Here is a 185,425-nt window from a genome sequence, read left to right as displayed (position 1 = left end):
GGCCGGACGGCCTCGCTGCCGTCCGGTCCGCGCGGCGCTGTGCGACTGCCCTCCCGGGGCCGGCGGGTTCACCCGGCCGGGGGGATGCCCGGGCCCGGCGGCCGGGGCCAGACTCGATGACGACCGCCGTTCCCGAGAACCGGAGGCTTCCGTGAGCGACCTCAAGTTCGAACAGAAGCGCTCGTTGTCCCGGCTGGAGGCCGCCGACCAGTTGGAGGCGCTCGCCGCCGCCCTGCGGCACGGCGGCAACGCGGAGCTGCAGCTGGGCCCGGGGGTGCTGAGCCTGCGCGTGCCCGACGAGCTGCGCAGCGAGCTGGAGGTGGAGGTGGACGACGGGGAGTTCGAGCTGGAATTCGAGCTCAAGTGGTCGAACGCCCGCCCGGCGGACTGAGCCAGGACGGCGGCGTCCCGTCCGAGAGTCCGGGCGGCCGCCCCGCTACCGGTGCCGCCCGCGCCGGGGCGCCGCGGGGGCGGCCGGAGCGCCGGTGGACAACGCCTGGCGCAGCAGGATCGCGCGGTCGACGGCCGGCCGGTGCGGGGTGCCCGGCCGCTTCCGCGGCACCCGTACCCGCAGGGCCAGCGGCTGGATGGTGAGCCGGACGGGTGTGCGCATCAGCACGGCCTCGCCGTCGATGCCGACCGGGATCTCGTCGGCGTCCGACTCCACGACCACCTCGTGGGCGAGGAAGGTGCTCAGCCCCTTGGCCTGCCGGCCGCGGAGCAGGCCGGCCGCCTGGGCGGCGTTGTCGACGGTGATCGCGACGACCCCGAGCCGCCCGGTGTCGAGCCGGGCGCGCCGGCCCAGCCCGGCCGCGTCCCCGGACCCGTACGGGTTGTTGCTCACCAGCAGGGCCTTCGGGTCCTCGATCACCGGCCCGCCGTCGATCCGGACGACCAGCCGGGCGCCCTGCCGGCCGGAGAGCATCTCGGGCAGCAGCTGGAGGATCGTGCCGGTCTTGTCGTCGCGGTAGGCCGGGCTCTGCACGACCCCCGCGTAGGCGCCGAACGAGGCGTTGTTGACGAAGGTCCGCCCGCCGATCAGCCCGAGGTCGAGCCGGAGTTCGACCCCGTCGTCCAGGGCGTCCAGCCCGGCGTCGGGCCGGTCGCGGTCGAGTCCGAGGTCCATCGCGAAGTGGTTGCGGGTGCCGGCCGAGACGACCAGGAACGGCAGCCCGAACTCGGCGGCGATGCCGGCCACCAGGGCCTGGGTTCCGTCGCCGCCCGCGACCCCGAGCAGGTCGGCGCCGTCGGTCGCCGCCTGCCGGGCGAGGGCGGCGACGTCGACCTGCCCAGGGCCCTCCAGCAGCGCCACCTCGGCGCCCAGTGCCCGCGCCTTGGTGTCCAGGGCGAAGCGCCCCACCTTGCCGCCGCCCGAGCGGGGATTCATGATCAGGAAGGGCCGGGCCGGCGGCGGTGTCCGGACCTCGGGCATGCCGGACCGCGGCCGGCCCCTGACCACCGCCGCCCTGGCGGCGGTGACGGCCGTGGCGGCCAGCAGGAGCACCAGCACGATCAGCCAGAGCTGGTGCCGGACGACGTAGAAGACGGTCACGGCGACGGGCACCGCGACGGCGACCACGGCGCAGGCCCAACGGACCGGGCCCCGGCGGCTCAGGAACCACCAGAGCGCGGCGAGGGTGACCGCGAGGCCCAGGACCCCGACCAGCAGGACGGTGAGACTGTCCAGACCGCCCAGGAGCAGCAGCACGATCACCCCGAGCGCCGCCACGCAGGCGAGCCGGGCCAGCCAGCGCTGGGCGGCCGTGAAGGGCGCCGGGGACGTCCCGGGGCTCGCGGGCGTGGACGCTGCGGGTGTGGACGGTTCAGGCCTGGACGGTTCAGGCGTGGCGGCTCCGGGCCCGGGCGCACCGGGCGTGGGGACCCCCGGCGCACCGGCTCCGGAGCCGGCGGCCGCGTCCCGGGCCGGAGGTTCGACATCGGTCATGGATCCTCCGTAGCCGCGACAGGCCGACCGGACGGACCGGGCCTCGCGGGCCCCGCCCGGTACCTCTGCCTTCGACGGTAGCCCCGCGTCCGGCCCGCCACCCGGTGCGGCGCGCGGCCGCGGGCGCGCGCCGCACGACCGGAGGGCCACCGGAGCGCCACCGGGCGCCCCTGGGACGCCCCCCCCGGGCCCCGGTCGGCCCGGCGTCGGCCGGCCACCGGGCAGCCGGTCGGGGCAACGCCCGCAGGCTCGGTGCCCGTCCGCCCGGCACCCGTCCGCCCGGCGCCGGCCGTCGCTCAAGGGAACCTCGCCACGCCCCGGGCGTCCAGCTGGGCCGCCAGCGCGGCGATGGTCTCCTCCGGGACGTCGTCGATGCCGCCGGCCGCCGGGGTGAGGGTGAGGCCGTTGGCGCCCTGGAAGGTGGTGAGCGCACCCCGGGTTCCCGGCCCGGCGACGCCGTCCAGGCCGTGCGGGTCCATGCCCAGGGTCTCCAGCGCGGTCTGCACGCCGATCAGCAGGTTCAGCGGCACCGGCAGGGCGCCGGAGCGGAGGTTGGCGTTCAGCGGCCGGGCCGGGTCGTAGACCAGGTCGGTGATGTCGCCGCCCCGGTCGGTCACCCAGCCGGCCAGGGTGAAGAGCAGGCCGTCGCGGACGTTGCGGGGGATCACGCCGGGGTTGCCGGCCTCCGTCATCCGGCACTCCCGGGCCATGGTCAGCCAGTCGCCGCCGGCCGCGGCCGCCTCGAAGTGCGGGAAGCGGAACATCGGCCCCATCGCCCAGGCCATGCTGAGCAGGCCGAGCTGGCCCGGCGCCGGCCAGCCGTCGTACCCGGCGAACGGCGGGCGCCCGCGCAGCGAGGCCTCGAAGTCGTCCAGCTTGCGGGTGACCAGCGCGTCGACCGAGCCGTCCGACACGACCAACCGGGCGAGCGCCCGCTTCTGGCCGATCGGGGCGTTGGCGGTGCCGCTGAACTTGATCTTCCGGTACTCCTCCTCGATCGCGGCGGGGTCGGCCGGCACGCCGGTGTCCCGGTCCTGCCAGTCCAGGGTGAAGATGTCCGGCAGCGGCACGGGGTTGCTGCCGAAGTTCTCCGGGTCGTCGGCGTCGAGCAGGTTGCCGACCCCGGTGGACACCAGGCTCTTCACGTCCAGGTACATGACGTGCTCCCGGCTCTCCAGCGGTTCGCTGAAGGCGTTGAACCCGTTCCTGACACTGTCGTGCATGACTCACTCCTCGGGGGGCCGGGCTGGTGCGGGCGGCTGCGCGGGCGGCTCCAGGACGTCGAAGCGCAGCCCGCTGGACCCGCCGCCGGTGCCGCTGACCTTGCGACGGGCGTCCCAGGCGTGGGCGGAGCCGTCGTGCCAGCGGGTGTACTGCCGGCTGCGCTCGACCCGGACGCCGGAGCGCGGGACCTCCTCCTCGAACAGCCAGGGCGACTCCCGGAGCAGCCGGCCCAGCGGCTGCGCGGGCGTGCCCCCGTCCCGGACCAGCCCGGCGAGCAGCAGCCGGACGGACTCCGGGTCGGCCGGGTCGACGGGCCGGGGCACCAGCGGGTACCAGTGGCCGGGGACGTCGGTGGCGAGCAGGTAGCGGTCGGCGGGCGGGTCGCCGGGCTCCTCCGGCGGCCGGGCCGGGCCGGCCGCCACCCAGCGGGCGTAGCGGTCCAGCGGCTCCCCCGCGATGTCGGCGACGGTCTCCTCGACCGCCCAGGCCAGGTTGGCCGCCTCGTCGCGGAGCAGCAGGACGGACTCGGCCGGCGGGCTCTCCAGCCCGCCGGGCAGGGAGGCCGCCCGGTAGAACCAGGGGGACGGCGGCGGCCCGGAGCCGTCCGCGCCGCCGCCCATGGCACTGCCGGCGGATTCCTCGCCGAGGCCGAAGAGGTTCCACTCCGGGTCCTCCAGGGAGGCGTGGGCGAGCACCGTCTCGCCGCCGAAGACGTCCGTCACCGAGCAGTGGACGACCCGGCTGAGCGAGCCCGCGGCGGTGGGCAGCGGGCTGCAGAACCAGTCGTTGCCGAACACCGTGGCGAAGGAGACCAGCAGCAGCCGGCCGAGGTCGGCGGGGCTGGCGTCGACGGCGCCGAAGTCGATCCGGGCGTCCTCCATCTCCCAGAAGCGGGAGTTCGGCATGCCGCCGTAGACCGCGGGGGTGGGGACGATGGTGCGCTGCTCGCGGACCACGGCGGCCTCGGTGACCGGGACGCGGGCGGGCGGGGCGTCGACCGCCCACCAGTCGAGGTGGCCGCCGTGGTACTCCTGGGCCCGCAGTTCGAGGTCGGGCAGGGTGGAGGCGCGGACCGAGAAGGCGTACTCCAGGCGGTTGGCGTCCCAGGCGGCGGGGGGTGCCGGGGCGGCGGACTCGCCGGCCGGCACCCGCGCGGTCCACCAGGCCAGCCAGCGGGCGGCCGCGCCGGCCAGCGTCTGACGGTCCGGTCCGTCGGCGCCGAACTCCTTGGCGGCGGTCTCGTCCCGCTCCGCCAGCCGGGCCAGCCAGGGGGCCAGCGCGACGGCGTCGGGCAGCCGGCCGCGGACGGCCGCGCCGACCGGCGCGGGGGCGAGCGGGCCGTCGACGGCGCAGGGGCAGACGGCGGCGAAGGCGGGCAGCAGGGCGAGCAGGCCGGCGGCGGCGAGTTCGCGCCGCCAGCGCAGTCCGCCGGCCAGCACCAGCCGGGCGTCCGGGCCGTGCGCGGGCTCCTGCTCGACCAGGGCCTCCAGCACCATCCGGGCCGGCTCGTAGGGCTGCCAGTCGCCGTCGCCGCTGCGCCAGTTGTCCAGCAGGTGGGTCTCCTGGGCGAGCGCGACGCGCACCGGCGAGCCGGCGTCGTCGCCGCAGAACTCCCCGAAGGCGTACTGGCGGGCGAGCAGGTGGGCGGCGTCGCCGATCCGGGCCGCGAGCGCCTCCTCGACGCCGTCGTCCCGGGGCACCGGCTCGTACCGGAACATCGTCATGGCTCCTCCTCACGGCGTGCTGGGGCGCGGTCAGACCAGTTCCTGCGGCGGGGTCGTCCACTGGACGGGCAGGACGCCGCGCAGCTCGGCGAAGTCGTTGAGGTCCATGCCGCGGACCCGGGCGAGGGCGAAGGTCTCCTCGACCACGGCGTGCACGTCCTCCATCCGCCAGCCGCGCAGCGGGTCGGGCGGCACCGCGACCAGCAGTGCCTGCGGGGCCCGGGCGTCCGGCTGGTTGTAGTGGAAGGCCAGGCCGCCCATCTCCTCGACGGCGGGGGCCGGGCCGCCGGCGGGCGGTTCGGGGCCGCCCGGCGGTTCGGGGACGGTTTCGGTCCAGGAGTCGACGAGCAGCCCGGCGACCCGGTCCGGGTCCGGCGGGCCGTCGGTGCGCAGCAGGGCGCTGTGCCGGGCGGCGGGCCTGCTCCGGGACGGCACGGGGGCCGGGCCGCGGGCGATCCACCGCTGGCCGGCGGGCAGTTGGGTGACGGTCGTGCCGCAGGGCGGGGTGCCGGCCAGTACCTCGGCGGCGGTCAGGGCGTCGGCGAGGGCGCGGGCGCCGGGCCGGACCCGCTCCATCTCCAGCAGCCAGTCGGCGGTCTCCTCCTCGCCGGCGCCCTCCGGCCGGGGGACGGTGAGGGCCTCGCCGGCCGGGGTGCCGGCCAGTCGCAGCTCCGGCAGGACGGGCATGGTCCCGGCGAGCGCGGAGGAGACGGCGGCGCCGACGGCGGTGACCCAGCCGAGCACCTCGGCGCGGTCCTGCGGCGGGGGGCCGGGCAGCGGGGCGAGCGGGGTGCCGGCGAAGCGGTCGAGGACGGAGACGGCGTGGGCGCGCAGCGCGGCCCTCCCGGCGTCGTCCGTCGGCGGGCCGAGGGTGTAGGCGGAGGTCACGCCGAGGTCGGCGAGGCCGTCGAGGGTCCGGGAGACCGCGTCGGCGAGGCCCGGCAGCACTTTCACCTGTTCGACCAGGGTGGCCACGGCGGTGGTGACGGCGCCGTGCCAGGCGGTCACCCGGTCGGCGAGGCCGGTGAGGTCGGCGCCCGCCCAGTCGTCGCCGTCGTCCTGGTCGAGGTGGGAGGTGAGCAGCGGTCCGGCCGCGGCGAGGACGCCCGCGAGGGCGTTGCAGAGCAGCCGCAGTTCGGCGAACCGGCCGGCGCCCCGGTCGGTGACGGGCGGGGTGGGGGCGCCCGCGGCGCGGGCGGCGGCCTGCCGCAGCAGCCGCCGGGCGAGGGCGGTGTCCTGCTGGGCCGGGTCGGTGTCCCGGGCGCCGGGCGGTCCGGCGCCGAGGACCACGTCGAGGGCGCAGACCCCGAGGTCGGCCAGGGTGAGGGTGAGCGGTGCGGCGGGGTCGCCGAAGTCGAACCGCCAGCCGGCCGGCTCGCCGAGGCGGGCCTCGCACCAGCGTTCGACGGCGGGCTCCAGCCGGGCGAGCGGCCGGGACCGGTCCCAGCCGGGGGTGTCCTGGACGGGTGCCAGCACGGCGAGCCGGTGGGTCAGGACGATGGCGCCGCGCGGGGTGCGGACCACCTCGAAGTCCTGCGGGAGGTGGTCGGCGCGGGCGATGCCGTCGGCCGCGGCGGCGGCGCGCAGCGGACTGCCGGCCACCAGGTGGTGCACGCTCTCGGCCAGCATCAGGTCGCCGACCGCGTCGACGGTGTCCTCCAGCTCCGCGACCAGCGGGGTGGCCCGGTCCAGCAGCGGCCCGGCCTCGGCGGGGAGGTTGCCGAGGATGTCCTGCAGCCGGCGGCCGTGGGCGAGCCAGTCGTCGAGCAGGGCGTGGCCGTCGACCACGTCGCGGGCCGCCACCGCGGTGCGGGCCTGCTCGCTGCCGGGGGCGTCCGGGTCGACCAGGCGGGGCATCGGGTAGCCGGCCCGCAGCGGTGCGACCAAGGGGTCCAGCCCGGCGTCGTGCAGGCCGCGTTCGAGCCGGTAGCCGAGCAGCGCGCCGAGGCTCTGGCCGGAGCGGATGCCGTCGACGACGGTGAGCGCGCGGCGCACCCGGGAGGCGCGCAGGTCGACCGCGAAGGCCTGCCGGTCGGTGTGGCTGAGCCAGCCGGAGCGCAGCACGGCGGCGGTCACGGCGTGGTGCAGGGAGGGCGCGAGCAGGTAGCCGTCGCCGGTCCCCCGGCCGTCGGGGCCGGCCGGGCCGTCCGGGGGCTCGGGCGGGTCGCCGGGGACGGGTTCGGGCGGGGGCAGCGACCCGGGTCCGGGGTGGAGGTCGGCGACCCAGCCGTAGGCGCCGAGGTGGGTGCCGTCGGGGCGGGTGCCGCGGGTCTTGGCGAGGCGGGCGGAGGCGACCGAGGACATCCAGGCGTCCAGGCGGTGGGTCTGGGTGTCGAGCACCTCGCAGAGCAGCCGTTCCAGGCGGGGCAGGTCGACGTACGGCAGGTCCTCGCCCTCGGCGCGGGGCTGGTCGGGCCGGTCCGGGGGCGGTGGGGTGACGAGGGCCAGGTCCTCCGCCTCGGCGAGCTGCTCGAAGGCCAGCGAGGCCCAGTCGAAGATCTGCGGGACGAAGCCGGGCCCGGTCACGAGGTCGCCGCCGGACAGCCGGACGCCGGGCTGCGGCACCCCTCCCCCGGCCTCGGCCAGCAGCCGCAGCTGGTTGCGGTGGGTGTACATCAGGTTGGCGGCGTAGTGGTAGAAGAGGCCGATCCGGCCGGTGCCGATGCCCTGGAAGGAGGGGTTGAGGGCGAGCAGCCGGGCGACCAGCTCGGGCGGGACCTGCTGGCCCGAGAAGAGGAAGGGCAGGGCCTCCTCCCAGAAGCCCCGGAGCACCCGGACCGGCCTGGCCCGGGCGAGGTCGACCATCTCGGGGGTGGGCCGCGCGTCGGGCAGGAACTCCAGCGGGGGGAAGGCCTCCAGGTCGGGCGGCTGCGCCCAGGCGAAGCCGCTGCGGTGCGGGATGTTCCCGGTGGGGGTGTCCGGCGGCGGCTGGTAGGGCGGGGTGACGGGTTCCTGGAGGACGAAGCGCAGCCGCCGGGAGGCGGGCAGCCGGTGCAGCAGGTCGTTGATCACCTGGTCCGGGTCCCCGCCGGCGCCGACCCCGGGCGCCCGGAAGGCCTGCGACTCGGCGAGCGTCCGGAAGCCGGAGATGTGGTTGAGGATGCGCAGGTCGACCTCGGTGCCGTGCCACAGGTCGAGCGAGCTGACCGGCAGCAGGCCGTACGGCTGGCTGCCCACCCGCAGGGTCGGCAGCAGGCCCCGGCCGCGGACGTGGCGGACGTAGTGCGAGACCAGGAAGGTGAGGTCGGGCTGGCTGGTGCCGTCGAAGGTCCGCCAGTTGGTGGAGGAGGCCGCGAAGGCGCCTGCGGCGGTGTGCAGCAGGGTGAGCAGGGCGTGGTCGTCGTCGGCGAGCCCGTCGGTGACTTCGGCGAGCACCCCGGCGGCAGTCGTGCCGAGGGCGGTGGCGGCCCGGGCGGCGGCCTGGGTGCTGCCGGGGGTGAGGGCGGCCCGCTGCCGGGCGACCTGGTCGGGCGGGGCCGGCGGGGTGTGCGGGTGCCAGGCCGAGCGGGTGGCGTCGGTGTTGTTGGTGGGGGTGCCGGTGGGGAGGACGGCCAGGCCGTCGGTGCAGCGGTGGGCCTCCAGCAGGGTCGCGAGCAGGCCGGCGGTCCGCGCGGAGCCGCCGCCGCGCACTCCGGCGACGGTGACCAGGCTGAAGTCGGTGCGCAGGCCGGCCAGCGGCACCCGGACGGCCATGCCGGCCCGGACCGCCTCGTCGAAGTCGGTCAGCCAGCGCGGCGGCACCAGGGCCTGCGGGGCTGGTCCGACGTCCAGGTCCTGGGCGATCGGCTCGCCCTCCTGGCGCCAGAGCAGGCCGATCTGGCCGTCGCCGGTGGTCTCGTAGCCGGAGAAGACCAGCCGGTCGGGCAGCACGTAGCTGTGCGCGGCGCGGGTGAAGGCGCCGGCGCGGGCGGGCGGTTCGGCGGCCCAGGGCGGCAGGGCCGGCGGCTCGGCGCCGGGCGCCGTCCCGGTGGCGGGCGGGTCGCCCGCCGGGCGCAGCGCCTGGACGGCCCAGGCGGCCCGGCCGGGGCCGATCGAGGCGGTGAGGGCGTCCCAGGCGGCGGTGCGTCGGCCGGTGTCGGGGCCGGCCGCCCAGACGGACCGCCAGTAGGCCTCGGTGGCGGTGCGCTCGGCGGGGGTGAGGGCCTCCTCGTGGGAGTCCAGGTGCACGTCGTCGGGGAAGGCGCGGATCCAGAGCTGCGGTTCGGCCCCGGCCAGGCCCCGGTAGACCGTCTCCAGCCGCAGCGGGAGCAGCACCAGCGGGTCGGAGCCGTCGTCCGGCCACAGGGCCGGTTCGGCGACGGCCAGTTCACGGTAGGTCTCGCGGGCCTGCTGGTAGCGGGTCGCGGCGGCGTCCGCCTCCTGGCTCGCGCCGAGGTGCTCGTTCTCCAGGCCGGTCTCCCCGGCCAGCACGCGTTTCTCGTAGCCGGCCAGTCCGGAGCGGGACCAGTCCAGGGCGACGCGGGCGTCGCTGACGGCGCGGTGCGCGGCGGCGATGTCGCTGGTCACGGGTGTTCTCCGATCAGGCTGCGGGCGGAGCGGAGCAGGCGGAAGGGGCGCTGCAGGGTGACCCGGGCGACGTCCGCGGAGTTCCAGGCGCGTCCGTTCACCCGGGGGTGCTCGCGCTCCTCCACCGGCTCGGGCCGCGGCATCGCGCCGAGCGAGGCGAACCCGCCCGCCTGGACGCGCTCCCAGTTGAGGTCGTCCCAGGTCTGCATGCCGTCGCCGGTGCCGGGCGCGGTGTCGTAGCCGAACCGCAGCCGCCGGCCGTTCTCGGCCAGCACGATCCACCAGTCGAGGATCTGCTCGCCGGGCGGCAGCTGGAAGGCGTAGGCGCAGGTGCGCTCGTCCATCGGCAGCACCATGACGGGCGCCAGCCAGTGGTCCGGGTCGAGGTCGGGCCGGCGGACGGCGGCCGGGGGCACGGCGGCCACCACCAGGCCCGGGTAGCGGCGGACCAGCCGGCCGCGGATCAGCAGCACGTCCAGGCCGTCGGCGTCCAGGGCGAGGTGGCTGCCCAGGGCGCCGTCGGGGGCCCAGCCGTGCACCGGCGGGATGTCGGCGAGGCCGTCGGGGCGCGGCCAGAAGTGGGTGAACGGGCTGCCGCGCAGGTCGGTGGGGTACTCGCGCCAGCGCATCTCCCGGTTGAGCTCGTCGTTGGCGCCGACCATGAAGGCGGCGATGAACGGGCCGTTGGCCTTGAGCAGCACGGCGCGGTCGTCGGGGACGGCGGCGGAGCCCGGGAGGAACCAGTCCGGTTCGCTCTCCTTCAGCGCGAGGGCCATCGCGGCGGGGAAGTCGGGGCAGGCCATCACCGGGTCGGCGACCTCCTCGGGCAGCGCGACCAGGGACTCGCCCGCCAGGGTGACGCGGTCCGCGAGCCGGGCGGCCAGCAGCGGGCCCGGGTCGAGCGCGCGGGCCAGCCGCTCCTTGATGCCGTCCGGGTCGACCGGTACGCCGTACTGCAGCAGCAGGGTGCCGGGGTCGTCGCCCATGCCGTCCGCCCCGGTCAGCGCGGTGTCGGGCTCGGGGAGGGTCATGCCGAAGCCCTCCGGGGGCGCGGCGAGCGCGGCGGCGAGCCCGGGGACGAGCGGGGCGACCGCCGGCGCGTCGAAGAGCTGCTCGGCGGCGAGCAGGCCGGCCGGGTCCGGTCCGCCCCCGGCGAACCCCTGCGGCGCCCCGGCCAGCTGCCCGACCGAGGGCGCGAGCACCGCGGTGATCGCCTCGGCCTGCGCGGTGAAGCCGTTGGCCAGGGCGGCGGGGGCCAGCGCGGACATGGTGCGCAGCAGGCCGGTGGCCCGCCGGGTGTCGGCGGAGCGCAGCGCGCCGTCGACGCGGGCGGCGAGCGGGTCGCTGTCCATGCCCCGGACGGCCGGTGAGACGGTCGGCCGGGTCACCAGCGGGACGGCCAGCGGGGGCAGCAGCGCGCCGCTCAGGGTGCGGCGGGCGAAGCTGTCGCCGTCCAGCGCGGCGCGGCGGGCGACCGGGCCGCCGCGGCGCAGCAGCCGGTGCAGGGCGGTACCGGCGAGGGCGGTCGGGGCGGGGCTGACGGCGAACTCGGTCCGCAGCGGCAGCCCGCTGTCGGTCCGGACCCGGTCGCCGACCGGCGCGGCCACCTCGACGATCTCGGCGGGGGTGAGGGTCTGCAGGTGCCGTCGGTGCAGCGAGCCGGCGACCCGGGTGCAGAACGCGGCCTCCTGCCGTTTGCGGTTGGCCTCCCGGACGGCGCCGACCTGCTCCCAGGCGCGGGCCATCAGGAACTCCTGGTTCTGCCGGACCCAGTCGGCTCCCAGGGCGGCGGCGATCCGGTTCTCCGGGTCGAGGTTGAGGTCGGCCAGCCAGCCGGCGGCGGACGGCTCGACGGCGTCGGCCACCACCGGGTGCCCGCCGTACAGCGGCGGGGCCAGCGCCGTCCCGGTGCCGCGGCCGATGTGCTCGGCGACCCGGCTCCGGAAGTTCTCCAGGGCGGCCGGGGTCGCGGTGCCTGGCGGTGGGGCGAACAGGGTGAGGACGCCCTGGACGGTGATCGTCTGCCGGCCCCCGGCGGGGTCGCCGGAGTCGAGCGGCGGGCCGTGCAGCCAGGGCCGGGTGATGTCGACGGTCCGGCCGCCCAGCGGTCCGGCCTCGGCGGCGCTGAGCGGGACGACGGCGGTCGCCAGCTCCTCGAAGTCGCCCTCGGCGCCGGTGCGGAACCCCCAGTGGTGGTAGACCGGCAGCCGGAAGACGTCCTGCCCGGGGAAGGGCCAGGCGTCCCCCAGCTGGTCGACGTCGGTGAAGCCGCCGCTGAGTCCGGCGGTGACGCCGGCCTGGAAGGCGGGCACCAGGCAGGCCAGGTAGTCGGTGTCGGGCCCGAGCCGGCGCGGGCAGAGCAGCCGGGAGATCAGCGGGCCGCGCTGCCCGGCGGGCCGCTGGAGGTGGGCCCACTGCCAGGAGTCGCCGAGCGGCGGCAGCAGGGCGAGTTCCACGTCGACGAAGGGCAGCGGGTTGCCGGGCTGGACGGCGTGGCCGGCGGCCTCCACCACGATCAGCAGCAGCCAGGGCCGCAGCCGGCCGTCGGCGGCCCGGGCGGGGGTGAACAGCCAGGGCAGTTCCGGGGAGTCGAACTCCACGCAGGGCAGGTAGTTGGGCTCGACCTCGGTGCTGCCGGGCGCCGGTTCGACCCGGGTGATGTGCCGGGTGTCCAGGCCCACCACGCCCTCCGGGCCGAGCATCCGCAGGCCGGTGCCCTGGACGGGCAGCCGCTGGCCGCGCGGCCCGGACAGTTGCAGGGTGGGGGCCAGGTCGGGCGGCAGGTCGGGGGTGCTGCTGCGGATCGCGGCGCCGATCGAGCTCTGCAGGTAGGGGGCGAACTCCAGGTCGTCCTCGCTCATCGGGGTCCCGCCTCCCAGGTCTCCACCGCGCGCAGGCCGGGCCGGCCGGCCAGCACGCTGCGCAGCTCGGCCGCGGGCCGCCCGCCGTCGCCGCCCACCACCTCGGCGAGCCCGGCGACCGGCGTCCTGAGCGCGGTCATCGACCAGGTCGAGACGGCGGCGAGCGGCTGCTGCGCGGCCACCCGGACGACCGGACGGGCGGCCGGCCACCAGTGGGCGTCGCGGATCGAGGCCGCAGCGGCCACGTGCTCGGCGTCGGTGTGGGCCCGGGCGCGGATCATGCGCCGGATGTGCGAGCGCAGCGGCACCGGGTCCTGGACGATCTTGGTCTCCCAGCCGAGGGCGGCCCCGACGAAGGCGGAGTCCTCCGGGTCGGAGAAGTCCGGGACGTACTGGACGCCCGAGCGGTACGGCGCGAAGGCCTCGCTGCCCAACTGCTGATCCTCGGTCAGGTCCAGGAACTGGCCCGGCGCGAAGGAGTCGGTCACGGCGCCCCCGCGGGCGTCGTCCTCGCCGAGCTTGGCACCGGCGACGTCCCACCGCTCCGGCGGGTCGACCACGCTGCGCCCGAAGCGCGCGATGTCCACGCCGAAGGGCAGCACCCGCTGGCGGGCGGCCAGCCGGCCGTGCGGGTGGACCAGCCGCCCCTCGGCCAGCTGACAGCTCGCGGACGGCGAGAGCCGGACCGGGGAGCGCTCGGCGCCGGACGGCGGCAGCACGCTCCACGCCGAGGGCTGGGCGAACGCCTTGGCCAGCTCGTCGCGCAGGACCACGGGGGTGCCCGGCAGCGGGGGCGGCGGGCTGCCCCAGCGCTCGTCGAAGTTGAACGAGGCCTTGAACAGGAACAGCCGGATGTGGCCGCGGCCGGCCGCGTGCCAGGGGGTGGGACCCTCCAGGGTCAGGTCGAACGCGATGCCGAGCAGGGTCTCGCCGAACACCTCCACCGACAGCGACCCGCGCATGGACGCGGTGAACGCCATGGCCGGCTTGAAGTGGATCAGTACGTCCAGGGCGAACTGCCCGCGCAGGCCGCAGTCCGCGATCTCCGCGACCAGGAAGAGCTTCGCCCCGAACTGGACGGTGTTGCTGGTCACCGCGAAGTACGCCTCGCAGCGCAGCTGGAGCCACGGCGCCGGCGACAGGTTCATCGCCAGCCGGTGCAGCGCCGGCACCCCGGCGGGGACGGGGAACGCCGGGTGGAAGCCGCCGGCGCTGAGCACGAACAGCGGGTCGGCCCCGCCGCGGCTGAGCACCAGCACGTCCCCGTCCAGCGGGATCCCGGCCATCCGCGACCCGGTCAGGCTCGCCATCAGGAAGGCGCTCGGCTCGGCCGTGTCGTACTGGCCCGCGAAGGTCGCCTTCAGTTCGATCACCGGCGCCGCCGGGTCCGGCACCATCACCCGCAGGATGCCGAGGACGGAGAACCGGACCGGCTCGGGCAGCTCGGCCACCAAGGCCGCCGACAGGTCGACCATCCGGCCGCCCCAGGAGATCCGGAACATCGGCCCGACCACGATCCGGCCGGGCACCGTCGGGAACAGCGTCGCCAGCCGCGGGATCACCCGCAGGGCGGCCTCCACCGGGTCGGGCGGGAAGAGCAGTTCACCGGCCGTGCCGTCGGCGATGCAGGCGATCAGCGTGTCCCGGTCGATCGCCTTGTTGACGCCCACCACGCCGCCGATGCCGCTGACCGCGAAGCCGAGGCCGATCTGCAGGCCGGGCTGCGGGAAGGTCGCCCCCATCAGCACGATGAACGCGGGCGGCCGGCCGAGCGAGATCTGGCCGAAGGCGGTCACCGTGGTGACCGGCATCGCCGCGCTGAGCACGCCCGAGAGTTCGGTGAAGCCCTTGCGGTCGAGTTGCCCGCGCAGCCGGACCGGTGGCAGCGGCAGATCGATCTGCAGGCTGGTCGGCAGGTTCTGGCCCGCCAGCCTCTCCAGGTCCAGCCCCGGCAGGACGCCCATCACGCACCTCGCTCCTCGTCAGCCGTCGCGACGGCCGGCCGTGCGGGGCGGCATCCGGCCGTCGGCCGGCAGCACGTCCCAGAAGTCGTGTTCGCCGGCGGGCGTGTAGCGCACCAGCCCCAGGAAGCCCGGTGCCCGGGTCAGCGGCCCGGGCCGCTCGGCGGCGGCCTCGGCGAAGGAGTCGCCGACCGTCCCGTGCCAGAACCCGGCGTCGCCGAGCGGGTCCCCGGCCGGCTCCGGCGGCGGGTCGCCGGCGATCAGGCGGACCGGCAGGTAGAGGCGGGCGACGCCCTTGTCCGTGCAGGCCCGGTCCAGCCGCAGGCCCGCGAAGTCGTGCTCGAAGGCGCCCGGGGCGAACTGCTCCAGCATCGTCCACAGCGCCAGCTCCCCCACGCAGCGCCAGGCCAGCGGGTGGTGCGGGGCCGCGGGCCCGTCCTCGCCGGCGTCCACCGGCTCCGCCGGGCTCCGCGGCGGCTGCGGCCCGTCGGCGGTGGCCCGGCCGGTGCGGGCGTCCTCGCCGAACCAGCGCCAGCGCAAGCCCTCGGCCAGGCCGTCCGCGCGGCCCGCCTCGGCGCCCTGCTCGAAGGCGGCCATGAACTCGCCGCTGCGGACCAACGGGGTCCGGGGCGGCTCCGGGTACGAGCTGATCCCCGCGACGTAGCCGGCGTGCCAGCCCTTGGCCTGGTCCGACGGGCCGAGCCCGCCACCGCTCTCGTGCGGGAAGGGATTGAGCTGAGGCATGACGGACTCCTCCCGGCGGCCCGGGTCAGTTCCAGGGGGTGACGGTGAGGGCGACCCGGGCGTCCGCGCCGAGAACGGGACGGATGGTCTCCGGCAGCGGGATCTCGGCGCGCCAGACCCCGGCGGCCGGGTTCAGGTCGGCCAGCGGCGGGCCGCTCGGCGTGTAGTCGCGGATCGCGCCCTCGACGGTGCTGTTCCACACCGCCCAGACCTTGGGTGCGGCGCCGGCGGCTGCGGCGCCGGCAGGTGCGCCGGGGGCGCCGTTCGGGGAGCCGGCGCCGTTCGAGGAGCCGACGTCGACGATCAGGATGTCGTCCAGGTCGGCGGTCTGCTCCAGGTGGTCGCCGAAGCTGAGGAACCCGTCCACCCTGCGCAGCGACAGCACCCGCAGGTGCAGGGCGTGCCGGACCGGGCCGGCGCCCTCGCGAGGGGCCAGCCGGCTGCACAGGAACGTGGTGACCAGCGGGACGTCCCGCTCCGGCCCGCCGTCCGTCCTGGTCCGCGGCAGCTGGACCGGGCACCAGTGGGACGCCGTCTGCTCGTGCATCACGATCGGCAGCCCGCGCACCGACAGCCGCACCTCGGCCTGCCACTCCACCTGGTCGTCGTCCGGCAGCCGGTGCCCGACCAGCGCCGAGGACACCCGCAGGTCGCCGAAGAGGAAGCGGCGCAGGTTCTGGTAGCCCTCCTCGGAGTTGACCAGCCCGTAGCTGCCGCTGTGCGAGCGGTGCACGTACGCCCGGTGCGCGCCGGGGACGTAGGCGTTGTCGATCTGCACCAGCCCGTCACTGCGGGCCCCGACCACCGCCGAGGACAGGCCCATCGCGACCTGGTAGTCCGCGGGGTTGGTGCCGACCAGGCAGAAGACCCGCTCCGGCGGGAACCCGCCCGGCATCTGCCGGGGGTCCCACCCCTCGGGCGGCCCGGCCCGGTCCTGGAGCGCGGACGGGGTCAGGTACTCGTACATCCGCTCCGGGCCGAAGATGTCGGCGCCGTTGATGCCGGTCGCGTCCCGCAGCCGCTCCAGCAGCCCGAGGCCGTGCTCGAAGGCGATGCCGCCGTGCGGGGTGCCGTAGGTGAAGAGCTTGTCCACGTACTCCCCCGGGTCCTCGCTCCGCTCGGGGAGGACCTTCTGCAGCAGGCAGCGGCAGATCAGGCCGCCCATCGAGTGCGCCACCAGGTGCACCCGCGGCACACCGGCCTTGGCGCGGATCTTCTCGATCAGCGCCAGCAGGCTCCCGGCGGCGTTCTCCAGCCGGTACTCCTCCGGCCGCGCGCCCCAGGTGCTGGCGGCGGCGTCGTAGAAGCGGTGCACCCAGACGGTGTTCGCCGGGACCTTCTCGGCCGCGTCGAGATAGGCCTCCTGGCCGCCCTGGACCCGGATCTCGTAGCCCTCGTCGAGCAGCAGGCGCAGCAGCGGGCTCTCGAACTGGTAGAAGCTCGGCTTGTTCCCGGCTCCCACCCGGATGTGCGTCGACCCCTCGTTGAAGCCGTAGAACGGGTCGGCGACGGCCTTGTCGATCCCGCGGGTGTCGCCGGCGAAGCCGCGGACGTACACCACCGGGAGCGTCTCGTTGGCAGGCATGGCAACCTCCGCAGGTCAGCACTGCCCGACGTCCGGCAGCCAGGCGGCCGGGTGGTCGATGAAGATGTTGGAGATGTAGCCGCCGAGGGCGGGCACGAACGACCAGGCGTCGTTGGTGTGGCCGGCGGTGGTCACCGTGTCCCCCACCGTCTGGCACCCCACCCGCACCCGGGTCGGGCCCTGGAGCACCGTGACCACCGGCGCCCCGAGACTCGGGGCCTGGCGGATGTTCACCCCCTGCCCCCAGGTGACGAACTCCACGGTGCCGTCCTCGGCCCCGCCGCCGCCCCCGCCGCCCCCGCCGTTCAGCAGCGGCAGCGCCCACTCCCCGGGGTCGTCGCAGAGCTGGTCCGCGACCACCGACAGGTGGACGTGCTTGTCGTGCGGGTTGGCCCCGTCGTACGGGCCCCACTGCCAGGCGCGGTCGGTGGCGATCCGCCGGTTGGCGATGACGTACTTGATCCGGGGGTCGCGGCTGTCCAGCAGCTCGTCGGCGATCTGCTGAATGTCCACACCATGGGCCGGATCATGGGTGAAATCACGTGCAGTGACAATTCCTGGCCCGAACCACGGATTGTGATCGCTCTCCGAACCACGCGCCTGATGTGCCGCGTCGCCGATGGATCCGTCGAATGCCGTGCTGCGCCCGGGAAATCGGTTGTCGATCTGATGAAGCAGGGTTTCCAGGCTGACTGCGACCCGCCAAGCCATGACGACCCCTCTCTTCGAAACCTGGTCCGACGTGCGGACATGGGTTTCGGCAGGGTCAGAAAATCGGTGTGGCACCCACTCTATGCCCGCCCCCGTGAAGCCGTCCAACCGTCCCGCCCGGTGAATTGCCGATTTCCTCGCCCGTCGGTCGGACCGGACTCCGCGGGCGGAGCGGCAACGGCTTCGATCCGTCAATTCCTCTTCCCCGGATGTCAGTCGACCCCGGAGGCCGTCATGACCGCCACCGCCACCGCGACCGTTCTCGACGTCTGGTGCCTGCACGCCGCGACCGGCACGGACGCGGGCGTCAACCAGGCCCGCCAAGTCGGACGTGGAGGGCTCCGTCTCCCACCTGACCTACGCGGTGAACGGAACCCGGGCCGGTGGCCGGTGGCCGACAGGCACCGGGACGGGCCCGGGGTCGATGGTCGACGTACCGTCACCAACGCCTCCCCGGCGGCCGGACCTGGCACCGCTCCCCTGACCGGGACGTCCGGCGCCGTCAGGTCACGGACTGTCACCACGTCGGCCTGCCTCCCCTGCCCCGCCCGGGAGCAGCGCGCCGTCGGCTACGCTCCGCGCCCGCCCCGGCCCGTCCTGCCGGTCCGGGCGGACCAGGGCGGAACGGGGCACGACCGGACGTCCGGACACGGGCCGTGACCTGCCGGCCCTGGGCGTCCGTCCCGCACGCCGCCCGGGCGGCACCGGAACGCCTCCGGGCACCACGCGCCGACACGGCGGACCCGCCGGCCGGGTCCGCCGTGCCGGGCGCAAGAGGGTGGTTGACTGTCCGTACAGGTCGGATCGTCCCGTGCAGGCCGGATCGTCACCGTCGGACGGTAGCTCGACCCGGCCGACGACCGGTGCTGTGACCGGTCCGGCGACCGGCCGGGCCGCTCGGGCCGGACGTCCCGTTGCGCAGCACTCGAAACATGCGCAGCAACCGAGACAGGGGTGGGAACATGATCGCTCTGGTGCTGCTCGGCGCCCTGGCGCTGACCGTCGGCGGCTGTGTCTGCGTGGTGTGGGCGGATCGCGGCGGGCCCGGCTGGGTCCGGTCGGTGGCCAACGTGACCCTCGCCGCGGGCGCCCTGGTGCGCCGGTCCGCGAAGCGCCGGCGCCGGGGCCTGAACGGGTCGAGCGGCTCCTCCGGCGACTGAGGCCGCAGGTGACTGAGGCCGCGCCGGGGACGGCCGCCGCACCGGCCGGGACGGGCCGGCGATCGCGCGCCGACCGCCCCGGGCCGCCGCCCGGGGACGGGCGGGTGGCCCGCTCAGGCCAGGTGGTCGGCAACCAGGTCGGCGAACTCCTCCGGAGTGAGGATCCGGATGCCGAGCTGCTCGGCCTTGGCCCGCTTGGAGCCCGCCTTCTCGCCGGCGACCAGCAGGGTGGTGCGCGAGGACACCGAGGAGGAGGCCTTGCCGCCGGCCCGTTCGACCAGCTCGTTCATCTCGTTGCGGGACAGTGCGGCGAGGGCTCCCGTCATGCTGCCGGTGACCACCACGGCCTCCCCCGCCAGCGGACCGCCCGCGCCGCCGGCAGCGGCCTCCCCTGATCCGCCCGGCGCCGCGCCGGCCGGCGCGGTGGGCGCGGTGACGGCGGTGCCGACGCCGTGGGCGGCGAGCTTGTCCAGCACGGGAGCGAGTTCGGCCAGCTCCTCGACGATCACCTGCGCCTTCTCGGTGCCGATGCCGTCCACCTCGGCCAGTGCCTCGGCGTCGGCGGCGCGGATCGCCGCCATGCTCCCGAAGTGCGCGGCGATCCGCCGCGACATGGTCCGACCGGTGCCGCGCACCCCGAGCGCGCAGAACACCCGGTTCAGCGGTTGCGTCCGGGCGGTCCCGATCGCCGCCAGCAGGTTGTCCGCGCTGGTGTCGCCCATCCGCTCCAGGCCCAGCAGCTGCTCCCGCGTGAGCGCGAAGAGGTCGGCGACGTCCGCGACCAGGCCCGCGTCGACGAGCTGCACGGCCCGGGTGCCGCCCAGGCCCTCGACGTCCAGCTGGTCGCGCCCCACCGCGTAGCGGATCGAGGCCACCGCCTGGCAGCCCCGGCCGCGCACGCAGCGCCAGCGCTGCTGCGTCCGGTCGATGGCGTCACCGCAGCGCGGGCACACCTCGGGGAAGGCGATCGGCTGCTCGGCGCCGGTGCGCTCCTCCACCAGCGGCGCCTCCACCCTCGGGATGACGTCGCCCGCCCGGTAGATGAAGACCTGGTCACCGATCATCAGGTCGCGGCGGGTGATGTCCGCCGGGTTGTGCAGGGTGGCGTAGGTGACGGTGACCCCGTCGATCACCACCGGCTCCAGCACCGCGCGCGGCGCGACGATCCCCGTCCGCCCCACGTTCCACTCCACCTCCAGCAGTCGCGTCACCTTGTGCTGGGCGGCCAGCTTGCGGGCGACGGCCCAGCGCGGCGCGCGGGAGCCGGAGCCGGCCTGCTCCTGGTCGGCCGCCGCGTCGGCCTTCACCACCACCCCGTCGATCCCGAACGGCAGCACGGCCCGCAGGGCGGCGATCTCGTCGACCCGCTGCTGGACCTCCTCAAGCGTCGCGCAGCGCAGGGGTGCGGCCGGGGTGGCGGCGGCGGTGTTGGCGCCGAGGCCGGCGAGCCGGGCCAGCAGCTCGCTGTGGCCGAGGCCGGGCAGGCCGGTGGCGCTGTAGGCGAAGAAGGTGAGCTCGACCCGGTAGGGGCGGTCCTTGGCGCGCAGGGTGCCGGCGGCGCCCGAGCGGGGGTGGGCGAACGGCGGGGCGCCGTGGGCGGTACGGATCTCGTTCGCGGTCTCGAACTGGTCGGCGGTGAGCAGCACCTCGCCGCGCAGTTCGACGTCCAGTGCCTCGGTGAGGGTGGCGGGCAGGCCGAGGACGTCACCCGCGGCATGGGTGATGTCCTCGCCGGCCAGGCCGTCCCCGCGGGTCAGGATCCGGGTGAGCCGGCCGGCGCGGTAGCGGGCGGCCACGGCGAGGCCGTCGAGCTTGGGCTCCACGCACCAGCCGTCCACCGGCCGGCCCAGCCGGCGCTCCAGCCCCGCCGCCCAGGCGGCGAGCTCCTCGGCGGAGAAGACGTTGTCCAGCGAGAGCATCGGCACCGAGTGCGGGACGTCGCCCGCCACCGCGCCGCCGGCGACCTTGCCGGTCGGCGAGTCGGGCAGCACCTCGTCGGGGTTGGCGCCCTCGTAGGCCTCGATGGCGCGCACCAGCGCGTCGTACTCGTCGTCACCGAGCGGTGTCGAGCCGTCGGTGTAGTAGGCCGCGGCCGCCCGGACGGCGGTGGTGACGGCATCGGCGTACGCGGCGGGAGAGGCCAGAATGGCTGCGTCCTTCATGCGGATCATCATGGCGGGCGGCACTGACATCGGGCCCGGCGGCACACGGCCGGCGCCCGGGAGCACGCCTGCGGACCAGCGCCCGGCCCGGGAGCCCGGCGCGCGGAGGGCCGGGGACGCCGGTCAGCCCCGCGGTCCGGGGACGTTCCACTCCTCGCGACGTTCGATCAGTTCCAGCACCTGGACGGGCACCTCGCCCGCGAACCGCTGGATGCCGGCCCGGATCCCCTCCACCGGGAGCAGGCGTTCGCGGACGAGCTGGAACTCGTACCGCCGGCCCTCGCAGACCACATGGATCACCCGGCGCCGGGGCAACGGGGTGCCGGCCGGCTGCAGGAAGTTCCGCTGCCGCAGTTCGACGGTGCCGATCTCGATCCGCCGGACGGACGGCCAGTCCGCGCGAAACCCGGTCGCGGGTGCCCGGAACCCGGTCCGGTCCACCCGGATCTCGGGCCTCGCGGCGCTCGTCACGACGGCGAACACGGCCAGCCCGCCGCCCGCGAGGCACAGCAGGCAGAAGGCCCACAGGAACACCTGGGAGAGCAGGAATCCGTCGTGCCACGGCATTCTGAGCACCAGGATGCCGAGCACGACGGCGAAGGCACCGCCCGCGAGGGCCGGCCACTTCCCGTCCCTGTGGATCTCGTACCGCTCGGCCCCGCTCCCCGCTGCCACCGCCCCACCCCCTGGACCCAGGATTCCCCCGGCACGAGGCGCGCACACCAGGTGCCCCGACCACTCGGCGGAAGCCTCCGGGGGCGCTGCTAGCCTGACCGCATGATCGGGAACGACGTCGGGCACCGGAAGCCGGAGGTGCCGGCGCCGAGCGGTCCGCAGCGCGCCCTCATCGCCGCGAGCTTCGTCAGCCGGGTCGGCAACGGACTGTTCAACACCGCCGCGGTCCTCTACTTCACGCTGGTCGTCCACCTGCCCGCCGCGCAGGTCGGGGCCGGCCTGACGATCGCCGGGCTCACCGGTCTGCTGGCCGGGATCCCGGCCGGGAACCTGGCCGACCGGTACGGACCGCGCACGGTCTGGCTGACCTCCCTCGCGGCGCAGGCCGTGACGATGGCCGCTTTCGTCCTCATCCAGAGCTGGGTCACGTTCACCGTCGTCGCCACCCTGGACCGGCTGGCGGCCACGGCGAGCGGCGCCGCCGGCGGGGCGCTGATCGCCCGGGCCGGGGGCGAACGCCCGGCCGCCTTCCGGGCCAGGCTCCGCACCTTCGTCAATCTCGGCGTGGTCCTGGGCACCGTCGGCGCCGCCTTCGCCGTCTCGGCCGGCACCCGCCCGGCCTACACGGCGCTCATCCTGGCCAACGCCGCCAGCTTCGCCTGCGCCGCCCTGATCGGCCTGACCCGCGTCCCGGACTACCGGCCGCTGCCCAGGCCCGAGGAGCACCACCGCGGGACCGTCCTGTCCGACCGGCCGTTCCTGACCTTCGCCGCGCTCTACGGCGCCATGGGGCTGCAGTACCAGACCGTCTCGCTGCTGCTGCCGATCTGGCTGTCCGCCCGCACCGACGCGCCCCGCTGGACGGTGGCGGCGGTCTACGCGGTCAACAGCGGCGTGTGCGTGCTGCTCCAGAGCAGGATCGGCTCCCGGGTGGAGACGCCGCGCCAGGGCGGCCGGGCGTTCCGCCTCGCCGGACTGCTCTTCCTGGTGAGCTGCCCGTTGATGGCCCTGACCGCGGACGTCCCGTCCTGGACGGCACCGGCGCTCGCCGTCCTCGCCGTCTGTGTGCACAGCCTCGGCGAGGTGTGGGAGTCGTCGGCCGGCTTCGCACTCGGCTTCGGTCTCGCCCCCGACCACGCCCAGGGCCAGTACCAGGGCCTCTTCGGCGTCTGCTTCGACGCCGGACAGGCCCTGGCCCCGGTGATCCTCACGACCGCCGTGCTCGGGCTCGGCCACGCGGGCTGGCTGCTGCTCGGCGCGTTCTTCGCGGCCCTGGGGGCGGCGGGCCCGCCGGTGGCCGCCTGGGCCGAGCGCGCACGCAGCGCCGGCCGGGGCCGGGCCGGCGCCACCGACGGCCGGCCCGGGGAGGCCGCCGTGCCCGACCCGGCCTAGGTACTGCCCGGCCTCGGGCCCGGGCTCGGACTGGACTACTGTTCGGCGGAGGTTTTCGGGCACAGGGCCCGGGTGTCGGTTTCGGTGTCGGTTTTCGGTTTCGGTGCCAGTGCCGGTTTCGGTTTCGGTTTCGGTTTCGCTGTTGGTGGGGGTTCGTGTGGTTACCGGTCGTGTGGTGCGGTACGACAGTGCTCGGGGTTACGGGTTCATCGCCCCCGACCACGGCGGGGAGGACGTCTTCCTGCATGCGAACGACATGCTGATCCCGGAGGCCGCGGTGCGTTCGGGCCTGGCGGTCGAGTTCGAGATCGAGGACGGGGACCGCGGCCTCAAGGCCTCCTCGGTGCGCCTGCCCGCCGGGGCCGCCGCCCAGCCCGCGGCTCCGGCGGGGACCGCACCCGCGGTGGCCGGCGAGGACGACGACTCCCTGTGCGACGTGCTGACCGCGCAGGAGTTCCGGTACGAGGTCACCGAACTCCTGATGGAATGCGCGCCGACGCTGACCGGGGAGCAGATCCTCCAGGTGCGGCGCGGGCTGCTGCAGTTCGGGCGCAGGCACGGCTGGACCGAGGGCTGAGGCGGGGCGGGACGACGGGCCGGGCCGGGCCGGGACGGCAGGGCAGGGCCAGGGCGGGGCCGAAGGCGCGGGCCGGTGCCCCGCGGGCGGTCCTGCACGGGCCCCGGTGCGCGGACCGGCTCCCCTCGGCGGACCCACGGGCCTACAGTGGCAGGCGTGAGCGCGTACTCCCTCGCGATACCCGCCCTGGAGGCCGTCCGGCGACGGTTCGGGGCCGAGCTGTTCGCGCGGGTGGCCGGTCCGCAGGGTCCGGCCAACCGCAGCCGGATCCACGACACCCCCGGCCCCCGGTGGTTCGGCCCGGAACGCCCCGTCCGGGCCGTGCACGGTGACGCCGCCATGTTCATCGGCGGACTCAGCGCCCTGCTGCTGCAGTCCCTGCACCCGGTCGCGATGGCCGCCGTGGCCGGCCACTCGGGCTTCCGGGGCGACCCCTGGGGCCGGCTGCAGCGCACCAGCACCTTCCTCGCGGTGACCACCTTCGGCACCGCCGAGGACGCCCGGCGTGCCGTCGACCGCGTGCGGGCCGTCCACGAGCGGATCCGCGGCACGACGGCGGACGGGCAGCCGTACCACGCGGCCGATCCGCACCTGCTCGGCTGGGTGCACGCCGCCGAGGTCGACAGCTTCCTCCGGGCCCACCGCCGCTACGGCGCCCGGCCGCTGGACGACGCGGGGTACGACGGGTACGTCGCGGACGCCGCCCGGGTGGCCGCCGCGCTCGGCGTCGTCGACCCGCCCCGGGACCAACGTGAACTCGCCGTGCTGATCGACGCCTACCGGCCCGAACTGCGGGCCACCGACGAGGCCTTCGACACCGCGCGGTACCTGCTGCTGCGGCCGCCGCTGCCGCTGGCGGCCCGCCCCGCGTACACCGCGCTGGCAGCCGGCGCCGTGACCCTGCTGCCCGGCTGGGCCCGGGCCGAACTGCGGCTGCCCCGGCTGCCGCTGGTCGAGCGGACCGCGGTGCCGCTGCTCGGGCACGGCGTCACCCGGGCGATCCGCTGGGCGATGGCCGCTCCCGCGGAGCGCACGAAGGCCGGGCCCGGGGACGGCGGCGGGAGCCCCGTCGCGGGGGCGGCCGAGGCGGACCGACCGCCGCACGGATGACCGTACCCGGCGGGGCGGCGGTGACAGCGGCGGCCGGGGACGGCCGCGGTGACGGCCACGGCCGGGGACGGCGGGCCGGTTCACGGACGGTCGGTTCACGGGCGGCCGGTTCACGGCGGGCCGTCGGGGCCGGCTCGGCGGAGGCCGGGGCGCGACGGCGGAGCGGCGGGTGACCGGCACGGGCCCGGCGGGCCGTGGACGGATTCGTCCCGTCCGGCACCAATCCGGCGCGGGGGCCGTCTCGAAGTCAGGGTGCATCCGGCGGTGTTCTCAAGGCAGACGCCGGACGCGCCGGGCGGGGGCCGCTCGCGACACCGGAGACGGTGGGCGGCTCCCGTCCGTCGGCCTTTCCAGGCCGCGGGGGGGTACTCAGTACGCGGGCAAGGCCGGCTGCCGGCCGCCGCGCGAGTTCAGCGGAGCGTCAGGTCCCGCACCGTCAGTCCTGGGCGAGCGGCAGGGCCAGGTCGACCACCCGGGCGCCGGCCGGGAAGCTGCCGAGGGCGACGGCCCGGCCGGTCAGGACGTCCACCCGGTAGAGCCCACGCTGTCCGGCGGCCTCCAGGGCCGCGTAGCCGTGGTTGGTCCCCCGGCCGGGCGAGTAGTAGACGTCGAAGCCGGCGTCGGGTCCGGCGTCGACACCGAGCAGGCCGGTGGGGGCGAGCGTGCCGGCATTGGCCGGGGACTGCAGGTCGACCCGGTCGAGCGTGGTGTCGACGGCGAAGAGGGTGGTGGCGGTCGCGGCGTTCAGGTCGTTGTTGGTGTAACCGACCCCGGTCACCCCGAGCGCCGTGGTGCCGGTGGTGGCCGGGGGCACGGCGGGATTGGTCAGCGTGCCGTCGGTGGCGGTGGTGCCGGCGGCCGGTGCACCGGCCGGGTCGTCGATGTTGTGGCGCAGGTTCTGGCCGGTGTCGGAGACGATCCGCAGGCGGTTCGCGGCCGGGTTGAAGTCGACCCCGAAGTAGCTGCCCTGGAGTGCCACGGTCAGCTGCGAGACCTTGGTCGCGCAGCCGGTGCCGTCGTCCAGGGTGTAGATCCCGCCCTGGTCGCCGACCCCGTACAGCAGTCCGTTCTGCACCCGGTAGTCGATGCCGACCAGACGCTGGTCACCGGCCAGGCCGTCGACCGGGCCGATCACCCGGACCCGGTCGGGGTTCGAGACGGGGAACTCGACCAGCCGCTGGTCGTCGGTCAGGCCGACGGACCGCAGGCCCTCCCGGGCCAGGCCGTCGGTGGTGGTGACGGACCGGACCGGGGCCGTGCCGTGGGCGGGCGCCGCGGTAGCCGCGGCGGCGGCCAGGACCAGCACGGCGGCGGTCAGCAGTCTTCTGCGCACAGGAAACTCCTTGTTGCGAAAGGGAGATCGCGGGAGCGGAGTGCTCCGCGCGGCTCCCAGCAACCCACACCCCGGCGCGATGTGCGGCCGCGCAACCCCGGTGGCTCACCCGCCCGGCGCAACCCCGCCACGTACGGCGGTACGCACCGGCGGAGGCCGGCCGACGGCCTGTCAGCACGGTGGGCCCGGGAGCCGCCGGGTGACCGGAGGGGCGCGCGGCAACCGAGGACCCGTAGCAGGTGATCACCAGCAGGAGGTGTTACGTTGGCGAACTTACGTGCTATCGAGGGAGCGCACCATGGCAGAGCAACCGCCCCGCAGGATCCGCAAGCCGCACACGGCGGAGGTCGTGCGCACCGAGCGGATCACCCCGCACATGCAGCGAGTCGTGCTCGGCGGCGACGGGCTCGCCGCGTTCAGCGCGGACACCTGCACCGACCACTACGTGAAGCTGCTGTTCCCGGCCCCGGGGGTCAGCTACCCCGAGCCGTTCGACCTGGAGCGGATCCGCGCCGAGTTCCCCCGTGAGCAGTGGCCGGTGACGCGGACGTACACGGTGCGCTCCTGGGACCAGGAGCTGCGGCAGCTCGCGATCGACTTCGTCGTCCACGGCGACGAGGGCCTGGCCGGCCCGTGGGCGGCCCGCGCGCAGCCCGGCGACGTGGTGCGGTTCAACGGCCCCGGGGGCGGCTACACGCCGGACCCGGCCGCCGACTGGCACCTGCTGGCCGGTGACGAGAGCGCCCTGCCCGCGATCGCCGCCGCACTGGAGGCCCTGCCGGCCGGCGCGGTGGTCCGCGCCTTCGTGGAGGTGGCGGGCCCCGAGGAGGAGCAGAAGATCGCCACCGACGCCGAGGTGGTCTGGCTGCACCGCGGCGACCGGCCGTTCGGCGAGGCGCTGGTGGAGGCCGTCCGAGCGCTGGAGTTCCCGGCAGGCCGGGTGCACGCCTTCGTGCACGGCGAGGCGGGCTTCGTGAAGGAGCTGCGCCGGCAGCTGCGGGTCGAGCAGGGCATTCCGCGCGAGGACCTGTCGATCTCGGGCTACTGGCGGCTCGGCCACAACGAGGACGGCTGGCAGTCCTCCAAGCGCGAGTGGAACGCCCAGGTCGAGGCCGAGCAGGAGACTCCCACCGCCTGACCGGCGCCCCGCCGGCCCTGACTGCGGATTCCCGGCCGGACCGGCACCTGGCCCGCTGCCGCTGCCGGTCTTCGCCGCCGGGCCCGGTCCCGTGAGGGGCAGGGACCCCGGCTCCCCGGCCGCCGGAGAGTGATGTCTCGGCGGCCGGGTCTGAGCCTCGGCAGTGGCCACCCGGATGCGGTTCCGCCATCCGGACCGCGCCGCCTGCCTGCGCTCCGCCTGCCCCGCAACTCCCCTGCCAAACACCACCCTTGTCGTCCCGTGTCGGTACGGCGGGGCAGCGCCCGGCCGTTGACGGGCTCCGCGGGCCGCCGGACCGCACCCCTCGGGCCACGCACCCGAACCCCGCACCCCGTCCGGGCCTTGACCGTTCGCAACACCATGGTCACCCTTGGTGGCATGACGGAGGACTTCGACATCCGGGGTGGCGGGGCGCCCGGCGCCGTGGTCCGCTTCGTCCTGGCCCTCGGCGTACAGGTAGGACTGGTACTGGGCGGATCCTGGGCGCTCGTGACGGTCGACCGGCTGAGCGACGGGAACCCGGTGGTCCGGTTCGTGATCGCGGTGGCGTCCTGCGGCGCACTGATCGGGTCCGTCGCCTGGACCGCCCGCGACCTGGACCCGCCCACCGGGGTGGCCGCGCTCCTGTACCTCGCCGCGGCCGCCGTGCTGCTCGGCGGCGCGGCTTTCGGCGTGCTGACCTGGCTCTGGTCGGATCAACAGGTGCTCCACGACCGCGGGGTCACCGTACCCGGCGTGGTGGGCCGGCACTGGCAGTCGGGGGACGGGGCCGGCCTCGATCCGGGGCCGCTCTTCTACTACAACGTGGTCGGGCCCGACGGCGCACGCTGGAGCTTCAGGACCGAGACCGCCGGGCAGCGGCCGGACGTCGGCGAACCCGTCACCCTCACCGTCGACCCCGAGGACGAGGTCCGGCCGAGGCGAGGGCCCCGGCCGGAGGCACCGCCCTGGGGTGTCGCCACGGCCGCCCGGGACGCCGTGTTCGCCGGCGCCCTGGTGCTGGCGGTCGCCGCGGCCGCGCCCCGGCGCTGAGACGAGACCCGTCCGAAGGCAACGGCTTTCCACAGCCGTGCGACTGACGAATTGTCAGCTCCGCACGGATGCGCCGGTACCGGCACGGGCATCCTGCCCCCGGGGGCGGCCGGCGGCCGCGCGATCGCGCAAGGGGGCGGCGATGGACGGGTGGCAGGCGTTCGGCGTACTGGCGATACCGGTGCTGGCGGGCTGGTCGGTGCTGCGGGTGTGGCTCCGGAGCGGCGGACCGCGGCTCACCGACCGGCTGGCGGCCGGCTTCTGGTGCAGCGCCGGGCTCGCGGTCGGCTGGTCGACGGGGCCCGGCTGGCTGGTGCCCGTCTCCTGGGTGCTGATCGGCCTCACCCTGCTGACCCACCTGACCGGCCTGGTCGAACTCTTCGCCTCCCGCTACGTGGGGCCGGCCCGCGGGGTCGACCCCGAGGAGTTCCGGCTCCGGCTCCTGGCGGTCTGCCAGGAGGAGGCGACGCAGGGCCTGGTGATCGGGGTCGGGCCGGACGGCGGACTCGTGGTCTGGGGGCTGGAGGCGGCCGGGGTCGGGAGGGACCGCAACATCCTCACGTGGGGCTGCCCGTTCTGCTTCCTGGAGGACCTGGTGCGGGAGCTGGTCCCCGAGGCGGACGGCCCGGTCCAGGCCTACCGCGCCCTGCTGGCCCGCCAGGCCAATCAGCTCTTCGTCCTGCGACGCGGCGTCATCGACCTCCGGTGGCAGGCCGAACTCCGCCAGGTCCAGGGGCTCAAGAAGCCGTTCGCGAACCGCTGCGGCACGCACCGGCACGGGGGTTAGACCGCCGGGACCACGCCGGCCGGTCCGGCGGGCGGCTCGACCGGGAGGACGCGGTCGGGCCGGCCGGCGTCGACGGCGGCCCGGTGCGGGTAGAGGCGCCAGGTGTCGCCGTCCCGCCGCACCACCGGATCGGTCCAGCTCTCCGCGGCGGTCGGCACGAGAACCTGCGTGGTGGCCCGCTCGACGTCGTGGACGACCACCGAGAGGATCACGTGGCCGAGGTGGCCGAAGGTGAAGTCCTGCTCGGGATGGTCCTCCGGGCCCGCAGCATCGACCACGTAGAGGCGCTCGTCCACCCAGCGGCCGGACTCGTCCAGCCAGGCCCCCTCCGCCACCGGGACCCCGTCCACCCACAGGCTCACCCGGTCGCTGTCGGCCCGGTCCCGAAGGTGCACGGCCCGGTGCCGGTCGTCGGCGGTGAAGCGTACGGTGACTCCGAACTCCGTCCAGCAGTCCGTGAAGGCGTCGCAGGCGCCCGGCACCGGACCGCAGCGGCTCGGACGGGGCCCGGCGCCCGGCGGGCCCACCGGGTCGAGGGCGCAGGTCCAGGGCTCCCGGCAGGACCGGTCGATCCGGCGGGTGCAGCCGAGCCCGAGGGCCGCGCAGTCGCGCGGCGAGGCCCGCGACAGCAGCTCGGCGAGCCGCTCCCGGTACCGGGCGTCCCCGACCAGGCTGCGGATGTCGCCGCCCGCGTCCGTCCACCAGACGAGCAGGTCGACCCCGCCCGGCGAGCGCCGCAGCCACTCCTTCCAGTGCTCGCCCCGCTCCCCCCACCGACGGGGCACGGCCGCCGCCGAGGGGAGGGGCCCGGCCGAATCCTGGACGTGCTCGCGCGCGACCCGGGCCTGCCCGTACGCTGCCTTCCCACCCCGTCGCCATCGCATCGGCGCCCCCGGATCCCCCTCGACAACCGCCGCACCGGTGCCCGGCGGACGGACCGGACCGATCCTAGAACGGCCGCCCGCCGGCGCCCTGGCCGTTTTCCGTCCCTCGGCCACCTTCGCGCCGGGCGGTGCCGGCGAGCGGGGGGATGGGATCACGGCCCGTCAGCGACCGGCGCCCCGAGCAGCTCCATCTCCGCCGGGGTCAGCCGCAGGGCGGCCGCCGCGATGTTCTCGTCCAGGTGCGCCGGGTCGCTCGTCCCGGGGATCGCCAGCACGTGCGGCCCGCGGTGGAGGGTCCAGGCGAGCCGCACCTGGGCCGGCGTGGCGGCGTGGGCGCGGGCGACCGCCCGGACCCGGTCGTCCCGCTCCTGCCCGGCGGCCGCCTCGCGGCGCAGTCCGGCGACCGCGAAGAAGGGGACGAAGGCGATGCCGAGTTCACCGCAGAGGTCCACCAGGCCGCTGTCGTCGGCCCGGCGCCAGTCGAGTCCGTAGGGGTTCTGCACGCAGACCACCGGGGCGATCGCCCGGGCCTCCGCGACGTGCTCGGGCCCGACGTTGGAGAGGCCCAGGTGCCGGATCAGCCCCGCCTCACGCAGCTCGGCGAGCGCGCCGAAGTGCTCCGCGACGGAGGGCATGTCAGGACCGTTGCGGCGCAGGTTCACCACGTCGAGGTGGTCCCGGCCGAGCTGCCGCAGGTTCTCCTCCACCTGGCCGCGCAGCCGGCCCGGGCGTGCCATGGCGTGCCACTCGCCGGACGGATCGCGGCACGGCCCGACCTTGGTCACGACGACCACGTCGTCCTGCCCGGACGACAACGCGCGGTTGATCAGCTCGTTGGCCGAGCGCAGCGGGGAGAAGTAGAAGGAGGCCGTGTCGATGTGGTTGACGCCCTGGTCGACCGCCCGGCGCAGCAGGCGGACGGCGTGGTCGCGGTCGATCGGCGGGCCGTCCGAGTTCCCGGCCATGCCGTTGCCGGTCAGCCGCATCGCGCCGTAGCCGATCCGGTTGACCTCCTTGTCCCCGAGCTTCCATGTCCCCGCAGCCGCCGCGCTCACTCTGTCGTGTTTCCCTTCGCCTCGGCGGGCGGCCCTCCCGCCGTCCCGCCCGAACCTGGAGTATGGGGTGGCCGCGGGGCGTCCCGACAGGGGCGCAGGATGGGCGGATTGTCACATCCGGCTCGGGAACGATCAGTCACGGCCCCGCCGTTGGACCTGCTGAGAGACACGCGGTGAAGCAGCGGAGGGCCGTGTCGGCCCGGCCTGGTCGCCGCCGGCCCTCAGCAGGGTACGACCCATGGGACGCCCTGGTCGTTCGCCGACGGATGACCAACGAGGCCCATCGGCCACGCCCACCGGAATCCACGACCACCTGAGGGACGGCATGAACAGCAGCCCGCAGCCCCCGGCGACGACCGAGGGCCGCAGCGCCCACCAGGACCGCTGCGACTGCTTCGACCAGGTCCGGGCGACCAACCGACGACGGGTCGCGTTCCACACCGAGCAGCAGGACACGGCGGCCCCCGGCTGGCTGCGGCTGCTGGAACTGGTCGAGCAGGCGGCGGCCGACGGCCGTGAGGAGTTCCACCCGCTGCGGGACCTCTCCGCCGGGGAGCGCCGGCAGATCGTCACCCTGCCGCCGACGATCGCACGCCTGACCGCCGTCCGGGAGTTCGGCCTGTACGGCAGCAACCTCGTGCGCATCCCGCCGGAGATCGGGGCGATGACCTCGCTGGAGACCTTCGACCCGTACACCTCGTACCGGCTGCACTGGTTCCCCTACGAGCTGACCAGGTGCCCAGTCCTACGGCGGAGCACCGTCAGCACCCGGGCGCTGTACGGGAACGAGAAGATCCGGCCGCCCTTCCCGCCGCTCGACCCGAAGGCGGGCAGCGCCGGCGCCGGCGGACCCTGCAGCGTCTGCGACGGACCGGCCACCCGGCCGCGCCGGGTGTGGATCTCCCTCCGGGTGGCCACGGACGTCTTGCCGCTGCTGGTCAACGCCTGCTCGCCCGCCTGCGTCGCCGCACTGCCCACCCCGCCGGAGGGCTACGTCCGCGGCCCGCACTCCGGCGGCCCGGCCGTCCGGCAGCCCACGGCCGACTACTGGTGATCCTTGGCGTGCTCCTGCGGGTTCGCCGACGCTCGGCAGGGTGCCGTTCACGATGCCGAACGGACTCCGGGTTGCTTGCCGGACGGGGCAGTTGACCTTTGGTCCGGCGATCACGACGGAGATTGTCGCGATGGCCACGGCCGAGTGATGAGGCGCTAGGGTTGCAGCTTCAACGGGACGTCCATCGGCACATGCGCCGACTACCGGGTCACCGTGTCGAGACGTCAGCGGGGTTTGTCCGAACCCGGCGCGATGGCTGTACCGCTGAGCCGCTTGGGAGAACTCGCGATGACCGAAGCTCCGATTGACACTGTCGACGCCGGCAGCGACGACGATGCCGACCGGGAGGCCGTCGAACATGAGCAGTCCGAGATACGGGAGTTCATCAAGGGGCTGAGCGCGGACGACATCAGGTCGGGGAACTGGTTCACCAAGCTCAGCGCGCAGGCCCTCAGCTCCTACACCGACAAGGTCGACTGGCAGTACTTCCAGGAGCGGTACCGGGGCGTACCCGCGGATGCCGTCGTGGATCAGCGGATCAAGATGGCGGCCCGGTACGCCGCGCTCGAAGGTGGGCTCTCGGCCGGTGCCTACTCGGCGGCCGTCATCGCCACGCTCGGGAGCCTCGGCGGCTCCTCGCCCGCGACCGTCCCTGCCGCCGTAGCAACCATGATGGTCGATGTCGCGTTCATCACCCGGCTTCAACTGCGTCTGGCCCACGACGTCTCGGTCCTCTATCGCACCCCGCTCGACCTGTCCGACCCCGAGGACATGTGGAAGCTCATACGCGTGGCCTTCACCATCAAAAGCGGTGAGGTGGTCCGCGAAGGCGTGGTCAAGTTCGTGCCGGTCATGGTGCGGCCGGTGATCAAGCGGTTCTACTCCGGAGCGGTGCTCAGCGCCGCGAAGGGGCTCCCTTTCGTCGGGAAGTTCCTCCTGCAGCGCAACGTCATCAAGATCGGTATCCCCGTGGTCGGCGTTCCCCTCGCGGTGATGCTGAACCGCTACACGACGCTGCTCGCGGGGAGGCACGCACAGTCCGTCTTCCGCAACGAGGCGCGGGTGATCGAGATCGCCGAGGGTCTGAGCAGGCGGAGCAGGCACCCGGAGTTGATGCTGTGGGTCGCGTGGCTCGTCATGGCGGCGGACCACAAGAAGACCGACGACGAATCACTGCTGATCCGTCACCTGGTCAGGCTGGTCCGGGATCAGCATCAGGTGGTCGACGAACAGTTCGCCCGGCTGGTCGACATCGATCCCGCTGAGGTGTGGCGACGCCTGGACGCCGAGCCGGGGGATCTGAGCGATCTTCTCGATGCGGCCGAACGGGTGGCCACTGTGGACGGCCCCGTCAACAAGTCCGAGGGAGCCGTCATCGCCGAGCTTCGGGATCGGTACTGCCGGGTGTGACACCGTTGTCCGTCACGTCCGAACATGGCGAAGCTGTGACGCGTGGGTCGGGGCCGGCTGCCCGAGGGGCCGGCCGGCGACTCGGGCAGGTCCAGCCTCCCCCGGTTCGAAGGGGCCTGCTGCCTCCACTCGACGTGCAGGAGCGTGCCGTCCCGTTCACCCTTCGAGCTCGCCCACAGTCCGTCCGCACCGTTGCGCCTCGTCGAGGGCGATCGGCGGGGCGGCGGGCGCTGCCGCGCTGCGGCGGCCGTGGCCCCGCCCCGGCTCGTCACCGGAGCCCGGAGGGCCCGGTCAGGGCGCCTCGGTCGGGCTGACCTTCGCGGCGGCCTCGGCCGGCTCGGCCCGCCCGGCCTTGCCGGTCCGCCAGATCAGCGGGAGGGCGAGGGCCGCGACCACGGCGAGGAGGCCGGCAAGGCCCATGGCGCGGCCCGCGCCGATGGCCTCCACCTCCTGGAAGGCGGCGGTGATCGCGTCGCTGGTCGCCTGGTCCACGGAGGAGAGGATCTGATCGGCGAGTTTGGAGTCGGTCACGGCGTTGCCCAGTTGCTGGGCGTCCGCGTCGGACAGGCCGGCGGCCTTGGCCCGGTCGATCGCCTGGTTGGTCTCGACGGCCTGCTCGACGGCGACCGTCACGGCGACCCCGAAGGCCCCGCCCAGCATGCTGGTCACCTTGAACATCCCGGACGCCGTCCCGGCGAGTTCCTCCGGCGGCCCCGCCACCGCGGTGTCGGACAGCGGGATCGACATCAGCCCCAGGCCCGCGCCGAGCACCAGCAGCCCGGCGGCCAGGATCGCGTAGTTGTAGTGCCGGCCGATGATCGCGGCCACCAGCGTCCCGACGCCCAGCAGCAGCACGCCGGTCATCACCGGCAGCCGGGGGCCGCGCCGGGCGGAGACCCGGCCGCCGAACGGGTTGAACAGCAGGATGGTGACGGTCGAGGGCAGGAGCAGGAGGCCGGCCGCGACCGGGCCGTAGCCGCGTACCTCCTGGAGGTACAGGGTGAGCAGGAAGCTCACACCGGCGAACACGATGTTCATGACGGAGTTGGCCACCAGTGCGCCGCAGAACGGCCGGGACGAGAACAGCCGCAGGTCGATCAGCGGGTCCGACAGGCGCTTCTGGAGGTAGACGAACAGGGCGGCGAGCACCACCGAACCGACCAGCAGGCCGATGATCAGCGGGTCGGTGAAGCCCTCCTCCTGCCCGGCCGTGCAGCCGTAGAGCAGGCAGAACGCGGCGAGCGCGCTGGTCAGCAGGCCCGGGATGTCGATGTGCCGGGAGGCGTTCGGGTCGGTGGACTCCAGCGCGGCCCGGCGCACCAGCCAGAGCCCGACCAGGGCCAGCGGGGCGTTGATCCAGAAGGTGGAGCGCCAGCCGAGCAGGCCGGTGAGGACGCCGCCGACGGCGGGGCCGGCCGCCTGGCCGACCCAGGCGACGGCCATCCAGGCTCCGAAGGCCCTGGGCTGCTCCTCCGGCGGGAACATCGGCGGGATCAGCGCCAGCGTGGCGGGCAGGATCAGCGCCGCGCCGACACCCATCGCACCCCGGCCGACGATCATGCCGGTGACGCCCGGCACGAACGCCGTCGCCAGCGAGACGGCGCCCATCACGATCAGGCCGATCTCCAGCATCCGCTTGCGCCCGTACACGTCGCCCAGGCGGCCGGCGGCGAGCACCAGCGCCCCGGTGGAGAGGCTGAAGGCGTTGTTGGCCCACTGCAGGTCGGGCAGCGAGACGGACAGTTCGGTGGCGATCGTCGGGACGGCCACCCCGAAGTCGGCGAACGACAGCCAGACCATGCCGGCCGCGACGCACATCCCGGCCAGCGCCTTCCAGCGGTGTTCCGAGTAGCCGTGGTTCGGCACAGCGGTCGGACGGTCCATCAACCGGCTCCCCAGATCTGGCCGGCCTCTCGCCGGGGCGGACCTCCCCACTATCGGGGCGGGGCCGCCTCGTCGCCCGTCGACACCCTGAGGAACGGCCGCGACTCCACCGGACGGACCTGCGGCGACGGCGGTCCCGGGGTGTCGCCTCCGCCGTCGACCCCTGGCCGGACGCACGCACGGCAAGGGCGGCACGGAGGCGGTGGACCCCTGACACGGAGAGCCAGTTCGTACCGGAACGGCACCGGCCGGGCCGGGCCGGAACGAGGCAGGCCGGGCCGCCGCGGACACTGACGGTCCGCGATGGCCCGGCCGGTACGGTCGTGGTGCGGCGGGGTCGCCCTTCCGGGCCCGCCCGCACACCGCTCCGCCGGATCGCGGAACTACTCCACGATGCCCGAGGCGTCGATGACGATCTTCGCGCGGGTGTTGCCGGACTGGGAGCCGAGCGACTCGATCCGGGTCACCAGCTCCTGGCCCTCGACGACCTCGCCGAAGACGACGTGCTTGCCGTCGAGCCACGGGGTGAGGACCGTGGTGATGAAGAACTGCGAGCCGTTGGTGTTGCGCCCGGCGTTCGCCATGGACAGCAGGAACGGCTTGTTGTGCTTGAGGGTGAAGTTCTCGTCGGCGAACTTCTCGCCGTAGATGCTCTTGCCGCCCGTGCCGTCCCCACGGGTGAAGTCACCGCCCTGCAGCATGAACTCGGGGATGACGCGGTGGAAACCCGAACCGGCGTAGCCGAAACCGTGCTGGCCGGTGGCCAGCTCGCGGAAGTTCTGCGCGGTCTTGGGCACGACGTCGTCGAAGAGCTGGAAGACGATGCGCCCGGCGGCCTCGCCGTCGATGGTGATGTCGAAGTAAACGTTTTGAGACATGTCCTTATCCTGCACCATCCCACCGGCAGGCACCGCATCGTCCGCCCCGGAGGCACCGGGCGGCACCCGCCCCGCGCCCGCGCGAGGCCGTCCGGGAACCGCCCGGAACCGCCCGCCCACCGGCCGTCACCAGCCGTCCCCCGCCCCGTCGCGCAGCGGGACCGGGCCGGGGCGCCGGGGCGGGTTTCGGCCGGGCCGGAGCGTTCCGGGCGGGTCGGGAACGGCGGGCGGCTAGGGTCTCGACGGGAACACGCTCACGGCGGGACGGCCTTGGCGGGAGCGTCGGATGAGGCATCGTCAGACCCCGGCCGAGGCGGCCGGGATGGGACCTGAGGGAGGCGCCGGAGTGACGAAGATCATGGTCGTCGGCGGGGGCATCGGCGGCGCGGCGGCGGCCCTGGGACTGCACAGGGCCGGCTTCGACGTGACCGTCCACGAGGCGCACCCGGCCGGCGGGGCCGACGCCGGGGCGTTCCTGACCCTCGCCAGCAACGGTATGCGCGCACTCGCCCAGCTCGACGCCGCCGCGCCGGTGGGCGGGCTCGGCTTCCCGCTCAGCACGATGAGCGTGCTGGACGAGGGCGGCCGGGAGCTGGCCAGCGTTCCGCTCGGGGAGCACGACCACCCGCCCACCCGGTACCGCTGCCTGCGCCGCGCCGACCTCGGCGAGGCCCTGCGCGCCGAGGTCCGCCGGCGGGGGATCCCGCTGTTCCACGGGGCGCGGCTCACCGGCCTCACCGAGGGCCCCGGGGATGTCACCGTGCGCTTCGCCGACGGTGCCACGGCGCGCGCGGACCTGGTGGTGGGCGCCGACGGGCTGCACTCCGCGGTCCGCTCGCAGCTCGACCCGGACGGCGCCGGGCCGCAGTACGCGGGCCAGCGCGTCTTCTACGGGTACACGGAGGACGCCCCCGCCCCGGCGATCGGGCCCGCGGACCGGATCACCATGGTCCGCGGCAGCGGCGCCGCGTTCGGCTACGCCTGCTCACCGGACGGGGAGACCTACTGGTTCGCGCGGGTGCCGGGCCCGCCGGCCGGCGCCGAGGAGCTGGCCGGCACCGGGCCGGCCGGGTGGCGCGCGCAGCTGCTGGCACTGCTGAGGCCCGACCGCACCCCCGCCGCCGACATCGTCGCGGCGACCACCGACCGCCTGATGGTGACCAACGCCAGCCAGCTCCCGCCCGGCGGTCGCTGGCGCGGGCGGCGCAGCGTCCTGCTCGGTGACGCCGCGCACGCCGCCTCGCCGGCCACCGGCCAGGGCGCGTCGATGGCCCTGGAGGACGCCGTGGTGCTGGCGAAGGCACTGCGCGAGGCGGGCCAGGACAACCACCCGCCCGCCGGAGCCCTCGTCGCGGCCCTGGCGCGGTACGAGGCGCTGCGCCGGCCCCGGGCGGAGCTGAACACCGTGACGAGCGCCCGGCTCACCGCGAGCCGCACCGACGGGCGCCCGCCCGCCGGCGCCCCGCCGCGCGACTCCGAACGGCCCGCACCGGGCGTCGACGAGGACCTGCTGCGCCTGCTGGACTGGGACACCCCGCTGCCCACGGCCGGGCTGCCGGACTGAGCGCACCCACCGCACCACCCCGGCGGACCGGGTCCGGCCGGCACGGCACGGCGGCCCGCGCGGCGCCCACCGACCCGCCCCCGGCACGCTCCGTGACCGGACGGGACCGGCCGCCGCGCCGCCGCCCGCGCGCCTCCCGTGACGGACCGCGCGAGCGCACTGCGCCCCCTCGTGGCGACCGTGCCGCCTGCTCCGGCCGGACCTCCCAGGATCTCACCTCCCGGCCCCCGGTGTCCCGGGATCCGGTGCCGGTGGCCCGGTTGTCGGACCCGTCTCCTACGCTCTTCTCCTGCGGTCCCGGCTGCGTCCGGGCATCGGTTGGTCCCGGCCCCGTCAGCGGGGGCTGGTGCCGGGGTGGAGGGGAGTGCCGTGATGGACCGTTTTGATCTCCTGGTACCGGGCGAGGAGCCCGCCCGATCGGTGGTGCTGGCGCTGGGCGCCCGTGGGCATCAGGAAGTCGCCGTCCAGGAAGCCCGCCTGGTGTACCCGGACCAGGCCTCGGAGGCGGGCCGGCAGGTGGACGGCTGGTGGCACGTGATCTCCTTCGCCGACGACGAGGGCCTGGCCTCCGGGGGGCACTACGGCTGGGAGCGGGTGGCCGTCAACACGGTCGCCCGTACCTTCGGCGGCTACGGGGTCGGCTACGGCACCGGGTACCCGGAGGCGGGCGCCGTCCCGGTCGGGCCGTCCGCACTGGTCCGCGAGGTGGACCCGGCCACCGCACGGGAGTTGCGGCGGCAGATCGTCGCGCAGTTCCCGTCCCCCCAGGAGGACGCCGAACCGCAGCCGCCGCTGGCCGTCGCGGACACCGGCCGCTTCCTGCCGCCGCTGCAGAACTCGGTCTACGCGGCCGCCCGCGAGCTGCACGAACGCGGCGCGGCCGGCAGTGACGCGCTGGACGAGTGGCTGACCGCGCCGACACTGCCCGACGACGACCCCGACGTCCTCCTCGACCTGGCCCACAGCGTGATGTATGACGGGGCCTGCGACGCGGACAGCGCGCTGCACGTCCCGCTGCTGGCCGCCGTCGCGCTCCGGCCGGACGTCTCCTCGGCGTGCCGGGCCCGGCTGGTCACCCTGCTCACCGGGGCCGCGACCCTCGCCGACCGCCGGGCCGCCGCGGCCGCCGACCGGCTCGCGGCGCACGGTCTCGTCGCGGCCGAGACGCCGGACGAGGCGGCCCCGCGGCTCGCCGTGGAGGCGGTGGCACCCAGCCTGCTCGCGGCCTGGGCGGGCGGCGACGAGGCCCTGCGCTTCGCCCTCGCGGGGCTGGCCGCCGCCACTCGTGCCGCCGACTGCACCGACCGGATCCGCGCCCTGACCGGTGCCCGGCCGGACGGCCCGTGCCGGGACGCCCTGCTGTTGGCGGCCGCCCTGTCGCAGGACGCGGCCGCCGAGATCGACCACGCCGTCGCCCATGTCGTCCAGCGCGGACGTCTGCAGTCGCTCGACCTGCCCAGCCCGCTGGCGAGTCCGCGCGCGGCCGCGCTCGACCTGCTGCTGCCGCTGCTGGAGAGCGAGGCCGCGCGGCTGCCGGTGTGAGCCCGGGGGGCGAGGGTTTCGGCGCGAGCGCGGGGAGCACGGGCGGCCGGTACGGCGCCCCGCGGCGACGGCCACCCGGTCCGGGGTGGACACCCGGGGTGCCCGGCGCGGCGCGCAGCGGCTGCCCGGGGCGGGCCTGCGAGGCTGGACGGGCCCACCGGAGCGGACTGGACGGAGCAACCCCATGGCCGAGCTGACCCTCACGGCCTTCCTCACCCTGGACGGTGTCGTGCAGGCCCCCGGCGGTCGCACGGAGGACCGAGCCGGCGGCTTCGACTTCGGCGGCTGGCTCGTCCCGTTCGCCGACGAGGACCTGAACCGCTACCTGACGGAGGTCGTCGACCGCGCCGGCGCCTTCCTGCTCGGCCGTCGCACGTACGAGATCTTCGCGGGCTACTGGCCGCAGGTCACCGACCCGGCGGACCTGGTCGCCACCCGGCTCAACTCCCTTCCCAAGTACGTCGCGTCGGCCACCCTCGACCGCACCCACTGGGCCGGCAGCACGCTGCTCGGCGCGGACGTGCCGAGCGAGGTGGCACGACTCAAGGAGCAGCACTTCGGCGGCGAGATCCAGATCCACGGCAGCGGGGCGCTCGCGCAGTCGCTGATGGCCCTCGACCTGATCGACGAGTACCGCCTGCTCGTGCACCCCGTCGTCCTGGGCCGGGGCAAGCGGTTGTTCCCGGCCGGGGGCCCGCCCACGACGTTCCGCCTGGAGGACTCCCGCACCACCGGCAGCGGGGTCGCCGTCCACACCTACCGGCCGGCCGGACACCCCGTCTTCGGGAGCTTCTGACCGCTCCGGGGCAGGTCCTCGGGCGGCCCGGCAGGGTTCCCCTTGCCACCGCACGCCCGCGTGAGGGCCGGCGCGCGCACCGGCCGAACGGCGTGAGGGCCGGACCGAGCGCCGACCGGGCTACTCGCCGGCCAGCCGGCGGAAGTGCTCCTCGCGGATCTCCTCCCACGGCCGGCACTCCTCGGGCGCCGGCAGACCGTTGAGGGCGATGTCCTCCAGGAGGCCGGCGAGCGTCGCCGCCCGGTCGCGTTCCCTGGCCGCCAGGGCGCGCAGGGCGTCGGCCTCTTCCTCGCTGACCGGCTCGCGCACGGGCGGTGCGTCGTGAGTCGTCATCCTGCAGCTCCTTCGCGGCGCCCGGCCGGGACGCCGGTTGCCGGCGACGCCCGGCACAGCGCCGCCGTCCCTGCCCCGCCCCGGGGTGGCGGCCCGGAACGCCGTACGGCCCTGGCCGTCCGTCAAATGTAGCGGGAGGGCCGCCGCGACCGGGGGAACTCCGGGAGTTCGGGCCTGCTTCTCCGCCCTGCCGCCGACCTCGCGCTCCCGGACGGTTCGGCGCCGGCCGAAGCGAGCCGCTCCTAGGGTGGGGCGCATGACCACCGCAGCCCACGAGTTCACCCGGTACGCCGACATCGGGTCGGCGCTCGCCGACCCAGGGCTGGTCCCGCTGCCCGCCGAGCCGTCCCAATGGCGCCCGTCCATCTGGAGCCCACCCGGCGCGAGCGCGGCGGGCAGCGCGGGCAGCACCGGCAGCGCGGGCACCTCGGCAGGCGTGGCGGGTCACCCGGCCGGGGCCGGGGCCCGTCCCACGGCCGGAGCGATGGCCTGGCTGCGCGCCACCGCCGCCCGGTTCAGTGCGGGCGACACGCACGCCCGTCGCCGGGCCCTGGTCGAGGCGGACTGCGCGCGTCTCGACCCGGCGGCCCTGCGCCTGGCCGCCGCGGCCGGCACCGGGAGCGACACCCGGCACCGGGTGGTGGCCACCCTCGCCGCCGCACTGGGGATCGCGGAGCCCGAGACGGTCGCCCGGGCGGTCACCGTGGTGGCGGGCGCCTGGTTCGGCGGCCCCGACTCCGGTGCCGCCCCCGACGCTCCGACGGCGGCGGACACGGCGGTCGCCTGGCTGATGTCGCACCTTCTGCCCGGCCCGGCGGCCGTGTCGCCCGCCCAAGGACCCACCGGGCCGGCCGTCGCGGCGCCGCAGGAACCGCAGGGGCTGCAGGGGCTGCAGGGGCTGCAGGACAAAGCGCTGAACGGAGCGCCGGACGGGATGCCGGACGGACGGCCTCTCGGCGGGCGTCCTGCGACCACGACCGCCGGACCCGAACCGGACGGGGCACGGGACGGGGCACGGGACGGGGCACGGGACGAGGCCCTGCTGGAGGCCGCCGCCAACCGGATCGGGCTCCTCGTCCAGGCCTGCGACGCCACCGCAGGGCTCGTCGAGCACGCCCGCCGGGCCGCCGGCGGCGACGCCCGCCGGCACTCCGTCGAGGCCCTGCTGGCCGAGACACTGCGCCACGACCCGCCCGTCCGGACGATGCGCCGGATCGCCGTCCGGGCCACCCGGGTGGCCGGTGTGCACATCGCCGCGGGTGACCTGGTGGTGCTGGACATCGCCGCGGCCAACCGGGACCACGAGGTCTTCGCCGACCCGGACCGCTTCGACCCCGGCCGGTACGGCACCGGCGCCCGGCTCGACGGCCCGGGTCCGGCCGCGCCGACGGGCCGGCCGGCACGGCCCGTCGGCGAAGGACCGGGCGGCCCGGACGCATTGACCTTCGGCGCACCGCCCCGGCTCTGCCCGGGCCGCCGGCACGCCCTCGCCCTGGCCGCCGGTGTCCTGGAGGGCGAGGCCACGACGAGCGACACCCACTCCCCCGGGCCCGGCACACCGCTCCTCCCGCACTGTGCGCACAACCCCACCGACTCCCCCGACCCCCCCGACCCCACCGACCCCACCGACCCCACCGAGGGAAGGACGTCATGACCAGCTTCGCCGCACTCCACCGGCCCGGCTCCCCCTTGCTGCTCCCCAACGCCTGGGACCACGCCTCGGCGGCGATGCTCGCCGGGCAGGGATTCGCCGCGATCGGCACCACCAGCCTCGGCGTCGCCGCGGCCGCGGGCCTCCCGGACGGCACCGCCGCCACCCGGGAGGAGACCCTGCGGCTGGCCCGGCGGCTGGGCCGGGAGCCGTTCCTCGTCTCCGTCGACGTGGAGGCCGGATTCAGCGACGACCCGTCCGAGGTGGCCGAGTTGGCCGCCGAGCTGGCCGCCGCCGGGGTGGCCGGCATCAACCTGGAGGACGGCCGGGCGGACGGCTCGCTGGCCCCCGTCGCCCTGCACGCGGCGAAGATCACCGCCGTCAAGGCGGCCGCCCCCGGGCTCTTCGTCAACGCCCGCACCGACACGCACTGGCTCGGCGGCCACGAGCCGGAGACGACCGGCCGGCTCGACGCCTACCAGCAGGCCGGCGCCGACGGGGTGTTCGTCCCCGGGCTGTCCGACCCCGACGGCATCGCGGGCCTCGTCCGCCACCTCGGCATCCCGCTGAACGTCCTCCTCTCCCCCACCGGCCCGGCCTTCCCGCAGCTCGCCGACCTCGGGGTCGCCCGGGTCAGCCTCGGCTCCCTGCTCTACCGGCTGGCCCTCGGGGCCGCCACCGCCGCGGCCGTCGCCGTCCGGGCGGGCCGCCCGGCCGGCGGCCCGGACACCCCGGTACCGAGCTACGCCGAGGTGCAACGCCTCGTCCGCTGAGACCGGCCCGGGGGCCGCCGGACCGGTTCCCCGGGGCATCGGGTTTGCCCACCGGGCCAGGCATGGGCTTGAGTCTCCCGTAGGGGGAGACGCGAAGGTGAGGCCATGGACGGGGACACGCTCCACTCGATCGGTGATCTGGCCCGGCGGACCGGACTGACGGTCAAGGCCATCCGGTTCTACGCCGATTGCGGGATCGTGCCGCCCACCGACCGCAGCCCGGCCGGCTACCGCCGGTACGGCACCGAAGCCGTCGCCCGGCTGGAACTCGTACAGACGCTGCGCGGCCTCGGCCTGGACCTCCCGACGATCCGACGGGTCGTCGACCAGGAGCTCCCGCTCGCCGAGGTCGCCGCGGCGCAGGCCGAGGCCCTGGCGGCGCAGATCCGGCTGCTGCGCCGACGGCACGCGGTGCTGACGGCGGTGGCCAGGCGCGGCTCCACCCCGGAGGAGATGGACCTCATGCACCGATTCGCCACACTCGGCGAGGACGAACGCCGGCGCCTGGCCGGCGACTTCCTCGACGCCGTCTTCGGCGGCCTGCACGCCGACCCCCGGTTCGCCGGGATCGCCCGCTCGCTGACGCCCGAGCTGCCGGAGAACCCCACGGCCGAGCAGGTCGAGGCGTGGATCGAGCTGGCGGAACTCTGCCAGGACGCGGATTTCCGCGCCGCCGTCCGACGGCTGGCCGAGCGGTACCTGCGACCGGCCGCCGAAGGGTACCGCCCCGGCCCGCGCCGCGACCTGGTGGCGGCCGTCCGCGACCTGGCCGGCCCGGCACTGGCGGCGGGCATCGGTCCGGCCTCGGCCGAGGCCGGACCGGTCGTCGCGGCGCTGCTGGCCGAGTGCGCGGCCACGCTCGGCCGGCCCGTCGGCGAAGAGGTCCGGCGGCACCTGCTGGAACAACTGGAGACCGTGCAGGACCCCCGCTGGGAGCGGTACCTGCGGCTGCTCGCCGTGGTCAACGGCTGGCCGGCCCCGGAGAGCCTGGCCCCGGTGTTGGACTGGTCCCTCCGGGCGCTGCGGAGCCCGGCGGCGGGGTAGCCGGGCCGTGTGCCCCGGCAGCGTCGGGACAGCCGGGCCGTGCGTCCGGCGGCGGCGGGACAGCCGGGCCGTGTGCCCCGCTGCCGGCGGCCCGGTCCGCGATGGGAAGCCCACCCGTCGGGAGCGGCCCGGCCTGTGCCAAGGTGGCCCGATGAAGACCATCGGGTTGCTGGGCGGGATGAGCTGGGAATCGACCGCGGAGTACTACCGTCTGCTGAACGTCCTGACGCGGGAGCGCCTCGGCGGGCTGCACTCGGCCAAGTGCGTGCTCCACTCCGTGGACTTCGCCGAGATCGAGGCGCTCCAGAGCGCCGGTCGGTGGGAACGGGCGGGTGAGGTGCTCGCCGAGGCCGCCAGGTCGCTGGAGGCGGCCGGCGCCGATCTGCTGCTGATCTGCACCAACACCATGCACAAGGTGGCGGGCCAGGTCGCTGCGGCCGTCTCCGTGCCGTTGCTGCACCTGGCGGACACCACGGCGGCGGCGGTGCTCGCCGCCGGCCTGGGCAAGGTCGGGCTGCTGGGCACCGCCTTCACGATGGAGCAGGACTTCTACCGGGACCGGCTCGCCGGCCACGGCCTGGAGGTGATCGTCCCCGATCCCGCCGGCCGGGCCGAGGTGCACCGGGTCATCTACCAGGAACTGTGCCTGGGCATCGTCCGGGAGGAGTCCCGGGACGCCTACCGGGCCGTGATCGCCGACCTGGTCGCGGCGGGCGCCGAGGGCATCGTGCTGGGCTGCACCGAGATCGAGCTGCTGATCGGCCCCGAGCACAGCCCCGTCCCGGTGTTCGCCACCACCAGCCTGCACGCCCGCGCCGCCGTGGACGCCGCACTCGCGGACTGACCGACGGCGGGGCGCCGGGTGCCCGTGACCGGCCCTGGGTACGGAACCGCCCTGCTCGGGAGCCTCGGAGGGGCGCCCTGAGCGCGGGCGGATGCCCGGCCGGCGGCGAGCACTCGCCCCGCGTCGTGGCGGGGTGCCGGTGGCACCTCCCGGGACCGGGCGGCCGGTCCCGGCGGATCCGATCGGCCCGCCGCCCCTAGAACCACCGGTACTCCGGGTCCTTGTACTTCCGTTCCTCGGGGAAGGGCGCGCGCACGTACCTGACCCACCGGGGTGCGCAGGCGCCGATCGTCGCGTGGTTGCGCTGCGCCTCGGTCAGGCTCAGCATCCCGTTCGGACCGCCGCGGACCTCGTCCTGATCATGCTCGTCCTGCCCGTCGTCCTCCCAGTAGCAGACGAGGCAGGTCTCGTTCGCACCGCGGGTCTCCAGGGTCAGGTAGCCGCAGCACGGACACGCGTAAGGGCCGTTCTCGGCCCCGAGCACGATGTTGAACCGCTCCGGGGCGGCGCCCTTGTCGTCGTTGGTCACGCTGTCACAGATAGCAGCAGCCACCGACAGCGCCACCGGGAGTTCACCGTCACACCCGCCCGAGGCCCGTCCGGTCCTCGCCGTCCGGGCCGGCCATCAGGCCGCCGCGGTAGGCGATGGCGACGGCCTGGGCGCGGTCGCGGGCGTCCGTCTTCGCCAGGACCCGCTTCATGTGCGTCTTCACGGTGGACTCGGCGACGACGAGCAGAACGGCGATCTCCGCGTTCGAGTGGCCCTCGGCGGCCAGCTGCAGGACCTGCCGCTCCCGCGTGGTCAGCCGGCCGAGCCGCGGGTCCGGGGCGACGGGCCCCGGCCGGGCGGGGCCGCAGGCGACCAGGTGGCCGACCAGGTCACGGGTGACGGCCGGGTCCAGCAGGGCGTGGCCGTCCGCGAGGGTCCGGACGGCGTCGATCAGCCGCTCGGGCGAGGCCCGCTTGAGCAGGAACCCGCCGGCGCCGGCCCGCAACGCGCCCCAGACGTAGTCGTCGTGGTGGAACGTCGTCAGGACCAGCACCCGGGTGGCCAGGCCGGCGGCGACGATCCGCCGGGTCGCCTCGATGCCGTCGATGCCGGGCATCCGGACGTCCATCAGGACGACGTCCGGCGCGAGGGTCCGGCACAGCTCGACCGCCAGCAGGCCGTCGGCCGCCTCCCCGACCACCTCGATGCCGTCCTCGGTGCCGAGCACCAGGGCGACCCCGGCCCGCAACAGGGCGTCGTCGTCCGCGACCACCACCCGGACGGTCATCCGAGCGGAAGCGTCACCCGCAGCCGGAACCCGCCCCCGTCACCTCCCCCGTGCTCCAGGGTGCCGCCGAACATCGCGACGCGTTCGGCGATGCCCAGCAGCCCCCGGCCGGGCGTGTACCCGGCGGGGACGCCGCAGCCGCTGTCGGACACCAGGAGATCGAGCACCCGGGCCTCGGTCCGTACCGCGACGGTCACGGTCACGTCGACGGTGCCGTTGCTGCTGCCGGTGCCGGTGCCCGTCCGGGCGTGCTTGACGGTGTTGGTGAGGGCCTCCTGGACGATCCGGTACGCGGAGCGGTCCACGGTGCGCGGCAGTTCGCGGGTGGCGGGGTCGAGCCGGACGGTGACCCGCAGTCCGGCCTGCTCCGTCCGCCCGACCAGCCGGGGCAGGTCGGCGAGTCCGGGCTGCGGTCCCGCCCCGGGAGCCGGGACGGGCACGGGAGCCGGGACGGGAGCAACGCCCGCGCCGGGGCCGGGACCGGAGCCGATGTCCGGCACCGGGCCCTGCCGGCGGAGCAGGCCGAGCACCCGGTCCAGTTCGTCGAGTGCCTCCCGGCCGGTGTGCTCCAGGCCCGTCAGCAATTCGCGGGTCTGCTCCGGATCCCGGGCGAGGACCCGGCGGGCCGCACCGGCCTGGACCAGCATCACGTTCAGCGTGTGACCCACCAGGTCATGCAACTCCCTTGCGATCCTGGCCCGTTCGTCGAGCACCACCCGGCGGCGGAGCAGCAGCCGGGCCCGCTCCCGCTCCTCCTGGCGCCGGGCCGTGGCGTAGCCGACCGCCCAGGCCAGCAGCCAGAGGAAGAGGACCCCGGCCGGCACGGCCGGGTAGGTGTGGGCCAGCCCGGCGAAGTACGCGGCCATGCCGGGCAGGACGACCACCGGCCCCAGCAGGGCCCGGCCCCGGGTCGCGTACAGGCCGAGCGAGTACAGTCCGACCAGGTTCGCGTACGGCGTGACGGGGCTGGGCAGGACGAACAGGGCCTCCGCCGACAGCGCCGCGGTGCCCGCCAGGTACCCGGCCAGCGGCGCCCTGCGCCGCAGGGCGAGCGCGCCGGCGAGCAGCACGCTGAGGGCGAGCGCCGGCACCGGCCCGACGCGGATCTCCCCCGCCGAGCCCAGGCGTTCGGCGGTCATCGCGGCCAGGAACGCGACGGCGGCCGCGCCGTCCACGACGGCGGCGCGCGGCCGGGCGAGCCGCAGCGCGGCCGGGCGTCGCCGGACGGCGGGCACCGGGCCCCGCGCGGGCCGGGACACGGCCGCAGGAGTGGGCGCGGGCGCCGAGGTGGGCTCAGGCACGATGGTGGGCGCGGGCGCCGAGGTGGGCTCAGGCACGGTGGTGGGCGCGGGCATCGGCGCGGGCGCGGGCGCGGCCGTCATGACCCTGCGCACGGCAGCCCGGACCTGGCCGGGGGCCGGGCCGGGGCCGGCGCCGCCGTACGGGCCGGGGCCCGGGTCGGCGCGAGGGGTACGGGCAGGGGCGGGTTCGACGTCGGCAGGCTCATCGCGGCTCCGGTGGGTCGTGCGCACCGCGACAGCGGTGACCGCTCCGGACCTTAGCGGTGCGGGGTGCACCGCACATCGCCCCCCAGGGGTACGACAGCCGTGCCCCCACCGGGGTAGGCGGACGGCGCGTACCCCGCCACCGGTACGGGACCGGGCCCCGGCCGGGGGACGCCGGCGGACCGGCCGGCTCCGTAGCGTCCCCGGCATGAAGCCCGCCCTGAACTCCCCCGCCCCCGCCGATGCCCCGCCCGGTCCCCGCCGCCACGGCCCGCCGCCGGCCGGCGGGCTGCGCCGGGCCGGGTGGATCGCGGTCACCGCCTCGGCGACCGCGATCGGCCTGGTCTCCGCCCGCTACTTCACGCTCGACCCCGACTCCTTCCTGCCGGAGCAGCGGGTCACCTACCTCGCCAACCTGGCCCCGCTGATGCTCCATGTCGGCGGTGGCGTGGTGGCGTTGGTCCTCGGGCCCTGGCAGTTCCCGCAGCGCCTGCGGACCCGCGGACCGGCCGTGCACCGGCTGATCGGCCGGGTCTACCTGGCCGCCGCGCTGGCGACGGCCGCGGGCGGCCTGCTGCTGGTGCCGAAGGGGCTGTTCGGCCCGATCGCACCGCTCGGGTTCGCCGCGCTGGCCGTGCTGCTCCTGGTGGCGACGGTGGCGGCGTTCGTCTCGATCCGGCGCGGCGCGGTGGCGCGCCACCAGATCTGGATGATCAGGTCCTACGCGCTGATCTTCACCGGGGTCACCTTCCGGCTGTGGATCTCGGGCTTCTCCGCCGTCGGGGTCCCGTTCGGCCAGGCGTACGGGAGCGGCGCCTGGGGAGCCTGGCTGCTCAACCTGCTGGTGGCCGAACACCTCGTCGCCCGGCTCCGGCCGGGGCGGCCGGCAGCCGGCGTGGCGCCCGGGAGCGGTGGCGCCCCGGACGGCGCCGGGCGGGCCGACGGCAGTGACGGCTCAGGTGCCGACCGACCTGCCGACCGGCGTGACGGCTGACGCCGGCGCCGGCCGTGGGGAGCGCCGGTGGGCAGCGCCGGAGGGCCGGCCGGTCCGGCAGTGCGCGGACGCTTCGTCAAGTCTCGTCCGGGCAGCGACTGTCGGCGGGGATGCGCGGCCCTGAGCGGAAGCCCGGCCACCGGTTCCGTCGTGGGTGGACACTGCGCCACCGGGTGGTGTTCGATCGGCTACCGACCCGATCACCGCTCCCGGAGGACCGCCCATGCCGCTCGACCGTGCGCTGCCGCGCCGTGCCTGGCACCACCTGGAACCCATGCACGCGGTGCTCTACTTCGCACCGGAGGCCGCCGCCGAGGCCGGCGCCCTCGGCTACGAACTCGGTGAGCGCTGGCCGAGCTACTTCGCCTGGCGGACGGCCCCGCTGGGCGCCGCGAGCGCCGAGCTGGCCACCGCCGTCTGTTACAGCTTCAGCCCCGCGACGGTGGCCAGGCACGTCCCCGGGGCCTGGGCGGTGGCAGACCCGGCGAAGGTGCTGGCGGCCCGGCTGCGCGCGGTGGACGGCATCTACCAGGGCCTGTTCGGCGACCGGTTGGCGACCGCGGAGTTCGCCGAACTGGTGGGCCTGGCCCGGCTGGCGGCGGAGGCCGCCGGGACCGCCGGACGGCCGCTCGCGGCCGCCAACGCCGCCCTGCCCTGGCCGGACGAGCCCCACCTGGCGCTCTGGCAGGCCCTCACCGTGCTGCGGGAGCACCGCGGCGACGGGCATCTGGCCGCCCTGCTGACCGCCGGACTGGACCCGTGCGAATCGCTGGTCTCCTTCGCCGCGGTCGGCGCCGCCCCGGCGGCGAACTTCGGCGGCCGCGGCTGGACGGACGACGAGTGGTCCGCCGCCCGGGACCGGCTCGCGACGCGCGGCTGGCTGGACGCCGAGGGCCTGGCCACCGACGCCGGCCGGGCCGGCCGCAACGAGGTCGAGCGGCTCACCGACCAGTTGGCGGCCGGCCCCTGGGAGGTCCTGGGCACCGAGCGCACCGAGCGGTTCATGGAACTGATGGTGCCGTTCTTCCTGGGCGTGATCGAGGCCGGTCTGCTGCCGATGCAGAGCACCCTGGGCATCACCACGGTGCCGGCGCCCATCTGGTGAGCCCGCTGACGGCCCGGCCCGGCCCCCGTCCGGGCCGGGCCGTCAGGACGGCGCTCGCCGCCGTGGTGCGGGCGGGAGGCCGGTGCGGAGCCGGCGGCTGAAACCCGGTCGATCACCGGTCAGATGATCGGCTATATTCGCCCGGCGGTCCGCCGACGGCCGCAGCCGCCCCCAGCCCCGGGAATCGCCACCGTGCCGGACACCACCGAAGAGCCCTCCGCCACCGCACCGGGCGGGAGGCCGCCGGCCGATCCCTTCGCCGCTCCGCCGGCAGACCCCCTCCCGGCACCACCGACAGACCCCTTCGCGGCACCACCGGCCGGGCCCGCACCCACCGACGCCTCCGCCCCGGCGGCCGCCGGACCGGCTCCCACCGACCCGTTCGCCCCACCGGCCGCCGGACCCGCGCCCGCCGACCCGTTCGCCGCACCCGCCCACGCCCACGGCGCCCACGGCCGCCCGCCCGGCGAGCCGAACGGGTGGCCGCCGCCGGGGCTGCCGGGCGGTCCGGCCGCCCGGAGCTGGAGCGGGTTCGCCATCACGTCGTTCGTGCTGGGCCTGCTCGGATTCCTCTTCCCGCTGCCGGTGGTCTCGGCCGGGTTCGCCGTCGCCGCGGTGCGCCGCCGCAAGCGCCGGCCCCAGCGCGGGCTCGGCCTGGCGGTGGCCGGGCTGGTGTTCTCCGCGGGCTGGCTGCTGGTGACCGTCGCCGTGGTCCTGCTGCTCGCCCTGGCCGCCCAGGACCTGAGGTCCGGCCCCGCACGCGCGGCCGACGGCCGGCCGGCGTCGGCCGGCAGGGCCGGCCCGTGGTACCTGCGACAGGGGGACTGCATCACGGAGGACCTGGGCGTGCTCGCGGAGGAGCCGGACAAGGTCACCGTCGTGCCCTGCGACCAGCCGCACCGGACGCAGGTCTACGCCGTGGTCACCATCCCCGGCGGCGCCACCCACCCGGGCGACGTGGCCACGTCGGCCGCCGCCGGCCGCCTGTGCACGGCCCGCGAGGAGCAGGACGGGCTCGACCTCTCGGGACTCCCGACGGACGCCTCCACGAGCTTCCACTACCCGAGCGCGGCAGGGTGGTTGGTGCTGCGCGACCGCCAGGCACAGTGCTTCTACGCCTCCGCCGCCCTCTGGACGGGTTCGGTGCGGCCGGCGGGCTGAGCACCCCACGCCGACGGGAGGCGCCGGGCGAAGCGATCGCCGGACCGGAGAGAACGCCGGGCCGGCGGACCGCCTCGCGCATCGGGCCGCCGCCGTCAGACCTGGCGGGCGCAGTCCCTGAGGCGGTCGGCGAACGCCGTGACGAGGTCGCGCAGTTCGTCGGGGCGCTCGATCACGAACGGCCGGTCGAGCGAGGCCAGTACCGCCGGCAGCCGGTCGAGCTCCTCCACCCGCAGGTCGACCCGCCGCCACACCTCGGCCGCGGGATCGGCTCCCGCCGCAGGCGGCGCCGGCTCGTCCAGGGTCGCGACGGCGGCCGGGAGCCGGGCGCGGATCTGACCGACCGTCCCGTGGATCCGCAGGGTCACCTCGTGCCGGTACGCGGCCGTGGCGAAGCCCGTCAGCACGCGCCGGGCCGGATCGAGCCCGGCGGGGACCTCGAACGAGCCGGGCAGCAGCCTGGCACCCGCGATGCGGTCCAACCGGAAGGTCCGGTCCGCCCCCGTCCCGGCCTCGTCGCTCCCGACCTCGTCGCTCCCGGCCTCACCCGTCCCGGCCGCCCCCGTCCCCGCTGCACCTGTCGTGACCTGACCGGTCCCGTCCCGGCCGATCCCCGGGTCACGCCCGGTGACGTACCAGCGGCCCTCGTGGGCGACGATCCCGTACGCGTGCAGCACGCGCTCACTGCGCGCTCCGACCCGGTCGGTGTACCGGATCGTGACCGGCCGCCGGTGGCGCACCGCGTCGGCGAGGGTGAGCAGGACCTCGGCGTCCGGCTCGGCGGACGCCCCCGGCGGCGTGGTGAAGGCGAGCGACTCCAGGACGGTGTCCAGCCTGCGGGCCAGCCGTCCGGGCAGCACCCGCCGGATCTTCGCCGCCGCCGTCCCGCTCGCGGTGTCCGCCGCCGTCACCAGCCCGGCCCGGCGGCCGGCGGCCAGGCCGAGCAGCACGGCGAGCGCCTCGTCGTCGCTGAGCATGAGCGGCGGCAACCGGTACCCGGGGCCGATCCGGTACCCGCCGTAGCGGCCCCGGACGGTCTCCACCGGCACGTCGAGCTCCAGCAACTGGCCCACGTAGCGCCGGACGGTCCGCCCGTCGACCCCGAGCCGGACGGCGAGTTCGGCCACCGTCCGGACCCCGCCCGACTGCAGCAGCTCCAGCAGGGTCAGCACACGCCCGGTAGGTCGAGACATGTTTCGAGCCTAACGGCAATACCGGACCGAAGCTGTCCCCTATCCGTCCTAGCCTGCCCAGGACAGCGACTCCGCCGACCTGGGAGAACAACCATGGACTTCGTCTCGATCCGCGTCATCACCGCTGACGTCACCCGGCTCGTCACGTTCTACGAGAAGGCCACCGGCGTCCCGGCGTCCTGGGCCACCGAGGACTTCGCCGAGCTCCGGACGCCCGGCGCCACGCTGGCAGTCGCCGGCACCCGTACCGTCCCGCTCTTCGCGCCGGGCTCCGCCCGCCCGGCGGAGAACCACAGCGTGATCCTCGAGTTCCTGGTCGACGACGTGGACGAGGTGTACGGGAACCTCGCCGGGTTCGTCACCGACTTCGTCACCGCCCCCACCACGATGCCCTGGGGCAACCGGTCGCTGCTCCTGCGCGACCCCGACGGCAACCTCGTCAACTTCTTCACCCCGGTCACCCCGGCCGCCGCCGCGAAGTACGCCCGCTGACCCCGGGCACCCGGCGGACCGCGGCCACGGGCACCGGTACGGGACGCCGCCGCCCCCGCCGCGCGAGGCGACGGGGGCGGCGGCGGGGTCCCGTCCGGTCCGGCCGCACGCGGCGGCCGTACCGGACGGGCCCGCGGTCAGTGCGACCAGAACGGGTCGTCCACCTTGGGCATCAGGTCCTGGTTGCCCTTGGCGTCGGTGGGCAGCGGGGTGCCGGGGCCGAACGGGTAGCGGGTCTGCGGGTCCTCGACCGCGCCGACGCCGGCCGACAGGGTCACGTTGCCGGGGAACCCGATCTGGATGTGCACGCCCACGCCGTCCCCGGCCTGGGCGTCGATGGCCGGCATCCTGTCGTCCGAGTTGACGCTGGTGATGGTGTAGCCCTGGGACTTCCAGTACCGCTCGACCAGGCCGAGCAGGGCGCCGTACTTGGCCTGCGCGACCTTGGTCATCACGTAGCGGTTCTTGGACAGGTGCGTGGTGCCGTCCGGGCGGTCGTTCATCCCTTCGGTGTTCTCGCTGCTGGTGTAGGCGTCGTCGCTGAACTGGACGGCCGGGACGATGGCCTTGGTGGTGCCGTCCAGCAGGGCGTCGATCTTGGTCCGGGCCGCGGAGGCGTCCATGCTCGGGGTCCTCTTCTTCTCTGGGTCCGCACCGGCCGAGGAGCAGCCGCCGACCAGCAGGGCGGTGACGGCGAGCGCGGCTACGGCGCGAAGTGCACGGTGGTTCATCGGGGTTCCTGGAGGTTCACGCGGTCGCCGTGGCCGGAGACGATGCTGCCGAGGTTGCGCAGCGAGTTGCCCCCGCTGCCGCCGGAGTCCTGGTTCCAGTAGTCGGAGTGCGAGTGCTGCCACTCGCCGTCCGCCACGTCGAACCGGCGGCCGCCGAACTCGCTGCTCGCCGGGTCCTGGCCGAACCAGAGTTCGTGCGGGTCACCGGACTTGCCGACCTGGTCGCCGATGAAACCGCCGACCACGGCGCCGGGGATGCCACCGGTGACCAGGCCGATGCCGGCGCCGCCGAGCATGCCGTTGGTCTCCGAGTGGCTCGGCAGGTGGGTGACCGGGTCGTGCTCGGCGGAGCCCACCCAGACGTGCTGGGAGCCCACGCCGAGCTGGTCCGCCTTCTGGGCGCCGGTGCCCGGGCTGCCGACCAGGATGATGTCGTCGGCGGGGATGCCGCCCGGGCGCTGCGCGGCCTGGCCGACCGTCAGCGAGCCGTAGCTGTGGCCGAGGGCGGTGACGTGGGCGGGGGTGCCCTCGTGGGTGCTCCGCAGGCCCTGCAGGAACTGCTGGTAGCCGGCGCCGCCCTGTTCGGCCCGCTGGGTGCCGGCCACCGCCAGGGTCTCCTGCTCGGCGCCCTTGAGCTGCGGGGCGTCGTAGCCGAGCCAGGTGATGGAGGCGGTGCTGCGGGACGGGTCGGCCTTCTGGGCCTCGGTCCAGAGGTCCTTGGCGCGGTTGCCGTCCTTGCCGCCGACGTCGCCGACCTTGGTGCCCAGACCGGGCACGTAGGCGACCACGTCGTCGGCGGTGTCCGGGTTGCCGAAGGAGATGGCGGCCCGCCCCTGGCCCTCGGTGCCGATGGCCATCAGGAAGACCGGCGGGTTGCCCTTGCCGTCCTCCTCGGCGAGCCGGCCCTGGATCTTCTTGAAGCCGTCCAGCTTGGTCTGCTCGTCCTCGGTGCGGTTGGGCTTGTTCTCCAGGTCCTTGATCAGGCCCGGCAGGACGGCCCGGTTGGCGGTGTTCCTGGCCTCCGCCGGGATCCCGTCGCGGTTGCCGATCAGGTCGGGGTGGTCCTTGACCAGGCGCTGCTGCTCGTCCGCGGTGAGGCCGTTCCACCAGGAGTTGACCTCGGTGGGCGAGGCGTTCGCGGCGGGCATGCCCTTGGCGAGGAGGTCCTCCTCGCCGCCGAAGACGTTCATCATCTTGCTGGTGAGCTCGGTGGTGGCGGTGCCGAGGTCGAGCCCGGTGCCGTTCTTGGCGTTGTCGGTGTAGTGCCGCAGGCGCTGGGCGATCACCTCGTCGGCGTGCGCGGCCTCGGAGAGCGCGTTGTTGATCCGGTCGGAGATCTGGTGGCCCTTGACGGACGGGTTCTCGAAGTCCGGGTCGTGCCGCTCGCCGGCGCTGACCGGCGGCCAGGAGACCCCGCCGTCCTCGGTGACGGTGTAGCCGCCCGCCTTGGCCTCCTCCAACGCGTCCAGCAGCTTGGACTGGGCGAGCAGGAAGGCCTCGGCGCCGTCGCGCAGGACGGGGCCGATCATGCCGAGTTCGATCTGCGCGGCGGACAGCTTGGCGGTGGTCTGGGACAGGCTGGTCTCGGCCTGGTCGGCGGCGCTGCCCGTCCACTGCGAGTTCTTGACGCGGGTGTCGACGCCGTCCTTCCAGGTTCCGGCGTGCCGGCCGAAGTTCTCCGCCAGCTTGTCGTAGGCGGTGGCGGCGTCGTAGAGGTCGGCGGGTCTGGCGTCCCGCAGGGTCGCGATGTCCATGGTCAGATTCCTTGCGGGGACTGGGCGTTCGGACCGAAGCGCTCGGCATCGATGCGGGCTCGCTCGGCCGGGCCGGGAACGGGCAGCCCGGCGCCGGACACGCCGGGGCCGGACGGGGCGTGGAAGCCCGGGTCGGGGTCGCCGGTGATCAGCGGCCGCTGCCACGGCACGTCCCCGTCCTTGGGCGACGGGAAGGTGTGCGCCCACGGCGGGTCGCCCAGGGTCGGCCTGGTCGAACCGGTCTCGGCGCCGCCCCGGGCCATGCCGTTGTCCGCGAACGCGGACATCGTCGACAGCTTGTCCCCCGCGCCGCCACCGCCGCCGGCCCGGGCGAACTCGGGCCCGCCGCTGCCCGTGCCGATGTTGCTGATGTCGCCGTGGGCCTTCTCGTCGGAGTCGCGGTAGTTCTTCGCGGTCTTGACGAGGTTCTCGCCCTGCCGGTCCATCTCTGCGGACAGCGAGTCGAGCAGCGCCCGCCAGGAGTCGGTGCAGGAGTTGAGTTCGGCGCCGGTGGTCCAGCCCTTCAGGCCCGCCTCGGCCTTGTCGGACGCTCCGAGCACGCCCTTGGTCTCACCCGGGATCAGTTCCGCCGTCGCCTTGGCGGTCTTCCCGGCCCCGTCCAGTTCGCCGGGCTGGACGCGGAACCCCGAGCCGCCCGGTTCTGGTGCCCTTACCAATGTTGCCCCCGTGAGTGCGGATGTGTCCGGTGATACGTTCGCGGGCCACCGTAGCGAGTACCTGACGCTCCGATCCAGCCGGGTGGCGAAGGTGTTACCTGGTGGGGACAGTTGCGAGGGCGTGCGGGCCGGGCCGGTGCCGGGCGGCCCGGGCCGGGGGCGGCACGGCACGTGCGCGCCGACGCCCGGGGGCCGGCCGCCGGACCTGTCCCGGGAGCCGGCCCCGGCCGGTGGTGCCGGTGGAACGTTCCGCCGTGCGGTTCCGGCGGCGTCCACGACCAGATGGACGTCACCGTACGTGCGGTGAAGCCCCGTTGACGCACGGGACGTCAGCCCCCTTGGGGCGGCGTCCCGGCCGTGCGGTGCCGGCCGGCGGCCCGGCTCGCGGGCGCCCCGCCGGACCGCCGGAGGCCCGGCCGCCGCGTGCGCCTCGGGCCGGGCCTGCCGACGACCCGTCAGGCCGGGCCCCGGTGGCGGCGGTCAGAGCGCCGCGGCCTCGCCGGGGGCGAGCAGCACCAGCCGGTCAGCCAGGCCGGCGGCCTCGAAGGCGACCCGCAGGTGCACCGCGCCCTCCGTGAAGTGCATCCACGAGTTGAAGTGCACGGGCACCACCCGGCGGGCGCCCAGCAGGACGGCGGCCTCGGCGGCCTGCGCGCTGTCGAGCGTCAGCAGGGCGCCGCCGAAGAGGCGGGTGCGGACCGCGCCGGCGAACAGCAGCGCGGTGTCCACGGGGCCCGTCCGGTCGGCGATCTCGCGGACGTGCTCCAGCGAGGCGTTGTCACCGCTGACGTAGACGGTGGGCAGGCCCGGGCCGGTCAGCACGAACCCGGTGACGTCGCCGGTGACCGCCTCGCAGCCCTCGGGGCCGTGCCGGGCCGGTACGGCGGTGACGACGACCGGGCCGCCGGCGGGCCGGGCCAGCTCCAGGGACTCCCAGGGGGCGAGGCCGCGGGCCGTGCCGCCGAGGCGGGCGGCGGAGGCCGGGGTGGTGACGGTGAGCGGGGCCTTGGCCAGCGCGAGCCGGCCGCCGGTGTCGAGGTTGTCGGCGTGCTGGTCGTGCGAGAGCAGCACCGCGTCGACCGGGCCGACCTGGTCGGCCGCGAGCCCGGACGGGGCCAGCTTGCTGAGGATCAGGCCGCGCTCGGGGACGTAGTCGCCGGGCTCGTCGAAGGTGGGGTCGGTCAGCAGGCGCAGGCCGCCGTACTCGATGACGGCGGTGGGGCCGCCGAGGGCGTGCACGGACAGCGGGGAGGAGGGCAGCACGGGCGTGGGCATCAGGAGGGCCTCTCACGGAATAGTTTGCCGTTCGGCGTGAGAATGACGCTAGCCCTCCTCACGGAGAACGGCAAGAGGTACCGTGAGAGATGTGACTACCCCGCACCCCGGGCCCGGCGACGCCGCCCCGCAGCCGCTGCCCGCCGCCCCCGGCGCCGAACAGCACCCCGCCCTGGCCCTGGTCAACACCCGGACCGTCCGCCCCACCGGCGCCTTCGACGACCTCGCCGAACCGGCCGGCGCCCTCGACTGGCTGACCGGCACCGGCCTGCTGCCGGCCCGCCGCACCCTCACCGCCGGCGAGGCCGGGCGGCTGCGCACCCTGCGCGAGTCCGTCCGCGAGCTCTTCACGGCGAGGCTGACCGGCGCCGCCCCCGACCGGGCGGCACTGGCCGGACTCAACGAGGCGCTCGCCGCCGCCCCCTTCACCGGCCGGCTGCACTGGGCCGCCGCGGGGGACGGCCCCCGGCTGGAGTCGCGGCCGGCCGGCGGCACCCCGCTGGACGCCGCGCTCACCCGCCTCGCCCGCGACGCCGCCGAACTGCTCAGCGGCCCGCAGGCGGAGACGATCGCCGCCTGCGCCGCCGGCGACTGCATCCGGTACTTCCTACGCACCCACGGCGCCCGGCAGTGGTGCTCCCAGCGCTGCGGCGACCGGGTCCGGGCCGCCCGGCACTACGCCCGTACCCGCGCCGCCGAAACCACCTGACGCCGCCTCCCGCACCGCACCCGGCGGTCCGACCACCGGCCACCGGCCACCGTGCGGGCCGACCACCGTGCGGGCCGACCGGCACCCGGGTGGCCGCCGTCCGGCTTGACCGCGGCCCAGGTGACCGCCGCGCAGGTGACCCCGAGGCAGAATCAGGCCGGCGGCCCGCCTGTTCACGGGCGCGGGTCCGACGGCGGACGGAAGCAGAAAGAACCGGCGGCACCGGAGTGGAACCGTGCATTCCGGTACCACCGTCTCCTAGGGTGAGAGACACCCGCACTGCCCAAGGAGGCAGCCATGCGACGTTGGTTCATCATCCCGGGCGCACTCGCTCTCGCCGCGACGGTCGCGGTCCCGGTCACCCTCGCCGGCGCCGCCACCCCGGCGGCACCCGCCACCCGGGCGGTGGCCTCGGCCGCCCCGGCCCCGGAGCTCTGCCCGGTCGGCTGGGGCAGCCTGCCGAAGGACCTCAACTCCGTCAACTCGCAGCCGCTACGGAACATCCGCACCGGCGCGCACCCCTGCTACGACCGTCTGGTCCTCGACGTACCCGGCACCTCGACCGGCGCGCCGGCCGGCTACCACGTCCGCTACGTCACCGCCCTCCACCAGGACGGATCGGGCCGGTTGCTGCCGGTGCGGGGCGGCGCGATCATCGAGATCGTCGTCAACGCGCCGTCCTACGACCCCGCCACCGGTGCGTCCACCTACCCGGGCCGGGGCGGCCAGCCGCTGCCCGGCGTCGACCTGACCGGCTACCGGACCTTCGTCGACACCCGCTTCGGAGCCAGCTTCGAAGGCCAGACCCAGATCGGTCTCGGCGTCCGGGCCCGCCTGCCGTTCCGCGTGTACCAGCTCGACAACCGGCTGGTGATCGACGTGGCGCACAGCTGGAACGCGACCACCGCCCGCTGAACCGACGGCCGGCCGCCCCGGCCGGCCACCCGCACCGTCTCCCGGTCACCCGGGCCGGCCGTCCCCCACCAGCGGGATCGCCCGGGAGGACCGCCCGACCGCGACCGCACCCGCGCCGACCGGGCGGGCGGCGGACCACCGCTCCTCAGGACAGCCGCGGGCGTCCCACCCCGACGCCCGCCCCCTCGAAGGGAATGCCGCCCGTGATCGCCAAACCGCCGATCCCCTTCGCCGACGACCCCGCGGCGCGGGGCTGCCTGCCGGCGACCACCTGGGAGCCGGGCACGACGCCGCCGCCGGCCTGCGAGCCCGCCGTGCAGCCGTGGCCCCGGTTCGACCTGCCGCACCGCCGCTGGGGCGTCACCCTCAGCACGGTCGGCGACGAGGGCCGGCACGGCATCCAGCACTTCACCGTCTGCGCCGCGACCGCCGAGGAGGCCCTCGCCGCGGCGGCGGCCGAGGCGGGCACCGAGGCCGCCCGGCGCCACCGGCACGGCGCCGCGGTGGATCTGGCCGGTGCCACGGTCGCTCCCGGCGAACCCTCCGCCCGCTGGCCGGACACGCCGCCGCCTGACCGGGCGACGGCCGTGCCGGGCCGTTCGGCGCACGGGCACCGAGCACGGGACCCGGAGCCCCCGAGGGCCTCGGACGACGCTTCCGAACAGGCGGTCTCCGCAGCCGGGACGGCCTCGGCCCTGCCGGGGCCGGACAGCGGCGGCGAGGGCAGGGGCCGGAATGACGGCACCGGTCGGATCGGGCCGGCCGACCGCCCCGGGCAAGACGATGCAGGAACGCTGCAAGTAGCCCGGGCGCCTCGGCCTGCGTGACGGTGGCCGGGTGAACGCACCGCCGCCGTACCGACCCGCACGGGAGACCCCGCGACCCGGCCGGACCGCCACCGCCACCGGACGGACCGACCGCGACGCGGCCCTGCGTGCGCTGGTGGCGCTGGTCGCCCAGGGCGACGAAGCCGCCTTCGACCGCCTGTACGACCGGCTGGCCGGGCCGGTGCTCGGCGTGGCGGGGCGGGTGCTGCGGGACCCTTCGCAGTCCGAGGAGGTCGCGCAGGAGGTGATGCTGGAGCTGTGGCGGTCGGCGGGCCGTTACCGCCCCGAGCGCGGAACGGTCCTCTCCTGGGCCCTCACCATCGCCCACCGCCGGGCCGTCGACCGGGTCCGGGCCGCCCAGGCCGCCTACGACCGGGACTGGCTGGACGCCGTCCGCTCGTACGCGCCGGTCTTCGACGAGGTCGCCGAGCAGGTGGAACTCCGCTTCGACCAGGAGCGGGTGCGGCAGTTGCTCGCCTCGCTCACGAAGGGGCAGCGGGAGTCGCTGACGCTCGCCTACTACGGCGGCTGCACCCAGGCCCAGATCGCGGCACTGCTCGGCACGCCGCTCGGCACCGTGAAGACCAGGATCAGGGACGGCCTGATCCGCCTGCGCGACCAGTTGACCGTGGAGCCCTGAGGCGGTTGCCGCGCACCGGGTGGCACCCGCGGGACGACGGACGGCGGAAACCTGGCGGCGTCGGCTCCCGGCACCCGGCACCCGGCGTCGGTGCCCGGGGCCCCGCACGCGCCGGGCCGGACGACCGGCGCGGCCGCCGCCCCGAGGTCCGCCGGCCACCCATCCGCGGGCGGTCCGGCTCCGAACACCTTGTCGGCGGCCACCGGCGGCCGCGCCGCCCGGAAGGAGCACCCCGATGGTCACCGTCGAACGCACCATCACCGTCGACCGTCCCGCCGAGGACGTCGTGGCGTACCTCGCCGACTTCGGCAACACCACCGTCTGGGACCCGGGCACCGAGAGCTGCACCCGGACGGACCACGGCCCGGTCGCCGAAGGGGCCCGCTGGCTGAACGTCTCGCGGTTCCGGGGCCGCCGCACCCGGCTCGACTACCGCCTCCACCGGTACGAGGCCGACCGGCTGGTGTTCGTCGGCGAGAACCGCTCGGTGACGGCGACCGACGACATCAGCGTCCGCTCCCGGGCCGGGCGGACGGTCGTCGTCTACCGGGCGCAGCTGCGGTTCAAGGGCCTGGCACGGGTGGCCGCCCCCTTCCTCCGCCCGGCCTTCGAGCGGCTCGCCGACGGGGTCGCCGAACGGCTGCCGTCGGTGCTGGCCACGATCTGAGGCCGCCCCTCGGGCCTGGACAGGCGGGCCGGCCGAGGTGGGTGGACGGCACCGACGCGGGCGGACCGGGGGCAGGGCCGTCCGGGCGGCTCCGGCCGGCCGCCCGTGACCTCCGGGGACGCCCGCAGTTGAGCAGGCCGGCAGACCCCTACCCCCGGAGGCCCCCATGCGCAACGCCGTCCGCAGCACCCTCGTCGGCGTCGTCCTCCTGACGGCCGCCCTGAGCGGTGGCACCGCCGCGACCGCCGTCACCGCGGACTCCGTGGCCCCCTCCAAGCAGGAGCACACCTACAGCATCCCCGTCCTGGCCGTCACCGACATCGGTGACCTCACCAAGGTCGCCAACCTGGGCACCGACCTCGCCGGCCTGCTCGGACACTGACGACCCCGGGACCGGCACGACCGCGGGCTCCCGCCCGACGCCCGTTCCGCCGGCCCGGTCCCGGTCGGCGAGCGCCCTGGCCAGGCCGGTACGGAGCCTGGCCGACGCCCCCGGGAGGCGGCCGAGGGCGGCGAGGCGGGCCGGGTCCGCGTCGGGGCGGGCGGCCAGGGCGAGCACGGCGGCGTACGGACGGCGCCCCTCGGCCAGCAGGCCCGCCACCGCGTCGACGACGCGGTCCAGGGCTGATCCGGCCGTGGCCGGGTGCCGGGCGAGCAGGTGCAGCAGGTCGTTGTCGTTCCAGTCGCTGTCCCGCCGGCCGGCCAACGCGGCCAACGCGTCCGTGGGGGTCGCGGGGTTGACCGCGACGGCCTGCCGGACGAACGGGTAGGGGGAGCCCGCCAGGCTGCGCAGCACAGCGGGGGTCACGGCGCGCCGGGCCAGCGCCAGGGCGTCCCCGCCGTGGTGCAGGTGCGCCAGCGCCTCGACGTCGTCCAGGGGCAGGCCCGGCAGCCGCGCCTCCCCCGGGGGCCGGCCCGGTCCTCGGCCCGGTGGGTGGGATGGGGCGACGGCGCCCGGTTCGGCATGCACCGGCCCATCCTCGCCCCCGGCCCGACGGCCTGTCACCCGGATTCGGGCGTCCCCCCGCGCACGCCGGCCGGCGACCGGCGACCAGGCGTGCCCCGGGCCGGGCCGGGAGCCCCGCGGGGCAGCCGGATATCCCGTTGTGAGACCGGGGGCATCGCCGTAGGGTCCCGCCATGTCCCTACGTCTCCGTATGCGCCAGGCCCTCCCGGAAGCGATGCGCGCCCGCGACAAGGCCGCGGTGAGCGCTCTGCGCACAGCGCTCGCCGCCGTCGACAACGCGGAGGCGGTACCGGTGGACGAAGCCGCGACGCGCGGCCGGGCCCTCGAACACTCACCGGTCGGCGCCGGTGCCACCGAGGCAGCGCGACGCGAGCTGACCGAGTCCGACGTGGTGGCCGTGGTGCGCGCCGAGGCCGCCGAACGCCTGGCGGCCGCGGCGGGTTTGACGGAACCCGCGCACGCCGACCGGGTGGCGCGGCTGCGCGCCGAGGCCAGGGTGCTGCTCCACCTCCTCGACGGCACCCCCAAGGACGGGTGACCGGAGGGCAGAGACGCCGCCGCCCCCTACCCGCGGCCACGGCGCGGCCCGGCCCGGCCCGGAGGGACCGGCATCAGCGTCCGGCCGGTACCGGCGCCGGCCGGGCGGCATCCTCGGGGGCCCGCCGGACGGCGAGGCCGGCACAGACGCCCAGGCCGACCAGGCCGCTGCCGAGCAGTTCCGCCGGGTGCAGCCCGCCGGTGCCGAGAGCGGCACCGGACAGGGCGGCGGTGACCGGGACGAGCCCGGCGAACAGGCCGGCCCGTTCCGGCCCGAGCCGGCCGAGGGCCCCGTACCAGAGCAGGAAGGCCAGCACGGTCAGCACCAGCGACAGGTACAGCAGGGCGGCGGCCTCGCCGGGGGTGGGCATCCGGACCATCCTGTCGCCGTCCAGCACCAGGCCGGTGAGCCCGAACAGCGGCACCGCGAAGGCCGTGGTGTACGCGGAGACCCGGACCGGCCCCAGCCGTGGCAGCAGACCGACGGCCAGCAGGGAGAAGGCGGCCTCGCAGGCCAGGGTGCCGAGCGCGTAGAGGAACCCCGGCAAATCGCCCGGCCCGGCGCCCTGGGTGACCGCCGCCCCGGCCACCACCACGCCGGCCGCCGCCAGCAGCCGGACCTGCGGCCGCCGGCGGGCCAGCAGCGGGCCGAGCACGGCGAGCAGCAGCGGGGTGCAGCCGATCACGCTGCCGACGGCGGCCGGGTCGCTGTGCCGCAGGGCCTGGACCAGCAGCACGTTGAAGGCGAACAGGCCGGCGGCGGCGAGCAGGGCGAGCCGGGCGAGTTCGGCGCCGGTCAGGCGGGGGCGCAGCGGGCCGCCCCGCCGGGCGAGGGGCAGCAGCACGGCGGCGGCGAGCAGGTAGCGCAGCGTCTGACCGCCGTGCAGGGGGTAGCCGGTGAGGCCGGCGGTGGCGCCGGTGGAACAGCCCAGGACGGTCATGGCGGTCGCGGCGCGCAGTGTCCCGGCGCCGGTGTACGAGAGTGGCATGTCTGGCACGCTAGGAGCAGGAGTGGTCCGCCGGACAGGTCCACTTCGGGTGCCGTTCGGAGGACCACTTGTCGGAGCTGCTCATCGAGGTCGACCACGCACGGGGCGACCTGACCGGCCAGCTGACCAGGGCGCTGCGCGCCGCCGTCCGGGCCGGCCGGCTGACCGCCGCGGCCAGACTGCCCGCCACCCGGGTGCTGGCCGCCCAACTCGGCCTCTCCCGTGGGGTGGTGGTCGAGGCCTACGCCCAACTGGTCTCCGAGGGGTACCTGCTGGCCGTGCCGGGTTCGGGTACCCGGGTCGCGGCGGGGATCGCCCGTCCCGACCCGCCGGCCCCGCCGGCGGTGCCCGAGGCGCCGCCGGCCTACGACCTGAGGCCGGGCACGCCCGACCTGGCCGCCTTCCCCCGGACGGCCTGGCTGGCCGCCACCCGCCGGGCGCTGGCCACCGCCCAGCACCAGCAGTTCGGCTACGGCGACCCGGCCGGACTCCCGCACCTGCGCACCGAGTTGGCGGGCCACCTGGCCCGTGCCCGGGCGGCGGCGGCCGGCCCGGGCGACGTGACGGTGGTCGGCGGGGTCGCCCAGGGGCTGGCGCTGCTGATCGCGGTACTGGCCCGGCACGGCCACCACCGGTTCGCCGTCGAGGACCCGTGCTCGCCCGGCACCCTGGAGCTGCTCCGGGCGCACGGTGTCGACCCCGTCGGCGTCCCGGTCGACCGGGACGGCCTCGACGTCGCCGCGCTGGCGGCCACCGACGCCACCGTCGTCCTGGTGACACCCGCGCACCAGTACCCCACGGGTGTGGTGCTGGCCCCGGGCCGCCGGACCGAACTCATCGGCTGGGCGCGGCGGACCGGCGGGATGGTGGTGGAGGACGACTACGACGCCGAGTTCCGCTACGACCGCGAGCCGGTCGGCTGCCTCCAGGGCCTGGCACCGGACGTGGTGGTGCACCTCGGCTCGCTGAGCAAGTCGCTCGCGCCCGGCCTGCGGTTCGGCTGGGCGCTCCTCCCCCAGGCGCTGGCCGCCGACTTCCGCCATGCCAAGCGCTACGCCGACCTCGGCATCGGCGTGATCGAGCAGCTGACCTTCGCGGAGCTGCTGGCGGGCGGGGGCTACCACCGGCACCTGCGCACCGTCCGGTCCGGGTACCGACGGCGCCGGGACGCCCTGCTCGGCGCGCTGCGGGCCGGCCTGCCCGACGCGGACGTCCCCGGGGTCGCGGCCGGCCTGCACCTCTACCTCGAACTGCCCCCGGGCAGCCGGGAGGAGACGGTGGTGGCGGCCGCCGGGGTGTCCGGGGTCCGGGTGGAGCCGGTCGCCCCGATGCGGCTGCGGCCCGGCCCGCCGGCCCTGGCGCTGGGATTCGGCGTGCTGCCCGCGCACCGGCTGGCCCGGGCCGCCGGGCTGCTGGCCGAAGCCGTCAACGGCGCCTGACCGCGGGCCTGTCCGGGCGAGGACCGGGCCGGGCCGCTTGCGCGGGCGCCGCGGACAGGACCGCCGCCGCGGCCGCCCCGAAGGGCGAGCGCGGCGGCGGCCTCACTCCGACATCTCTCGTTGCACCGCCGGTCGGCGGACTTCCGGCCGGCCGGGCCCGCACGCTGACGCGGTGCCCGTCCGGCTTCTGCCGGCCCTAACCGGCCTGGTACTCACCCGTGTCCAGGCGCACCAGCAACCCGGCCTTGCGCAGTTGCTCAAGGTCGCGGCGGACGAGGCGCGGATCGGGGTACACGCGGTAGGTCTCCCGGGCGCGGCGCCAGTCGAAGGCGCCGCCGTCCCGGCGGATCGTCTCCAGCAGCTGTTGCCGGCGCTCGATGGCGCTCCTGGGGGCGTCGGCCGGCACGTCGGCTGGGGTGTGGTCATCGGTCATGGCACCCATTCTCCCGCGCCCCGGTGGTGCTCGCGCCAGGAGGGTCGGCAATCGGCCGCCCGGCCGGGACAGGAGCGCCCCTGCGCGGCCCGCCGGGCCCGAGGCGCACAATCCTGCCGGCGACCGTACGGCGTCTCCCGTAGAAAGGTCCGGTCCGGGTGGTGACTGACGGCCCGTACTCAAGGGAATTCCCCAATTGGCCCGCCGGCGGGCCGAATCTAGCATTCCTCGCATCCGGCGGTTCGGCCGCCCGAGGCGGGGAGCACGGAGTGACGGGCGCAATCGCGGTACGCGCGGGCGTGGTGCCGGTCCTGGCGGCGGCGGTCCTGTGGGGCACGGTCGGGCCCGCCCAGCTGCTGGCCGGGGCCGGGGTCGACCCGGTGGCGCTGGGAGCCTGCCGGATGCTGGTCGGCGGCGTGGTGCTGTGCGCGGTGACCGTACGCCCCCGGGGCCTGCGGACCCTGCGCGGGCCCGGTGTCCGGCTCTGGATGCTGGTGAGCGTCGCGGTGACCGCGGTCTTCCAGGGCGCCTTCCTCCAGGCCGTCGACCGGACGGGCGCCGCGCTGGCCACCGCGGTGGCCTTCGGCACGGTGCCCGCCGTCTCGGGGCTCTGCGCCCGGGTCCTGCAGCGCGAGCGGCCGCCGGCCGGCTGGGCGGCCGGTACCGCCTTCGCCGTCGGCGGCGTCGCCCTCCTGCTGCTGCCGGGCGGCGACGGGCCCGCGGATCCGGCCGGCGTGCTGCTGGCGGCGACCGCCGGAGCCAGCTTCGGGGTCTACATCGTGGCGGCGAAGCGGCTCGCGGCGGCCGGCGCGGACCCGGTGGCGGCGGCCCCGGTGAGCGTCCTGGGCGCGGGCCTGCTGGTCTCGCCCTGGCTGGCGGCGGCGCCGTCCGGCCTGGGCTCGCCGCGCGGCCTGGCGCTGGTCGGCTGGCTGGCGCTCGGCACCACGGCGCTCGGCTATCTGCTGTTCACCCGCGGCATGACCCGGATCAGCGCCGCCACCACCGGCACCCTCAGCCTCGCCGAGCCCCTGGTGGCCGCCCTGCTGGGGGTGCTGCTGCTGGACGAGCGGCTCACTGGCTGGTCCGGTGCGGGGCTGGTGCTGCTGCTGGGCGGACTGCTGCTGGTCGCGCTCCCGCCCCGGCGGCGCGGCGGCCGGGCGGCCCGGGCGGGAGCGGCCTGATCGGGACAGCGCGGGCGGGCGGCGCGGCGGGCGGGAGCGGCGCGGGCGGGAGCGGGGCGGGCGGGAGCGGGGCCGGGGCGGGTGCGGGGTCCGAACAGCTCCAGGGCCCGGGTCAGCGGTCCTGGTAGGCGTCCATCGCCTCGTTCACCCGCGCCGAGAAGAAGAGCGGCCCGATCGCGTCGGCCCAGGCCATCCCCTCCGTGGTCAGCCGCAAGGCACCCGTGCCGTCCTCCACCGCCCAGCCGCGGGCGGACAGCTCGGCGAACTGCGCCGGGAAGTGCTCCCGGGGGCCGGCACCGAACCGCTCGCGGTACTGCCGGACGGACGTCCCCCCGCTCTCCAGCAGCGTCTGCAGCACGTACATCCGGCGGCGCTCGTCGTCGTCCATCCGGAACGCCCAGCGGGCACGGCGGAAGTCCTCGGCGGGGGTGGCGATGTAGTCGTCGATGATCCGGCGCACCTCGGGCACGGCGACCGCGTAGTCCGTGGTGTAGTGCAGGCCGGTGGTGAAGGAGCGGGCCCCCACACCGAGGCCGACCATGCCGGCCTGCTGGTTGTACTCGCTGATGCCGTCGGCGTCCGCCGCCTCGACGGCCGCCGTGCCGGGCCGGCGGAAGACCCGCATCGAGGTCTGCTCGTACCCGGCCGCCAGCAGGGTGTCCCGCCCGGAGCGGTAGAGCCGCAGGCGGCGGGCGTCCCAGCTCCCGGCGCTCTCCCGGTGCCGGTCGGCCAGGCCGGTGAGCGGGCGGACGTACAGCGGGTAGAGGTAGATCTCCTCTGGCTCCCAACGCAGCGCCGCGTCCAGGGACTTCCGGAAGCTGTGCTCGGTCTGGCCCTGGATCCCGTAGATCAGGTCGATGTTGAGGATCGGGAACGCGGCATCCTTCAACAGGGTCAGCGCGGCGTCGACCTCCGCCCGCTTCTGCGGCCGGACGGCCGCCCTCGCCTCGTCCTCCAGGAAGGTCTGCACGCCGATGCTGAGCCGGGTCGCGCCCCGGTCGGCGAGCACGGCGAGGCGGTCGGCGGTGGCGGTGGCCGGGGAGGTCTCCACCGACCAGGGGACGGCACGCAGGTCGGCGCCCATCACGTCCTCGCAGATGTCGCACAGCCGGGTCAGCTCGGCCGCCGTGAGGTACGTCGGGGTGCCGCCGCCGAACGCCGCCAGCGTGAAGCGGATCTCCCGGCCCTGCGCCTCCAGCGCCTCGCGGGTGGCCCGGGCCTGCCGCTCCAGCGCGCCCAGGAACGCCGTGGTGATCCGCTCGGGGGCGCCGGTCCGGGTGAAGAGGTTGCAGAAGCCGCAGCGCATCTCGCAGAACGGCACGTGGACGTAGAGCGAGAGCGCGTCCAGCCGCTCCCCGGACCACAGTTCACTCAGCAGCGGGCCGGCCTCCAGCGCGCGGTAGGCCTTCTGGTGCGGATAGGCGTACACGTACTGCTTGTACGGGGTACCGGGCGATTCCTCCGCGGGGCCGGGCCCACCGGCGGGCAGCAGGGTGAGGGGAACCGGTGACGAAGTGCTCATCGCGGCATGACTCCCTTTCATCGCAGTCAAGTTCGGGTAAAGCCGAAGCCATGACGCTAGGGCCTGGCCCCCTCCCCCAGGCATCGGCGGAACCTCCGATCAGCGTCCGGCACCCCGCCGGCCGATTGGGACGATCACACGCCACCGGAAATGACTGTTCGTCAATCATCGGCTCACAGCTGGTAATCACCGGAAGAATCGAGTAACCGTAGCCCTCATGAAGCGACTTGTCGTTGCGGCCGGCGGTGGGGGCGATGTCATTGCCGCCACCATGCTGCGGACCGCGCTGTTCGGGCCCGCCGCGCCGGCCCTGGTCCTGACCTACGCCTGGGAGCGGCTGACCGTCGACCCGCTGCCCGGCCCGCGCGGGCGCTCCGACTTCACCGGGCTGGTGACCCCGCTGCCCGGACTGGCCCTGGTCACCGGCCGGACCGCGCCGATCCCCCCGGCCGGGTCCTCGCTGCCCGGGCTGGCCCGCGACCTGGGGGCCCCGCTCGGCCTGCTCGACCCGTACGAGGGCGCGGCCGGCCTGGCCCGCACCCTCACGGCGGCCGCCGCGTACTGCGGGGCCGCCCGGATCGACGTGGTCGACGTCGGCGGGGACATCGTGGCGGCCGGCGACGAGCCCACCCTGCGCAGTCCCTTGGGCGACGCCCTGGTGCTGGCCGCCTGCGCGCGCACCGGCCTGCCCACGGACGTCCACGTCGCGGGCCCCGGGCTGGACCGCGAGGTGCCCGAGGCCGAGTTGTTCGCCCGCCTGCCGCCGCCGGCCTTCACCCTCACCGCCCACGCGGTGGCCCCGGTGCGCACGGTCTTCGACTGGCACCCCTCGGAGGCCAGCGCGATGCTGGCCGCCGCCGCCCGGGGCGTCCGGGGCCTGTGCGGCATCCGCGACGTCCCCGAGCCCCTGCGGCTGGACGCGCGCAGCGCCGGCGTGCACCGGCTGACCCTCTCCCAGGCGCTCGCCCGCAACCCGCTGGCCCGCCTGCTGGCCGACTCCCGCACACTGGCCGAGGCCGAGCTGGCCAGCGTCGAGGTCTGCGGCTTCTCCGAGATCGCCCGCGAACGCGTCCGCGCCGCCGCCCCGGCCGAAACCGCCCCGGAGGACGCGGAGTTCCCCGTCCCGTCCGGCGGCGGACCCGCCGACGTGGTGGCCCGGCACGCCCGCTGGCAGGCCGTGCTCGGCAGCCAGGGCATCACCCTGGTCACCCGGCGCCGCCTCACCGAGGGGCTGGCCCTCGACCGGGCGGCGGACCTCCTGCTCCGCGCCCGCCTCGGCACCGATCCCGCCCAGAACGCGTCACCGCTCTGGCGGGTTCCCGCACGGGCCGCCCCGCGCGGCTGAGGGACGCCCACCCCGGGGACCGCATGCCCGGGACCGCATGCCGGGGACGCCGGGTGCCCCGGATCCCCGTCGGCCCGGCAGCATGGCAGCACGACGTCACGACGTCACGACGGCAGCGTTTGACCGGCGGACGAGTCGGGAGTGCGATGGAAGGTGGGCGGGGCGGGCGGAGGATGCCCGGTCCGCGGCGGACCAGGACGGAGGCGCTGCCATGTACGTCCGCACCATCTACCTGACCGGTGACCCGGGGCTGGCCGACAAGGCGCTGGAGGGGTTGAAGGCGGAGTCTGTCCGGTCGCTCTCCGGCCAGGCGGGCTACCGGGGGTTCAGCATCTTCTCGGACCGGCAGCTCGGCAAGATCCTGCTGGGTTCGTGGTGGGAGAGCGAACAGAACGAGCGGGACAGCTGGACGGCGCTGCACGACCAGCGCCGGCAGCTGCTGTCCGTGTTCGGCGGCACGGTCACCGTGGCCCGCTGGGAGGCCGCGGTGTTCCGCCGGGGCGACGCCCAGCCGGGCGCGGGGTTCCGGCTGGTGCGCCTGGGATTCGACCCGGCGGCGGCCGACCGGCTGGTGGAGACGTTCAAGGCGACCGCACTGCCCGGGCTGGAGGCTCTGGACGGGTTCGCCGGCGGCGCCCTGCTGATCGACCGGACGCACGGGACGGGGAGCGTCGGCGCGATCTTCCGCGACCGTGCCGCGCTGGAGGCCACTCGCGGCCCGCAGGCACAGCTCCGCTCGAAGGCGGCGGAGGCCTCCGGCGTGGAGGTGCGGAGCCTGGAGGAGTTCGACGTCGAACTCCTCCACCGGCCGTAGGCCGGGACTCCGGCGACCGCCACCCCCTACCGGCCCTCCACCGGTACCGGCCCTCCACCGGCCCGCTCTCCACCGGCCCTCGACGGGCACGAACGGCGGCGGGCCGTGTCCCCGACCGGGTCGAGCGACCCTGACGGTGCGCCGGCCCGGCAGGTCCGGGCCGGCGCGGTGCGCCCCGCCGGGAGGCTCCGCCCGGGCGGCGCACCCGGGGCGAGTGCCCGGGCTCGCTCAGGCGCCCGGGCCCAGCGCCTCGAACAGCGTGTCGACCCGCAGCCGCAGCCCGGCGTCCGTCGCCCCCGCGACGACCACCGCGACGAGGTCGTCGTCGTGGGTGACCTGCGCGATGCGGACGTCGAGCGACGCGGTGGAGCCCTCGACCAGGTGGGTGTACCAGGTGCCGCGGACGCCCTCCTCGGTGCTTGCCGAGTGCGCCGTGACGGCGTCCCAGTCCGCCGTCGTGAAGTCCGCGTTCGTGAACCGGGCCAGCAGGTGCATGAAGAGGCCCAGGTTCCGGCGGTGGACCCGGCCGTCGAGGTCGTAGCGCAGCGGCAGCCGGCCGTCGGCCGTCGGGTCCGGGCGGAGCGCCCCGCTCACCGGGTGCTCGTCGCCGAAGAAGGCCCGAAGGCGCACGGAGAGGTCGAGTTGACGGCACGCGGTCTCGGGATCGTAGGCCGCGGTGGGCAGTTGGGGCACGCGCTTGCGGCCCGTCCCGTCCAGGCGGTACGGCACCTCGAAGGCACGCTCCCACCGGTCGACGGCAGGGGTGAACTGCTCCCGCGCGTCGGCCGGTTCGGTGCCGAGGTAGTGCGCGATCTGCTCCCAGGAGCTGCCGCGCTCCCGCTCGAAGATCACCGCCCTGGTGAGCAGCCGGTCGGCGGCCTCCCGCAGGGCGGCAGCCTCGCTGACCCGGCCGCCCGGGCCCGTCTGGTCGTCGAACCGGGTGATCGCCAGGTTCCCCGCCGCGCCAGCGAGGTCGACGCTGGTGTCACTCAGGACCAGGCGGGCCAGTGCCGCTCGCGTGAAGGCACTGCGCTCGGCGTCGTAGGGCGTGAAATCCGTCAATCCAGTCGCTCCCGTTGAACCGTCCCGCGGCCCGGCCTTCCGGGTCCGCCGGACAGTCTGGAGGGCCCGCTCCGCGATCTCCAGCGGTTTTCCGGCGCCGGGCACCGACCGGGACGTGGGTGGCTGCTGTCGCCAGGCGGTCACGGACCGGCCGGCCCGCTCGGGGCCGCGCGGGCCCACGCGCCGGCTGCGGCCCCCGGCCCGACGTCCCGGCGTCCCGACATCCCGACGTCCCGACGTCCCGACGCCGTCCTCCGGGACCGTCGACAGGCCGTCACGTCACACCGACCGTGGGAGGATCTGCGCCCGGGGGCTGCGGCGCACTCGGGGCAGCCGCGTCCCGTCCCGCACTCGCGCTGTGGAGGAGTCGCCTTGACCGGCAAGTCTGTCGCCTTGCGAACCATCCGCCGGCTCCTCCGACGGAAGCCTTCGGGCCCTGGAGGCCCGGCCGTGAACTCCCTGCCGACGCTGCCCCCGCGGGCCGTCTGGCACCGCACCGGCACCGGTGTCTTCCCGTACGCGGCCCGGACCGACGGACACTGGTGGGTCCTGCGGCTCAACGACTTTCCCGAGCATCCCCTCTACACCCTGTTCGTCGACGCTCAGGTCGTCGGCGACCTGGACGACGCCCCGGCCGGCCTGCAGCCGGCCCCCGGCGCGGCACTTCCCGGCCTCACCGAGCCGGAACGCGCCGAGGTGCTCCGCCTCGTGGCGGGCCTCGGTCCTTACGGCGCCGAGTGGGGCACCCCGTGCACGAGCGACTACTGCACGTGCAGCGCCCTCACCGACGCCTACGTGGCCCGGCCCGACAGCCCCCGGTGACCCTCGGCGGACCGACCGAACCGACCGAACCGACGGAACCGACCGGCGGCTCCGGCAACCGCCCGTGCGCACCCTCCGGATTGCGTCACCCGGACGGGTTCCGACCGGCCCCGGGGGCGAGTTCCACACTGAGCTGGGCGCCCAGCTCGCGGAAGCCCAGCGCGAGCGCGACCCGCCGGGATGCGGGCACCCGGGCCCGCCACTGCGGGAGCAGGCCGGCCGCCAGCGCGTGCGCCACCGCGCCGGAGCCGGCCACCCGGGCGAGGCCCCGCCCCCGCCACGCAGGGGCGGTCAGCACACCGACATGGGCGGTCCGGCCCGGCCAGGGCCGGTATCCGGCAGCGGCGACGACCTCCCGGCCCTCGCGGATCACGAACGCGGGCGAGGTGATCCCGCCCAGATCGGCCTCTCCCGCGTCGTCCGCACCCGCCAGGTCCTCCAGCCTCCGCAGGTCAGGATGCCCGGCCGGCACCTGCTCCACCGTCGGGCCCGGAGCGACCACGGGCCGGAACCCGTCGGCGGACACGTAGGCCAGCGCCGCGGGGCCGAGGACCCGGGCCACCGGCAGCACCCCGCGGACCGCCTGAGCGTCGGCGAGCGCCCCCACCGGAAGGCCGGCCAGCGCGTCGCGCACCCGCCCGGCCGTGTCCTCGTCAGGCGTCGTCACGATCGCCGCGTTCCCGAGCACCACCAGTCCCACCCAACCCGAGGGGCACATCCTCGACCCGGGGGACACCACCACGCTCGTGCCACCCGACAGTGCGAACGACACCGGCACCGAGGCGAGTTCCTGCCACAGCCCACGGGCTCCGGACAGCAGGGCATCTGTCGTCATGAGGCCGGTCCTGCCGGCCGGGACGCCCGGCAGGCCCGCACGACAAGGCCGACGGGACGGTCACCACCGGCCACGAGGCCGCCCCACGCGGGCCCGGCCGCCCGCGCCCGACCTGCCGGTCCGGGGCCCCGCCCGGTCACGGCGCTCTGAACAGCAGCGGGAAGCCCGCCGACAGCCAGGGCCGGCGCCCCCAGGCCAGCACCTTGCCCCGGGCCAGCGCGGACCAGGGGCCGCACCGCCCGAGCGCCATCAGCAGGAACGCGACCGGGTCGGTGAGGATGGTGCAGTCGGGGCGCCGGGCCGGACCGGGGGTCACCTCGGCGGCGCCGTCCCGGAAGGTGACCGTGAAGCGGTCACCGCCTCGCAACCGCAGTTCGTAGCTCGCGGTGTGGCCCGCGGCCGAGCGGTCGTCGACCACCCGGGGCATCGCGGTGGTGAGGAACGGCAGGGTCAGGCCCACCCGGTGGCGGTCGATCATGTGCCGGGCGCGGAGCGCGACGGCGATGTCGTAGCCGTGGCCGAGCATGTGGGTGAGCAGGTAGGAGCCCAGCGTGGCGAGGTCCATCGGGCCGAGCGGGGTGAGCATCGGATCGGAGGCCGGCCGGTGGGCGAAGGACTCGGTGAAGGCGCGCGCGTGCCGGACGATCTCCTCACCGAGGACCGTGCCGTCGCGCTGGGGGAAGGCGGCCAGTTCCACCGCGTTGGCCGCGGCCAGCCCGGACGGCGTGCCGTCCCCGTAGGGCCGCTCCTCGCCCGCGGCCAGGGCGGCCATCAGCTCGTTGACCAGGGCGAGATGGGCCGCCGCCTCGCCGACCGTCCACTCCGCCCCGGGGATCGGCGTGCCGGTGTCCGGGCGGTCGCGGAGCAGTGCCGCGGTGTCCTGGGCCACGCCGAGGACGGCGTCCAGGAGGGCGGTGTGCGGGGAGTCCCGGGGGATCGGGGCAGGGATCATGGGTGGGAATCGTGGCCCAATCCCGGGCGGCTGTCCAGGGCCCGGGCAGAATAAATTACCGGCGGGTAGGGGCGCCCGGCGCTGCGGGCCGCGCCGGTGCGGCCGGGCGCCGTGACGGGTGGGGAGGGTGCGGCGCAACCCGACGGGTGGGAGGGTGCGGCGGCGGCCGTGGACGGGGCGGGCCCGCTCCGGCGCCGCCGGCCGGGGCGGGACGGCGGCAAGGCCACCGGCCGGCCCGGGCCGCGAAGGGCGGGGCCGGGCCGCGAAGGGCGGGGCCGGGCGCTCACCGGTCACCGGACCCCCGGCGGCGGGGACGGCCGGACCACTCGGGTTCCACGCCCTCCCACTCCTTCGCCCAGGCCGTTCCGGTGCGCCGGTCGATCCGGCGGTTCCCGGGCCGGCAGGCGCGATGACGGTGCCGGAAACCGGCGTCATCGGTCCCGTCCCGGCCAGCAGCCCGTCGTGGCGACTCCGTCCCCACCCGTGACGGCACCAGGCGTGCCTCCGGCGCCACAGGGCCGGTCGGGCCCGGTGTCCGGGGTCGTCCGGCACGTGCCGGCTCCCCCGGGTCGGTGGTGCGATGGACGTACGCACGACCGGGCAGCATCCGGCTCCGCACCGGACCAGGGAGGACGGCATGGAAGCCGCAGTGGGAGACCGCATCATCGTCCAGGGCACGAGGCCGGGCGCGGCCCGCAGGGACGGCGAGATCGTCACCCTGCATCATCCGGACGGAAGTCCGCCGTACGACGTGCGCTGGGCGGAGGACGGCCGGGTGACCGAGTACTTCCCCGGGCCGGACGCCCGGATCCAACGTTTCGGCCAGGAGCACGAGGGTCCCCGAACCGTCGTGCCCGAGCCGCACCTGTTCGCCGACTGAGGCATCGTCCGCATGGCTGTCGCCGCCTGGCCCGCCCGGATGAACGGGCAGCGGCGAAGGTGAGTGGCAGCTCCCCGAGTCCGGCCCCAGGAATGCCTCTCCGATGACTGGGCCGGTCGGCCCTCAGGCCCTCCCACGAAGACCTGGGACAACGAAAGGCTGGGACCATGCACACCGTGATCGTGTACGAGAGCATGTACGGCAATACCCGGGAGATCGCCGAGGCGATCGCCGAAGGCGTCCACCAGGCCGACCCCGCAGCCGCCGTCGACTGCATCCCGGTGGCCGAGGCCAACGCCGACGCCACCCGCTCCGCGGACCTGTTGGTGGTGGGCGGACCGACGCACATGCACGGCATGTCCTCAGGCCTGAGCCGCCGGATGGCCGCTTCGGCCGAGGGGCACAAGGAGGGCCACGAAGAGGCCGCCGCCGAAGCGCGGGAGACCGTCGAGGGGCCGGGTCTGCGGGCCTGGTTCCATGACCTCCCCACGACCGAAACCGGAACCTACGCCGCCGCCTTCGACACCCGCGTGGACATGCCCCGGTCCGGTGGCGCGGCCAGTGGCATAGCCCACCGGCTCTCCCACCACCACTACGACGTGGTGGCCGAACCGGAGGGTTTCATCGTGGAGGGCAGCGACGGTCCCCTGCGCGCCGGCGAGCTCGACCGCGCCCGGGCCTGGGGCGCCGGACTGGTCTGAGCCCGATCGACGGCGCGGGCGGACCGACCGGGGCACCCCGGCAGCGATGGACCGAGACTGGCGGGGGCCGGAGGACGGGAGTGAACAGAACGGCTGACGGCGGGTACCGCGTGCTGGTTCGTGAGCTCGCCGGTCTGGTCCGGCCGGCACACCCTGCGCTGGCCGGCGCGTCGGCCGCGCTCACGGACCCGGCCGCCAGCCCGGACGGAATCCCGTCCGCGGAGAAGGCACCGGAGGAATTGCCGGCCCGGATCGAGGAGGACGCCGCCCTGGCGCCCGGCGGCCGGGCCGGGATCGTCGTGGCGTGCACGTGGGGTGCGAGTGCAGGCGCTCGGAGGGCCGGCCCAGCGGCTGCTGGAGCCCGCCTGGGCCCGTCAGGAGCGAGTTCCTCCAGGTGCTGGAGGTACCGGAGTGACATGCCCGCTCCGTTCGCCGGCTCCGCACGGGTGATTCAGAGCTGCCGGGAGCGCAGGGCGATGCGCTCGGCGACACGGCCGCCGGTGGGTGGGGCTCCGCGACTCTCCTCAGGCGGGAAGCTGCTTGCGGTCATCTCATCGACAACCTGTGGTCGAGCAGGTCATCGATGGCCGGGGAAGGGGCTGACGACTGCTCCGGTCCACGCGGGCGAGGGGTGGGCCCTCACTGCTCCCCCGACCCCTGGCGACGGGGGCGGCCGGACCACTCGGGTTCCACTCCCTCCCACTCCTTCGCCCAGGCCGCCGCGGTGCCCCGGTCGATCCTGCGGTTCCCGAGCCAGTAGGCCGCGAGGACGGCACCCGACAACAGCGTCATGGCTCCCGTCCCGGTCAGGACGGCTGTCGTGGCGATCTCCGTCCCCGGGCGGGGCGCGGACACCCGTCGCCCGTGGTCGTCGACCCAGATCCTGATCTCCGTCCCTGCCGGAACGGCCGAACCGACCTCGACCGGGCCGGAGCCGCGCACGCCGGGCGGGAACTGCCACATGGCCTGCGTGTGGAAGCCACCGACCCCGGACCGTGAACCCGTCGTGTCCGCCACGGCAGCCGCGACGGTGGTCGCGGTGACGCGATGGTGGTGCTGCCCTTCGTACCGTGCTTCCCGCTGGCCGACACGGAGAACGGCCAGCGCCGTCAGCAGCGCGAGCGCGAACGAGAGGAGCAGGGCAACGGTGAGAGCGACGACGAGACGGCTGAGTTGTGTGTCGCTGCGGCGGCCGAGGGGGTTCGGCTCACGGCCGGCCGCCCTGCGGACGTGCGTGCCGAGCGTGGTCCTGAACGCACGGCCGGCGGCATCGCGGCTTTTGGGTGCCACAGCGCTTCTCCTCTCCGGGACCGGCCTCGGCCCTCACCCGTGGGCGGCCAGGCCCGCTGTGTCCGGGCCGAGCCGGCGAGGTCAGGATCCGAACCGTTGGCCGGTGACCAGCTCCGGATGGATGCTCAGGTATCCGCTGGTCGGTCGGTGGCCCCAATGCAGGGGCCCCCGATGCCTCAGACCGGCGATCTTCACGGGGTCGGTCACCAGGCGGGACCGGCCGACGATGAGGACGGTCCAGCCCTGGAGCGTCTGCTCGTCGAAGCGGTCCGTCTGGAATCCGACCACCTCCCCGTCCATCAGGTCCGCCCGCCAGGTCGCCGGCACGGGGACGACCACCTCACCGAGGCTGTCCAGCGTGAAGCAGGAGGGCGTGACGGCGGGCATCGCGTCATCGGTGTGGATGAGCCGCCCGATCACGGTCTGGCGGAGCAGCTCAAGACTCTGTTCCCGCGTGCAGTCCTCGGCCCCACGGCTGTCCGCCGGCCACACATCAGGGACGTCGCCGTCCGGGGTGTCAGAGCGGACCACCGGGCTCACCTCCCGGTGCTGCGGCCACGGGGCGCAGTGCGGCGGCCTCCCCGCCACGCCGGGGACCGGACGGTCGGGGCCGCCGGAGCGTCCCCCGGGCAAACGGGCGGCAACCCACCGCGGGTGCGACGGTTCGTGTCGGCATCGAGGGCGGGTGGCGGGGGGAATTCCTGCACATGACGCCAACCTCTCCGACGAGTCCATGGACGGAGTTTCCCCGCCCACTCACCAGCGTGCACGTCCTGGCCGTCCCGTCCCGGGGGCCGCCCGGGCCGCAGGGTGCGCCGAACGGCCCTATTCGCCGGTCCCCACCCCACCGATCCGCTGACGGGAAGTCCCGACCGACGCCCATGGCGGGAGCAGGGGTCAGACGGCGGGAACGACGGCGACCGGGCAGTGGGCGTGGTGGACGACGGCCTGGCTGACCGACCCGAGCCGGCCGAGCGGGCCCCCGGGCTTCCCGTGCCGGCCCACGACGACGAGCTGGTGCGTCCTCGACAGGGCCACCAGGTGCTTCGCCGGGCCGGATCGCACGGCGTCCTCCTCGACCGGCACTTCGGGATACCTCGCCTGCCATCCGGCCATGATCTCGGCAAGCAGCCGCTGCTCCTCGGCCTCCACGTGGCCGGACTCGTACACGGGCGGCAGGGCGTGGCCCGGGCCGAGGACGAGCGGGAGGCTCCAGGCGTGGACGGCGCGCAAGGGCAGCCCCCGCCTGCGGGCACTGTCGAAAGCGAAATCGAGCAGCTCTTCGGACGGGTCGCGCCCCTGCACGCCGACCGCGACGCCGTCCCTGGCCCCGGGGCCGGCCGCGCGCACCACGACGACCGGGCAGGAGGCATGGGCGGTGACGTGCAGGCTGGTGGACCCCACCACCAGCCCAGGGAATCCGCCGGACCCCCGCGATCCCACGACGAGCAGCCCGGCTGCCGCGCTGAGGGCGACGAGTGCCTCGCGTGCGCTCGCATCCACGACTCCGCTGGTGACCTCGACCTCGCGGTGCCGCGCGGCGGCCCGCTCCGCGAGCACCCGCAGCGACTCCTCACCCGACCGCCTGGCCGCCTGCGCGTCCAGCGACTCCGGTGCCTGGTCCGGCTCCCAGAGCCACGCGTGGACGAGGTGCAGACGCGTGCCGCGGGACCAGGCCTCGTCCACGGCCCAGTCGACCGCCTCACCCGCGCTCGCGGGTTCGTCGACCCCGACGATCACTGGCTGTGCCATGACATGCTCCCTCGCTCGGGACGGACTCGCGGCGGACCGCCCGGGTCCGCACGGACCGGCCCGGGCAGGCAGGCGTGCGAGGTGTCGCGGTCGCCCGAGCCGCCGGACACGGGCCGGGTGATTCCACCTTCCTGCACACCGCCCCACCCGGCACCCGGACCTTCAGACCTCATCCGGGGCCGTTCGGCCCTCATCCGCACGGGGCGGTGTCGGTGGACGATGAAGTGGACGACGAGTCTCGTTCCCGGGCGTCCGTGCCCGGCGGCCCGGGAACAGGCGCCGACAGCTACGAGGGAAGGGAGCCGGCGATGCCGACATCCGGCGACGGCCCGGTCCGCACCATGGCGTGGGTGGTCGAGCACCCGGGCCCGATCGCGTCGGCACCCCTCGGACGTGTGGAGCGAACCGTCCCGGAACCCGGTCCGGGGGAGCTGCAGATCGAGGTGGCCGCCTGCGGTGTCTGCCGTACCGACCTCCACCTCGCCGAGGGTGACCTCGCACCGCGCAGGCCCGGGTGCACGCCGGGCCATCAGGTCGTGGGCCGGGTCGTACGCCGCGGCCCCGGGGTCCAGGGCTTCTCGCCCGGCGACCGGGTCGGCGTGGCCTGGCTGGCGGGCACCTGCGGCCGGTGCCGGTACTGCCTGGCCGGCCGGGAGAACCTCTGCCCGGCCTCCCGGTACACGGGCTGGGACCTGCACGGCGGCTACGCGGGGTACACGGTGGCCGACGCCCGGTTCGCCTACCGGCTGCCCGAGGGGCCGCCGGACGAGGAGCTGGCTCCGCTCCTGTGTGCCGGCATCATCGGCTACCGGGCGCTGGAGCGGGCCGAACTGCCGCCCGGCGGCCGGCTGGGCATCTACGGGTTCGGGGCGTCCGCCCATCTCACCGCCCAGCTCGCCCTCGCCCGGGGCGCCACCGTGCACGTCCTCACCCGGGCCGAGGGGGCCCGGCGGCTGGCGCTGGAGCTGGGAGCGGCCTCCGCCGGCGACGCGTACGGCGCGCCGCCGGAGCCGCTCGACGCGGCGATCCTCTTCGCGCCGGTCGGCGACCTGGTGCCGGTGGCACTGTCCGCCCTGGACCGCGGCGGCACCCTGGCGGTGGCCGGCATCCATCTCACGGACATTCCCGGGCTCGACTACCAACGGCACCTCTTCCAGGAGCGGACGTTGCGCAGCGTCACCGCCAACACCCGGGAGGACGGCCGCGCCTACCTCGCCGAGGCCGCCCTGCACCGCCCGGCGGTCCACGTCCAGCGGTACGGCATGGACCGGGCCGACCGGGCCCTGGCGGACCTGGCGGCCGACCGGGTCACCGGCGTCGCCGTTCTGGTGGCGGACTGACGCCGGGTGCACACGCCGCGGTGCCGGACCGCTTCACGATCCAGCCCGGGGCGTCCCTCGTCCCGGCGCGGGGAGCGGTACCCGCCACACCAGCCGGGTCCCGCCGTCGGGGCCCGCACCGGCCCGGAAGCTCCCGTCGAGGCGCTGGGCCCGCTCCGCGAGGTTGGCCAGACCACTTCGAGGTCCGCCCTCCGGGAGGCCGACTCCGTCGTCGGTGACTGTCAGGCTCAGCTCGCCGTCCACGCTCAGGTCCACGTCGACCCGGTGGGCGCGCGCGTGGCGGACGACGTTCGACAGGGCCTCCTCCAGGACCGCGACCAGCGCGTCCGCCACCGGCGGGGGCACCCGGAGGTCCAGCAGGCCGTCCATCCTCAGCGCGGGGGCGAAGCCGAGGCCGGCGGCCGCCCGGTCGACCGCGGCGACCACCCTCCCCCGCAGCCCGTGCGCGACCGGTCCGCGGTCCTTGGCCCGCAGTCCGAAGATGCTGGAGCGGATCGTCCGCACCGTCTCGTCGAGATCGTCGATGGCCCGCAGCACCCGCTCCGACGCCTCGGGGTGCTCGATGAAGCGCGTGGCGCCCTGCAAGGTCATCCCGGTCGCGAACAAGCGCTGGATCGCCAGGTCGTGCAGGTCCCGGGCGATCCGGTCGCGCTCTTCGAGGAGCGCGACCTGCTCGGAGTCCCGGCGGCGCTCGGCCAGTTCCATCGCGACCGCGGCCTGCCCTGCGAATCCTGCCAGCGGGGTGGACTCCTCCGGTCCGAAGGCGGGCTTCCCCTCCGCCCGGGCCAGCATCAGCACACCCCGTACCCCTCCCGTGGCGGTGCCGATCGGCACCGCCACGGCCGGTCCGAGCCCGGCCCACCGCGGCGGCCCGGCGGTGATGCGCGGGTCCTTGCGCACGTCGGCGGTGGCGACCAGCCCGCCGGTCCGGACGGCGGCACCGACGAAGGACCCCTCCGTCGGCAGGACGAGCCCCCGGTGCACCTCCGCGTCCAGTCCGACGGCGACGCCCACCTCCAGGCTCCGGCCGTCCGAGGAGGGCAGCGCCACGACCGTCAGGTCCGCGCCGGCGATGTCGGCCGCCCGCGCGATCAGGAGGTCGAAGACCTCCTGCTGGGAGCTGCCCGACAACAGGAGGTTGGTGACCTCCGCGGTCGCTGCCAGCCAGCGCCCGCTCAGCCTCGCCTGCGTGTACAGCCGGGCGTTGTCGATGGCCACGCCGGCCGCCACCGCCAGGGCCTCCAGGACGGTCTCGTCCTCGGCGTCGAACTCCGCGCCACCGCGCTTCTCGGCCAGGTACAGGTTGCCGAAGACCCTGTCGCGGACCCGGATCGGCACGCCCAGGAAGCTGTGCATCGGTGGATGGTGCTCGGGAAAGCCGTACGAGGACGGGTGCTGGGAGATCTCCGCCAGGCGGAGCGGCTCGGGGTGGCGGATCAGCTCGCCGAGGAGGCCGTGCCCGCTCGGGAGCGGGCCGATGCGCTCGATCCGCTCCTGCTCGATCCCGACGGGGATGAACCGGGACAGCTTCTGGTCCTCCCCGATGACACCGAGCGCCCCGTACTCCGCGTCCACGAGGGTGACCGCTGCGTCCACGATGTGCCGGAGCGCCTGGTCGAGGTCGAGGTCGCAGCCGACAACGAGCACCGCCTCCAGGAGGCCGTGGATCCGGCTCGCCGTGCCCTGCGCCGTGTCCAGACGCGACTGCAGTGTGCGCAGGAGGTGGGTGAGCCCGGGCTCAGCCGGGGCGGCGGGGCCCGGTTGCGAGGATGAGCCCACCGCGTCACTCCGTTCGCAGGCTTCACGGCTTCCAGGGCCCCCGGATCCCACCCTAGGACGGGTAGGGCTGCGCTGCCCCTCCGGCCTGGTGGCGGCGGGTGGTGACGCCGTGGGTATTCGTGAGCGGGCAGGAAACCCTCAGCCGGCGGCGCGCTCCGCCCGACGGCCGGATCGCGTGCGCGTACGAGCCGCCACGAACCCGGTGAACGCCGCGAAGGCGGCCGCCACAAGGTCGGGCCACGCCAGCGGATCGGTCTCCAGGACCGATCGGAGGAAGGGAAGGTAGAGCGCCGCGCAGGCGAGTCCCGCCGAGACCAGGACGGCGGCGGGCAGGAAGAGGCTCTCACGGGTGAACAGCCGGTCGCGTCGTGCACCCCGTCGGCGGGAACGATGTCGCCCTCACCGAGCAGGAGCACGTCGCCCGGCACGACGGCGGCGGAGGGTATCGCGCGTTCCGTTCCGTCTCGCAGGACGCGTGCCGTGGGGGCGGTCAGGGCGGACAGAGCCGCGACCGCGCGGTCGGCCCGGACCTCCTGGACCACCCCGACCGCGGTGTGTCACCTCGGCCTCCGGTCCCCCCTGCGGTGACCGGCCGTCACCGTGGCCCTGCCGTGCCGGTCAAGGTGCCGGGTTCGGGTCCGCCCTGGTCGAGGCGGAAGGGCGGGTAGGCGTCGGTCATCAGTGCGGCGTAGGCGGCGACCCTCAGCACCCAGCGGTCGAGACCGACGACGAGATCGAAGATCCCGAGCGGGTAGCGGCCGGTCACGGCCAGGGCGACCCCGGCGAACAGCACCAGCAGGGCCACCAGGCCCCCGCCGGCCCAGTCCTCCCGGCCCCCGCCCACAAAAATCGCCACGAGGACGTACTGCGGGATCGCCAGCAGCCACCACTTGACCAGTACGAGGCCCCGCGAGAGCTGCTCGGGGTAGGCGATGTCCAGGTGCGCGGGGTAGTCGGGCTCCTCCGCAAGGGTGAACGGCGGGTACCGGTCGGTGCCCAGCGCTCCGTAGGCGTAGTACGAAACCCGCCAGGACCATCTCAGCACGCCGAGATTGAAGTCGAAGACCGGGCGCGGGTAGCGGCCGGTGAAGAGGATCGCGAAGAAGGCGAACACGCTGAGGATGGCGAACGCGATCCACAGGAAGAACAGGGCGATCCAGTGCGGGATCGCCAGCACCCACTTCACCAGCCACAACCAGCGTGACAGCGGCAGGTCCAGCCGTGCGTCGACGCGTACCGGTTGCCCGGTTGCCGCGAAAGCCATGGGGATCGTCTCCTTCGGAACCACTGCGGTGATGGTTGCCACGGCGGACCTGCGTCGTCCCGCGCCTCCGGCGGCCGGCTACGGCGGCAGCCGCCGAACCCCGGGCCGGGTTCCCTGCGACGAGGAAGGCCGGCCGTGGCGTTCACGACCGGCCGAAGCCACGGTCCTCGGGGTCGAGGACGTCGGAAACGGCGAGCCGGGGAGTCGGCGAGCCTTCCGGCCCGTGGCCGAGGCGGATGAGCACCTGCGCGTAGCCCGGGCCGTACCGGGAGGCGCGGGCGGCGCGACGCAGTTCAGGCCATTCCATCGCTTGGTGCAGGAGCGATGCCCGGACCTCGTGCGTGGTCGCGACCAGCAGCACGTGCTCCAGCGCGAGGCCGGCGTGCAGCCAGTCCACGGGTGCGTCGTCCCAGGTGGAGAGGACCGCGAGGCACGGCTCCGACTCGAACGGCGCCGACGGCAGGGACTCCACGGGGTGGACGGCCGAGAAGTCCCGCATGGGCATCCGACCGGCACTGTCCTGCGGACCCAGTGCGGTGGGGGGAATGCCGTAGGCGCGAGCATCCGGACCCTGGACCCAGCTGCGGCTCTCCGAGCTGCGCACGGGGTCCGTGGTGTTGCGCCACTCGGCCTCCGCGGTGAGCTGCAGCAGGCGGCTTCGCTCCGCACCGACCGGGAAGCGCAGCAGTGCCTCCTCCGCCAGCGCGGTCTCGGAGAGCCGGTCCAGCACCGCTGCGGTCACCGGCTGCCCGGTGAACGGGGTCCGGACGGTGTGCCGGCGCCAGATCGCGGCGTAGAGGTCGGCGGTGCTCGCGAGCTGGACGCGGGACTGCTCGTCCAGCTCGACCGCGGCCAGCAGGTCGGGTTCGGTGGAGTCGGGCAGCAGCCGTACGAGGGGCGCCCAGCCCATCCGGCGGGCGGCGACGCGGAGGTTCAGAACCGCCGCTCCCACGGAGATGTGCAGCGCTCGCTCGTCCGGATCGGTGACCGGCAGCGCGCGTTCCCGAAGGGCCCGCACCTGAACGGTCGACGTGCCCGGGTCCATCCGGAAGTGCCAGGGCTGGCTGTTGTGGATGGACGGCGCGGCGACCGCGGCGGCGAGCAGTTTCTCCAGGGCCGCATCGTCGAGAGCCAAGATGTCCATGGCATCCTCCCTGCGTCGGTCGGCGCGGTCAGCCGGAAACCGGCCCGGTGGGACCGGATCTCAGGGTGTCGAGGCGGTGGCGGTACTCGTCGGCGTCGATCTCGCCCCGGGCGAACCGCTCCGCGAGCAGTTGTTCCGGCGACGGCGGCCCGGTGGTCTGCCCGCCGGGTGGGCGCTGCGGGGGCACCTGGCCGAGGTGGCGGATCAGGACGACGGTGACGACGACCAGCAGCCCCAGGACCAACAGGATTCCGATGGCCATGAAGCCGTAGCCCCAACCACCCATGTCGTGGTCGTTCCAGTACCTCATCGCAGGCTCCCGGTGTGAGGGGAGGCTGTCGCCTCACTCCCCACGGTGCGCCCGGTAGCGGCTCCTGGCTTGGGCCGACCGGCTCAATCCGGCGGGCCGGTCAGGGTCGGTGCGGCCGGGTCGGGTGCTGGTCGTCGTCGGCGTGGGCGGCGATCACTGCAGCCTGGAGCCGGCGTTCGACACCGAGCTTGGCGAGCAGCCGCGACACGTGGTTCTTCACGGTCTTCTCGGCGAGGTAGAGCTCCTGCCCGATCTCCCGATTGGTCTTCCCCTCCCCCACCAGCACCAGGATCTCCCGCTCACGCGGGGTCAGCTGGGACAGGGCGGCCTCCGCCTCGGACTCGTCGTGGTGGCGCAGGCTCTCCATCAGCCTGCTGGTGGTGGCCGGGTCGAGCATCGACTGCCCGGACGCCACGGTGCGCACCGCGCTGACCAGGTCGGCGCCCTTGACCTGCTTGAGCACGTATCCGGCGGCGCCCGCCATGATCGCGTCCAGCAGGGCCTCGTCGTCGTCGAAGGACGTCAGCATCAGGCACACCAGCCCGGGCAGCCGGTCCCGCAGCTCCCGGCAGACGGTCACCCCGTCGCCGTCCGGCAGCCGTACGTCCAGCACCGCGACCCGCGGTCGCAGGGCGGGCACCCGGGCCAGTGCCTGCGCACAGGTTGCGCCCTCGCCGACGACCTCGATGTCGGGCTCGGCCTCCAGCAGGTCCCGGACCCCACGCCGCACCACCTCGTGATCGTCCAGCAGGAACACCCGCAGGGGCTGCCCGGCCTCACCGGCCTCGGTCACGTCCATCGATCGTCTCCTGAACCGCGCGGCGGACACCTGCCTCGATTGTCCCCGTGCCCCGGCCCGGCCGCAGGACGCGGGACGCCCGGGCCCCGGGGTGCCCCGGCGGCCCGGGCGGCCGCGGTGAGGACGGCGGCCGCCCCGGGACGTCAGGCCGGGGCGAGGGCGCGCACGTCGACGTCGACGACTCCGGGGACCGCCCGGACCAGCCGCTCCAGGACCGGGAGGGCCGAGGCCTCCGGCAGGGTGCCGGTCAGGACGATCCTGCCCTCCTCGGCCCGGACGTCGACCGCCGCCGCCCGCTCCGTGGAAAGGGCCGCGAGCAGCTCGAACCTCACCTGACCGGCCAGGTCCTCGTCGTCCCGGAGGTGGATCTTGAGGAGGTCACCACGGCTCACGATCCCGACCAGATAGCCCTCGTCGTCCACCACGGGAAGCCGTTTGAGGTGGCCGCGCGCCATCGCCCGACCCGCTTCCGCGGTCGGGCTCGCCGCATGCACGGTGACGGCGGGCTCCGACATCATCTCGCCGGCGGTGAACGCCTCGGCACGGTCCGGGTCCCGGTCCTGGACGGTCAGCAGGTCGGCCTCGGAGACGACGCCGACCACCCGGCCGTCACCGGCCAGGACGGGAACGGCGCTGACCTTCCACCGCTGGAGCGTGTCCAGGATCCCGCGGAAGGTCGCATCGCGGCCCACCGCGACGACGGCGTGGGTCATCACCTCACCGACGGTGTTCCACTGGCGTGTCATGGCGTGCTCCTGAGGGGATCGGGCGGTGTGCTGCGGGACCGGGGCCGGCGCTGCCTTCCCGCAGCACGCTGAACGACAGCGGCCCGAGCAGGTCGGAAAGGCGTTGCAGGACGTCGAGGAAGAGGTCGTCGACGGCGAGGAGCCCGACCAGCCGGTGCCCGTCCAGCACGGGCAGTCGCCGCACCCCGGTCCGGCGGAATACCTGGTAGGCGGCTTCCAGGTCGTCGGCCACGTCCACCGTGACGGCGGGGGCGGACATGAACTCGGACACCGGTGACTCCGGGGTGGCACTCGGGGCCAGCGCCCGTACGACCAGGTCGCGGTCGGTGAGGATGCCGTGGAGGGTGTCGCCCTCGGCGACGAGCACACAGCCGACCGCCTCCCGGTCCATACGGCGGGCCGCCTGTCGGACGGTGGCGTGCGGCGGCACCGCGATCGGCGGGGTGATCATCAAGTCGGCGACTCGCATCGCTCCTGCTCCAGGGGGATCGAGATCTCGGGTGCGCGGGGTGCGGATCCGGCGACGGCCCGTGCGCGGCCTCGACGGCCGGGCGGGTACGCCCCCTCGGACAGCCTCCTGGTCTCCAGGGGACTGTCCGGGGCCGCGGCGAGGCCAGGGCTGCCCGGTACCGAGCGGGTGGGCCGGTCGGCCCTGGCGGGCGGGCGGCTCCGGTGATCTGCTGGAGACGGCGGGCGGCGCACCGGGTCAGGGACCCGGAGTTGCCCGGGCCGTGCCGTCCGGCACAGCGCGCTGTCGCACTCCGGTCCGGCCGTCCGACTCCGGACCGACCCCGTAGGAGCGACGATGCGCCGTCTGATCTGGTTCGCCGGCCTTCGGCGTGAGGACGTGGGGGTGGTCGGCGGCAGTTGACGCGCGGTCGGAACGGCCTGCGGGTCTACGTGATGGCGGAGATCCCGGCCGACATCCTGCTGGCCGAGCAGTTCGCGGAGCGTTTCGACGGGTTCTCGATCGACAGCAACGACCTCACCCGGCTCACCCCGGGCGTCGACCGCGACTCCGACCTGCCGGCCCACCTCTTCGACGAGCGGAACCCTGCCGTCACCCGCAGCATCGAGGCGCTGGTAGCCACCGCCCACGCGGCCGGACGCACCGTCGGGCTGTGCGGTCAGCGCCCGGGCAACGACCCGGAAGCAGCACGTAGCGGCCGCCGAGGGCGGTGCAGGGTGACTTCACCCGGCACCGCCCTCAGGCCACTGCAGGTTTCCGGTCCACCGCTTGGACGGCGTACCGGTTCGCGGTGCCTGTCCGCAGGTCATCTCCCCGCGCGGTACGCGCGAGGGTGCTCCACCCGGAGGTCCGTGTCGTCCTCGGCCCAGTCGAGGGTCTGATGCACGGCAACCACTCCGTCGACCGCCCGGCACAGTTGCTCGGCGATCGGGACCAGGCTCCGGCGCGGCAACCGCCCGGTGAGCGTCACGATGCCGTCCTGCACCCTCACCTCGACATCGGCGGGGGCCAGCCAGAGGGTCTGGCCGAGGACATCGTGATGGATCTCCTCACGGATCGCGGCGTCATGACGCAGGAAGACCTGGAGCAGGTCGCGGCGGCTGACGATGCCGACCAGCCGGCCCGCCTCGTCGACCACGGGGAGCCGCTTCACCTTGTGGCGGTCCATCGCGCGGGCGGCCTCGGGAATCGTCCAGCCGGCGCGGGCGGTGACGGCCGGGCTCGTCATAAGCCCGCCGGCGGTCTCCGCCTCCGCCCGTGCACGGTCGTGCGCGTCAAGCCAGCGGCCGGGGGTGCGTCCCTCGGGGTCGGGCAGCACGGCCTCCTTGCGAATCAGGTCGGCTTCCGAAACCATGCCGATCGGGCGCCGCTGGTCGTCGACAACCGGAATCGCGGTGATGTCGTTGCGGTGGAAGAGCCCCGCGATCTCCTTGAACGACGTGTCAGGCCCGGCGGTGACGACCTCCTGGGTCATCACGTCACGGACGCTGCGGTGCTGCATGGTCCTCACCCCTTCACGGGTAGTGCCGTCCTCCCACTGTCCGCCCGCCCGTGCCGGCCGGCACAGGGCCGTTCGGTCCAGCCGGCGGGCCGGAGCGGCCCAGGACACCGGGCCGGTCCGGCGACACGATGGGAATCCGGCCCACCCCAGCGGGAGGCAGCGATGACGGCGGACGGCAGCACCCCTCACCCCCCGGAGCCCCGCCCCGGCCTGCTGACCTTCCTGGGCGGGGCGGGCACGGTGACCGGCAGCAAGTTCATGGTGGAGACGGACCACGCCCGGATCATGGTGGACTGCGGCTCTTCCAGGGCCTGGCCGAGCTGCGCCGCCGCGCCCGTGGGCACCGTCGTGATCCCGTCGTTCGCGGTCGACCGCACCGAGGTCGTGCTGCACCAGCTCGCCGAACTGCGCCGGGCCGGCCGGCTCCCGGCAGGCTCACCCGTGTTCGTCGACAGCCCGATGGCGCTGGCGGCCCTTCAGATCTACCGCGACGCCTTCGCCACCCGCGCCCCGAGCTGCGTTCCGACGTGCTGGACGACGGCGCGGTCGCCCTCGACCCGGAGCCGTTCTCGTTGGTCCACTCGCTGCAGGAGTCACTCGCCCTGGAGCGCTCCGCCGTGCCGTCGGTCCTGGTGTCCGCCTCGGGCATGGCCACGGGCGGCCGAGTCGTACACCACCTGCGCCGACTCCTGCCGGACCCTCGCAACACCGTGATCATCGTCGGCTACGCCGCGGCCGGTACCCGGGCCCGGAACCTGGTGGACGGCGCCAAGGTCCTGAAGATGTACGGCACCTACGTACCGGTCCGCGCCGAGATCGTCAATGTGCCCGCGTTCTCGGCCCACGCCGACGCCTCGGAGGTGATCGACTGGCTCCGGAACGCCACTCCCCCGAGCGCCACCTACCTGGTGCACGGCGAACCGGCGGGCTCGGAGGAGCTGCGTGACCGGATCGACCGCGAGCTCGGCTGGACCGCGGTGGTCCCGCGCTCCGGCGAACGGGTCCTCGTGCGCTGAGCAACCGTCGCCGCCGTCGCGGCGACGACACCGACCGGTGCGCCGTCCGGCGAGAGCACCGGGAGCACCCCGCGCCGGGAGACGGTGATCGCCGTGACCATGGTGGCGAAGTCCGAGGCCGGGACCACCGCGACGACGGGCCTGCTCATCCAGTCGCGGACCGGGGCCCGGCCGAGCACCCGCCCGGTGCCGGCGTGGGCGAAGGACTCGGCCGGCGCGCCGTCGAGCATGCTGTGGTTCATCGTTCCGCCGGGGCGTCGGTGTCCGGCGGCCGGCGCAGCCGGCGCAGGTACGGGTCGAAGACGGGCAGAGGTTCCAGACGGATTCTGGCGTCCACACAGACGATTCCGTCCGGCCCGGCCATCAGCGGGTTGAGGTCCGCCTCGGCGAGTTGGGGGAAATCGGTGGCCAGCACGGACAGTGCGGCGAGCACCCGCTGCACGGCGGTCAGGTCGACCGGTGGCAGTCCCGGGCGGCCCAGGAGCATCGGAGCGCTGCGCAGGTCGGTCACCATCGTGGTGAGATCGCGTTCGGTCAACGGGGCGAGCCGGGTGGACCGGTCGTCGAGCACGTCGGTGGCGGTGCCGCCGAGTCCGAGAACGACCAAGGGACCGAACACGTGGTCCTGCACGATGCCGGCGAGCAGTTCGAGACCGGGCCGGGCCATCGGCTGCACGACGACGCCGGTCATCCGGTCGCCGAAGCGTTCGGCGAACTCGTGCCAGACCGCCCGGACTTCGCTCTCCCGGGCCAGCCCGGTGCGGACGGCTCCGGCCGCGCTCTTGTGGATCTGCCCCGGCCAGTAGGCCTTCATCGCGACCTTGCCGTCGTGGCCGAGCCGGCGCAGCGACTGCGCGGCGACGACGGTGGTGTGCTCGTCATGGACCCAGAGGGAGGTGGTGAGCGGGAGGCCGTAGCACTCCAGGAGTCGGGCGGTCGCGGACGGGTCGAGCCAGCCACCGTCAGGGTGGGCGGCGAGGAAGTCGTCGGCGAGCTCCCGGGCCGCTCCGGGGTCGGTACCGGTCACCTCGGCGTCAGGGGCGGCCGGCTCGGCCAGCCACCGCGCCCGGTCGCGGGCGTGGGCGAAGGCCCGGGCGGCGGCGACGGCGTCGGCGTAGACGGGGAGGAGACCGCCGTCGGCGCAGGTCAGGTACTGGACCGGGACCTCCTGGCTGATCCGCACCGCGGCGACCGGGATCCGGCGTCGGGCGGGTGCGTCCAGCAGGGCCCGGACGGGATCCTGCCGGGCGTCCACGGCCAGGGCGGTCGGCACCAGGCAGACCATCAGCGCGTCCACGGCTCCGCTGTGGACCAGCCTGTCCACGCACGTGCGCAGTTCGCCGGGCTGGGCGGCCGCGGTGGTGTCCACGGGGTTGGTGGCGCTCGCGCCGTCGGGGAGCCGGGCGAGCAGGCCGGCGGCCAGGTCCGCCGGCAGTGCCGGCAGGTCCAGCCCGGCCTCGGCGCAGGCGTCGGCGGCCAGGATGCCGATGCCCCCGGCGTTGGAGACGACGGCGACGGTGCCGCGGGTGCCGGGCAGCGGCTGGCTGTGCAGCAGGGCCGCGGTCTCGACCAGTTCGGCGATGCCCCGGGCCGCGGTGATGCCCGCCTGGCGGAACAGCGTCTCCCGGGTCACGGTCGGAGTGGCGGCGGCTGCCGTGTGCGAGGCGGCGCCGCGGCGTCCGGCGGCGGAGCGGCCCGCGTCGACGGTCAGTACGGGGAACCTGCGGGTGACCCGGCGGGCGGTGCGGGCGAAGGCCCGCGGACTGCCGAAGGATTCGAGGTGGAGCAGGGCCAGGTCGGTACGGCCGTCGCTCTCCCACCACTGCAGCAGGTCGTTGCCGCTGACGTCGTACTTGTCGCCGAGGGAGACGAAGCTGGAGACGCCGATGCCGAGCCAGGCGAGCCGCTCGATCAGGGCGATGCCGACGCCGCCCGACTGCGCGGCCACGCCGGCGGTGCCGGGCAGCGGGAAGGCACCGCCGAACTCGGCGTCCAGGGCGACCGCCCGTTCGGTCTGCGCGACGCCGAGGCTGTTCGGGCCGACCAGGCGCATGCTGTGACGGCGGCAGGCGTGCATCAGCTCCCGGGCGGTCGCGGCGTCCAGACCTGAGGTGAGTACCACCAGGGCCCGCACCCCGGCCCGGCCGCACTCCTGCGCCACGCCCGCCACCGCGGCGGGCGGCACGGCCAGCACGGCGAGGTCGGGCACCGCGGGGAGGCCGGTGACCGAAGGATGGGCGGGCTCGCCGGCGACCGTGCCGGCGTGCGGGTTGACGGCCCACACCGGACCGGTGAACCCACCCTGTCGGATCTTGAGCAGCACCGCCCGGCCGACCGACCCGGGCCGCCGTGAGGCACCGACCACCGCCACGGAGCGGGGCCGCAGCAGCGCCGTGAGACTGGCCACGTCCGCGGCCCGGCCGCGTTCGTCGACGGCCTCGCGGTAGTGCTCGTCGGCCTCGTCCAGCGCGACGCGCACCCGGATCCCGCCCTGCTCGAAGCGGCGGTGGACGGGGAGCCCGAGGTCGGAGGAGACCTTCTGGACCGCCCGGTTGCCGGCAAGGGTGTCGGCCTCGATCGAGTGGATGCCGCGCTCACGCGCCGCATGGATCAGGTGCTCGATCAGCAGGGTCCCGACACCACGGTGCTGCCAGGCGTCCGCGACGGCCAACGCCAGCTCCGCGGTGTCCTCGTGCCCCTCCTCCGCCTCGTAGTCCGCCTCACCGACCAGCGCGCCGCCCGCCCAGGCGCCCAGCGCCAGAAATCCGGGACGGGGCGGCCCGCAGAGCCGGTCGGCGGCGAGCCGCGGTGCCAGACGGCTGACCCCGAAGAAGCGCATCCGGCGGCTCGCCTCGGACATCCATACAGCGTGCAGGTCGAAGGCGGCGGCCCGGTCCGACGGCGCGAGTGGCCGGATGATCGCGGTGGTGCCGTCGGCCAGCAGGGCCTCGGCGGCGGACGGCAAACGCTGGACGGTGGACATCCGGGGCTCCCTCGATCCGGCCCGGGCCGCACCAGGCACCCGGGGGTGGCCTGAATCCAGCGTCCGTCCGTCGCGCGGTGCCACGCCAGGGCCGGTCGGCCCGGTCGCTCCGCCAACAGGGCTCAGTCGTGGGCGTCCGCCGCATCGCCTTCGGGACCCGAACGGCCCTATCGCCAGGTCCTCAGCCCGGCTGACGATGATGACGCGGGGGCGACGCCTGGAGGCCGTCGGTCGGAAACGGGTCTCTGTGTCAGGAGAGGGACGATGTTCATGAACACGACGGACCGTGATCGCGCCCACGGACACACCGCTCACCCCGGCGATGTCGGCCGTCGCGTCGCACACCGCCGTGAGCAGCTGGGGCTCACACGCGAGCAGGTGGCGGTGCGGGCCAGGATGGACGTCAGCTACCTCGAATACCTGGAGTCGCAGCCGGCCGCCGTCGACCTGGAGACGATCACGGCGCTGGCGGGCGCCCTCGGCACCTCGGTCCGGCATCTGCTCGGCGGCGGACTCGACTCGCCCCCCGGACAGGCCACGCCGGCCCTCCGGCCGGTGGTCGAGGAGCTGCAGCCCTGGGAGTGCTGGGCGAAAATGGGACCAGGTGGCGTCGGCCGGGTCGCCCTGTCAACGCCCGACGGTCCAGAGGTCCTGCCGGTCAACTACCGCGTCCTGGACGGCACCGTGCTCTACCGCACAGCACCGCAGAGCGGCGCCGCCGCCGCGGTGGGCAAGCAGGTCGCCTTCGAGGTCGACCAGCTCGACGAGGCGTTCGGCGTCGGCTGGAGCGTCCTCGTCACCGGCCCGGCCCATCAGGTCACCGAGGCGGATGCCATCGAATGGTTCGGCAAGCACGCCGATCCCCAGCCCTGGGTGGGCGGGCGGCGCGACATCTGGGTGCGGATCCGCCCGGGCAAGATCACCGGACGCGTCATCCGGACCGCCGGGACAACGCCCTCCGACGACACATCGTGAGGCACGGACCCGTACCCGCCCGGGGCTCCGCACCACCCGATCCCTGGCGACTCCGCTACCAGGGTTTCGACCCGGCCGAGGAGGGCGTCCGCGAGGTGCTCTGCGCGGTCGGCAACGGGTACCTGGTCAGCCGCGCGGCCGCGCCCGAGAGCCGCGCGGACGGCGTCCACTACCCCGGTACCTACCTGGCCGGCTGCTACGACCGCGCGGTGTCCGTCGTCGGCGGGCGCACCGTCGAGAACGAGGACCTGGTCAACTGCCCGAACTGGCTCCCCCTCACGTTCCGCGCGGAGGACGGCGAGTGGTTCGCCGGGCCGGCCTCCGCCGAGACCCTGGAGCTCGATCTGCGCGCCGGCGTGCTGACCCGGCGGGCGCTGGTCGTCGACCGGGACGGCCGCCGGACCAGGCTGACGCAGCGCCGGATCGCCAGCCAGGCCCAGCCGCACCTGCTCGCGCTGGAGACGGAGCTGGTCCCCGAGAACTGGTCCGGCCGGCTGGAGGTCCGCTCCGCGCTCGACGGGGACGTGTCCAACACCGGCGTCGCACGCTACCGGGGGCTGACCAGCCGTCACCTCGTCCCGGACGGGCAGGGCGTGGACCCCGACGGCACGCTGTGGCTCCAGGTGGCCGCCACCGGATCGCCGCTGCGCATCGCGCTCGCCACCCGGACCCGCGCGCACCGGGCGGGCACCACGCTCCCGGCAGCCCGCACCGACGAGGTCCGAGCGGGCTGGGCGGCCCAGGTCCTCGCGCTGGAAGCGGTACAGGGATCACCGGTCACCGTCGAGAAGACGGTTTCGGTGTACACCTCCCGCGACCCCGCGACCGGCGCGCCGCTGCGCGCGGCCCGCACGGCGGTGCAGCAGGCACCAGGCTTCGGTGACCTCGCCCGTGACCACGCCCTGCGCTGGACGGAACTGTGGCGCCGCTGCCGGATCGACGCGGACTTCGACGGCATCGGGACCGTACGCCTGCACCTGTTCCACCTGCTGCAGACCTACTCCGAGCACTCCGTCGACCTCGACGTCGGCGTCCCGGCGCGCGGCCTGCACGGCGAGGCCTACCGCGGGCACGTCTTCTGGGACGAGCTGTTCGTCCTCCAACTGCTCAACCTGCGGTTCCCCGAGCTGGCCCGGGCCGTGCTGCGCTACCGCCACCGCCGGCTCGACGCCGCCCGGCAGGCCGCCCGCGCCGTGGGCCTGCGCGGCGCGATGTACCCGTGGCAGAGCGCCTCCGACGGCCGGGAGGAGTCCCAGCAACTGCACCTGAACCCGCTCTCCGGGCGCTGGCTCCCCGACCGGAGCAACCTCCAGCGCCACGTCGGCTCCGCCGTCGCCTACAACGTCTGGCAGCACTACCAGGCCACCGGCGACCTGGACTTCCTCGCCGGCACCGGCGCCGAGATGCTGTTGGAGATCGCCCGCTTCTGGTCCTCGTCCGCGGTGTACGACCCGCGCCGCGGGCGGTACTCGATCCGCGGCGTCCTCGGGCCGGACGAGTACCACGACGGCTACCCCTGGTCCGACCGGCCGGGGCTGGACGACAACGCCTACACCAACGTGCTGGCCTCCTGGGTGCTGGCCCGCGCCCTCGACGCCGTGGAAGCGCTGCCCGACTACCGGCGCGACGAACTCCTGGAGCGGCTCGGGCTCGGCCAGGGCGAACTCGACCGCTGGCAGGAGGTCAGCCGCCGCCTGCACGTACCCTTCCACGACGGCGTGCTCAGCCAGTTCGACGGCTACGAACGCCTCGCCGAACTCGACTGGGCGGACTACCGCCGGCGCTACCCCGACCTGCGCCGGCTGGACCGGATCCTGGAGGCCGAGGGGGACACGGTGAACCGCTACAAGGCGTCGAAGCAGGCCGACGTCCTGATGCTGTTCTACCTGTTCTCCGCGCACGAGGTGCGCGGCCTCCTGCGCCGGCTCGGGTATCCGGCCGGCCACGAGCTGCTGCACCGCACGACCGACCACTACCTGCGGCGCACCGTCCACGGCTCGACGCTGAGCGCGGTCGTGCACGCCTGGGTACTCACCCGCAGCGACCGCCGCGCCTCCTGGAGGTTCTTCCGCGACGCCCTCGACGGCGATCTCACGGACGTGCAGGGCGGGACCACGGCCGAGGGCATCCACCTCGGTGCCATGGCGGGCACCGTGGACCTGCTGCAGCGCTGCTACACCGGCCTGGAGATCCGCCAGGACACGATCTGGCTCGATCCCCGGCTGCCTTCGGCGATCGGCCGGGTGAACCTCGATCTCCGCTACCGCGGCCACTGGGGCATCGCCCTCTCGGTCGACCGGCGCTCCGTCGAGGTCAGCCTTCGCGAGAGCCGCCAGGAACCGGTCCGGGTCGGCTTCCGGGGCTCGTCGACGATCGTCCGGCCCGGCAGGAGCCACCGCTTCGCCCTCTGAGCCCGGCCGTCCGCCACCCCCGGCCCCGGCCGCCGCGGATCGGCGCCGACGACACCCGGCGGGTCACGGGGCGAGGTCCCGGCGGGCCAGGAGCCCGAAGGCCGCCGCGACCCCGGCCAGACCCACGGCGACGAGCACGCCCGCGGACAACCACGGGACGGCGCCATGGGCGAGCGCGTCGCCCGGCGTGTAGTAGTGGAACGGGCTGAGGAAGCGCAACGGCGCGGCCTTCGACCAGGCGAGCGCGACGAAGTTCAGCGCGAACCCGACCGCGCCGAACGCGATCGTGGCACCGACCACCTGGGAGCGGCTGCGGCCCGCCGCGGACACCGCCAGTGCCGGGCCGGTGAGACACAGGGTGAAGGCGCAGCCCGGCCGCGAACACGCCGCTGACGGGCACGGCCCGGTGCAGTTGGGGTGACAGGGCGACCCCGATCGCCACGGTGGACGTCGCCGCGAGGTTGAGCACCACCGAGGCGGCCGCCACGGCCGCCGTTCGTTCGGCCAGCAGCCGGTTGCGGGAGACCGGCCGGGCCATCAGGAGCTCGATCGTCCCGGACTCGACGTCGGCCGCGACGGCCGCCGCCGTCAGCGCGCCGACGGCGGTCAGCTGGATCGCGATCCAGAAGGGGTGGGTGAGCCCGGCGCCGAGCAGCCCGGGGTAGCTGGCGATCGAGACGTCACCGCTGGAACCACTGAACGCCCGGAACGCGCTCGGCGGCGTGCGCCCGCCGCCCGCGAAGAGCTGGGCCGGCGGGAGCGTGTCGGCGATGACCACGATGAGGGTCTCGAAGACGACCATGCCCAGGACCAGGGCGACGAGCATCCGCCGGCGCCGGTACAGGGCCAGCCCGAACAGCGGGAAGCGGCTGCTCACGGCGGTGGCCCCGGATCGGCCTGCCGGTAGAGGTCGAGGAACGCCTCCTCCAGGCCGGCTTCCTCCACCGCCAGGTCGGCCACGGGGAGGGCCAGCAGGCCGCGCAGCGCGTCCACCACCCGGCGGGGCGGCACCAGGAGTTCGACCTGGTCACCGTCCCAACGCGGCGACCAGCGCTCCGCCTCGCCGAGCGGGCGCTGCCCGAGGCCGTCGGCGAAGGTCAACCGGATTCTCCTGGCCCGCGCCTCGCGCAGGGCCGCGACGCTCTCCACCGTCACCAGCTTCCCGTCCCGGACGATCGCCACCCGGCCGCAGGTCCGCTGCACCTCGGGCAGGACGTGGCTGGAGAGCAGGACGGTACGACCGGCCGCCCGTGCCTCGGCCAACAGTTCGAAGAAGGTCTCCTGGACCAGCGGGTCGAGGCCCTCCGTCGGCTCGTCCAGCACCACGAGGTCCGGGTCGTGCTGGAGTGCCTGCACCAGGCCGAGTTTCTGCTTCATGCCGCGCGAGTACTCCCGCACGGTACGGCCCAGCACGGAATCCGGCAGGGCGAGGCGCTCACAGAGCTCCGCGCGGCGGGGTGTCGGGGCACCCTGCAGATCGGCGAGCAGCCGAAGGGTCTGGTGTCCGGTCAGTTCCGGGTAGAGACGCAGCTCCCCGGGCAGGTAACCGAGCGCGGGGGCGAGTCGCCGGTGGTCGGCGACGGGGTCCAGGCCCAATGCCCGGACCTGCCCCTCGGTGGGCCGCAGCAGGCCGATGAGACAGCGCAGCGTGGTGGTCTTGCCGGCCCCGTTCGGTCCGAGGAAGCCGAAGACCTCGCCCGCGGCCACGGTGAGGTCGAGCCGCTCGACACCTACGGTCGGTCCGTAGCGCTTGGTCAGCGAACTGATCTCGATCGCCGGCACCGGGGCGGGCACGGGACGCACGTCTCCCCCGGCCCTATTCCGGTTCCTGGGAGCGCAGCTCGCTCCCGATCCGGTGGGCCCAGGTCCGGATACGTTCGGGATTCCGGAAGTCGCCGCCCTTGCCGTGCTTGACCAGGGTGTGGGCGATCCAGCCGGGGGTCTCGGTCGTGAGACTGCCGCCGAAGGTGGCATGCCCGCGGGCGTGCAGGTGTTCCATCGTCTTCGCCGCGGCGGGCACCGGCGGGATCTCGTGCTGCTCGGCGGAACTGTCCACCGGGCCGCTGCTGAACAGCCAGACCGGGCGGTGGACCAGTGCGTCGGCGTTGCGGCTGGCGCACCTCAGGGCGTCGCGCTGCCAGCGGCCCGCGTAGAGCGAGCTGCCGAGCACGACGGCGTCGAACCGGGTCACGTCCTGGACCTCGGAGGCGGGACGGACCTCGGTCTCGAACCCGTCCTGCTCCAAGGTGCGGCCGATCTCGTCGGCGATGCCGCCGGTGGCGCCGTGCTTGCTTCCGTAGGCCACGAGGATCCTCTGCTTCTTCATGGCGGCCCTCCTGCAGGGGGCGGACAGGGTCTTGCGGCCGGTTCTCGGCCGACAGCTCCAGCGTGGGCCCGCGCAGGGGTTCCCAGCCAGGGCCGCTCGCCCCCTTGGCGGGGCCACTCGGCCCTGCCCCGGGGCGCGGGCCGTGCCTACCGTACGAACAGGGCCCCGAATTCGGCGGGCCGCCCCGCGATCCCCGGTGGAGGAGCCATGGCACCCGCGAGCAAACGCCGCCCGGTCGTCCTCGGCCTGGACGCCGGAGGGCCCGGTCGGCTCGCCGCGACATGGGCCGCCGACGAGGCGGACCGCCGACGACTGCCCCTCCTGCTGGTCCATGCCGTACCGGAGACGGGCTCCGACCGTCACGGCTTCGAAAAGAGCTACCGCGAGGAACTCCGCGCCGACGGACGTGCGGTTCTCGACGAGGCCGCGGCGCTCGCGGGCGAGCGACACCCCCGGCTGGAGCTGGCCACCGCCCTGGTGGACGGCAATCCGGGCCAGGTCCTGTGCCTGGAGTCCGCGCGGGCGGAACTCGTCGTACTGGGCTCCCGCAGGCTGACCCGTGCCGAAGAGTTCCTCAGCGCCTCGTCGGTGACCGTCCCGGTCAGTGCCCAGGCCACCTGCCCGGTGGTGGTCGTGCGCGAGCCGGAGCACGTCACCCAGGACCCGCTCCACCTCGTGGTGGGAGTGGACGGCAGCCCCTCGTCGGCCGCCGCCGTCGACGTCGCCTTCGACCTGGCGGCCCGGCGCGGAGCCGCCCTGCGTGCCATCTGGGTCCGGCAGTCACAGCCCTTCGGCCGGACCGACGACCTCCGGGCCGATCAGGAGCCCCGGCGGCTGCTGACCGAGACCACCGCCGGCCGGGCCGGCAGGTACCCCGACGTGAGGCTGACCCATGAAGTGGTCCACGGCCATCCCGTGGAGGAGCTGGCCAAGGCCTCGGAGCACGCGCTCGCCGTCGTGGTGGGGCGCCGCGGAGGCGGCGGATTCACCGGCATGCGCCTCGGCTCCGTGCCGCACGGCCTGCTGCACCACGCCCACTGTCCGATCGTCACGGTGCCCCGGCCGGCCGCCGAACCGCAGGGATGAGGATCGACGGTCCCGGATCCTGCGGCAGACGACGGACCAGCCGCCGGGCGGCCAGGACGCGCCGGATCCACGTGAGCCGATCGCCCTCCTCTTCCGGGACCTGCGCACCTCGGCGCACGGCCTGGCCGATCGCGAGGCGAACCGCCGCCAGGCCGTGTACGGCCCCAACACACCGACTCAGCGCGGCGGGCGGCGGTGGCCCCGCGAACTCGCACAGCAGTTCACGCACCCGCTCGCCCTGCTCCTGGCACTCGCGGCGGTCCTCGCCGCCGTCAGCGGGGCGCCTGCCCTCGCGGTGGCGATCGTGGCCGTGATCCTGCTGAACGCCGCGCTCGCCTTCGCGCAGGAGCAGCAGGCCGAGAAGGCCGTGGAGGCGCTGGCCGCCTTCCTCCCGGAACGGGCGACCGTGATCCGCGACGGGGTGCGACGGGAAGTACCGGCCACGTCGCTCGTCCCCGGGGACGTGCTGGTGGTCGAGGAGGGCGAGCGGATCTCCACCGACGCCCGGCTGCTGTCCGGCGGCGTGCCGAGGGCCACACGGTCGCGATGACCGGCGACGGGGTGAACGACGCACCCGCCCTGCGGCGCGCTGACATCGGCGTCGCCATGGGCCGGTCCGGCACCGATGTCGCCCGTGAGTCCGCCACCATGGTGCTCACCGACGACAACTTCGCCACCATCGTCGCGGCCGTCGAGGCCGGCCGGCGGACGTACGACAACATCCGCAAGTTCATCGTCTGGGGCGCGGACGAGCTGCGGAGGGCTCTGGTGCGCCGTCGTCCGGCCGCTCCCGCGGAGCCGGCGGGCACGGGCCCCGCTCCGGCGCACGCCCCCGTCGCGGTGTCGGCGCACCACCCGGTCGCGGTCCTGCCGGCACGGCACGGCTGGAGCGCCCACCGGCTCCAGCACGTGCTCGGCGTCACCGAGCACACCGCGGAGGAGATCGTCTCCCATGCCCGTCAGGTGGCCGCCGAGCACGGGCGCCGGCCACCCTGACCGGGCAGGCCGGGCTTGGCGCGGGACGGTCAGTCGCCGCCCCCGGCCCGGTCGACCGTGAGGTCGAGGAAGTGGGTGGAACACGAGATGCACGGATCGTGGTTACGGACGGCCCGCTCGCACAGCGCGGTCAGCTCGGCATCGGTGGGATCGCCCGACCGCAGCTGTTCCTGCACGGTGCGACGGAGGTCCTCCTCGATCGCGTCCTGGTTCTGCGCGGTCGGCGGGACCAGGACGGCGTCCGTGACGGTTCCCTGGGCGTCGAGGGTGTAGCGGTGGTGGAGCAGGCCGCGCGGCGCCTCGGTCGCCCCGTGCCCGGTCCCGGCGCGCGGTGGTACGTCGAGGTAGGGACTCGGCGGGGGTTCGTAGGCGTCGATGAGGCGCAGCGCCTCGTCGACCGCGTGGAGCACCTCGACCGCCCGGACGACGATGCTGCGGTAGGGGTTGCGGCAGACGTCGCCCTGCCGCGGGTCGCCGAGCCCGGCGTCCTGGGCCGCCTGGAGGGCGATCGGGGACAGCAGGCGGCCGTTGATCGCGTACCGGGCGAGCGGGCCGGTCAGGTGGCGGCGGCCGTCGAGCCGGGCATTCAGGGCGGTGGAGTGCGGGACCTGGCTCTCGACGACGTGGTCGCCGAACTCGCGGACGCCGAAGGTACGGGTGGGCAGTGCGCGCCGGCTGGTGGCGGGCAGTCCGGCGGTGTGCGGGGCGGGCATGACGGTCGGCGTGCCCGACTCGATCGCGTACCGGTCGGGTTCGGCCAGGGCGAGCAGGTCGTGGTCGCACCCGGCCTCGGGGAAGTCGAAGCCGGCCACCCAGCGCACGGTGAGCGCGGCATCCTCCCGTGCCCTGCGCAACTGTTCTTCCAGGGGCCGCAGTTCGGACCTGCTGGGCACCCGGTGGAAGCCGCCCAGGCGGACGTTGACCGGGTGGACGGCCCGGCCGCCGAGCAGTTCGATGATCGCGTTTCCCGCCTGTTTGAGCCGCAGTCCCCGCTCGACGTCGGCCCGCCTGGACCGGGCCAGTTCGACGACGTTCGCGCAGCCGTGGAAGTCGGGCGCGTGGAGCAGGTGGACGTGCAGGGTGTGGCTCTCGATCCATTCGCCGCAGTAGACCAGCCGGCGCAGGGCGGCCAGTTGGCCGTCCACGGTGACGCCGCAGGCGTCCTCGATCGCGCGGCAGGCACTCAGCTGGTAGGCGACCGGGCAGATCCCGCAGATCCGGGAGGTGATGTCGGGCGGTTCGGTGTAGGAGCGTCCCCGCAGGAAGGCCTCGAAGAACCGCGGGGGCTCGTAGATGGCCAGCCGCGCCTCGGTGACCTCGTCGCCCCGGATCCGCAGCTGGAGGGAGCCCTCGCCCTCGACCCGGGAGAGCGATCCGACGTGCAGCACCCTGGAGCCGCGATGGGTCACCGGTCCAGCTCCTTGCGGGAGGCCGCGTCGAACTCGGGCGCGGCGGTGTTGAAGGTGCGCAGGACCCGCACCACGTCGAGGGTGTCCATCCCGTCCCGGCGCAGCAGCGGGACGAAGGCGGGGAAGTTGGTGGAGTCGCCGGGGCCGAAGCAGCCGTAGCAGCCACGCCCGTAGGCGGGGCAGATGGCGCCGCAGCCGGCGTGGGTGACCGGGCCGAGGCAGGGGGTGCCGTGGGCGACCGTGACACAGACCGTGCCGCGCTGCTTGCACTCGAAGCAGACGCTGTGCGCGGGGACGGCCGGTCGGCGCCCGGCCAGGTGGGCGGTGATGACCTCCAGGAGCTGGCGGCGGTCGATCGGGCAGCCGCGCAGTTCGAAGTCGACGGGGACGTGGGCGCTGATCGGGGTGGAGGTGGCGAGCGTCGCGACGTAGTCGGGGCGGGCGTAGACGGCGGCCTGGAACTCGGCCACGTCGGCGTAGTTGCGCAGCGCCTGGACGCCGCCGGCGGTGGCGCAGGCACCGATGGTCACCAGGCGACGGGAGACGGCGCGGATGTGGTGGATCCGCTCGACGTCCTGCGCGGTGGTCACCGATCCCTCGACCAGGGACAGGTCGTACGGGCCCGGCTCGCTCGCGCTGGAGGCCTCCAGGAAGTGCGCGATCTCCACCTGCTCGGCGAGGCCGAGCAGTTCGTCCTCGCAGTCCAGCAGGGTGAGCTGGCAGCCGTCGCAGGAGGCGAACTTCCAGACCGCGAGCCTGGGGCGCCGGCGGGGCTCGGCATTCATCTCACAACTCCCTGACCAGAAGGAGTGGTTCGGCGGTGGTCCAGCTGACCACGGGGCCGTCGCGGCAGAGCAGGAGAGGCCCGAGCTGGCAGTGCCCGCAGTGGCCGGTGGCGCAGTGCATGGTCCGCTCCAGCGAGACCATGATCCGGCCGGGATCGGCGCCGCGGTGCACCAGCTCGGCCGCAGTGGCGCGGATCATCGGCTCGGGACCGCAGACGAAGGCCGCCGCCGTCCCCGGGTCGAAGGCGGCGCGGTCGAGCAGGGCGGTGACGACACCGACGTCACCGCGCCATCGCCCGTCGGGCCGGTCGACGGTGACCAGCACACGGGCCCGCGGCGCCCATCCTCGGGTCTCCGGGGCGTAGAGCAGGTCCTGCGGCGTGCGGGAGCCGATCAGGACGTTCAGCCGACCGTACTCCCCCGGTGCGGCGAGAGCGGCGCGTACCAGTGGGCGCAGCGGTGCCAGGCCGATGCCGCCCGCCACGACCAGCAGGTCGCGCCCGGCCGCGGCCGGCAGCCCCCAGCCCGTACCGAACGGGCCACGAACGCCCACGGTGGCGCCGGCCTCCAGCCCCTGCAGGGCGGCCGAGACCGCACCGACGCTGCGGACGGTGTGCGTCAGCCGGTCGCCGTCGATCCCGCTCACCGACAGCGGGATGTCACCGACGCCGAACGCGTACACCATGGCGAACTGGCCGGGCACGAAAGGCGGTAGCGCCGATCGGACGGGCTCCAGCACGATCGTGGCGACGCCGGGCGCCTCGGCCGCGCGGGTCACGACCCGGTGGGGCACCGGCAGCGCGGCGGAGTGCGCGACCGCATGAGGTGTCGTCATCCGTCACCCCCGCCGGCCCCGCCGCCGGGTGGCCCGTAGAGGTCGAGCAGGCGGGTGCGGGTGGCCTTCAGCCGACGGGCGATCACCGCCGCCACGGCGCCGGTCACCGCCAGGCCGAACGCGGGGTCCTGCCCGCACGCGGCACGGACGCGCGACGCGTCGAACTCGTCGGCCCGCAGCCTGCCACGGGCCTGGGCACCCAGGTGCCACCGGTAGGGCTCGAACAGCCAGGACCAGCCGAGAAGATCGCCTTCGCCGAGGGTTTCCACGACGGGTGGCGGCCGGCCCGGGACGTGGACGTCCAGTGCCGCGCCCCCCGAGCGGATGATCCAGAACCGGTCCGCCGCCCCGCCCTCCTCGAAGATCCGGGCACCCGCGGAGATCTCGACCTCCTGGGCGAACGCGGTGAGCCTGTCCCGGTGAGCGGGTGGCAATCCGCCGAGGAAGCCGTGCTGCGAGGTGGTCATGCCGGGCTCTCCGGCCCCGGCGGGCGGGCGGCCCGGCTCTCCCGCTCCTGGTGGAGCGCGTGCGCCTCCTCGGTGATGTCGATGCCGACCGGGCACCACACGATGCAGCGCCCGCAACCGACACAGCCCGAGCTGCCGAACTGGTCGAACCAGGTGCCGAGCTTGTGGGTGGCCCACTGGCGGTACCGGCTGCGCGGCGACTCCCGGACGGAGCCGCCCGGGAGGTGGGAGAAGTCGAGGTCGAAGCACGACTCCCAGTGCCGCCACCGCTCGGCGTGGTCACCGGTCAGGTCCGTGACGTCCTCGGTGCTGGTGCAGAAGCAGGTCGGACACACCATGGTGCAGTTGCCGCAGGTCAGGCAGCGGGCCGCGACGTCGTCCCAGCGGCCGGCCGTGAGGGTCTCGCGCATCAGGGTCCGCAGGTCCACCGGCGGCATGCTGCGGCCCATCCGGTCCGCCGCCCCGGCCACGCGCTCGTGGGCCGCCTCCCGGGTCGCGGGATCGGCCGGGCTCCGGGGAAGATCGGCCAGCACCGACTCGCCCTCCTCGCTCCCCGCGCGCACCAGGAAGCGGTGGCCCCCGGCGTCCAGCACCTCGGTCAGGGCCAGGTCGAATCCGGGTCCCGCGGCCGGGCCCGTGCCCATCGACACGCAGAAGCAGGTGGCACCCGGGTCCGTACACTCCACCGCCACCAGGAAGGCCCGCTCGCGGCGCCCGCGGTAGCCCTGGTCGGCGTGCCTGCCCCCCGTGAGGACCCGGTCCTGGATCGCGATGGCCCGCAGGTCACAGGGGCGTACCCCGAGGAAGGCGTACGCCGGAGGTGTGCCGGTCTCCTCGGTGACGACGAGGTCGCCGTCGGCGCTACGGTCGGCGCTCCACTCGCGTACCCGGGGCGGATGCAGGAAGGTCTTCCAGGACTGCGGCCCCGCGCTGTGCGCGAAGGCGGCGCCGTCCTCGCGGGCCCGCAGCCGGTACGTCCCGGCCTCCAGCTCGACCCCCCAGCCGTAGGGCAGGTCAGCGCCGGAGCCGAGTTCCGCCAGCACGATCGCCCCGTCCCGCACGATCGGGCCGATGACCGTGCGGCCACGGCCGGCGAGGACCGCGACCAACGCGTCCAGGCCGTCCTTGTCGATCACCGCGGAGCCGCCGGCGTCCGTCGCCACTCAACCTCCCAGGCCGATGCCCCCGCTGCCCAGTATGGGGAGCCAAGCGCGCCCGGGCAGCGGAAGCCGGGTCCGGTGTGCTCCAGGTGGCTCTCTGCCGACCTCGTGCGGGCCCAGCCGGGGCCCACCGCGGCTCGGGGCCGCCACGCGCGGGAAGAGCGGATGAGGTGAACATCCCTGCCCGCGTCATCGTCATCGGTGTCGGCAACGAGTACCGGCGGGACGACGGTGTCGGATGGGCGGTCGTCACCAGGCTGGCGGAACGGGCCCGGAAGCGCCCGCTGCCGGGCCGGACGTCGCTGGTGTTGTGCGACGGCGACCCCGCGAGGCTCATCTCCCACTGGGACGGCGCGGACCTCGCGATCGTCGTGGACGCCGCCCACACCCACCCCGGGCAGCCCGGCCGGGTGCACCGCCTCGTGATGGACGACGGACGGATCGCGGCGGCCGACCGCGCGACCAGCTCCCACGGGCTCGGCCTCGGAGACGCCGTGGAACTGGCCCGCGAACTGGACCGCCTGCCGCGCCGCCTGGTCGTCTACGCCGTGGAAGGGGCCGACTGCTCCCCGGGAACGGGCCTGTCGGCCCCGGTCGAGCTGGCCGCGTCGCGCCTCGCGGCGCAGATCACGAAGCAGGTCGCACGGTGCCAGGACCGGGCCGGCAGGCGCTGAGCGCCGTCCCGGACAGGGCCGTTCGGTGACCGCCGGCCCGCCGCCCGGGGCCCGAACGGCCCTGTCCGGGGCGGCGCGGCAGGCGGACAGTGTGAGAGCAGGAGGACCCCCGGCGAAGGAGTGAGGACCATGCAGCACCGCACCGTCCGCGACGTGATGACCCCCGGGGTCGTCACCGCACGGCCCGGCACCCCTTTCAAGGAGATCGCCGAGATCTTCGAGCGGAACGGCATCGCCGCCGTCCCCGTGGTCGACGACCGGGACCACCCGCTCGGGGTCGTCTCGGAGGCGGACCTGCTCCGACGGCAGGCGCACCTCCCCGACCCGCAGGGCCACTCCGTCAGCCTCCCGGAGGATTCCCGTGGCAGCGCCGGGACCGTGGCCGAGACCGCGGAGGGCCTGATGACCAGCCCGGCGGTCTGCGCGCGCCCCGGATGGAGCATCGTCGAGGCTGCCCGGACCATGGACCGCGAGCGGGTCAAGCGCCTCCCGGTCGTCGACGAGGCCGGGCGGCTCACCGGCATCGTCAGCCGCTCCGACCTCCTGCGGCTCTTCCTCCGGCACGACACGGCCCTCCGTGAGGAGATCGACCGCGACATCCTCGACCGGACCCTGCGCCTCGCTCCAGGAGCGGTACGGGTCACCGTCCGGGACGGTGTCGTGACCCTGGCCGGGCGGATCGAGGACGCCGGCCTGATCCCCGTCGTCGAGCGCCTCTGCGCGTCGGTCGACGGCGTGGTCTCCGTCCACCAGGCCATCGAGCATCCCTCGACGGCGTCGCAGGCCGGGGCCACCGTGCCGACCGCCTGAAGGTCCCGGGACGGCAACGGCCCCGGCCGGCCTGGCGGACCGTCCCGCGGCCGCGGCGGCCGGTCCGCCCCGCCGCGGCCGAGAACGAGGTAGCGCGATGCACAGGGTGACACCGGCGGGCAAGCGGATCGTGGTCGGCGTGGACGGCTCTCCCTCCTCCGAACAGGCCCTGCGGTGGGCCGTCGGCCAGGCACGCCTGACCGGTGATCCGGTGGACGCGGTGATCTGCTGGACCTTGCCGACGGTGTACGGGCGGGCGCCGATGTCGGTGGACCGCGAGCTCGGCCGCGCCGCAGGGAAGGTGCTGGACCAAGTGGTCGCCCGCGCCTTCGGCGGGGTCCGGCCGGCGGAGGTCCGCACGACAGCCGTGCCGGGGAACGCCGCCGAGGTGCTGGTCGAGCGCTCGCGGGAGGCCGACCTGCTCGTGGTGGGCAACCGGGGCCCCGGCGGGTTCGGCGCCGCCCTGCTCGGGTCCGTGTGCCAGTACTGCGCACAGCACGCGACGTGCCCGGTCGTCGTGCTCCGCGACAGTGCCGGATGACCGGCGCAGCTTCCCCCGCCACGTCCCGGCCTGGGCCGTCCGGCGGGTGTTCAGGGCCGGAGGGCCCATGCCCGCGATCCGAACGCGAAGCAGGATGAAAGCGGGACCGGACGAGAAGACGGGTGCCGACGCCCCCGCGACCGGTCTGGACGACCGACCGGAAGGATGTCCCGGCCATGACCGCCACCGGCAGCATCGAGCAGCACCGGACCAAGCAGTGGACGCTGCACCTGCAGTTGTTCGAGGAGGGCGGCCTCACCACCGTGCACGCCGTCCTCGACACCGGCGACAACGCCCTCCGAAGTCGCGCCACCGCTCGGCGCAGCCCGAACGACCCGGACGTCCCCGAGATCGGCGACGAGTTCGCGGCGGGGCGGGCCCTGGTCGACCTCGGTCACCAGCTGCTGCGCGCGGGCGAGAACGACACCGCGGCCTTCGAGCCCGGCCTCCGCTCATGACGCCGGGCCGGCCGCCCACCGTTGACGAAACGAGTCGCACCAGGGAGCGGTCCATCATGAACGAGCCGGCACTGACCCTGACCCAGCTGCGGTTCCTGGCCTCCGCCGCCGGCGCGGCGCCCTCGCTGCACAACAGCCAGCCGTGGCGCTTCGCCCCCGCACCCGACTCGTCCGGGCTGCGGGTGTACCTCGACCGCTCCCGGGCCGTGCCGCTGACCGACCCGGACGGCCGGGCGCTGCACATCTCGGTGGGCGCGGCGCTGTTCAACCTGCGGCTCGCGGCACTGCGGCTCGGACGGGACCCGGAGGTGGCGTTGCTCCCCGACCCGGGCGAAGCGGACCTTGCGGCCGAGATCCGTCTCTCCCGCCCCGCACCGTCGGCGCCGCCGTTCGGACCGGACCTCTTCGAAGCGATCCGGTACCGCCACTCCAGCCGCCGCCCTTTCAGCAACCGCGACGTGCCCGAGGCCGTCCTGGGCGAGCTGACGGCGGCGGCCTCCGGCGAAGGAGCGGTGCTGTCCCCCTTGGAGGAGGACGGGGTGCGCCGCGTGCTCGCCCTGACCACCGACGCCGAGCGCCGCACCGGCGCCGACCTGGCGCGGATGGCCGAGACCCGCAGCTGGCTGAGGCTGGAGGAACAGGCCGCGGACGGGATACCCGCGGCGGCGCTCGGCCCGCGGGACCACGACGCCCGGGTGCCCATGCGCGGCTTCACCCGCCGGACCCTTCCCACCACGCCGCCCGAACGCTTCGAGGCGCTCCCCCAGCTGGCCGTCCTCACCACCCACGGCGACACACCCGCCGACTGGCTCCGCGCCGGCCAGGCCATGCAACGGGTCTGGCTGCTGGCGACGACCCGCGGCCTGCGCGCCTCCGTCCTGCACCAGGCCGTCGAGTGGCCGGACACCCGCTGGGGCCTGCGGGACCCGGCCGAGGGGGTCGGCCACGTGCAGCTCGTACTGCGCCTCGGATACGGCCCGCCCGGACCCGCCACCCCGCGCCGCCCGGTCGACGAGACCCTCGACCTGACGGACCACCGGGCTGCCTCGGCCGCCGGGGAGGCGTCGTGCTGACGCACCGCACCGTCCGGGACGTGATGACCCGCGACGTCGTCCGCGTCGCGCCGGCGACGGGATTCCGCGCGATCGTCGAGCTCCTCCAGGAGTACGGCATCACCGCCGTGCCGGTCGTGGACGAGGACGACCGGCCGGTGGGCATCGTCTCGGAGGCGGACCTCCTGCGCACCCAGTCGGCCCAGGAGGACCCCGTCGGCCTGCAACCACCGCCGGCCGCAGGGCCGGGCAGGGCCGGGGCAGCCACCGCACAGCAGTTGATGACCAGCCCCGCCGTGTGCGTCGAACCCGGGTCCACCGTGGTGGCCGCTGCCCGCCTGATGTCCGGCCGGCACATCAAACGACTGCCGGTGGTGGACGAGGAGGGCCGGCTCGCCGGCCTGGTGAGCCGCGGCGACCTCCTCAAGGTGTTCCTCCGGGACGACCGGGCCATCAGGCAGGACGTCGTCGAGGAGGTGCTCAGCCACGTGGAGGGGGTGAGCCCGGCAGCCGTCGGTGTGGAGGTCGCGCAAGGCCGGGTCGTGCTGAGCGGCACGATCGCGCCGCCCTACCTCGTACCCGTCGTGCTGCGTCTGTGCCGGTCCGTGGACGGCGTCGTCTCGGTCACCGACCGGACGGGGCCGGCACCCGAACCGGTCTCCCCCGTCATCCACTCGAAGCAACGCCGGAGCACGGAGGTCCGTCATGGCAACCACGCCTGAGAGCCCGCACCCCGTCATCGTCGTCGGCGTCGACGGATCGCCCTCCTCCCGGGAGGCGCTCCGCTGGGCCCGGAGACAGGCACGGCTGGAGGAAGCCTCGGTCGAAGCGGTCGCCGCCTGGGACTACCCGCCGATGAGCGGCTGGGGGCTGTCCGTCCCGGGACCGGAGATCGAGGAGGCTGCCCGGCTGGCACTGGCCGACACCGTGAAGCAGGAGCAGGACGACACCCGGCCCCCGGTCCGGCAGCGCACCGAGTACGGCCACCCGGCGGACGTCCTGCTGAAGGCCGCCCGCGGGGCACACCTCCTGGTGGTCGGGTCCAGGGGGCTGGGAGGCTTCACCGGGACCCTCCTGGGCTCGGTGAGCCGGCACTGTGTGGAACACGCAGCCTGTCCCGTCGTCGTGGTGCGCAGCGCCGGCACCTGACCGGTGGAGGACATCGCGGACGGACCGGTCCTCGTCGGTCTCCACGGATCACCGGAGAGGTGAGCAGTCGTGCAGGCGGTGATCGTGTACGAGAGCATGTACGGCACCCGGACCGTCGCCGAGGCGATCGCCGAAGGTCTGCGGGGCGCCCGGCCCGACGCTGTCGTCCATTGCGTCCCGGAGGCCGGTGCGGGACCGGAGGTCACCGGCAGCGCAGATCTCCTGGTGGTCGGCGGGCCCACCCACGTGTATGGGACGAGCTCAGGGCCGATCCGCCGGACGGCCCGGCTCGCCGCCGCCGGGGCGCCCGTCGAGAACGCGCCGGACTCGCCCGGCCCGGGGCTTCACACCGTGAGCAGTCCGTGGCCGGCGAACACCGACCGGGCTGCTTCCAGCTGCTCAGCGCTCGGCGACGGGGTGCCTTCGAGCGGGAAGCGACTTCCCCGGGCCCGGTACTTGGCGGCGCCCAGCGTGTGGAAGGGCAGGACGTCCACCCGCGAGACGTTGCCGAGCGAGGCGGCGAACTGCGCGACGCCCTCGACGTTCGCCGGCCCGTCGGTCAGTCCGGGGACGAGCACGAAGCGGACCCACACCTCTTTGCCGAGGTCGGCCAGCCGGCGGGCAAAGTCAAGGGTGGGTCCCAGGTGCTGCCCCGTGAGGCGCAGGTAGAGGTCGCGGTCCCAGGACTTGATGTCGAGCAGGACGAGGTCGACGTCGGCCAGCAGCCGGTCGTCCGCCCGGGCGCCGAGGAAGCCGGAGGTGTCCAGCGCCGTGTGCAGCCCGAGCTGGTGCTTGAAGCGTTCGAACAGTGCGGTGCAGAAGGCGGGTTGGAGCAGCGGCTCGCCGCCCGTGAGGGTCGCCCCGCCGCCGGCCGCGTGGATGAAGGCGGCGTGCCGGGTGGCCTCGGCGACCACGGCGTCGACGCCGGTGCGGGTGCCGTCCAGCATCCGCCAGGTGTCGGGGTTGTGGCAGTAGAGGCAGGTCAGCGGGCACCCGGCCAGGAAGACCACGAACCGGGTGCCGGGGCCGTCCACGCCGGTGGACACGTCCCAGGAGTGCACCGAGCCGGTGCGGGCCGGGGGCGGCCCGACCGGGACGGCGGTGCCGAGCGTGACAGTCATGGGGAGTCCTCCTGGGCCGGCTACAGCGAGCCGTGGAAGGTGCGGTTGACCACGTCGAGCTGCTGCTCGCGGGTCAGCCGGACGAAGTTGACGGCGTAGCCGCTGACCCGGATGGTCAGTTGCGGGTACTTCTCCGGGTGCTCCATCGCGTCCAGCAGGGTGACGCGGTCGAGCACGTTGACGTTCATGTGGAATCCGCCCACCGCCGTAAAACCGTCCAGGACACCGGCCAGGTTGGCGATCCGCTCCTGCGGGGTGCGGCCGAGCGCCTCGGGGGTGACGGTGTTGGTCAGCGAGATGCCGTCCTGGGCATGCTCGTACGGCAACTTGGCGACCGAGAGTGCGCTGGTCACGTAGCCGTGCCGGTCGCGCCCGTTCATCGGGTTGGCACCGGGTGAGAAGGGTTCGCCGGACCGGCGCCCGTCAGGGGTGTTGCCGGTCTTCTTGCCATAGACGACGTTGGAGGTGATGGTCAGGACGGACTGCGTGTGTTCGGCCCCCCGGTACGTGGGGTGTCTGCGGACTTTCGCCATGAACCGCTCGACCAGCTGGACCGCGATCGAGTCCGCGCGGTCGTCGTTGTTCCCGTAGGCGGGGAACCCGCCGTCGATCAGGTAGTCGGTCGCCAGGCCCGTCGCGTCGCGCACCGGCGTGACCCGTGCGTACCGGATGGCGGCGAGGGAATCGGCCGCGACCGCGAGGCCGGCAATGCCGCAGGCCATGGTCCTGCGCACGTCGCGGTCGTGCAGCGCCATCTCCAGGCGCTCGTACGCGTACCTGTCGTGCATGTAGTGGATCACGTTGAGGGCGTGGACGTACGTCTCGGCCAGCCAGTCCATCTGCCGGTCGAGCTTCTCCAGCACCTCCTCGTAGTCGAGCACGTCCGAGGTGAGCGCACCGGTGTCCGGGCCGACCTGGGCGCCGGAGATCTCGTCCCGGCCGCCGTTGACCGCGTAGAGCAGGGTCTTGGCGAGGTTCACCCGGGCGCCGAAGAACTGCATCTGCCGACCGACGGCCATCGCCGACACGCAGCAGGCGATGGCGGTGTCGTCGCCGAACCGCGGGCGCATCAGCTCGTCCGACTCGTACTGGATGCTGGAGGTGTCGATCGACGCCTTTGCGCAGAACTCCTTGAATCCACGCGGGAGTCGCGGCGACCAGAAGACGGTCATGTTCGGCTCGGGCGCCGGGCCCAGGTTGTACAGGGTCTGCAGGTAACGGAAGGAGGTGCGGGTGACCAGCGGGCGCCCGTCCTGGCCGATGCCGCCGATCGACTCGGTGACCCAGGTCGGGTCGCCCGAGAACAACTGGTCGTACTCGGGGGTGCGCAGGAAGCGGACGATCCGAAGCTTGATGACGAAGTCGTCGACCAGTTCCTGGGCGCCGCTCTCGGTCAGCCGGCCCTCGGTGATGTCCCGTTGGAGGTAGACGTCGAGGAAGGTGGAGGTCCGGCCGAGCGACATGGCCGCACCGTTCTGCTCCTTCACCGCCGCCAGGTAGGCGAAGTACAGCCACTGAACGGCCTCCCGACCGGTCCTTGCCGGGCCGGAGATGTCGTAGCCGTAGGCGCAGGCCATCTCCTTGAGTTCCTGCAGGGCCCTGATCTGCTCGGCGAGTTCCTCGCGGTCCCGGATGACGGCCTCCAGCCGGCCCGGGTCCGCCGGCGCGGCGTCCAGCTCCGCCTTCTCCGCGCGCTTCGCGGCAATCAGCCGGTCCACGCCGTAGAGCGCGACCCGGCGGTAGTCGCCGATGATCCGGCCGCGGCCGTAGGCGTCCGGCAGGCCGGTGATGATCCCGGCCCGGCGGGCGGCAAGGATCTCGGGGGTGTAGGCGTCGAAAACGCCCGCGTTGTGGGTCTTGCGGTACGTGGTGAAGACGGTCGCCAGTTCGGCGGAGACCGGGTAGCCGTAGGTCTCCAGGGCTCCGGCCACCATCCGCCAGCCGCCGTTGGGCATGATCGCGCGCTTCAGCGGGGCGTCGGTCTGCAGGCCGACGACCAGTTCGCGGTCACGGTCGATCCAGCCGGGGGCGTGCGCGGTGATGGTGGAGGGGATGTCGTGGGCGACGTCGTACACGCCCTTGGCCCGCTCCTCGGGGAAGCGGTCGGTGATCTTCTTCCAGACCGCAGTGGTGCGTTCGGTGGGGCCGGTCAGGAAGCCGCCGTCGCCCTCGTACGGGGTGTAGTTGTGCTGGATGAAGTCGCGGACGTCGATCGCGTCGCGCCACAGGCCGCCCTTGAATCCGGCCCAGGAACTGCCGGCGGTCGTCTCCGACTGCTCGGTGGTCATGGTGGCTGTTCCCCTTTCGGTGCCCTCGGCACCTCGCTGGTCCGGCCGGTGGTTCGCACGGCCGGGGCGGCCCCGGGTGGGGCCGTCGGTGCTCAGATCCGGTGGCCGTAGTAGGCCTGACGCATCAGCTGCCGCATGTCGTCGAGCATCGGCATCCGGGGATTGGCCGGGGCGCACTGGTCCTCGTAGGCGTTCATCGCCTGCTGCGGAAGGGCTGCCAGGAAAGCTGCCTCGTCCACTCCCGCCTCCTTGAACGAGCGGGGGATGCCGACCCGGTCGCGCAGTCCCTCGACGGCCTGTGCCAGTGCCTCGACGCCCTGCTCGGGGGTGTCGGCGGGCAGGCCGAGCGTCCGGGCGACGGCCTGGTAGCGCTCCGGGGCGATGTAGCTCCGGTACTTGGGCCAGCCGGTGACCTTCGCCGGCGTCCCGCCGTTGTAGCGGATCACGTGCGGCAGGAGCAGCGCGTTGGTGCGACCGTGGGCGAGGTGGAAGGTGCCGCCCAGGGTGTGGGCCATGGCGTGGACGACGCCCAGGAAGGCGGAGCCGAAGGCCATCCCGGCGATGGTGCCGGCGTTGTGCATCTTCTCCCGGGCGACCGGGTCGTTCGGCCCGTCGGTGACGGCCCGTTCCAGGTTCTCGAAGATCAGCCGGATGCCCTGCAGCGCCAGGCCGTCGGTGAAGTCGTTCGCGTAGACCGAGACATAGGTCTCGATGCAGTGGGTGAGGGCGTCGAAGCCGGTGTCCGCGGTGACCGCGGCCGGCAGGTGGGTGGTGAGTGCCGGGTCGCAGATGGCGACACTCGGGGTGAGGGCGTAGTCGGCGAGCGGGTACTTCTGGCCGGTGGCGCTGTCGGTGATGACCGCGAACGGCGTGACCTCGCTGCCGGTGCCCGAGGTGGTCGGGACGCAGACCAGCTTGGCCTTCTCGCCGAGGTCGGGAAAGGTGAACGCGCGCTTGCGGATGTCGAAGAACTTCTCCTTCAGGTCGGCGAAGTCCACCTCCGGGTGCTCGTACATCAGCCACATCACCTTGGCGGCGTCCATCGGCGAGCCGCCGCCCAGCGCGATGATGGTGTCGGGCCGGAAGTCGCGCATCAGTTCCGCGCCCTTGCGCACGGTGTCGATGCTCGGGTTGGGCTCGACGAAGTCGACGACCCGGACCTCGACCGGCGCGCGCCGCCGGTCCAGGATCGCGCGGATCCGCTCCAGGTGGCCGACCTCGACCATGGTCCGGTCGGTGACGACGACGATCCGGTGGGCGTTCGGCATGCTGGCCAGGTACTTGACGGAGTTGCGTTCGAAGTAGATCTTCGGCGGGACCTTGAACCACTGCATGTTGGTGTTGCGCCGCCCGATCCGCTTGATGTTGACGAGGTTCAGCGCCGAGACGTTGCCGGCCACCGAGTTGTGGCCGTAGGAACCGCAGCCGAGCGTGAGCGAGGGCATGAAGGCGTTGTAGACGTCGCCGATCCCGCCCTGGGAGCTGGGTGCGTTCCAGATGATCCGACACGCCTTCACCGCGTGCCCGAACTCCTCGACGAACGCCTCGTCCTGGGTGTGCACCGCTGCGGAGTGCCCGAGACCGTTGAACTCCACCATGGCGGCCGCGAGTTCGATTCCGCGTCGGCGTGAGTCGGCGGTCAGCACCGCCAGCACCGGGCAGAGCTTCTCGCGCGTCAGCGGCTCGGACGGTCCGACCTCCTCCGTCTCCACCAGGATGACGGAGGTGTCGGCGGGCACGGTGAACCCGGCTGCCGCGGCGATCTGTACGGCGGAACGGCCCACCACCGCGGCGTTCAGGCGGTCGCCGGTGCAGGAGGCACCGTCGCCGACGCCGAACAGGTGCCGCTCCAGCAGCGCCTTCTCCTCCGCCGTGGAGAGGTGGGCCTTCAGACCGCGGAACTCGGCGATCGCCGCGTCGCGGATCTCCGCGTCCAGGATGACGGCCTGCTCGGAGGCGCAGATCATGCCGTTGTCGAAGGACTTGGACAGCACGATGTCGTTGACCGCCTGCCTGAGGTCGGCGGTCCGCTCGACATAGGCGGGCACGTTGCCCGCACCGACACCGAGGGCGGGCTTGCCGCACGAGTACGCGGCCCGGACCATCGCGTTGCCGCCGGTGGCGAGAATCGTGGCAACGTCCGGATGGTTCATCAGGGCCTCGGTGGCCGGCATCGACGGCCGCTCGATCCACTGGATGCAGTGCGCCGGAGCCCCGGCCGCCACCGCCGCGTCCCGTACGATCCGGGCCGCCTCGGCGGAGCAGCGCTGCGCCGCGGGGTGGAAGGCGAAGACGATCGGGTTGCGGGTCTTCAGGGCCAGCAGGCACTTGAAGATCGTGGTCGAGGTCGGATTCGTCACCGGGGTGACGCCGGCGACCACGCCGACCGGCTCGGCGATCTCCACGATCCCGTCGATCTCGTCCCGCCGCACCACCCCCACCGTCCGCACAGCGGCCATCACGTGGGTGACGTTCTCGCAGGCGAAGACGTTCTTCACCGCCTTGTCCTCGAACACCCCGCGCCCGGTCTCCTCCACCGCCAGCACCGCGAGCCCGGTGTGCTGGGCGAGCGCCGCCAGGGACGCCTTCCTGACGATGTGGTCGACCTTCTCCTGGGTGAACGAGGCGTACTCCTGAAGGGCGGTCACCGCTCCGGCGACCAGCCGGTCCACCCCGGTGGCAGCCGGTCCGGGGACGGGCCGGTCCGCGGCGGCCACCGCCGGTGGTACGACCGGGGCGGGGACGGAGGTCCGCGCGGGCTCGGAACTCTTTCCAAGCTCGGCGCTCTTCGCGGTCAGCGGGCTGCGGGGCATGGTGGACCACCTTTCAGTTCGTCGTCCGGGTGCGGCGTTTCCGGTCCTCCCGGCGCCTCGTCACCCAGCTTTCCGTGACGGCGGCGCGGCGAGCCCTGCCGGACGGGGCAGGCCTTCGGGCCGAAGGTCCTTTGTTCGGCGGGCGGTTGGTCCCGGCGGCACTGCGGCGCGGACTACGGAGTGCTTCATGGCCGTGTCCTCCGTCGCCTCGACCGGCCGCGGCGCGGGTTCGCGCGGCCGCTGTCCATCGGCGCTCTCCTGCCACGTCCCCGGCCCGGCCCGGCCCAGGGGCCGGCCGGCTCTCGCCGCGGGCCCGAAGGTCCCGGCTCGGGGTTCAGGAGCCCGGCACCACGACGACCGGGCACGCCGCGTGGTGCAGGACGGCATGGGCGACGGGGCCCAATCGGCCGGCCGTGGCACCGGCCCGTCGCCCGAGGATCAGCAACCGGGCCTTGGCAGATGCCTCGACCAGTACCCGCCCCACCCCGGCGGGCTCGGCGTCGCAGGCGACCTCCACGTCCGGATGGGCAACCTGCCACGGGACGAGGGCGGAGGCGAGCAGCGCGGCCTCCGCCGTGCGTCCGGCGTCGAGTCCGACCGGCCCGGCCGCCGGAAAGACGTGCAGGATCCGGAGCGGCAAGCCATGCCTGCGCGCGGCCTCGAACGCGAAGTCGAGCGCCGCGCCGTGCGGGCTGCGGGCGTCGACGGCGACGACGAGGTGATCGCGCAGGCCCGCGTCCGCCGCCTCCGTCGGCAGCAGCACGGTCGGGCAGGAGGCCCTCGCGGCCACGTGCAAGGCGGTGGATCCGACCCGTAGTCCGGGGAAGCCGCCGTCCCCGCGTTCCGCCACGACCAGGAGTTCGGCGGCCTCCGCGGCGGCGACCAAGGCTGCGGTGGCGACGTCATGGACTTCTTCTCCGTGCACGCGCACCTGCGGGTACCGCACCGCGAGGATGTGTTGGATCTCGTGGAGCAGACGACTGCCGCCCGACGGCGACCGGCCCGGCCCGCCCGGCAGCAGATGCGGCATCAGGGGCAGCGCATGCAGGACGCGCAGCGGACGATCCCGGACGGCCGCCTCGGCCGCGGCCCAGTCGGCTGCCGCCACGCTTGCCGTGGAGGTGTCCACTCCGACTGCTACGGGCAGGTCCATGGTGCTCAGCTCCTTGTTGTCGGACCGATCCGGATCAGGGTCGCGGGTGCCGCCGGTAACCTCTGGCGGCCCGGTGCCGTGCTTGCCGCGCCGGGCTCCCGGCCGGATTCCCCGTACCGCTGGGCCGCTGCGCTGTGACTGCACGGACAAAGCGGCTGTTGGTACGGCCGGTTGACGTCGACTCACCGAACGGGCTGGCGCCCCTATCCAGGACGCGGCGGACGGCACAACCCCTGATCCTGCAGGGGCGCGCCTCTGCTTCCCGGACGCCCCACCTGGGCCGGCGCACGGCGCCGCTCCCTGGAACCGCACGGGCGCGGTGCGACTGCGCCCGGGGCCGGCTCCAGCGTCACGCTCCCGGCCGGGTCGTGCACAGGGCCGGTCGGGCCCCCACCCACGGGCAGAGCACGGGACCTGAGGCCCTGAACCGGAGGCCGGCCGGCCCCTACCCGCGGCTGCCCCCACCGGCGGAAGCTGGCGGAGCCTGCCGACCGTGCAGATGCGCCGCACGGCGCGGGCCCCGGCCTCAACACCGCGGCCCATCCCACCCCCCATCACAGCACTGGAGACCAGTTCCCATGACCCAGCACCTGCTTGCCGGCGTCGACGGCTCACCGCAGAGCACCGCAGCAGCCCGATGGGCAGCCGGCGAGGCCGTCCGCCGGGGGATCCCGCTGAGGCTGGTCCATGCGCGGACCTGGCTCGACAACTTCCACGCGGACCCGTCCCGGCCGGCGGACGTGCGCACCCTCACGCTCCGGATGCTCTCCGACGCGCGGGCGGAGATCCTGCGCTCCCACCCGGAGTTGGAGGTGCACACCGAGCTGATCGGCGGCGGCGAGCCGGTCGACGAGCTGGCCGAGGCCGCCACCGGAGCCGAGTTGCTGGTCCTCGGTTCGCGGGGCTTCGGGGGGTTCTCGGGGCTGCTGGTCGGCTCGGTCGGCCTCGCCGTCGCCGCCCGCTGCGAGGTGCCCACCGTGCTCGTCCGCGACACCGAGGGCGAGCGCCCCGGCGATCCGCGCGCGCGGGAGGTCGTCCTCGGCGTCGACTCCCACTCTCCCTCCTTCGACGTCATCGACTTCGCCTTCCAGCAGGCCGCCCGGCTCGGCACCGTTCTTCGTGCCGTCCACGGCTGGACGCCGCCGGCCGTCTGGGGGTATGCCGGGTGGGTGCCCCCGCAGGCCGAGGCGGACCAGTTCCGCACGATCGAGACCGAACTGCTCGCGGAGGCGTTGACCGGCTGGCGGGAGAAGTACCCGGACGTCGTCCTGGTCGAGGACTGCCGCATCGGCACCGGCTCCTCGGCCCTGGTGGACCTGTCCGCCGACGCCGCCCTCGTGGTTGTCGGCCGACGGCGCCGCCCGCACCACGCGGGGATGCGGATCGGGCCGGTCGCCCACGCCGTCCTCCACCACGCGCAGGCACCGGTCGCCGTCGTCCCGCACGACTGAAGCGGGTCGAGCGCGCCGCGCCGGCGCCTCCCGGCGCGGCGCGCTCGACAGCCCGGTGGCGCCCGCAGCGCGTCCGGTGCGCCGGTGGTCCAAGCGCGACGCCGTACAGGAAGGTGGTGGGTCCCGGGCGAGCCCGGGACCCACCACCTTCTGCGCGCCTGCCGCGAACGCACGCCTTGTCGGTCACTTCGCTTCGAACCGGTGCATTCCCCGGGCGTCAGGGCGGCCACGGCCCTGAGCGACGCCGCTTCAGCGGCACAGCGGCCCGGGAACACCGCTGTGCGCAGGGGCGTCGGGCACCGCGTCGAGGGGCCGACCACCGCGAAGGGACCGCCTGGCGTGCGGGTGTCCGGCTCACGCCTTCGGCCGGGCACCCGAAAGGGGCGCGGGACCGGAGACGACCCCACCCGTCTCCGGTCCCGCGCCCCTGGCCGGGCGTACCCCCACAGCCGCCCGGCCGGACCGGTGGCCGCTACCTCGCCGGGGTGATCAGCCCGAAGTGGCCGTCGTGACGGTGGTACAGGACGTTGCCCCGACCGGTGGCAACGTCGGTGAAGAAGAGGAACGGCAGGCCGGTGAGGTCGATGCGCGCGACGGCCTCGGCCGGCGTGAGCTCCGGAACCCTGGCCGTGCTCACGGTCAGACCCCGCTCGGGCTCGGGTTCCGCCGGGCCTGCACACGCGAGGCGGAGGTCGCCGGTGACCTCGTCCCGGTAGACCACGCTGTCGCGTCCCGCCCCGGCCTCGGTGAACAGGTGGAAGTCGTAGTCCATCGCCTCCATCTCCAGCACCGCGGCCCAGACTGCCTGGCGGGACAGACTGTAGGTCTTGTGCCGGACGATCTGCCGGTCCTCCTGCGTGCGGACACGGTGGTGCGGGCGGTGTCCGCGGCGCTCGGCACCGTCCCGGGCCCCCGGTCCGGCCGGCGGAATCGCGTGGTGGCGGCGGGGGTCCGTGTGCTGCCGGATCCTGGCCAGCCGGGCGACGAGACGTTCCTGCACCAGGTCGACGGCCTCGCGCATGGTCGCGGCGGCGACGTGGGCCCGGACCGGACATCCGTTGAGATCGATCACGACCTGGGCCAGGGCCGGCTTGAGAATCGCGTGGTTGGCCTCCTGGCTGAGCTTTACCCGGACCGCCAGGACGGGCTCGTCGAGCCGCTCGACCACGGCCAGCACCTTGGCCCTGGCGTAGTCGGGCGCGCCGAGCGACACCTCTCCCCTGGTCTCCAACCGGATGTCGACGGGCGGGGTCTGCAGACGGATCATCAGAGATTCCTTCCTTCGTGGGTCCAGACTGCCGCGTGACGGGTGGTTGCGCCGAGGGGCCGAACGTCCCCCCGGCCGGGCCCTGTGGCCCGTTCTCCCGTCGTCCGGGCCCTCCGGCACGCCGGGCCGGGAACCGCGCGCCAAGGACGTTGCCGGCGGCGGAGAGTTCGTCGGCCTGGCTGAATCACCAACAGGAGTGGCCCTTTGCCCTGCTGCCGACGTCACGTCAGCCGGACATAGGGCCGTCCGGCCCTACCGAATTCGCCGCGCCCGGGCCAGACTCTCCCCAGGATTCCTCCGCCCGTCGTGCCGACGGGCCCACGAGTGCGGAGATGTGATGGCGAACGGTGCGGCGGGCACGGCAGGCGACCCGGTGAGGGTGTTCCTCCTCGATGATCACGAGGTCGTCCGCCGCGGTGTGCACGACCTCCTGGACGCCGAGCCCGACCTCACCGTGGTCGGCGAGGCGGCCACCGTCGAGCAGGCGATCGCCCGCGTTCCCGCGCTGCTTCCGGACGTGGCCGTGCTGGACATGCGACTGCCGGACGGCGACGGCGTGACGGTCTGCCGGGAACTGCGCTCGCGGATGCCCGGCCTCGCCTGCCTGATTCTCACCTCCTTCGACGACGAGGAGGCCCTGCTCGACTCGATCATGGCGGGCGCCGCCGGCTACGTGCTCAAGCAGATCAGCGGCACCGACCTGGTCTCCGCCGTCCGCACGGTCGCGTCCGGGCAGTCGATGCTGGACCCCGGTGCCACCACCCGGCTGATGGCACGGCTGCGCGGCGACACCGGGCCGCAGGCCGCCTCGGCCTTCCCCGAGCTCACCGACCGGGAGCGGGAGATCCTCGCCCTGATCGGCGAGGGCCTGACCAACCGCCAGATCGGCCAGCGGCTCTACCTCGCCGAGAAGACCGTCAAGAACCACATCTCCCGCCTGCTGGCCAAACTCGGGGTCGAGCGGCGTGTCCAGGCCGCCGTCATCGCCACCCAGGCCACGGCCGCCCACGACCACGCGACCGGGCGCCACGCACGATGAGCGGGCCGGACCGGTGAGCACGACCGATTCGCACCCGGGGCCTCCCGGCGGCCCGCGGGGGACCATCGGCCCCTCACCCGCGAGCCGTTCCGAGGCGACCATCGATGCCATGAAGCCCGATCAGATCCCCTCGGCCGACACCTCACCGCTCGACGAGCGGCAGTGCCTGCGACTCCTGGCCGCGACCCGGGTGGGCCGTGTCGTCTACACGGTCGGAGCCCTGCCGGCCGTCCTGCCCACCCGCTACCGCCTGGACGCCGACGGCAGTGTGCTGCTCTCCGCCGCCGCCGGGTCCGAGCTGGTCCGGGCCGTGTCCGGCGCGCTGGTTGCCTTCGAGGCGGGCGAGGTCAGCGAGTCGGACGGCAGCGGCTGGAGCGTCACCGTGCTCGGCCGGGCGGACGTCACCGAGGCGCGGACGCCGCACGAGCCCGCCGGCCTGCGCCGTCCCGGCCAGGTGTGCATCCGGATCCACGCCGAACTGGTGACGGGGCGCCTCCTGCCGAACGCCGGCGCCGGCCGGCCGTAACGGCCTGGTCCGGAGCAACAGCAGGCGGCACATCGTGGTGGGCGGCGGGGCACGTCCTCATGGACGTGCCCCGCCGCCGGCACAGGTCGGTCGGGCTACCAGTGGTCGTGGCGCTCGCAGCGCTCGTCGTGCTCGTGGCGCTTGATCTGGGTGAGGTCGGTCGCGGTGTGGCTGGTGGTGTCGCCCCCTCCGAGGGCGGTCGCGCGGTTGGTCAACTCGGCGTGGGCCCAGCAGGAAACGTCGACCTTCAGGGTGATGGGAGGGTAGTTGCTCCCGGCGGGGAGGATGTCGCTACGGGTGCAGGTGAGGATGTTCAGGGTGCAGATCCATCCCGTGCCGCTGATGCTGTCGGCGCTGAGTCCGGCGGGCAGGGTGTCGTACACGGTGACCGTGGTGCCGTCGGTCGGGGCGGCCCCGACGGCGTTGCCCACGGTGATGGTGTAGGTGCCGTCCTGCCCCTGCGTGAAGAAACTGGTGTGGGTCTTGGTGATGGTCAGGGACGGGAGCGTGTAGGAGATGGTCACCTGGCCGTCGTGGTTCGCCGTCCCGAGTGTCGAAGGCGCATAGCTCGTGCCGGTACCCGTGGGGGTGGCGAAGCTGCTGCCCCCACCACCTCCGCCCCCACCCGCCGCGGTGCCCGTGTTGTTGACGGCGCCGCTGCCGCCACCCCCACCGGCGAAGTACCCGCCCCCACCGCCACCACCAGCACTGACGGCAGTGGCGGCGCAGCCGCCGTCGAAGCTACCACCGGCGCCACCGGTACCGACCGTGGTACCGGAGAACCCGCTCCCCGACCCGGCGTTGATGACGGCACAGGATGGAACGGTGCCTGCGGCCCCGCCGGTACCCCCCGTACTGGTACTGGTGCTGCCGCCGCCCCCGCCCTGCCCCGGCGAAGCCCCGGGGCCGGTGGCAGTGCCTGCGGTACCGCCGGTGGCATCAGGCGTGGTCCCGCCGCTGCCTCCGTTGCCCCCCGTGGAACCTGCTCCGGTGCCGCCGGCGGCACCGCCGCCCCCGGCGACCACCAGCAGGGAGCCGCCCGTACTGATGCTGGAGGCCCCGCCCCCGCCCGGACCTTCGAATTGGAACCCACTGGCCGGATAACTCCCGCCCGGGGCGCCGCCGTTGAACCCGCCGGCCCCCGGCGTGCCGGTGCCGTTGCAGCCTTTACCTCCGGTGCCGCCGACATTGACGGTGAAGGTCGTCGGGGCGACGCTCGGCGGCAGGGTGGCCACCACCCGCGCCCCCGTCCCACCGGCCCCCGTGACGGAACAGGCGGTGCCGGTGTTGTCGGCGCCACCCGCGCCGTCCGCGGTGATCGTCACCACCGCCGTCGCCGGAACCGTCAGGGTCTGCGGAGCGCCGGTGAAGACGAAGGTCTGCGAAGGATCCGCCCGCTGCGCCTGCACCGGCACGGCCTCCACCTGCGCGGCGGCCACCGGTGGGGCCGTGGCCGCCAGCAGCGCCATACCGGACAGCAGCGCGCACCCCAGCGACGCCACCCCTGCACCGCGCTCCCCACGTGGTCCACCCGAGTCAACCAGATCGGACGCGACGACGGCGGGAACCGGGGTCGTCCCACCGTCCGTGGCCCTGTTGAACACGGCCACGGGCCACTGACGGCTGATCCGGTACCACGGCAGGTCGCCCTGTCCACGAGTACGAGCACTCATCCGCGGGTTCACCTCTCCTCACAACAGAGCGCCCCGCCCCGAGCGACAAGTCACCAGCATGACAGGACACCTGATTGACAATTCATGACAAACCGCAATTAGATACCCCGATCCGATCACTTCGGGGTAGCGAGGTCATGAGACCTCGTGTGTCGCAGCGCCGTGCGGTGCGCACCGGACACACCGGCGGCCTACGCCAGGCGCTCGGTGTCGTTCCCGGCGACCTTCTCCCACAGGAACCCGACCCGGGTGTTCAGTGCACCGGGGTCGGGCGGGTGCGCTCGGCACGCTCCGGGCCCCCTCGTCGGCCTCCCCCACGGGGCTTCGCTCCTTCCTCGCCCTCCGGCAGGGACAGCGTCGGTGGGCGGGGCGGCGGGGCACGGGGGCCTACGGGGCGTGCGGGGCGTGCGGGCGTTCGTCGGCGGAGACGTCGCCCCGGGACGAGATACGGTCCGCGCCGGTCGGGCTGGTGCTGGCCTGGCGGCCGGAGAGGCGGGCCGTCGGGGCCCCGTCGCCGAGTGGCCAGGACGCCGAGAGGAGGTCCGGATCGCGGTCGTCGTCGCCTGGCCGGGCGAGGCCGGTGGTGCCGTGCCCCCAGGCGGTCGTGGCGTCGAGGGCCTGCCGGCGGGGCAACCGCGTGTCGTTGGCGAGCAGGAGGCGGGCGGCACGGCCGGCCAGGCCGGCACGGTGCCCGGCCGGACCCGGGTGCTCGGCGAACGCCGGGGCGGCACCCGGCGCCTCCTCGGGGAGGGCGGTGTCGGGGTCGCCGAGGGACGGGGCGACAGCCTGGACAGCAGCGGCCTCAGGCGCCCAGCGGGACCGACCACACCACCCGGGCCCCGCCGCCCGGCGAGCTCACCAGCTCCAGCGCTCCGCCCAGGTCCTCGGCCCGCTCGGCGAGGTTGCGCAGGCCGCTGCGCCTGCCCTGCGCGGGAATCCCCACGCCGTCGTCCTGCACCGTCAGCACGACCTGCGTCCCCGTCGCCTGCAGCGCGACCTCGACCCGCCCGGCCCCGGCATGCCGGGCCGTGTTGCTCAACGCCTCGCCCAGGACGGCCACCACGTGGTCCGCCACCGCCGTGGGGACGTCGGTGTCCAGCAGGCCCTCCATGCTCAGCCGTGGCGCGAAGCCCAGGGCCGCCTGCGCCGCCTCGACCGTCTTGACCACCCGGGCCCGCAGACCGTTGCCGGACGCCTCGTCCCGCGCCCGCAGCCCGAAGATGGTCGTACGGATGATCTTGATGGTCTCGTCCAGGTCACCCACCGCCCGCAGCACCCGGTCCGACGCCCCGGGATGCTCGATGAACCGCGCGGCACTCTGCAGCGTCATCCCGGTGGCGAAGAGCCGCTGGATCGCCAGGTCGTGCAGGTCCCGGGCGATCCGGTCCCGGTCCTCCAGCATCGCCAGCTGTTCGGCGTCGCGGCGCCGTGAGGCCAGTTCCAGGCCCAGCGCGGCCTGGTCCGCGAATCCGAGCAGCGGCCCGATCTCCCGGTCCGTGAACACGGCCTCCCCCGGCCCGCGGGCCAGCAGCAGCACGGCGTCGATGTGCCCGGTGCTGCGCCCCAGTGGCACCGCCACCGCCGGACCCAGCAGCTCCCGCCTCCGCGGATCACCTGTCAGGCGCGGATCGGTGGCCAGGTCCGTCGTGGTCACAGGCGTGCCCTGGGTGTACGCCGCCCCTGAGAGCGTGCCCTCCCGCGACACCACCAGGCCCGCCCTGGCGGCGGCGTTCGCGCCGAGCGCCAGCTCAAGGCGCAGCAACTCACCGCCTTCCGGCACGACCACGTCCGCCAGCTCCGCACCGGTGATCTCGCGTGCCCGCTGCGCGATCAGCTCCACCACCTGGGCACGCGAACTCCCCGACAGCAGGGTGCGGGTGATCTCCCCGCTCGCGCTCAGCCAGCGCTGCTGACGCTGCGCCTCCTCGTACAACCGCGCATTGTCGATCGCCACCCCGGCCGCCACGGCCAGGGTCGCGATCACCGACTCGTCATCGGCGTCGAACTCCTCGCCGCCGCGCTTGTCGGTCAGGTACAGGTTGCCGAACACCTCCTCCCGCACCCGGACGGGCACCCCGAGGAAGGTCCGCATCGGCGGATGGTTGGCCGGGAACCCGTAGGAGGCCTGATGCTGCGACAGAGCCTTCAGCCGGAGCGCCTTCGGGTGGCTGATCAGCTCTCCCAGCAGACCCTTGCCCGTCGGGTGGGGACCGATCAGGGCGATCTCCTCCTCCGACAGCCCGACCGTCAGGAACTGCGACAGCGACTCGCCGTCCGGGCCGATCACCCCGAGCGCCGCGTAGCGGGCGTCCACCAGGACGGCGGCGGCCTCCACGATCCGCCGCAACGCCTGGGTCAGGTCCAGCTCACGCCCGACGGACAGCACCGCCTCCAAGAGACTGTGCACCCGGTCCCTGGTCCCGCGGGCCGCGTCGATCCGCGCCTGCAGTTCCTCCAGCAGCTCGTCGAGCCGCAGCTGCGGGATCCGCGAGCGCGCCACATCGTCGTCCCCGCCCACGGCGGCCTCCTCCGGTCCTGATGCCCTGGACCGATTCTCGCAGAGCGCCATGCGACCCCGCCGGGGCTCTCCCCCATCCGTTCGGATCGGACCGTGGCGGGTGGGCACCGTCGATTCGCATCGATGTCGGTCAGGTGTGGGGGCGCCGGGGATGCGCTGTCGCCGAAGGCGCACCAAAGGTCCTGACCGTCCGGCACCGCGGGTGCTGCGCGTGCGCGGGTTCAGGTTCGCCGGCGTAGCGGGCCTCGCCACCTACGCGTCGCGACAGACGCACCGGGCCCGCCCGGCCCCGTGGGCAACGACTCGGGTCAGGGCGCGCCGTGGCGCGCCCACGACTCGCTGGCCGATCGCCGCGCGGGGCGCGACGGCAATCGGCCACACGCCACGAACGGGTGAAATGCGTCGTGCCCGCCGACCCGGGCCGGGCACCTCCCGCAACCACTCCATCGGCGAGAGCCCGCCGCAGCGCCTGGGGCGGTCACCTTGACGAGACCGACGGTGGAAGAGTGGCGGTACATCAAAACTCTGCTGGCCCAGAGCTTTTCGGCATGGCCGTCCGTCGGCCCGGAGTTTCGCTGCGTCCATGACGGCCCTGTCCGATCGCACGGCTTCGGGCCGCACCGACAGGGCTTCCAAGCATCCCCATGAGAGGAACCCTGTGGCCATCGGAATGCGACTGCCACGCGGCTTCGCCGCCGTGAGCACCGCCTTGCTCGTCGCCGCCGCCGTTCCGCTGACGGCGTCCAGCGCCGCGGCTGCGTCCCCCGTCTGCCTGAGCGGCAAGCTCCAGTACGACTACCGGTCGGCCGAGTCCGGCCGGGGCAAGCCCACGCTGACCAAGCCGGTCCGCAACGCGAACATCCAGCTGTGGGGCAAGGAGAAATCCACCGACGCCCCCCGCCGGCTCACCGCCGACTACCAGTACACCGCCGTCGCCGACGGCGGCTTCAACCTCTGCTACACCCCCACCACCGCTGCGATGAACAGCATGTGGGTGCGGTTCAGCACCGAGAGCACCAAGCTGTGGAAGGTCAGCGACGGCAGCGGCACGGTGTACACGTTCGACTCGCCCATCAGAACGGATCTTGCGGCCAGCACCGACCTGGGCACCTTGAAGGCGTCCAACGCCCGGGCCTGGCACGCGTTCGACACCGTCAACCTCCTGTGGTGGGCTCGCAACAACCCCGTCAGCGACTGCTGGTCCACCCATGAGGCGAACAGCAACGCCTGCACCGAACTCAACATGCGGTGGACCGCCGACTCGGCGGACGGGCCGTCCTACGACCTGGCCAACACCGTCCACCTCGCCGCCGCCGACCCCGACTCCGAGCACACCGTGCTTCACGAGGCCGGCCACTTCTTCCAGCACCGCCTCTACAACGGGCAGTTCCCGGCGGTCACCGGCTGCAACCCGCACTTCATCGACCAGGCGAGCTCCGGCAGCTGCTCCTGGACCGAGGGCTTCGCCGACTCAGTGGCCGCGTACCTCCTGAAGGACTACCGCTACGTGTGGCCCGACGGCAGCAGCCAGAGCTTCACGTACGCCACCGGATGGCACACCGGGGACCAGGTCCAGGGCAACGTGGACGGCGCGTTGCTGGACCTGTGGAACAACGTCGACGGAGGCTGGGACAGGACCGTCAGCGTGATGACCGCGCGCAGGCCCGCCACCTTCGCCGACTGGTTCAAGACCGGTCGGCCCACCGCCGACCCCGCGCTCTCCACCACCGGAAGCGCGCTCACCTCCCTGGCTGCCCACGCCATCAACTACGGCCCCACGATCGTGGGTGACGGCCGGACCCACGTCCTCACCAACGGCGGCGCTCTGGCCCTGGAACGCGCCGACCAGTGCGGCGCCTCCGGCAGCTCCCCTGCCGTCCTTGCCGCCTACGACTCCACGCGTGCCAAGCAGCGGTGGACGCTGCGGGCGGATCCGAACGGCACCGTGAAGCTCATCGACGGCTGCCCGGACGCCCTGGTGCTGACCGCGCCCACCACCGCCGGCGGCCAGGCCGTCCTGCGGGCCGTCAACTCCTCCAACCCATGGCAGGACTGGAAGGTCACCCAGAACAGCAGCGGCACCCTGACGATCACCAACCCGGCGACCGGATACTCCCTCGACAGCGCCCCCGTCACCCCCGGCGCAGCGGTCACCGGCAACCAGGCCGGCAATGCGAGCACCCAGAACTGGGCTGCCCTCAACTGACCGCCCGGACGTGCCGGCGTGCCCGGTCCGAGGGACGGGCGGGAAGGTCACCGTCCGGTCCGACCTCACGTCAGTGGATCCACGCGACAGCGCCGATACAGCCCTGATCAGCACGGACAGATCCGGCCCCCAGCAAGATCGCTGGGGGCCGGGTCACGTCCGCACGCCGATGAGGCTACTCGGAGCGACATGATGTCGGTCGGTGTGCTGGTGTTCGGATTCGTGCTGCTACGGGCGAGTCGGCGGGAGCAGGCGGCAAGCCGCGTCGACCATGGGCTTGGCGGTCGAACGGTCGCCCGTGACCAGCGAGGGAGTGTCAGATGACAAGCACGGTGGGCGTGGCGGACAGGCTCGGCATCGAGCCGGACGCGGTGGTCCTGGAGCTGGGGCTGGACGAGGACTGCGACGAGGCGCTGCGGGCCGCGGTGGAGGAGCGCGCCGGCTCGGAGCTCCTCGGCGAGGATGCCGACGAGGTCGTCGACGTGGTCCTGCTGTGGTGGCGTGAGGACGACGGGGACCTGGTGGACGCGCTCGTCGGGGCCCTGGGCCCGCTGGCGGAGAGCGGGGTGATCTGGGTGCTCACCCCCAAGACCGGTCGTGACGGGTACGTCGAGCCCTCCGACATCGCCGAAGCCGTCCCCCTCGCCGGCCTCGCACAGACCGCCTCCATCAGCGTCAGCGACGACTGGGCCGGTGTCCGTCTCGTCTCCCCCAAGACAGCCAAGACCAAGCGCTGACCCCCGCTGACCAATCACAGGCACAGCCAGGCCGGGGCGCGGCAGGCGGGTAGGTGCGTCCCGGCCAGCCCGGGGCGGGCGGGTGGTGGGGTGCGGGGTGCGGCCGTGGCCGGAACCCGGAACCGGCCTATCGGCGGCAGGGGGCAGGGCAGGGCAGGGCAGGGAGAGGGGACAGGTCGGCCTCATGGCCAGGTCCCGGGTGCGCCTGCAACCCGGGACCTGCAAGGAGGGCTCCATGGGATTGGTGGCCGTCACCCACCCGCCTACCCGGGCCGCGCCCCTTCAACCGGGGGCGCCGGGCGTGACTACGCTCCGTCGTGGGCGTCGGCACCTGGCACCGGGCGGCCCGGGCCGGCTTCAACCCTCGCCGACGGGCGCTGGGCCGCACCGGCCGGGACCGCACCGGCACCTTCTGGGAGCACCGGCCCCCACCGCGCCGGCATCCTTCTGGAGCACCCGGCCCCAGCCGGTCCGCAGGCGCAGCGGGCAGCGGGCAGCGCCGGGCCGGTTCGGCGAGGTCCTCACATCCACGACAACCTCGTCGGCACCCGCGAGGCCCGACCGGGCGGGGGCACGGCAACCCCTGGCGAGGCCCGCCTGGCATCCGTCCCGCCTGGTGCAGGACCGACGCGCTGCGCCGCTGCCTACCTCCGGGCCAGAACTCGCGCGGACCGAGCGCCGTCCGGCGCACCGGGACGGGAAGACCAGCCGTTGCAGCCCAGGTCACGGGGCCGGGCCCGGCCTGCGGCTTCCTGCCGGTTGCGCCGTGGAGGTGGTGCGGGGCCGCCTGTCACGACCGGACGGACTGAACATGACCTCGGTCCCCGGGCAGCGGCCCCGCCAGGAACCGTATGTCCGTGATCTCGGGGGGCAAACGTGCGCGCTGGGTGGCAGTCTCACCGGCATCCGCCGGGGCAAACCCGGCACTGCATCGTGAAGACCGCCTCCACCCGTCCGGCCCACGGGGGCCGGTGGCCGAAGGGCCACGCGCTGCGATGAACGCCCCCCGCTGTCCCCGGCGACCGCCCAAGTGCCGCCCCTCGGTGCCCCAGGCGAGCGGCGCCGGCAGCTCGGACTGCGGTGCGGCTCTGCCGCGCGAAGGTCCACGAGCTGATCGCCGCCAAGCAGGCCGGCCAGGAAATCACCGCCCCCGAGGCCGCGCCCGCACCGGGCAACGTGCTCGACCTGATGGACATCCTCGGCCGCAGCCTGGAGAACGCCGAGACCGCCGGCAGCACGAGCGAGGCCCACGAAGCCTCGGCCGGCGCGAAGAGCGGCAGGACGGCGACCGGCACCAAGGCCGGCACCGCGGCCGGCCGCAGCAAGGAGGACCTGTCAAGGCTGACCAAGGCCGAGCTGTACCCGTGCTGACCGCGGTGGCTTCTGCGGTCGGCCCTGCCCCGGTGGGCCGACCGCAGGTCTGCCGCCTTCGTCGCTGCACCGTGCGAGGAACGCGGCAGTTCCCGCCGCCGGGCCCGTCCCACAACGGTCCCGGCGGCGGGAGTACTGGGGGTGGAGCGGTTTGTGGGTCAGCCGATGGCGACGTCGTCGAGCAGGAAGACGGTCGACAGGTAGGCGTCCTCGGTTCCCGCGAACTCCAGCTTCACCTTCTGGCCCTTGTAGGCGGACAGGTCGACCGTCTTCTGGACGTATCCGGAGGAGGCGTTGGCGTTGGAGTAGGTGGCCAGTGTGGTGCCGTTGACCTTGACCTTGAGGGTGTCGTAGGCGGTGGTGCCGGACTCCTGGGTGCTGACCTGCAGCCAGAGGGTGAGCTTGGGGTTGCCGGTGGAGGGCACCGCGATGTTCGACTGGGACAGGGACTCGACGGCGGAGGTGCCGTAGCCCATCATCCAGGCGTACCAGGAGCCGCCGTGCGCGGCCTGCAGTGTGGAGTTGGTGATGTCGTCGTCGCTCTGGGTCCAGCCGGTGGTGCCCTGCTCGAAGGTGCCGTTGGTCAGTGCGTTGCCGGTCGAGGTGGGGGTGGAGGTCGGGCTCGGGGTGGGGGTGGGGGTGGAGGTAGGGCTCGGGGTCGGGCTGCTGGTACCCGGGTCGGGCAGGGCAGTGCCGACGCTGACGGCGGCCCAGGCCTTGGAGACGAGGTACCGCTCCTGGGAGTTCGTGCCGTACAGGTCGGCGGCGGCCTGGAGGGTGGCGGTGCGGGCGCCGGAGTAGTTGGTGGTGGAGGTCATGTAGGTGGTCAGCGCCCGGTACCAGACAGCGGCGGCCTTGTCCTTGCCGATGCCGCTGAAGGTGTCACTGTTGCAGGTGGTGCCGTTGTGGGAGAGTCCGCCGATGGTCTTCGCGCCGGTGCCCTCGGCCGCCAGGTAGAAGAAGTGGTTGCCGATGCCGGAGGAGTAGTGGACGTCCACCGACCCGGCGCTGGAGGTCCAACAGCCCAGGCTGTTGCCGTCGACGGAGGGGTTGTCCATCCGGCGCATGTAGCCGCCGGACATGTTGAGCTTCTCGCCGATGTAGTAGTCGCCGGGGTCGCCGGCGTTGTTGGCGTAGAACTCGACCATGGTGCCGAAGATGTCGGAGTTGGCCTCGTTGAGACCGCCTGACTCGCCGGAGTAGTTGAGGTTGGCGGTGGCGGCGGTGACCCCGTGGCTCATCTCGTGGCCGGCCACGTCGAGTGCGGTGACGGGGGTGTTGCTGTTCTGCGAGGAGCCGTCACCGAAGAACATGCAGAAGCAGTCGTCGTCGTAGAAGGCGTTCAGCAGGCCGGTGTCGACGTGCACGTAAGCGGGGGCGCCCTTGCCGTCGTTGCGGATGCCGGAGCGGTTGAAGGCGTCCTTGTAGAAGTCCCAGGTCTTCGCCAGGCCGTAGGAGGCGTCCACGGCGGCACTCTCGCGACTCGAGGTGGAGCCGCTGCCCCAGGTGTTGGTGGTCTTGGAGAAGGCACGGGCGTTCTGCTTCGGGGTCGACTGCGAGCTGTTGTAGGAGTCGTAGACGATGGTGGATCCGTGCGCGGCGTCGGTGAGGGTGTAGCTGCTTCCGGACTGGGTGGTCTCGATCGAGACCTGGCCGACGGTGACGCCGTTGCCGGTGCCCGTGACGCTCTGGTGCAACTCGTACTGGTCGAGCGGCACGCCGCTGCCCGCGTCCACGATCACCGCTTCCCGCGAGGCGGGGCCGCCCTCGCCCGCGCCGGTGACGGTCGAACGATAGGCGAGCACGGGGACCTTGCCGACCGCGTACACCACCAGGGTGCTGCCGTCCCGGCTGTCGGTCCTGGCGTTCTTGACGTGCTTGGCGTGCTTGACGGCTGCGGCCGAGGCGTCGGCCGCGGTCAGCTTCGGCGTGGTGCCGGCCACCTTGAGCGGGCCTTGGTGCGCCTGGTCCGAGCCGGTGATCCTGCCGTCCTTGCCGTAGTGGACGACCAGGTCGCCACCGATGACGGGCAAGGCGTGGTAGGTGCGGTCGTAGCGCACGTGCCGGGCGCCGTCGGTATCGACCAGGACGTCCTTGGCCGTCAGGCGCTCCTCGGGGCCGAAGCCGAGGGACTCGGCGACGGCGTCGGCCTCGCGGTCGGCGGTGCGTATCGCCTCGGCGCGCGTGCCGGCGGTCATCGCCCTGAACCCGGCGCCGGGTCGGCTGGAGGGACCGCCGGCCGCAGCGGTGGACTGGGTGGCCACGACGGTCAGGGTGCCCAGGGCGAGGGCGGCCGTGAGGGCGGCCGCGAGGGCGTTGTTGCGAGGCATGACGTTCCTTCCGCCGAGCCGGGTTGGGGGAGAAGACCGCGGGACGCCGTCTGGGGGGTGGGGGGCGTTCGGCAGCAGGTGGCTCGGCTGTGGCCATGAGGCTAGGGAAGGCAGGGGACGGCCGAAATCAGGGAAAACCCTTGTCCTGGCGCAGGGTGGCCCCGAGGGCGCACGATGGCCCGATGCGAGACTCCGCAACATGGTTGAGCGACATTCAGGGAGCAGCCGGCGCCGTGGCGGCGGTGGTGCCGGACGACGTGCCCGGCACCCGCCGCGTGGTGCTGTTCGGTCCGCCCGGAATCGGCAAGACCACCACGGCCGGGGTGCTGGCGCGGCGGCCGGGCCTGCCCGTGCTGCGGCTGGCCCCGGGCCCGCAGGACGCCCGCATCTCCTGGACCGGCCTGCTCGAACTCGCGCTGGCCCTCCAACCGCTGCCCGCCGCAGGGGAACTCGCAGCGGCCCTCGACGCCGCCGGCCAGCCCGGCTCCCCGGACGGCTCCGGTCCCGCACTGCGACTGCGCCGACTGACCACAGCCCTCCTGCGGGAGGCCCCGCCCCTGACGCTGGTGGTGGACAACGCCCAGTGGCTGGACGCGGCCAGCGCGGCCGTCCTGCGCTGGGCCCTGCGCCTGGCCCCGGACCTGCCCGTCATCGTGGCCGAGCGCACCTGGCGGCCCGGGGCCGAAGGCCACTGGAGCGGCGAGGACGCGCACGTGGTGCGCGTACCGTCGCTGGTGCACCATCAGATTGCGGCGCTGCTCGCGCTGTACCGGCCGACCGCACGTGAGGTCACCCGGATCCACGCGCGCAGCGGCGGGAATCCGGCCCTGGCCCTGGCCCTGGCCCTGGCACTCGCCGACGACCGCGGTCGCACCGCCGACGTGCCGACCGCTCAGGGTCCCGAGGACGACCCGGTCCTTCCCCCGGCGGCCCGCCGGCTGGTGGGCGAGTGGCTGAGCACCGTGTCGGGGGAAGTCCAGGAACTGCTGACCTTCGCCGCACTCGACGACCGGCCCGACCGCAAGCTCCTCGGCCACCTCGCCGGCCCGGCCGCCGAGCACCTCCTGACCGAGGCCGAGGCCGCCGGACTCATCGACATGGACCAGCCCGACGGGACGGTCCGGTTCACCGCCTCCGCCATCGGCGCCGAACTCACCGCCCGCCTGCCGGACACCGCCCGCAGGCTCCTGCACGCACGCCTGGCCGAAGCCAGCCACGACAGCCTGCGCCGTGACCGGCACAACGCGCTGGCCTCCGACGCCGACGACCCGTGCATCGCCCAGCACGCCGCCCGCGCCGCCGTGAGCGCCCGGCGGCGCGGGGAACACGCCCTCGCCGCCGAACTCTCCCTCTTCGCCGCCCAGCGCACCCCGCCCCAGGACACCGCCCTGCTCACCGAAAGGGCGCTGACCGCGGCCCGCGACGCCGCACACTACGGAGACCTGGCCCGCGGCCGCACCGCTGCCCGCCTCGTCCTGCAGCACGACAGCAGCCCCGCCCGACGCGTCGACACCCTCATCGCCCTCATCGACGCGAGCGGACAGCACCTGGACAACGCGGACCACCTGTTCGCCGACGCCCTACACACGGCGGCCGGACACCCGGACCTGACCGCGCAGATCCTCATCCGCCGGTCCCTCTGGGCCAACGTCAACGAAGGCGACCCCCACCGGGCATGCGACCTCGCCGAACAGGCCGCCACCCTCTCCGAGACCGCGGGCGACACTGCCACCACCGCCATGGCGCTGACCCTGCAGGCCCGCTTCCAGCGCATCCTCGGCCACCCCGGAACCGGGGCCACGCTCGCCCGGGCCCTGTTCCTGCCACGCAATCCGCACACCCCCGTCAACGGCACACCCCAGCACCTCGCCGCCCGCCACACCCTCTTCGACGACCGCCCCGACCAGGCCCGCGCCCTGCTGCTGCCTCTGCTCGTCGAAGCCGAACGGACGGCGGACGCCGAAGCCACCGTGGACATCCTGCGCAGCCTTGCCGAAGCCGAGCTGCGCGCCGGACGCTGCACCAGGGCCCTCGACCACGCCCACCGCGCCCAGATCCTGACCGACCGCACCTCCCTGTCACCGGCCCCGGCCTGCTACACCTCCGCCCTCATCGAAGGCGCCGCCCGGAACACCGACACCGCCCTCGCCCACGCACGCCGCGGCATCGACACCGCCCGGCACGAGGACAACAAGGTCTTCCTCTCCCGCAACCTCTTCGCCCTCGGACACCTCCTCATGGCCACCGGCCACCCCAAAGAAGCCCTCGACGCCCTGGAAGAAGTGCGCGCCCTCGAGGAGCGGCAGCAGGTCCGCGACCCGTCCCTCCTGCGCTGGCACCCCGAGCTCGCCGAAACCCTCACCGCCCACGGCCGCCTCGACGAGGCCCAGGACCTGCTGGACGACACCCGCCGCACCGCCACCGGCCTCGGCAGAACCTCCGTCCTGCCCGGACTCGACCGCGCCCAGGCCCTCCTGGAAGCCGCCCGCGGCGACTACGACACCGCCGCCCACCGCCTCGGCGAAGCGGCTGACCACCTCCACCACCTCCCCCTCGACCGCGGCCGGACCCTGCTGGCGCTCAGCCACACCGAACGCCGCGCCCGACGCCGTGCCAGCGCCCGCACCGCCGCCCAGAGCGCCGCCGACCTCTTCACCACCCACCAAGCACACCCCTGGGCCGAAGCCGCCGCGCGCACCCTGCGCCGACTGGACACCCTCCCCTCGGACAACAGCACCCGCCCCCACCTCACCGGCGCCGAACAACGCTGCGCCGAACTCGCCGCCGGCGGCGCGAGCAACCGCGACATCGCCGCCGCCCTCACCGTCAGCGTCAAGACGGTCGAAGCGACCCTCACCCGCGTCTACCGGAAACTCGGACTGCACTCACGCGTCCAACTCCCACACACCGTCACCCCCGCACGTGAATGACCGGCCGACACGTTCCCCTACGAACTGGTGCGACCGGCACGACGAACGGCTCCCGCTCGCGATCTACCGGCAGGCCGGCGGCGAGCTGATGGTGGGGGCCGCCTTGGCGTTCGGGCGTCATGGGCAGGGAGGCCTTGGCAGAGACCGTGAGTACCTGGTCGTCGCCAGCCAGCCGCAGGCTGGGGCCCTGTTGCACCGTCACGACCACGGGGCCGGCAGGGATGTCCAGGTGTTGCACAAGTCGGTCTGGTGGTGCGGGCCGGCTCATCCAGGCGGCCCGCTGCTGCGCGGCGGGGTCCGGGTCAAGGACGAAGTGCAGGCGTGGGCCGGCCAGGCTGGGCATCACGCCGGGGTCGTGGCGCTCCAGGTGGTACCCGCACAGGGCCGCCGCCCAGATCTGCTGCCCCAGCTCGGGCCCCCGGCAGGAGTTCCTGACCACGACCTCGGCGCTCCTGCCGTCCAGGCGACGAGCCGGCGCGGAGCGGTCCATCACCTCAGCCACCGTCCTTGGCGGCCCGGGCGGCCTTGGAACCGTCCTTCCAGGCGTCGCTGACGACATCAGCCTGGCGCGAGTAGGCGAAGAGCTTCGCACCGACCTGGCCGGCCTTGCCCAAGGTCCCGACGACCGGGGCGGCACCGGCCATGTCGAAGGCGACAGAGGTCGTGGGGACGTAGGCGCCGGCGGCCGCCGTGGGCACGCCGAGGGCGCCGCCGGACAGGGCTGTGGACAAGCGCCGAAAATGCCCGCGGCGGCGCCCAGTGCCGTCGCAAGCGGTGGGATCTCCGCTGTCGCCACCGCGGACCCCAGGAATCCCACCCCGGGGTCCCGCGCCCAGGATCGCCGGTCCAGCGGGCCGGTCCGCCCTACCCGCTCGACGGGTCAAGGCCGGGCGAGCCGTTCTGCCTGTTGCGGTGGACTCCTCCGGCCGGCGTGGACGGCCTTGGAACGCGGTTGTGTCCACAGCGGCGAGTCGGTGCTGAGGGGGCGGGCATCGCACTTTCCTGCTCGGTCCGGTGCGGCTGTGCGCAGGCCCACTGGAGGAGCGGGTACGGCTGAAGCGTTCGAGCTTGCCGTTGGGCAACGAGCCGGCCTGACAGGACCCACCATGGCCCCGGGCCTCAGCAGCGGCCGGGGCCCATCCCGCAAACCTCCGCCGCAGGTGCCGTCGGGCGGGCCCGAGGGGAACCGGGGCAGTCCGGAGGTGCTGCCCGGCTTCCGCCGTGGCAGCCTGGACGTGGAGTCTCCGACCAGGTCGCCCGATTCGGCGGCGAGGTTGTTCTCGAAGGAGCCCGAACATGGCCAGCAACATCAGCGGAACGCCGACGGGTGGCCAGACTTCCCGAAGGCCGTTCGCAACCGGCTGGACCGTCTTCGCCGCCGTTCTGATGATCTTCGGCGGCGCCATGGCGATTTTCGAGGGGATCGCCGCCATCGCCAAGGACGACCTGGTCGTCGTCACCCGCAACTACGCCTACAAGATGAACACCACCGGCTGGGGCTGGATCCACCTCATCCTGGGCATACTCATCGTTCTGACCGGTGCGGCCCTGTTCAGTGGTGCCGTCTGGGCACGTGTCGTCGGTGTGGCCGTCGTCGGGCTGGGGATGATCGCCAACTTCCTGTGGCTGCCCTACTACCCCTTCTGGGCCATCGTGCTGATCGCCATCGACATCTTCGTGATCTGGGCGCTCTGCGCCGGAACGACCAGAACGGACTGAAAGGATTGACCCGCCGCCGCCGGCCCGCCACGCGCGAGGCCGGCGGCGCGGCGCTGACCGAGAGATCACCTCGTGCCACCCGGCGAGTCCCCGGAGGGCAACCCCCGGACCGCGCCGCCTCGACCGACGGCACGGCCCGGCACGCCCAGGCGCTCAGCCCGCCGAACGGCGACGGTGTCGGCACCGCAGTACCGGGCCACGCTCGCCACCGTGCACAGGATGATCAGCGTGATCGCGATAGCCGGGTGCCGGCTGCCCGCGAGCCGCACGTCGGCGATGACCAGGAACAGCACCGCGCCGGAAACCCGATGTCTCGAACGGCTCACGGTCGGTCGTGGCCATGACCTACCTGCTGCGGGCACGGGTCGGGGACGCGTCGCCGGCGGTCTTCTTCGCGGCACTCTTCTCCGCCGGAGCCTTCGCCGGCTTCCGCTTGGCCGGGGCCCTCTTCGCGGGGGTGGCCGCCTTCGGTGACGGCGTCGGCGTCTTCTTGGCCGCTGCCTTCGCCGGTGCCGCGCGACCTGCGGACCGTTTCGCCGGAGAGGTGCTCTTCACCGGGTTTTTCCTAGTCGGGGCCCTCTTCGCGGGGGCGGCCGCCTTCTTCGCGGACTTGCCTTCGGGCGAGGGCCCGGGCACTGCCTCGGGAGCCGACCGCGAGGCATGCCCGGCACGGCGCGCGGCATGCCTTCGCGCCGGTTCCTCCGGCTCCTCCTCATCCGGTGCCTTCTCCCACCGTTCCTCGTCTTCGGGCTCCTCCTCGTCCTCTTCGGACTCCTTCTCGCCCTCCGGCTTCTCCTCCTCGAACTCCTCCTCGTCCTTCGGCTTGCCGATGTTCAGAGTGCGCTCGCGCAGGGAGTCCGCAAGCTCGCCGACTCGTCGGTCGGCCGCAGCGGCCAAAGCCTTCTTGCCCGTCTCCAGGAGCTCCCCCTTGACCTGCTCGCTGAGCTCCGCGACCTGGGGCACCTCACCCAGCTTTCGGAGCCCCTCTGTGGCGAACTGCCGCGGATCGAGCCCAAACCGCCGCCCGGCGATGTACGTCGCGGCGGCGAAGGCGAGCCGCCCCTTCTTCAGGCGTCCAAGTACATATCCGCCGACGGCCGCAGCCGCCAGAGCAACCTTGGTGGTGGTGTTCATGACGTCATCCCTTCGCCCCCGTACCTCTTCCGGCTCAGGCACCTCGCCAAGGGGCACCCCCGGGACAGGGGCCCACGCCCGCGAGTGCGGACACGCAGACACCACTCCCGGCCCCCGATACCAAGGCTCCCGGCGAGCATCCGGCGAACGCGAGCCTCCGCCCCCTGGCCCCCTCCACCTCGGCGTAACACGTCATGATGCCCCGTCACCGCCCGCACCCGCCCGGAGCGGGTCACTCGGCGCGGTGTGGACGGTGCGGGGAGACGCGCAGCATGGCCCGGGTGGGGAGGTGCTCCCATCCGGTGCTCTGTCGGGCGCGGTGCAGGGTACTTTCCAGGGCGTGGAGTACGTCGCGGGGGCGGGCGTCCGCTTCGAGGGTGAGGTCGACGGTGGCGTGGGGGTGGTCGGCCTGCCCGGTCAGGTTGGCGTGCGCTGTGTGGACGCCGGGGAGTCGGGCTGTGTCGGCGGCGAGGGCGTCGGCAAGGGCACTGTCGTGCAGTTCGACGCCGTCGCAGGGCGGGTTGCCGACCGGGAGGCGTCCGGGGTGGCGGTTGCGCAGCTGTGCCAGGAGCCACCACAGGGCCAGGGCCATGAGGATGGCCAGGGCAGCGATGACGGTGGGCCACCACCAGCCCTCGTCCGTCCAGCGGGTGCGGTCCTGGGCCGGGACGATGGTGTCGTGCGGGCTGGTCAGGGGCCAGTCGGCGGGTGGCTCGAGGTTCCAGCGCCGGTAGAGGTCCAGGGCGCCGGTGAGCACGAGCAGGCCGCCGCCGAGCAGGACGAGACCGGCCACGGCCAGCAGAGTCCGGTTGAGGACGGAGTGAGAGTTCATCAGGTCGTCTCCTGTGGCACTGGGGTCTGTGTCGCCGCGGGAGCGCGGTCACGGGCCGTGTCGGCGGGCCCGGACCGTGAGCCGTGGCACCTGGGCCAGGGCGAGGGCGTCAAGCTGCGCTGTCAGCGCTCCGGTCACCTCGGTGCGCACCGTGTCCAGGTCGCGGAAGGTGACCTGGGCGCGGGCGTTGATCCGGCGCCGGCGCACCCTGATGTCGGCGTGGGAGACCCCCGGCACTCGCAGGGCGGCGTCGCGCAGCAGTCGCGCGGCGCCGTCGCGGTCGAGTACGGCCCGCGGGCCGTCGGGGTCGGCGGTGGCGGCCATGGGCAGGAGGTGCCGGCGTCCGGGGGTGAGTGCCAGGACGAGCAGGAACAGGCCGAGGGCGGCTGCCACAGCCGCACCGGTGATCACCCAGGGGTCGTCGATCGGTCGGGTTGCGAGTTCGTCGGCGAGGGTTTTACGCCAGGCGGCGGCGGTGTGGCCGGTGCGCACCCGGGCGACGTCGAAGAGCGTGAACGCGCTGGCCGCGAGGACGAGGAGGGCTGCTGCCGCGGCGGGAAGCCTTCGTTCGGACCACCAGCGCGGGGCTGCGTGGTCGGGGCCGGCGATGGTCCTGCCGGGCGGTGAGGTGGGGGGCGGTGCGTCGTCGGGCGGGCGGCCTGGCGCGGGTGGTTCGGGGTCCGGGTCGGAGACGGCCGGGGGCTGGTGTGTCATGCCGGCTCTCCCTGGGATCTGGTGGCGGGCGGCGGGGGTGGCTCGTCCCGGCGGCGGTCCGCCGGGAGCAGCTCCTTGACGGGGCTGCGCCGGGTGCGGGTCAGACGACGCGGCCGACACGGCCGTCGCTGCCCTCGGGAAGGAGTCGGCGGATCGCGAGGGCGACCTCGGTGACCTCAAGTCCGGTCAGGCGGCCCACGCGCTGGGCCACTTGGCGCTGAAGCTCGCGGGCGGCCGCGGCAAGGTCGGTCGGGTAGGGCAGCTCGACGGCCAGCCTGATGCGGGCCGAGCTGCCATGGACGTGCGCCGAGGCGTCGGGGGCCGGCGGTGCGGCGCGCGCCGGGCGGTTCGGCCGCGCGGAGAGGGCCTCCCGGCCGGCCCGGGCGGCGATCCTGGCCACCACGCGGTCCGGGATGACGGTGGCACCGCGCTCGCGCGGCGTGACGGGCTGCGGGGTCATCGGTGCCGGTCCTCGGACCGGGTCCGGCGCCAGTCCCTGACATCGACGTCGCCTTCCAGGAGGCGCCCGACGACGAGGCCGACCACCCCGAGGACGAGGACCAGGAGGAAGGCCCAGAACCCGCCGAAGTATCCGGCGAATCCCAGCGCCATTCCCGCGAGCAGACCGAGTGCGGCTGTGCTCATCTCACATGCTCCTTCTTCGGTGCCACCCGGGTCGCCCGCATCACGCCGCAGCGTCCCGGCGGCGGTGTCGGCTCGGGCGGCCGACGGTCAGGTGACGCGGCTCTCCGTGTCGTCCTCGTCCTCGGGGAGGTGGACGTCGTCGACGGCGATGTTCACCTCCACGACCTCCAGGCCGGTCAGGCGCTCCACCGCCGAGATGACGCTGACGCGCACGTCGCCCGCCATGTCGGTGATGGGGACGCCGTACTCGACGACGACGACGAGGTCGACGGCGGCCTGGCGCTCGCCCACCTCCACCTTCACCCCGCCCCTGACGCTGGCCCGTCCCCCGCCCGGAACGCGCTCACGTACCGCGCCCAGAGTGCGGGACATCCCGGCTCCCAGGGCGTGGACACCGGGGACGTCCCGCGCGGCGGTGCCCGCGATCTTCTCCACGACGCCGTCCGCGACGGTCGTCCTCCCCCGCTCCTCGGGCGCCCGGTCCGCGCCGACGCGACCTTGCAGGCCGTCTGCCGGGCGCGCCTCGCCCTGCGGGAAACTGCTGGACGTGTCGGTCATGGCAGGCCTCCTCGACCTCGCCCGGTGCGGACCCGTCGCGGGACCGCCGATTACTTGGACGCCGCCCGCCCGAAATCCTCACACTCTTCGCATATCTGCCCGAATTGCGGACAGACGGGACAAGGAGGGCACAGAGAATCGGCGACCGGACCGCAGGATGAGCACAGCACCGACCCGGACCACCTCCGGGTTCCGCGAGGGGCCTCCCCCGACCCACGTCCGACACGGCCGCCCGGCCGCACCCGGGCGCTTCCCGTCACCGCCCACCACAGCCCGCCCGGCCGGCACCGGCCCCGTCAGCGACCAGCTCCTCGCGGTCCGCGCGGCGGAAGGGGACGACGGCGCCTTCGCCGTCCTGGTAGGCCGCCACAACGCCGCCCTCCTCACCCTCGCCCGGCAGCTGACCGGCAACCGGCAGGACGCCGAGGACATGGTCCAGGAGTCCCTGCTCAGCGCTTGGAGGCGACTGCCGGACTTCCGCGGCGATGCCGCGTTCCGCACCTGGCTCCACCGCATCGTCACCAACCGCTGCCTGAGCCTCCTGCGCAGCCGTCCCGTTCCCCCCGTCGCCCTGGACATCCGGCCCGAACCCGCAGCCCTCCCCGCGCTCGGAACGCCGGAGCAGGTCGCCGAGACCCGTGCCGCAACACGCGCACTCGTCCACGCGCTGGCCGGCCTCGACCCCGGCCGGCGGGCGTGCTGGATCCTGCGCGAACTGCACGGCATGCACTACGACGAGATCGCACGAACCCTCGGCATCAGCGAACAGACCGTACGCGGCAGGCTGTTCCGCACCCGCCGCTCCCTGGCCGGGGCGATGGAACCATGGCGCTAGAGCACCGCCCGCCCCGCGCAGCCGACCGGACACCGACCGGGCGCGGTACTGAACGGTGCACCGGCCCGACCCCGGGCACTCCCGATGACCCCCCACGAAGTCACGGGGCAACACCTCCTGCGTGTGGCCGCCGAGGCCCTCCGCGCCCAGGGAGCCGCCGGCCAGAACACGGCCCTGACAGAGTGGGTCAGCCGGAGGTCCCGCCTGCCGGCGGCCTTCTCGGCCATGCCCTCCGGCTGGAAGTCCATCTCCATCAGCACCCGGGTGTGCGTGGCGTCGATCGGCTCGAACCGCACCATACCGGTCTGCCTCACGTCACCGCTGGTGGTACGCCAGGCGACATGGTCGTCCGGGACCTGGTCGACGATCTCGGTGTCGAACTCCCGGGACACCCCGGCTATATTCGTCTTCCAGTGGTTGTGCCGGTCGTCGATCTGGGTGATCTCCTCGACGCCGTCCATGAACATCGGGAATTCCTCGAACTGCGTCCACTGGACGTACGCGGCGGTGACCGGCACGTCCACGTCGATCGATTCCTGCACCTTGCTCATCGTTCCACTCACCTTCGAGTCGCTGCACGGTGGTCGGGCACACGCCTGCCCCGGCCACCGACCCTTAGGTCGGGCTATACGGATTCCCCCCGGGGACCGAGCCCTGCAACCCGGCAGCCCACCCCCGGACACGAACAGTGACCGCACCCGCGGAGGCCGCAACGCCACGTCAGCCGTCGTCAAGCAGCTTTCGGGGATCAGGGTGCTCCGCCGGTGCGCGTCGGGTGCCAGCGCCTGATGACCGGCAGGGTCAGAGTGCGTACGAGCAGTCCGACCGGCGGCAGTGCCAGCAGACCGCCCGCGTACGACCACACGCCGCCCGCGCGCATCAACAGGCGGGCCACGGCCTGCACGCCGCCATGCACTTCGCCTGGTGGAGTGAGCCAGAGCGGACCGTGCTGGACACGCGACGCCGTCACCACACCCCATCCACCCGCACGGTCGTCCAGCGACGTCAGATCGGCGAACTGGTACGCAACGGCCTCCCACCCGCCGGACGACCGGGCCGCCCCCGGATGGCGCTTCGCCCACGCCACCCAGGCTGTGCACAACGCACAGTCACCGTCGAAGATCAGCAGAGGCTCCCGGACAACTTCGGCCATACCTGGATTCTCCTCCCTCCCCACCTGCCGAACACGACGAATCGCGGGCCTTGTCGGCCGCCGTGCAGATCGTGAACGCGAGCCTCACGGTCGAGACCGTCTGCCTCCCCAGTCCCCCTTGGAGGAATGCACACACGCCAACCGTTGGCACGGAGCCAGCAGCGGTTGGCCAGTGTGGCCCGGAACTTCGACAGCACACCTCCGCCTGCCGTGACGTGTCGGGCGCCGAGCCGGCCGGTGAGGTCGGAGACCTTGTCGCCGGCCTTCGCGACCAGGTGCTCCATCCGGGCGCCGCGCTCCAGCGCGTCGAGGCCGGCGATCTCACCGACGACCAGGAGGCGAATTCTGCGAGCGGTAACGGCCTGACCATGCCGAACCTCAACCTCGATCCGGGACGGCTGGGACCACTTCACCGCCCCGACACCACGCTCCACCAGCGCCTCCGGGACCGGCACGAAGACCAACGTCGGACTGCAGGCCCGGCCCGTCGCTGCGACCGGAAACCGTCGGCCGACCCCGCGAGGCCGGTCGGCCGAAGGCGTCGATGGCGGCCGGTCGGCGGGAACTGCGCCGCAGGCACCCCGCGCTTCGCCCGATCCCCCGTGCCCCCGGTGGCGGGGTCCGGGGGCGGCGGGGGACCATCGGGTGCATGGTCGACACCGAGACCGCCTCGCCGCTGAGCCACGACGCGCACTACCTGGTGACGACGGCAGGCCTGTACGGGTGGCACATCGAGCGGCAGCCGAACGGCCCGGTCAGGCTCACCCGCCCCGGCTGGATCCTCGCCCTCACCTTCCACCCCCACGGTGCGTTCCGGCACGGCCGGGCGCTCGGACCCGCGGTGGAGGACGAGGACGTGAGCCTCGGGGAGGTCCTGGAGATCCTGGAGCAGTGCGGCCGTCCGGCCCTGCCCCGGTAACCACCCACCTCACGCCCGCTCCTTCCCGGCCTTCCTGGGCTCCGGGTGGCCGGCTCAGGGCTGGTCGCCGGTGCAGCCGAGGATCCAGGCCTGAGCCTGCACCGCCCCCAAGGCGAAATCCCGCTCCCCCAGGCCCGCGCCCGCCCGGCACTCGGCCGCTCGTCGCGTGGCCGGCCTCGCGTTGTTCCGGCTTGCCGACGGTCGTCCAGGCCCGCCGGTCGCCCGGCCTGTTCCGGGAGGGACTGTCCCAAGGCTCCCGTCTCTTGCCACCTTGCCTTCCCGGCCGCCGGCCGCCGCCTTCCCCGCTGCCGCCGGGCCCGGCACCGGCGGGTGACCGTTCCGGGCCCGACCGGATCGGAAGCAGTCCTGGCCCCCTTGCGTACCCGGCAAACCCCATCACCCTGGCGCCCGCTCGGCCCGCAGCCGCGCGGGTACGTCCCCGGGGGAGTTACATCAGGTCGGCGGATCGCCCGGAAGGCAGTGGGGCGGGAAGGTCGTGCCGGACGGTCAGCACCTGGTCCAGGCCCGCCAGGTGAAGCCGGGTCAGCAGCCCGTCGGACGGACGGACCAACAGCACAGCCCCGCCCAGGTCACCGGCCGCACGATGGGCGCGCAGCAGGGCGTTGAGTCCCGAGGAATCGCAGAATCGCAGTTCGGCGCAGTCGACGAAGAGGCGTGGGCGGCCTGCCGCCAGGCAGCGACGCAGGGTTCGCTCCAGTACGGGGACGCTGTCCTGGTCGAGGTCGCCACGCAGACGCACCCAGGTGGAGGAGCTGTCCAGGTGCTCGACGTCGGCGTGAAGCACGTCGTGGTCCCTTCGGTCAGGTCGGGCCGACCCGGTGCGGTCGAGGCAGCCGGGTCGCCCCACGCGTTCGCGGCAGGTGGGTCGCTGCGCCGGGGCGGGGGGCGTACACGTGCCCGCGGCGGGAGGTCCGGGGTCCGCGTGAGCGTCTGCCGCTCACCGCGGACCGGTTCAGGAAGCGAGGCTGATGCGTCTAGCTGTCGGCGGTCGGCTCGGGGTCGCCGGCGTCGCGGCGCGGTTGTTCGTTGAGGCGCAGGGCCTCTTGGCAGCGGGAGGAGCGGCGGTGACCGCCCTCCGAACGGGGCGGGGTGATGAGGCCCTGTTCGCCGAGGGCGCGCAGGAAGCCGGCGGTGGTGCCGGTCATCTCGGCGGCGCGGCCCATGGTGCAGACGGGGTAGTCGTCGTCGAGGGAGTCGGGGCCGGAGTCGCGGGTGGGGTTGTGGGGTCGGATGGTTGCCGTCGTCACTGCACCTCTTCCGGACGGGGTCGGGGACGCGTGGAGGGGCCCCGGTGCCGTGGCGGCTCCGGGGCCCCGAAGGGATACATCACCATCTACCGGCCTCGGGCCGGGCTTCTTAGGTCCGCACTGCCCCGGGGGAGGGGGCGTGCGGGGATCGCGTATGCGTGACCGGAAACCACCGTCCTTCGTCATTGGGGGGTCTGCGGTGTCCGCCCGGACGAACAATCCTCACGGGCCGGGCGATCCTGATGGCGCTCTGTCCCTCCGTTCATCCTCTGCGGGAATTGACCTGCGTACTGCTCGGTACCGCTGGTTCTTCTCAACACGGGTACTGCTACTACTGGGTACCGCTGAACTGCCACCTGCCTGGTACCGCTGTGGCGACCTCGAAGGGTCACCGTGTCCGGCAGCCAGCCCCGTCGCCCGTCCTGCACTTTCCCTGGCTTGGAACCCCACTGCCCGGACCTCCCGGCACGCGCGCCCGCAGCCTGAGCGCCTTCACCGGGATACCTCGTACTGCGACTGCCGGAAATGCCAACCCGGCTTCCACCTGCCGGGTACTGCTTCTGCGGTACCGCTGGGTGGTGGCCCCTGACACCTGCGGGCCACCCGGCCCGGCCGCCGGTCCCGTCGCCGAACTGCACCAACCCTGGCTTCGGAACCCCACAACCGTGCCGACCTGCGAACTTCCGTCCTGCTGCCCGCCAGTTCATGTCTGGCGGGTACCGCTTGACTGCTTGCTACGGGAGAAACACTAACCACGACACGTGGCAATGTCTACTCCAGCCAGCATAGATTTTTCGCTGTCCAAGGGGCAGGTATTCTTCGGCCCGAACAGCGACGGCCGATGCCGCAACGCCAGGACGGCGCCGATGAACGAAAGGACCGGCAATGGAGGAACAGCAGTCGGCGACTGAGGCGCGTGCACCCGCCACGCATCCCCCGCGCACCCGGGATTCGCTGCTGGCCGCACTCACCGAAGCCGTCCACGACCGCGACGAACACGTCCTACGCCGGCTCCTCGCCCGCTTCGCCGAACAAGCCGCCCTCACCGACCTGCCCGCCCTGCGCCACGCCCTCAATCCCCAACACCACCAGCACGACCGGCCACGGGCGCCCCCGTAGCCCACTCGGCCGCGACCCCGGCCAAAGGGCCGGCAGAGCCGGACGGCGCCGACCGCCGCCAGTGGGAACTCCGTCCTGGCAGGCGCACACCGCCGTCTGCAGACCGGGGATCCGGGACAGGTGTCGGACGACCTGCCGGACTTCCTCGGCGAGGTCTGTCCCACGCGGGCCGGTGAGCAGCCCCGCAGGGGCGCCGCGTCCCGCCGACCGACGTGACCCGCGACGACGACGGGCCCGAGGTAGGCCGGGCGGTGCGCGAGGCACTGGCCCCGGCGCCGTCGGGGAGCGGGCCGCCGCGTGGACCCAGACGCCGGCGGCGCGGCAGAGCGACCGGGGGCACCGGCGGGTGCTGGAGATGTTCGCCGAGGCGGTGCGGCGGGCGCTCGGGCGAGATCGTCCCGGGCGGGAACGGCGAGGTGAACGGCGCGCTGCGCCACCGCCTGGGTGCCCACGTGCTCCTGGGCGCCGCCGGCAACAGCGCAGCAGCCGCCGTGCCCCGTGTTCGGCGCTCTGGGCGCTCATGCCCACCACGCCTCTCCCTGATCGCCGGTCCCCGTGCCGGGCCCGGTCCCTCTGGTGTTGACGGGAGCCGACTTGGGCCGTCCGCGGGGCCGCACTTGGCAACCCGTGGCTCGACCGGGACCCTCAGCTGGTGGCGAGCCACTCCCCCGGTCTCGTCCCGCCGCTGTGGGACGGCCCACGCACATCCATTACTGCTCGGTGAGGAGGGCTTCCCGCAGGCGGCTCAGGGTGCGGTTGAGGATGCGGGAGATGTGCATCTGTGAGACCCCGAGGCGCTCCCCGATCTGGGACTGGGTCATCTCGGCACCGAAGCGCATGGAGAGGATCGCGCGCTCGCGGTCGGGCAGGGCTGCCACGAGCGGTTTGAGGCTCTCCAGGTCCAGGACCGCCTCGAAGCCCTTCTCCTCCACGGCGAACCGGGCGGCGATGCTGCCCTCGGCGTCCTCGTCGTCGCCGGGCATGTCCAGCGAGTGCGTGCTGTACGCCTCGGCGGCCTTCAGCCCCTCGATGACGTCCTGCTCGTCCATCGACAAGTGCTGCGCGATCTCCCGGGGTGTGGGAGCTCGGTCGAGGGCCTGCTGGAGGTCGTCGCCGGCCTTGGCCAGGGTGAGACGCAGCTCCTGCATGCGGCGCGGGACGTGGACCATCCAGGAGGTGTCGCGGAAGTAGCGCTTGATCTCGCCGGTGATGGTGGGCAGGGCGAAGGTGGAGAACTCGTAGTCCAGGGTGGGGTCGAAGCGGTCGATGGCCTTGATCAGGCCTATGGTGCCGACCTGGATGATGTCGTCCATCGGTTCGCTGCGGTGGCTGAAGCGGCGGGCGGTGAACTTCACCAGGGCGATGTTGAGTTCGATGAGGGTGCCGCGGACGTAGGAGTACTCCGGGGTGCCTTCCTCCAGGTCCCGCAGCCGCAGGAAGAGGTCCTTGGACAGGGCCCGGGCATCGGCGGGCGCGACCTCGCGGGGATTTTCCGCCCTCGGCAGGGCCGACGCCGGGGCAACGGGAAGGACTTGCCCGGTGATGCGATCGGCGGGGGCGGTGGTCGGCGCCACGTACTGAACGGTCATGAGGGTCGCTCTCCCTGTTGTGCTGCGGTGGGGCGTTCGGTGGTGCGGGTCGGCCTGCCTCCCCGGTCGGCCGCATGTGTCCGCAACAGAACAATTGACTGGTATACGGGTGCGTCTCGATGGGACCTGTCGTCACGCAGCCGCGGCCCGGCGGTGCTCGTGGCCTCACTGGCCCACGGAGACCGCGCGGCTCAGCAGGTCACGGACGGCGGGGGCGAAGTCGGTGGAGGCGAGCAGGAAACCGAAGGCGACGGCGACACAGGCGGCGAGGCCGGTCGTCTGTCGGCTGCGGACGAGCACGCCCAGGACCACGCCGAAGAACAGCACGGCGGACACGGTGAAGGTCACTGGGCCTCCCCAAGGGTGGCAGGTCGGTTTCGTCGCGGCGCGTCAGACGGCTGCGAGTTCCTCGGCGTTCGCCGGCACGGTGACAGCGGCGAGGGTGACGTCCGCCGGGCCGGCCGAGCTCAGCTCGGCGGGCAGCGGATGCTCCAGCCAGCGCACCAGCTGACGGCCCGTCGCCGTGGTCGGCGGGCGCAGCCGGCCGACCAGCGCCTCCTCGACCTGGCGGGCCTGCCGGCCCTGCAGTGCGGTGGTGACCGCCCGGCGGCCGTCGGGCAGGGTCACGAGCGCGGCGCAGGCGCCACCGGGGCGGGTCAGCAGCCCCACCAGCAGGCCGCGGCATGCCGCGCCGATGGTGGGCGCCGGATCGGGGCCGGTCCGTGGTGCCCGGTGCGGCGGGAAGGTGCTGGTCGTCATCTCAACTCCTAGAAGCCATGGCATTCGGGTTGCCGCCGGCGGCCCGCGCGGCCCCGGCGCCGGGGCCGCGCGGGCGAGCTCGGGGACTTGTCAGGCGTTGACCGCCTCGCGCTGGGCCTCGCGGCGGGCCGGCTCGGGCTCGTGCGGGGGCCGCACGGCCGCGGGGGTGTCGGCCTGCGTGCGGCCGGTGATTCGGATCTTGCGGGGCTTGGCCTGCTCCGTCGCCGGGATCCTCACGGTGAGGACGCCCTGGTCATAGCCGGCCTCGATGCGGTCGGTGTCCAGCGCGTCGCCCAAGAACACCTGCCGGGTGAACGTCCCCAGGGTGCGCTCGTCGGCCAGCACCTGCGCGCCCTGCGGCAGATCGGCCGGGCGCTGCGCGCGGACGGTCAGCACGTTGCGTTCGACGTCCAGGTCGATGGACGCCGGGTCGACACCCGGGAGATCCAGACGCAGGACGAAGCTCTGGCCGTCGCGGAAGGCCGTCATCGGCATCCCGGTGGGCTTCCCGGGGGTACCGAGCAGCTGCTGCGCGAGACGGTCGAAGTCGCGGAAGGGGTCGGTACGCATCAGCACGGTGATTCAACTCCTCACATTCGCAGGGGAACGAGCCGTCGGCAGTGGCAGGAAGGATCCCGCCCCAACAGATAATCTGCCGGGCCCATCGACAAGAAAGTTATAGCGCCGACATATGTTCATTGACAAGCATCGACTCAACTTCACGTGAGCCCTGCGACCGCCCATCCGCCGGGACGCCCGAAGGGGTTCGCCCGCACGGAGGCGGGGTGGGCGCTGCCCGCGCCCCACCCCGCCACCGGCCAGACCCTGTTCGCCCGGCTCCTACCAGCGGTACCAGCGGTGGCGCCGGCCCGAGGAATGTGTGCCACGCGCCAAGAAGCCCAGCAGCCACACCACCAGGACGACGATCGCCACCCACCACAGGGCCTTCAGCGCGAAGCCCGCACCGAACAGGAGCAAGGCCAGGAGCAGAACGAGAAGAAGGGGAACCATGGTGGCCTCCGCGGGATCCGTAGGTGTCGTGTCGAACGGCCGACTGCCCCGGCACGGCACGCATATTCGTACGAATCTTCCCGGCCGGGCCGGGCAGGCGTCCTCTCGTCAGCACGACGGCAGGGCGACTGCGAGGAGAGCACGATGAGCACCGGCGACAAGATCGAGAACACCGGCGAGAAGCTCAAGGGCGCCGCCAAGGAGACGGCGGGCAGGGCCGTCGGCAACGAGCGCCTGACGGCCGAGGGCAAGGCCGACCAGGCCAAGGCCGACATCAAGCAGGCCGGCGAGCACGCCAAGGACGCCCTCAAGCACTGACCGATCGAAGTGGGCCCCGACCGGATCGACCGGCCGGGGCCCACGTACGTCCACCAGAAGCCGCCGTCGCCACTGAGCGACACCCAGCCCGCCGCGTCCTGAGGCCTGCGGCGCCAACCCCGGCCCCGCCGTCACCCCCGACTACCGGGCACCGTTCCCTTCCCCGGCACCCTCCACAGCGTCACCGGCGACCTGTCCGGCGACCTCATCCCGTGCAGTCCCCATCCCGTGCAGTCCATTTTCGTCAGTCTCGATCCGGACCGCCGGCCCGGCATCGCGGAGGTCCGCTCCTGCCCTCGGCCCCTGGCCGCATGAGCAGATTCGCCGGATGGACCTGGCCGCCCTGACCCGCCACGGTGGCAGGTCCGTCCGGCGCGGACTCACGCCCCCTCCAGGGTGGACCGCGGGGAGCCGGCGTCGAGCGTGCCAGGGTCAGTCGCCGGGATGAGCCATCGAATCGATGGCGACGGCCGCAGCCAGGACAGTGGTGTGGTCGGCACCCGGGCCGATGTCCACGCCGTAGGTGTCCCTGACCCGGAACCACTTCTTGGAGACCTCCGCGATCTTGTAACCGTCGCGTTCGATGGTGTACTCGTGGTCGAGGACGTTGCCCTCGACCGTGAGCTCGTCGCCGTCCTCCTGCGTGATCCTCCACCGGTCACGGACCGGGCTGACCAGGGCCTTCTTGACGACCGCGAGGCGGTGCCCGTCGGCATCCTCGATCGCCATGGAGTCCTTGATCCGCATCGGCCTGCTCTGCACGGTCGCGACCCGGTGGCCCCGGGGATCCTCGATGTGGTAGGTCCGCCGGGCGCGTAGGGCCTTCCCGTTGACTTTGTAGACGTGCTCCCCGGCGTCGTTGTCGATCCAGTAGTCGTCACCGATGGCGATCATCTTCTGCTGCATGCTGTACCGGGTCACGCCCTCCCCGTTCTCGAAGGCGTGATTGGCTTCCCTGCGAGCCCTTCGTTCCTCGAACATCGTGGAGTCCTTCCAGCCCGGACGCTCCAGACCGGCACGGCGCATGCGGGCGCGGCCGGGAGCTGCGCTGCTCTCCATCCTCCGCCTTTCCCGAATCGGTAGCACCTGCGCGCACAACTGGAGCAGCTGCTGGGGCGCCTCGGCTCCAGGACACGGTGACGCGGACCGGGTAGCTCACCCTCGGCGGCAGCCGCCACAACGCCCGGCGGAAGCGCGACCGCGTCGGCGGGGGCCTCGGTGGCGGGCGGCCTCAGCGCGCTCTCGGGCCCGCGGTGCCGGGACGGTCAGTGGGCCTTGTCCCCTGCGGGAGGGGCCGCGCCGCCGGGGCCCAAGCGCCGGTGGCGCGTCACCGTGACCGGGTGCTGCGCCTGGTCGTCCATGGTGGGGCCGGCGCCCGCAGAAAGGGGGGCACACTCCGGCGGCAGCGGCCGGTCCCTGCCCTCAGTGGGCAGCGGGGCGTCGACGGGGGCTCGGGGAACGGGCGCCACAGCGCCCGGCGATCAGCGGGCATCCCGTCAGTCTTTCAGCCCGGCTGGGGTCCGAGCGCCATGGTCGACCTGCCGACCCGGGCCGGCGAGGGGCCCCTCTGGCCCTCGCGCCGACGGGTCAGGCGCTGTCGCCTTATCAGTCCCAGCGGAGCGGGCAACCGTTCGGGGACCGTCCGCCGGCCCCGTACGTCCCGAGTTCGGTGAGCAGCGCGACACCGTCGGCCAGCTCCTCCGCGCTCCACTCGGTGACGTCCACCAGCAGTCCGTCCGACGCGGCTACGACGACGATTTCGACGCTCAGACATACCGGACACCCTGCCCGCTCCCGACCGCTCCCGACCGCTCCACCGTATGGTTGTCCGCTCCACCTCATTCGCAGCTGCTGCCCTTCGGCCAACACGCAGATGACGGGCAGTCCGCGCAGGGCGGGCGGCGCAGCCGAGCACCATCGGTCGGCGTCGCGACCCCCGTCTCCGCGGGTCGCGGGGTCGCGGGCGGCCGTCATCCGGCCCCGGGGCCGTAGGGGTACGTCCCGCGGCCATGGTGGGTCGGGCGCCGCACCGGAGTAGCCTGGGAATCACCGAAGGCACATCGCATGCCGGCCCCGTACCGGCTTCGTCTCCGGAGACCGGCAACGCCGGGCCCATGTGAATGGACCCGGGGACAGGTCCAGGACATGACCGTGACCTTCGACCGTGCGACGACGCCGACGGCCTCCGAATCCCCCCTGCGGCTTTCCTTGACGCCCGACGGCGCGCGGGCCGGCCGGCTGGACGGAGCCTGGTGGCCCCGCTCGCGTGATCTCCTTCTCGAACTCCCTTCCCTCGCCGCCGAGATCGACAAGCGGTGGGGCCGGGTCACCCGGATCACCGTGAACCCCGCGCAGTGGCCCACCGTGCCCCCGCGGATCCCGGTCGCGGGTCACACCGTCCACGTGGGCTGGTTCACCACCGAGCAGGACGAGCACATGATCATGGTCTGCTCGTACGCCCCGCGCCGGCTGAACCTGTTGGTCGTCCCGCCTGCGACGGATGCTGTCGACGCGGCCCGCATGATGTCCGAGGCCGCGGCCTCTGCGAACGTCAGGACCGCGAGCGCCCTGCTGGCCGCCGAGACCGACGATGGGGCGGCGCGGCCGCAGCCCCGCTCGGACTTCCTGCCGTCGGCCCTCACACCCTCCCGCCGCGTCGGCGAGGCCGGCAGGCGAGCGGATCTCGCCCTCAACCGGGCCGCCTCCTGGTGGGTGCCCGCGTAGCCGGACGGGCAAGGCCCTGTACGCCTGGCCGGGCGATGTGGCCCGAGGTGTTGAGCGCCGTGGCACTGGTGCCCGCGCCCAGATCCCGACGGCTGTGGCCGGCGCCCCAGACCAGGGCGTGCCCGGCGCCGGAGTCGGGATCCGCGGTCCCGGGTCCGCGGGCCCAGGAACACGGTGGCGGAGGAGTGACCGGTCGTCACCTGGTCCAGGGCATGTTCTGCCATCCCCTCCGATAGCCGCTCGCGGGTTGCCACGCCCGCCCCCTACAGAGCCAGCCCGTTGAGAGGCGTCATGTGGCAATGCCTGCGGAATCGCCGGACTCGCCGGACTCGCGCGAACAGACCCGTCGCGGCGAAGGCCGAAGGGCATCGCCCGCAATCTGGGGCCACCGCTTCGGCATCGAGGTGGTCGCGCTGCTGACCGTCTTCGCTGTGCTCACGTTCCTGCTGGTCCCGGAGCCGTTCAGGTTCCTCCCGCTGCCGGGGGCCGGCCTCGTCATCGGCCGGCGCGCCAAGGATCGGCCGCGGGAGTAGTGCTGCCGCCACCGGACGTGCCGCTGCCCGACCGCGGATGAGCAGCCGGTCGGGCACGCCGGACCCGCGTCCGGTGTCGGCGGCCGCCGCTACAGTGCGGGCCATGACCGACACCACCACCGGCTCCGACTGGGAGCACCTGCTCACGGCCGCCTTCGGCCGCCTGCTCGACCTGCCGTTCGCCGAAGCCGACCCCGCCGCGGACCACGCGGTCCGGATCGGCGGCAACATGCTGTACGAGACCGGCTTCGGGAAGGATCCGGCCTGGGTGGGTCCGGCCGCGCTGAGCGGTGCCGAGCCGGTCCGGTGGGAGGGCTTCGTGTTCGACGAGGCCGACGGGACCTTCGCGTTCGACGCCGCCCGGTCGATATTCGAGTTCCGGGTCCCTGCGGAGAGCGGCTCCGCCTTCCCGGCGGCCTTCGTCGACGCGGTCGACGCGGCCTGCTTCGTCCCGCGCCTGATCCGCGGCGCGGACCTCGCCCCGCTGGTCGAGCAGCACGGCGTCGACCTCACCGGCCCCGCCGCCGCCGGCACGTGGTCCGTGTACTTCCCGCGGCTGGTCTCCGACGGCACCCTGCTGGGTGCGCTGCGAGCCGCGTGCGTCCTCGGCGACGGACCGCAGAGCCTCGTCGACTTCGGCGCCGAACCCGAGGAGGAGTGGCAGGACGCCCTGGACGCGATCCCCCACCCCGGCCTCCGCGCCCACCTCGCGTTCTTCTTCACCGACGGCACCGACGGCCTGATGCCGATGGGCGAGGACATCAACCTCCATGTGCTGGCCGACCTCGGCTGCCACGCGGTGGCGGGTTTCGAGGACGGCCACGGCCAGTTCGACGCGACGGTGGTCCGCCTCAGCAGGAAGGTGTCCGGCATCGTCTGACCGACGGCCTACATGTCCCAATCGCCGGGAGGGGTCGGCGCGGCATCCGGGTAGTTCTCCCGGACCTCGCGCAGTACCCGTGCATCGGCGGTGCAGACGTCCCAGCTCGTGCTGTCGAACTCTCTCAAGGTCACCGCAAGCTCCCCACCCGAATACCCCCTGAAGTCCCCGTCGACCGTCTGCAGGTCGGGCGCGGCCTGCGCCAACAACTCCAGGGTGCCGATTCCGACGCCCGTCGAAGCACCTTCCAGCGCGGCGCACGCCGCATCCAGCCGAGGGTGGTCGGTTCGCACCTTCCAGGTGAGGCCGAGCCCGAAGGATCCCAGTCGTACGAGGAGCTCCGCCAGGGTTACGTAGCGCCGGGTGACTTGCCCCGTGACGGGGTCTCTGGCTTCCCGCCACGCTGCGAACCAACCCCCTCCATTGTGTTGCTGATCCCGTCCGACCGAAACGGATTTCCAAGTAAGACCGCCGCCCTCACACCAGGACGAGCGCCGGCTGGTGCGGCACGAGATCGCTGCCGGCAACGCGCGATGTGCCGGGCGGCCCTCGGCCCCAGGGCCCGGGCAGGCCCTACAGCCAGCCCCGCTGGGCCGCCTTCAGGCCCGCCTCGAAGCGGCTCGCCGCATCCAGCCGCTCCATCAGGGCGGCCATCTGACGCCGCACCGTTCGCACCGAGACCCCCAGCCTCCGGCTCGCCATCTCGTCGGTCAGCCCGGTGGAGAGCAGCCGCAGCAGTTCCCGTTCCCCGGCGTTCAGGCCCGTCCGGCCGTCCTCGGGACGGTCGGCGCCGAGCGGGACAGCGTTCTCCCAGGTCTGCTCGAAGAGTGCGACCAGCGAGGCGACGATCCCGGGTTCCTCCGTGCAGAGGGCGCCGAGCTTGGTGTGCTGCGGGTCGATCGGCACCACCGCGGTGCGCCGGTCGAAGACCAGCATCCGCGGCGGCAGCACGGGCGCGGTCCGCACCCGGCCGCCGAGGTCGGTCATCCACTGCGCGTAGGCGAAGGTCTCCTGGTCGTTCCGGACGCTGTCCTGATAGATCGTCAACAACCTGACCCCGCGCCGCAGGGCGTCCTCGTCCAAGGGCCGTGAGGCCGCCAGGCTGGCCGCGGACTGGGCCCCGCCGGGCATCACGGCGAGGCACTCGCCGGCGAGCCGGCCGGTGAGCACCTCCAGCTTCGCCTGGATGGCGTCGAGGCCCACCAGCCGCTCGGCGCCGTCCACCAGGGTGTTGGGGCGCAGCACGGCGTACTCGGCGACGGCGCGCGCCACGGCGGCCCGGCTGACCTCCAGTTCCTGCTGGCGACGCGCGAGTTCCTCCTCCTGGCGGCGCAGCAGCAGTTCGAGGCCGCGCTCGGGACTGACCGGCCAGAGGGCGCCGGGGCGTTCACGCGAGGCGCGCAGCAGGGTGAGGTCGGCCAGGCGGTCCAGGGCCGCGCGGATGTCGGGCTCGGGCAGGTCCAGCCGTTCGCGGAGTTCGGCGACCCCGCCTTCGGGGTCGGCCAGCATCTCGCGGTAGACGGCCTCCGCGGTCGCGTCCAGACCCAGCAGCTTCAGCACTTCTAGACCCCTGATCGCGACGGGTTGGTGTCCGGTCGGCCCAGCCGGGCCGATCTTGTCAGCCGTCGCCGGCGGCCAGCAAGGCATGATCCGGTCAAGGGTGCGCCGGGGGTGCGCCGGCGCGCCGGAGGGGGTTGCAGCAAGCTGCCTGTCCGCTTGCTGCCGGGCGGTAGCCCTCCCCCTGCGGGGCGGGCGCCGGAAGGATTCCGGGTGGGCCCCCCGAGGTGCGCAGGACCCGCGGGGGGCCGCCCTCGCAGACCCCACGCGACCCTTCGGCACCCTGCGCCCCGATGCTCCACCGCCCTCCTCCCGCCGCCCGACAGAACGGGAACCACCGTGTCCACGTCCGCCCGACTGCTCGCCGCCGCCGCCCTGGCGCTCACCCTCGCGACCGCCGCCACCCCGGCCCTCGCCGCCTCCCCCGCCCCGTACGCCACCGCTGTCACCGCCGCCCCGGAAACCCCGTCAGACCCGGCGCTCCCGGCCGGCCCGCACATCGACCGGGACACCCCGCCTGCTGGCGCGCCGGTTCGAGGCGCCGCACCGGCCGGGGCAGCCCTCCTCGCCACGGACAAGCCGGGGATCGGCTGGGACGACTGGACCTGACCTGCCGTGTTCGCCGTGTACCTGACGCTCCGTCCGGACCACCCGCCGGACCTGCCCGCGGCCCCGTCGACCGACGGGGCCGCGGCGCCCGGCGACGGGGTGGCCGCTGTGGTCCAGGAGGCCCTGTGGGGGTACGCCCGGCCTGCGGACGGCCTGGAGCACATCCGCGCCAGGAGCGGGCCGCGCGGACTGGGGCTGGTCCTCTTCGTCCGGGCCCCCGACCGCGCCGAGGCCGAACGGCGGGCCAGGGCCCTGCTCGGCCGGGCGCTCGCCGAGGGGGCCGTCGGACGCTTCGCCCTCGCCCCGCCGTAGGCCGTCCGGTCACGAATCCCGTCCCGCGACGGAGGCGTTTTCCTGCCGCCCGTCCGCTTTCCACCGATCCTCGCCGGCCCTGAGTTTGGCCGGTTCGCAGCGGACCCTCCCGGGTCCGCTCCTGTCATACACACAACAAGGAGCCCCATGGCACGCCAGCACGGTCCCGGACACCGGTCCGGGGACGTCCCACCACCCTCCCCCCGACGGCGGCACGGAGCACTGCTGCGCCGCACCGCCATCGCCCTCTCCCTGGTGATCGCCGCCGAGTCGGCGGCCGTCCTCATGGCGACCGGCCAGGCCGTCGCCGTCGCCCCGAAGTCCCCCGCCGCACCGGCGGCCAAGGCGCTCGGCCCGGCCGAGGCCGAGGACGTCGCCACCGCCCACCTCAAGGCCCGCCTGCAGAACCGCCGGATCGAGGTGGTGGGCGAGCGGACCGAGTCCAGCACCACCTGGATCAACCCGGACGGCACCACCACCCTCGACATGGCCTCCGGCCCGATCCGCTACAAGGACCGCTCCGGCCGGTTCCAGCCGATCGACGTCGACCTCGCCCGGCAGCCGGACGGCGGCGTCAAGGCCAAGGGCCACCCCCTGGGCCTCACCCTCGCCGGCGCCACCCCGGCCGCCGCCGTCTCCCGCTTCAAGGCGTCCGGCGCCCCGGCCGGGGACCAGCAGGCCCCCGCCGTGCCGCTGGTCTCGCTGGACAACGGCGCGGGCACCGCGATGTCCCTGTCCTGGCGCGGCGCGCTGCCCGCCCCTGGCATCGACGGCCACCGGGCCCGCTACACGGACGCGCTGACCGCCACGGACCTGGTCATCGAGTCCACCCGGACGGGCTTCGAGCAGTTCCTGGAGCTCAAGGACCGTTCGGCGGTCGCCGCCAACGGCACCGTCACGCTCACCCTGAACGCGGCCGGCCTGCAGGCCCGGCAGAACGCCGACGGCTCGGTGTCGTTCGTCGACCCGAAGAACGGCCAGGAGGCCGGGCGGCTGCCCGCCCCCGTGATGTGGGACGCCCAGGTCGACGAACGCTCCGGCGACCACACCCGCACGGCGCCGGTCGGCCTCAAGGTGGCGCAGCGCGGCGACGACATCGACCTGACCCTCACCCCCGACGCGGCCTTCCTGAACGACCCGGGGACCAAGTACCCGGTGACCGTCGACCCGGCGGTCAACATCGGCGTCGGCTTCGACACCTTCGTCCAGCAGGGCTACGCCACCGACGTCTCGGCGCAGACCGAGCTGAAGCTCGGCAACAACGGCTCCGGACAGGTGGCCCGCTCGTTCCTGCAGTTCCCGATGGCGCAGATCAGCGGGAAGCAGATCACCAGCGGCAAGCTCAACCTGTGGAACTTCCACTCCTGGTCCTGCACCGCGAAGAGCTGGGAGGTCTGGGACACCAACTCGGCCTCCACCGCCACCCGCTGGACGGCGCAGCCCACCTGGAACCGCAAGTGGGCGACCACCACCGCGACCAAGGGCTACTCCAGCTCCTGCAACGACGGCTGGGTGAACACCGACATCACCTCCCTCGTGCAGGCCTGGGCCGGCAACGGCAAGGGCGCCAACACGCTGGGCATCCGGGCCACCGACGAGAGCGACCCGTACGGCTGGAAGAAGTTCAACTCCGGCAACGCGTCCTCCAACACGCCCTACCTGTCGGTGACGTACAACACCCCGCCGGCCGTCTCCACCCTGCTCACCCCGGCCGACGCCGCCCTCACCGGGGACGCCACCCCGGCGCTGTCCGCCAAGGCGACCGACCCCGACGGCGGCAACGTGGCGCTGGACTTCGAGGTCTGGGCGGCCAACGGCACCGCGGCCCTGCAGTCCGGCCGCTCCGCCTACGCGGCCTCCGGATCGACCATCACCTGGTCCCCCGGCACGGCGCTGGCCGCCGGTGCCTACAAGTGGCGCTCGCGCTCCTGGGACGGCACCGCCAACAGCGCCTGGTCGGCCTTCCGCACCCTCACCGTGGACACCACCGCGCCGGGCGCCACCACCGTCTCCTCCGGCGACTTCCCGGCCGGCCAGTGGTCGGGCACCCCGGACGCGGGCGGCTCGTACACCGGCTCCTTCACCTTCACCCCGCCGTCCTCCGACGTGAAGGACGTGCAGTACCGGCTGGACGGCGGCGCCTGGGTGACCGCGGCGACCACCGGCGCGGCGGTGACGGCGGCCCTCACCTTCAAGGCGGGCGCGCACACGGTGACCGCGCACACCCGTGACGCGGCGGGCAACGTCTCCGCCGACCGGACGTACACCTTCTACGCGGGCAAGGGTTCCGCGCTGGTGGCGCCCGGCGCGGGCGAGCGCCCGGCCCGCCGCACCTCGCTGCAGGCCGAGGGCAACAGCACCTACACCGGCGTGCGCTACCAGTACCGCCGGGGCGAGACGGACGCCTGGAAGGACGTGCCGGCCGCCAACGTCACCACCACCGACGGCAAGGCGGTGGCCGGCTGGCCGTTCGCCGCGGCCGCCGGCAAGCCGGCCCCGCTGAACTGGAACATCACCGACACCCTGGCCGAGAACGGCCCGGTCGACGTCCGCGCGGTCTTCACCGACGGCGCCGCCACCGACGCCACCGAGCCGAACACCGTCACGGTGGACCGCAACGCGGGCGACGCCCCCCAGACGCCGGTCGGCCCCGGCGAGGTGAACACCCTCACCGGTGACCTCACCCTGTCGGCCACCGACGCCGAGGGCTTCGGCCTGAGCGCCGAGCGCTCCTTCTCCTCCCGCCGGCCCGTCAACGGCTCGGCCCAGGAGGGCCAGGCGGCGATCTTCGGCCCGCAGTGGAGCTCCGGCACCAGCGCCGAGATCACCGACGCCGACTACACCTACGTCCGCCAGACCTCGGCGACCTCCCTCTCGCTGGTCTCCGCGGACGGCTCCGAGGTCGGCTTCACCGCCACCGGCGCCGGCGGCTGGAAGCCCGAGCCCGGCGCCGAGGACCTCACCCTGACCGGGGCGCTCACCGGATCCTTCACCCTGAAGGACACCGCGGGCACCACGGTCACCTTCGCCAAGGTCGACCCGGCCGCCACCACCTGGCAGGCCGGCGGCTCCTCGCTGCCCAGCGACAACTCCACCACCTCGGTGGTCTCGGAGAAGGTCGTGGCCGGCGGCAAGACCCTGGCCCGCCCGAAGTACGTGGTGGCGGCGACCTCGGCGACCGCCTCCGCCAACTGCGCGGCCGTGCCGTCCACGGTCGGCTGCCGGGTGCTGGAGTACGTCTACGCCGGCGCCACCACCGCCACCTCCTCCGCCACCGGCGACTTCACCGGCCAGGTGAAGCAGATCCGGCTCTGGTCCACCGACCCGGGCGCCTCCGCGGCCACCCCGGTCGTCGTCTCGCAGTACGCCTACGACGACCAGGGACGGCTGCGCGAGGTCTGGGACCCGCGGATCAGCCCCGCGCTGAAGACCACCTACGGCTACGACGCCGCCGGGCGGGTCACCACCGCGGCCGAGCCCGGCGAGCTGCCGTGGACCCTGGAGTACGGCAAGGCCGGCAACGCAGCCACCGCCGGTGACGGCATGCTGCTCGCCGCCTCCCGCCCCACCCTCAAGCAGGGCAGCACGGACGTCACCGACGGCACCGCCACCACCTCGGTGGTCTACGACGTCCCGCTGAGCGGCAACAACGCGCCGTACCCGCTGGGCCCGTCGGACGTCGCCGCCTGGGGCCAGAGCGACGCCCCGACCGACGCCACCGCCGTCCTGCCGCCCGACGCCGTCCCGGCGGGCCACGACGGCAAGGCGCTCGGCACCGCCGCCTACAACCGCGCCTCGCTGACGTACACCAACGCCTCCGGGCGCGAGGTCAACACCGCCACCCCCGGCGGCGGCATCACCACCACCGAGTACAACGCCTTCGGCAGCCAGGTCCGCACGCTCTCCGCGGAGAACCGCGTGCTCGCCCTGGCCACCACCGGCACCGACCTCGCCAAGCTGCGCGCCCTCGGCATCGCCGGCCGCTCCACGGCCGACCGCGCCCAGGTGCTCTCCTCGGCCTCGGTGTACTCGGCCGACGGCAAGCGCCTGGTCGAGAGCTACGACCCGCTGCAACTGGTCACCCTGGAGCACGGCCTGGCCGCCTCCGGCAGCAGCCCGGCGCTCGCCGCCGGCGCCGAGGTCGCGGCCCGCGCCGCCACCGTGACCGCCTACGACGAGGGCCGCCCGGCGGGCGCCTCGGTCAGTGACCGCGCCACCTCGGTGACCACCGGCGCCCGGATCGACGGGTACGCCACCGACGCCGACACCCGCACCACCGCCACGGCGTACGACTGGGCCCAGGGGCTGCCCACGCAGTCCGTGCAGGACCCGGCCGGCCTGAGGATCACCACCGGCACCGGGTACGACAGCAGCGGACGGGTGACCACCCAGAGCCGGCCCAACTCGACCGGCTCCGACGCGGCCACCACGGTGACCGCCTACTACGGCGCCACCGGCACCGGTGACTGCGCCGGCCACCCCGAGTGGGCCGACCTGGTCTGCTCCACCGGCCCGGCCGCCGCAGTCACCGGCGGCGGGAGCAACCCGGCGCAGACCCCGGCCCGGACCTTCCAGTACGACCGCTGGGGCAACGTCTCGGTGGTCACCGAGGTCGCCAACGGTGTCACCCGCACCACCACCCGCAGCTACGACGCCGCCGGGCGCCCGCTGAAGGTCTCGATCACCGGAGGCACCGGCACCGCCGTCCCCGACACCACGTTCGGCTACGACCCGGCCACGGGCGAGCTCGCCACCCTCGCCAACGGCAGGGCCACCATCAAGCAGGGCTACGACAAGCTCGGCCGGCTGGTCTCCTACGACGACGGCGCCGGCAACGTCGCCGCCACCGAGTACGACAAGCTGGACCGGGTGGTGAAGAAGTCGGACTCGGTGCCCTCCAGCACCACTTACGGCTACGACACCGCCAAGGACCCGCGCGGACTGCCCACCTCGCTCACCGACTCGGTCGCGGGCACCTTCACCGCCTCCTACGACGTCGAGGGCCGGCTGGTCACCCAGACCATGCCGGGCGGCAACACCCTGACCAACACCTACGACAGCCGGGGCATCCAGACCGGCAAGACCTACACCACCCAGTCGGGCACCGTGCTGCTCGCCGACACCGCGGACTTCACCGTCCACGGCCAGCAGGCCGGCATCACCCAGGCCGACGGCAACACCACCGGCACCACCTACACCTACGACGCCACCGGTCGCCTCACCAAGGCCGCCGCCACCACCGGCCTGGGGTGCGCCACCCGGTCCTACACCTTCGACAGGAGCAGCAACCGGACCAACCGCACCACCGTGACCGACGACTGCGACCCGGCCACCGCCGACGCCGTCACCAAGTCCGAGAACCACGGTTACGACACCGCCGACCGCCTCACCGACGCCGGCTACGCGTACGACGCCTACGGCCGCACCACCGCCCTGCCCAAGGGCACCCAGCTGAGCTACTACGCCAACGACCTGGTCCGCGGCGAGAGCCTCGGCGACACCCGCAAGACCTGGGACCTGGACGCCTCCGGCCGCCTCGCGGTCACCACCACGGAGACCAGGGGCACGGACGGGACCTGGGCGGTCACCGGCCTGTCGACCAACCACTTCGACGCCGGCGAGGACACCCCCGCCTGGTCGAAGGACGCGGCCGGCATGCTCACCCGCGACGTCCAGGACCTGACCGGCCAGCTCACGGCCGCCACCGGCACCGACGGCGGCGCGATCCTGCTGCTGACCAACCTGCACGGCGACGTGTCGGTCCAGATGTCCCCCGACGGCACCGAGGACCTCGCCGTCTACCACTACGACGAGTACGGCAACGTCGTCGACGCCACCGGCTCGACCGACTACGGCTGGCTCGGCGGGGCCCAGCGCGAGGCCGACGGCCTCTCCGACCTCACCCTGATGGGCGTGCGCCTGTACGACGCGACCACCGGCCGCTTCCTGCAGCCGGACCCGGTCCTGGAGGGCTCGCCGAACGCCTACGGCTACCCGGTCGACCCGGTCACCATGGACGACCTGACCGGGATGTCCTGGCGGAAGAAGTGGACCGCCTACTTCAGCCGCTCCGAGGGCAACACCATCGGTGTGCTGCTGTACGTGTCCGGCAAGATCAGCCAGGGCATCTCGAAGATCCTGCGGCGCCTGCCGCACATCGCCGCCCGGGCCGCCGGATACGTCCTGTGGGCGCTGTCCTACCTGATGAAGAAGGTCGGCAAGCAGTTCATCAAGGCCGCCAACAAGCGGGGCAGCCACGGTGTGAAGTTCACCTTCGGAATCTGGAGGTCCAGCCACTTCTGGGTGCCGGACCGCCCGATCTACCGGGTGAACCCGCGGTACTGAGCCGCGGGTGACGCTCCGCGGGGGCGGAGCGGGCCGGGGTGACACCGGCCGATGAAGGACAGGTGGGCCGGCCCGGGAGAGCTCCTCTCCCGGGCCGGCCGTCGTCGGTGGGGGCCGCGATGCCCGGCCGGCGCACCGTACCGGGCCGGCCGGGAGGTCGGGCACGCCGGGCGGTGCGTGGAAGCGATGGATGACGTCCCGCACGTATCCTCGTCCCGCCCTGATGGACGGGGAAGCGACGCAGGGCCCGCGCGATGCCGGCCGGCTGTCAGCGGGAAAGGCGATCTGTCAGTGGGATGTCGGAACGTGCCGTCTCAGGGCTTCGTCGAAGGCTCCCGTATCTCGCTCGGCCGGGGCCGCTCGATCCCCGGCGGTTGGCCGAACCCGTCGAGCGTGAAGGTGGCCCCGGGCTGACTGTTCGACGGGACGAGCTCGACCTTGACCGGATACGGCGTGCCTTCCGCCGCGACCGAGACCACCGCGACGCCGGAGCGGCCGGCCGAGCGCAGGATGACCACCGGGGTCTGTCCGACCGTGCCGGTGCCGACCCGGGTCACCTGGGAGGTCTTCGTCTCCGGGGCGTCGCTCCAGATCAGATCGGCCACCGGCTTGACGGTGCACCGCACCCGGTAGTCCTTCATGACCGCCTCGTTCCCGGCACGGGGGGACCACTTCAGCATGAGCGCAAGCACTTCGTCCATGTCCTCCGGCGGGGTGTGGCTCCTCGTCGCCGAGTCGTACTCCACCCACGTCCGGTCCGGATGCGACCAGGCCTCGTCGCCGATCATCCGGAACAGGATCGCCCCGTGCTCCACCGCCATCTCACCGGCGCAGCTGCCCTGCTGGTCGAAGGAGACGCGGTTCGTAGGATTCTTGACCTGGCTCGGCTGCTCGTGCAGCACCGACACCGACGACGAACCGGTCAGAGCCGCCCTGGCCCGCCGCGCGAGGTCGGGCGCCTCCGTGTCCTCACTGGGCGTCGCGGACGGCGTGGGCGTGGATGGTGCCGACGCGACGGCGGTCCCGCTCTCCCCCGGCGTCGCCTGCGAGGACTCCGCCCCTCCGCCGCACGCCGCCGGCCCCATCACCGCGACCATGCTCGCCGCGACCGCAAGCATCACCGAACGTCGCACTCACCCACCCCTGTTCATGTGCCGGAACGAGCACTGTCTCACGGGCCGGCGCCGGCCGACGGGGAGTTGCCGAACCGCCGGAGGAATACGCGAGCACTTCGACGGGCAGCCGGACGTCCGGATCCACTGCTCGGCGTCCGGAGCCAAGGTGCGGCCCGCTCGGTGGGTGACACGAACGTGTGGCGGATCGGCCGGTGCGCCGCCGGAGAGTCACGTCAGCTCGTCCGGTCGTCGGGGGCGCCCCGGCCGGGTCGGTCCGGCCGGGGCGCGTTCTCGGGTCGGTCCGGCCGGAGCCTTCCCGGGGTCAGACCGGCAGGGTCCACTTCTGCCAGGCGTTGGTGTTGCAGTCCCAGATCTGCAGCTGGGTGCCGTCGGCGCTGCTGCCGCCGGGGACGTCCAGGCAGCGCCCGGACTGCGGGTTCTTCAGCTGGCCGGACGCCTGGGCCTGCCACTGCTGCGCCGTGGTGCCGTTGCAGTCGTACAGCTGGACCCTGCTGCCGTTGGCGGTGCCGGCCGCGGTGATGTCCAGGCAGCGGCCGGAGTTGGGGTTGCGGATGGTGCCGTCACCGGCGACCGTCCAGGTCTGGGCGGTGCCGGACGCGCAGGTGTACAGCTGGACAGCGGTGCCGTTGGCGGTGCCGGCGGCCCGGGCGTCGACGCACTTGCCGGCAAGGCCGGTGATGGCCCCCGTGCCGCCGCCGGTGCCACCGGTGGGCAGGGTGATCTCCCCCTGGTTGACGACCCGCGGCAGGAAGTAGCCGGTCTGGATCTCGGCGTTGGTGTTGTTCCCGGTCAACTGCTCGGACCACAGCATGAAGTAGGCCCACTTCGGCTGGCTGTCGAGCAGGGCAGCGGTGGGGATCTTGCCGAGTTCGGCGATCGCGATCGGCTTGCTGCCGGCGATGGCGAGCATCTGCTGGTAGTCCGCGGCGCTCGGGTAGCTCTTGTACCAGGCGTCGAGGGAGACGACGTCGACGTACGCGGAGCCGGGGTAGTAGTTGGCCCAGCCGCCGGCGGGGTTGTCCTGCACGTTCCAGACCCAGATGAGGTTGGAGAGACCCTTGGTGTTGGCGAGGTAGTCATGGGTGATCTGGTACAGCTTGGCGCCGCCGCCCGCGCCGGGGCGGTTGCCCCACCAGTTCCAGCTCTCGTTCATCTCGTGCAGCGGGCGGAAGAGGACCGGCACCCCGGCGTCCTTGAGCTGCTGGAAGTAGGGGACGGCCTCGTCCAGGCGCTTCTTCCACGCGGTGTTGAGGGCGGTGCCCTCGGTGACGATCTGGGTGAACTGGTCATTGGTGATGCTGGACTTGACGCCGCCGTCGAAGGCGCAGCCGCTGCCCTGGGTGGGCGGGCAGACGTGCCAGGTGAGCGCGACCAGCGAGCCGTTGGCCCACTCGGTCCTGGCCTGGTTGACGACGCTCTGCCGGTTGGCGACGTCGGAGGGGTTGAACATCAGGTCGCCGCCCCACAGGCCGGGGAACTGGCCGGTGATGTTCTTGACCTGCTGGGTGTACTGGGCGGGGGCGGAGGCGGGCTCCTTGTTGTGCTGGCCGGAGACGATGTGGTTGCCGGTGACGGACTGCAGGTAGGCCAGGACGCCGGCCTTGGGGGTGGCGGGGAAGGCCTGGGCCTGCGGGACGGGCAGGGCGGTCACGAGCAGCGCGGCGAGGGCCGCGGCGAGCGCGGCGCCGCGGGCGGACAGCCTGCTGAGGGCTTGACGCATGGTGGTCGGCTCTCTGGTGGAGGGGTGGGGGGGACCGCCCGGGGCACGCGGTCCGCTCGCAGTGGCCGGCCCGGTGCGGCACCGAGGTGTGCTCCGGGTCGGCCATGGGGTCCTGCGGGGGCGCGGCGTGACGGGCGTCAGGTGGCGTGCGGGATGCCGGCTGCTGCCGCGCAGCCCGTCCGGCGCTGGTTTCACGGCGGGAGCGCACCTGAGATGAACCGAGTAAGCGGCATGAACATACGGCCGGGCGGCGACGCCGTCAAGAGCGGGCGCACCACCGACGCGGGCTCAACTTCGGCCGGATTCAGGCGAATCCGGCGCCCGGCGGCTGCGGCCGGGTGCTGCCCGCGGTGTCCGGCGGCAGCCGCCGTCGGCGCCCGGTCGCGGCGAACCGCTGGTTGCGGCGAACGCCGGTGCGTATCATCGGTGAACCGAGAAAGCCATGAGAGCCGTGCGGCCCGCAGCAGGCGGCCGACGGCGGGACGGGAGCCCTGGTGAGACGTCCGACCATCAGCGACGTGGCGCGGGCGGCCGGGGTGTCCAAGGGGGCCGTGTCGTACGCCCTCAACGGGCGGCCGGGCGTGTCGGAGGCCACCAGGCGGCGCATCCTGGCCGCCGCCGAGGATCTGGGCTTCCACGCCGACCGGGCGGCCGTGGCGCTGGCCGGGGCGCCGGCGAGGGTGGTCGGCCTGACGCTGCACCGGCCCGCCCGGACGCTGGGGGTCGAACCGTTCTTCATGGAGCTGATCAGCGGCCTGGAGGCCGAACTGTCGCTGCGCTCCTACGCCCTGCTGCTGCACATGGTCGCCGGCCGTGAGCAGGAGACGGCGGTGTACCGGCGCTGGCGGCACGAGCACGCGGTGGACGGCGTGCTGGTCTGCGACCTCGTCGAGCACGACCCACGGCTGCCGGTGCTGCGGGAACTCGGCTTCCCCGCGGTGGTGATCGGCCCGCCGCCGGCCGACGAGCCGGTGTCCAGCGTCTGGTCGGACGACGCCGTTTCGCTCCAGGAGGCGGTGGAGTACCTCGCGGCCCTGGGCCACCGCCGGATCGGGCACGTGGCGGGCATCCCGGACCTCGCGCACACCGCGATCCGCGCCGGGGCCTTCGCCGAGCACGCCCGTCGGCTCGGGCTGGAGGCCGCCCCCTGCGCGTACACCGACTACACGGGGCCGGACGGTGCCCGCGCCACCAGGCAGCTGCTGGGCGCCGCCGGGCGGCCCACCGCACTGGTCTACGACAACGACATCATGGCGGTGGCGGGCCTGGCCGTCGCCGAGGAGCTGGGGTTGTCGGTACCCGGGGACCTCTCGGTCGTGGCCTGGGACGACTCCCCCGTCTGCCGGATCGTGCACCCGGCGCTGACCGCCCTGTCCAGGGACATCGCGACGTACGGCCGGCAGGCGGCGCGGCTGCTGCTGGCCTCGCTCGACGGGCGGGAGGCCGTCGGGGTCGCGGTGGAGCCCGCCCATCTGGCGCCGCGTGCCAGCACCGGCGCCCCGGCGGACGCCCGGCCGTCGGCCTGACGCCCGCCGACGGCCGCGGCGGAGCCCGGCCGATGCGACGTCAGGCGGGTTGCGGGGCCGGGCCGCTGCTCCCGCGGACCAGCAGGACGGCCGTGTGGTCCAGGACGGCGGCCGGCGGCCTGCCCTCGATCGTCTCGAACAGCAGCTGCGCGGCGTGCGCGCCGTAGGCGACGATGTCGCGGCCGAGGACGGTCAGGGCGGGGCGTACGGCCCGGCAGAGCGGTGAGTCGTCGAACGCGACGATCGACAGGTCGGCCGGCACCCGCAGCCCCATCTCGCGGGCCACCGCCAGGCCCGCGACCGCCATCACGTCGTTGTCGTAGGCGATGGCCGTCGGGCGGTGCGGCGAGCTGAGGACCCGCCGGGTGGCGAGGCCGCCGGTGCGGACGGTGTAGTCGGCGCAGGCGATGCTCGCCCCGACTCCCGCCGCTCGGCATGCCGTACGGAAGGCGGCGTCACGGACGGCGGTGTGCAGCATCCCCGCCGGCCCGCTGACCCGGGTGATGCCGCGGTGGCCCAGGCCGGCCAGGTGGCGGACGACGGCCTCGACGGCGGTGGCGTCGTCGCTCCAGATGCCGGTGAGCGCGTTCCCGGGGACGGGGCCGCCCACGACGACGGCGGGCAGCCCCAGTGCGGCCAGCGGCCCGATGCGCGGGTCGTCGGCCTCCAGGTCGCACACCAGGACGCCGCCGACCCGCCGTTCGGCGTGCCAGCGCCGGTAGACGGCGACCTCCTCGGCCGCGTCGCCGACGTACTGCAGGGCCAGGCCGAGGTCGCGGGCGGCCAGTTCGGTCTGGATGCCGCTGATCAGTTCACGGCGGAACACCTCGACGGTGTGGGCGTCCGAGGCGGGCCTGCGCAGGGTCATGCCGAGCGGGCGTGCGGCCGTGCCGTGCAGGGCCCGGGCGGAGGTGTTGGGGTTGAAGCCGAGGTCCCGGGCGATGCCGAGGATCCGCTCACGCATCTGCTCGGAGACGCCGGGGCGCCCGTTCAGCGCGTAGGAGACGGTCACCCGGGAGACGCCGGCCTGCCGGGCGATGTCGGCCATGGTGGGCTGGCGCGGCATGGGCCTCCTCCGGACGGGCGCACCGCGAGCATACCCGCCGGACGGGGCCCGGCAACGGGTGTGCCGGCAACGGCGGCCGGGGCCGGGCGGCCCCGGCCGCGGACGCCGGACGGGTGCGTCCGGACGGGCTGCCCGGACGGCGCGGGTGTCAGCGGGTGGCCGTGACGGAGTCGATCCAGGCGGTGCCGGTGGCGGCCTGGCCGTTGAAGTAGAAGGAGAGCTGGGTGACCTTGCCGGCGTCGAGGGTGCCGGGGGTGGCCCAGGCGGGGTTCTTGAAGCTGTTGAGCGGGATGGTGAGGTCGGTACCGGTGGTGTCGGTGAGCGGGACGGTGGTCTCCCAGTAGGTGCCGTTGGCCACGAACTGCACGGTCAGGGCCTGGTCGGCGCTGCCGTCGGAGCGGGCCCACAGGCGCAGCGCGGTGGCCCCTCCCCAGTCCTGCGGGGTGGGGAGGGTGCGGATGATGCCGGCGTAGCCGGGGGCGCCGTGGTCGTAGGCGGCGCGCAGGCTGTGGCCGGTGCCGTCGGCGTGGGCGGTGTCGAGCGTGCTGGTGACGGCTCCGCCGCCGGTGTTGCGGGGGTAGGCGGTGGCGAGCGCGCTGTCGGTGGGGTAGCTCTCGAAGTCGTCGACGACGAGGTCGCCGGTGGTGAAGGTGGCGGGTGCGTTGCCGGCGGGGGTGGCCCCGGCGGCGTTCACGGCGGTGACGGTGTAGTGGTAGGTGGTGTTGGGCTGGAGGTTGGCGGCGGGGGCGTAGGTGGTGCCGCGGATGCTCGTGGCCTGGAGGACGGGGGCGGAGAGGTCGGCGTTCTTGGAGACGGTGAGGGTGTAGTAGGCGGCGCCGGGGGCGGCGGTCCAGGTGAAGGGGGTGCGGGTGTCGACGCCGGTGGCGCCGGCGGCCGGGGTCTGCTGGAAGGCTCCGGGCCTGCCGGTGGCCGGGGAGGCGGTGGCCGCCCTCCAGGTGGCGCCGGTGAGTGGTGCGGGGTGGGCGTCCGCCTTCCAGTCGAGCCGGACGTGGCCGGTGGCGCGCAGGTCGTCGAGGGTCAGCAGGGTGTGGTCGCCGCGGCGTTGCGGGGTGGGGGTGGCGTTCACCCAGGTGACGCCGTCCGCGGAGGTCTGGACGGTGGGCAGGGCGGAGCGGTCGAGGGTGGCCAAGTCGGCCTGGAAGCCGGTGAGGCCCGGCCGGCTCCAGGTGATCTGCCCGGTCTTCCGGGGGGCCGGGGCGACGCGGACGCCGTCGCCGTCGGGGGTGGTGGTGAGGGTGTCGCTGTGCGAGGAGGTGAGGATGAAGCTCTGCAGCGGGTCGGCGGCGCTGTCCTGGCCGGGGGCGGTGGCGAGCGCCGGGGAGGTGGCGAGCGGGCGGCCGGCGCGGTCGAGGGCGACGACGCGGTACCAGGCGGGGGTGGCCGGGGTGGCGGGGTCGAGGTAGGGCGCGTCGTTGTCGGAGAGTCCGGTGGCGACGGTGGTGTAGGGCCCGTCGGCGCCCGCGGTGGCGCGTTCGATGCGGTAGCCGTCGGCGCCGGCGGTGCCGCGCCAGGCGATCTGGTTGATGCCGGCACTCTTGGAGACGGACGTGACCAGGGGCGGCGTGGGGGCGACGGCGGGGCGCGGCCGGTCGCCGGCGACGGTCAGCGCGAAGGCGGACTCGGCGAGGACGGTGGCGCGCATCGCGGCGGTGTCGCCCGGGTGGTGCAGGGTGAAGGTGTCGTCGTGCTGGACGTAGCCGTGGTCGTCGGCGTGGCCGAACAGGGACCAGGAGAGCGCCCCCGTGACGTTCGGGTCGTCGGCGAGCGCGAGCGCGTCGGCGGCGGTGACGCTGGTGGTGCCGTGCTCGCCGGCCAGGTAGACCTTGCCCTTGGCGGTGATGGCCTTGGCGTCGGCGGCTTCGGTGGCGGCGTTGCTCGGGTAGTAGTGGACGTCGACGATGTCGACCTGGGCGGAGGCGAGCGCGGCGGCGTCGACGCCCTGCTGGCGGCCGGCCGCGACCAGTTGCCGGGGCGCCAGCTTGTGGAGGTACGCACCGATCTGGTCCGCCCAGCTGGTGGTCATGTCGTTGAGTTCGTTGCCGAGCGACCAGGACATGACGGTGGGGTCGTCCTTCAGTGCCAGCCCGGTGTAGGGGTTGACGTGGTTCAGGACGTGGGCGATGTACTCCTTGTACGCGGCGATGGCGCGGGCGTCGGTGTAGAAGGCCTTGGGTTCGAGGCCGAGCCATCCGGTGATGTTCGTGTAGCCGCCGGAGTAGTACGTCCACTGGTCGGTGAGCGGCACGACCAGGCGCAGGCCCAGGGCGCGGGAGCGGGAGACCGCGTAGTCGATGCTGGCGAACGCGGCGTCGTTGTACTGCCCGAGGGCGGGCTGGATGCACTTGGCGCAGCCGAGGGAGGTGCCGAGGGTGTGGGAGCGGATGACGCCGGCGTTCATGGCGCGCGCGGTCTTGAGGGCGTCGTCGATGCGGTAGGTGGTGGGGTAGTCGACGCCGCCGACATTCTCGTCGAGGCCGAGCCAGTAGAGGTTGGTGCCGCCGAAGCGGAAGGGGTCGCCCTGGAGGGCGAGGTGGGTGCCGTCGCGGGTGACGAAGGCGTCGGCGGCCGCTGCCGGGGGGCGGGCGCCGGCCGGGGCGGTGGTGGCGGCGACGGCGAGGCAGGCCGCCGCGAGGGTGGCGGCCGTCGTGGTGCGGCGGGCGGTTCCGGGCATGGGTGGACCTCTCGGGGGTGGTGGGTACGGCTGGGTCCCGCGCACGGTGGGCCCCCAGGGCGGCCGGACCGGGAGGCGGGACGCTGCGGCGGGCAGGACGCGCGAGGGACGCGGCGGGTGGATCGGCGAACCGTGGGAGCGGACCGCCCCTTCGGACGGCCTCGATACCGGGGAGGCGATCCCGCGGAGGGGTGCAGGGCCGGCAGGAGGGCGGGCCGGGCGGTCGCCAGGCCGGTGGTGCCGGCGGGCGGCCCGGCGGCGTGGCCGGGCCGCCCGCCGGGTTTCACCGGCGCCGGTGCGGTTCGTGCTGTCCCGGGTGACACCGGTTCGGCGTCCGGCCCCGACGGAGACCCCGGCGCGCGCCGCGGCGTATCGATGTGGCGCGACGCCGGGGTGTCAGGGGCTGTGACTACCGACGGTGCTTGGTGCGGGGGGAGTTGACGCAGCGCAGCGCGGTGGTGAGGTCGGCGCCGGGGTCGGCACCGGTCCAGTTGTCGACCTGGAAGACGGTGCTCTCACCGGGCAGCAGAGTGGTGAGGCCGCGGTCGGTGCGGGCGTCGGGGTGCAGGCGGTCGGCCTGGAGCAGCAGGTCGCGCAGCAGGGTGCGGGCGGTGACGGTGATGGTGGCGCCCGGGCCCTGCGGGGTGACCACGGCATCGAATTCGGCATCGGGGTAGGCGAACCCGGCGTCGGTGGTGGCGAAGTGCCAGGCCCGGAGGGTGTCGGCGTCGGCCGTCCAGAGTTCCTTCGCGGTGTCCGCGGCATCGGCGACGGCGGCCGGTACGTCCAGGAGGGTGACCGTGCGGGGTGCTGCGGTGAACGCGAGTCCGGCGGCCGCGAGGGTGGTGCCGTCGGTGGAGTGGCGTTGCACGGTGACGGCGCCGGTCCACGGCGTCGCACTCTGGTTGACCACGGCGACGACCAGCCGGCCGTCGCGCTGTTGGAAGGTCAGGAGACGGTCGGCGTAGAGGCGGCGCAGCTCGTGGTAGAGCGGCTTGAGCCGGCCGTCGCCGTCGATGGCGGCCCAGGAGGTGACGGGCCAGCAGTCGTTGAGCTGCCACAGGACGGTGCCGGCGCAGACGGGCCAGTGGGAGCGCCAGTGCTCGACGCCGGTGGCGATGGCGCGGGCCTGGTTGACCTGGGTGAGGTAGTGCCACTCGTCGAAGTCCGCGGGGGCGTCGAAGTGGTGGGCGAGGCCGCGGTCGAGTTTGCCGTGCCGTCCTCGGCGGGTGTGCACGCAGCCGGGGACCTGGGCGGGCACGGCGTCCGTGGACAGGGCGGGCGGCGCCTGCTCGGGGGTGTGCCGGGCGGTGTCGAGTCGCAGTGTCCAGCCGTCGGTGATCGGCGTGCGGACGGTCATGCGGTTCTCCTCGTGCTGCGGGGCGGGCCGGTCCGGGCCGCGGGGTGGGGGTGGGACGGGGCGCGCCGGACCGGGAGCGCGGCGGCGGACGGGCGGCCGCGCCCCGGGAGCCGCCGGGCGGACGGCGTCAGCCGGCGATGGTGCGCCGGCTGTCGGACCACTTCTTGTTCAGGTCCTTGAAGAAGCTGTCGGCGTCGCCGCCGGCGCTGCCGCGGGCGACGTCCACCAGGCGCCGGCGGTAGTCCTGCGAGGTGATGCCGATCTCGGAGGCCTTGTCGATCTTGTTGACGATGTCGATCTTGCTCTGGCTCTCCTGGATGAAGCGGACGTTCTTCTCCTGGAAGGGCTTGAGGCTGTCGGGCAGTGCGGCTCCCTTGACCGAGGAGATCGAGGCCTCGGCCGCGGCGCTGCCGGACTTGGTGATGAACCAGTCGAGCCAGGCACGGGCGGCGTCCTTGTGCTTGGAGTGCACATTGACCGCGTACTGGTAGTCGGGGCGCAGCACCGAGCAGAACTGCCCGCCGCTCCGGGCGGGGAAGGGCATGAAGCCGATCGTCGACGGGTCCTGGCCCGCGGCCTTGGCCGCGGCCTGCATCTGGGAGACCGCCCAGGAGCCGAGCCACATCGTGCCGACCTTGCCGGAGCCGATCAGCGTCTTGGAGTTCTCCCAGTTGCTGGTGGTCGGGTCGGGCTCGGCGAGCTTCTCGTGGACGATGTCGAAGAGCAGCTTGTCCGCGGCGTGGAGGTCCTTGCCGGCCGTCCACGGCTCGTCGGTGTCCGCGAGGGCGTCGCGGGCCCCCGCGTCACAACCGGGCGAGCCCAGGACGTTGCTCCAGTTGGTGAGCGGCCAGCCGTCCTTGTAGTTGGTGTAGTACGGGATGGCGCCGGTTCTGGCCTTGACGGCCTTGAGGTCCTCGATGAACTGCTCGGGGGTGGCCGGCCACTCGGTGATGCCGGCCTGCGCCCAGACGGCCTTGTTGTAGACGAAGCCGTTGGCGACGCCGATGTTGGCGAGGCCGTAGACCTTGTCCTTGACGGTGGCGTGGTCGGTGTAGTCGAACGTCGTGGCCAGCGAGGTGTCACCGAGGGGCGCGAAGAACGTGGGGTACTGGCCGACGGAGAGGGAGTTCGGGATCAGCAGGACGTCACCGTAGCTCTCGGTGTTCATCCGGATCTTGGTCTCGCCCTCGTAGTCGGTGAGCCCCTCGAAGTTCACCTTGACGCCCGGGTAGAGCTTGTTGAACTCGGCCGCGTACTTCTTGAGCGTGCCGTCCTGGACGAGGTCGGTCCGGTTGGTCAGGACGGTGATGTCACCGGAGACCTTCGCCGGGTCGCTCGGCGCGTCGGCCGAGGACGTACCGCCCCCGCCACTGCTACAGGCAGTGAGGGCGGTCATCGTCGCGGCGGCGACAGCCAGCCATCCTCTTCGCATACCTGGTCACTCCTTGGTGCTGTGGGTGGTCGATCGCACGGTGATCGCAAGGGGAGAGCCGCACGGGCAGCTGAGGCCCAGCAGGCTGATGGACGCTTAACGTAGACGTCACATCGAGGCCTGTCCATAGAGCGGTCAAGTTCTTCGTACAGCCAATTGAATAGCCTCCATGCCCTAACAAACTAAAACTTTACTTAACGAAAATGGGAAGTGGCCCAATTCGGGCAACGGCGGGCCCAGGGCTGGACATCGTTGTCTTCCACGGTCCAGACTCGACCGGCGCGATCCGCCCACTCCCCCGACCCGTCGCGGCCACCCCGCCGCGCACTCCGCCGGGTCCATCACCATGCGTAAGCACCGGGCCGGGTTCCGGCGCGCCTGCCGGGAGCCCACCGCCCCGGGCGGCCGCGTCGTCCGCCGCACCCGCACCAGCCGGCCGGCGACCCGCCCGCGCAGTCGGACGCGCAGTCGGACGCCGGCAGCCCCCGGGCCGGCCGCCCGCACGTCCGGCGCCCCGTACGGGAACCACCCCGCCGAGCAAGGGACCTCCGCATGCCGATCCGCACCGCCCTCGCCACCGCCGCGCTGGCCGCCGCCGCGCTGGGCGCCGCACCCCTCCCCGCCACCGATGCCGCTGCCGCTGCCGCTGCCGCGCCCGGCCGGTGCACCACCGGCGCCGGGGACACCACGGTGCAGGTGCCGTTCGAAGGCACCGAGTACGCCGTACGGGTCCACGTCCCGCCCCGCCGGCCCGGCGGCGGCCCGCTCCCGCTCGTCCTCACCCTGCACGGCAGCCAGAACACCGGCCAGGGACAGCTCACCTACACCGGCGTCGCCCGCACCGCCGACGCCCAGGGCTTCATCGTCGCCGCGCCCGACGGCGCCGTGCCCGGCGGCAACGGATTCATCTGGAACGTCCCGCAGGTCACCCCCGCCGGCACCCGCGACGACGTCGCGTACCTGAGCCGGGTCATCGACACCCTGACCGGCGCCCTGTGCGCCGACCCGGCCCGCGTCTACGCGACCGGGTACTCCGGCGGCGGCCGGATGGCCTCGGCCCTCGCCTGCGCACTCCCCGGCCGGCTGGCCGCCGTCGCGCCGGTCGCCGGACTGCGTGCCGGCCGGCCCGACCCCGCCGACGAGGGCCTGCCCGACCCGGCCTCCTGCCGGCCGGCGGAGCCGGTGCCCGTCCTCGCCTTCCACGGGCAGCAGGACCACACCAACCCGTACGACGGCGGCGGCTCCGCGGCGTGGCGCTACCCCGTCCCGGTCGCGCTCTCCCGCTGGGCCGAACTCAACGGATGCCGGCCCGGGGCGACCACCACCCCGGTCACCGGGCACGTCACCCTGACCACCTACGGCGGGTGCCACGGCGGCGCCGAGACCGCCCTCTACACCGTGGCGGACGGCGGCCACACCTGGCCCGGCTCCCCGTACGAGTCCGAGGGGAACGGCGCCACCACCCGTGAGATCGACGCCAACACGCTGATGTGGCAGTTCTTCCGCCGCCACCACCGCTGAACCGGCCGCTGCCCGGGCGGGCAGCGGCCGGACGGGCGGACAGCGGACGGACGAGCGGGCGGACGGGCAGCGGCCGGCGTCAGCCGGAGGGCGCGGTGCGGCCCTGCCGGGTCCGGATCACGGCCGCCCGGATCCGCCGTCCTGGGCGCCGCCTTCGGCCGTCCACGCGTAGTCCATCTGACGGGCGGTACGACGGGCGAGTCCTTCGCCGAAGATCCGGCCCACGATGTACAGGCTGGCGTCGATGCCCGCGCTGATCCCCGCCGAGGTGACGAGGTCGCCGTCGTCGACCCAGCGGACGTCGGTGCGCAGCCGGACGTCGGGCCATCGCCGGGCCAGTTCCTCCTGGTCCTCCCAGTGGGTCGTGGCCGGGCGCCCGTCCAGTGCTCCGACGGCGGCCAGCAGGAAGGCCCCGGTGCAGATGCTGAACGTCAGGGCGGAGCTCTTCCGGCGCCGGCTCAGCCAGTCGAGGACCTCCGGGTCCGTCTCGACCGCGGTGGTCACGCCGCCGGGGACGACCAGCACGTCGAAGGGCGGATCCTCGTCGAGCGTGTGGTCCGCCACGATCCTCAGCCCTCCACGGGCACGGACGGGCCGGCCGGTGGCCGCGACCGTCAGGACGCGCAGCAGGGGTCGGCCGTCCTCGGTGCGCGCCAGGCGGCCGGCGGTGCTGAAGACCTCGAAGGGGCCTCCCAGGTCGAGGACCTCGACCTCGTCGAAGAGGAGCATGCCGAAGGTCAGCGGAGTGGTGGTGTCGGGCTTCATGCCACCAGGGTGGGGCTCGGCGGATGCCGTCCGGCAGTGTCGGAAACGGCGCGCACCGCTAGGATTCCGTCATGCGCCGTCACCGGATCACCTGCCTCGCCTTCGACGGCATGGCCCCGTTCGAACTCGCCACGGTCGCCGAAGTGTTCGCGGTCTCCCGGCCGGAGCTGGACGTGGAGTGGTGGTACCGGTTCGAGCTGTGCGCCGAGACCCCGGGCCCGCACCGCGTCGTGGGCGGCTTCGACATCGTGGTGCACCACGGTCTGGACCGGCTCCGGTACGCCGACACGGTGATCGTCCCGGGCGTCGCGGACGTGCGCCGCGACGTCTCCCCCGCCGTCCTGGCCGCGCTGCGGGACGCGCACGCGCGGGGAGCACGTCTGGTGTCCATCTGCAGCGGCGCGTTCGCCCTGGCCGCGGCGGGCCTGCTGGACGGCAAGGAGGCCACCACGCACTGGCGGCACGCCCGGCTGCTCCAGGAGCGTCATCCGGAGGTGGTGGTCAACGCGGCGGTGCTCTACGTCGACCACGGCTCGGTCGTCACCGCCGCCGGAACCGCCGCCGGCATCGACGCCTGCCTGCACCTCGTCCGCACGGACCACGGCGCCGACGTTGCGGCCCGGGTGGCCCGCCGCATGGTCGTGGCCGCACACCGCGAGGGCGGCCAGGCCCAGTTCGCGGAGCATCCGGTGGGGAAGGCGCCGTCCGACGACCCGGTCGGCCACGCTGTCCGGTACGCGCTGGACAACCTGCACCGGCGTCTCACCGTCGACGAACTGGCCGGCGTCGCGCACCTGTCGGTGCGGCAGTTCGAACGCCGCTTCGTCGAAGCGGTCGGTCTGCCGCCAGGACGCTGGATCACGCAGCGGCGGGTCCGGGCCGGCGCCGCGCTGCTGGAGTCCGCGGACCTTCCGGTCGAGACCGTGGCCGCCCGGGTGGGCCTGACCGTCGCCGGGTTCCGCCACCACTTCCGGGCGACGACGGGTGTCAGCCCCTCGGCCTACCGCCGCCAGTACCGGCGCTGACCGCACCCGGCGCCGGCGGCCCGCCGCGCACCCGCAGCGGTGGCGGTGGCGTCGTGACGGAATCCATCCTGCGGCCGGTGGCCCTCCGGGGGCGACGCGGTGCCTACGGCGCGGCGGTTCCCGGCTCCGGCGGGAACGGCTCTGCGTGCAAGGCCGGCAGCGGCAGCCGATCCGGGGAAACCGGGTCAGCGGCAGCGGTGTCACCGCGGACGGGCAAGCACGAGGACGGGAAGGGCCGCAGGATGGAATCGTGCCGGCGGCCCCGACGGCCGGCACCGGGCCTCGGCGGAGTGCGGAGGAGACATGACGGAACGGACGGACCGACGGAACCCCGGCCCCGGAGCCCTCGGCAGAACAAGCGGCACCCAGGCGGTTGCCGAGGGCGATCAGCCGGACCGGTCCGTGACCGGCGGCGGCGGGTCGTCGGCATCCGGCGCCCGGCCCGGCGGTTGCAGCCGTTGAGGGAGGTGAGGTGCGGTGACGTGCGGCCCGGTGCAGCCCCCCGGTGGGCCGGAGGGCGTGGAGCGGCTGCTGACCTCGGCCTTCGAGGGTCTGGCGGCCGGAGTCCTGCTGGTCGACGCGCGTGGGCGGATCCTCGCCGCCAATCCGCGGGCCGAGCAGCTGCTGGGCCGGCGGGCCGCGGCGATGGCGGGGGCGGACGCCCACGATCTGCTGCACCGCGGCCCCGACGGCGCCGTCATCCCGCGCTCGCAGTGCGTGCTGCTGGCGGTCGCCGAGCACGGCAGGCCGGCCTGGGGCGACAGCGACACCTTCCTGACCGGTGACGGCCGGGCCCTGCCGGTGCGCTGGTCGGCGGCGCCCGTCGTGCAAGCGGGCCGGACCACCGGCCTGGCCGTCCTGTTCGCCGACATGGCGGGCAGCAGCGCACCCGTCGGGCGGGAGGCCGCCCGGGTGGACCTGCTGGAGGACCTGGCCGAGCAGCTGACCCTGGTGAGCGCGATCACCGAGGTGCTCTCCGAGACGCTCGACGTCGAGGAGGCGGTGGACCGGCTCGGCCCCCTGCTCGTACCCAAGCTGGCCGACTGGGTGGCGGTGGACCTACGCACCCCCGAGGGCGAAGTCCGCAGGGTCGCCGTTCTCGGCCCGCAGGGCCGGGACACCGCCCTGGAGGCTTGGCGGGGGCCGCTGCCGCCACCGACGACCCTCTCCCGCTCGGCACTCGTCCGGGTGCTCCACGGTGCGCAGCCCGTGCTGCTCGGCCCGCACGAGATGGCCGAGCCGCCGGACGCCCCGCTCGCCGCCGTCCAGGCCGGGTTCCTGCGCGTCCTGGGCGCGACCTCGGCGGCCGTCGTCCCGCTGACCAGCGCCCGCGAGATCACCGGCGCGATCACAGCGGTGCGCACGCGCCCGGACCGGCCCTTCACCGACCGCGAACTCGCCCTGCTCGCGGACATCGGCCATCGGGCGGGCGTCGCCATCGACAACGCCCGGCTGTTCGGGGAGCAGCGGGACATCGCCACCGCCATGCAGCGCCACCTGCTCACCGAGCTCCCGCAGAGCCGGGGCCTGCAGCTGGCCGCCCGCTACCGGCCTGCCCCGGCCGGCTCACGGGTCGGCGGCGACTGGTACGACGCCTTCGAACTCGGCGACGGCAGCACCGCGCTCGTGATCGGCGACGTGATCGGGCACGACCTGCGGGCCGCCGCTCGGATGGCCCAGCTGCGCAACCTGGTGCGGGCCCTGGCCTGGGACCGCCACGAAGCACCGGCCGCCATCGTCGAACGGCTCGACGACGCCATGACGAGCCTGACCGACATACCGATGGCCACCATGATCCTCGCCTACGTGGAGGGGCCCCCGGACGGTCCGCGGCAGGTGCGGTGGAGCAGCGCGGGACATCCGCCACCGCTGCTGCTGCCCACGACCGGGAGCCCGTCCGACGGCCGGGCGCGCTACCTGGAAGCCGGCCAGGGGATCATCCTCGGAGCCGGCGGCGACCCCGAACGCCCCACCGGTCGGCAGCAGCTACCGGCCGGCTCGACCCTGCTGCTGTTCACGGACGGCCTGGTGGAGGTGCCGGGAGCCGATCTCGGGGCCGGCCTGGAGGAGCTGCGCCGTCTCGCGGCCGACCTCACGCGGCTCCCCCTGGAGGATTTCTGCGACCGGATCCTTGAGGCCATACCGAGCGGCAGCACGGACGACACCGCCCTCCTCGCGGTCCGGGTGCCACCGGACTGAGCGGGTCGGCCTGGTCCGGGGCGCGGGCCGGCGGGCGTGCGGGCCGGCTCCGCGAACGGCCGGACCGCGAGCGCCTGGCCTGCCGCGGCGACGAGCGGTGGTGCGGGCGCTTGCCCCTGGGCCCCGGGTGGACCACCTCACTCGCGCGACCACTCGGTCTCGGCCTCGGGCTCACCCACCGCATCGGCCCCCTCCCAGACGCGGACCCGGACCGCCCGAGGGCCAGGGGCAGGCCGGGAGAGCGAGCGCACGAACACGTCCCGCAGGTGGTTGGCCGCCCGCTGCGGCGTCCCTTCGTACTCCAGTGGATCCGGCAGCGGGGCAGCGTCCTGCCGGGACCATCGTCCGTCGTCGTCCTGTACCTCCAGAACCCACCTGAACTGACTCATCCCGGCCTCCCGTGCCAACGGTCCCACCCGGGACAACGCTATGGGCGGGGCGGATCGACCGCGACCGGCGCACCCGGTACGGCCGGCCCGGTCGCGCCCGCGGGCCCGGCCGCACCGACCAGGACCGCCGGCGTCGGCACGGCCGGGGCGTGAGGAGCGCCCGGCCGACACGGGTGGTGGGCCGGGCGCGCGGTCGGGGGTCAGTGGAGTGGGCCGCAGAGGGCCGGGGCGGTGGCCTCCTGGGGAAGCATGGGGTTGAGTTCGCTGGCTCCGAGGACGGTGTCGTACTTGCCGTTCTTGTTGTAGTCGATGCCGTGGACCACGACCACGGCGTTGTCGTGGCGGACCTGTCGGGCGACGTCGTCGGTGATCTGGATGGTGCGGGAGTAGGTGTAGGTGCCGGCCGACGGGAAGCGGTCGATCGCGAGGGCACTGTTCGGGCTGGTGTCGCCGGTGGTGGTGAGCGAGGTGCCGATGGCGCCGTAGGCGCGCAGGCCGTCGGTGGTGGAGGTCGCCAGGTGGCCGTTGTGCAGACGCGAGTCGTCGGTCGTGGGGCACTCGCCGGAGCCCTTGACGTGGATGTGCATCGCGTGCGGGGCGTGGTCGAGCAGGCCCCGGACGTGGATGGTGATCTTCGCGTCGTGGCCGTGCAGGACGACGGTGGCGGTGCCGATGCCCTGCACGCGGTTGTTGGCGACCGGCAGCAGCAGCGCGTAGGTGAAGGTGTTGCGCTGGTCCTGCTTCGGGGACGGGTGGTGGCCGGTGTCGGCGGAGGCCACGGCCACGCCGAACGGCATGACCAGGGCGGCAACGGCAGCGGGAATCAGGAGCTTCCTCATCGGGACGTCCTTCGGGAGGGAGAGCGCGCGGGGGCGATCCGGGTCGCGGCCGGAGCCGTGCGGAGCCCGGGCGGAACGACGGCTGGGCGTCTACGCTCGCGGTCACGCGCCTCTACCAGGCATTCGGCGCTCCCCCGCGGACGGATGGGCCTGATCCGCACATTCCCGCTCACACCCACGTCCGGACGGTGGTCGTGGCCCGCTCGCGGGGGGATTCCGTGACGGGCGGGAGCGGGCCGTCCCTGCGCACGCGGTCCCGTCCCTGCGCAGGGGGTCCAGTCGTGGCGCAGGGGGTCCCGTCGTGCCGGGCCGGCCGGGCCGACGGGCGGCGATCCGGACCGACGTGAGCAGGGGGCCCGGCGGTGACCTTGAAGGTCGCGACCGGCTGTGCGTGACTGGAGGGAGCACTTGTGGCCCGGCCGACATCGAGGTGCCCGGATGGGATTCATCGGCACGGTGGGACTGTTACTCCACCCGGAGCGCACCTGCGCGCCCACGGTGGAGGCCGTGGTCCGTTGGAGCCGGGCCCGGGGGACGAAGGTCCTGGGGCTGGCGGCGGAGGTGGCCAGGATCGGCTGCGAGGCCGTCCCGGTGGAGGCCGAGGAGATGGCCACCGGCGCCGACCTGATGATCAGCCTCGGCGGGGACGGCACCATGCTGCGCGCCATGCGGCTCGCCACCGGGGGCCACGCCCCGGTGCTGGGCGTCAACGTCGGCCGGCTGGGCTTCCTCGCCGAGGTCGACATACCGGAACTGCCCGCCGCGCTGGACGCCGTCGATGCCCGCCGTTTCACCGTCGAGGCCCGCTCCGGCGTCCACGCCCGCTTCGGGGACGCGCAGGAGGCGGCCCTGAACGACGTCGTGCTGCTGCGCAGCCCGGGACACAAGTCCGCGGCGGTCGCCGTACGGGTGCAGGGCGAGCCCTTCGTCGCCTACACGGCCGACGCGGTCGTCGTCGCCACGCCGACCGGCTCCACCGCGTACAGCTTCTCCGCCGGCGGGCCGATCGTCTCCCCCAATGCGGAGGGGCTGCTGATCACTCCCGTGGCACCCCATGCCGCGTTCAACCGTTCCGTGTTCCTCTCCAGCGGCGAGCGGCTCGACCTGGAGGTCCTGCCGCACAGCGGCGACCTCGCCGTCGAGGCCGACGGCATCCTGGTCGGCCGGGTCTCCCCGGGCGACGTCGTCGAGGTGACGATGCTGCCCGGCGCCGCGCGCGTCGTGCGCCTCGGCCGCACCACGTTCTACCAGCGGGCCCAGCGCAAACTCCGGCTCTCCGGCTCGGCGGAACACGGCTGAGGGCCGTCCCCGTCCGGAGCCGGGGGTCGGGGACCTGTCAGCTTTCGGTCCGTGCGGCCCATCGGTCGACGGCGTCCTCGGCCGTGGGATAGCTGGCGAAGACCCGGCTGAGGCCCGTGATGTCGAAGATGCGGGCCACCTGCGCCGGCACCCCGGCCAGGGCGATGTGCGCCTGGTGGCCGACGGCGTGGTTGCGGGCGGCCAGCAGCAGGGTGATCCCGGTGGAGTCGCAGAAGGTGAGGCCGGTCAGGTCGACGACGAGGAGCCGGCCCGGGCCCGGGGCGAGCCCCAGCAGCACCTCCCGGGCGCCGGGAGCACTGTGGAAGTCCAGGTCCCCGGCGATCTCCAGGACGGGCCCGGTGGGTGTGGCGCGGACGGTGGTGCGCAGGTCGGTCACTGCTTCGGCTCCGAAACGGGATGGGGGACGCTGAGCGCCAGCAGGGCGGTGTCGTCGTCCACGCCGCTCCCGAGGGTGTCCAGCAGCCCCTGCAGGGCGGCGATGGCCGCGGGAGCGGTGGTGGGCGCCAGGGCTGCGGTGAAATCCAGCAGCGCCGCGTCGCCGTAGCGGCCGTCACCCCCGGTCCTGCCCAGGGGCGTGGTGTGGGCCTCGGTGAGGCCGTCGGTGTAGAGCAGGACGGTGTCCCCCGGGTCCAGGCGCACGGTGGTGGTGGCGATGTGGGGGTCGGGGATGACACCGATCAGCTGGCCGCCGGGAGTGGGCAGGTGGCGGGCGCTGCCGTCGGCACGCAGCAGTATCGCCGGGGGGTGCCCGCCGGCCGCGAGGGCGAGCTCGAAGCCGGCGGTGCCCCGGTCGGGGGTGAGGACCCCGAAGAGGACGGTGCAGAAGCGCGGGTCGGTGCCTTCGTACTCGTGGGTGAGGACGGTGTTGAGGTTGGCGAGGACGGCGACGGGGTCGGGGTCGTAGACGGCGGCCGCGCGGAGCGTGTAGCGGGCCAGCGAGGTGACGGCGGCGGCGGCCGCGCCCTTGCCGCACACATCGCCCAGGAACAGGCCCCAGCTGCCGTGGGCGAGGGGGAAGAGGTCGTAGAAGTCGCCGCCGACCTCGTCGGCGGAGGCGATGTGGTAGTGCGCGGCGACCTCCAGGCCGGCCGGTGCGGTCAGGGAGGGCGGGAGCAGGGTGCGCTGCAGGGTGGTGGCCAGGCGTTGCAGGCGTTGCCGTTCGGCCTCCACGGCGCGGTGCGCCTCCTCGGCCGTCCGGCGGGCCCGGTCGGCTTCGCGCCGGGCCTCCTCGGCCTCCTGGCGGGCGCGCAGGAGTTCGGTCTCGTAGGCGCGGCGGTCGCGGGCGTCGAACAGGGTGGTGCGGATCAGCAGGGGTTGGCCGTCGTCGCTGGTCTTGACGGTGGAGGTGACCAGGACGGGCATCCGGGTGCCGTCGGCCGCCTTGAGTTCGAGGGCGATGCCGCCGATCTCCCCCTGCATGCTGAGCAGCGGGGCGAAGTGCGTCTCGTGGTAGAGGCGACCGCCGACGGTGAGCAGGTCGGTGAAGCGTCGGCGGCCCACCAGCTCCTCGCGGCGGTAGCCGAGCCAGCTCAGGAGAGTGGTGTTGACCTTGGCGATCTGCCCGTCCATGAGGGTGGAGAGGTAGCCGCAGGGGGCGTTCTCGTAGAGGTCGACGGCGCTGTCCTCCAGCATCGCGGAGAAGCGCGCCGCGTCGTCGCCCTCGGGGGCCGTGCCGCGTCCTTCCGGTTCGTCGCCGCCGCCGGCCCTGACCATCAACGGAGTGCCCGGACGAAGTCGATGATCGCCTCGGCGGTGGCGTCGGGGGCGCTCAGCTGCGGGCAGTGACCGGTCGCGGGCAGGGTGACCAGCTTGCTGCCGGGGATCCGGGCGTGGACGAAGGCGCCGACCTCGGGCGGCGCGATGGCGTCGTCGGAGCACTGCGCGACCAGGGTGGGGACGCCGACCTTCGCCAGGTCGGCGCGGTTGTCGGAGCGGAAGGTGGTGTGGGCGAAGGCACGGGCGATGGCCGGGTCGGTGCGGCAGAAGCTGTTCGTCAGCTCTTCGCCGAGCTCGGGGCGCTCGGGGTTGCCCATGATCACCGGCGCCATCGCGCCGGACCAGCCGAGGTAGTTGGAGTCCAGCGACTCCAGCAGTTCGTCGATGTCCTCCGCGCTGAAGCCGCCCCGGTAGCCCGTCGCCTCGTCGTCCACGTAGCGCGGGGAGGGGGTGAGCAGGACCAGGCCGGTGAACAGGTCCGGCTCCCGGACGGCCGCCAGCACCCCGACCATCGAGCTGACCGAGTGCCCGACGAACACGACCGGCCCAGGGTCGAGGGCCCGCAGGAGCTGCAGGACGTCGTCCGCGTAGCCGTCCAGGCTCGCGTACCGCTCCTCGCTCCAGGCCCCGAGGTCCGAGCGGCCGGCCCCGACATGGTCGAACAGCACCACCTTGAAGTCCTCCGCGAGCGCGGGCACGACCAGGCGCCACATGTTCTGATCGCAGCCGAAGCCGTGCGCCAGCACCACCACGGGGCCGTCGCCACGGCCCGTGACCACGACGTGGTTCCTCTTCATGACGTCCATCCCCCGATCTTCGCAGGGAATCCCCGCCTTCCGGCGGCGCGGGAGGGCCGGCTCCCGTCCGGGGGCGCCCCGCGCCGGCCGCCGGGGTCGTCGGACGGGCGGTGCCGGCCGCGTGAGGTCGACGGGGGGCGGGGCCGGGCCGGGCGCGCACGACGTCCGAATCCCGGGGCCGGCCCGTTGAAGCGCCGGCCCGTCGTGGACCCGCCCGGGGGCCGGTGTCCCGGGCCGCACCGGAGCGGTGCGCCCGCCCCGGGCCAGGAGCCCGGGGCGGGCGCACCGTGCGTGTCAGTGGACGATGCGCTCCACGATCCAGTCGACCAGCGGCTTGGTCACCTGGCTGTGCACGGTGTTCTCACCGTCGCACTTGAACTCGTCGAGCGCGCTCTTCTCGTCGGCCCCCTCGACCTTCTCGTACGGGTCGACGTCCCACTCGGCCGGGTCGTAGTCCAGCGCGACCGCGCTGACGGAGGGGACGAAGCAGCTGAACTTGTAGGCCTCCGGGATGGTGGCCCCCAGCGCCCCCGCGATCTTGCCGAAGGAGTCGAGGGTGCCGCCCGGCGCACCGTCGAGGCCGGGGACGTACGAGGTGAAGCCCCGTCGCACCTGGCCGGCGGCCCGCATCTCGCCGATCGGCTTGCGCGCGCCGCCGTCGGGCTGGAAGTTGGCCCGGGCGTAGACGACCAGCGGAACCTGGTACTCGAACACCTCGCCGCCGGGCGGCAGGTCGCGGCCGGTGCCGGTGCCCGTGCCGTTGGCCACGCCCAGCTTGCGCGGCCGCCGCGGGAACTGGCCGAGCTCGCGCAGCTCGTGCAGGAACTGCGTGCGCAGTTCGCTGGAGGTGGCGACCGGGCCCTCGTACTTCGCGTCCGGGACCCAGGCGTACAGCAGTTGCTGCGCGGCCGGGCTCCTGATCAGCTCGGCCTCCTTGACCTTGCCGGGCTCGGCCGGCAGCGACTCGAAGAAGTAGGCCATCTGCTGGAGGACCAGCGGGATCCAGGCGCCGTTGTGCGGGGAGTCCCAGGAGAGGTACGTCCCGGTCTCGTGGTCCTGCTCCTTGTCCTCCATCTCCGCGAGGGCGTAGCGGGTGATGATGCCGCCCATGCTGACCCCGCCGACGATCAGCGGCGCCTTGCCCTCCCGCCGCCGGATGACCTCCTGGACGGCGCTGATCACCACCCCGGCGTTGGCCTGGATGTAGGTGTGCCGCTCCTCGAAGCCGACCAGGACGACGTCGATGCCCGCGGTGAGCAACTGGTCGAGGAAGCCGGAACTGCCGCCCGGGTAGGGTGCGTTGAAGTGGGCGAACAGCCCCGGCAGGTCACTGCGGCCGTAGTTGAAGCCGTCCGCGAAGATGAACGGCCTCACCAGCTCGTCGTGGCCGTCGGCGAGGTACACCGCGGCCTCGCCGAGGGCCACCTCCCGCCGGTACGGCCGGGCGGACCGCAGCGGCAGGGTGTACTTCGGCTCCCGCCCGTCGGCGCGCGCCGGGCCGGCCGCGGTCCCGAACCAGGGGCCCGGCGGCAGTTGTCCGGCGAACTCCGCCGCCTTCTCGACCGAGAACGCCTCCTCCGTCTGATTCCATGTCGTTTCGACATCGATCCTGGCTTCCTGCGCCATGGGGACAGCCACCGCCTCTTCGCTGGTGTTGTTCACGAACCGGACACGGCGCGCACCGCGGTGACATGCGAACGGGCAGGAACAGCCGAGGAGTTGCCGGAACTCGCCACACCTGCCGAGGCCCGTCTCCTGGCCCTCGCGGTGATTCACCGCAGCGGCGCCATCACGCAATGTGCCGCAAGTTCGCATAAAAACCGAACCGCCGCGCCGACCGGCCGGCCTTCGGAATGGGGAACTCGTCGGCGGCGACCGACCCTCCGGGATCCCGCAACGACAACTCGCCCGCCCCGCACGGTCTCTCGCGGCGCCGGATCCCCACCCGCGGCCGCCTCCGGCCGCCTCCGCGAGCGACGGGTGGCCGCGGCCACCGCGCCCACGGCGCAGACGTTGGACCGGACATGGACCGGCCGAGCCCGTGCCGGGGTACCCGGAGAACCGGCCCCGCCCACGGAGGAGTTCGGCCCCCGCGGAGTTCGGTGCCGACCGCCGTGGTGGCGGCGAACCCCCGGGGGGCGACGACGCGGAAGCGTCAGGCCGGGACCAGGGCCGGCGGGGACCAGGGCAGGGCCCGGCCGGTGCGGCTCAGCCCGGCGTGGCCGGTCCTGCGCCGGTGCTCTCCCCCTCCGGCGGGAGCAGCCGGAACGCCTGGAGGGCGGCGCCGATCTCCAGCACGGCCTGCGGGTCCTGGAGCGAACGCCCGGTGGCGGACTCGATCCGGCGCAGCCGGTAGCGCACCGTGTTGGCGTGGACGTACAGGCGGCGGCCCGTCTCCACGGCCGAGCCGGCCGCCGCGAACCACTGCTCCAGCGTCTCCAGGAGCCGCTCCCGTTCCTGGGCGGGCAGCGCCAGGATCGCGCTGAGCCCGGTGCGGGCCAGGTGGGCGGCCTCGGCGGGGGCGGCGGCCACCAGTACGGCCAGCGGGTTGTCGTCGAAACGGGCGACCCCGGACTTGCGGCCGCCGAGGGTGCCGAGGGCCAGCCGGGCGAACCGCAGGGCCTGCGGGGTGTCCCGCAGCGAGTCGTAGGACGGGCTGACGCCCACCCGGGCGGAGT

General features: G+C 74.3%; 169 protein-coding genes and 3 pseudogenes (1 of these 172 running past the window's edge). 74 read left to right on the top strand and 98 right to left on the bottom strand.

Annotated features, from left to right (window positions below; translation table 11 throughout):
- The first annotated feature begins 151 nt into the window (after positions 1 to 151).
- Positions 152 to 391, top strand: a complete 240-nt coding sequence (locus IE329_RS02025) for an amphi-Trp domain-containing protein (protein ID WP_190208975.1) — start codon at positions 152 to 154, stop codon at positions 389 to 391.
- 45 nt (positions 392 to 436) lie between these two features.
- Here the strand turns inward: IE329_RS02025 and IE329_RS02020 are convergent, their stop codons facing one another.
- From IE329_RS02020 to IE329_RS01980, 9 genes are all read right to left on the bottom strand, one after another.
- Positions 437 to 1,945: a diacylglycerol/lipid kinase family protein gene (locus IE329_RS02020; protein ID WP_190208974.1), complete on the bottom strand. Its 1,509-nt coding sequence runs from the start codon at positions 1,943 to 1,945 to the stop codon at positions 437 to 439.
- A 296-nt stretch (positions 1,946 to 2,241) separates the two neighbouring features.
- Entirely contained in the window at positions 2,242 to 3,168 is a 927-nt protein-coding gene (locus tag IE329_RS02015) for a peptidoglycan-binding domain-containing protein (protein WP_190208973.1), read from the bottom strand.
- Between the two features lie 3 nt (positions 3,169 to 3,171).
- Positions 3,172 to 4,893, bottom strand: coding sequence for a hypothetical protein (locus IE329_RS02010; RefSeq protein ID WP_190208972.1), 1,722 nt, complete (start codon positions 4,891 to 4,893; stop codon positions 3,172 to 3,174).
- A 30-nt stretch (positions 4,894 to 4,923) separates the two neighbouring features.
- Entirely contained in the window at positions 4,924 to 9,399 is a 4,476-nt protein-coding gene (locus IE329_RS02005; protein WP_190208971.1) for a hypothetical protein, read from the bottom strand.
- Positions 9,396 to 12,260: a hypothetical protein gene (locus IE329_RS02000; protein ID WP_190208970.1), complete on the bottom strand. Its 2,865-nt coding sequence runs from the start codon at positions 12,258 to 12,260 to the stop codon at positions 9,396 to 9,398. The genes IE329_RS02005 and IE329_RS02000 overlap by 4 nt, the downstream gene beginning before the upstream one ends.
- Entirely contained in the window at positions 12,257 to 14,224 is a 1,968-nt protein-coding gene (locus IE329_RS01995) for a DUF6603 domain-containing protein (protein WP_190208969.1), read from the bottom strand. Before IE329_RS01995 ends, IE329_RS02000 begins: the two co-directional genes overlap by 4 nt.
- An 18-nt stretch (positions 14,225 to 14,242) precedes the next feature.
- Positions 14,243 to 14,965, bottom strand: a complete 723-nt coding sequence (locus IE329_RS01990) for a hypothetical protein (RefSeq protein WP_190208968.1) — start codon at positions 14,963 to 14,965, stop codon at positions 14,243 to 14,245.
- A 25-nt stretch (positions 14,966 to 14,990) separates the two neighbouring features.
- The gene (locus tag IE329_RS01985; protein ID WP_190208967.1) at positions 14,991 to 16,550 is read right to left on the bottom strand and encodes an esterase/lipase family protein; all 1,560 of its coding nucleotides are present in this window, start codon (positions 16,548 to 16,550) and stop codon (positions 14,991 to 14,993) included.
- A gap of 15 nt (positions 16,551 to 16,565) precedes the next feature.
- A complete protein-coding gene (locus IE329_RS01980; RefSeq protein WP_229927092.1) occupies positions 16,566 to 17,063 on the bottom strand; it encodes an SH3 domain-containing protein in 498 nt (165 codons plus the stop codon).
- A 1,160-nt stretch (positions 17,064 to 18,223) separates the two neighbouring features.
- On the opposite strand from IE329_RS01980, the gene IE329_RS01975 reads away from it, so the two are divergent.
- Positions 18,224 to 18,421, top strand: a complete 198-nt coding sequence (locus IE329_RS01975) for a hypothetical protein (RefSeq protein ID WP_190208965.1) — start codon at positions 18,224 to 18,226, stop codon at positions 18,419 to 18,421.
- Positions 18,422 to 18,534: 113 nt separating this feature from the next.
- Here the strand turns inward: IE329_RS01975 and ligA are convergent, their stop codons facing one another.
- Together ligA and IE329_RS01965 are read right to left on the bottom strand one after the other, a co-directional pair.
- Positions 18,535 to 20,592, bottom strand: a complete 2,058-nt coding sequence (gene ligA, locus IE329_RS01970; protein ID WP_373311041.1) for an NAD-dependent DNA ligase LigA — start codon at positions 20,590 to 20,592, stop codon at positions 18,535 to 18,537.
- A gap of 114 nt (positions 20,593 to 20,706) precedes the next feature.
- Entirely contained in the window at positions 20,707 to 21,258 is a 552-nt protein-coding gene (locus tag IE329_RS01965) for a hypothetical protein (RefSeq protein WP_190208963.1), read from the bottom strand.
- Positions 21,259 to 21,360: 102 nt separating this feature from the next.
- On the opposite strand from IE329_RS01965, the gene IE329_RS01960 reads away from it, so the two are divergent.
- The 3 genes from IE329_RS01960 to IE329_RS01950 all read left to right on the top strand — a co-directional run bounded on the left by IE329_RS01960 (position 21,361) and on the right by IE329_RS01950 (position 24,337).
- Entirely contained in the window at positions 21,361 to 22,650 is a 1,290-nt protein-coding gene (locus IE329_RS01960; RefSeq protein WP_190208962.1) for an MFS transporter, read from the top strand.
- Between the two features lie 157 nt (positions 22,651 to 22,807).
- Positions 22,808 to 23,227, top strand: a complete 420-nt coding sequence (locus tag IE329_RS01955; protein ID WP_190208961.1) for a cold-shock protein — start codon at positions 22,808 to 22,810, stop codon at positions 23,225 to 23,227.
- A 156-nt stretch (positions 23,228 to 23,383) separates the two neighbouring features.
- On the top strand, positions 23,384 to 24,337 hold the full coding sequence (locus tag IE329_RS01950) for an oxygenase MpaB family protein (protein ID WP_373311039.1): 954 nt from the start codon (positions 23,384 to 23,386) through the stop codon (positions 24,335 to 24,337).
- A 436-nt stretch (positions 24,338 to 24,773) separates the two neighbouring features.
- On the opposite strand, the gene IE329_RS01945 is transcribed toward IE329_RS01950, so the two are convergent.
- Positions 24,774 to 25,670: a DUF4394 domain-containing protein gene (locus tag IE329_RS01945; protein ID WP_229927090.1), complete on the bottom strand. Its 897-nt coding sequence runs from the start codon at positions 25,668 to 25,670 to the stop codon at positions 24,774 to 24,776.
- 298 nt (positions 25,671 to 25,968) lie between these two features.
- On the opposite strand from IE329_RS01945, the gene IE329_RS01940 reads away from it, so the two are divergent.
- From IE329_RS01940 to IE329_RS01930, 3 genes are all read left to right on the top strand, one after another.
- Positions 25,969 to 26,808, top strand: coding sequence for a siderophore-interacting protein (locus tag IE329_RS01940; protein WP_190208960.1), 840 nt, complete (start codon positions 25,969 to 25,971; stop codon positions 26,806 to 26,808).
- A 399-nt stretch (positions 26,809 to 27,207) separates the two neighbouring features.
- Positions 27,208 to 27,861, top strand: a complete 654-nt coding sequence (locus IE329_RS01935; RefSeq protein ID WP_190208959.1) for a hypothetical protein — start codon at positions 27,208 to 27,210, stop codon at positions 27,859 to 27,861.
- A gap of 142 nt (positions 27,862 to 28,003) precedes the next feature.
- Positions 28,004 to 28,648: a hypothetical protein gene (locus IE329_RS01930; protein ID WP_190208958.1), complete on the top strand. Its 645-nt coding sequence runs from the start codon at positions 28,004 to 28,006 to the stop codon at positions 28,646 to 28,648.
- Here the strand turns inward: IE329_RS01930 and IE329_RS01925 are convergent.
- Positions 28,645 to 29,433 (bottom strand): hypothetical protein, encoded by a 789-nt coding sequence (locus IE329_RS01925; protein ID WP_190208957.1) that lies wholly within the window; start codon positions 29,431 to 29,433, stop codon positions 28,645 to 28,647. The two genes, IE329_RS01930 and IE329_RS01925, sit on opposite strands and share 4 nt — an antisense overlap.
- Positions 29,434 to 29,684: 251 nt before the next feature.
- Positions 29,685 to 30,587 carry an aldo/keto reductase gene (locus IE329_RS01920; RefSeq protein ID WP_190208956.1) on the bottom strand — a complete coding sequence of 301 codons (903 nt, stop codon included), beginning with the start codon at positions 30,585 to 30,587 and terminating at the stop codon, positions 29,685 to 29,687.
- A gap of 325 nt (positions 30,588 to 30,912) precedes the next feature.
- Between IE329_RS01920 and IE329_RS01915 the strand changes: the two genes are divergently transcribed.
- Positions 30,913 to 31,641, top strand: coding sequence for a leucine-rich repeat domain-containing protein (locus IE329_RS01915; protein WP_229927089.1), 729 nt, complete (start codon positions 30,913 to 30,915; stop codon positions 31,639 to 31,641).
- A 288-nt stretch (positions 31,642 to 31,929) separates the two neighbouring features.
- A complete protein-coding gene (locus IE329_RS01910) occupies positions 31,930 to 33,051 on the top strand; it encodes a tellurite resistance TerB family protein (protein WP_190208955.1) in 1,122 nt (373 codons plus the stop codon).
- Between the two features lie 291 nt (positions 33,052 to 33,342).
- Here IE329_RS01910 and IE329_RS01905 read toward each other — a convergent pair whose 3' ends face one another.
- Together IE329_RS01905 and IE329_RS01900 are read right to left on the bottom strand one after the other, a co-directional pair.
- Entirely contained in the window at positions 33,343 to 34,935 is a 1,593-nt protein-coding gene (locus IE329_RS01905) for an MFS transporter (RefSeq protein WP_190208954.1), read from the bottom strand.
- Positions 34,936 to 35,318: 383 nt separating this feature from the next.
- On the bottom strand, positions 35,319 to 35,813 hold the full coding sequence (locus IE329_RS01900; RefSeq protein WP_190208953.1) for a peptidylprolyl isomerase: 495 nt from the start codon (positions 35,811 to 35,813) through the stop codon (positions 35,319 to 35,321).
- 346 nt (positions 35,814 to 36,159) lie between these two features.
- Between IE329_RS01900 and IE329_RS01895 the strand changes: the two genes are divergently transcribed.
- The 3 genes from IE329_RS01895 (at position 36,160) to IE329_RS01885 (ending at position 39,715) form a co-directional block, all read left to right on the top strand.
- A complete protein-coding gene (locus tag IE329_RS01895) occupies positions 36,160 to 37,377 on the top strand; it encodes an FAD-dependent oxidoreductase (protein WP_229927088.1) in 1,218 nt (405 codons plus the stop codon).
- Between the two features lie 372 nt (positions 37,378 to 37,749).
- On the top strand, positions 37,750 to 38,919 hold the full coding sequence (locus IE329_RS01890; RefSeq protein WP_190208952.1) for a hypothetical protein: 1,170 nt from the start codon (positions 37,750 to 37,752) through the stop codon (positions 38,917 to 38,919).
- 184 nt (positions 38,920 to 39,103) lie between these two features.
- Positions 39,104 to 39,715 (top strand): dihydrofolate reductase family protein, encoded by a 612-nt coding sequence (locus IE329_RS01885; protein WP_190208951.1) that lies wholly within the window; start codon positions 39,104 to 39,106, stop codon positions 39,713 to 39,715.
- 120 nt (positions 39,716 to 39,835) lie between these two features.
- Here the strand turns inward: IE329_RS01885 and IE329_RS01880 are convergent, their stop codons facing one another.
- On the bottom strand, positions 39,836 to 40,048 hold the full coding sequence (locus IE329_RS01880) for a hypothetical protein (protein WP_190208950.1): 213 nt from the start codon (positions 40,046 to 40,048) through the stop codon (positions 39,836 to 39,838).
- 256 nt (positions 40,049 to 40,304) lie between these two features.
- Here IE329_RS01880 and IE329_RS01875 point away from each other — a divergent pair, with 256 nt between their 5' ends.
- The 4 genes from IE329_RS01875 (at position 40,305) to IE329_RS01860 (ending at position 44,360) form a co-directional block, all read left to right on the top strand.
- Positions 40,305 to 41,702 (top strand): cytochrome P450, encoded by a 1,398-nt coding sequence (locus tag IE329_RS01875; protein ID WP_190208949.1) that lies wholly within the window; start codon positions 40,305 to 40,307, stop codon positions 41,700 to 41,702.
- The gene (locus tag IE329_RS01870) at positions 41,699 to 42,472 is read left to right on the top strand and encodes an isocitrate lyase/PEP mutase family protein (RefSeq protein ID WP_190208948.1); all 774 of its coding nucleotides are present in this window, start codon (positions 41,699 to 41,701) and stop codon (positions 42,470 to 42,472) included. Before IE329_RS01875 ends, IE329_RS01870 begins: the two co-directional genes overlap by 4 nt.
- A 105-nt stretch (positions 42,473 to 42,577) precedes the next feature.
- Positions 42,578 to 43,516 (top strand): MerR family transcriptional regulator, encoded by a 939-nt coding sequence (locus IE329_RS01865; protein ID WP_190208947.1) that lies wholly within the window; start codon positions 42,578 to 42,580, stop codon positions 43,514 to 43,516.
- Between the two features lie 151 nt (positions 43,517 to 43,667).
- Positions 43,668 to 44,360 (top strand): aspartate/glutamate racemase family protein, encoded by a 693-nt coding sequence (locus tag IE329_RS01860; RefSeq protein WP_190208946.1) that lies wholly within the window; start codon positions 43,668 to 43,670, stop codon positions 44,358 to 44,360.
- A 196-nt stretch (positions 44,361 to 44,556) separates the two neighbouring features.
- Here the strand turns inward: IE329_RS01860 and IE329_RS01855 are convergent, their stop codons facing one another.
- The 3 genes from IE329_RS01855 to IE329_RS01845 are packed head-to-tail and all read right to left on the bottom strand — an operon-like array spanning position 44,557 to position 47,019.
- A complete protein-coding gene (locus IE329_RS01855; RefSeq protein WP_229927087.1) occupies positions 44,557 to 44,889 on the bottom strand; it encodes a CPCC family cysteine-rich protein in 333 nt (110 codons plus the stop codon).
- A gap of 49 nt (positions 44,890 to 44,938) precedes the next feature.
- Positions 44,939 to 45,637 (bottom strand): response regulator, encoded by a 699-nt coding sequence (locus tag IE329_RS01850; RefSeq protein ID WP_190208945.1) that lies wholly within the window; start codon positions 45,635 to 45,637, stop codon positions 44,939 to 44,941.
- Positions 45,634 to 47,019: a sensor histidine kinase gene (locus IE329_RS01845; RefSeq protein ID WP_190208944.1), complete on the bottom strand. Its 1,386-nt coding sequence runs from the start codon at positions 47,017 to 47,019 to the stop codon at positions 45,634 to 45,636. Before IE329_RS01845 ends, IE329_RS01850 begins: the two co-directional genes overlap by 4 nt.
- Positions 47,020 to 47,350: 331 nt before the next feature.
- On the opposite strand from IE329_RS01845, the gene IE329_RS01840 reads away from it, so the two are divergent.
- From IE329_RS01840 to IE329_RS41385, 3 genes are all read left to right on the top strand, one after another.
- Positions 47,351 to 48,136 (top strand): DUF2306 domain-containing protein, encoded by a 786-nt coding sequence (locus IE329_RS01840; RefSeq protein WP_190208943.1) that lies wholly within the window; start codon positions 47,351 to 47,353, stop codon positions 48,134 to 48,136.
- 223 nt (positions 48,137 to 48,359) lie between these two features.
- Positions 48,360 to 49,241, top strand: a complete 882-nt coding sequence (locus tag IE329_RS01835; RefSeq protein ID WP_190208942.1) for an SCO6745 family protein — start codon at positions 48,360 to 48,362, stop codon at positions 49,239 to 49,241.
- Positions 49,242 to 49,433: 192 nt separating this feature from the next.
- The gene (locus IE329_RS41385) at positions 49,434 to 50,402 is read left to right on the top strand and encodes a DUF4190 domain-containing protein (RefSeq protein ID WP_190208941.1); all 969 of its coding nucleotides are present in this window, start codon (positions 49,434 to 49,436) and stop codon (positions 50,400 to 50,402) included.
- A gap of 95 nt (positions 50,403 to 50,497) precedes the next feature.
- Here IE329_RS41385 and IE329_RS01825 read toward each other — a convergent pair whose 3' ends face one another.
- Positions 50,498 to 51,595: a helix-turn-helix transcriptional regulator gene (locus tag IE329_RS01825; RefSeq protein ID WP_190208940.1), complete on the bottom strand. Its 1,098-nt coding sequence runs from the start codon at positions 51,593 to 51,595 to the stop codon at positions 50,498 to 50,500.
- A gap of 93 nt (positions 51,596 to 51,688) precedes the next feature.
- On the opposite strand from IE329_RS01825, the gene IE329_RS01820 reads away from it, so the two are divergent.
- Positions 51,689 to 52,087, top strand: coding sequence for a VOC family protein (locus IE329_RS01820; protein WP_190208939.1), 399 nt, complete (start codon positions 51,689 to 51,691; stop codon positions 52,085 to 52,087).
- A 137-nt stretch (positions 52,088 to 52,224) separates the two neighbouring features.
- Here IE329_RS01820 and IE329_RS01815 read toward each other — a convergent pair whose 3' ends face one another.
- The 4 genes from IE329_RS01815 to IE329_RS01800 form a co-directional block, all read right to left on the bottom strand.
- Complete coding sequence (locus IE329_RS01815) at positions 52,225 to 52,818, bottom strand: hypothetical protein (protein WP_190208938.1); 594 nt, start codon at positions 52,816 to 52,818, stop codon at positions 52,225 to 52,227.
- On the bottom strand, positions 52,815 to 54,572 hold the full coding sequence (locus IE329_RS01810; RefSeq protein WP_190208937.1) for an alpha/beta hydrolase: 1,758 nt from the start codon (positions 54,570 to 54,572) through the stop codon (positions 52,815 to 52,817). The genes IE329_RS01815 and IE329_RS01810 overlap by 4 nt, the downstream gene beginning before the upstream one ends.
- A 2-nt stretch (positions 54,573 to 54,574) precedes the next feature.
- Positions 54,575 to 55,249, bottom strand: coding sequence for a WXG100 family type VII secretion target (locus IE329_RS01805; protein ID WP_190208936.1), 675 nt, complete (start codon positions 55,247 to 55,249; stop codon positions 54,575 to 54,577).
- A gap of 480 nt (positions 55,250 to 55,729) precedes the next feature.
- Complete coding sequence (locus tag IE329_RS01800; protein WP_190208935.1) at positions 55,730 to 56,524, bottom strand: MBL fold metallo-hydrolase; 795 nt, start codon at positions 56,522 to 56,524, stop codon at positions 55,730 to 55,732.
- A gap of 91 nt (positions 56,525 to 56,615) precedes the next feature.
- Here IE329_RS01800 and IE329_RS01795 point away from each other — a divergent pair, with 91 nt between their 5' ends.
- From IE329_RS01795 to IE329_RS01765, 7 genes are all read left to right on the top strand, one after another.
- Complete coding sequence (locus IE329_RS01795; protein ID WP_229927086.1) at positions 56,616 to 57,233, top strand: CGNR zinc finger domain-containing protein; 618 nt, start codon at positions 56,616 to 56,618, stop codon at positions 57,231 to 57,233.
- Positions 57,234 to 57,530: 297 nt separating this feature from the next.
- Positions 57,531 to 58,148, top strand: a complete 618-nt coding sequence (locus IE329_RS01790; RefSeq protein ID WP_190208934.1) for an AMIN-like domain-containing (lipo)protein — start codon at positions 57,531 to 57,533, stop codon at positions 58,146 to 58,148.
- 203 nt (positions 58,149 to 58,351) lie between these two features.
- A complete protein-coding gene (locus IE329_RS01785; protein WP_190208933.1) occupies positions 58,352 to 58,975 on the top strand; it encodes a hypothetical protein in 624 nt (207 codons plus the stop codon).
- A 10-nt stretch (positions 58,976 to 58,985) separates the two neighbouring features.
- Positions 58,986 to 59,615, top strand: coding sequence for an ECF RNA polymerase sigma factor SigK (gene sigK / locus IE329_RS01780; RefSeq protein WP_190208932.1), 630 nt, complete (start codon positions 58,986 to 58,988; stop codon positions 59,613 to 59,615).
- Positions 59,616 to 59,850: 235 nt separating this feature from the next.
- On the top strand, positions 59,851 to 60,282 hold the full coding sequence (locus IE329_RS01775; protein WP_190208931.1) for an SRPBCC family protein: 432 nt from the start codon (positions 59,851 to 59,853) through the stop codon (positions 60,280 to 60,282).
- A 166-nt stretch (positions 60,283 to 60,448) separates the two neighbouring features.
- Positions 60,449 to 60,664 carry a hypothetical protein gene (locus IE329_RS01770; RefSeq protein WP_190208930.1) on the top strand — a complete coding sequence of 72 codons (216 nt, stop codon included), beginning with the start codon at positions 60,449 to 60,451 and terminating at the stop codon, positions 60,662 to 60,664.
- Between the two features lie 799 nt (positions 60,665 to 61,463).
- Positions 61,464 to 61,787: a hypothetical protein gene (locus tag IE329_RS01765; protein WP_190209021.1), complete on the top strand. Its 324-nt coding sequence runs from the start codon at positions 61,464 to 61,466 to the stop codon at positions 61,785 to 61,787.
- A 73-nt stretch (positions 61,788 to 61,860) separates the two neighbouring features.
- Here the strand turns inward: IE329_RS01765 and IE329_RS01760 are convergent, their stop codons facing one another.
- On the bottom strand, positions 61,861 to 62,775 hold the full coding sequence (locus tag IE329_RS01760) for a DMT family transporter (RefSeq protein ID WP_190208929.1): 915 nt from the start codon (positions 62,773 to 62,775) through the stop codon (positions 61,861 to 61,863).
- Positions 62,776 to 62,843: 68 nt separating this feature from the next.
- Here IE329_RS01760 and pdxR point away from each other — a divergent pair, with 68 nt between their 5' ends.
- Positions 62,844 to 64,214, top strand: a complete 1,371-nt coding sequence (gene pdxR / locus IE329_RS01755; protein ID WP_190208928.1) for a MocR-like pyridoxine biosynthesis transcription factor PdxR — start codon at positions 62,844 to 62,846, stop codon at positions 64,212 to 64,214.
- A gap of 196 nt (positions 64,215 to 64,410) precedes the next feature.
- Here the strand turns inward: pdxR and IE329_RS01750 are convergent, their stop codons facing one another.
- Entirely contained in the window at positions 64,411 to 64,647 is a 237-nt protein-coding gene (locus tag IE329_RS01750; protein ID WP_190208927.1) for a hypothetical protein, read from the bottom strand.
- Between the two features lie 269 nt (positions 64,648 to 64,916).
- Here IE329_RS01750 and IE329_RS01745 point away from each other — a divergent pair, with 269 nt between their 5' ends.
- Positions 64,917 to 65,828, top strand: a complete 912-nt coding sequence (locus IE329_RS01745) for a DMT family transporter (protein ID WP_229927085.1) — start codon at positions 64,917 to 64,919, stop codon at positions 65,826 to 65,828.
- Positions 65,829 to 65,940: 112 nt separating this feature from the next.
- Here IE329_RS01745 and IE329_RS01740 read toward each other — a convergent pair whose 3' ends face one another.
- Positions 65,941 to 67,350 (bottom strand): STM4012 family radical SAM protein, encoded by a 1,410-nt coding sequence (locus tag IE329_RS01740; RefSeq protein WP_190208926.1) that lies wholly within the window; start codon positions 67,348 to 67,350, stop codon positions 65,941 to 65,943.
- Between the two features lie 217 nt (positions 67,351 to 67,567).
- On the opposite strand from IE329_RS01740, the gene IE329_RS01735 reads away from it, so the two are divergent.
- Together IE329_RS01735 and IE329_RS01730 are read left to right on the top strand one after the other, a co-directional pair.
- Complete coding sequence (locus IE329_RS01735; protein ID WP_190208925.1) at positions 67,568 to 68,695, top strand: DUF1152 domain-containing protein; 1,128 nt, start codon at positions 67,568 to 67,570, stop codon at positions 68,693 to 68,695.
- Between the two features lie 211 nt (positions 68,696 to 68,906).
- Positions 68,907 to 69,509, top strand: a complete 603-nt coding sequence (locus tag IE329_RS01730) for a hypothetical protein (protein WP_190208924.1) — start codon at positions 68,907 to 68,909, stop codon at positions 69,507 to 69,509.
- Between the two features lie 228 nt (positions 69,510 to 69,737).
- Here IE329_RS01730 and IE329_RS01725 read toward each other — a convergent pair whose 3' ends face one another.
- The gene (locus tag IE329_RS01725) at positions 69,738 to 70,571 is read right to left on the bottom strand and encodes a hypothetical protein (RefSeq protein WP_190208923.1); all 834 of its coding nucleotides are present in this window, start codon (positions 70,569 to 70,571) and stop codon (positions 69,738 to 69,740) included.
- A 450-nt stretch (positions 70,572 to 71,021) separates the two neighbouring features.
- Between IE329_RS01725 and IE329_RS01720 the strand changes: the two genes are divergently transcribed.
- Positions 71,022 to 71,393 (top strand): hypothetical protein, encoded by a 372-nt coding sequence (locus IE329_RS01720; protein WP_190208922.1) that lies wholly within the window; start codon positions 71,022 to 71,024, stop codon positions 71,391 to 71,393.
- Positions 71,394 to 71,478: 85 nt separating this feature from the next.
- On the opposite strand, the gene IE329_RS01715 is transcribed toward IE329_RS01720, so the two are convergent.
- Both IE329_RS01715 and IE329_RS01710 read right to left on the bottom strand, forming a co-directional pair.
- Complete coding sequence (locus IE329_RS01715) at positions 71,479 to 72,228, bottom strand: GNAT family N-acetyltransferase (RefSeq protein ID WP_190208921.1); 750 nt, start codon at positions 72,226 to 72,228, stop codon at positions 71,479 to 71,481.
- Positions 72,229 to 72,364: 136 nt separating this feature from the next.
- Entirely contained in the window at positions 72,365 to 73,180 is an 816-nt protein-coding gene (locus IE329_RS01710; RefSeq protein ID WP_190208920.1) for a maleylpyruvate isomerase family mycothiol-dependent enzyme, read from the bottom strand.
- A 637-nt stretch (positions 73,181 to 73,817) separates the two neighbouring features.
- On the opposite strand from IE329_RS01710, the gene IE329_RS01705 reads away from it, so the two are divergent.
- Both IE329_RS01705 and IE329_RS01700 read left to right on the top strand, forming a co-directional pair.
- Complete coding sequence (locus IE329_RS01705; protein ID WP_190208919.1) at positions 73,818 to 74,060, top strand: DUF1918 domain-containing protein; 243 nt, start codon at positions 73,818 to 73,820, stop codon at positions 74,058 to 74,060.
- Positions 74,061 to 74,227: 167 nt separating this feature from the next.
- Positions 74,228 to 74,761: a flavodoxin family protein gene (locus IE329_RS01700; protein WP_190208918.1), complete on the top strand. Its 534-nt coding sequence runs from the start codon at positions 74,228 to 74,230 to the stop codon at positions 74,759 to 74,761.
- A 639-nt stretch (positions 74,762 to 75,400) separates the two neighbouring features.
- On the opposite strand, the gene IE329_RS01695 is transcribed toward IE329_RS01700, so the two are convergent.
- The 3 genes from IE329_RS01695 to IE329_RS01685 all read right to left on the bottom strand — a co-directional run bounded on the left by IE329_RS01695 (position 75,401) and on the right by IE329_RS01685 (position 77,803).
- The gene (locus tag IE329_RS01695; protein WP_190208917.1) at positions 75,401 to 76,051 is read right to left on the bottom strand and encodes an Rv1733c family protein; all 651 of its coding nucleotides are present in this window, start codon (positions 76,049 to 76,051) and stop codon (positions 75,401 to 75,403) included.
- Between the two features lie 81 nt (positions 76,052 to 76,132).
- Positions 76,133 to 76,582 carry a pyridoxamine 5'-phosphate oxidase family protein gene (locus tag IE329_RS01690; protein ID WP_190208916.1) on the bottom strand — a complete coding sequence of 150 codons (450 nt, stop codon included), beginning with the start codon at positions 76,580 to 76,582 and terminating at the stop codon, positions 76,133 to 76,135.
- A 366-nt stretch (positions 76,583 to 76,948) separates the two neighbouring features.
- A complete protein-coding gene (locus IE329_RS01685) occupies positions 76,949 to 77,803 on the bottom strand; it encodes a universal stress protein (protein ID WP_190208915.1) in 855 nt (284 codons plus the stop codon).
- A gap of 308 nt (positions 77,804 to 78,111) precedes the next feature.
- Here IE329_RS01685 and IE329_RS01680 point away from each other — a divergent pair, with 308 nt between their 5' ends.
- A complete protein-coding gene (locus IE329_RS01680; protein WP_229927084.1) occupies positions 78,112 to 79,143 on the top strand; it encodes a zinc-dependent alcohol dehydrogenase family protein in 1,032 nt (343 codons plus the stop codon).
- A 33-nt stretch (positions 79,144 to 79,176) separates the two neighbouring features.
- Here IE329_RS01680 and IE329_RS01675 read toward each other — a convergent pair whose 3' ends face one another.
- The 9 genes and pseudogenes from IE329_RS01675 to IE329_RS01640 form a co-directional block, all read right to left on the bottom strand.
- Positions 79,177 to 80,922, bottom strand: coding sequence for a sensor histidine kinase (locus IE329_RS01675; RefSeq protein WP_190208914.1), 1,746 nt, complete (start codon positions 80,920 to 80,922; stop codon positions 79,177 to 79,179).
- Positions 80,923 to 81,060: 138 nt separating this feature from the next.
- Complete coding sequence (locus IE329_RS41980) at positions 81,061 to 81,255, bottom strand: hypothetical protein (RefSeq protein WP_373311040.1); 195 nt, start codon at positions 81,253 to 81,255, stop codon at positions 81,061 to 81,063.
- A 50-nt stretch (positions 81,256 to 81,305) separates the two neighbouring features.
- Positions 81,306 to 81,464, bottom strand: a pseudogene (locus tag IE329_RS40240) (P-type ATPase); the annotation flags it as partial.
- 53 nt (positions 81,465 to 81,517) lie between these two features.
- The gene (locus IE329_RS01665) at positions 81,518 to 82,186 is read right to left on the bottom strand and encodes a DUF4389 domain-containing protein (RefSeq protein ID WP_190208913.1); all 669 of its coding nucleotides are present in this window, start codon (positions 82,184 to 82,186) and stop codon (positions 81,518 to 81,520) included.
- Positions 82,187 to 82,328: 142 nt separating this feature from the next.
- Positions 82,329 to 83,330, bottom strand: coding sequence for an Acg family FMN-binding oxidoreductase (locus IE329_RS01660; protein WP_190208912.1), 1,002 nt, complete (start codon positions 83,328 to 83,330; stop codon positions 82,329 to 82,331).
- Between the two features lie 28 nt (positions 83,331 to 83,358).
- The gene (locus IE329_RS01655; protein ID WP_190208911.1) at positions 83,359 to 83,640 is read right to left on the bottom strand and encodes an SHOCT domain-containing protein; all 282 of its coding nucleotides are present in this window, start codon (positions 83,638 to 83,640) and stop codon (positions 83,359 to 83,361) included.
- Positions 83,641 to 83,740: 100 nt separating this feature from the next.
- Positions 83,741 to 84,439, bottom strand: a complete 699-nt coding sequence (locus IE329_RS01650; protein ID WP_190208910.1) for a response regulator — start codon at positions 84,437 to 84,439, stop codon at positions 83,741 to 83,743.
- A 143-nt stretch (positions 84,440 to 84,582) separates the two neighbouring features.
- The gene (locus IE329_RS01645; RefSeq protein ID WP_190208909.1) at positions 84,583 to 85,185 is read right to left on the bottom strand and encodes a CBS domain-containing protein; all 603 of its coding nucleotides are present in this window, start codon (positions 85,183 to 85,185) and stop codon (positions 84,583 to 84,585) included.
- Complete coding sequence (locus IE329_RS01640; protein WP_190208908.1) at positions 85,157 to 85,654, bottom strand: CBS domain-containing protein; 498 nt, start codon at positions 85,652 to 85,654, stop codon at positions 85,157 to 85,159. Before IE329_RS01640 ends, IE329_RS01645 begins: the two co-directional genes overlap by 29 nt.
- Positions 85,655 to 86,052: 398 nt before the next feature.
- Between IE329_RS01640 and IE329_RS01635 the strand changes: the two genes are divergently transcribed.
- Complete coding sequence (locus IE329_RS01635; RefSeq protein ID WP_373311037.1) at positions 86,053 to 86,535, top strand: putative PEP-binding protein; 483 nt, start codon at positions 86,053 to 86,055, stop codon at positions 86,533 to 86,535.
- Here IE329_RS01635 and IE329_RS01630 read toward each other — a convergent pair.
- Together IE329_RS01630 and IE329_RS40235 are read right to left on the bottom strand one after the other, a co-directional pair.
- Positions 86,460 to 87,155, bottom strand: coding sequence for a CBS domain-containing protein (locus tag IE329_RS01630; protein ID WP_190208906.1), 696 nt, complete (start codon positions 87,153 to 87,155; stop codon positions 86,460 to 86,462). The two genes, IE329_RS01635 and IE329_RS01630, sit on opposite strands and share 76 nt — an antisense overlap.
- A gap of 185 nt (positions 87,156 to 87,340) precedes the next feature.
- On the bottom strand, positions 87,341 to 87,532 hold the full coding sequence (locus tag IE329_RS40235) for a hypothetical protein (protein WP_229927083.1): 192 nt from the start codon (positions 87,530 to 87,532) through the stop codon (positions 87,341 to 87,343).
- Between the two features lie 150 nt (positions 87,533 to 87,682).
- On the opposite strand from IE329_RS40235, the gene IE329_RS40230 reads away from it, so the two are divergent.
- Positions 87,683 to 88,171 carry an MBL fold metallo-hydrolase gene (locus IE329_RS40230; protein WP_229927082.1) on the top strand — a complete coding sequence of 163 codons (489 nt, stop codon included), beginning with the start codon at positions 87,683 to 87,685 and terminating at the stop codon, positions 88,169 to 88,171.
- Between the two features lie 238 nt (positions 88,172 to 88,409).
- Here the strand turns inward: IE329_RS40230 and IE329_RS01620 are convergent, their stop codons facing one another.
- Entirely contained in the window at positions 88,410 to 91,154 is a 2,745-nt protein-coding gene (locus IE329_RS01620) for a bifunctional acetate--CoA ligase family protein/GNAT family N-acetyltransferase (protein WP_190208905.1), read from the bottom strand.
- 264 nt (positions 91,155 to 91,418) lie between these two features.
- Between IE329_RS01620 and IE329_RS01615 the strand changes: the two genes are divergently transcribed.
- Complete coding sequence (locus tag IE329_RS01615; RefSeq protein WP_190208904.1) at positions 91,419 to 92,129, top strand: pyridoxamine 5'-phosphate oxidase family protein; 711 nt, start codon at positions 91,419 to 91,421, stop codon at positions 92,127 to 92,129.
- On the top strand, positions 92,126 to 94,540 hold the full coding sequence (locus IE329_RS01610) for a glycoside hydrolase family 65 protein (protein ID WP_190209028.1): 2,415 nt from the start codon (positions 92,126 to 92,128) through the stop codon (positions 94,538 to 94,540). Before IE329_RS01615 ends, IE329_RS01610 begins: the two co-directional genes overlap by 4 nt.
- 63 nt (positions 94,541 to 94,603) lie before the next feature.
- On the opposite strand, the gene IE329_RS40225 is transcribed toward IE329_RS01610, so the two are convergent.
- Positions 94,604 to 94,840: a hypothetical protein gene (locus IE329_RS40225; RefSeq protein ID WP_229927081.1), complete on the bottom strand. Its 237-nt coding sequence runs from the start codon at positions 94,838 to 94,840 to the stop codon at positions 94,604 to 94,606.
- 161 nt (positions 94,841 to 95,001) lie between these two features.
- On the opposite strand from IE329_RS40225, the gene IE329_RS40220 reads away from it, so the two are divergent.
- On the top strand, positions 95,002 to 95,205 hold the full coding sequence (locus IE329_RS40220; RefSeq protein WP_229927080.1) for a hypothetical protein: 204 nt from the start codon (positions 95,002 to 95,004) through the stop codon (positions 95,203 to 95,205).
- Between the two features lie 208 nt (positions 95,206 to 95,413).
- Here the strand turns inward: IE329_RS40220 and IE329_RS01600 are convergent, their stop codons facing one another.
- Positions 95,414 to 96,334, bottom strand: coding sequence for an ABC transporter ATP-binding protein (locus IE329_RS01600; RefSeq protein ID WP_229927079.1), 921 nt, complete (start codon positions 96,332 to 96,334; stop codon positions 95,414 to 95,416).
- Between the two features lie 22 nt (positions 96,335 to 96,356).
- The gene (locus IE329_RS01595; protein WP_190208902.1) at positions 96,357 to 96,866 is read right to left on the bottom strand and encodes a flavodoxin domain-containing protein; all 510 of its coding nucleotides are present in this window, start codon (positions 96,864 to 96,866) and stop codon (positions 96,357 to 96,359) included.
- A 207-nt stretch (positions 96,867 to 97,073) separates the two neighbouring features.
- Between IE329_RS01595 and IE329_RS01590 the strand changes: the two genes are divergently transcribed.
- From IE329_RS01590 to IE329_RS01580, 3 genes and pseudogenes are all read left to right on the top strand, one after another.
- The gene (locus tag IE329_RS01590; protein ID WP_190208901.1) at positions 97,074 to 97,952 is read left to right on the top strand and encodes a universal stress protein; all 879 of its coding nucleotides are present in this window, start codon (positions 97,074 to 97,076) and stop codon (positions 97,950 to 97,952) included.
- Positions 97,953 to 97,968: 16 nt separating this feature from the next.
- Complete coding sequence (locus IE329_RS01585) at positions 97,969 to 98,502, top strand: cation-transporting P-type ATPase (protein WP_229927103.1); 534 nt, start codon at positions 97,969 to 97,971, stop codon at positions 98,500 to 98,502.
- Positions 98,475 to 98,693 (top strand): annotated as a pseudogene (locus IE329_RS01580) (HAD-IC family P-type ATPase); the annotation flags it as partial. The gene IE329_RS01585 and the pseudogene IE329_RS01580, both read left to right, overlap by 28 nt.
- A gap of 284 nt (positions 98,694 to 98,977) precedes the next feature.
- Here the strand turns inward: IE329_RS01580 and IE329_RS01575 are convergent.
- Genes IE329_RS01575 through IE329_RS01555 form a run of 5 tightly spaced genes read right to left on the bottom strand, consistent with a single transcriptional unit; the run spans position 98,978 to position 103,607 of the window.
- On the bottom strand, positions 98,978 to 100,357 hold the full coding sequence (locus tag IE329_RS01575; protein WP_190208900.1) for a Ni/Fe hydrogenase subunit alpha: 1,380 nt from the start codon (positions 100,355 to 100,357) through the stop codon (positions 98,978 to 98,980).
- Entirely contained in the window at positions 100,354 to 101,142 is a 789-nt protein-coding gene (locus IE329_RS01570; RefSeq protein WP_190208899.1) for an NADH-quinone oxidoreductase subunit B family protein, read from the bottom strand. Before IE329_RS01570 ends, IE329_RS01575 begins: the two co-directional genes overlap by 4 nt.
- A gap of 1 nt (position 101,143) precedes the next feature.
- Positions 101,144 to 101,977 (bottom strand): FAD/NAD(P)-binding protein, encoded by an 834-nt coding sequence (locus tag IE329_RS01565; protein ID WP_190208898.1) that lies wholly within the window; start codon positions 101,975 to 101,977, stop codon positions 101,144 to 101,146.
- Positions 101,974 to 102,444 carry a cyclic nucleotide-binding domain-containing protein gene (locus IE329_RS01560; protein ID WP_190208897.1) on the bottom strand — a complete coding sequence of 157 codons (471 nt, stop codon included), beginning with the start codon at positions 102,442 to 102,444 and terminating at the stop codon, positions 101,974 to 101,976. Before IE329_RS01560 ends, IE329_RS01565 begins: the two co-directional genes overlap by 4 nt.
- Entirely contained in the window at positions 102,441 to 103,607 is a 1,167-nt protein-coding gene (locus IE329_RS01555) for a 4Fe-4S dicluster domain-containing protein (RefSeq protein ID WP_229927078.1), read from the bottom strand. The genes IE329_RS01560 and IE329_RS01555 overlap by 4 nt, the downstream gene beginning before the upstream one ends.
- 167 nt (positions 103,608 to 103,774) lie before the next feature.
- Here IE329_RS01555 and IE329_RS01550 point away from each other — a divergent pair, with 167 nt between their 5' ends.
- The 7 genes from IE329_RS01550 to IE329_RS01520 all read left to right on the top strand — a co-directional run bounded on the left by IE329_RS01550 (position 103,775) and on the right by IE329_RS01520 (position 108,288).
- Positions 103,775 to 104,278, top strand: a complete 504-nt coding sequence (locus IE329_RS01550) for a hydrogenase maturation protease (protein ID WP_190208896.1) — start codon at positions 103,775 to 103,777, stop codon at positions 104,276 to 104,278.
- A 129-nt stretch (positions 104,279 to 104,407) separates the two neighbouring features.
- Entirely contained in the window at positions 104,408 to 105,088 is a 681-nt protein-coding gene (locus IE329_RS01545) for a CBS domain-containing protein (RefSeq protein WP_190208895.1), read from the top strand.
- A 97-nt stretch (positions 105,089 to 105,185) separates the two neighbouring features.
- Entirely contained in the window at positions 105,186 to 105,629 is a 444-nt protein-coding gene (locus tag IE329_RS01540) for a universal stress protein (protein ID WP_190208894.1), read from the top strand.
- 176 nt (positions 105,630 to 105,805) lie between these two features.
- Positions 105,806 to 106,087, top strand: coding sequence for a dsRBD fold-containing protein (locus IE329_RS01535; protein WP_190208893.1), 282 nt, complete (start codon positions 105,806 to 105,808; stop codon positions 106,085 to 106,087).
- A gap of 56 nt (positions 106,088 to 106,143) precedes the next feature.
- Positions 106,144 to 107,160 carry an Acg family FMN-binding oxidoreductase gene (locus tag IE329_RS01530; protein WP_190208892.1) on the top strand — a complete coding sequence of 339 codons (1,017 nt, stop codon included), beginning with the start codon at positions 106,144 to 106,146 and terminating at the stop codon, positions 107,158 to 107,160.
- The gene (locus IE329_RS01525; RefSeq protein ID WP_308438320.1) at positions 107,154 to 107,861 is read left to right on the top strand and encodes a CBS domain-containing protein; all 708 of its coding nucleotides are present in this window, start codon (positions 107,154 to 107,156) and stop codon (positions 107,859 to 107,861) included. Before IE329_RS01530 ends, IE329_RS01525 begins: the two co-directional genes overlap by 7 nt.
- Positions 107,845 to 108,288, top strand: coding sequence for a universal stress protein (locus IE329_RS01520; RefSeq protein WP_190208891.1), 444 nt, complete (start codon positions 107,845 to 107,847; stop codon positions 108,286 to 108,288). The genes IE329_RS01525 and IE329_RS01520 overlap by 17 nt, the downstream gene beginning before the upstream one ends.
- 344 nt (positions 108,289 to 108,632) lie before the next feature.
- On the opposite strand, the gene pflA is transcribed toward IE329_RS01520, so the two are convergent.
- The 4 genes from pflA to IE329_RS01500 all read right to left on the bottom strand — a co-directional run bounded on the left by pflA (position 108,633) and on the right by IE329_RS01500 (position 115,663).
- Complete coding sequence (pflA, locus tag IE329_RS01515) at positions 108,633 to 109,409, bottom strand: pyruvate formate-lyase-activating protein (RefSeq protein ID WP_190208890.1); 777 nt, start codon at positions 109,407 to 109,409, stop codon at positions 108,633 to 108,635.
- A 20-nt stretch (positions 109,410 to 109,429) separates the two neighbouring features.
- Positions 109,430 to 111,697, bottom strand: coding sequence for a formate C-acetyltransferase (pflB, locus tag IE329_RS01510; protein WP_190208889.1), 2,268 nt, complete (start codon positions 111,695 to 111,697; stop codon positions 109,430 to 109,432).
- 92 nt (positions 111,698 to 111,789) lie between these two features.
- Complete coding sequence (gene adhE / locus IE329_RS01505) at positions 111,790 to 114,510, bottom strand: bifunctional acetaldehyde-CoA/alcohol dehydrogenase (protein WP_190208888.1); 2,721 nt, start codon at positions 114,508 to 114,510, stop codon at positions 111,790 to 111,792.
- 334 nt (positions 114,511 to 114,844) lie between these two features.
- A complete protein-coding gene (locus IE329_RS01500; RefSeq protein WP_190208887.1) occupies positions 114,845 to 115,663 on the bottom strand; it encodes a universal stress protein in 819 nt (272 codons plus the stop codon).
- Between the two features lie 578 nt (positions 115,664 to 116,241).
- Between IE329_RS01500 and IE329_RS01495 the strand changes: the two genes are divergently transcribed.
- A complete protein-coding gene (locus tag IE329_RS01495) occupies positions 116,242 to 117,114 on the top strand; it encodes a universal stress protein (protein WP_190208886.1) in 873 nt (290 codons plus the stop codon).
- A 472-nt stretch (positions 117,115 to 117,586) separates the two neighbouring features.
- Here the strand turns inward: IE329_RS01495 and IE329_RS01490 are convergent, their stop codons facing one another.
- The gene (locus IE329_RS01490; RefSeq protein WP_190208885.1) at positions 117,587 to 118,381 is read right to left on the bottom strand and encodes a ribosome hibernation promotion factor; all 795 of its coding nucleotides are present in this window, start codon (positions 118,379 to 118,381) and stop codon (positions 117,587 to 117,589) included.
- Positions 118,382 to 118,718: 337 nt separating this feature from the next.
- On the opposite strand from IE329_RS01490, the gene IE329_RS01485 reads away from it, so the two are divergent.
- Complete coding sequence (locus IE329_RS01485; protein ID WP_190208884.1) at positions 118,719 to 119,420, top strand: response regulator; 702 nt, start codon at positions 118,719 to 118,721, stop codon at positions 119,418 to 119,420.
- A gap of 109 nt (positions 119,421 to 119,529) precedes the next feature.
- Positions 119,530 to 119,946: a pyridoxamine 5'-phosphate oxidase family protein gene (locus tag IE329_RS01480; RefSeq protein ID WP_190208883.1), complete on the top strand. Its 417-nt coding sequence runs from the start codon at positions 119,530 to 119,532 to the stop codon at positions 119,944 to 119,946.
- A gap of 95 nt (positions 119,947 to 120,041) precedes the next feature.
- On the opposite strand, the gene IE329_RS41380 is transcribed toward IE329_RS01480, so the two are convergent.
- The 3 genes from IE329_RS41380 to IE329_RS01465 form a co-directional block, all read right to left on the bottom strand.
- Complete coding sequence (locus tag IE329_RS41380) at positions 120,042 to 121,448, bottom strand: DUF11 domain-containing protein (RefSeq protein WP_190208882.1); 1,407 nt, start codon at positions 121,446 to 121,448, stop codon at positions 120,042 to 120,044.
- Positions 121,449 to 122,006: 558 nt separating this feature from the next.
- A complete protein-coding gene (locus IE329_RS01470) occupies positions 122,007 to 122,252 on the bottom strand; it encodes a hypothetical protein (protein WP_190208881.1) in 246 nt (81 codons plus the stop codon).
- 169 nt (positions 122,253 to 122,421) lie between these two features.
- Positions 122,422 to 124,137: a sensor histidine kinase gene (locus IE329_RS01465; protein WP_229927076.1), complete on the bottom strand. Its 1,716-nt coding sequence runs from the start codon at positions 124,135 to 124,137 to the stop codon at positions 122,422 to 122,424.
- A 697-nt stretch (positions 124,138 to 124,834) separates the two neighbouring features.
- On the opposite strand from IE329_RS01465, the gene IE329_RS01460 reads away from it, so the two are divergent.
- The 3 genes from IE329_RS01460 to IE329_RS01450 all read left to right on the top strand — a co-directional run bounded on the left by IE329_RS01460 (position 124,835) and on the right by IE329_RS01450 (position 128,451).
- The gene (locus tag IE329_RS01460) at positions 124,835 to 126,343 is read left to right on the top strand and encodes an RICIN domain-containing protein (RefSeq protein ID WP_229927075.1); all 1,509 of its coding nucleotides are present in this window, start codon (positions 124,835 to 124,837) and stop codon (positions 126,341 to 126,343) included.
- Between the two features lie 320 nt (positions 126,344 to 126,663).
- Positions 126,664 to 127,080, top strand: coding sequence for a DUF3052 domain-containing protein (locus IE329_RS01455; protein ID WP_190208878.1), 417 nt, complete (start codon positions 126,664 to 126,666; stop codon positions 127,078 to 127,080).
- A gap of 1,080 nt (positions 127,081 to 128,160) precedes the next feature.
- Positions 128,161 to 128,451, top strand: a complete 291-nt coding sequence (locus IE329_RS01450) for a hypothetical protein (protein ID WP_190208877.1) — start codon at positions 128,161 to 128,163, stop codon at positions 128,449 to 128,451.
- Positions 128,452 to 128,609: 158 nt separating this feature from the next.
- Here IE329_RS01450 and IE329_RS01445 read toward each other — a convergent pair whose 3' ends face one another.
- The gene (locus IE329_RS01445) at positions 128,610 to 130,781 is read right to left on the bottom strand and encodes a M4 family metallopeptidase (RefSeq protein ID WP_190208876.1); all 2,172 of its coding nucleotides are present in this window, start codon (positions 130,779 to 130,781) and stop codon (positions 128,610 to 128,612) included.
- Between the two features lie 203 nt (positions 130,782 to 130,984).
- Here IE329_RS01445 and IE329_RS41375 point away from each other — a divergent pair, with 203 nt between their 5' ends.
- Positions 130,985 to 133,711 (top strand): AAA family ATPase, encoded by a 2,727-nt coding sequence (locus tag IE329_RS41375; RefSeq protein WP_268257244.1) that lies wholly within the window; start codon positions 130,985 to 130,987, stop codon positions 133,709 to 133,711.
- Here the strand turns inward: IE329_RS41375 and IE329_RS01435 are convergent.
- Both IE329_RS01435 and IE329_RS01430 read right to left on the bottom strand, forming a co-directional pair.
- Positions 133,692 to 134,204 (bottom strand): hypothetical protein, encoded by a 513-nt coding sequence (locus tag IE329_RS01435; protein WP_190208874.1) that lies wholly within the window; start codon positions 134,202 to 134,204, stop codon positions 133,692 to 133,694. The genes IE329_RS41375 and IE329_RS01435 overlap by 20 nt on opposite strands.
- Position 134,205: 1 nt before the next feature.
- Positions 134,206 to 134,442: a hypothetical protein gene (locus tag IE329_RS01430; protein WP_190208873.1), complete on the bottom strand. Its 237-nt coding sequence runs from the start codon at positions 134,440 to 134,442 to the stop codon at positions 134,206 to 134,208.
- 565 nt (positions 134,443 to 135,007) lie between these two features.
- Here IE329_RS01430 and IE329_RS01425 point away from each other — a divergent pair.
- Entirely contained in the window at positions 135,008 to 135,430 is a 423-nt protein-coding gene (locus IE329_RS01425) for a DUF7144 family membrane protein (RefSeq protein ID WP_190208872.1), read from the top strand.
- 65 nt (positions 135,431 to 135,495) lie between these two features.
- Here IE329_RS01425 and IE329_RS01420 read toward each other — a convergent pair whose 3' ends face one another.
- The 7 genes from IE329_RS01420 to IE329_RS01390 all read right to left on the bottom strand — a co-directional run bounded on the left by IE329_RS01420 (position 135,496) and on the right by IE329_RS01390 (position 139,313).
- Positions 135,496 to 135,723, bottom strand: coding sequence for a hypothetical protein (locus tag IE329_RS01420; RefSeq protein WP_190208871.1), 228 nt, complete (start codon positions 135,721 to 135,723; stop codon positions 135,496 to 135,498).
- A gap of 52 nt (positions 135,724 to 135,775) precedes the next feature.
- A complete protein-coding gene (locus tag IE329_RS01415; protein WP_190208870.1) occupies positions 135,776 to 136,564 on the bottom strand; it encodes a histone protein in 789 nt (262 codons plus the stop codon).
- A gap of 232 nt (positions 136,565 to 136,796) precedes the next feature.
- Positions 136,797 to 137,396 carry an alkaline shock response membrane anchor protein AmaP gene (locus tag IE329_RS01410; RefSeq protein ID WP_190208869.1) on the bottom strand — a complete coding sequence of 200 codons (600 nt, stop codon included), beginning with the start codon at positions 137,394 to 137,396 and terminating at the stop codon, positions 136,797 to 136,799.
- A 48-nt stretch (positions 137,397 to 137,444) separates the two neighbouring features.
- On the bottom strand, positions 137,445 to 138,110 hold the full coding sequence (locus IE329_RS01405; RefSeq protein WP_190208868.1) for a DUF6286 domain-containing protein: 666 nt from the start codon (positions 138,108 to 138,110) through the stop codon (positions 137,445 to 137,447).
- A 100-nt stretch (positions 138,111 to 138,210) separates the two neighbouring features.
- Positions 138,211 to 138,570 carry an Asp23/Gls24 family envelope stress response protein gene (locus tag IE329_RS01400; RefSeq protein WP_190208867.1) on the bottom strand — a complete coding sequence of 120 codons (360 nt, stop codon included), beginning with the start codon at positions 138,568 to 138,570 and terminating at the stop codon, positions 138,211 to 138,213.
- Positions 138,567 to 138,755, bottom strand: coding sequence for a hypothetical protein (locus tag IE329_RS01395; protein ID WP_190208866.1), 189 nt, complete (start codon positions 138,753 to 138,755; stop codon positions 138,567 to 138,569). Before IE329_RS01395 ends, IE329_RS01400 begins: the two co-directional genes overlap by 4 nt.
- Positions 138,756 to 138,842: 87 nt before the next feature.
- Positions 138,843 to 139,313 (bottom strand): Asp23/Gls24 family envelope stress response protein, encoded by a 471-nt coding sequence (locus tag IE329_RS01390; RefSeq protein ID WP_190208865.1) that lies wholly within the window; start codon positions 139,311 to 139,313, stop codon positions 138,843 to 138,845.
- A gap of 157 nt (positions 139,314 to 139,470) precedes the next feature.
- Here IE329_RS01390 and IE329_RS01385 point away from each other — a divergent pair, with 157 nt between their 5' ends.
- Positions 139,471 to 140,148 (top strand): RNA polymerase sigma factor, encoded by a 678-nt coding sequence (locus tag IE329_RS01385; protein WP_190208864.1) that lies wholly within the window; start codon positions 139,471 to 139,473, stop codon positions 140,146 to 140,148.
- On the opposite strand, the gene IE329_RS01380 is transcribed toward IE329_RS01385, so the two are convergent.
- Positions 140,145 to 140,699: an SRPBCC family protein gene (locus IE329_RS01380; RefSeq protein ID WP_190208863.1), complete on the bottom strand. Its 555-nt coding sequence runs from the start codon at positions 140,697 to 140,699 to the stop codon at positions 140,145 to 140,147. The two genes, IE329_RS01385 and IE329_RS01380, sit on opposite strands and share 4 nt — an antisense overlap.
- Positions 140,700 to 140,896: 197 nt before the next feature.
- On the bottom strand, positions 140,897 to 141,301 hold the full coding sequence (locus tag IE329_RS01375; RefSeq protein WP_190208862.1) for a thiol-disulfide oxidoreductase DCC family protein: 405 nt from the start codon (positions 141,299 to 141,301) through the stop codon (positions 140,897 to 140,899).
- 649 nt (positions 141,302 to 141,950) lie between these two features.
- Here IE329_RS01375 and IE329_RS01370 point away from each other — a divergent pair.
- Positions 141,951 to 142,220 carry a hypothetical protein gene (locus IE329_RS01370; protein WP_190208861.1) on the top strand — a complete coding sequence of 90 codons (270 nt, stop codon included), beginning with the start codon at positions 141,951 to 141,953 and terminating at the stop codon, positions 142,218 to 142,220.
- A 448-nt stretch (positions 142,221 to 142,668) separates the two neighbouring features.
- Here IE329_RS01370 and IE329_RS01365 read toward each other — a convergent pair whose 3' ends face one another.
- Entirely contained in the window at positions 142,669 to 143,025 is a 357-nt protein-coding gene (locus tag IE329_RS01365; RefSeq protein WP_190208860.1) for an STAS domain-containing protein, read from the bottom strand.
- A gap of 190 nt (positions 143,026 to 143,215) precedes the next feature.
- Positions 143,216 to 143,488 (bottom strand): MerR family DNA-binding transcriptional regulator, encoded by a 273-nt coding sequence (locus IE329_RS01360; RefSeq protein WP_373311035.1) that lies wholly within the window; start codon positions 143,486 to 143,488, stop codon positions 143,216 to 143,218.
- A gap of 885 nt (positions 143,489 to 144,373) precedes the next feature.
- Between IE329_RS01360 and IE329_RS01355 the strand changes: the two genes are divergently transcribed.
- A complete protein-coding gene (locus IE329_RS01355; protein WP_190208859.1) occupies positions 144,374 to 144,607 on the top strand; it encodes a hypothetical protein in 234 nt (77 codons plus the stop codon).
- Positions 144,608 to 145,317: 710 nt separating this feature from the next.
- Here the strand turns inward: IE329_RS01355 and IE329_RS01350 are convergent.
- The 5 genes from IE329_RS01350 to IE329_RS01330 all read right to left on the bottom strand — a co-directional run bounded on the left by IE329_RS01350 (position 145,318) and on the right by IE329_RS01330 (position 147,966).
- Entirely contained in the window at positions 145,318 to 146,196 is an 879-nt protein-coding gene (locus IE329_RS01350; protein ID WP_190208858.1) for a SigB/SigF/SigG family RNA polymerase sigma factor, read from the bottom strand.
- Positions 146,197 to 146,361: 165 nt separating this feature from the next.
- Entirely contained in the window at positions 146,362 to 146,544 is a 183-nt protein-coding gene (locus tag IE329_RS01345) for a hypothetical protein (RefSeq protein WP_190208857.1), read from the bottom strand.
- A 42-nt stretch (positions 146,545 to 146,586) separates the two neighbouring features.
- Positions 146,587 to 146,955, bottom strand: a complete 369-nt coding sequence (locus IE329_RS01340) for a hypothetical protein (RefSeq protein WP_190208856.1) — start codon at positions 146,953 to 146,955, stop codon at positions 146,587 to 146,589.
- A gap of 90 nt (positions 146,956 to 147,045) precedes the next feature.
- A complete protein-coding gene (locus IE329_RS01335) occupies positions 147,046 to 147,531 on the bottom strand; it encodes an Hsp20/alpha crystallin family protein (protein ID WP_190208855.1) in 486 nt (161 codons plus the stop codon).
- Between the two features lie 264 nt (positions 147,532 to 147,795).
- A complete protein-coding gene (locus IE329_RS01330; RefSeq protein WP_190208854.1) occupies positions 147,796 to 147,966 on the bottom strand; it encodes a hydrophobic protein in 171 nt (56 codons plus the stop codon).
- A gap of 144 nt (positions 147,967 to 148,110) precedes the next feature.
- Here IE329_RS01330 and IE329_RS01325 point away from each other — a divergent pair, with 144 nt between their 5' ends.
- Positions 148,111 to 148,284 (top strand): CsbD family protein, encoded by a 174-nt coding sequence (locus tag IE329_RS01325; protein ID WP_190208853.1) that lies wholly within the window; start codon positions 148,111 to 148,113, stop codon positions 148,282 to 148,284.
- Positions 148,285 to 148,716: 432 nt separating this feature from the next.
- On the opposite strand, the gene IE329_RS01320 is transcribed toward IE329_RS01325, so the two are convergent.
- Complete coding sequence (locus IE329_RS01320; RefSeq protein ID WP_229927074.1) at positions 148,717 to 149,343, bottom strand: LURP-one-related/scramblase family protein; 627 nt, start codon at positions 149,341 to 149,343, stop codon at positions 148,717 to 148,719.
- Positions 149,344 to 150,435: 1,092 nt separating this feature from the next.
- Here IE329_RS01320 and IE329_RS01315 point away from each other — a divergent pair.
- The 3 genes from IE329_RS01315 (at position 150,436) to IE329_RS01305 (ending at position 152,421) form a co-directional block, all read left to right on the top strand.
- On the top strand, positions 150,436 to 151,008 hold the full coding sequence (locus IE329_RS01315) for a DUF5994 family protein (RefSeq protein ID WP_190208852.1): 573 nt from the start codon (positions 150,436 to 150,438) through the stop codon (positions 151,006 to 151,008).
- A 299-nt stretch (positions 151,009 to 151,307) separates the two neighbouring features.
- Positions 151,308 to 151,541 (top strand): hypothetical protein, encoded by a 234-nt coding sequence (locus tag IE329_RS01310; protein WP_190208851.1) that lies wholly within the window; start codon positions 151,308 to 151,310, stop codon positions 151,539 to 151,541.
- 103 nt (positions 151,542 to 151,644) lie between these two features.
- Entirely contained in the window at positions 151,645 to 152,421 is a 777-nt protein-coding gene (locus IE329_RS01305; RefSeq protein ID WP_190208850.1) for a hypothetical protein, read from the top strand.
- An 8-nt stretch (positions 152,422 to 152,429) separates the two neighbouring features.
- Here IE329_RS01305 and IE329_RS01300 read toward each other — a convergent pair whose 3' ends face one another.
- A complete protein-coding gene (locus IE329_RS01300; protein WP_229927072.1) occupies positions 152,430 to 152,714 on the bottom strand; it encodes a hypothetical protein in 285 nt (94 codons plus the stop codon).
- Positions 152,715 to 152,994: 280 nt separating this feature from the next.
- Complete coding sequence (locus tag IE329_RS01295) at positions 152,995 to 153,981, bottom strand: helix-turn-helix transcriptional regulator (RefSeq protein WP_190208849.1); 987 nt, start codon at positions 153,979 to 153,981, stop codon at positions 152,995 to 152,997.
- Between the two features lie 336 nt (positions 153,982 to 154,317).
- Between IE329_RS01295 and IE329_RS01290 the strand changes: the two genes are divergently transcribed.
- The 3 genes from IE329_RS01290 to IE329_RS41370 all read left to right on the top strand — a co-directional run bounded on the left by IE329_RS01290 (position 154,318) and on the right by IE329_RS41370 (position 161,244).
- Positions 154,318 to 154,587, top strand: coding sequence for a hypothetical protein (locus IE329_RS01290; RefSeq protein WP_190208848.1), 270 nt, complete (start codon positions 154,318 to 154,320; stop codon positions 154,585 to 154,587).
- Between the two features lie 15 nt (positions 154,588 to 154,602).
- Positions 154,603 to 154,899: a hypothetical protein gene (locus IE329_RS01285; RefSeq protein ID WP_190208847.1), complete on the top strand. Its 297-nt coding sequence runs from the start codon at positions 154,603 to 154,605 to the stop codon at positions 154,897 to 154,899.
- A gap of 147 nt (positions 154,900 to 155,046) precedes the next feature.
- The gene (locus IE329_RS41370) at positions 155,047 to 161,244 is read left to right on the top strand and encodes a DNRLRE domain-containing protein (protein WP_190208846.1); all 6,198 of its coding nucleotides are present in this window, start codon (positions 155,047 to 155,049) and stop codon (positions 161,242 to 161,244) included.
- Positions 161,245 to 161,558: 314 nt separating this feature from the next.
- On the opposite strand, the gene IE329_RS01275 is transcribed toward IE329_RS41370, so the two are convergent.
- Together IE329_RS01275 and IE329_RS01270 are read right to left on the bottom strand one after the other, a co-directional pair.
- Positions 161,559 to 162,377 carry a hypothetical protein gene (locus IE329_RS01275; protein ID WP_190208845.1) on the bottom strand — a complete coding sequence of 273 codons (819 nt, stop codon included), beginning with the start codon at positions 162,375 to 162,377 and terminating at the stop codon, positions 161,559 to 161,561.
- A 304-nt stretch (positions 162,378 to 162,681) separates the two neighbouring features.
- The gene (locus IE329_RS01270; protein ID WP_190208844.1) at positions 162,682 to 164,100 is read right to left on the bottom strand and encodes a glycosyl hydrolase; all 1,419 of its coding nucleotides are present in this window, start codon (positions 164,098 to 164,100) and stop codon (positions 162,682 to 162,684) included.
- Positions 164,101 to 164,594: 494 nt separating this feature from the next.
- On the opposite strand from IE329_RS01270, the gene IE329_RS01265 reads away from it, so the two are divergent.
- Positions 164,595 to 165,626, top strand: coding sequence for a LacI family DNA-binding transcriptional regulator (locus IE329_RS01265; protein ID WP_190208843.1), 1,032 nt, complete (start codon positions 164,595 to 164,597; stop codon positions 165,624 to 165,626).
- 40 nt (positions 165,627 to 165,666) lie between these two features.
- Here the strand turns inward: IE329_RS01265 and IE329_RS01260 are convergent, their stop codons facing one another.
- The 4 genes and pseudogenes from IE329_RS01260 to IE329_RS01245 form a co-directional block, all read right to left on the bottom strand.
- Entirely contained in the window at positions 165,667 to 166,692 is a 1,026-nt protein-coding gene (locus IE329_RS01260) for a LacI family DNA-binding transcriptional regulator (protein WP_190208842.1), read from the bottom strand.
- Between the two features lie 148 nt (positions 166,693 to 166,840).
- Positions 166,841 to 169,384, bottom strand: a complete 2,544-nt coding sequence (locus tag IE329_RS41365) for a carbohydrate binding domain-containing protein (RefSeq protein WP_190208841.1) — start codon at positions 169,382 to 169,384, stop codon at positions 166,841 to 166,843.
- A gap of 409 nt (positions 169,385 to 169,793) precedes the next feature.
- A pseudogene (locus IE329_RS01250) lies at positions 169,794 to 170,675 on the bottom strand (glycoside hydrolase family 2 protein); the annotation flags it as partial.
- A 196-nt stretch (positions 170,676 to 170,871) separates the two neighbouring features.
- Positions 170,872 to 172,176 carry an ABC transporter substrate-binding protein gene (locus tag IE329_RS01245; protein ID WP_190208839.1) on the bottom strand — a complete coding sequence of 435 codons (1,305 nt, stop codon included), beginning with the start codon at positions 172,174 to 172,176 and terminating at the stop codon, positions 170,872 to 170,874.
- A 552-nt stretch (positions 172,177 to 172,728) separates the two neighbouring features.
- Here IE329_RS01245 and IE329_RS01240 point away from each other — a divergent pair.
- Positions 172,729 to 173,697 (top strand): extracellular catalytic domain type 1 short-chain-length polyhydroxyalkanoate depolymerase, encoded by a 969-nt coding sequence (locus tag IE329_RS01240; RefSeq protein WP_190208838.1) that lies wholly within the window; start codon positions 172,729 to 172,731, stop codon positions 173,695 to 173,697.
- Positions 173,698 to 173,814: 117 nt separating this feature from the next.
- On the opposite strand, the gene IE329_RS01235 is transcribed toward IE329_RS01240, so the two are convergent.
- The gene (locus IE329_RS01235; protein WP_190208837.1) at positions 173,815 to 174,462 is read right to left on the bottom strand and encodes a DJ-1/PfpI family protein; all 648 of its coding nucleotides are present in this window, start codon (positions 174,460 to 174,462) and stop codon (positions 173,815 to 173,817) included.
- A 71-nt stretch (positions 174,463 to 174,533) separates the two neighbouring features.
- Here IE329_RS01235 and IE329_RS01230 point away from each other — a divergent pair, with 71 nt between their 5' ends.
- Both IE329_RS01230 and IE329_RS01225 read left to right on the top strand, forming a co-directional pair.
- The gene (locus tag IE329_RS01230) at positions 174,534 to 175,487 is read left to right on the top strand and encodes a helix-turn-helix domain-containing protein (RefSeq protein ID WP_190208836.1); all 954 of its coding nucleotides are present in this window, start codon (positions 174,534 to 174,536) and stop codon (positions 175,485 to 175,487) included.
- A 492-nt stretch (positions 175,488 to 175,979) separates the two neighbouring features.
- Entirely contained in the window at positions 175,980 to 177,686 is a 1,707-nt protein-coding gene (locus IE329_RS01225; protein WP_190208835.1) for a SpoIIE family protein phosphatase, read from the top strand.
- A 137-nt stretch (positions 177,687 to 177,823) separates the two neighbouring features.
- Here IE329_RS01225 and IE329_RS01220 read toward each other — a convergent pair whose 3' ends face one another.
- Positions 177,824 to 178,075, bottom strand: coding sequence for a uroporphyrinogen decarboxylase/cobalamine-independent methonine synthase family protein (locus tag IE329_RS01220; protein ID WP_190208834.1), 252 nt, complete (start codon positions 178,073 to 178,075; stop codon positions 177,824 to 177,826).
- A 200-nt stretch (positions 178,076 to 178,275) separates the two neighbouring features.
- Positions 178,276 to 178,914: a hypothetical protein gene (locus IE329_RS01215; RefSeq protein ID WP_190208833.1), complete on the bottom strand. Its 639-nt coding sequence runs from the start codon at positions 178,912 to 178,914 to the stop codon at positions 178,276 to 178,278.
- Between the two features lie 456 nt (positions 178,915 to 179,370).
- Between IE329_RS01215 and IE329_RS01210 the strand changes: the two genes are divergently transcribed.
- A complete protein-coding gene (locus IE329_RS01210) occupies positions 179,371 to 180,213 on the top strand; it encodes an NAD(+)/NADH kinase (RefSeq protein ID WP_229927071.1) in 843 nt (280 codons plus the stop codon).
- Between the two features lie 37 nt (positions 180,214 to 180,250).
- Here IE329_RS01210 and IE329_RS01205 read toward each other — a convergent pair whose 3' ends face one another.
- The 5 genes from IE329_RS01205 to IE329_RS01185 all read right to left on the bottom strand — a co-directional run.
- Complete coding sequence (locus tag IE329_RS01205) at positions 180,251 to 180,610, bottom strand: STAS domain-containing protein (protein WP_190208832.1); 360 nt, start codon at positions 180,608 to 180,610, stop codon at positions 180,251 to 180,253.
- Positions 180,607 to 181,947 carry a SpoIIE family protein phosphatase gene (locus tag IE329_RS01200; protein WP_190208831.1) on the bottom strand — a complete coding sequence of 447 codons (1,341 nt, stop codon included), beginning with the start codon at positions 181,945 to 181,947 and terminating at the stop codon, positions 180,607 to 180,609. Before IE329_RS01200 ends, IE329_RS01205 begins: the two co-directional genes overlap by 4 nt.
- Positions 181,947 to 182,756 carry an alpha/beta fold hydrolase gene (locus tag IE329_RS01195; protein WP_190208830.1) on the bottom strand — a complete coding sequence of 270 codons (810 nt, stop codon included), beginning with the start codon at positions 182,754 to 182,756 and terminating at the stop codon, positions 181,947 to 181,949. The genes IE329_RS01200 and IE329_RS01195 overlap by 1 nt, the downstream gene beginning before the upstream one ends.
- A 285-nt stretch (positions 182,757 to 183,041) precedes the next feature.
- On the bottom strand, positions 183,042 to 184,409 hold the full coding sequence (locus IE329_RS01190; protein ID WP_229927070.1) for a lipase family protein: 1,368 nt from the start codon (positions 184,407 to 184,409) through the stop codon (positions 183,042 to 183,044).
- A 546-nt stretch (positions 184,410 to 184,955) separates the two neighbouring features.
- A protein-coding gene (locus IE329_RS01185; protein ID WP_190208828.1) for a PucR family transcriptional regulator crosses the window boundary here: on the bottom strand, positions 184,956 to 185,425 show its 3' end. It continues 757 nt past the right edge of the window; only the last 470 of its 1,227 coding nucleotides appear in the window; the start codon falls outside the window, past its right edge; it ends in the stop codon at positions 184,956 to 184,958.

It is taken from the genome of Kitasatospora indigofera, from assembly GCF_014655955.1.
GTDB lineage: Bacteria > Actinomycetota > Actinomycetes > Streptomycetales > Streptomycetaceae > Kitasatospora > Kitasatospora indigofera.
This window is presented reverse-complemented; position numbering and strand designations above follow the sequence as displayed.

Coding starts and splice junctions, on each gene's coding strand:
- IE329_RS01825 (WP_190208940.1), bottom strand. CDS start 51,595: ATGTCTCGACCTACCGGGCGTGTGCTGACCCTGCTGGAGCTGCTGCAG.
- IE329_RS01520 (WP_190208891.1), top strand. CDS start 107,845: ATGGCAACCACGCCTGAGAGCCCGCACCCCGTCATCGTCGTCGGCGTC.
- IE329_RS01810 (WP_190208937.1), bottom strand. CDS start 54,572: ATGGACATCGCGACCCTGCGGGACGCCAGACCCGCCGACCTCTACGAC.
- IE329_RS01235 (WP_190208837.1), bottom strand. CDS start 174,462: ATGAAGCCCGACACCACCACTCCGCTGACCTTCGGCATGCTCCTCTTC.
- IE329_RS01595 (WP_190208902.1), bottom strand. CDS start 96,866: ATGAAGAAGCAGAGGATCCTCGTGGCCTACGGAAGCAAGCACGGCGCC.
- IE329_RS01705 (WP_190208919.1), top strand. CDS start 73,818: ATGGAAGCCGCAGTGGGAGACCGCATCATCGTCCAGGGCACGAGGCCG.
- IE329_RS01485 (WP_190208884.1), top strand. CDS start 118,719: ATGGCGAACGGTGCGGCGGGCACGGCAGGCGACCCGGTGAGGGTGTTC.
- IE329_RS01820 (WP_190208939.1), top strand. CDS start 51,689: ATGGACTTCGTCTCGATCCGCGTCATCACCGCTGACGTCACCCGGCTC.
- IE329_RS01655 (WP_190208911.1), bottom strand. CDS start 83,640: ATGAGGTACTGGAACGACCACGACATGGGTGGTTGGGGCTACGGCTTC.
- IE329_RS01615 (WP_190208904.1), top strand. CDS start 91,419: ATGTTCATGAACACGACGGACCGTGATCGCGCCCACGGACACACCGCT.
- IE329_RS01530 (WP_190208892.1), top strand. CDS start 106,144: ATGAACGAGCCGGCACTGACCCTGACCCAGCTGCGGTTCCTGGCCTCC.
- IE329_RS01500 (WP_190208887.1), bottom strand. CDS start 115,663: ATGGACCTGCCCGTAGCAGTCGGAGTGGACACCTCCACGGCAAGCGTG.
- IE329_RS01715 (WP_190208921.1), bottom strand. CDS start 72,228: ATGACGACAGATGCCCTGCTGTCCGGAGCCCGTGGGCTGTGGCAGGAA.
- IE329_RS01740 (WP_190208926.1), bottom strand. CDS start 67,350: ATGAGCACTTCGTCACCGGTTCCCCTCACCCTGCTGCCCGCCGGTGGG.
- IE329_RS01570 (WP_190208899.1), bottom strand. CDS start 101,142: ATGAATGCCGAGCCCCGCCGGCGCCCCAGGCTCGCGGTCTGGAAGTTC.
- IE329_RS01405 (WP_190208868.1), bottom strand. CDS start 138,110: ATGACACACCAGCCCCCGGCCGTCTCCGACCCGGACCCCGAACCACCC.
- IE329_RS01305 (WP_190208850.1), top strand. CDS start 151,645: ATGACCGACACCACCACCGGCTCCGACTGGGAGCACCTGCTCACGGCC.
- IE329_RS01310 (WP_190208851.1), top strand. CDS start 151,308: ATGCCTGCGGAATCGCCGGACTCGCCGGACTCGCGCGAACAGACCCGT.
- adhE (WP_190208888.1), bottom strand. CDS start 114,510: ATGCCCCGCAGCCCGCTGACCGCGAAGAGCGCCGAGCTTGGAAAGAGT.
- IE329_RS41365 (WP_190208841.1), bottom strand. CDS start 169,384: ATGCCCGGAACCGCCCGCCGCACCACGACGGCCGCCACCCTCGCGGCG.
- IE329_RS01650 (WP_190208910.1), bottom strand. CDS start 84,439: ATGGACGTGACCGAGGCCGGTGAGGCCGGGCAGCCCCTGCGGGTGTTC.
- IE329_RS01835 (WP_190208942.1), top strand. CDS start 48,360: ATGCCGCTCGACCGTGCGCTGCCGCGCCGTGCCTGGCACCACCTGGAA.
- IE329_RS01870 (WP_190208948.1), top strand. CDS start 41,699: ATGACCAGCTTCGCCGCACTCCACCGGCCCGGCTCCCCCTTGCTGCTC.
- IE329_RS01370 (WP_190208861.1), top strand. CDS start 141,951: ATGGTCGACACCGAGACCGCCTCGCCGCTGAGCCACGACGCGCACTAC.
- IE329_RS02010 (WP_190208972.1), bottom strand. CDS start 4,893: ATGACGATGTTCCGGTACGAGCCGGTGCCCCGGGACGACGGCGTCGAG.
- IE329_RS01900 (WP_190208953.1), bottom strand. CDS start 35,813: ATGTCTCAAAACGTTTACTTCGACATCACCATCGACGGCGAGGCCGCC.
- IE329_RS01680 (WP_229927084.1), top strand. CDS start 78,112: ATGCCGACATCCGGCGACGGCCCGGTCCGCACCATGGCGTGGGTGGTC.
- IE329_RS01270 (WP_190208844.1), bottom strand. CDS start 164,100: ATGCGTCAAGCCCTCAGCAGGCTGTCCGCCCGCGGCGCCGCGCTCGCC.
- IE329_RS01330 (WP_190208854.1), bottom strand. CDS start 147,966: ATGGTTCCCCTTCTTCTCGTTCTGCTCCTGGCCTTGCTCCTGTTCGGT.
- IE329_RS01730 (WP_190208924.1), top strand. CDS start 68,907: ATGTACGTCCGCACCATCTACCTGACCGGTGACCCGGGGCTGGCCGAC.
- IE329_RS01860 (WP_190208946.1), top strand. CDS start 43,668: ATGAAGACCATCGGGTTGCTGGGCGGGATGAGCTGGGAATCGACCGCG.
- IE329_RS01685 (WP_190208915.1), bottom strand. CDS start 77,803: ATGGCACAGCCAGTGATCGTCGGGGTCGACGAACCCGCGAGCGCGGGT.
- IE329_RS01445 (WP_190208876.1), bottom strand. CDS start 130,781: ATGCCTCGCAACAACGCCCTCGCGGCCGCCCTCACGGCCGCCCTCGCC.
- pflB (WP_190208889.1), bottom strand. CDS start 111,697: ATGACCACCGAGCAGTCGGAGACGACCGCCGGCAGTTCCTGGGCCGGA.
- IE329_RS02000 (WP_190208970.1), bottom strand. CDS start 12,260: ATGAGCGAGGACGACCTGGAGTTCGCCCCCTACCTGCAGAGCTCGATC.
- IE329_RS01660 (WP_190208912.1), bottom strand. CDS start 83,330: ATGGACATCTTGGCTCTCGACGATGCGGCCCTGGAGAAACTGCTCGCC.
- IE329_RS01560 (WP_190208897.1), bottom strand. CDS start 102,444: ATGACCACCTCGCAGCACGGCTTCCTCGGCGGATTGCCACCCGCTCAC.
- IE329_RS01230 (WP_190208836.1), top strand. CDS start 174,534: ATGCGCCGTCACCGGATCACCTGCCTCGCCTTCGACGGCATGGCCCCG.
- IE329_RS01815 (WP_190208938.1), bottom strand. CDS start 52,818: ATGAACCACCGTGCACTTCGCGCCGTAGCCGCGCTCGCCGTCACCGCC.
- IE329_RS01885 (WP_190208951.1), top strand. CDS start 39,104: ATGGCCGAGCTGACCCTCACGGCCTTCCTCACCCTGGACGGTGTCGTG.
- IE329_RS02020 (WP_190208974.1), bottom strand. CDS start 1,945: ATGACCGATGTCGAACCTCCGGCCCGGGACGCGGCCGCCGGCTCCGGA.
- ligA (WP_373311041.1), bottom strand. CDS start 20,592: ATGATCCGCATGAAGGACGCAGCCATTCTGGCCTCTCCCGCCGCGTAC.
- IE329_RS01845 (WP_190208944.1), bottom strand. CDS start 47,019: ATGACGGCCGCGCCCGCGCCCGCGCCGATGCCCGCGCCCACCACCGTG.
- IE329_RS01490 (WP_190208885.1), bottom strand. CDS start 118,381: ATGATCCGTCTGCAGACCCCGCCCGTCGACATCCGGTTGGAGACCAGG.
- IE329_RS01540 (WP_190208894.1), top strand. CDS start 105,186: ATGCACAGGGTGACACCGGCGGGCAAGCGGATCGTGGTCGGCGTGGAC.
- IE329_RS01350 (WP_190208858.1), bottom strand. CDS start 146,196: ATGACCGTTCAGTACGTGGCGCCGACCACCGCCCCCGCCGATCGCATC.
- IE329_RS01480 (WP_190208883.1), top strand. CDS start 119,530: ATGAAGCCCGATCAGATCCCCTCGGCCGACACCTCACCGCTCGACGAG.
- IE329_RS01340 (WP_190208856.1), bottom strand. CDS start 146,955: ATGACGACCAGCACCTTCCCGCCGCACCGGGCACCACGGACCGGCCCC.
- IE329_RS01195 (WP_190208830.1), bottom strand. CDS start 182,756: ATGGACGTCATGAAGAGGAACCACGTCGTGGTCACGGGCCGTGGCGAC.
- IE329_RS01390 (WP_190208865.1), bottom strand. CDS start 139,313: ATGACCGACACGTCCAGCAGTTTCCCGCAGGGCGAGGCGCGCCCGGCA.
- IE329_RS01665 (WP_190208913.1), bottom strand. CDS start 82,186: ATGGCTTTCGCGGCAACCGGGCAACCGGTACGCGTCGACGCACGGCTG.
- IE329_RS01790 (WP_190208934.1), top strand. CDS start 57,531: ATGCGACGTTGGTTCATCATCCCGGGCGCACTCGCTCTCGCCGCGACG.
- IE329_RS01415 (WP_190208870.1), bottom strand. CDS start 136,564: ATGAACACCACCACCAAGGTTGCTCTGGCGGCTGCGGCCGTCGGCGGA.
- IE329_RS01750 (WP_190208927.1), bottom strand. CDS start 64,647: ATGACCGATGACCACACCCCAGCCGACGTGCCGGCCGACGCCCCCAGG.
- IE329_RS01215 (WP_190208833.1), bottom strand. CDS start 178,914: ATGAGGAAGCTCCTGATTCCCGCTGCCGTTGCCGCCCTGGTCATGCCG.
- IE329_RS01975 (WP_190208965.1), top strand. CDS start 18,224: ATGATCGCTCTGGTGCTGCTCGGCGCCCTGGCGCTGACCGTCGGCGGC.
- pflA (WP_190208890.1), bottom strand. CDS start 109,409: ATGACTGTCACGCTCGGCACCGCCGTCCCGGTCGGGCCGCCCCCGGCC.
- IE329_RS01220 (WP_190208834.1), bottom strand. CDS start 178,075: ATGAGTCAGTTCAGGTGGGTTCTGGAGGTACAGGACGACGACGGACGA.
- IE329_RS01910 (WP_190208955.1), top strand. CDS start 31,930: ATGACCGAAGCTCCGATTGACACTGTCGACGCCGGCAGCGACGACGAT.
- IE329_RS01915 (WP_229927089.1), top strand. CDS start 30,913: ATGAACAGCAGCCCGCAGCCCCCGGCGACGACCGAGGGCCGCAGCGCC.
- IE329_RS01410 (WP_190208869.1), bottom strand. CDS start 137,396: ATGAACTCTCACTCCGTCCTCAACCGGACTCTGCTGGCCGTGGCCGGT.
- IE329_RS01325 (WP_190208853.1), top strand. CDS start 148,111: ATGAGCACCGGCGACAAGATCGAGAACACCGGCGAGAAGCTCAAGGGC.
- IE329_RS01840 (WP_190208943.1), top strand. CDS start 47,351: ATGAAGCCCGCCCTGAACTCCCCCGCCCCCGCCGATGCCCCGCCCGGT.
- IE329_RS01495 (WP_190208886.1), top strand. CDS start 116,242: ATGACCCAGCACCTGCTTGCCGGCGTCGACGGCTCACCGCAGAGCACC.
- IE329_RS01960 (WP_190208962.1), top strand. CDS start 21,361: ATGATCGGGAACGACGTCGGGCACCGGAAGCCGGAGGTGCCGGCGCCG.
- IE329_RS01355 (WP_190208859.1), top strand. CDS start 144,374: ATGGAGGAACAGCAGTCGGCGACTGAGGCGCGTGCACCCGCCACGCAT.
- IE329_RS01455 (WP_190208878.1), top strand. CDS start 126,664: ATGACAAGCACGGTGGGCGTGGCGGACAGGCTCGGCATCGAGCCGGAC.
- IE329_RS01850 (WP_190208945.1), bottom strand. CDS start 45,637: ATGACCGTCCGGGTGGTGGTCGCGGACGACGACGCCCTGTTGCGGGCC.
- IE329_RS01995 (WP_190208969.1), bottom strand. CDS start 14,224: ATGGGCGTCCTGCCGGGGCTGGACCTGGAGAGGCTGGCGGGCCAGAAC.
- IE329_RS01735 (WP_190208925.1), top strand. CDS start 67,568: ATGAAGCGACTTGTCGTTGCGGCCGGCGGTGGGGGCGATGTCATTGCC.
- IE329_RS01640 (WP_190208908.1), bottom strand. CDS start 85,654: ATGCGAGTCGCCGACTTGATGATCACCCCGCCGATCGCGGTGCCGCCG.
- IE329_RS01700 (WP_190208918.1), top strand. CDS start 74,228: ATGCACACCGTGATCGTGTACGAGAGCATGTACGGCAATACCCGGGAG.
- IE329_RS01940 (WP_190208960.1), top strand. CDS start 25,969: ATGGCAGAGCAACCGCCCCGCAGGATCCGCAAGCCGCACACGGCGGAG.
- IE329_RS01245 (WP_190208839.1), bottom strand. CDS start 172,176: ATGCGAAGAGGATGGCTGGCTGTCGCCGCCGCGACGATGACCGCCCTC.
- IE329_RS01775 (WP_190208931.1), top strand. CDS start 59,851: ATGGTCACCGTCGAACGCACCATCACCGTCGACCGTCCCGCCGAGGAC.
- IE329_RS01990 (WP_190208968.1), bottom strand. CDS start 14,965: ATGCCTCAGCTCAATCCCTTCCCGCACGAGAGCGGTGGCGGGCTCGGC.
- IE329_RS01905 (WP_190208954.1), bottom strand. CDS start 34,935: ATGGACCGTCCGACCGCTGTGCCGAACCACGGCTACTCGGAACACCGC.
- IE329_RS01985 (WP_190208967.1), bottom strand. CDS start 16,550: ATGCCTGCCAACGAGACGCTCCCGGTGGTGTACGTCCGCGGCTTCGCC.
- IE329_RS01890 (WP_190208952.1), top strand. CDS start 37,750: ATGGACCGTTTTGATCTCCTGGTACCGGGCGAGGAGCCCGCCCGATCG.
- IE329_RS01240 (WP_190208838.1), top strand. CDS start 172,729: ATGCCGATCCGCACCGCCCTCGCCACCGCCGCGCTGGCCGCCGCCGCG.
- IE329_RS01645 (WP_190208909.1), bottom strand. CDS start 85,185: ATGACACGCCAGTGGAACACCGTCGGTGAGGTGATGACCCACGCCGTC.
- IE329_RS01320 (WP_229927074.1), bottom strand. CDS start 149,343: ATGGAGAGCAGCGCAGCTCCCGGCCGCGCCCGCATGCGCCGTGCCGGT.
- IE329_RS01535 (WP_190208893.1), top strand. CDS start 105,806: ATGACCGCCACCGGCAGCATCGAGCAGCACCGGACCAAGCAGTGGACG.
- IE329_RS01710 (WP_190208920.1), bottom strand. CDS start 73,180: ATGATCCCTGCCCCGATCCCCCGGGACTCCCCGCACACCGCCCTCCTG.
- IE329_RS01590 (WP_190208901.1), top strand. CDS start 97,074: ATGGCACCCGCGAGCAAACGCCGCCCGGTCGTCCTCGGCCTGGACGCC.
- IE329_RS01865 (WP_190208947.1), top strand. CDS start 42,578: ATGGACGGGGACACGCTCCACTCGATCGGTGATCTGGCCCGGCGGACC.
- IE329_RS01385 (WP_190208864.1), top strand. CDS start 139,471: ATGAGCACAGCACCGACCCGGACCACCTCCGGGTTCCGCGAGGGGCCT.
- IE329_RS01930 (WP_190208958.1), top strand. CDS start 28,004: ATGGACGGGTGGCAGGCGTTCGGCGTACTGGCGATACCGGTGCTGGCG.
- IE329_RS01880 (WP_190208950.1), bottom strand. CDS start 40,048: ATGACGACTCACGACGCACCGCCCGTGCGCGAGCCGGTCAGCGAGGAA.
- IE329_RS02015 (WP_190208973.1), bottom strand. CDS start 3,168: ATGCACGACAGTGTCAGGAACGGGTTCAACGCCTTCAGCGAACCGCTG.
- IE329_RS01565 (WP_190208898.1), bottom strand. CDS start 101,977: ATGACGACACCTCATGCGGTCGCGCACTCCGCCGCGCTGCCGGTGCCC.
- IE329_RS01200 (WP_190208831.1), bottom strand. CDS start 181,947: ATGGTCAGGGCCGGCGGCGGCGACGAACCGGAAGGACGCGGCACGGCC.
- IE329_RS01760 (WP_190208929.1), bottom strand. CDS start 62,775: ATGCCACTCTCGTACACCGGCGCCGGGACACTGCGCGCCGCGACCGCC.
- IE329_RS01875 (WP_190208949.1), top strand. CDS start 40,305: ATGACCACCGCAGCCCACGAGTTCACCCGGTACGCCGACATCGGGTCG.
- IE329_RS01380 (WP_190208863.1), bottom strand. CDS start 140,699: ATGAGCAAGGTGCAGGAATCGATCGACGTGGACGTGCCGGTCACCGCC.
- IE329_RS01545 (WP_190208895.1), top strand. CDS start 104,408: ATGCAGCACCGCACCGTCCGCGACGTGATGACCCCCGGGGTCGTCACC.
- IE329_RS01400 (WP_190208867.1), bottom strand. CDS start 138,570: ATGACCCCGCAGCCCGTCACGCCGCGCGAGCGCGGTGCCACCGTCATC.
- IE329_RS01800 (WP_190208935.1), bottom strand. CDS start 56,524: ATGCCCACGCCCGTGCTGCCCTCCTCCCCGCTGTCCGTGCACGCCCTC.
- IE329_RS01770 (WP_190208930.1), top strand. CDS start 60,449: ATGCGCAACGCCGTCCGCAGCACCCTCGTCGGCGTCGTCCTCCTGACG.
- IE329_RS01395 (WP_190208866.1), bottom strand. CDS start 138,755: ATGAGCACAGCCGCACTCGGTCTGCTCGCGGGAATGGCGCTGGGATTC.
- IE329_RS01375 (WP_190208862.1), bottom strand. CDS start 141,301: ATGGCCGAAGTTGTCCGGGAGCCTCTGCTGATCTTCGACGGTGACTGT.
- IE329_RS01260 (WP_190208842.1), bottom strand. CDS start 166,692: ATGCCGCGCCAGCCCACCATGGCCGACATCGCCCGGCAGGCCGGCGTC.
- IE329_RS01620 (WP_190208905.1), bottom strand. CDS start 91,154: ATGTCCACCGTCCAGCGTTTGCCGTCCGCCGCCGAGGCCCTGCTGGCC.
- IE329_RS01630 (WP_190208906.1), bottom strand. CDS start 87,155: ATGCAGCACCGCAGCGTCCGTGACGTGATGACCCAGGAGGTCGTCACC.
- IE329_RS01765 (WP_190209021.1), top strand. CDS start 61,464: ATGCGCGCCCGCGACAAGGCCGCGGTGAGCGCTCTGCGCACAGCGCTC.
- IE329_RS01425 (WP_190208872.1), top strand. CDS start 135,008: ATGGCCAGCAACATCAGCGGAACGCCGACGGGTGGCCAGACTTCCCGA.
- IE329_RS01935 (WP_190208959.1), top strand. CDS start 27,208: ATGACGGAGGACTTCGACATCCGGGGTGGCGGGGCGCCCGGCGCCGTG.
- IE329_RS41370 (WP_190208846.1), top strand. CDS start 155,047: ATGGCACGCCAGCACGGTCCCGGACACCGGTCCGGGGACGTCCCACCA.